The organism is Virgibacillus oceani (genome assembly GCF_041521345.1).
GTDB classification, from domain to species: domain Bacteria; phylum Bacillota; class Bacilli; order Bacillales; family Amphibacillaceae; genus Virgibacillus_N; species Virgibacillus_N oceani_A.
This window is the reverse complement of record NZ_JBGOHB010000002.1, coordinates 57,672-222,729: the sequence shown is the minus strand read 5'-3', so window position 1 is coordinate 222,729 and position 165,058 is coordinate 57,672. Positions and strand designations below refer to the sequence as shown.

General features: G+C 39.4%; 181 protein-coding genes, 1 tRNA gene, 1 other RNA gene, 2 pseudogenes and 1 riboswitch (1 of these 186 running past the window's edge). Of the genes and pseudogenes, 135 read left to right on the top strand and 50 right to left on the bottom strand.

The window, feature by feature from the left end; all coding sequences use genetic code 11:
- Positions 1-355: 355 nt before the first annotated feature.
- The gene (locus ACDX78_RS03205) at positions 356-1,726 is read left to right on the top strand and encodes a dipeptidase (RefSeq protein ID WP_486025295.1); all 1,371 of its coding nucleotides are present in this window, start codon (positions 356-358) and stop codon (positions 1,724-1,726) included.
- Between the two features lie 25 nt (positions 1,727-1,751).
- A complete protein-coding gene (locus ACDX78_RS03200; protein WP_486025294.1) occupies positions 1,752-2,507 on the top strand; it encodes a (S)-benzoin forming benzil reductase in 756 nt (251 codons plus the stop codon).
- A gap of 596 nt (positions 2,508-3,103) precedes the next feature.
- Here ACDX78_RS03200 and ACDX78_RS03195 read toward each other — a convergent pair.
- The 6 genes from ACDX78_RS03195 to ACDX78_RS03170 form a co-directional block, all read right to left on the bottom strand.
- A complete protein-coding gene (locus ACDX78_RS03195) occupies positions 3,104-3,286 on the bottom strand; it encodes a hypothetical protein (RefSeq protein ID WP_486025292.1) in 183 nt (60 codons plus the stop codon).
- Between the two features lie 33 nt (positions 3,287-3,319).
- Positions 3,320-3,463, bottom strand: coding sequence for a hypothetical protein (locus ACDX78_RS03190; RefSeq protein ID WP_486025291.1), 144 nt, complete (start codon positions 3,461-3,463; stop codon positions 3,320-3,322).
- On the bottom strand, positions 3,453-4,793 hold the full coding sequence (locus ACDX78_RS03185; protein WP_486025289.1) for an amidohydrolase family protein: 1,341 nt from the start codon (positions 4,791-4,793) through the stop codon (positions 3,453-3,455). The genes ACDX78_RS03190 and ACDX78_RS03185 overlap by 11 nt, the downstream gene beginning before the upstream one ends.
- Before the next feature lie 82 nt (positions 4,794-4,875).
- Positions 4,876-5,673, bottom strand: coding sequence for a hypothetical protein (locus ACDX78_RS03180; protein ID WP_486025287.1), 798 nt, complete (start codon positions 5,671-5,673; stop codon positions 4,876-4,878).
- The gene (locus ACDX78_RS03175) at positions 5,657-6,541 is read right to left on the bottom strand and encodes an ATP-binding cassette domain-containing protein (RefSeq protein WP_486025285.1); all 885 of its coding nucleotides are present in this window, start codon (positions 6,539-6,541) and stop codon (positions 5,657-5,659) included. Before ACDX78_RS03175 ends, ACDX78_RS03180 begins: the two co-directional genes overlap by 17 nt.
- Positions 6,538-6,915, bottom strand: coding sequence for a GntR family transcriptional regulator (locus ACDX78_RS03170; RefSeq protein WP_486025284.1), 378 nt, complete (start codon positions 6,913-6,915; stop codon positions 6,538-6,540). The genes ACDX78_RS03175 and ACDX78_RS03170 overlap by 4 nt, the downstream gene beginning before the upstream one ends.
- Before the next feature lie 182 nt (positions 6,916-7,097).
- Between ACDX78_RS03170 and ACDX78_RS03165 the strand changes: the two genes are divergently transcribed.
- Positions 7,098-7,208 (top strand): YjcZ family sporulation protein, encoded by a 111-nt coding sequence (locus ACDX78_RS03165; RefSeq protein ID WP_486025282.1) that lies wholly within the window; start codon positions 7,098-7,100, stop codon positions 7,206-7,208.
- Between the two features lie 195 nt (positions 7,209-7,403).
- Complete coding sequence (map, locus tag ACDX78_RS03160) at positions 7,404-8,159, top strand: type I methionyl aminopeptidase (RefSeq protein WP_486025280.1); 756 nt, start codon at positions 7,404-7,406, stop codon at positions 8,157-8,159.
- 50 nt (positions 8,160-8,209) lie between these two features.
- Here map and nhaC read toward each other — a convergent pair whose 3' ends face one another.
- Positions 8,210-9,580 carry a Na+/H+ antiporter NhaC gene (gene nhaC / locus ACDX78_RS03155; RefSeq protein WP_486025279.1) on the bottom strand — a complete coding sequence of 457 codons (1,371 nt, stop codon included), beginning with the start codon at positions 9,578-9,580 and terminating at the stop codon, positions 8,210-8,212.
- Between the two features lie 192 nt (positions 9,581-9,772).
- On the opposite strand from nhaC, the gene ACDX78_RS03150 reads away from it, so the two are divergent.
- The 4 genes from ACDX78_RS03150 (at position 9,773) to ACDX78_RS03135 (ending at position 11,778) form a co-directional block, all read left to right on the top strand.
- Positions 9,773-10,456, top strand: a complete 684-nt coding sequence (locus ACDX78_RS03150) for an AzlC family ABC transporter permease (protein ID WP_486025308.1) — start codon at positions 9,773-9,775, stop codon at positions 10,454-10,456.
- A complete protein-coding gene (locus tag ACDX78_RS03145; protein ID WP_486025277.1) occupies positions 10,453-10,746 on the top strand; it encodes an AzlD domain-containing protein in 294 nt (97 codons plus the stop codon). The genes ACDX78_RS03150 and ACDX78_RS03145 overlap by 4 nt, the downstream gene beginning before the upstream one ends.
- A 313-nt stretch (positions 10,747-11,059) precedes the next feature.
- Positions 11,060-11,293, top strand: a complete 234-nt coding sequence (locus ACDX78_RS03140; RefSeq protein WP_486025276.1) for an IDEAL domain-containing protein — start codon at positions 11,060-11,062, stop codon at positions 11,291-11,293.
- Between the two features lie 332 nt (positions 11,294-11,625).
- Positions 11,626-11,778 (top strand): hypothetical protein, encoded by a 153-nt coding sequence (locus tag ACDX78_RS03135; RefSeq protein WP_486025274.1) that lies wholly within the window; start codon positions 11,626-11,628, stop codon positions 11,776-11,778.
- A gap of 196 nt (positions 11,779-11,974) precedes the next feature.
- On the opposite strand, the gene ACDX78_RS03130 is transcribed toward ACDX78_RS03135, so the two are convergent.
- Positions 11,975-12,892, bottom strand: a complete 918-nt coding sequence (locus ACDX78_RS03130) for a zinc dependent phospholipase C family protein (RefSeq protein WP_486025272.1) — start codon at positions 12,890-12,892, stop codon at positions 11,975-11,977.
- 312 nt (positions 12,893-13,204) lie between these two features.
- Between ACDX78_RS03130 and fumC the strand changes: the two genes are divergently transcribed.
- From fumC to ACDX78_RS03045, 17 genes are all read left to right on the top strand, one after another.
- Positions 13,205-14,590, top strand: coding sequence for a class II fumarate hydratase (gene fumC, locus ACDX78_RS03125; protein ID WP_486025271.1), 1,386 nt, complete (start codon positions 13,205-13,207; stop codon positions 14,588-14,590).
- 153 nt (positions 14,591-14,743) lie between these two features.
- A complete protein-coding gene (locus tag ACDX78_RS03120; RefSeq protein WP_486025270.1) occupies positions 14,744-14,941 on the top strand; it encodes an alpha/beta-type small acid-soluble spore protein in 198 nt (65 codons plus the stop codon).
- 315 nt (positions 14,942-15,256) lie between these two features.
- Entirely contained in the window at positions 15,257-15,610 is a 354-nt protein-coding gene (locus tag ACDX78_RS03115; RefSeq protein ID WP_486025268.1) for a YojF family protein, read from the top strand.
- A gap of 38 nt (positions 15,611-15,648) precedes the next feature.
- The gene (gene bshB2, locus ACDX78_RS03110; RefSeq protein WP_486025267.1) at positions 15,649-16,320 is read left to right on the top strand and encodes a bacillithiol biosynthesis deacetylase BshB2; all 672 of its coding nucleotides are present in this window, start codon (positions 15,649-15,651) and stop codon (positions 16,318-16,320) included.
- A 70-nt stretch (positions 16,321-16,390) separates the two neighbouring features.
- Entirely contained in the window at positions 16,391-16,585 is a 195-nt protein-coding gene (locus tag ACDX78_RS03105) for a PspC domain-containing protein (RefSeq protein ID WP_486025265.1), read from the top strand.
- Positions 16,585-16,941 carry a phage holin family protein gene (locus ACDX78_RS03100; protein WP_486025264.1) on the top strand — a complete coding sequence of 119 codons (357 nt, stop codon included), beginning with the start codon at positions 16,585-16,587 and terminating at the stop codon, positions 16,939-16,941. Before ACDX78_RS03105 ends, ACDX78_RS03100 begins: the two co-directional genes overlap by 1 nt.
- A 100-nt stretch (positions 16,942-17,041) precedes the next feature.
- Complete coding sequence (gene hprK / locus ACDX78_RS03095; protein ID WP_486025262.1) at positions 17,042-17,971, top strand: HPr(Ser) kinase/phosphatase; 930 nt, start codon at positions 17,042-17,044, stop codon at positions 17,969-17,971.
- Between the two features lie 16 nt (positions 17,972-17,987).
- Positions 17,988-18,890: a prolipoprotein diacylglyceryl transferase gene (gene lgt / locus ACDX78_RS03090; RefSeq protein ID WP_486025260.1), complete on the top strand. Its 903-nt coding sequence runs from the start codon at positions 17,988-17,990 to the stop codon at positions 18,888-18,890.
- Positions 18,891-18,920: 30 nt separating this feature from the next.
- Positions 18,921-19,880 (top strand): nucleoside recognition domain-containing protein, encoded by a 960-nt coding sequence (locus ACDX78_RS03085; protein WP_486025259.1) that lies wholly within the window; start codon positions 18,921-18,923, stop codon positions 19,878-19,880.
- Positions 19,855-20,490, top strand: a complete 636-nt coding sequence (gene ppaX / locus ACDX78_RS03080) for a pyrophosphatase PpaX (protein WP_486025257.1) — start codon at positions 19,855-19,857, stop codon at positions 20,488-20,490. Before ACDX78_RS03085 ends, ppaX begins: the two co-directional genes overlap by 26 nt.
- A 3-nt stretch (positions 20,491-20,493) precedes the next feature.
- Positions 20,494-21,003: an acyltransferase gene (locus ACDX78_RS03075; protein ID WP_486025256.1), complete on the top strand. Its 510-nt coding sequence runs from the start codon at positions 20,494-20,496 to the stop codon at positions 21,001-21,003.
- Between the two features lie 294 nt (positions 21,004-21,297).
- Positions 21,298-22,302: a tetratricopeptide repeat protein gene (locus ACDX78_RS03070; protein WP_486025254.1), complete on the top strand. Its 1,005-nt coding sequence runs from the start codon at positions 21,298-21,300 to the stop codon at positions 22,300-22,302.
- 81 nt (positions 22,303-22,383) lie between these two features.
- A complete protein-coding gene (gene trxB, locus ACDX78_RS03065) occupies positions 22,384-23,337 on the top strand; it encodes a thioredoxin-disulfide reductase (RefSeq protein ID WP_486025253.1) in 954 nt (317 codons plus the stop codon).
- A gap of 773 nt (positions 23,338-24,110) precedes the next feature.
- The gene (rapZ, locus tag ACDX78_RS03060) at positions 24,111-24,995 is read left to right on the top strand and encodes an RNase adapter RapZ (RefSeq protein WP_486025252.1); all 885 of its coding nucleotides are present in this window, start codon (positions 24,111-24,113) and stop codon (positions 24,993-24,995) included.
- Between the two features lie 2 nt (positions 24,996-24,997).
- The gene (locus ACDX78_RS03055) at positions 24,998-25,957 is read left to right on the top strand and encodes a gluconeogenesis factor YvcK family protein (protein ID WP_486025251.1); all 960 of its coding nucleotides are present in this window, start codon (positions 24,998-25,000) and stop codon (positions 25,955-25,957) included.
- Between the two features lie 21 nt (positions 25,958-25,978).
- Entirely contained in the window at positions 25,979-26,929 is a 951-nt protein-coding gene (whiA, locus tag ACDX78_RS03050; protein WP_486025249.1) for a DNA-binding protein WhiA, read from the top strand.
- Between the two features lie 306 nt (positions 26,930-27,235).
- Complete coding sequence (locus ACDX78_RS03045; protein WP_486025247.1) at positions 27,236-27,490, top strand: HPr family phosphocarrier protein; 255 nt, start codon at positions 27,236-27,238, stop codon at positions 27,488-27,490.
- A 60-nt stretch (positions 27,491-27,550) separates the two neighbouring features.
- On the opposite strand, the gene clpP is transcribed toward ACDX78_RS03045, so the two are convergent.
- Entirely contained in the window at positions 27,551-28,144 is a 594-nt protein-coding gene (clpP, locus tag ACDX78_RS03040) for an ATP-dependent Clp endopeptidase proteolytic subunit ClpP (RefSeq protein ID WP_486025246.1), read from the bottom strand.
- 369 nt (positions 28,145-28,513) lie between these two features.
- Between clpP and ACDX78_RS03035 the strand changes: the two genes are divergently transcribed.
- A tRNA-Arg gene (locus ACDX78_RS03035) sits at positions 28,514-28,589 on the top strand.
- Positions 28,590-28,626: 37 nt separating this feature from the next.
- On the opposite strand, the gene ACDX78_RS03030 is transcribed toward ACDX78_RS03035, so the two are convergent.
- Positions 28,627-29,154, bottom strand: coding sequence for a shikimate kinase (locus tag ACDX78_RS03030; protein ID WP_486025244.1), 528 nt, complete (start codon positions 29,152-29,154; stop codon positions 28,627-28,629).
- Positions 29,155-29,328: 174 nt separating this feature from the next.
- Between ACDX78_RS03030 and aroD the strand changes: the two genes are divergently transcribed.
- The 6 genes from aroD (at position 29,329) to nikC (ending at position 36,353) form a co-directional block, all read left to right on the top strand.
- Positions 29,329-30,048 (top strand): type I 3-dehydroquinate dehydratase, encoded by a 720-nt coding sequence (gene aroD, locus ACDX78_RS03025; protein ID WP_486025307.1) that lies wholly within the window; start codon positions 29,329-29,331, stop codon positions 30,046-30,048.
- A gap of 215 nt (positions 30,049-30,263) precedes the next feature.
- Positions 30,264-31,280: an ABC transporter ATP-binding protein gene (locus ACDX78_RS03020; RefSeq protein ID WP_486025242.1), complete on the top strand. Its 1,017-nt coding sequence runs from the start codon at positions 30,264-30,266 to the stop codon at positions 31,278-31,280.
- A complete protein-coding gene (locus ACDX78_RS03015) occupies positions 31,255-32,223 on the top strand; it encodes an ABC transporter ATP-binding protein (RefSeq protein ID WP_486025240.1) in 969 nt (322 codons plus the stop codon). Before ACDX78_RS03020 ends, ACDX78_RS03015 begins: the two co-directional genes overlap by 26 nt.
- Positions 32,224-32,274: 51 nt before the next feature.
- Positions 32,275-33,972 carry an ABC transporter substrate-binding protein gene (locus tag ACDX78_RS03010; RefSeq protein ID WP_486025239.1) on the top strand — a complete coding sequence of 566 codons (1,698 nt, stop codon included), beginning with the start codon at positions 32,275-32,277 and terminating at the stop codon, positions 33,970-33,972.
- A gap of 430 nt (positions 33,973-34,402) precedes the next feature.
- On the top strand, positions 34,403-35,404 hold the full coding sequence (locus ACDX78_RS03005; RefSeq protein WP_486025237.1) for an ABC transporter permease: 1,002 nt from the start codon (positions 34,403-34,405) through the stop codon (positions 35,402-35,404).
- 85 nt (positions 35,405-35,489) lie between these two features.
- On the top strand, positions 35,490-36,353 hold the full coding sequence (gene nikC / locus ACDX78_RS03000; protein WP_486025305.1) for a nickel transporter permease: 864 nt from the start codon (positions 35,490-35,492) through the stop codon (positions 36,351-36,353).
- 539 nt (positions 36,354-36,892) lie between these two features.
- Here the strand turns inward: nikC and ACDX78_RS02995 are convergent.
- Complete coding sequence (locus ACDX78_RS02995) at positions 36,893-37,228, bottom strand: general stress protein (RefSeq protein ID WP_486025235.1); 336 nt, start codon at positions 37,226-37,228, stop codon at positions 36,893-36,895.
- A 148-nt stretch (positions 37,229-37,376) separates the two neighbouring features.
- On the opposite strand from ACDX78_RS02995, the gene ACDX78_RS02990 reads away from it, so the two are divergent.
- Complete coding sequence (locus ACDX78_RS02990; protein ID WP_486025233.1) at positions 37,377-38,309, top strand: fumarylacetoacetate hydrolase family protein; 933 nt, start codon at positions 37,377-37,379, stop codon at positions 38,307-38,309.
- A gap of 46 nt (positions 38,310-38,355) precedes the next feature.
- Here the strand turns inward: ACDX78_RS02990 and ACDX78_RS02985 are convergent, their stop codons facing one another.
- On the bottom strand, positions 38,356-38,748 hold the full coding sequence (locus ACDX78_RS02985; RefSeq protein ID WP_486025232.1) for a ribonuclease HI family protein: 393 nt from the start codon (positions 38,746-38,748) through the stop codon (positions 38,356-38,358).
- Positions 38,749-38,885: 137 nt separating this feature from the next.
- Between ACDX78_RS02985 and ACDX78_RS02980 the strand changes: the two genes are divergently transcribed.
- The 9 genes from ACDX78_RS02980 (at position 38,886) to ACDX78_RS02940 (ending at position 48,327) form a co-directional block, all read left to right on the top strand.
- A complete protein-coding gene (locus ACDX78_RS02980; protein WP_486025230.1) occupies positions 38,886-39,146 on the top strand; it encodes a glutaredoxin family protein in 261 nt (86 codons plus the stop codon).
- Between the two features lie 337 nt (positions 39,147-39,483).
- On the top strand, positions 39,484-40,512 hold the full coding sequence (locus tag ACDX78_RS02975) for a sugar-binding transcriptional regulator (protein WP_486025228.1): 1,029 nt from the start codon (positions 39,484-39,486) through the stop codon (positions 40,510-40,512).
- 34 nt (positions 40,513-40,546) lie between these two features.
- Positions 40,547-41,554 carry a type I glyceraldehyde-3-phosphate dehydrogenase gene (gap, locus tag ACDX78_RS02970; protein WP_486025226.1) on the top strand — a complete coding sequence of 336 codons (1,008 nt, stop codon included), beginning with the start codon at positions 40,547-40,549 and terminating at the stop codon, positions 41,552-41,554.
- Between the two features lie 149 nt (positions 41,555-41,703).
- A complete protein-coding gene (locus tag ACDX78_RS02965) occupies positions 41,704-42,888 on the top strand; it encodes a phosphoglycerate kinase (protein ID WP_486025224.1) in 1,185 nt (394 codons plus the stop codon).
- Between the two features lie 21 nt (positions 42,889-42,909).
- Complete coding sequence (tpiA, locus tag ACDX78_RS02960; protein WP_486025222.1) at positions 42,910-43,668, top strand: triose-phosphate isomerase; 759 nt, start codon at positions 42,910-42,912, stop codon at positions 43,666-43,668.
- The gene (gene gpmI / locus ACDX78_RS02955) at positions 43,665-45,203 is read left to right on the top strand and encodes a 2,3-bisphosphoglycerate-independent phosphoglycerate mutase (RefSeq protein WP_486025220.1); all 1,539 of its coding nucleotides are present in this window, start codon (positions 43,665-43,667) and stop codon (positions 45,201-45,203) included. The genes tpiA and gpmI overlap by 4 nt, the downstream gene beginning before the upstream one ends.
- A gap of 33 nt (positions 45,204-45,236) precedes the next feature.
- Positions 45,237-46,523 (top strand): phosphopyruvate hydratase, encoded by a 1,287-nt coding sequence (gene eno, locus ACDX78_RS02950; RefSeq protein WP_486025218.1) that lies wholly within the window; start codon positions 45,237-45,239, stop codon positions 46,521-46,523.
- A gap of 136 nt (positions 46,524-46,659) precedes the next feature.
- Positions 46,660-47,253 (top strand): nitroreductase family protein, encoded by a 594-nt coding sequence (locus tag ACDX78_RS02945; protein WP_486025216.1) that lies wholly within the window; start codon positions 46,660-46,662, stop codon positions 47,251-47,253.
- Positions 47,254-47,415: 162 nt separating this feature from the next.
- Positions 47,416-48,327 carry a nuclease-related domain-containing protein gene (locus tag ACDX78_RS02940; RefSeq protein ID WP_486025214.1) on the top strand — a complete coding sequence of 304 codons (912 nt, stop codon included), beginning with the start codon at positions 47,416-47,418 and terminating at the stop codon, positions 48,325-48,327.
- A gap of 662 nt (positions 48,328-48,989) precedes the next feature.
- Here ACDX78_RS02940 and ptsP read toward each other — a convergent pair.
- Together ptsP and ACDX78_RS02930 are read right to left on the bottom strand one after the other, a co-directional pair.
- Entirely contained in the window at positions 48,990-50,702 is a 1,713-nt protein-coding gene (gene ptsP / locus ACDX78_RS02935) for a phosphoenolpyruvate--protein phosphotransferase (RefSeq protein ID WP_486025213.1), read from the bottom strand.
- 52 nt (positions 50,703-50,754) lie between these two features.
- Positions 50,755-51,666: a lysophospholipase gene (locus ACDX78_RS02930; protein WP_486025212.1), complete on the bottom strand. Its 912-nt coding sequence runs from the start codon at positions 51,664-51,666 to the stop codon at positions 50,755-50,757.
- Between the two features lie 178 nt (positions 51,667-51,844).
- Between ACDX78_RS02930 and secG the strand changes: the two genes are divergently transcribed.
- The 6 genes from secG to ssrA all read left to right on the top strand — a co-directional run bounded on the left by secG (position 51,845) and on the right by ssrA (position 57,958).
- Positions 51,845-52,075 (top strand): preprotein translocase subunit SecG, encoded by a 231-nt coding sequence (gene secG, locus ACDX78_RS02925; RefSeq protein WP_486025210.1) that lies wholly within the window; start codon positions 51,845-51,847, stop codon positions 52,073-52,075.
- Positions 52,076-52,383: 308 nt separating this feature from the next.
- Positions 52,384-53,130, top strand: a complete 747-nt coding sequence (locus ACDX78_RS02920; RefSeq protein ID WP_486025208.1) for an alpha/beta hydrolase — start codon at positions 52,384-52,386, stop codon at positions 53,128-53,130.
- A gap of 74 nt (positions 53,131-53,204) precedes the next feature.
- Positions 53,205-55,376 (top strand): ribonuclease R, encoded by a 2,172-nt coding sequence (rnr, locus tag ACDX78_RS02915; RefSeq protein WP_486025206.1) that lies wholly within the window; start codon positions 53,205-53,207, stop codon positions 55,374-55,376.
- Positions 55,377-56,113: 737 nt separating this feature from the next.
- Positions 56,114-56,923 (top strand): zinc transporter ZupT, encoded by an 810-nt coding sequence (gene zupT, locus ACDX78_RS02910; protein WP_486025205.1) that lies wholly within the window; start codon positions 56,114-56,116, stop codon positions 56,921-56,923.
- A gap of 87 nt (positions 56,924-57,010) precedes the next feature.
- A complete protein-coding gene (gene smpB, locus ACDX78_RS02905; protein ID WP_486025203.1) occupies positions 57,011-57,475 on the top strand; it encodes an SsrA-binding protein SmpB in 465 nt (154 codons plus the stop codon).
- A 140-nt stretch (positions 57,476-57,615) separates the two neighbouring features.
- Positions 57,616-57,958, top strand: a transfer-messenger RNA (tmRNA) gene (gene ssrA, locus ACDX78_RS02900).
- Between the two features lie 529 nt (positions 57,959-58,487).
- Here the strand turns inward: ssrA and ACDX78_RS02895 are convergent.
- Entirely contained in the window at positions 58,488-58,844 is a 357-nt protein-coding gene (locus ACDX78_RS02895; protein ID WP_486025202.1) for a hypothetical protein, read from the bottom strand.
- A gap of 231 nt (positions 58,845-59,075) precedes the next feature.
- On the opposite strand from ACDX78_RS02895, the gene ACDX78_RS02890 reads away from it, so the two are divergent.
- Positions 59,076-59,246, top strand: a complete 171-nt coding sequence (locus tag ACDX78_RS02890) for a heavy-metal-associated domain-containing protein (protein WP_486025200.1) — start codon at positions 59,076-59,078, stop codon at positions 59,244-59,246.
- A gap of 181 nt (positions 59,247-59,427) precedes the next feature.
- Here ACDX78_RS02890 and ACDX78_RS02885 read toward each other — a convergent pair whose 3' ends face one another.
- The 6 genes from ACDX78_RS02885 to ACDX78_RS02860 all read right to left on the bottom strand — a co-directional run bounded on the left by ACDX78_RS02885 (position 59,428) and on the right by ACDX78_RS02860 (position 63,217).
- The gene (locus tag ACDX78_RS02885; RefSeq protein ID WP_486025198.1) at positions 59,428-59,538 is read right to left on the bottom strand and encodes a YjcZ family sporulation protein; all 111 of its coding nucleotides are present in this window, start codon (positions 59,536-59,538) and stop codon (positions 59,428-59,430) included.
- Between the two features lie 80 nt (positions 59,539-59,618).
- On the bottom strand, positions 59,619-60,380 hold the full coding sequence (gene cbiQ, locus ACDX78_RS02880) for a cobalt ECF transporter T component CbiQ (RefSeq protein WP_486025196.1): 762 nt from the start codon (positions 60,378-60,380) through the stop codon (positions 59,619-59,621).
- Between the two features lie 32 nt (positions 60,381-60,412).
- Positions 60,413-61,234: a DUF4198 domain-containing protein gene (locus ACDX78_RS02875; protein WP_486025195.1), complete on the bottom strand. Its 822-nt coding sequence runs from the start codon at positions 61,232-61,234 to the stop codon at positions 60,413-60,415.
- Complete coding sequence (locus ACDX78_RS02870; RefSeq protein ID WP_486025194.1) at positions 61,234-61,677, bottom strand: hypothetical protein; 444 nt, start codon at positions 61,675-61,677, stop codon at positions 61,234-61,236. Before ACDX78_RS02870 ends, ACDX78_RS02875 begins: the two co-directional genes overlap by 1 nt.
- The gene (locus ACDX78_RS02865; RefSeq protein ID WP_486025192.1) at positions 61,670-62,308 is read right to left on the bottom strand and encodes a CbiM family transporter; all 639 of its coding nucleotides are present in this window, start codon (positions 62,306-62,308) and stop codon (positions 61,670-61,672) included. Before ACDX78_RS02865 ends, ACDX78_RS02870 begins: the two co-directional genes overlap by 8 nt.
- 603 nt (positions 62,309-62,911) lie before the next feature.
- Entirely contained in the window at positions 62,912-63,217 is a 306-nt protein-coding gene (locus ACDX78_RS02860) for a hypothetical protein (RefSeq protein WP_486025191.1), read from the bottom strand.
- A 155-nt stretch (positions 63,218-63,372) separates the two neighbouring features.
- Here ACDX78_RS02860 and ACDX78_RS02855 point away from each other — a divergent pair, with 155 nt between their 5' ends.
- From ACDX78_RS02855 to ACDX78_RS02840, 4 genes are all read left to right on the top strand, one after another.
- Entirely contained in the window at positions 63,373-63,597 is a 225-nt protein-coding gene (locus ACDX78_RS02855) for a spore germination protein (protein WP_486025190.1), read from the top strand.
- A gap of 120 nt (positions 63,598-63,717) precedes the next feature.
- Entirely contained in the window at positions 63,718-63,945 is a 228-nt protein-coding gene (locus tag ACDX78_RS02850; RefSeq protein WP_486025189.1) for a spore germination protein, read from the top strand.
- Positions 63,946-64,025: 80 nt separating this feature from the next.
- Complete coding sequence (locus ACDX78_RS02845) at positions 64,026-64,244, top strand: hypothetical protein (RefSeq protein ID WP_486025188.1); 219 nt, start codon at positions 64,026-64,028, stop codon at positions 64,242-64,244.
- A gap of 51 nt (positions 64,245-64,295) precedes the next feature.
- Positions 64,296-64,781 carry a hypothetical protein gene (locus ACDX78_RS02840; RefSeq protein WP_486025187.1) on the top strand — a complete coding sequence of 162 codons (486 nt, stop codon included), beginning with the start codon at positions 64,296-64,298 and terminating at the stop codon, positions 64,779-64,781.
- A 67-nt stretch (positions 64,782-64,848) separates the two neighbouring features.
- On the opposite strand, the gene ACDX78_RS02835 is transcribed toward ACDX78_RS02840, so the two are convergent.
- The 3 genes from ACDX78_RS02835 to ACDX78_RS02825 all read right to left on the bottom strand — a co-directional run bounded on the left by ACDX78_RS02835 (position 64,849) and on the right by ACDX78_RS02825 (position 67,517).
- The gene (locus ACDX78_RS02835; protein ID WP_486025186.1) at positions 64,849-65,691 is read right to left on the bottom strand and encodes an ATP-binding cassette domain-containing protein; all 843 of its coding nucleotides are present in this window, start codon (positions 65,689-65,691) and stop codon (positions 64,849-64,851) included.
- Between the two features lie 76 nt (positions 65,692-65,767).
- On the bottom strand, positions 65,768-66,925 hold the full coding sequence (locus ACDX78_RS02830; protein WP_486025184.1) for an agmatinase family protein: 1,158 nt from the start codon (positions 66,923-66,925) through the stop codon (positions 65,768-65,770).
- A gap of 112 nt (positions 66,926-67,037) precedes the next feature.
- Positions 67,038-67,517 (bottom strand): Hsp20/alpha crystallin family protein, encoded by a 480-nt coding sequence (locus ACDX78_RS02825; protein ID WP_486025183.1) that lies wholly within the window; start codon positions 67,515-67,517, stop codon positions 67,038-67,040.
- 146 nt (positions 67,518-67,663) lie between these two features.
- On the opposite strand from ACDX78_RS02825, the gene ACDX78_RS02820 reads away from it, so the two are divergent.
- Positions 67,664-67,954: a hypothetical protein gene (locus ACDX78_RS02820; protein WP_486025182.1), complete on the top strand. Its 291-nt coding sequence runs from the start codon at positions 67,664-67,666 to the stop codon at positions 67,952-67,954.
- Positions 67,955-68,023: 69 nt separating this feature from the next.
- Complete coding sequence (locus tag ACDX78_RS02815; RefSeq protein WP_486025303.1) at positions 68,024-69,079, top strand: M42 family metallopeptidase; 1,056 nt, start codon at positions 68,024-68,026, stop codon at positions 69,077-69,079.
- Positions 69,080-69,122: 43 nt separating this feature from the next.
- Here the strand turns inward: ACDX78_RS02815 and trhA are convergent, their stop codons facing one another.
- Positions 69,123-69,770, bottom strand: coding sequence for a PAQR family membrane homeostasis protein TrhA (gene trhA / locus ACDX78_RS02810; RefSeq protein ID WP_486025180.1), 648 nt, complete (start codon positions 69,768-69,770; stop codon positions 69,123-69,125).
- A gap of 133 nt (positions 69,771-69,903) precedes the next feature.
- Between trhA and ACDX78_RS02805 the strand changes: the two genes are divergently transcribed.
- The 13 genes and pseudogenes from ACDX78_RS02805 to ACDX78_RS02745 all read left to right on the top strand — a co-directional run bounded on the left by ACDX78_RS02805 (position 69,904) and on the right by ACDX78_RS02745 (position 82,279).
- Positions 69,904-70,506: a DUF1836 domain-containing protein gene (locus ACDX78_RS02805; protein WP_486025178.1), complete on the top strand. Its 603-nt coding sequence runs from the start codon at positions 69,904-69,906 to the stop codon at positions 70,504-70,506.
- The gene (locus ACDX78_RS02800; protein ID WP_486025176.1) at positions 70,503-71,480 is read left to right on the top strand and encodes an LLM class flavin-dependent oxidoreductase; all 978 of its coding nucleotides are present in this window, start codon (positions 70,503-70,505) and stop codon (positions 71,478-71,480) included. The genes ACDX78_RS02805 and ACDX78_RS02800 overlap by 4 nt, the downstream gene beginning before the upstream one ends.
- Positions 71,481-71,714: 234 nt before the next feature.
- On the top strand, positions 71,715-72,068 hold the full coding sequence (locus ACDX78_RS02795; protein WP_486025175.1) for a lmo0954 family membrane protein: 354 nt from the start codon (positions 71,715-71,717) through the stop codon (positions 72,066-72,068).
- A 17-nt stretch (positions 72,069-72,085) separates the two neighbouring features.
- Positions 72,086-72,721, top strand: a complete 636-nt coding sequence (locus ACDX78_RS02790) for a PspA/IM30 family protein (RefSeq protein WP_486025174.1) — start codon at positions 72,086-72,088, stop codon at positions 72,719-72,721.
- Between the two features lie 167 nt (positions 72,722-72,888).
- Positions 72,889-73,620, top strand: a complete 732-nt coding sequence (gene liaF, locus ACDX78_RS02785) for a cell wall-active antibiotics response protein LiaF (protein ID WP_486025173.1) — start codon at positions 72,889-72,891, stop codon at positions 73,618-73,620.
- Positions 73,617-74,657 carry a sensor histidine kinase gene (locus ACDX78_RS02780; RefSeq protein WP_486025171.1) on the top strand — a complete coding sequence of 347 codons (1,041 nt, stop codon included), beginning with the start codon at positions 73,617-73,619 and terminating at the stop codon, positions 74,655-74,657. Before liaF (ACDX78_RS02785) ends, ACDX78_RS02780 begins: the two co-directional genes overlap by 4 nt.
- Entirely contained in the window at positions 74,650-75,282 is a 633-nt protein-coding gene (locus tag ACDX78_RS02775; protein ID WP_486025170.1) for a response regulator transcription factor, read from the top strand. The genes ACDX78_RS02780 and ACDX78_RS02775 overlap by 8 nt, the downstream gene beginning before the upstream one ends.
- Before the next feature lie 450 nt (positions 75,283-75,732).
- Positions 75,733-76,101 (top strand): annotated as a pseudogene (locus ACDX78_RS02770) (isocitrate lyase); the annotation flags it as partial.
- Between the two features lie 294 nt (positions 76,102-76,395).
- The gene (locus ACDX78_RS02765) at positions 76,396-77,658 is read left to right on the top strand and encodes a C40 family peptidase (protein ID WP_486025169.1); all 1,263 of its coding nucleotides are present in this window, start codon (positions 76,396-76,398) and stop codon (positions 77,656-77,658) included.
- A 179-nt stretch (positions 77,659-77,837) separates the two neighbouring features.
- Positions 77,838-78,782 carry an AAA family ATPase gene (locus tag ACDX78_RS02760; RefSeq protein ID WP_486025168.1) on the top strand — a complete coding sequence of 315 codons (945 nt, stop codon included), beginning with the start codon at positions 77,838-77,840 and terminating at the stop codon, positions 78,780-78,782.
- Positions 78,779-79,999: a DUF58 domain-containing protein gene (locus tag ACDX78_RS02755; protein ID WP_486025166.1), complete on the top strand. Its 1,221-nt coding sequence runs from the start codon at positions 78,779-78,781 to the stop codon at positions 79,997-79,999. Before ACDX78_RS02760 ends, ACDX78_RS02755 begins: the two co-directional genes overlap by 4 nt.
- Positions 79,989-81,197 (top strand): hypothetical protein, encoded by a 1,209-nt coding sequence (locus ACDX78_RS02750; RefSeq protein WP_486025165.1) that lies wholly within the window; start codon positions 79,989-79,991, stop codon positions 81,195-81,197. Before ACDX78_RS02755 ends, ACDX78_RS02750 begins: the two co-directional genes overlap by 11 nt.
- Positions 81,198-81,472: 275 nt before the next feature.
- Positions 81,473-82,279: a VLRF1 family aeRF1-type release factor gene (locus tag ACDX78_RS02745; protein ID WP_486025301.1), complete on the top strand. Its 807-nt coding sequence runs from the start codon at positions 81,473-81,475 to the stop codon at positions 82,277-82,279.
- A gap of 284 nt (positions 82,280-82,563) precedes the next feature.
- Here ACDX78_RS02745 and ACDX78_RS02740 read toward each other — a convergent pair whose 3' ends face one another.
- Genes ACDX78_RS02740 through ACDX78_RS02725 form a run of 4 tightly spaced genes read right to left on the bottom strand, consistent with a single transcriptional unit; the run spans position 82,564 to position 85,611 of the window.
- On the bottom strand, positions 82,564-82,977 hold the full coding sequence (locus ACDX78_RS02740; RefSeq protein ID WP_486025163.1) for a Fur family transcriptional regulator: 414 nt from the start codon (positions 82,975-82,977) through the stop codon (positions 82,564-82,566).
- Positions 82,955-83,827 (bottom strand): metal ABC transporter permease, encoded by an 873-nt coding sequence (locus ACDX78_RS02735; RefSeq protein ID WP_486025162.1) that lies wholly within the window; start codon positions 83,825-83,827, stop codon positions 82,955-82,957. The genes ACDX78_RS02740 and ACDX78_RS02735 overlap by 23 nt, the downstream gene beginning before the upstream one ends.
- Positions 83,828-83,844: 17 nt before the next feature.
- Entirely contained in the window at positions 83,845-84,600 is a 756-nt protein-coding gene (locus ACDX78_RS02730) for a metal ABC transporter ATP-binding protein (RefSeq protein ID WP_486025160.1), read from the bottom strand.
- 57 nt (positions 84,601-84,657) lie between these two features.
- Entirely contained in the window at positions 84,658-85,611 is a 954-nt protein-coding gene (locus ACDX78_RS02725; protein WP_486025158.1) for a metal ABC transporter solute-binding protein, Zn/Mn family, read from the bottom strand.
- A gap of 215 nt (positions 85,612-85,826) precedes the next feature.
- Here ACDX78_RS02725 and ACDX78_RS02720 point away from each other — a divergent pair, with 215 nt between their 5' ends.
- The 15 genes from ACDX78_RS02720 to ACDX78_RS02650 all read left to right on the top strand — a co-directional run bounded on the left by ACDX78_RS02720 (position 85,827) and on the right by ACDX78_RS02650 (position 102,111).
- The gene (locus ACDX78_RS02720) at positions 85,827-85,979 is read left to right on the top strand and encodes a hypothetical protein (protein ID WP_486025157.1); all 153 of its coding nucleotides are present in this window, start codon (positions 85,827-85,829) and stop codon (positions 85,977-85,979) included.
- A gap of 692 nt (positions 85,980-86,671) precedes the next feature.
- Positions 86,672-89,071 (top strand): 3-hydroxyacyl-CoA dehydrogenase/enoyl-CoA hydratase family protein, encoded by a 2,400-nt coding sequence (locus tag ACDX78_RS02715; protein WP_486025156.1) that lies wholly within the window; start codon positions 86,672-86,674, stop codon positions 89,069-89,071.
- A gap of 19 nt (positions 89,072-89,090) precedes the next feature.
- A complete protein-coding gene (locus ACDX78_RS02710; protein ID WP_486025154.1) occupies positions 89,091-90,266 on the top strand; it encodes an acetyl-CoA C-acetyltransferase in 1,176 nt (391 codons plus the stop codon).
- A 65-nt stretch (positions 90,267-90,331) separates the two neighbouring features.
- Positions 90,332-92,116, top strand: a complete 1,785-nt coding sequence (locus ACDX78_RS02705; RefSeq protein ID WP_486025153.1) for an acyl-CoA dehydrogenase family protein — start codon at positions 90,332-90,334, stop codon at positions 92,114-92,116.
- Positions 92,117-92,362: 246 nt separating this feature from the next.
- On the top strand, positions 92,363-93,055 hold the full coding sequence (locus ACDX78_RS02700) for an ABC transporter ATP-binding protein (RefSeq protein ID WP_486025152.1): 693 nt from the start codon (positions 92,363-92,365) through the stop codon (positions 93,053-93,055).
- Positions 93,052-96,387, top strand: coding sequence for an ABC transporter permease (locus ACDX78_RS02695; protein ID WP_486025150.1), 3,336 nt, complete (start codon positions 93,052-93,054; stop codon positions 96,385-96,387). Before ACDX78_RS02700 ends, ACDX78_RS02695 begins: the two co-directional genes overlap by 4 nt.
- 203 nt (positions 96,388-96,590) lie before the next feature.
- Positions 96,591-96,947: an arsenate reductase family protein gene (locus tag ACDX78_RS02690; RefSeq protein WP_486025148.1), complete on the top strand. Its 357-nt coding sequence runs from the start codon at positions 96,591-96,593 to the stop codon at positions 96,945-96,947.
- A 66-nt stretch (positions 96,948-97,013) separates the two neighbouring features.
- Positions 97,014-97,394, top strand: coding sequence for a glycine cleavage system protein GcvH (gcvH, locus tag ACDX78_RS02685; RefSeq protein WP_486025147.1), 381 nt, complete (start codon positions 97,014-97,016; stop codon positions 97,392-97,394).
- Between the two features lie 82 nt (positions 97,395-97,476).
- Positions 97,477-97,842, top strand: coding sequence for a toprim domain-containing protein (locus tag ACDX78_RS02680; protein ID WP_486025145.1), 366 nt, complete (start codon positions 97,477-97,479; stop codon positions 97,840-97,842).
- 26 nt (positions 97,843-97,868) lie between these two features.
- The gene (locus ACDX78_RS02675; protein ID WP_486025143.1) at positions 97,869-98,183 is read left to right on the top strand and encodes a thioredoxin family protein; all 315 of its coding nucleotides are present in this window, start codon (positions 97,869-97,871) and stop codon (positions 98,181-98,183) included.
- Positions 98,184-98,349: 166 nt separating this feature from the next.
- A riboswitch (SAM riboswitch) is annotated at positions 98,350-98,460 on the top strand.
- Positions 98,461-98,547: 87 nt separating this feature from the next.
- Positions 98,548-99,579 (top strand): methionine ABC transporter ATP-binding protein, encoded by a 1,032-nt coding sequence (locus ACDX78_RS02670; RefSeq protein ID WP_486025300.1) that lies wholly within the window; start codon positions 98,548-98,550, stop codon positions 99,577-99,579.
- Positions 99,572-100,237, top strand: a complete 666-nt coding sequence (locus ACDX78_RS02665) for a methionine ABC transporter permease (RefSeq protein WP_486025141.1) — start codon at positions 99,572-99,574, stop codon at positions 100,235-100,237. Before ACDX78_RS02670 ends, ACDX78_RS02665 begins: the two co-directional genes overlap by 8 nt.
- 58 nt (positions 100,238-100,295) lie before the next feature.
- Positions 100,296-101,180, top strand: coding sequence for a MetQ/NlpA family ABC transporter substrate-binding protein (locus ACDX78_RS02660; RefSeq protein ID WP_486025140.1), 885 nt, complete (start codon positions 100,296-100,298; stop codon positions 101,178-101,180).
- A gap of 232 nt (positions 101,181-101,412) precedes the next feature.
- Complete coding sequence (locus tag ACDX78_RS02655) at positions 101,413-101,583, top strand: YuzK family famiily protein (RefSeq protein ID WP_486025139.1); 171 nt, start codon at positions 101,413-101,415, stop codon at positions 101,581-101,583.
- A 171-nt stretch (positions 101,584-101,754) separates the two neighbouring features.
- Entirely contained in the window at positions 101,755-102,111 is a 357-nt protein-coding gene (locus ACDX78_RS02650) for a hypothetical protein (RefSeq protein ID WP_486025137.1), read from the top strand.
- A 279-nt stretch (positions 102,112-102,390) separates the two neighbouring features.
- Here the strand turns inward: ACDX78_RS02650 and ACDX78_RS02645 are convergent, their stop codons facing one another.
- Both ACDX78_RS02645 and ACDX78_RS02640 read right to left on the bottom strand, forming a co-directional pair.
- A complete protein-coding gene (locus tag ACDX78_RS02645; RefSeq protein WP_486025135.1) occupies positions 102,391-103,488 on the bottom strand; it encodes an ABC transporter ATP-binding protein in 1,098 nt (365 codons plus the stop codon).
- An 85-nt stretch (positions 103,489-103,573) separates the two neighbouring features.
- The gene (locus tag ACDX78_RS02640) at positions 103,574-104,470 is read right to left on the bottom strand and encodes a PucR family transcriptional regulator (RefSeq protein WP_486025133.1); all 897 of its coding nucleotides are present in this window, start codon (positions 104,468-104,470) and stop codon (positions 103,574-103,576) included.
- A 138-nt stretch (positions 104,471-104,608) separates the two neighbouring features.
- On the opposite strand from ACDX78_RS02640, the gene ACDX78_RS02635 reads away from it, so the two are divergent.
- A complete protein-coding gene (locus ACDX78_RS02635) occupies positions 104,609-104,965 on the top strand; it encodes a YlbF/YmcA family competence regulator (RefSeq protein ID WP_486025131.1) in 357 nt (118 codons plus the stop codon).
- Between the two features lie 560 nt (positions 104,966-105,525).
- Entirely contained in the window at positions 105,526-106,296 is a 771-nt protein-coding gene (locus tag ACDX78_RS02630; protein WP_486025129.1) for an enoyl-CoA hydratase, read from the top strand.
- Between the two features lie 250 nt (positions 106,297-106,546).
- Here the strand turns inward: ACDX78_RS02630 and ACDX78_RS02625 are convergent, their stop codons facing one another.
- The 5 genes from ACDX78_RS02625 to ACDX78_RS02605 form a co-directional block, all read right to left on the bottom strand.
- The gene (locus ACDX78_RS02625; protein WP_486025127.1) at positions 106,547-107,512 is read right to left on the bottom strand and encodes a hypothetical protein; all 966 of its coding nucleotides are present in this window, start codon (positions 107,510-107,512) and stop codon (positions 106,547-106,549) included.
- Positions 107,513-107,656: 144 nt separating this feature from the next.
- Positions 107,657-107,920 carry a hypothetical protein gene (locus ACDX78_RS02620; protein ID WP_486025125.1) on the bottom strand — a complete coding sequence of 88 codons (264 nt, stop codon included), beginning with the start codon at positions 107,918-107,920 and terminating at the stop codon, positions 107,657-107,659.
- 259 nt (positions 107,921-108,179) lie between these two features.
- Positions 108,180-108,992: a hypothetical protein gene (locus ACDX78_RS02615; RefSeq protein ID WP_486025123.1), complete on the bottom strand. Its 813-nt coding sequence runs from the start codon at positions 108,990-108,992 to the stop codon at positions 108,180-108,182.
- Between the two features lie 96 nt (positions 108,993-109,088).
- Positions 109,089-109,634, bottom strand: coding sequence for a hypothetical protein (locus ACDX78_RS02610; protein WP_486025121.1), 546 nt, complete (start codon positions 109,632-109,634; stop codon positions 109,089-109,091).
- Between the two features lie 861 nt (positions 109,635-110,495).
- Positions 110,496-110,684, bottom strand: coding sequence for a YhzD family protein (locus tag ACDX78_RS02605; RefSeq protein ID WP_486025119.1), 189 nt, complete (start codon positions 110,682-110,684; stop codon positions 110,496-110,498).
- A 243-nt stretch (positions 110,685-110,927) separates the two neighbouring features.
- Between ACDX78_RS02605 and ACDX78_RS02600 the strand changes: the two genes are divergently transcribed.
- The 12 genes from ACDX78_RS02600 (at position 110,928) to ACDX78_RS02545 (ending at position 122,649) form a co-directional block, all read left to right on the top strand.
- Positions 110,928-111,155 (top strand): helix-turn-helix transcriptional regulator, encoded by a 228-nt coding sequence (locus ACDX78_RS02600; protein ID WP_486025117.1) that lies wholly within the window; start codon positions 110,928-110,930, stop codon positions 111,153-111,155.
- 2 nt (positions 111,156-111,157) lie between these two features.
- The gene (locus ACDX78_RS02595) at positions 111,158-111,469 is read left to right on the top strand and encodes a hypothetical protein (protein ID WP_486025115.1); all 312 of its coding nucleotides are present in this window, start codon (positions 111,158-111,160) and stop codon (positions 111,467-111,469) included.
- Between the two features lie 15 nt (positions 111,470-111,484).
- Positions 111,485-112,795 carry a serine hydrolase gene (locus ACDX78_RS02590; RefSeq protein ID WP_486025113.1) on the top strand — a complete coding sequence of 437 codons (1,311 nt, stop codon included), beginning with the start codon at positions 111,485-111,487 and terminating at the stop codon, positions 112,793-112,795.
- Between the two features lie 484 nt (positions 112,796-113,279).
- Complete coding sequence (locus ACDX78_RS02585; protein ID WP_486025298.1) at positions 113,280-113,444, top strand: helix-turn-helix transcriptional regulator; 165 nt, start codon at positions 113,280-113,282, stop codon at positions 113,442-113,444.
- Between the two features lie 70 nt (positions 113,445-113,514).
- Entirely contained in the window at positions 113,515-114,414 is a 900-nt protein-coding gene (locus tag ACDX78_RS02580; RefSeq protein ID WP_486025111.1) for an ABC transporter ATP-binding protein, read from the top strand.
- A complete protein-coding gene (locus ACDX78_RS02575; protein ID WP_486025109.1) occupies positions 114,407-115,660 on the top strand; it encodes an ABC transporter permease in 1,254 nt (417 codons plus the stop codon). The genes ACDX78_RS02580 and ACDX78_RS02575 overlap by 8 nt, the downstream gene beginning before the upstream one ends.
- An 18-nt stretch (positions 115,661-115,678) precedes the next feature.
- Entirely contained in the window at positions 115,679-116,035 is a 357-nt protein-coding gene (locus ACDX78_RS02570) for a DUF1801 domain-containing protein (RefSeq protein ID WP_486025107.1), read from the top strand.
- A gap of 465 nt (positions 116,036-116,500) precedes the next feature.
- Positions 116,501-117,721, top strand: a complete 1,221-nt coding sequence (locus tag ACDX78_RS02565) for a metallophosphoesterase family protein (protein WP_486025105.1) — start codon at positions 116,501-116,503, stop codon at positions 117,719-117,721.
- 10 nt (positions 117,722-117,731) lie between these two features.
- The gene (locus tag ACDX78_RS02560) at positions 117,732-120,683 is read left to right on the top strand and encodes an ATP-binding protein (protein WP_486025103.1); all 2,952 of its coding nucleotides are present in this window, start codon (positions 117,732-117,734) and stop codon (positions 120,681-120,683) included.
- An 89-nt stretch (positions 120,684-120,772) separates the two neighbouring features.
- The gene (locus ACDX78_RS02555; RefSeq protein WP_486025101.1) at positions 120,773-121,324 is read left to right on the top strand and encodes a GbsR/MarR family transcriptional regulator; all 552 of its coding nucleotides are present in this window, start codon (positions 120,773-120,775) and stop codon (positions 121,322-121,324) included.
- Positions 121,325-121,441: 117 nt separating this feature from the next.
- The gene (gene yhaM, locus ACDX78_RS02550) at positions 121,442-122,389 is read left to right on the top strand and encodes a 3'-5' exoribonuclease YhaM (protein ID WP_486025099.1); all 948 of its coding nucleotides are present in this window, start codon (positions 121,442-121,444) and stop codon (positions 122,387-122,389) included.
- Between the two features lie 71 nt (positions 122,390-122,460).
- Positions 122,461-122,649 (top strand): sporulation YhaL family protein, encoded by a 189-nt coding sequence (locus ACDX78_RS02545; protein ID WP_486025097.1) that lies wholly within the window; start codon positions 122,461-122,463, stop codon positions 122,647-122,649.
- A 140-nt stretch (positions 122,650-122,789) separates the two neighbouring features.
- On the opposite strand, the gene ACDX78_RS02540 is transcribed toward ACDX78_RS02545, so the two are convergent.
- Both ACDX78_RS02540 and ACDX78_RS02535 read right to left on the bottom strand, forming a co-directional pair.
- Positions 122,790-123,671, bottom strand: coding sequence for a peptidylprolyl isomerase (locus ACDX78_RS02540; protein ID WP_486025095.1), 882 nt, complete (start codon positions 123,669-123,671; stop codon positions 122,790-122,792).
- Between the two features lie 111 nt (positions 123,672-123,782).
- Complete coding sequence (locus tag ACDX78_RS02535) at positions 123,783-123,968, bottom strand: hypothetical protein (protein WP_486025093.1); 186 nt, start codon at positions 123,966-123,968, stop codon at positions 123,783-123,785.
- A gap of 240 nt (positions 123,969-124,208) precedes the next feature.
- Here ACDX78_RS02535 and ACDX78_RS02530 point away from each other — a divergent pair, with 240 nt between their 5' ends.
- Positions 124,209-124,565: a DUF1878 family protein gene (locus ACDX78_RS02530; RefSeq protein ID WP_486025091.1), complete on the top strand. Its 357-nt coding sequence runs from the start codon at positions 124,209-124,211 to the stop codon at positions 124,563-124,565.
- A gap of 44 nt (positions 124,566-124,609) precedes the next feature.
- Here ACDX78_RS02530 and ACDX78_RS02525 read toward each other — a convergent pair whose 3' ends face one another.
- Positions 124,610-125,101 (bottom strand): GbsR/MarR family transcriptional regulator, encoded by a 492-nt coding sequence (locus ACDX78_RS02525; RefSeq protein ID WP_486025089.1) that lies wholly within the window; start codon positions 125,099-125,101, stop codon positions 124,610-124,612.
- A gap of 329 nt (positions 125,102-125,430) precedes the next feature.
- Here ACDX78_RS02525 and ACDX78_RS02520 point away from each other — a divergent pair, with 329 nt between their 5' ends.
- The 3 genes from ACDX78_RS02520 to ACDX78_RS02510 all read left to right on the top strand — a co-directional run bounded on the left by ACDX78_RS02520 (position 125,431) and on the right by ACDX78_RS02510 (position 128,456).
- Complete coding sequence (locus tag ACDX78_RS02520; protein ID WP_486025087.1) at positions 125,431-126,630, top strand: quaternary amine ABC transporter ATP-binding protein; 1,200 nt, start codon at positions 125,431-125,433, stop codon at positions 126,628-126,630.
- A complete protein-coding gene (locus ACDX78_RS02515; RefSeq protein ID WP_486025085.1) occupies positions 126,623-127,480 on the top strand; it encodes an ABC transporter permease in 858 nt (285 codons plus the stop codon). Before ACDX78_RS02520 ends, ACDX78_RS02515 begins: the two co-directional genes overlap by 8 nt.
- A 73-nt stretch (positions 127,481-127,553) precedes the next feature.
- The gene (locus ACDX78_RS02510) at positions 127,554-128,456 is read left to right on the top strand and encodes a glycine betaine ABC transporter substrate-binding protein (RefSeq protein ID WP_486025083.1); all 903 of its coding nucleotides are present in this window, start codon (positions 127,554-127,556) and stop codon (positions 128,454-128,456) included.
- An 846-nt stretch (positions 128,457-129,302) separates the two neighbouring features.
- Here the strand turns inward: ACDX78_RS02510 and ACDX78_RS02505 are convergent.
- The 3 genes from ACDX78_RS02505 to ACDX78_RS02495 form a co-directional block, all read right to left on the bottom strand.
- On the bottom strand, positions 129,303-129,662 hold the full coding sequence (locus ACDX78_RS02505; protein WP_486025081.1) for a YtxH domain-containing protein: 360 nt from the start codon (positions 129,660-129,662) through the stop codon (positions 129,303-129,305).
- Between the two features lie 179 nt (positions 129,663-129,841).
- Positions 129,842-130,363 (bottom strand): tryptophan transporter, encoded by a 522-nt coding sequence (locus ACDX78_RS02500; protein WP_486025079.1) that lies wholly within the window; start codon positions 130,361-130,363, stop codon positions 129,842-129,844.
- A 190-nt stretch (positions 130,364-130,553) separates the two neighbouring features.
- Positions 130,554-130,982 (bottom strand): HIT family protein, encoded by a 429-nt coding sequence (locus tag ACDX78_RS02495; protein ID WP_486025077.1) that lies wholly within the window; start codon positions 130,980-130,982, stop codon positions 130,554-130,556.
- A 1,047-nt stretch (positions 130,983-132,029) separates the two neighbouring features.
- Between ACDX78_RS02495 and ACDX78_RS02490 the strand changes: the two genes are divergently transcribed.
- The gene (locus tag ACDX78_RS02490; protein ID WP_486025075.1) at positions 132,030-132,776 is read left to right on the top strand and encodes an ABC transporter ATP-binding protein; all 747 of its coding nucleotides are present in this window, start codon (positions 132,030-132,032) and stop codon (positions 132,774-132,776) included.
- Positions 132,769-133,980 (top strand): ABC transporter permease, encoded by a 1,212-nt coding sequence (locus tag ACDX78_RS02485; protein WP_486025073.1) that lies wholly within the window; start codon positions 132,769-132,771, stop codon positions 133,978-133,980. The genes ACDX78_RS02490 and ACDX78_RS02485 overlap by 8 nt, the downstream gene beginning before the upstream one ends.
- A 137-nt stretch (positions 133,981-134,117) precedes the next feature.
- Here the strand turns inward: ACDX78_RS02485 and ACDX78_RS02480 are convergent, their stop codons facing one another.
- A complete protein-coding gene (locus ACDX78_RS02480) occupies positions 134,118-134,555 on the bottom strand; it encodes a ferritin-like domain-containing protein (protein WP_486025071.1) in 438 nt (145 codons plus the stop codon).
- 173 nt (positions 134,556-134,728) lie between these two features.
- Between ACDX78_RS02480 and ACDX78_RS02475 the strand changes: the two genes are divergently transcribed.
- The 7 genes from ACDX78_RS02475 to ACDX78_RS02445 all read left to right on the top strand — a co-directional run bounded on the left by ACDX78_RS02475 (position 134,729) and on the right by ACDX78_RS02445 (position 140,245).
- On the top strand, positions 134,729-135,373 hold the full coding sequence (locus ACDX78_RS02475) for a phosphatase PAP2 family protein (RefSeq protein WP_486025069.1): 645 nt from the start codon (positions 134,729-134,731) through the stop codon (positions 135,371-135,373).
- Between the two features lie 82 nt (positions 135,374-135,455).
- Positions 135,456-136,694 (top strand): MFS transporter, encoded by a 1,239-nt coding sequence (locus ACDX78_RS02470; RefSeq protein ID WP_486025067.1) that lies wholly within the window; start codon positions 135,456-135,458, stop codon positions 136,692-136,694.
- Between the two features lie 5 nt (positions 136,695-136,699).
- The gene (liaF, locus tag ACDX78_RS02465) at positions 136,700-137,446 is read left to right on the top strand and encodes a cell wall-active antibiotics response protein LiaF (RefSeq protein WP_486025065.1); all 747 of its coding nucleotides are present in this window, start codon (positions 136,700-136,702) and stop codon (positions 137,444-137,446) included.
- An 11-nt stretch (positions 137,447-137,457) separates the two neighbouring features.
- Positions 137,458-138,498 (top strand): histidine kinase, encoded by a 1,041-nt coding sequence (locus ACDX78_RS02460; protein WP_486025064.1) that lies wholly within the window; start codon positions 137,458-137,460, stop codon positions 138,496-138,498.
- A 25-nt stretch (positions 138,499-138,523) separates the two neighbouring features.
- Positions 138,524-139,153, top strand: a complete 630-nt coding sequence (locus tag ACDX78_RS02455; RefSeq protein WP_486025062.1) for a response regulator — start codon at positions 138,524-138,526, stop codon at positions 139,151-139,153.
- A gap of 178 nt (positions 139,154-139,331) precedes the next feature.
- Complete coding sequence (locus ACDX78_RS02450) at positions 139,332-139,766, top strand: disulfide oxidoreductase (protein ID WP_486025061.1); 435 nt, start codon at positions 139,332-139,334, stop codon at positions 139,764-139,766.
- The gene (locus ACDX78_RS02445; RefSeq protein ID WP_486025059.1) at positions 139,766-140,245 is read left to right on the top strand and encodes a thioredoxin family protein; all 480 of its coding nucleotides are present in this window, start codon (positions 139,766-139,768) and stop codon (positions 140,243-140,245) included. The genes ACDX78_RS02450 and ACDX78_RS02445 overlap by 1 nt, the downstream gene beginning before the upstream one ends.
- Positions 140,246-140,527: 282 nt before the next feature.
- On the opposite strand, the gene ACDX78_RS02440 is transcribed toward ACDX78_RS02445, so the two are convergent.
- On the bottom strand, positions 140,528-141,031 hold the full coding sequence (locus ACDX78_RS02440) for an antibiotic biosynthesis monooxygenase family protein (protein WP_486025058.1): 504 nt from the start codon (positions 141,029-141,031) through the stop codon (positions 140,528-140,530).
- Positions 141,032-141,288: 257 nt separating this feature from the next.
- Here ACDX78_RS02440 and ACDX78_RS02435 point away from each other — a divergent pair, with 257 nt between their 5' ends.
- The 4 genes from ACDX78_RS02435 to hemY all read left to right on the top strand — a co-directional run bounded on the left by ACDX78_RS02435 (position 141,289) and on the right by hemY (position 146,997).
- On the top strand, positions 141,289-143,439 hold the full coding sequence (locus tag ACDX78_RS02435; protein WP_486025056.1) for a transglycosylase domain-containing protein: 2,151 nt from the start codon (positions 141,289-141,291) through the stop codon (positions 143,437-143,439).
- A 162-nt stretch (positions 143,440-143,601) separates the two neighbouring features.
- Complete coding sequence (gene hemE / locus ACDX78_RS02430) at positions 143,602-144,633, top strand: uroporphyrinogen decarboxylase (protein WP_486025054.1); 1,032 nt, start codon at positions 143,602-143,604, stop codon at positions 144,631-144,633.
- A 25-nt stretch (positions 144,634-144,658) separates the two neighbouring features.
- The gene (gene hemH, locus ACDX78_RS02425) at positions 144,659-145,594 is read left to right on the top strand and encodes a ferrochelatase (protein ID WP_486025052.1); all 936 of its coding nucleotides are present in this window, start codon (positions 144,659-144,661) and stop codon (positions 145,592-145,594) included.
- The gene (hemY, locus tag ACDX78_RS02420; RefSeq protein WP_486025050.1) at positions 145,594-146,997 is read left to right on the top strand and encodes a protoporphyrinogen oxidase; all 1,404 of its coding nucleotides are present in this window, start codon (positions 145,594-145,596) and stop codon (positions 146,995-146,997) included. The genes hemH and hemY overlap by 1 nt, the downstream gene beginning before the upstream one ends.
- A gap of 229 nt (positions 146,998-147,226) precedes the next feature.
- Here the strand turns inward: hemY and ACDX78_RS02415 are convergent, their stop codons facing one another.
- The 3 genes from ACDX78_RS02415 to yhfH all read right to left on the bottom strand — a co-directional run bounded on the left by ACDX78_RS02415 (position 147,227) and on the right by yhfH (position 149,724).
- The gene (locus tag ACDX78_RS02415) at positions 147,227-147,403 is read right to left on the bottom strand and encodes a hypothetical protein (RefSeq protein WP_486025049.1); all 177 of its coding nucleotides are present in this window, start codon (positions 147,401-147,403) and stop codon (positions 147,227-147,229) included.
- 81 nt (positions 147,404-147,484) lie between these two features.
- Entirely contained in the window at positions 147,485-149,293 is a 1,809-nt protein-coding gene (pepF, locus tag ACDX78_RS02410; protein ID WP_486025048.1) for an oligoendopeptidase F, read from the bottom strand.
- 302 nt (positions 149,294-149,595) lie between these two features.
- Positions 149,596-149,724 carry a protein YhfH gene (gene yhfH, locus ACDX78_RS02405; protein ID WP_486025047.1) on the bottom strand — a complete coding sequence of 43 codons (129 nt, stop codon included), beginning with the start codon at positions 149,722-149,724 and terminating at the stop codon, positions 149,596-149,598.
- A gap of 164 nt (positions 149,725-149,888) precedes the next feature.
- Between yhfH and ACDX78_RS02400 the strand changes: the two genes are divergently transcribed.
- From ACDX78_RS02400 to ACDX78_RS02370, 7 genes and pseudogenes are all read left to right on the top strand, one after another.
- Positions 149,889-150,617, top strand: coding sequence for an MBL fold metallo-hydrolase (locus ACDX78_RS02400; protein WP_486025046.1), 729 nt, complete (start codon positions 149,889-149,891; stop codon positions 150,615-150,617).
- A 78-nt stretch (positions 150,618-150,695) separates the two neighbouring features.
- Positions 150,696-151,691: a lipoate--protein ligase gene (lplA, locus tag ACDX78_RS02395; protein ID WP_486025044.1), complete on the top strand. Its 996-nt coding sequence runs from the start codon at positions 150,696-150,698 to the stop codon at positions 151,689-151,691.
- Positions 151,692-152,368: 677 nt separating this feature from the next.
- Positions 152,369-153,097 (top strand): hypothetical protein, encoded by a 729-nt coding sequence (locus ACDX78_RS02390; RefSeq protein ID WP_486025042.1) that lies wholly within the window; start codon positions 152,369-152,371, stop codon positions 153,095-153,097.
- A 311-nt stretch (positions 153,098-153,408) separates the two neighbouring features.
- Positions 153,409-154,572 (top strand): acyl-CoA dehydrogenase family protein, encoded by a 1,164-nt coding sequence (locus ACDX78_RS02385; RefSeq protein WP_486025041.1) that lies wholly within the window; start codon positions 153,409-153,411, stop codon positions 154,570-154,572.
- A 194-nt stretch (positions 154,573-154,766) separates the two neighbouring features.
- Positions 154,767-155,789 (top strand): annotated as a pseudogene (locus tag ACDX78_RS02380) (AMP-binding protein); the annotation flags it as partial.
- Between the two features lie 288 nt (positions 155,790-156,077).
- Entirely contained in the window at positions 156,078-156,200 is a 123-nt protein-coding gene (locus ACDX78_RS02375; RefSeq protein WP_486025039.1) for a hypothetical protein, read from the top strand.
- A 291-nt stretch (positions 156,201-156,491) separates the two neighbouring features.
- Positions 156,492-156,773, top strand: a complete 282-nt coding sequence (locus ACDX78_RS02370; protein ID WP_486025037.1) for a competence protein ComK — start codon at positions 156,492-156,494, stop codon at positions 156,771-156,773.
- A gap of 57 nt (positions 156,774-156,830) precedes the next feature.
- On the opposite strand, the gene ACDX78_RS02365 is transcribed toward ACDX78_RS02370, so the two are convergent.
- The 3 genes from ACDX78_RS02365 to ACDX78_RS02355 are packed head-to-tail and all read right to left on the bottom strand — an operon-like array spanning position 156,831 to position 158,806.
- Entirely contained in the window at positions 156,831-157,922 is a 1,092-nt protein-coding gene (locus tag ACDX78_RS02365) for a site-specific integrase (RefSeq protein WP_486025035.1), read from the bottom strand.
- Between the two features lie 40 nt (positions 157,923-157,962).
- The gene (locus ACDX78_RS02360; RefSeq protein WP_486025033.1) at positions 157,963-158,373 is read right to left on the bottom strand and encodes an ImmA/IrrE family metallo-endopeptidase; all 411 of its coding nucleotides are present in this window, start codon (positions 158,371-158,373) and stop codon (positions 157,963-157,965) included.
- Between the two features lie 10 nt (positions 158,374-158,383).
- Positions 158,384-158,806 (bottom strand): helix-turn-helix domain-containing protein, encoded by a 423-nt coding sequence (locus tag ACDX78_RS02355; protein WP_486025296.1) that lies wholly within the window; start codon positions 158,804-158,806, stop codon positions 158,384-158,386.
- Positions 158,807-159,117: 311 nt separating this feature from the next.
- Here ACDX78_RS02355 and ACDX78_RS02350 point away from each other — a divergent pair, with 311 nt between their 5' ends.
- The 14 genes from ACDX78_RS02350 to ACDX78_RS02285 form a co-directional block, all read left to right on the top strand.
- Positions 159,118-159,300 carry a helix-turn-helix domain-containing protein gene (locus tag ACDX78_RS02350; protein ID WP_486025031.1) on the top strand — a complete coding sequence of 61 codons (183 nt, stop codon included), beginning with the start codon at positions 159,118-159,120 and terminating at the stop codon, positions 159,298-159,300.
- A gap of 17 nt (positions 159,301-159,317) precedes the next feature.
- The gene (locus tag ACDX78_RS02345) at positions 159,318-159,515 is read left to right on the top strand and encodes a helix-turn-helix transcriptional regulator (protein WP_486025029.1); all 198 of its coding nucleotides are present in this window, start codon (positions 159,318-159,320) and stop codon (positions 159,513-159,515) included.
- Positions 159,512-159,673 carry a hypothetical protein gene (locus tag ACDX78_RS02340; RefSeq protein ID WP_486025027.1) on the top strand — a complete coding sequence of 54 codons (162 nt, stop codon included), beginning with the start codon at positions 159,512-159,514 and terminating at the stop codon, positions 159,671-159,673. The genes ACDX78_RS02345 and ACDX78_RS02340 overlap by 4 nt, the downstream gene beginning before the upstream one ends.
- Positions 159,666-159,806 (top strand): hypothetical protein, encoded by a 141-nt coding sequence (locus ACDX78_RS02335; RefSeq protein ID WP_486025025.1) that lies wholly within the window; start codon positions 159,666-159,668, stop codon positions 159,804-159,806. Before ACDX78_RS02340 ends, ACDX78_RS02335 begins: the two co-directional genes overlap by 8 nt.
- Complete coding sequence (locus ACDX78_RS02330) at positions 159,807-160,046, top strand: hypothetical protein (protein ID WP_486025023.1); 240 nt, start codon at positions 159,807-159,809, stop codon at positions 160,044-160,046.
- 138 nt (positions 160,047-160,184) lie between these two features.
- Positions 160,185-160,448: a hypothetical protein gene (locus ACDX78_RS02325; RefSeq protein ID WP_486025021.1), complete on the top strand. Its 264-nt coding sequence runs from the start codon at positions 160,185-160,187 to the stop codon at positions 160,446-160,448.
- A 6-nt stretch (positions 160,449-160,454) separates the two neighbouring features.
- The gene (locus tag ACDX78_RS02320; protein ID WP_486025019.1) at positions 160,455-160,688 is read left to right on the top strand and encodes a hypothetical protein; all 234 of its coding nucleotides are present in this window, start codon (positions 160,455-160,457) and stop codon (positions 160,686-160,688) included.
- Between the two features lie 130 nt (positions 160,689-160,818).
- On the top strand, positions 160,819-161,247 hold the full coding sequence (locus ACDX78_RS02315; RefSeq protein ID WP_486025017.1) for a hypothetical protein: 429 nt from the start codon (positions 160,819-160,821) through the stop codon (positions 161,245-161,247).
- The gene (locus tag ACDX78_RS02310; RefSeq protein WP_486025015.1) at positions 161,244-162,428 is read left to right on the top strand and encodes a DUF2800 domain-containing protein; all 1,185 of its coding nucleotides are present in this window, start codon (positions 161,244-161,246) and stop codon (positions 162,426-162,428) included. Before ACDX78_RS02315 ends, ACDX78_RS02310 begins: the two co-directional genes overlap by 4 nt.
- Positions 162,428-162,553: a hypothetical protein gene (locus tag ACDX78_RS02305; RefSeq protein ID WP_486025013.1), complete on the top strand. Its 126-nt coding sequence runs from the start codon at positions 162,428-162,430 to the stop codon at positions 162,551-162,553. The genes ACDX78_RS02310 and ACDX78_RS02305 overlap by 1 nt, the downstream gene beginning before the upstream one ends.
- Positions 162,554-162,574: 21 nt before the next feature.
- Positions 162,575-162,952, top strand: coding sequence for a hypothetical protein (locus ACDX78_RS02300; RefSeq protein WP_486025011.1), 378 nt, complete (start codon positions 162,575-162,577; stop codon positions 162,950-162,952).
- A gap of 20 nt (positions 162,953-162,972) precedes the next feature.
- Positions 162,973-163,692 (top strand): DUF2815 family protein, encoded by a 720-nt coding sequence (locus ACDX78_RS02295; RefSeq protein WP_486025009.1) that lies wholly within the window; start codon positions 162,973-162,975, stop codon positions 163,690-163,692.
- The gene (locus ACDX78_RS02290; protein ID WP_486025007.1) at positions 163,689-164,393 is read left to right on the top strand and encodes a hypothetical protein; all 705 of its coding nucleotides are present in this window, start codon (positions 163,689-163,691) and stop codon (positions 164,391-164,393) included. The genes ACDX78_RS02295 and ACDX78_RS02290 overlap by 4 nt, the downstream gene beginning before the upstream one ends.
- Positions 164,390-165,058 carry the start of a DNA polymerase gene (locus tag ACDX78_RS02285; protein ID WP_486025005.1) on the top strand. 1,290 nt of this gene lie beyond the right edge of the window, so the window shows 669 of its 1,959 coding nt (coding positions 1-669); it begins with the start codon at positions 164,390-164,392; the stop codon falls past the right edge of the window. Before ACDX78_RS02290 ends, ACDX78_RS02285 begins: the two co-directional genes overlap by 4 nt.

Below are 165,058 nucleotides of genomic sequence, written 5' to 3'. Positions count from 1 at the left end.
ATCCATATCCAATGTTTCCATCTAAATACTCGACGACAAGCTTCATTTTAAATTCTTCACTATATTTTGCCACAAAAAACACCCCTGAAAGTTAGATTTATTACTCTAACTTTCGGGGGTCGGCACCAAAAACTCGCTCGATCAGATAAAAAAAGAAAGGGAAGCACTGATTGCGGGGGGTTAAAAGTAAACTAAGATCTCATTTCCAGTACCATTGAAAGTAAATTGTCAGCTTGTCAGGAAAGCGTATAAATGTATCGTTTCGTTTCCAACGATCAAGTCTTTCAAAGGATGTCCTTTCCTGTTTGGTGTGCTAAAATGTATAATAAATACGATGATACAGGAGGACGAGCAGATGAGTGAAAAAGTATTAGCTTACCTAAATGAAAACCGGAACCGGCTGTTAGAGAAATTAAATGATTTTCTGGCCATTCCCAGTGTAAGTACAGACAGTGAATATAAAAAAGATGTTGATGAGGCAGCTGATTTTATTGTTACATATTTAAATGATATTGGATTTGAAAATATCGATAAACAGGCAACAGGTGGCCACCCGCTTGTATACGCGGAATATAACGGCGCAGGTGCTGATGCACCTACCGTTTTATTTTATGGTCATTATGATGTTCAGCCGGTTGATCCAATTGAGTTATGGGAAAGTGATCCATTTAAACCGGAAGTCAGAGACGGTAGACTGTATGCCAGAGGTGCCAGTGATGATAAAGGGCAGGTGTTTATGCATCTCGCTGTATTTGAATCGTTTATGAAAACAGAGGGCAGCTTGCCGCTGAATGTAAAAGTTTGCATCGAAGGGGAAGAGGAAATCGGCAGCGAGAATCTGTATGATGTTTTGCAAGAGAAAAAAGATCAATTCCAGGCTGATTTTGCAGTCATATCCGACTCTGGAATGGTTGCCAAAAACCAGCCCACGATTTTGTATGGGCTAAAAGGATTTACGGGAATCGAAATAACAGTAGGCGGGCCGGATCATGATTTACACTCCGGGATGTACGGCGGTGCAGTAAGGAACCCTATCATGGCCTTAAATCATATACTCGCCTCCATGAAAAATTCGGACGAAGTGATTACTGTAGAAGGCTTTTATGACAGTGTAGAACCGTTGTCGGCGGAAGAACGAAACTTAATTGACCAGGTGCAGGGAGAGGACTATAAGGAAGCCACCGGAGTAAATGAAACAGTTTCTGAAAAAGACTATACTGCAAAAGAGCATACGATGGCAAGGCCTACTTTTGAAATTAACGGAATTTATGGAGGTTATCAAGGAGAGGGTACTAAAACGATTATCCCATCATCTGCCACTGCAAAAATTACTTGCCGGCTAGTGCCCGGTCAGGATCCGGAAAATGTTCAGCAAATGCTTGAGGAACATATTAAAAAAGTGAAACCATCCGGTGTTTCTGTTGATGTTAAAAAAGAAAAGCTGTCATCAAAAGCATATAAAGTAGAACCAAATCATCCTTTAATCGAAAAAGCAGCCAAAAGCTATACAAAAGCTTTTGGAAAAGAAACCGTGTATGTACGAATGGGTGGATCGATCCCAGTGGTGGAATGGATTGATGATATTTATGACATTCCAATTGTATTGCTTGGTTTTGGCACCCCGGATGACCGGTTGCATTCTCCGAACGAAAGTTTTCCGTTGGACAGTTTTGATAAAGGAATGGAGACGTTAGTTTATTATTGGAACGAGGTAAACAGTAACTAACGGTTTAGAAAGGAGACATTGTCATATGAAATATGCGGTTATTACAGGAGTTTCCAAAGGGCTTGGCGAAGCTGCTGCGATTCAATTAATGGAAACAGGCGTAAATGTAATTGGTATTTCCAGGTCGGTTAACGAGCAACTACCGGCAGTAGCAGAAGAAAACCAGGTTTCCTACGAGCATTATCCATGTGATATAGGAGACATTGCTGCACTGGAGGAAACTTTTCAAAAAGTAAGTGATGTGATTTTTCAACAGGAGGTAATGAAGCTGTATCTGGTTAATAATGCAGCAGTGATTGATCCCGTTGATCAGTCCATGAATATGAAGGCAAAGGACTTAGCTTATCATATTGAAGTGAATACAACAGCTCCGATGGTTCTAATGAATTTGTTTCTTAACAAAGCAAATCAAGAAAATATGCCATTTGTGGGCTTGACAGTGACATCAGGTGCTGCAGAAAGGCCAATATATGGCTGGAGTGCGTATTGCAGTACAAAAGCGAGTATCAATATGTATACAAAAACAGCAGCACTGGAACAGGACCAGCTAAATACAAAAAATAAGGTCATTGCATTCAGCCCGGGTATTATGGATACCCCGATGCAGGGCAGGATCCGGGAAAGCTCGGAAGCGGAATTTGCCGATGTGGAAACATTTAAAGGCTACAAGGAAAATAATTTACTAAAAGACCCGGCTATTGTTGGAAAGGTGCTTGTTGATATTTTGACAGATGAAAAAGTGAAGAATGGGAAAATATATTATGTGAATGAGTATGTATAAAACTACAGAAAAAATCGGCCTTGTTTAAAAAAGGGAAAGGAATTCCAATATTAAGAGGCTGGAACAGAACTCTAAGTAAGCATTGAAAAGGAGAAAATCCACCATATTAGCTTCGTAAATATCCGTAAACTCCTGCTGGAGCTGCTCGCGGTAAAGAAGTCACTCTGAAAAGACCAGAGGGAGTTTGAAGCGATGTCGCACTTGTACCTGAAGGTGAAAGCGAAGTATATTACCGGAGTGGGTTTTAAATACAAATTTAAGGTTGTTCGGATTTCTGTTTACTAAAATTGTTTTGCCACAGCCCCTTTTCTTTTTATTACCTTCCGTCAGCAAAGAGATAATCACTATCTAATAGGAAAAGGAATTATTTTTAATGACTTTTAAAGGGAGTGTTAATGTACTTCTTATCATCAACTTCCCAATTAGGATAAGATTTCGGCTTTTTTTCATTACATATTGGTTGTTACCTACTGATTTCTAACTCGTAAATATTTACACCAAGCAAGAAGATTAGCAAGCATCTATATATGCCAGGGGTGTTGTTTGGATAACGTTTGGATGTGACTTCTTTTTAAGAGTGTATCCCCTCTCGCCTCTTATGTTTTTTCTGCCGCACTGATCATCCAGTCAACACCATACTTATCTTGGACTAAAGCAAACATCGATGTCCTCGATACTTCACTGAGTCCCATATCTTCTCTGACACCGATATCAACGATTTTTTGATAAAAATCTTTTGCTTTCGAAATAGCCTTCGTTTTTGATTTTCTTGCGCCCATGTACTGCTGATATAAAATCGCTGGTTTAAACTCCTAATTCCGGCATTCATGCCAAAAATTCTTTGCAACTTCTTTCGACATGTTTTGCGCTTCCAGCATATCAGCAATCATCTCAACATCACTCATTTGTGTATACACCACTTCGGCACCAAAAGTTTTCTCGTCATTAATTTTCAACCACAAGTCTTCCATCTCGAAATACTTTGCTCACATTTTGAATATCCTCTATCTTTTGTAAAGGGTCTCCATCTATAACTACTAAATCAGCTGCTCTTCCCCGTTCAATAATGCCAAATTCGTTGCTTTGTAATGCAACGGCAGCATGAGACGTTGCCGCTTGAAGTGCCTCCTTAGGTGTAAGGCCGCTTTCAACGAGTAATTCCAATTCTTCGTGCATACTTGGACCGAATAAGACACCGGGCATCCCAGCATCACTGCCTGCCAAAATTAGGCCGTCTGCATTATGAAACTCCTTTACTCGTTCAAGCTGATCGGACCTCATTTCTGGATCACCGTTCAACGTTTCGACTAGTAACGTTGGTGTCATCGATACTCCTTGCTCAGTGATTTCCTCTAATAAATCATCATCCCAGCCATTTCTAACAACCCCGGCACCAATATGCTCTAAGCCATCGACGCCTGCCGCGAGTAGGTCTTCCAAGTCGTCGATTCTCCCCCAATGACCGAATACGGGTATATTGTGAGCGTGAGCTTCGTCTACGATGCTCTGTAAAACATCTTCATCGATGGGTTCCAACTGAGAGTCATCGGGACCTCTCTCTTGGACTACTTTAATCAAGTCGACACCGTCGTTAGCCAGCTGTTGTACATTTAGCCGAGCTTCTTCTGGTGTATCAGGATAAAGAACGACTTCGGAATGTGGGTCGGTGCCGACCGTTGCGACAGGATGACCTTCTAATGTTGTAAATAATGATCCTGATGCATAAAGGCGCGGTCCTTCAAGTTCTCGATCATTGACAAGGTCGCGAAATTCCATGATCCACTCATGTTCATCTCCGACGCTGCGAATCGTTGTGACTCCATGTTCTAAAAAATTATTTCGTTTTTCCGGAGTGAATCTTACAAAATCAGCAATCATTTTTGGGAACGATAAAATTCCGAACTCTTCACCTTCTTCGAGTTCAAGCATTCCCAAGTGTACATGCATATCAATGAGGCCGGGCATAATTGTTTTTCCATTCAGGTCCTTAACGGTTGCAGTGCCTGGTATATCAATATCATCACCTACTTCCACAATCATACCGTCTTCAATCAGGATCGTGCTATCACTATAAGATTCCAACTCTTCACCGAGGAGTACGGTCGCATTCGTAAGCGCCAGGTAGCCTTCTTGTTCGTCTGAAATGTTATAAATCGTTGCATAATAATAGGCAAAGCCGCCAACAACGACCAGTACAATCAGAATAACTGCTGTTAAGCATAACCGTTTGAAAAACCTCCAGAAAGAAATTCCACGATATTTTTTCTTATCTTTAGCCATGTCCATTACTAAGCTTCCTTTCACATATTATTGAAATAGAAGAGCGACATTAACAATGATATGCTCTTTCTGTTTAGTATTTACGAATCTAAATATCAATGGTTACTTTTTTCGTTAATAGACGAATGAACCAAACAGACAATAGAATCAATAACAAAATACCTGCAATGGCGATCCATGACGAGAAAGGTTCTAATGCCGAAAAGCGGGCAGAAAAAGGTAAATCCAGCGCAATCCTCAATAACGTATCTTTTAATGTATTTATAGCGATTGCAATGACAATAAATCCTAAACCGATGATTGTACCGCCTCTGTAAAAGCCTGCACTAATCAACCAGCCAAGCAAATAAAATATAAAGATGTTTGAAGCAAATACAACGATTGCTAACATCCAGTTACTGTATGGATCCATGTTAGGGCTTAAAATAACAGAAAGTATCAAATCCCCAATAAAACTGCCCAATCCACCATCTATATCCATTAACACTTCATTGAAAATTTCATTGATATCCTGTGTTTTATAACTCATGTTTAGCCAATTCGTTAAAATAAACCGTTCGACTATAGAAATAAAAAATATAATAATTGGAAGCACAATGGAAACCCCGATAGAAGCAATAAGTGTTCCCTTAAAGTAATCTTTTCGAGTTACTCCATTTTCTACATAATAGGGTAGAAAATAAATCGAAATTATTCCAATGATAAGCATATAGATGTTCGAAGCAATGATTAATGAGCCATAAAAGCCGCCGTCCACTTCAGTACCTTGTATGACATTAATTGCTCTCTGGACAATGTTAATGATGATCATGACACCTAGAAACCCAAAAGTCCATGACATGAGGGTCCAAAACATATCTGCTGCAATTTTAGGATAGCTTCTCATCTGCATTTTCCTCCTCTGTTAAGTGGATAAACAAATCATGAAGAGAGACAGGCCCTACTTCTATGCCTTTATCCAATGCTGTTTTTCTTTCCCCGTCTGTCAGTTCACCATAAATCATGACGGATGTTGTATTGCCTAAACGCTCTTCGTTAAGCTGCACTTTTGGCTGTACAAACTCCTCGACTAATTCTTTATTTCCAGTAATCCTGGCACCCTTTGAAGTAAGAGAATCATAATCCTCTTGAAGTAAAAAAGCTCCGTTTTTCAATATGATTACCTCATCAAATAAATAATCCATTTCCGAGACGAGGTGAGTAGATAAAATAATGACTCTGGGATGATTTTCCTGATCATTCAATAACTCTTTATAAAAGATTTCTCTTGCTGGTGCATCCATGCCTAGATATACCTCATCAAATATCGTAATCGGAGTTCTGCTTGCTAACCCGCTAATGACATTTACTGCTGATTGCATACCTTTTGAAAACTTTTTAATTGGTTTCGTTCTGTCGAGTTTAAATCGCTCTACAAGATATTCTGCATAATCCATATCGAAATACGGACGATAATGTTGTATACCTTGAAGCATATTCATTACATTGTCTGATTCATCCTGATAATCTTTATCATATAAAAATGCTATTTGCTGCATGATTTTCGCATTTTCAAATGGTGTTTCTCCGTTAATGGTTACGGATCCTGCTGTTGGTTCACGAAATGATGCCAGGGTGGAAAGGAGTGACGTTTTTCCCGCACCATTTCTGCCTAACAGTCCGTATATTTTCTTTTCGGTTATTTCGAATGTGACGTCCTGAAGTGCCTTCTGTTTTCCGAAATGCACATCTAAGTGATTCACTTTTATATTCATTCTGATTCACGCCCTTTTACATTTTTGATAAATTGAATAATTTCATCCTCTGTAATCTCTAACTTATTCGCTTCATGAACCAACTTCACTACATAATCTTCAAGAAAAAATTCCTTTCGTTTTTGTACTAATTTTTTTCTGGCATCAACAGCTACAAACATGCCAATTCCTCTCTTCTTATAAAGAATTCCTTCCTCAACTAACTGATTAACACCCTTTGATACTGTAGCATGATTAATTTTGTAAAAATTAACGAGCTGGTTGGTGGAAGGTGCTTTTTCATCTTCTTTGAGTTGATGGTTAATAATTTGATCTTCAATTTTTTCACGAACTTGAAGATAGATTGGTTTATCCTGATCAAAAGAATTACCCATGATTATCACCTGCTTATTTTTATTTATCGTTATATGGTGACACGGTTATACACTTATGTGTATAACCATAACAGTGTAATTTATTTTAGTCAATACTTAAAAATAAATTTGGATGAATTTTTTCCCGAAATTCTTTTGCTCTGCATAAGCTGAATATGAGCATGAAGGAGGAGGGAAGGTCAATGAGCAAAGGAGCAACAGGTTACGGCTCGAGTTTTGCGCTAATAGTCGTATTGTTTATTTTGCTAATCATTATCGGTACTGCCTATACAGGCGGGTATGGCGCATATTAAAGATAATAATAAATGCAGGGGGCAGAGGTCCTCTGTGTTTTATATTTTTGAAAATTCACCCATGCGGCCTAACCCCATTTGCTTTTTGAAAAAAACCATATATGATACAATTTATGGTGTATATTATTACTTTTTCATGATAATAAAATATACTCATATATATAATTGAAAAGTGTGAACGAAAGGAAGAAATAAATGATTACAAGAAAAAGTAAAAGAGAAATTGACAATATGAAGGAAGCGGGCGATATTCTCGTTAAGTGTCATAAAGAAATTGCCAATATGATAAAACCTGGGATTACGACAAAGGAAATTGATACCCTGGTGGAGAAAATTTTAAAAGCGCATGGAGCCAAACCGGAGCAAAAAGGGTATAACGGGTACGAATTTGCAACCTGTGCGTCTATTAATGATGAAATATGTCATGGGTTTCCCCGTGAGGAGAGGTTAAAGGACGGAGATATTGTTACCATTGATATGGTCGTAAATAAAGACGGGGGACTTGCAGATTCAGCCTGGACCTACGGTGTTGGAAATGTGGATGAAAAAGGGCTCCGCTTAATGGAAGTGACGAAAAGTGCATTATATAAAGGAATTGAACAGGCACAGGCAGGAAGCCGAATAGGAGATATCGGCCACGCCATCCAGACGTATGCCGAAGGAGAAGGATTTTCAGTTGTACGTGATTTTACCGGTCATGGAATTGGACCGACACTCCATGAAGACCCGCATATTCCTCACTTTGGTCTTCCGAATAAAGGGCTTCGTTTAAAAGAGGGTATGGTCATTACGATTGAACCGATGATTAATGAAGGCAGCTGGCACAGCCAGATGGATGCCAATAATTGGACTGCCAGAACAATAGATCAAGGCCGGTCCGCCCAATATGAACATACGATTGTTATCACGAAAGAAGGGCCAATGATTTTAACGGATCAGGATAATAAATAAAGAAATGCTGTCTGCGGAAAATTGAATTTCCCGGACAGCATTTTTAATGGTTACATTTCATTTTGCCGCGATTTTCCACCACCAAATAATATGGTAATTACGGGGCTCAGCAGACAAAAGAATGCAAAGGGCAAATAAACCAGTACTGGTACCCCAAGTACATCTGCGATAAATACGCCGCACACACTCCATGGCACGAGTGGATTAATGACGGTACCCGCATCTTCTAACGTCCTTGATAATGCTTTTCTTGATAATCCGGCATTTTCATACATCTCCTTATAGGTTTCCCCGGTCAAAAGAATAGATAAATATTGCTCACCAATAACGACATTGATGCCGATGGCGGTGGCTGCAGCAGAAATAATCATGGAGCGCGCCTTTCTAAGCTTTTTCTGCAGGGTTTCTAGCATTGCCGGTACAAGCCCGGTAACAAAAAGCAGCCCTCCCATACCTAAAGCTAAAATAACAAGAGAAATGGTAAATAGCATACTGTTGATTCCACCTCTTGTCAGTAATTCATTCACTGGCTCATAATCTGTTGCGGCCGCGTATCCATTAAACCAAATAGAGCTGATTTCCGACAGCGGCAGTTGATTGGTAATTTTGGCCAGCACTGTAGCGAATAAGCTGCTGATTGCCAGTGCAATAAAGGCGGACACTTTAAAGATAGTACATATTATTAATACTATTAATGGAATCCATGAAGACCAGTGGATTAGCCCGGTTGCTTCCAGTGCTTCTTGGTAATCATTGCTTTGCGGAGATAGGACCTGATCCGGTGATAAAATAACAAACAGAATAAAAGATATGATAAATGCAGGTATCGTAGTTAAGCTAATATGTTTAATATGTTCGAATAAATCAACACCTACAATGGTCGATGAAAGATTTGTTGTATCTGATAATGGAGACATTTTATCCCCGAAAAATGCCCCAGAAACAATAGCCCCTGCTGCGATGGCAAGGTTTGCGTCCAGTGCACTTGCTATCCCGGTAAAAGCTACACCAATCGTGGCGGTAGTCGTTAAGGAACTTCCTAATGAAATGCCAATAATGGCAGTTACTGCAAAAATAATGGCATATAGCCATGTACCGCCGATAAGTGAAAATCCGGCTTCAATTAAAGCAGGAATCGTTCCACTGATCATCCAGCTGCTGATCAATACACCAATCAGAAAGAATAAAAAAACGGCCCCCATCCCGGCTTTCGCACCTTCAATCATTCCTGATTGTAAATCTTTAAATGAAATTTTTTTCAGTACCCCGTAAGTGATCAGCAAAAGAATCCCCAATAAAATAGGTACGTGAGGGGGAGTTTCCAGTCCAACAATAAAATAACTGATAATACTTATAGTCAGGATGGACAATATAATAGACTCACTTATGCTTGGGCGATGCTTAGGGCTAATGGAAAACAAACTAACTCCTCCTATGGATAACAATACTGATTGAAGCGACTTAATGAATTGCTGCTAACTCATCTGTAATCAAAGTTATCTTCCCTTTATTATTTTATGTGTTTAAGCTATAATTATCTAATATTTACTTCAAGGGGGAGTCGAGTCATAGTGGAAAAAGCAGCTGAAAAAAGTCAAACACAATCAGTTAAAATGATCCGAAGAGGTATTGCTGCTGGTTTCCCCATTATGCTAGGTTATTTACCGATTGCAATTACTTATGGTGTGTTGGCGAAGCAATCGGGGATGACGTTAACAGAATTAACTTTAATGAGTGTAATGGTATTTGCAGGAGCCAGTCAATTTATGGGTGCGAATATGATAGCAGTTGGAGCTGGTGTACTGGAAATTATTATTGCCACTTTCGTATTAAATTTCCGGCATTTTGTAATGAGCCTATCTTTTATGAACCGTTTGCGCGAGGTGCCAATCAAGTGGAAAGCGCCATTGTCACTCGGTTTAACGGATGAGACATTTGCTGTATCTTCACTGCATACAAAAGAAGCAAAAATGGAAAAAGGCGCTTTATTTTATACAACGCTCATATTAACTGCCTATGTTTCATGGATAGCGGGGTCTTTTCTTGGAGGCGTACTAGGTGAGGTAATCCCCGAAAGGTTGAGTCAAAGTATGGGAATTGCACTTTATGCCATGTTTATTGGATTGTTAGTTCCTTCCGTGAAAAAAGAGCTGAAAGTTGGTTTGATTGCAATTCTTGCCATGCTTATTAATGCACTGTGCCTTCAATTGGGATTGAGCACTGGCTGGGCTATTGTGTTTGGTACCATTCTTGGCGGAATGAGCGGTATTTATTTGTTGAAGGAGGAGAAATCATGATTTTTTTAATTATAATTGGTATGTCTCTGGCAACGATGATTCCTCGTATCATTCCTGCATTTATTGTGGATAAATTACAATTTCGCGACTGGGTGAACCGCTGGTTAAACGCTATTCCGTATGCAGCATTAGGGGCATTAATTTTTCCGGGGATACTTACAGTGCAGCCGGATCAGCCGCATATTGGCTTATTAGGGGGAATTGTGGCAATAGCTCTGGCTTATATTGGGTTAAATGTTATTTTAGTGGTAATGGGGGCAATTGCAACAGTGTTTTTATTATCGATGTAAGAACAAAAGCTTAAAGCTAGGTTAGCGACGTACGGACTGCACTGAATGCTCGTCCCACCGTAAAGTCCCGCTATCGCTGGGCGCTGGAGCCAGACGAGGCTAAATAACATTGCTGATTTATCCAAAGATCAAGTTTTATAGTACGCTAAGCATGGAAAAACGCAGGAAAGCAGTTTGGGCTCTGTTTTCCTGCACTTTTTATGTTTTTAGACATAGCCAATTTGTGACAAAATTATTTTTTTATGGTTTACCTATTGAAATTATTCTAAAAATTAAGGATAATAGTGTAAAGAGGAACAAGGGGGCATGTTCCGTGAAAAAGCAAAAGCAGGTCTTAAAATATCATCGCTATGAAGGGAAAGCCATTCCTGCCAGACGGGAAATTGCTTTTGAATTGCAATTGGCTTCACGTCTGGAGTTGGATGAGTTGTGTTTTGTATATAACAGAGAGAAGCTGGAAGCAGCTATTAATCATGCACTTGAAGCAGGTGACAGGGAAGCATTTATGAAATTAAGTACTGCCTATCAAGAGTTTATATGGGAATAAATACTGTCATCACGTAATTACTGAGCGAGAATTTTAAAATATATATATTGGGACAGGGCTGCATGCTTGTCCCCACGAAAACACTTGCGTGGATAAAGTCAAGCCTTACCTAGCTAGAGGTAGGGCTATTCTTATTGCTGTTTTGGTTGTATAATGATGGTAGATTAAATTTATTCCATTGGCAGCAATTCTTTGACGAGGCATGAAAAAACCTCTCATTATCTCACCATTTTGCAGGGAGTCTATGCAGTTTTTTTAGAGTAAACTTCGATGAGAATTAATGAAATTTTGATAAATAAAGTGGTCGTAAATATATGAAAGGGGCAAAAATAATGAAGATTAACGGGATTAGAAGAATACTTTATTTTGCTGCCCGCATCCTGGGGGATGTTAATGCCGTAAAAAAAGGCAGGGTAGGCAGACGAATTGGCAGACGTGTTGTAGGGAGAGGTACAGGTAAAATGATGAGAAAGCTCTTTAAATAATGAAAAAAGGCTGTCTAAAGATTAGGTGCTTTAGACAGCCTTTTTTTAATAGATAATGTAAAAAATGTTACTGCTTATAAGGGATAGAGGTTTAAATAATGAAATTAGTTCTTTTCACCGATTTCCACCAATTTAACCTCTAATCTAACCTCTAAAAAGACGAAGAGACAAACGCGTTTTTCTTATATTGGCACCATTAAACAATCGGTTCGGAGTATTTGTTTTCCATCTGACACTCCAGCGGCAAACCGGTGTCATAGGAAATGTTGCCTATTAATTTATCGATATTTTCTTTTGCATCTGTTTGATCATCATGCCAATAATGCTGCACCTCCGTTAGAATTTGTACGCTCTCCAAGCGGCTTTTATCATATAACTCAACAAAGCTTTCTTCGTAGGCTTCATTTGTGGCAGGGTGATACCAGGTTGTTTCTTTTAAGTTCAGATAATCTATATTATCCTTGATTGGCTGGTGCGAGTAGGAAGAAATAAATGGTTTTAAAATAATGTTTTTCCATCCATAAGGGTCAGAAAGAATCCTAAGTGCACGTCGCATATCACGGTATGCTTTTTGAATATAGTCAAAGGATGTGCCCAATTTAAGTTCAGGGTAATGGTCCTGAATTACTTTATGTAAAAATATACATATATCTACATTTAATTTACTGCCTACATCTATTTCTTTATGAACGGGAGCTTTCCATGTTTTTAAATTATAGTATTTTTTCATCATGATCGTATCAATTAAAATTTCCAGCTTTTGATGATTTGTCCCGTCATAACCTGCATGGTAATGAATATAAGGATGTGTATTACGGTCTAATATATGATGTGTAATAAAACCAAGTACATAAGCTTGAATTTCCTGGCTTTCTTTTTTTGCTTTGGTGATCATATCCTTTAAAAAGTTCCCGCATTGTTTGGTATGCAAGGCCATCCCGATTTTCCGGCCAAATGTCTCATCAGCCCATGGCCAAAAATTGAAATAAAAAAAAGGGTCCGGCCCCTGAGCTCCCAACTTCATATAGCTTTCAGTCTGTGAAAAAGGGTATGGTTTTTTTACAGCATCTGACACTTCTTCACAAAATAATATATGCGTCCAAATATTCGGCATGTCGAAACCCTCCTGTTTATGACTTGATTTGTAGAAGACTTCCGATTACGTAAATAGTATAGTTGAGCATTAAAGTTAAAACTAAGTGTTTTCTTGAATCTCGATAAAGTATCATCTTCTTCATACATTATAAGATATAATAAGAAACAAGTGGGGTTAATTCAAGTACAATTTTGTGTCAAATGTCAAACTTGCATTAAAGTTACTGGTCTTTGTATGATAAATAGCCTGCTTTGTTGACTTATCGTTACACGATTTATATTTTTTGGTACAATGGAATTGATATTTGTTTATACATAGGGAGGCAAGAATATGGATTACCGTATAGAAAAAGATACAATAGGAGAAATACAAGTACCTGCTGAAAAATATTGGGGAGCGCAGACACAGCGGAGTAAACAAAACTTTCCAATTGGCAAAGAAACAATGCCAACCGAAATTGTAAAAGCGTTTGCGGTTTTGAAAAAGAGTGCTGCAAAGGCAAATAGTGAATTAGGGTTATTAGAGAAAAAAAAATATGATGCAGTCAAATATGCAGCAGGTCAAATTATTGATGGAAAATTGGCCGAGCATTTTCCGCTGGTTGTGTGGCAAACAGGAAGCGGCACACAATCCAATATGAATGTCAATGAGGTTATTGCCCATGTTGGGAATAAATGGCTGGAAGAACAGGGAGAAGAAGTAAGATTACACCCGAATGATGATGTAAACAAATCGCAAAGCTCCAATGATACGTACCCAACAGCAATGCACATTGCCCAATTGATTAAATTGGAGGATGATGTACTTCCGGCGGTAAGTCAACTGAAAAATACACTGAAAGATAAAATGGATTCGTTTCAGAACATTGTTAAAATTGGTCGAACTCACCTGCAGGATGCTACACCATTAACCCTTGGGCAGGAAATCAGCGGCTGGCATCGTATGCTGGAAAAATCGGAAATGATGATTGAACAAAGTGCCGGGTATTTAAAAGAACTTGCCATTGGCGGTACGGCAGTTGGAACTGGTTTAAATGCCCATCCGGATTTTTCAGAAGCTGTTGTTGCTGCAATAAATGAAAGTACAGGCAAAGCATTTATTTCTGCACCAAATAAATTCCATGCTTTAACAAGTCATGATGAATCCGTTTATGCCCATGGCGCGCTTAAAGCACTGGCCGCCGATATAATGAAAATTGCCAATGATGTTCGCTGGCTGGCAAGCGGTCCCCGGAGCGGGATAGGAGAAATTACGATACCAACAAATGAACCAGGGAGCTCGATCATGCCCGGAAAAGTAAATCCAACCCAGAGTGAAGCAGTAACAATGGTATCTGCCCAGGTTATGGGAAATGATGCAGCCATTGGCTTTGCGGCAAGCCAGGGAAATTTTGAATTAAATGTTTTCAAACCGATAATCGCTTATAACTTCCTGCAATCCTGCCAACTGCTTGCTGACAGCATTGTATCCTTTGATGAACGTTGTGCTAAAGGAATTGAACCGAACCACGAACAGATCGAAAAATATTTGAATGATTCATTAATGCTTGTTACTGCACTAAACCCGCATATAGGTTATGAAAATGCAGCTAAAATTGCCAAAAAAGCTTTTGAGGATAACGCCACATTAAAAGAAACGGCTGTTGAATTGGGGCTTTTGACAGAGGAAGAATTCGATCAATACGTTAAACCGGAAGAAATGACTCACCCAAAATAATTTCACGTTAGGTGGAAAAAGTCCATTACAAAAGTGTAGTGGGCTTTTTTATGTTTGCATTTCTGACTGGTAAGATGACTACATTTTACCAATGATTATTGCTTATAAGTTTGATGTATCTGTTCACACTATAGATACAGGAGGTGAAAAAACATGGCTAGAAACAATAGTAACCAATTAGTCGTACCTGGTGTACAGCAAGCTCTTGATCAAATGAAATATGAAATTGCACAGGAATTTGGCGTTAACTTAGGTGCTGATTCTACTTCTCGTGCTAACGGTTCAGTTGGTGGAGAAATCACAAAACGTCTTGTGCAGACTGCTCAACAACAAATGAACGGGCAACAATAACTTTAATAAATCTGGATTCAAGGAAAGCCTCTAGAGGCTTTCCTTTTACATTCTGAGTATTAAATAGAGTTTCTAAGTGCCAGAATGCTTAAATTCCCGGTTTATTCGTGAAGTTGAGGAAGATGACATAGAGTGATACTATCCGTACAAGTGTAAGTACTATTGGGTTCTCCATTTTCGATCTTAGTCCATGATTGCTCCTTCACCGAACGCTCAAGAGCTAATTTAACGGACTCAAAAATTTTACAAACTAAACTTTTGACGCACCACCTCCCTTTAGTTAAGCTAAAAGAGACAGGAGTGGAGGGAAAGCGAATGGAACCCATAATGATTGAAAAAGTACAGCAGAAGCTGGATTCTTTTAAGGATAAACAAGTATATATTCATGTGGAAACGACCAATGGAGCATATGCGAGCCATTTTAACAAAGAAGCATATAATGTTGGTGCATATGTAAGAAATGCACAGGTGTCATTTAATCAGGTGAAAATTGTGGGAAGTAATGGCGCTTATCGGGTTGGCCTGAAAATGGAAAAGGGTTGGATATATGTGGAAGGTCTAACAGACTGGGTAATTCACAAGGAAACACAGCTTTTGCTTGCAGGTCATGATCGGGAAGGCCGATTAATGGTTTCTTTACAAATTAGCGAAACACCGTTTAGCTATTGACTTGCATTTTTCCATAATAAAAAGAATAAGGTGATATAATGGAGAAACATGTTGTAGTAATTTATCCGCACCCGGATGATGAGTCATTTGGAGCGGCAGGTACAATTGCGAAATTCAGAAACGAAGGCTTGCCTGTGACTTATTTATGCGGTACTTTAGGTGAAATGGGAAGAAATATGGGGTCGCCAACGTTTGCAAACCGGGAAACCTTGCCTGAGATTCGTAAAAAAGAACTGATGGACGCGTGTCAGGCGCTTGATATTGAGCTTCGGCTGCTTGGATATCGTGATAAAACAATTGAGTTTGAGGACCGACGAAAAGTAGCGGAGCATATAAAGGAAATACTTGAAGAAATCCAGCCGAGTTTAGTGATGACACATTACCCTGAATACGCTGTACATCCTGATCATAATGCACTTGGGGCAGCCGCAATAGAAGCTGTTGGTATGATGGATATAGACAAACAGCCAACTGTATGGGCTCAAGCTATTTCTAATGAATACAAAGAAGAACTTGGCGATACGGATATTTCGAATGACATCCGTGATTTCTTTGATCAAAAAGTGGAAGCAATATTCTCGCATAGATCACAGGTGGATGGCATGGTCAGCCAGTTCCAGGAGACCAAGGATGTCAAAGGGGATATCAAAGAGGCGTTAAAAGAACGTTTTGTAAAAGAAGAGTTTTATATATGGAATTTTAGTAAATAAAATAGGTATAAGCGTATTATGTGTTGGCGGTCAGTTAAGTTTCTAATAAAACGAAGGGAATGATACTTTAATGAAGAAATTATATCGTTCCAATACACAGCGAATGGCAGCAGGTGTGTTAGGCGGATTAGCAGAATATTTTAATGTGGATGTAACAATATTGCGCCTTGCTTTTGTTGTTTTATGCTTCATGAGTTTCTTTACACTGTTATTGATTTATTTGGCAGCTGCAATTATTATTCCTGCTGAAAGGGATGTTTATTAATGCTTTTAAGGTGGCTCATATCCATTGTACTAAATGCTGTCGCATTGATAGTTGTTGCGGAACTATTTGAAAGTTTTCAACTCGATGGGTTTGGAGCGGCCATACTGGCAAGCTTTATCTTGGCTATTGTAAATGTGATTATCAAGCCGATACTGGTTATATTGACTTTGCCGATTACTGTCATCACATTGGGTTTGTTTCTCTTTGTCATCAATGCGATTACTTTAATGATCACACAGGCAGTGATGGGATCGTCCTTTGTCATTGATGGATTTGGAATAGCGATTGTGGCATCGGTTATTATATCCATTATTAATTTGTTGTTAAATAACCTGGTCAAGAATTCCATGAAATAATTTAATATGCGTAAAATTCGTAGGTGTACTGCCTACGTTTTTTTTGTTCAATATGCTACAATAATAGTCAGTTGTTTTGGGGAAAAGGAGGACTGCTTACATGTCAACCGTTCGTACAAAGGATCTATTGGAAAATTTTAATCTTACCCTTGTAGCAGGGAAAGATGGCATACATAGAGAAATATTTACGAGTGATCTATCCCGTCCCGGCATGGAATTGACCGGTTATTTCAAATACTATCCTAAGGAAAGATTGCAGTTAATCGGTGAAACTGAAATGAACTATTTTCTTGACCTTACAGTAGAAGAACAGAGAGACAGGGTTAGGGGGTTATGTACGGATGTGACGCCGGGGATTGTTATTTCCCGAGGGATGGACATACCTGAAGTGATTATTGAAGCAGCAAATGAATCAGGTGTACCTGTTTTGCATTCCCCGAGAAAAACAACGAGAGTGATCAGCAGACTTACGAATTATCTGGAAGCAAAATTTGCACCTACTACTGCCATACATGGTGTACTGGTGGATATTAACGGGGTAGGTGTTTTAATCACGGGGCAAAGCGGCGTAGGTAAAAGCGAGACTGCCCTTGAACTTGTTAAACGCGGGCACCGGTTGGTGGCAGATGATAATGTGGAAATACGCCAGGAGGATTACGACACATTAATTGGGAATGCGCCGCCATTAATAGAACATTTATTGGAAATTCGCGGTGTTGGAATTATAAATATCATGACCCTTTTTGGTGCTGGCGCCGTCAGAAGCCAGAAAAAAATATCCTATATCGTTAACCTGGAAATCTGGGATGAGAAAAAGCAGTATGACCGCTTGGGACTGGATGAAGAAACATTGAAAATCATGGATGTTGAATTGCCTAAAATAACGATACCTGTCCGCCCGGGAAGAAATCTGGCTGTAATCATTGAAGTGGCAGCTATGAATTTCCGGCTGAAAAGAATGGGGCATAATGCAGCAGAGGAATTTTCTGATCGTTTAACAACAATAATAGAGCAGGAGCGAGAAGTCTAGAGAAGGGAATGTTAGCATGAGTTGTGAAGCGCCTGCATTAGACAGGGTTTTTATAGAAATCGGTCCTATACCAGTTTATTGGTATGGGGTGATCATTGTAGCCGGTGTCTTTCTTGGCTTGCTGTTAGCTTCCAGAGAAGCTAACCGAATTGGGCTACAAAAGGATTTAATCATTGACTTGCTGGTGTTTGCTATTCCGATAGCAATCATTTCTGCAAGAATGTATTACGTGATATTTGAATGGGAGAACTATGTAAATGGGCCATGGACGGATATATTTGCAATCAGAGAAGGCGGGCTGGCCATACATGGAGCTTTAATTGGTGCAGTATTAACTGCCATTATTTATGCACGCATAAAAAAAGTCTCCTTTTGGCAATTGGCAGATGTTTTGGCGCCAAGTATCATCCTGGGACAGGCAATTGGCCGCTGGGGAAATTTTATGAATCAGGAGGCCCATGGCGGCACAATCTCGGAGTCTACATACAATAGCTTCCATCAGTATTTACCTGATTTTATCATGAATCAAATGTGTATTGACGGTGTCATGTACCACCCGACATTCTTATATGAATCTGTCTGGAATATACTTGTATTTGTATTTTTACTTGTATTGGTACGATATAACCCTTTAAGAGGGGAAGTATTTTTAAGTTATGTCGTTACTTATTCTATCGGCCGATTTTTTATCGAAGGAATGCGCACGGATAGTCTGTACGTGATTGGTGAGCTTCGTACCGCACAACTGCTTTCTATACTGCTCATTGTAGGTGCCATTATCCTGATGATTTATCGCAGAAATAGCCCTAAAATGACTGCCAGATATAGTGATGTGAAGAAAGCAGAGGTAAAGAAAGCGAATAAGAAAAATCAATCCAACAAAAAGAAATCTAAGAAAAAAGGGAAGAAGAAAAAATAGAATGAAATAGAAAGAAGAGGGGAAAGCAACGTGACTGGAACATTTTATCGTGGACTGCAGCAGGGGGGCAGTACTGCCTGGACGCTCGGAAAGGTAATATTTCCGATTACATTGCTGGTTACTATTTTGCAGTTCACCCCTGTTCTGCCTTGGCTTATTGATATACTCAGCCCGGTGATGGCTCTTTTTGGCTTATCCGGGGAAGCAGCAGTTCCGCTTGTACTGGGTAATGCACTGAATTTATATGCCGGCATCGGTGCTATCGTATCATTTGAATTTACCGTAAAAGAAGTGTTTATCATGGCGGTAATGCTGTCTTTTTCCCATAATTTATTTATCGAGTCAGCGGTAGCAGCCAAAGTAGGCGTCAAATGGTGGCTGATTGTCGGCATCCGTGTCGGGCTGGCTATTTTTGCGGGTATCGTCATTAATCTTGTCTGGAATGGTGGAGGCGAACTCGCACAGTATGGGCTGATTCAAGCCAGTGAGACAGCCCCTGCAGGCTGGGGAGAAATTATTTTTCAAGGACTGCAAACAGCTTTCGTAGCCGTTTTGCAGCTTGCAATCATTGTCATTCCGTTAATGATTATCATGCAATATTTAAGGGAGTACGGCTGGTTAACAGCTTTTTCAAATAGGTTTGCTCCTGTAACGAAAATGCTTGGCATGGAAAAGAATACTTCCATGACTATGGTGGCAGGTTTAACCATCGGGTTGGCCTATGGAGCAGGGTTGATGATTCAGGCAGTAAAAGAAGATGGGGTGTCCAAAAAAGATATGACTTTGGCACTTATTTTCCTTGTCTCCTGCCATGCTGTCGTAGAGGATACCTTGATTTTTATCCCGCTTGGTATACCTGTTTGGCCATTACTCGTTATCCGCCTGGTAACAGCGGTCGTTTTAACGATGGTAATCGCCTATACTTGGAAACGATATGAGAAAAGAAAAGAAAGGGAAACAGCAAATGAGCATTCATACCATACTCTTTGACCTTGATGGTACATTAATTGATACGAACGATTTAATTATGGCTTCCTTTGAACATACTTTCCGTCATTATGAACTGACGTTCTCCCGGGAAGAAATTATGGCATTCAATGGACCGCCGCTGGTTGAAACTTTCCGGAAAATTGACCTTGAGCGGGCGAATGAAATGATAGAAACATACCGGGAACATAATTTGTTTGTTCATGATGATTATGTAAAAGCTTTTCCTAATGTAGTGGAAACCGTTAAGGTGTTAAAAAACGATGGCTTTCAGCTCGGTGTAGTTACAACAAAAATGAGAAAAGGTGTAAATAAGGGGCTGGCTTTAACCGGACTGAATCAGCTATTTGATACGATTATTACATTGGACGATGTGAAGCATGCAAAACCTCATCCCGAACCGGTGATAAAAGCATTGGAAGCACTAAAAGCGACTGCTGACACTGCCCTGATGGTCGGAGATAATTATCATGACATACTGGCAGGGAAGAATGCAGGTACACTCACAGCCGGGGTTGCCTGGGCGCAGAAGGGGAAAGAAAGCCTATTGGAATATGAGCCAACCTATATGTTTGATGATATCCGTGACATCCTAAAAATAACAGGAGTGTAGCAAATGCGTAAAACCAATCGATTTCCAATCAAAGAAAGCAATTCACTCTGGCAAATATACAAAACGGTACCTTTCTGGAAAGTGGTAAAAAATTTCATTGTCATTCAAACAGCAAGATATACGCCGTTTTTAGGCTTGAAAAATTGGATGTATCGGACATTCCTGCGGATGAAGGTTGGAGACGAAACAGCATTTGCCTTGATGGTAATGCCTGATGTCATGTTTCCGGAAAAAATCACGATAGGAGCAAACAGTATCATAGGATATAATACAACGATACTGGCTCATGAATATTTAATCAAAGAATACCGGATTGGTGATGTGATGATAGGCAAGGAAGTTATGATTGGTGCAAATGCAACAATCCTGCCCGGTGTAACGATTGGTGATCATGCTATAATTTCGGCAAGTACATTGGTAAATAAAGACGTACCGCCAGGCGCTTTTGCCGGTGGAAATCCCATGAGAATAATTTATACAAAGGAAGAATTGGAATTACGGGAGAAGGGGTAAAACTGAAATCTTAATAAAAAAACCGCAAAACTTATGAAAAATAAATATATTGCGGTTATTTTTATGAATGAGCCGAGGACACTAGTTACTTAGTCATAAGATGGAGCATTTTCGGTAATGCATGTCTTTTTGAAATGAATAGGTGCCCCCCCCCAATCTGCTACTTTATAATGCCGTTCATATATCCATGAAAACATGCGCTTAATCCGTTGATTTTCCAGGAAAAAACTTATATTATTCCACCGGTAATTATGATATACTTTGTTCGTATGTTTAGAGAATCGGAGGATTTGCATGCAGAAATTAAAAAATAAAGAGACGGAACAAGGAAAAATAATTCCATTTATTCCTGAAGGAGATTTTTATTTTACAAAGGGAGTAGAGGCATTTAAAAAAAGAAAATTTGATATTGCATTGAAATGGTTGAAGAAGGCAACAGAAAATAATCCGCAAGACCCTTTATATCAATGCCAAATGTCAATTATATATACGGAAGTCGGTTCTTATTATAAAGCAAATCAGTTGCTGAGACAGGTGCTGGAATCATCTGATTATGTCGATTGTTACTATTTGCTCGGAAATAATTATGCCCATTTGGGACTTTTGCATGATGCTAAAAAGTATGTGCTAACCTACCTGGAAAAAGAGCCTGAGGGAGACTTTGCAGAAGACGCAAACAGCTTGCTTGAATTAATTGATTTTGATGAAGATGATGAAGAAGCCCCCACGTTTGAAGATGAAGATGAAGATGAGCTGCTTATTTATCAGGAAACGATTTTTTATCATATGGAACATAAGGAGTGGGATAAAGCGCTGCCTCTGCTGGAAGATGTGCAAGTGTTATTTCCGGAGCATATAACGGCCATTCATGATTATACGCAGGCACTCTTTTTTTCAGGCTCACGGGAAGAAGCCTTGCAGCTGGAGAAGGGGTTTCTTGAAAGTCATCCAAACGAAATGAACAGTCATATTAATTTAGCATTATTTTATGCGGAATTAAATCAGGAAGAAGAACGTGATACACATATTCAGCAATTATTCAATGTATATCCTTTTCACGAACAGCAGAAATTAAAAGTAGCTTCTGTTTTTACCAAAGTCGGTTTGTATAAGGAAGCATTCTACCGCTTCAGAAAGTTAGAAAAGGGAAAGCTGAACGGGCATCTTTCCTATTACAGATGGTACAGTAAAGCAGCATTCCACTCGGGTTATCCATCAAGGGCACACCAGATCTGGAAGGAAGGCTGTAGAAAATACCCGAAACTTGGGAACGAAGAAATACCGTGGCAAGCATATTGATAGACGAAAATGCTGTGTTTCGTTAAGCTGAATATGGCTTGAAAATTTAAAGTTAATTAATGAGATAAAGGGGCGATTTATATGTCCGAAGAACGTATGTATGATGTGATTATCGCAGGAGCTGGCCCAGCCGGAATGACGGCAGCAGTATATGCTTCACGTGCCAATTTGGATACACTGATGATTGAACGGGGTATTCCGGGCGGTCAGGTTGCAAATACGGAAGACGTGGAAAACTACCCTGGATATGATCATGTTTTAGGGCCAGATTTATCCAATAAAATGTTCGAGCATGCAAAAAAGTTTGGTGCCGAATATGCATATGGAGATATAAAAGAAGTTATTGATAATGGAAATTACAAAACAGTGATAGCTGGTAAAAAAGAATATAAAACAAGAGCACTTATCATAACGACCGGTGCCCAATTTAAAAAACTGGGCATCCCTGGCGAGGAAGAATTGGGCGGTCGGGGTGTGTCTTATTGTGCGGTATGTGATGGTGCGTTTTTTAAAGAGAGACATCTTGTTGTCGTCGGCGGCGGAGATTCTGCTGTTGAGGAAGGAATATATCTGACCCGGTTTGCCGATAAAGTAACTGTTGTTCATCGAAGAGACGAACTGCGTGCTCAGAAAATTCTTCAGGATCGTGCATTTAATAACAAAAAAGTTGAATTTATCTGGGATACGGAAGTGAAAGAAATTAACGAAAAAGACGGGAAAGTTGGCAGTGTAACGCTGCATAATAATAAAACCGGAGAAGCGTACGAACATGGCATTGACGGTGTGTTTGTATATATCGGAATGGTCCCATTAAATGAACCTTTTCTTTCTTTAGGAATTACGAATGAAGATGGCTACATTCCAACGAATGAAGAAATGGAAACAAGTATTAAGGGAATCTATGCAGCAGGCGATATTCGTGAAAAAACGCTAAGACAAATTGTAACAGCAACCGGTGATGGAAGTATCGCGGCTGAAGCAGCAATCAAGTATGTGGAAAATCTGCAGGAAGAATTAAAGACGGCAGATATTTAACTTCACTACTGCGTTTCAATGAGAAATATTTATTAATAATAATGAGTGTAATTCGCATCGTGTTTAACACTCATTATTTTTATTTGTGTAACCGTGAGAGTACGCTTTTCGATTGCGTTATTCCGGGAAATAATCAAAATGAGGTCTTCGAGCATCCGTCTCAGATGTCTCACTGCAGAACAACACTGTAATATCCAAGTATTTCCTTCGTGATTAACAAATTTAAATCATTCGATATTAATGTATTAATGCACGTATATTAAATAAAATTAATGATAAGTAAATGCATTTTAACGCTGTTGTAATACATTCGAAACAATTATACGTTACAATAAGAGTAACTAATTGACCCCCTTTTAATAGATAGATTAGTTTTTTGGCACAGGTGCTTGTCACCTGTGTATTTTTTTTGGGAGAAAAAACTATAACAGCTATGATTGGAAATGCCAGGTGTTTTTCGTATAAAAAGAATATATTATAACTTTCTGGGGTATACGCCTGTATTTCATTAATTCCTCAAAGTAACACAATTTGAAGTAATGAAACTTTTTAAGTTGGCAAATAGTAATACCAAAGCATAGCTGAACGAGTTTTGGTTCCGCCGTTATAGTGGGACCTTTTTGGGGAATCCCCATCTTTGGTAGTTGTCGTTCAATAGTAGTATAATGGGTTGAGGGATAATTAAAGTGCATAGTATCGGTTACAAAACTATAGTATAAAAAAGTAATCCTTTTTATATAAAATAATTAACTACAGATAAAAGGGGGGAAAGTATGAATAATAACGAGAAGGAAACAAAGCTTGTGATCATAACAGGAATGTCCGGCGCCGGTAAAACGGTAGCTGTACAAAGCTTTGAGGATTTAGGATATTATTGTGTTGATAATCTTCCGCCGACATTGCTGCCGAAATTTTTAGAGCTAATGAGGGATTCAACAAACAATATACAAAAAGTTGCACTTGTCATGGATCTAAGGGGCCGGGAGTTCTTTGATTCCTTATTCGATGCTTTGGATGTCCTTGGCAAAGAAGAATGGATTCAGGAACATATTCTGTTTCTTGATGCCAAAGATGAAAAGCTTGTAAGCAGGTACAAAGAAACAAGAAGAGCGCATCCACTGGCAACTGAAGATTTGCCGTTAAAAGGAATCCATCAGGAAAGGGAAATTCTTGATGAGCTCAGAGGCAGGGCGCAGCGTATCATTGATACGACAAACTTAAAACCGAGAGACTTGCGTGAGAAAATCATTAGTAAATACAGCGAAGAAGAGCAGGAGATTTTTTCTGTGCATTTCGTTTCTTTTGGTTTTAAATACGGACTGCCGATAGATGCCGATTTAGTATTTGATGTGCGCTTTCTTCCCAATCCGCATTATGTACCCCAAATGCAGCCGTTGACCGGTTTAAATAAAGAAGTGAGTGCTTACGTTTTTAAGTGGGCGGAGACGAAGAAGTTTAATGAAAAAGTACTTGATCTTCTTCAATTTATGCTCCCGCAATATAAAAGAGAAGGCAAGTCCCAACTTGTTGTTGCGATTGGTTGTACAGGCGGTCAGCATCGTTCCGTTGCACTGGCAGAACACTATTCGAATGAACTGTCAGTAAATTATATTACCCATGTGAATCACAGGGATATCGATAAAAGAAAGGGACATTAAGTATGGAACAGGATAGAGAGCCACACGTTGTGGTAATAGGCGGCGGAACGGGGATGCCAGTGCTGCTCCGTGGGCTTAAAAAACTTCCCATTTATCTGACATCCCTTGTCACAGTGGCAGATGACGGCGGAAGCTCAGGAAGAATACGGAATGAAATGGCCATTCCGGCGCCGGGAGATATTCGTAATGTTATCGCTGCACTTTCAGATGCAGAACCAATGCTTGTGGAACTATTCCAGCATCGCTTTGATGTCGGGAACGGCCTGTCCGGCCATTCCATGGGTAATTTGCTGCTGGCAGCTATGACTTCGATTACCGGGAATTTTAACACGGGAATTAAAGAAATTTCACGTGTCCTAAACGTAAAGGGAAAAATTTACCCCATTTCCAATGAAAACATGGCACTTCATGCGAAGATGTCAGATGGAACAATTGTATCGGGGGAATCAAACATCCCACTTACAAATAAGCAAATCGAGCGTGTGTTTTTAAGTCCACAGCCAATAAAGCCACTGCCAAATGCCGTTCGAGCCATAGAAAAGGCAGATCTCGTTGTAATCGCCCCTGGAAGCCTTTATACAAGTATTTTGCCTTCCATGATCATGCCGCAAATTGATGAAGCGATCAGAAACACTAACGGAAAAGTTGTCTATGTTTGCAATGTAATGACACAAGCCGGAGAAACGACTGACTACACAGCCTCTGACCATGTTAAGGCGATTACAGACCATATAGGCGATAATACCGTTGATGCGATTGTCGTACACAACGAGCCGATTAAGAAAGCGATTCAGGATGTATATGCGGAAGAAAATGCAGAGCCGGTTGAATATGACACAGACCAGTTATTAAATATGGGAATACAAATTATTGAAGGGGATATCATTGACCACTCCCAGTCGGTGATGAGACACGATACGACAAAAATTTCTAAACTACTGTATTCCATTCTTGAAAAATGAATATATAAGGGGGGACTATAAATGTCATTTGCCGCAGTAATAAAAAAAGAACTTACATCCATCCAGTCTGATGATTGCTGTCAGCAGGCGGAACTTGCAGCATTAATCCGGATGAATGGCATTATTTCCGATTCCAACGATAAGTATATGCTTGATGTACAAACAGAAAATGCGGCCATTGCCAGAAGAATTTATACATTGATCAAAAGTCTGTATTCATTGCCTATGGAATTATTGGTTCGGAAAAAAATGAAACTCAAAAAGAATAATGTATATATTGTACGGATGAAAAAAGACGTAAATACATTTTTAACGGATTTAGACATACTACATGAAGCTAAAATAAAAAGAGATATACATGAAAAGTATTTACGTGATGATTGCTGCAAAAGAGCTTATTTGCGTGGTGCGTTTCTCGCTGGAGGCTCCATTAATAATCCTGAAACATCCTCCTATCACTTGGAAATTTATAACGCTTATCAGGAACATAATGATACCTTATGTGAATTATTGAATGACTTTGAACTAAGTGCAAGAAAACATGAGAGAAAAAAAGGATTTATCGTATATATGAAGGAAGCAGAAAAAATCACTGCATTTTTAAGCATTATTGGTGCACATAATGCCGTATTTAAATTTGAAGATGTACGGATTGTCCGAGATATGCGAAATTCCGTAAACCGCATTGTGAATTGTGAGACGGCTAATTTAAACAAAACGATTGGGGCAGCATTCAGGCAGATCGAAAATATTAAAATGATTGAAAATATGATTGGGCTTGATCAGCTTCCGGATAAGCTGCGTGAAATAGCTGTTTTGCGTGTGGAGCATCAGGATGTATCGCTTAAGGAATTAGGGGAGCTAGTTTCAAATGGAAAAATATCCAAATCTGGCGTAAATCACCGTTTGAAAAAATTAGATGAGATTGCGGATAAGTTAAGTCGCGGAGAAACCATAGAAAAAATAAAATAATATGATTCCAGCTGTTTGCTGGAAAATATGAACGGTTTGTGGCCAGTTTATCCAAAAGCTATTTTAATATCGCGGCTGGCTTCGCTATGGGAATCTCACGATATGAATCTGAGCCCAAATAATAAATAAGTTCTTTTTCATTACAATGAGACTTTCTGTAACTTATTTATTTTTCATGATATAATAGCGATATATTAACAATATACTGGGATGTAAAATTGTATCGGCAGTATGCAGTAAAACTGCAGAACTGTCGATTATCATACATAAGAATGACAGCGTTAACATTCAGGAGGGGGAAATCAATTGGTTGAGCGAACTGTTAAAGTGAAACTGGAAACAGGATTACAGGCTAGACCTGCTGCACAATTTGTACAGGAAGCTAATCGTTATTCTGCAAACCTGTTTCTTGAAAAGGACGGAAAAAAAGTGAATGCCAAAAGTATTATGGGACTTATGAGTTTGGCTATTACAAGTGGGCAGGAGGTCACACTGATTGCCGACGGAACTGATGAAGAAATGGCTTTACACCATTTAAGCTCGTTTGTTTCGAATGAGTAATTAAATAAAAACATCAATCAAAAAATCCCTTTCACTGAAAGGGATTTTTCGTATATTTATTTAATTTCTATCCTCATTGCGTTCCAGGATTTTATCAATTAGCCCGTACTCAACCGATTTTGCAGCTGTCATAAAGTTATCACGATCAGTGTCACGCTCAATCACTTCAATTGGCTGGCCAGTACGGTCTGCCAGGATTTGATTGATTTTTTCACGCATTTGAATGATTCGTTTTGCGTGGATTTCAATGTCAGATGCCTGACCTTGGGTACCTCCTAATGGCTGATGAATCATCACTTCACTGTTAGGAAGGGCATAGCGCTTATTCTTTTCTCCGGCTGCTAGCAGGAATGCCCCCATGGAAGCCGCCATACCTGTACAGATCGTGGAAACATCCGATTTAATAAATTGCATCGTATCAAATATAGCCATCCCTGCAGTAATAGATCCGCCTGGTGAGTTAATGTATAAAGAAATATCTTTTTCCGGATCCTCTGCTTCCAAAAAGAGCAGCTGAGCTACGATGGAGTTTGCCACATTATCATCAATGGCACTGCCAAGCATAATGATTCGGTCTTTCAATAATCTTGAATAAATGTCATACGCACGTTCTCCGCGGTTTGTCTGTTCGATAACTGTTGGTATTAAATTCATGAGTATATCCTCCCTTTCAAAATAACAATTTCTCTGTCTATGATAACTAAAAGGTCAATAAAGGTCAAACGAAAACAATTTCCTATTTAACTAAATAATCATGGAGTGATGGTCAGCTTCAATATAGGCAGTTAAAATTATATAAAGTTTTCTTGTTGAACACATTTTCGTAGAGCATTGGTTTCCGGTACCAAGTCTCCCTGCAAATACATTCCCCATCATACCCAAACCGGAAATAATATAAACATTGAAGCAGATGAGTTTACCAAGATGCCTAAAACAGGAAAAATAAAAAGACTTGTATATATACGATAAAAAAGTTATAATAATCTTTGTGCCTGAAATAAGACACATAAATCATATTATCATGCGCCCATAGCTCAGTTGGATAGAGCACTGGTTTCCGGTACCAGGTTTGTCGGGGGTTCGAATCCCTCTGGGCGCGTTTTTAGGATTAAAGACAGGGGATGCTTTCCTGTCTTTTATTTTTTTGCATAAAACCTCTCCAATGCACTCATAACTCTATTTACGGTATCCTCGATATTCAGGTTGTCCATATTTATTTTGATGTGATGGTAGTGATACAATTTCTTTCGTGTATAAAAAAGTGCTTTTATTTCCTCCATGTTTTTTTTCTGAAGCATAGGCCTGCTATCCATCAAAATACTAATCCGATCTTTCCAATATTCCCAGTTCAAGTCCAGATAAATGATCAGACTATGTGTTAGGCAAATGCTGCGGATATCTTCATCTATAAAAGCTCCCCCGCCGAAGGAAACAATATAACCAGGCTGTTTAGCGTAATAAATGGACAGTTCTTTTTCTTTTTCCCGAAAAGCCTTTTCTCCGTGCGTTTTAAAAACTTCCGTTGTTTCCATGCCAAATAATTTTTCAATTTCCATATCAATATCAACAAAGTCTCTTTTAAATCTTATTGCCAATTCTTTTCCTATTGTTGATTTTCCTACACCCATAAATCCAATGAGTACCATGCTTTTTTCTTTACTCATTATCAAGCCTCTTTCCAAAAATTGATTAGAACAAGTATAAAGCAATTTAAATTTATTGTAAAAAAGAATACGGAAAATGGAAAACGATGTATAATGGAGAGAAACCAATCGTAGAAGGAGCTGCAAAAAGTGTTAAAAGTGTTAAAAGTTAGAGATGTACATATTGGAGAAGGGATGCCGAAAATTATTGTCCCAATTGTGGGGGAATCTGATGAAGCGTTACTGGAAGAAATAGAACAAGTAAAGAAGCTCTCACCGGACATGATAGAATGGCGAGCCGATAAATATACGGATATCAAGGATATCGGGGTAGTAAGAAACATGCTGCGCCAACTCGAAAACCGGCTAGCAGGGATCCCGTTATTGTTTACTTTCCGGACGATTTCAGAAGGCGGAGATACTGAAATTGATGAAAAAAAATATTTCTATCTTATTCAAGCAGTAATTGAAAGTAAAAACATAGACCTCGTTGATGTTGAATACACTTTTACAGAGGAAAAAAGAAATATACTGGTGAAAAAAGCGAAAGAATATGGTGTATTTGTCGTGATGTCTCGTCATCATTTTCAATCGACACCGAGCGAGGAAACAATTATTTCTACAATGAGTAGTATGATTGTGACAGGTGCAGATATACCTAAAATCGCAGTCATGCCAAAGACAATAGAAGATGTTTTTATACTGCTTAAAGCCACCAATGCCTTAAAAATGAAATATTCACAACAGCCAATGATCACGATGGCAATGGGGAAATATGGTCTGATCAGTCGGATAGCTGGTGAAGTGTTTGGTTCGGATGCTACGTTTGGAGCGGGAATGGCAGCTTCTGCTCCTGGTCAGATTGCTGTTTCCGAGTTACGGGCCGTGTTAAAAATCATCCATTATAATAGCTGAACAGCGGATTATTATTGCAGCGATATATTAAAGTGCTTCAATTGAATTAAATTATTATAACGGGGAAAATTAGCTTGCAATCTAGTTGGAATTCCGTATAATTAGTGGTAATTAAATATTCTAAAAAGTGGTAGTTATGACATGTGTCCTAATTTTAGTCCTGATAACATAATTTTGAAGTCTTTTAAAAGAGAGAGAACAGGGGGAAGCACGAAATGTCAGAGCCAGTCTTGGAACTGAAAGATTTACATACACATTTTTTTACTGACAGCGGAGAAATACCTGCTGTAGATGGCGTGAGTATTAAGGTGCATGAAGGAGAAGTCGTAGGTATCGTTGGAGAGTCAGGAAGCGGGAAAAGCGTTACCTCGCTGTCCGTAATGCAGCTTATCCCAAAGCCGCCGGGTAAAATAGTTAATGGCGAAATTAACTTTAAAGGAGAAAACCTTACAAGTGCCAGCGAAAAACGGATGAAAAAATTACGCGGGAATGAAATCTCCATGATTTTTCAGGAGCCAATGACTTCGTTAAATCCGCTGTTTACTATCGGAAATCAATTAATAGAAGCGATCCGGCTTCACCAGAACATAACAAAGAAAGAAGCCAGGAGAAAATCAATTGATATGCTGAATCTGGTTGGGATACCAAGAGCGGATCAAATCGTTGATGAATACCCGCATCAGTTATCCGGCGGAATGAGACAGAGAGTCATGATTGCCATGGCGATGTCCTGTGATCCGGAGCTGTTGATAGCAGATGAACCAACAACAGCACTTGATGTAACCATTCAGGCGCAAATTCTGGATTTAATGCGAAATTTAAACGAAAAAGAAAACACAGCTATTTTACTGATCACCCATGACTTAGGCGTTGTTGCAGAAATCTGTGACAGGGTGGTTGTTATGTATGCGGGACAAGTAGTGGAAGAGGGAACAACGAGGGGGATTTTAAAGGATCCGCAGCATCCTTATTCACAAGGGCTCATTAAATCATTGCCTAAAATTCATGAAAGTGAGCAAAAGCTTTACTCTATCCCGGGCGTTGTACCGAAGCCGAAAATGGATAAAGTAGGCTGCAATTTTGCCCCAAGATGCGAATTTGCTTTTGACCGCTGCTTTAATGAAAACCCTTACCTTTATCCTTTGCAAAACGGTCGTCAAAGCAGATGTTTTTTACATGACGATAAAGAAGGGAAGGTTGAAGCGCATGCAGAAGCCAATATTAGAAGTTGATGGGTTGAAGAAGTATTTTGATATAAAAGGCGGACCACTGGGACGAAAGGTTGGCGAAGTGAAAGCAGTGGATGATGTTTCCTTCACGGTTATGGAAGGGGAGATCCTGGGGATTGTCGGGGAATCGGGCTGTGGTAAGTCAACTACGGGAAAATCCATTTTACGGCTTATTGATCCTACGGAAGGTAAAGTTACTTTTGAAGATACAGATATTACAAATGTAAATGGCGAACAGATGCGTAAATTGAGAAAGGATATGCAAATTATATTCCAGGATCCTTATGCGTCTTTAAACCCTAGGCATACAGTGGAAAAAATAGTCGGGGAGCCCCTTTTGGTACATGGCTTAAAGTCAGCCAAAGAGCGGAAAGAACGGGTGCAGGAATTATTGGAAGTGGTTGGTCTAAGTGCTTATCATGCTTCCCGGTATCCACATCAATTCAGCGGGGGGCAGAGGCAGCGGATCGGTATTGCCAGGGCACTTGCAAATAATCCGAAAATGATAATTTGTGATGAGCCGGTATCTGCATTGGATGTGTCCATTCAATCGCAAATTCTTAACCTGATGGAAGAGCTCCGGGATCAATTTAATCTGACATACATTTTTATTGCGCATGATTTAAGTGTAGTTAAACATATCAGTGACCGTATAGGTGTGATGTATTTAGGGCGAATGGTCGAGCTGACAGATAAAGATAAGCTCTATGATAATCCGAAACACCCGTATACACAGGCATTACTTTCGGCTGTTCCACTACCAGATCCGGATATGCAAAAGGAAAGAATCATACTAAAGGGAGATGTTCCGAGCCCTGCAAATCCACCATCCGGATGTGCTTTTCATACGAGATGTCCACACGCGATGGATATTTGCAGGGAAGTAAGGCCTGAATTTAAACCAGTGGAAGATAATCATTTTGTTGCATGCCATTTATATGAGTAGGCACTGCAGTAAAATATTAATCTTATATATTAAAAAAGAGGGGGAAAAAGAATGAAGCTGAAACATTCGCTTCTAGTTGCCTTCATGCTTGCTTTTGTGTTGGTGTTGGCAGCATGTACAGGTGATGGGGGACAAAATGGGGAAGAAGCACCTGAAGAAGGTGACGACCCTGGTACTGAAGAAGATACAGCATCAGATGATGATGCAGAAGATGAAGCAGAGGCCGCTGAAGGAGAGCAAGTATTAATATTTGCGCGCGGTGGCGACTCGGAAAGTCTTGATCCGGCAAGTACAACGGATGGTGAATCTTCAAGAATAACAAGACAAGTATTGGAAGGTCTTTTGGAATTTGATAAAGATTCCTTTGAAATACTTCCGGCACTCGCTCATGACTGGGATGTAGCAGATGATGGATTGAGCTATACTTTTTACTTGGAGGAAGGCGTTACGTTCCATGATGGAACTGATTTTAATGCAGAAGCAGTAAAAATTAACTTTGAGCGCTGGGCAGATCCAGACCATGAGTTTGCCTTCGCTGACGATTCATATGTCTACTCCATGTATGGAACAATGTTTGGCGGTTTTCAGGGAGATGATAACCATGTCATTGAAGAAGTAAATGTAGTAGATGATTATACAGTTGAATTTAATCTAAGTCAGCCATTAGGTTTCTTCCTGCAAAATATGGCAATGACTTATTTCCCAATAACTTCTCCTGCAGCACTTGAGGAGTATGGGCCGGAAATTAACGAAAACCCGGTAGGAACAGGACCGTTTGAATTTGTCAGTTGGAGCAGAGATGACTCTATTGTGCTGGAGAAATTTGACGACTATCGCATAGACGGTCAGCCTAACCTGGACCGTGTTGTATTTGAAGTCATACCGGATAATGCTGCCCGCTTAATCGCGCTTCGTTCAGGAGAGATAGACATTATGGATGGATTAAATCCGGATGATGCAGCTGGTGTGGAAGAAGAAGAGGGTTTGGAACTATATGAGCGCGAAGAGAATAATATCGGTTATGTAGGTTTTAATGTAGAGAAAGAGCCATTTGACAATAAGGAATTAAGGCATGCGATAAGTCATGCTATAAATAAAGAGGACATTGCGGAAGCATTATATGCAGGGTATGCAACTCCTGCTAACGTTCCATTACCGCCAAACTATATGGGGTATAACGAGGACGTGGAAAGCTTTCCTTATGACCCTGACCTGGCAATGGAGTTACTGGAAGAAGCAGGTTATGCAGATGGACTGGAAATTGAACTCTGGACTATGCCTGTAGCCAGACCATATATGCCAGATCCGGAAACAGTTTCCCAGATTATCCAGAACAACCTGGCTGAGATTGGAATTACAGCTAATATTGTCAGGGAAGAATGGGCTCCATACCTTGAGAAAACAATGAATGGGGAACATCAAATGTATATGCTTGGATGGTCCGGAACAAATGGTGATCCTGATTACTTCCTGAGCAGCTTATTGCATGGAAGTAATGTAGGAAGCAGTAACCGTGAGTTTTATGCTAATGATGAAGTGGATGAATTACTGGATCAGGCGAAATTGTCCGTTGACCAGGATGAACGCGCTTCCTTCTATCAGCAAGCACAGGAAATCATTGCCGATGATGCACCAATGGTTCCGTTAGTACATTCAAGACCGGTAATGGCAACAACAAGCGAAGTTCAGAATTATGTACCGCATCCATCAACAAGTGAATCTTTAGCTGAAGTAGAACTTACAAACTAATAGGAAGTAAGAAATGTATAAAGACCCGGTTAGCGACGTATGGATTGCGTTTTGGGACTGCGCTAAATGCTCGTCCCACCGCAAAGATCTGGGACTGCGCTAAATGCTCGTCCTAACCGAAATATTCGCCGTCGCTGGGCACTGCAGCCGGACTATATAAAACAAACGAAGGAGACTCTCCCTGCAGTAAAGGATTAGTCCCTCGCCTAAATCAGCTGGTAACTAATAAACATGGTATCTCTGGTGCTGGGGGTGCGGAACTTTATGGGAGAAGTCTCTTTTCTTTCACTTCAGATGGTGGAAAAAATCTATAGAATAGTTTATCCATGAAAAAAGAAGCAATCCTTATTTTACTTTTATTTATTGGATAACAGATCAATCACAGTATATACGAAGCAACAAATAACATATAAAGAACTGGGGTGAAATGATGTTTTCCTATATTTTTCGGCGTTTATTAATGCTCATACCAGTACTTGTTGGCATGACATTAATCACCTTTTCCATCGTCCATTTAATCCCCGGAAATCCGGCACAGGTTATTTTGGGGGAAACCGCTACCCAAACGGCAATTGATGATTTGGAAGAAAGCATGGGACTGAACGAGCCCTACGCGGTTCAATATGGTATTTATGTCAAAGATCTCCTGCAGGGAGATTTAGGGACTTCCTTACGTTCAAGAGCGGACATATCAACGGAAATTTGGCCATACATAGCTGCTACTTTTGAGTTAACCTTTTTTGCCATGATATTTGCTGTATTCATAGGAGTGAATGCAGGCATCATTAGTGCCTGGAAGCAAAACTCGTGGTTTGATTTTCTGGCCATGCTATTTGCCTTAATCGGTGTATCGATGCCGGTTTTCTGGCTTGCCTTAATGGAACAGTGGATTTTTGCCCAGGAGCTCGGGTGGTTTCCTGCGTACGGACGCCAGGACAGCAGGGATCCAATAGCACCGATAACTTATTTTTATGTCCTGGATTCATTAATACATTTGGACTTTGCGAGAACAGTGACAACATTAAAGCATTTAGTATTGCCGAGCATTGCACTTGGAACGATCCCTATGGCTATTATCGCAAGGATGACACGATCCAGCATGCTTGAAGTGATGAAATCGGATTATATTCGTACCGTTCGTGCAAAAGGATCCGGGCAATTCCTGGTTATTTATAAACATGCATTAAAAAATGCCACTATACCTGTTATTACTGTTATTGGGTTGCAAACAGGGGTCCTTTTGGGTGGTGCTATTTTAACAGAGACGATCTTCAGCTGGCCAGGAGTTGGGAGATATGTATTTGAAGCAATAAGTTACCGTGATTATCCGGTCATTCAATCGGGGATTCTTGTCATTGCATTTATTTTCGTATTGATCAATCTGGTCGTTGACATTTTATATAAAATTATTGATCCAAGGATTAACTACTAAGGGGGGAGCTGTGTTGAAATTAGATGAGAAAAAACCAAAAGAAGCAGAACAGCAAATTGCTAACCCCGCAAAAGCAGGACAGCAGATTGACTCAGAAGAAATAGAAGCGATATCACCTTGGAAGGATTCGATTAAGCAGCTGAGAAAGAATCGTTTTGCGATGGTTGGGATCATCATTATCCTGTTCTTCATTATATTGGGATTGGTGGCGCCGCTTCTGACACCCTATACGTATGAGGAGCAAAATCTTGTGAATCGCCTTAGCCCTCCTTCCAGTGAACATTGGATGGGAACGGATGATTTGGGCAGGGATATTTTCACGAGGATCGCCTATGGAGCAAGAGTATCGCTTCAGGTTGGATTTTTTGCTGTTACCGGTGCCTTAATATTTGGAACCCTGCTCGGAATTATAGCAGGATATTTTGGCCGATGGATCGATATGATCATATCCAGGATATTTGATATATTGCTCGCTTTTCCAAGTATTTTACTCGCAATTGCTATTGTTGCCATTCTCGGCCCTTCACTGGAAAATGCGTTAATTGCGATTGCCATTATTAATATTCCTATATTCGGAAGGCTTGTCAGATCCAGGGTTATCAGCTTACGGGAAGAAGAATATATTATGGCTGCCAAGGCACAGGGGATGAAAAATGGCAGGATTATTTTTCACCATATTTTACCGAATAGTATTGCACCTATTATTGTACAATCCACGCTTGGATTTGGTACTGCGATACTGGAAGCTGCGGCATTGGGCTTCCTCGGACTTGGCGCACAGCCGCCAACACCGGAATGGGGACAAATGCTTGCCAGCTCGCGTGAGTTTATCCAACTGGCTCCTTGGACACTGATTATGCCGGGAGTATCAATTATGCTGGTTGTGCTAGGATTTAACTTAATCGGTGATGGGCTGCGTGATGCACTGGATCCGAAGATGAAAAACTGACCATATCAACTCTACAGTATCAGCGTCAACTAGTTTCTTGAACAGAAGCAGTTGACGCTTTGATTTTACTTCGTCGATTTAGCTTACTGTGAAATATGTAAGCTGTGGATACTGGCTAAGTTATTAAGCCTCGTCCCGCTACGACACACAAATGATACAGTGGGTGAGAATCCTATTGCATTTGAGAGTGGGGTGCCCTTATTCAAAGACTTGTCTGATGGGATCAACCTAAGCTTCTAAGCACAAAGGTCTTTAAAAAAGGAGGCGTCCTTCATGCCTATCAACCAGTAGGAAGTGACGAAAGTCCAAAAAGGATGGTCAGGGTTGATTAGTACTATGTCTTTCAATATTCCTGCGTTAATCGACCTATGCCGGTAAAGTCATGGTCTTCAATAGGACGCATCCTATTTGAACATGAAATGTAAACAATTATGATATTGAACCAGCCGCATTTTTCAGCAGAGAAATGCGGCTTATAAAAGTCATGTCGTTTAATCACTTGTCCTTAATGGAAGGAGGCACTTTTGTGAGCAGGCAAATTATTTCTCCAATGTTACAATCATTTTCCCCGATTTTAAATCACCCTGATGAACCTTTGCCTGTTCTTCGGGAATGCCATATTCCATCAGGTGAAGATAAGGATCCACTGTATCATCAGTGAAAAGCTCTACGATTTTATCTTTAAATGAGTCTGTGTCTTTTTTTGGTAATCCCGCTTTTACTGCTACATCTGTTTCCTCATCCAGCTCATCTCTTTTTCTGCTGTTTGTAATGACTGCTATTTTATCCTGATCATAATTTTTCATTTCCATACAATCTATTTTTTCTATTGTTTCTTCCAATGAGCTATATACGCCCACAATTTCTCTCGTCATCATCATTCCTCCTTGCGTGAATGGCTTACAGAAAAATTACCCTTTTCCTTCTGCTTATAAACAATGAAGGCAATGGGGTATCTTTACACACAAGAATTTGATAAAATTTTTAATAGATACATAAAATAGTGAAAATGAGGTGCTGTGTATGAAGCTGGTAAGCTATAAACTGAAGGGGAAGCCGGGTACATTGAGAATAGGCTGTGTGGCTAATGATAGTGTAATTGATATACAAGAGGCGTATCGTACATATCTTGAAGCAGAAAATCAGCAGGATTTGGCTGATACGGTTCAATATGCATTGCCTTCTAACCCTGGGGCATTTTTATCTATTGGATTTGATGCTGTTGCCAAAGCCAGGGAAGCTGTTAATTACATAAGAGAGCAGGATTTGAAGGAGGTTAGCGTTGACCTGGAAATGGTAACATTGTCTGCGCCAAACCCTTCACCATCTAAAATTATCTGTATCGGCAAAAATTATTTGGATCATGCCATGGAGATGGGGGGAGAGGTACCTGATTTTCCAATGCTTTTTGCCAAATTTAATAATTCCGTCATTGGACCGGAAGATAATATTGAAAAGCCATACATAACGGAAAAACTGGATTATGAAGTAGAACTGGCTGTAGTCATTGGAAAGGAAGCTTCCGATGTGAACAAGGCGGAGGCATTAGACCATGTTGTCGGCTACACACTGGCCAATGACACTTCTGCAAGGGATCTGCAAAAGAGAACTTCGCAATTCCTGCAGGGAAAAACATTGGATAACAGTACACCAATTGGTCCATGGATTGTAACTGCCGATGAAGTCGGGGATTCTTCCAATCTGGATATTCGTTCGCTCGTAAATGGGGAAGAACGGCAATCATCCAATACGAGTAAACTGATTTTTGATATCCCTTATTTGATTTCATTTATTTCAAAGCTAATTACATTGAAGCCTGGGGATATTATTTTAACAGGCACACCGGATGGGGTTGGTGCTGCAATGAATCCGGCCCAATTTCTGAAGAACGGTGACATTGTAACATTGGAAATTGAAAAGGTAGGGAAGATGGAAAACAGAGTGATAGATAAATAGTTGTATTGATGAAAAGCTCGCCTGATTGTGGTGAGCTTTTCATCTATTATTCATTCAGTTGAATTGCTTTTTTCGCCAGTATATCGGCGTATTTGTTTTGTTTCTCCGGTATCCATTTAAAGAAAACGTGCGGGAACTGATCTGTATATCCCCTAATGTTTTCAAGCAGCGGAAGGAAGTTTTTATTTTTAGTAAAGTCTTTTTCGATCACATCTATTGCAACCTTGGAGTCTGATCGAACAGATATAATATGATCGGGAAAGTATTTTTTACATAGCTCAAGCGCTTTAATCATTGCATGGAATTCAGCTTCATGGTTCGACAGTACCCCTAAAGGGAAAGAATACTCATACCTGCAGCTTCCACATTTCATGTAAATACCGGCACCGCTCAACCCCGGGTTTCCTCGTGAGGCTGCATCTGTATACACTTCAATCAATTTTATAACACTCCTTGTACCCATCTTATGATTCATTATAAAGTATGGACGAAAATTTGACATGTAGGAAGGGAGTGACAGTATAGCAAGCTTGTGGCAAAATAGATATAGAAGATTTAACAGAGTGGATGTGGTAAATGATGCAAAAGTTGATTTTTTATACAAAAGCGCTTTGTTCCTTATGCGATGATGCAAAAGCACTGCTGCTCATGTTTCAGCGGGAGTACCCGTTTGAATTGGAGGAACGGGATATATATACGAATGATGAATGGCTGGAGAAATATCAGCTGCTCATACCTTATGTACAAATTAATGATAGTACATTGGACTGTGAAGAAATAAATATAAAATCATTAGAACAGATATTGAAGGATAATATTGAAAAAACGAATGACTGACAATGCATTCCTTTTTGCTATACTGCATCCGTTTAAAAGTGTTGGCAACTTCAAATTAGTCTGGTACAAATTATAATATACATAATATAACCAGCCCACTACGCCTCTTACTAAACGCGAACCCAGGTGGGTCATTTTTACTTGTATAGGTCTTCTGATCTCCGGGTACTGAAATTTAGGAAGGAGAAGATACTAGCCGAGGTTTTTCACAGCAAATAATTTGTTTCCTGTTATATGTTGCTTTATAATTAAGATTAGAAGTGAATATTTTTTTGCTTTGACAGGGACGCGATATGACCGCGCGGGACACTAAGTGACCATCAAAAGGAGTCGATATATGCAAAACCTGATTAATATGCAGAAAAAATTGATCCCTGATCTGTTGGATGTCATGGAAGAAAGGTATGCTGTACTGCATACAGTGGATCTATTTCAGCCAATTGGACGAAGGGCATTGGCTGAAAATACGAATATAACAGAACGTCATGTACGTGCAGAAGTTGAATTTTTACAAAAGCAGGGTTTAATCGATGTAACATCAAAAGGAATGTTCACGACTAAAGATGGCTCAGCACTTCTGGAACAGCTTACCGGTTTTTTTGGCGAGATTATGGGTTTAAGTGTTTTAGAAAAACAAATTCAGGAAAGATTAAATGTAGAACAAGTTATTGTTGTTGCTGGCAATAGTGACGAGTATGAATGGGTTAAAGGGGAGATGGGGAAGGCCTGTGTTTCCTATCTAAATAAAATAAAAAGCAATATAGAGACGATTGCAGTAACCGGTGGGTCAACAATGGCTGCTGCTGCAGAGGTGATGAAGCCTTTAGAAGGTCAGACAGGGCTGAAGTTTGTCCCCGCTCGCGGCGGTATCGGTGAAAATGCAGAAAACCAGGCAAACACGATTGCGGTGGAAATGGCGAGAAGAGCGAATGGGAATTACCGTTTGCTTTATGTTCCAGACCCGCTAAGTGAATCCGCTTATCAATCCATTATTAATGAAACTTCCATCAATGAAACCTTGTCAATCATTAAAAATGCAAGTATTGCCCTTCACGGAATTGGTGATGCAATCAAAATGGCCGAGCGGAGGAAAACGCCGGAAACTATTATAAATAGACTTAAAAGACAAGGTGCAGTCAGCGAAGCATTTGGTTATTATTTTGATGATCATGGTCATATTGTGCACAAAGTACGAACCGTTGGAATGCAGCTTGAGGATCTCAGTAACGTAGAATATGTAATTTCCATCGCAGGAGGAACTTCAAAGGCTAAGTCTATTTCATCTTATTTAAAGCATGGAAAAAGTAACTTGCTGATTACAGATGAAGCAGCAGCAGAAGCAATAATTAAAGAGTTACCCCTTTAAATGATGAAACACATGTAAAATAGGAGGATTATAAATGACAGTAAAAGTAGGTATTAATGGATTTGGAAGAATTGGACGTAATGTTTTACGTCAGGCAATCGGGAATAATGAAGTGGAAATTGTCGCTGTTAATGACTTGACAGATGCTGATATGCTGGCACATTTGTTAAAATATGATTCTGTCCACGGAATTCTGGATCAAGATGTTGAAGCGAAAGATGGTGCTATTGTTGTTGGAGGGAAGGAAGTTAAAGTATTGTCCGAGCGTGATCCAGCAGATCTGAACTGGGGAGAGCTTGGTGTGGAAGTGGTTATTGAATCTACCGGGCGTTTTGTGGATCGGGAAAGCTCACAAAAACATATCGATGCAGGAGCGAAAAAAGTGATTATTTCTGCCCCGGCAAAAAATGAAGACTTGACCATGGTGCTGGGCGTTAACGATGATAAGTATGATGCAAGCACGCATCATATAGTTTCTAACGCTTCCTGTACAACGAATTGTTTAGCCACATTTGCAAAAGTAGTAAATGACAATTTTGGTATTAAACGCGGATTAATGACAACCATCCATTCCTATACAAATGATCAGCAAATCTTGGATCTGCCGCATAAAGATTACCGCCGTGCACGGGCAGCAGCGCAAAATATTATACCTACGACAACAGGAGCAGCAAAAGCAGTAGGAAAAGTACTTCCCGAATTGGAAGGAAAATTAAATGGTGGTGCGGTACGTGTTCCTACTCCAGACGGCTCACTTACTGATCTCGTAGTAGAGCTTGAGAAAAACGCAACAGAAGAAGAAATTAATCAGGCGTTTAAAGAAGCGGCTGAAGGTGACTTGAAAGGCATTCTCGAATATAGTGAAGAGCCGCTTGTATCAACGGACATTGTAGGCAACCCGCATTCTTCTATTGTCGACGGTCTATCTACGATGGTAATGGAAGATAACATGGCAAAGATTGTTGCTTGGTATGACAATGAAATGGGCTATTCAGCAAGGTGTCTGGATCTGGCAGTGTTTATTAAAAAGCAAGGATTATAAAAGGCAGTGGTACTGGTAGTCAGATATTTTTAAAATAATAACGGAGGAAGAGGCATTTCTCCTCCGTTTGCTATATAATGGAACTAGTTGAGTTAGTAGGTAAAAATCTATACTATTACATAACTTTACATGCGTTGGAGGGTGAACACATGAACAAAAAGACGGTGGATGATCTTGATGTGAAAGGGAAGAAGGTTTTTTGCCGAGTGGATTTTAATGTTCCGCTAAAAGATATTGTAATTACCGATGATACACGGATCAAAGCGGCGCTGCCAACGATTAATTATTTATCCGAACAGGGTGCCATTGTTATTTTAGCTAGTCATCTTGGCAGGCCTAAAGGCGAAGTAGTTGAAGAATTACGAATGGATCCTGTCGCAGAAAGACTGAGCAATTTATTGCAAAGAGAAGTCGTGAAAACCGATGCTGTTTATGGAAGCGAAGTAAATGAAGCGCTTTCCAGTATGCAAGATGGAGATGTTTTGCTTTTGGAAAATGTTCGTTTTGAAGCGGGTGAAGAGAAGAATGATGCTGCGTTAGCACAGGCATTTGCAGATATGGCAGACTTTTATGTGAATGATGCATTTGGAACAGCACACCGTGCCCATGCTTCCACTGCAGGGGTTGCGGAAAAACTGCCGGCAGTTGCCGGTTATTTGATGGAAAAGGAAATCAATGTGCTGGGAAAGGCGCTCGAAAATCCAGAAAGACCTTTTACAGCCATTATTGGTGGAGCAAAAGTAAAGGATAAAATTGATGTGATTGATAATCTGCTGGAAAAGGTGGATTATTTGATTGTTGGCGGCGGCCTTGCTTATACCTTTATGAAGGCCAAAGGATACGAGGTTGGAAAGTCTTTATTGGAAGAGGATAAAATAGACTTGGCAAAGAAATTCATGGAAAAAGCAGAAGAAAAAGGAGTACAGTTTGTCACACCGGAAGATACGGTGGTGGCAGATGCATTTTCCGAAACAGCTAACACGAAAATGGTGAATGCCGATGAGATTCCTGCCGATTGGGAAGGACTGGATATCGGACCAAAAACCCGTGAGACTTACAGAGACATTGTCGAAAAATCGAAATTGATTATTTGGAATGGCCCCATGGGTGTGTTTGAAATGAATGCTTTTGCAGGCGGTACCCAGGCCGTTGCCGAAGCACTTGCGGGTACAGATGGCTATACGGTAATTGGTGGCGGAGATTCCGCTGCAGCAGTTGAGAAATTTGGACATGCGGCGGCCATGGATCATGTCTCCACAGGAGGCGGTGCTTCCCTTGAGTTTATGGAAGGTAAAGTTCTGCCAGGGGTACAGGCATTAAATGATCGGGAATAATATTATTAAAGAGGTGAGCAAATGCGAAAAATTGTTATTGCAGGAAATTGGAAAATGAATAAAACATGGCAGGAAGCGAATGCATTTTTGGATGAGGTCATCGGAAAAATTCCAGAAGACGAACAGGTAGAATCCATTGTTTGTTCCCCTTTTCCATATTTGAGCTCCCTAGTGGAAAAAGCAAAGGGTACAAACGTGAAAATTGCTGCACAGACGATGCATGAAGCGGAAAGCGGAGCCTTCACCGGCGAAGTCAGCCCAGTTATGCTAAAAGATATCGGTGTAACCCATGTAATTCTCGGACACTCCGAGCGCAGGGAACATTTTGCGGAAACGGATGAATCGGTTCACAGCAAAGTACATGCGGCATTTTCCCATGACTTAACTCCAATTGTGTGTGTAGGCGAAACGCTGGAGCAAAGAGAAGCGAATGAAACAATGAATCATATAGAAAAGCAGGTAAAAAAAGCACTGAAAGATGTAAAAGAAGACCAGGTGAAAAAAACCATTATTGCCTATGAGCCAATTTGGGCGATCGGGACAGGGAAAACAGCGTCCAGTGAAGATGCCAATGAGGTATGTAGCCATATCCGCCAGGTAATAAAAGATCAATTTTCCGAAGCAGCTGCTGAGGAGGTCGTTATTCAGTACGGCGGAAGCGTAAAGCCTGCCAATATAAAAGAATTGCTGGCACAGTCTGACATTGATGGAGCGCTGGTTGGCGGTGCCAGCCTGGAAGCAGAATCTTTTTTACAGCTTGTGGAGGCAGGTAAGCAATGAGTAAAAATCCTTTAGCCGCGTTAATTATCCTGGACGGATTCGCAGAGCGTGACGAAATAGAGGGTAATGCCGTTAAACAGGCGAACACTCCCAATTTTGACCGTTTTTGGAATCGCTATCCGCATCAAACGTTGAAGGCTAGCGGGGAAGCGGTAGGACTGCCGGATGGACAAATGGGAAATTCGGAAGTTGGCCATTTAAACATTGGTGCTGGTCGGATCGTATATCAAAGTTTAACAAGGGTAAACCTGTCGATTAAAGAAGGCGATTTTTTTGAGGTAGAAGCATTTTTGAAGTCACTGCATCATGCAAAAACAAACAATAAAGCCTTGCACTTATTCGGTCTATTGTCTGACGGTGGCGTCCATAGTCATATTAATCATTTGTTTGCATTGCTGAAACTCGCTAAGGATAAAGAACTGGATAATGTATTTGTCCATGCCTTTTTGGATGGCCGGGATGTTGGGCCGCAAACGGCTGCTGAATACATTAAACAAACGGAAGATAAAATGATAGAGCTTGGTGTCGGAAAAATTGCCACTGTTTCTGGTAGGTATTATTCTATGGATCGGGACAAACGATGGGATCGTGTGAAAAAAGCATATGATGCAATGGTAAATGGAAAAGGACCAACCTATCGTAGTGCAGGAGAAGTGATAGAGGATTCCTATAAAAATGAAATATATGATGAATTTGTCATTCCTTCTGTGATTGTTAATGAAGACGGTGGACCTGTTGGAAATATAAAGGATAATGATTCGATTATTTTTTATAATTTCCGCCCGGATCGAGCCATACAAATTTCCCGTACTTTCACAAATGCAGATTTCCGTGATTTTGACCGTGGGGACAATGTGCCGAAAGATCTTGATTTTGTAATGCTGACGGATTTCAGTGAAACCGTTGACGGATATGTTGCATATAAGCCGGTGAACCTGGACAATACCATTGGAGAAGTGCTTTCCCAGTACGGGATAAAACAACTGCGGATTGCCGAAACGGAAAAATACCCGCATGTCACCTTTTTTATGAGCGGAGGACGTGAGGATGAATTTCCCGGGGAAAAGCGAGTGCTCATCGATTCTCCTAAAGTTCCAACCTATGATCTGCAGCCGGAAATGAGTGCTTATGAGCTTACTGACGCACTTTTAAAAGAATTGGATACAGGAGATCATAACGCGGTGATTTTAAACTTTGCCAACCCGGACATGGTAGGCCATTCAGGTAAATTAAAACCGACCATTGAAGCGGTGGAAGCTGTTGATGAATGTTTGGGTAAAGTGGTTGATATGATTACGGAGTTAGGCGGACATGCGATCATTACTGCTGACCATGGCAACGCGGATGAAGTGGTTACATTAGAAGGAAAACCGATGACAGCACACACGACAAATCAGGTGCCGGTTATTGTAACGAAAAAAGGAATTGAACTGCGTGAAGAAGGCATCTTAGCAGATCTTTCACCAACATTGCTTGACTTATTAAACTTGGAAAAACCGGAAGAAATGACAGGCACTTCGCTGATAAAAGAATAATGAATTAAAAACATGAGATAAAGGAGAGATTTTATGCCATATATTACAGATGTTTATGCTCGTGAAGTGTTGGATTCCCGTGGTAATCCCACGGTAGAGGTGGAAATTTTTACGGAATCAGGTGCATTTGGAGCGACACTGGTGCCAAGCGGGGCATCTACTGGTGAACATGAAGCAGTAGAATTGCGTGATGGTGATGCTGAGCGTTATTTAGGAAAGGGCGTTTTAAAAGCAGTAGAAAACGTAAACGACGTGATTGCTCCGGAACTTGTCGGTATTGATGTGACTAGGCAAAATATCATTGATCGGGTCATGTTGGAACTGGATGGAACAGATAACAAAGGAAAATTGGGAGCAAATGCGATATTGGGTGTATCCATGGCTGCCGCCCATGCTGCTGCGAGTTACCTGGAAATTCCTTTATACAACTATCTTGGCGGATTCAATGCAAAAACCTTGCCGACGCCGATGATGAATATTTTAAATGGGGGAGAACATGCGGATAATAATGTGGATATTCAAGAATTTATGATCATGCCTGTCGCTGCCCCTACGTTCCAGGCGGCATTGCGAGCGGGAACGGAGATTTTCCATGCCCTGAAAAAAGTACTAAAGGACAAGGGTTATAACACAGCAGTTGGAGATGAAGGCGGATTCGCTCCAAATCTGGCATCCAATGAAGAGGCGTTACAGACTATTGTGGAAGCGATCGAAGCTGCCGGATATAAACCGGGTGAGGAAATACAGCTGGCGATGGATGTTGCTGCTTCGGAAATTTATGAGAATGGCAATTATAATCTGAAAGGGGAAGGCGTTGTCCGTGATTCCCGGGAAATGGTTGATTGGTATGCAGAAATGGTGGAAAAGTATCCAATTATATCCATTGAAGATGGCTTAGATGAAAATGATTGGGAAGGCCATAAATTATTAACAGACCGTGTTGGCGATAAAGTTCAATTAGTAGGGGACGATCTTTTTGTAACAAACACTGCAAAACTTGCACAAGGGATTGAGCAGGGTGTCGGAAATTCCATTTTAGTCAAAGTAAACCAAATCGGAACCTTGACGGAAACATTTGAAGCTATCGAAATGGCCAAACGCGCCGGTTACACAGCAGTAGTCTCTCACCGTTCCGGGGAAACAGAAGATGCTACTATCGCTGATATTGCCGTTGCAGCAAATGCGGGTCAGATTAAAACAGGTGCTCCGTCCCGTACGGATCGTGTTGCTAAGTATAATCAGTTGCTTCGCATTGAGGATGAATTGGCCGGTATGGGCGAATATGCCGGATTGAATGCATTTTATAATTTGAAGAAGTAACATTATGATAAAAGGAAAGAGGCAGAGGGATCTGTCTCTTTTTTGATGGATAATAATAGTCTCAGGAAATGTTGGAAGCGTACTTCTTAGAACTAAGCTACTTGCAGTAATCGCGTGAAAGATTTATCATAATCGAATGGAGGTGTGGGAAATCGATATTTTAAAAGTAATTAAAGAACGCCGATCGATTCATACATTTAAAGAAGAGTTAGTGAATGAAGCTATATTAAAAGAAATTTTTACATACGGATCCTATGCGCCATCCCATTATATGAAGGAATCATGGAATGTAAAAATATACGAGGGTAATGGCAAGAATGTGTTCGTTGATTCCATTATGAAGAGCTATCAGCGGGTTGGTATGATCAAGGATAATAATGATCCTAAAACATTAAAAATGATCAAATCTATGAAAAGCTTTTTACTAGCTATTCCGCATCATGCGTTGATTTATTTTGAAAGAGAAGAGGAGCAGTTGCGCTATGAAGAGGAATATTCTTCCGTAGCAGCTTTTATCCAGAATGCACAGCTGGCAGCATGGGAATACGGCGTAGGCATGCTATGGACGATTACGCCTTATATGCATGATCCATATTTTGCGGAGGAGATTGGTTTGGATAGTGAGCGGTTCAAAATCGCTGCGGTTATGCAAATCGGTTATCCGGATCGGGTGCCGAGGGATAAAGGGAGAAAGCCTATTGAGGAGAAATTGGAGTTTATTCGGGAGTAGTATGGTTTGGATTATAGGGCTTTATTATTTGATTGACTCGAAGCATGAATTATTCTGCATACATCTTGCTCAATCTCTCACATTTGTACGTGTTAAAGAATGCAATTATTTTAATTTTTTAGTATACTACTAGTACTATTAAAAATAGAAAGGAATTGAAGCATGCTATTTAAACCCCGCAAAAAATCTACTGAATTACTCACTCTGCAATATCTTAACTCTCGAATGAAGCTTTCCGCAAAGCACAAACAGCATTATGCAAACTTGGTAAAAGGGTATGAAGGAGAAAAGAAATTTGATTTATGGACAGTAAAACTTCAATGCGATTGCCTCATATTAAATGATTTATTGCTGGAAGTGAACAACACCACATTTCAAATTGATTCGTTAATTATCACAGCAGACAGAATTTATTTTTATGAAGTAAAGAATTATGAGGGAGACTATTTATACGGCCCGGAAAAAGATGAGTTCATTAAAAAGCCGCAGCATAAGATTGTGAATCCGTTACACCAAATGGAAAAAGGGGAAACCCTATTAAATCAATTGCTGTTTAAGAATGGATTCAAGATCCCCATTGAAGCTGCTGTAGTTTTTATCAACGATGAATTCACGCTGTATCAAGCCCCTCCTCAGAAGCCAGTTATTTATCCAAACCAAATCAAAAGATATTTTAATAAGTTAAATTATCTATCTTCAAAATTAAGAAAGCATCACCATTTATTGGCAGAAAAGTTAATGTCGCTTCATATTACTAATCCGAATTATAAGAACATCCCCTCTTATTGTTATGAAGCGTTGCATAAAGGTATATTCTGTCAGGGATGTAAAGCATTTTCTATATATATTAAAGGGGAAAAATGTATATGTGAACAATGTGCATATGAAGAGATGACTTCGTCTGCAATAATGCGGGCTGTGAGAGAATTTCAGTTGCTTTTCCCAGCGAAAAAGATTACAGCGAAGATCATCCAGGACTGGTGTCAGGTCTTCAAAACAAGAAGAACAATTATTAAGGTTCTAACCCAGAATTTTGAGGTAGTAGGTGAAAATCGTTGGATCCACTACAAATAATATTCTCTCTGATACTAACTTTTGCCATTCTATGATCAAGCATGTACCAGAGCTACCCCCTCTGATACATGGTTGGTACAAATAAATATCAAGCATGTACCAGAGCCGCCCCCTCTGATACACGGTTGGTGCAAATAAATATCAAGCATGTATCAGAGCAGCCCCCTCTAATACACGGTTGGTACAAATAAATATCAAGCATGTATCAGAGCTGCTCCCTCTAATACACGGTTGGTTCAAATAAATATCAAGCATGTATCAGAGCCGCCCCGTCTAATACCCGGTTGGTGCATGTATCAGAGCAGCCCCCTCTGATACACGGTTGGTACAAATAAATATCAAGCATGTATCAGAGCAGCCCCCTCTGATACACGGTTGGTACAAATAAATATTAAGCATGTATCAGAGCCGCTCCCTCTGATACCCGGTTGGTGCAATTTAATATCAAGCATGTATTAGAACCACTCCCTCTGATACAAGATTGATGCAATTTATGCTCAATCAAGAATCAGAGACTTTGATCCAGCATCCAAGTTAAAAAGATTATTGATCGTTGTTTCGAGATGTAATACATTCATTCTTACCCAAGACCTATGTTCTACTATTAACGTAACATATCCAAAAAATTCCATCCCTCCTCATATTCAGGTAACAAGCCCCAATTATTCCGTTAACTCCCTAACAAAATTGATCACTTCGTCCTCTGTTCCCATTGCCAGAACATCTTTTATCCGGGCTGCCAATTCCTTTTTAGACAAATTACGGATTTGAGTGCGTGCAGGCAAGATCGAGGAGTGGCTCATGCTCAGTTCATCCATTCCGAGTCCGAGCAATATCGGAATGGCTATAGCATCACCGGCCATTTCACCGCACATGCCAACCCATTTTTCTTCTGCGTGCGCTGCTTCAATCACATGATGAATTAAATTCAAAATGGCCGGATGGTATGGCTGGTACAAGTAAGATACCTTTTCATTCATCCGATCTGCTGCCATGGTATATTGAATTAAATCATTCGTGCCGATACTGAAGAAATCTACTTCTTTGGCAAATTGCTTGACACTGACTGCTGTAGATGGAACTTCTACCATAATGCCAACTTCGATATCATCAGAAACATCTACACCATCCTTCAGCAATGAATCTTTTTCTTCTATTAAAATTGCTTTTGCCTGACGGAATTCTTCCAGAGTTGCAATCATCGGAAACATGATTTTTAAATTCCCATATACACTTGCCCGTAACAGGGCACGCAGCTGTGGGCGAAAAACATGTTCATTTTCCAGACAAAATCGGATGGCGCGAAAGCCTAAAAATGGGTTAAGCTCTTTAGGTAGATCCAGGTAGCTTAATTCTTTATCACCGCCAATATCCAAGGTGCGGACGACAACTGGTTTACCGTCCATTTGTTCAAGAACAGATTTATAAGCATCAAATTGCTCATCTTCTGTCGGCAGTTTATTTTTACCCATGTATAAAAATTCTGTGCGATAGAGTCCTATTCCTTCTCCGCCATTCTTTAATACTCCGGCCACATCTTCAGGCGTACCAATGTTCGCGGCCAGCTCAACCTGTTCCCCATCCTTAGTAAAAGTAGGCTCACCCTTTAATTTTGCCCATTTTTCTTTTTGTTTTTCAAAAATACCCTGTTTTTCTCTGTATAAGACCAGTTCTTCCTCAGATGGGTTTACAATTACTTCGCCTTTGTTACCATCAACAATAATGACATCACTAGGTTCAATGGCAGTGGTGATATCTTTCGTACCAACTACTGCAGGTATTTCCAATGAACGGGCCATAATAGCAGAATGAGAGGTGCGTCCCCCGATATCTGTAGCAAATCCTTTTACAAATTCTCGGTTTAATTGTGCGGTGACGGAGGGTGTTAAATCATTTGCGATTACAATTACTTCTTCGTCGATTAAGGCTGGACCAGGGAAAGTTACACCAAGTAAATGTGCCAAAACGCGCTTCGCAACATCTTGAATGTCTGCAGCACGCTCGGACATATACTCATTTTCCATATTTTTGAACATGTTGATAAACAGATCAGTGACATCTTTTAATGCGATTTCCGCCATGACGTTATCCGACTCAATTTTCTTCTTCATCGGATTGATTAGTTCCGGATCACTTAAAACGAGTAAATGGGCAGCAAAAATCTCGGCCTGCTCCTCCCCAATGCTTTTCTTTGTATGATCTCTTATTTTTTCAATTTCCTGTTTGGAAAGTTCCAATGCTTTATTTAATCTTTCTATTTCTTCATTTGGGTTATTGATCGCTGCTATTTCAAAAGACAGGTCCGGTTCCTCCAGACGATATGCTTTGGCGATAGCTATACCGGAAGATGCTTCAATTCCTGTGATTTTTAACATGATTACCAACCTTTCTACAAACAGTTTATCTGAAGCAGACAGAAGTATTGAGTCACAAACGTTTATTTATCCAATTATAAATAACAGTATAAACTTCTGTATGATCAATTTCATTTAATAGTTCATGCCGTTTATCGGCAAATAACATAGTCGTTATGTCATTTATCCCGGCTTCATAATAAAGCGTTGCTGTTTTCCAGACTCCTTTGGCATAATCACCGACTGGATCCTGTTCTCCACTAATAATAAGCAAAGGTAAATCCGCACGAATTCCCAGGTTTAATTTTTCGGACTGGATTGTTCTTATTCCTGTCATTAAATCATAGAAAAAACGTGCAGTGGGTATAAAACCGGTATACCGATCTGCCATATATGTATCCACGTTTTTTTCATCACCGGATAACCAATCGAATTCGGTCTTATTTCCTTTGATTTTTTTATTATAGCTTGCAAACACAAGTGAATTCATCAGTTTAGATTCTTCTTTTGACGGGAGTGATTTTGCCAGCTGCTGGGCAGCAAAAAGTTTCCAGCCGGGAGTATAGCCTGTACCAGATAATATAGCGCCATCCGCTGATTCACTGTATCTTTGTAAATAATATCTGATCAAAAAAGAACCCATGCTGTGACCAAATAAAAAAACAGGGACCCCGGGGTAAGACGATCTTATTTCCTTTGTAATGACATACAGGTCTTCGGCTGTACGCACAAATCCATCCTCATCTGAAAAATAGCCGAGTAACCCTTGCTTTTCACCGGTGTTTCCATGACCGCGGTGATCATTACCATAAACGAATATATTCTGTTCCAAGAGATAATTGGCAAAGTCATTATACCGTTCAATATGTTCAACCATCCCATGGGCTATTTGCACAATCGCTTTTGGCTGTATATTTGCTGTAAACCATTTTTTAACATATACTGCTACATGGTCTTCCATCATCATCCAAAATGAATTATCCATATTTGCATCCTTCCCCTTAGCATCGATTCATATTAATTATGATTGTATTTGTTCGATACGTCTACTATCATATATAGTAAAAAAGACTCTATTTGCTAAAAAGAACTTGCTATAGAAAACATATATATGCTAAAGTAAAGTATATAGAGTTGTCGGATAGAGGGGGTACCAGTAAGATATGACAGGTATTATTAATGTTTTATTAGTTATTGTTGGAATTATAATGATCGTACTTATTCTGTTGCAGCCAGGAAAAAGTGCAGGGTTATCCGGTGCTATTTCAGGCGGTGCGGAACAATTGTTTGGAAAGCAGAAAGCAAGAGGAGTAGAGTATATTCTGCATCGCGGCACGATTGCTGCTGCAGTACTCTTTTTCGGATTGGCTTTCGTAAGTGCATATTTTTTATAATAGCAACCGATCCTTACCACGACAAAGTGTTAGGGGTCTTTTTATTTTGAACGTACTAATATTTTGATCTACGGGTAAATTAGCAATGTTATTTAGCTTCGTCTGGTTCCAGCACCAGCAATATGAGCATTTACCGCAGTCCCCGATTTTCTCCAACTCCCTGGCATGACCAGGCGAATCGTAGTTGCTAATCGGACGCTTCCCCTTTTCTTCTATATGTTTAAAATTTCATCAAGCATTCCATGAGTTTTTCTAAAGAAATAAGGGTAATATAGGAAGTAGAGAAAGAAAAAGGAGCAGTGAAGAAAATGAAAGTAAAAAAACCGGCACCGTTTACGTTTAAGGCAGGGCCGCGTGCGGTATTGTTATTACATGGGTATACGGGAAATTCGGCGGATGTGAGAATGCTGGGAAGATACCTTGAAAAAAAGGGTTACACATCGCATGCGCCTATTTACCGTGGGCATGATCAGCCGCCGGAGGAACTAATAAAAGCCACCCCTGAAGAATGGTGGGAAGATGTGCAAGGTGCATTCCAGCACCTGGAAGAGCTTGGCTATAAGGAAATTGCTGTGGCTGGCCTTTCGCTGGGCGGGGTATTAGGATTGAAACTCGCGTATTCACAAAAAATAAAAGCGGTTATACCGATGTGTTCGCCAATGTTTTTCGATAATCAAACGCAGTTAACAAAAGGTTTTGAATTATATTCTACGGAATATAAACAGTTGGAAGGAAAAGATAAAGAGGTAATCGAAAATGAGGTAGAGGAGCTAATGAAAAGTTCCGAATCCAGTTTTTCCAGGCTTGGTGATTTTATAGGGAGTGTAAAAAGTGAAATAGACACGATCTATACCCCAACAATGGTTGTACAGGCGGAACAGGATGAAATGATTAATACACATAGTGCCAATTATATTTATGATCATGTGGAAGCAGATCATAAAACAATTAGATGGTATGAGGGAGCTGGGCATGTTATTACGCTAAGCAAGGAAAAAGATCAATTGCATGAGGATATTTACGAATTCCTGGAAGGGCTTGAATGGGAAGAATAATATGTAAATATATTTAAAATGGTTATATTTAACTAAAAAGGTAAACAATAGGGAAGAAAGAAGGTGAACGAAATATGAAAGATAGAATACAAGCATATTTTAAAGAAAGTGGAACAAAACCACTCGCTGTTCATGAATTAGAAGAGATACTAGAAATAAAGGAAGCTGTGGATTTTAAGGAACTAGTTAAAGCTTTAAATGAACTGGAAGATAATGGGCAACTGGTACGCACACGGAAAAACCGTTTTGGTTTACCTGAAAAAATGAATTTGATCCGTGGTAAAATCCAAATGCATGCAAAAGGATTTGCATTTTTAATACCGGATGATGAGGATACAGCCGATGTATATATCCATCATTCAGATCTGGCATCTGCCATGAATAACGATAAGGTGATGGTGCGTCCGGAATCAAATGAGCAGGATGGCGCTCGTGCAGAAGGTAAAGTAATCCGGATACTGGAAAGAGCCACAACAGATATAGTGGGTACTTTTGAAGATAATAGATCATTCGGATTTGTCATTGCTGATGATAAGCGGATTCCCAATGATATTTTTATACCTAAAGGAAATACAAATGGAGCAGTGAATGGGCATAAAGTAATTACGCGTATTACAAAGTATCCTGAAGGAAGAAAAAGTGCAGAAGGGGAAATTATTCAAATACTGGGACATAAAAATGACCCTGGAATTGATATTATATCCATTATTCATAAACATGGAATAACAGTTGATTTCCCTGATGAAGTACTGGAACAGGCAACAGCGACGCCGGAAATAATTTCTGAGGATGAAATTGAGGGCAGACGTGACTTGCGTGATGAAGTCATCGTGACCATTGATGGTGCAGATGCTAAAGATTTAGATGATGCTATCTCGGTGAAAAAATTGGAAAACGGAAATTATAAGCTTGGCGTTTACATTGCTGATGTCAGTTATTATGTTGATGAAGGAAGTGCAATTGATACGGAAGCATTTGAGCGGGGGACAAGTGTGTATCTTGTAGATCGTGTTATCCCTATGATCCCGCATCGTCTCTCCAATGGAATTTGTTCCCTGAATCCGCAGGTGGATCGTCTCACATTAGGATGTGAAATGGAAATCGACTCTGCCGGTGAAATAGTCGGGCATGAAATATTTCAAAGTGTGATTCGTTCCAAAGAGCGAATGACGTATACTGATGTGAATAAAATTCTGCTTGATAAAGATGAAGAAACCAGGGAGAAATATAAAAATTTAGTACCTTTATTTGAACGGATGGAAAAGCTGGCTGCGATTTTAAACAGAAAACGAATGGGTCGCGGGGCAATTGACTTCGATTTTAAGGAAGCTAAGGTAGTTGTAAATGAAACAGGCGAAGTGGAGGATGTTGTTTTGCGAGAGCGTTCTGTAGGCGAAAGACTGATTGAAGAGTTTATGCTTGCTGCAAATGAAACAGTCGCTGAGCATTTTCACTGGCTGGATGTTCCATTTATCCACCGTATTCACGAAGATCCGGATGAGGGTAAACTGCAGACATTTTTCGAATTCCTAGGCAGTTTCGGTTATGTTGTGAAAGGTACGGGAAACGAAATTCACCCGCAGGCCTTGCAAAAAGTATTGGAAGAAGCGAAAGGAAAATCGGAGGAAATGATTATTTCCAAGCTGATGCTGCGATCTATGAAACAGGCAAAATATGATCCGCAAAGCATCGGCCATTTTGGCTTGGCAACGGAATTTTATACACATTTCACATCGCCAATCAGGAGATATCCGGATCTTACGGTGCACCGATTGATCCGTACGTATTTGATAAATAATCAAATGGATAATAAAACACAAAGACGCTGGAAAGATGCCTTGCCGGAAGTTGCCCGGCACACATCGGAAAGAGAACGAGCTGCGGTTGATGCAGAAAGAGAGACAGATGATCTCAAGAAAGCAGAATTTATGCAAGATAAAATTGGTGAGAAATTTTCCGGTGTAATCAGTTCTGTAACAAACTTCGGCATGTTTGTTGAGCTTGAAAATACAATTGAAGGGCTCATCCATGTCAGCTACATGACGGATGATTATTATCATTATGATGAACAGAGCTATGCTATGGTTGGAGAACGTACAGCCAATGTGTACCGGATTGGTGATGAGGTCACTGTGAAGGTAGCGGACGTAAATACGGATGAAAGAACAGTTGACTTTGAACTTGTTCAGGCCGAGAAGCCAAAAAGGAAAAAGACCATTAAAGCAAAAAAAGTAAAAAATCGCTGAGCGAATGATTCGCGCTTCAGCGGTTTTTTACTTTAAGTTACTTTTACACAATGTATTAACAACAAGTTATCCGAAACGATTCTCGGTGCGCGGGTTGACCTAATAACATCTCCTCAGGGTATTCGGTTGTATCTCTATGTACCGCTTGAACTAAAACCGTCTTATGGAGATTCTCGATACGGGTTTTCAGTGCACCGGTTGCACCTAAAACATATCATTGAGTACTAGAGAATATACCCAAGACACCGCTAGTAGCGTGCAATATAATAATATAAACTTAAATTTTCAAACTCCATATAATCACTCCGAACTGGATTTAATGTACCCTCGCCCGATTGTTACTTGGGTTTTAATGTAAAATAATTCATCTAACGAAATTATTCTTACAACCTCCAGGTTTTAATACATAAACATAAAATTAAATAATTATAAAATTGCATCGGGTAAACTTTATTGTTGACTGTGAATAATTTGTTGTATACACTACAAAATATAAACAAAAAATAAGAAATTCGGTTTCACCCCGAATATTTCGGCGGAAACCCCTTAACTGTCCTTTTGAGCAGGCAACTTTTATACTTCTGAACTGTACATTAAATGAGGTTTCAAACAAAAATATCGATCCTTTGCAGAAGCTAAGGCCTCCACTTGGAAATCACCATTTGAGTCAGTTGGAATATAATGAATCTGCATGACAATAGCCCAATTTTTTTTACACACAAAGGAGGCCTTCACGATTGTCTGAAGATGTTATTTTAGCGTTCTTATTTACCCTATTTGCAGGACTTGCAACAGGGATTGGAAGTTTATTAGCTTTTTTTACAAAAACGACGAATACGAAATTTTTATCTTTTGCTTTAGGATTTTCTGCCGGGGTAATGATTTACGTGTCCTTTGTTGACATTTTCCCGAAGGCACAGGAATCACTCATTGCAGAGCTAGGGGATAGAGGCGGCGTTTGGATGACGGTTGCTGCATTTTTTGCAGGTATACTTTTGATCGCGTTAATTGATCGTTTTATTCCAAAGCATTCCAATCCGCATGAACTTAAAAAAATTGAAGATATGAAAAATCCAAGTACAGCTATTGATAATCCGGAATTGCTGAAAATGGGTATGTTTACAGCACTCGCTATTACGATCCATAACTTTCCTGAAGGGATCGCAACATTTGTATCTACTTTGCAGGACCCGGCACTGGGACTTGCAATTGCCATTGCGATCGCTATCCATAATGTACCGGAAGGGATTGCTGTATCTGTACCGATCTATTATGCTACAGGGGATAAGAAACGGGCTTTTCGGCTATCGTTATTATCCGGACTCGCAGAACCATTGGGAGCTGTAGTTGCCTTTTTAATACTTATGCCATTTTTAAATAACCTCATGTTTGGTGTTATTTTTGCGATGGTAGCTGGAATCATGGTGTTTATTTCCTTGGATGAACTGCTGCCTGCTGCCAAAAAGTATGATGAAGCGCATCTTTCTATTTATGGGGTTATAAGCGGGATGGCAGTGATGGCGTTTAGCGTACTATTATTAATGTGAATTTATTGACTTGCCGAGCGATTCCTGTTGGATTACGGGCAGATATTTGGTAAAATAATGGTCATGCAAGTAGTAGGAGGAAGTCTTATGTCAAAAAGACAGGGAAAAGTGATTGCCCAAAACAGGAAGGTCTCTCATGATTATACGATTGAAGATACGTATGAGGCCGGTATTGTACTTCAAGGTACTGAGATTAAATCAATTCGTGCCGGAAAAGTGAGTATTAAGGATTCCCATGCTAGAATTGACCGCGGTGAAGTGAAACTGATTAATCTGCACATTGCCGAATATGAACAGGGGAATCGATTTAACCATGATCCGACACGAACAAGAAAAATACTCTTGCACCGGAAAGAAATTGATAAATTGACCGGACTGATCCAGCAGCAGGGTTATGCGTTGATTCCTTTGAAAATTTATATTAAGAATGGATTTGCCAAAGTGCTGCTTGGCCTTGGAAGAGGGAAGAAGAAATACGATAAGCGTGAAGACCTGAAACGGAAACAAATGAAGCGGGATGCCGATCGAGCAATAAAAGAGCAAATGCGATAGGCCGGGATATGACCGGTATGGCTAACGAACGGTTGTACGTCAGGGGCTTGATATTTTATGTATTTCTGTTATAATTATTTATGTAAGATCTTGATAGAAGCTTAGGCAAGTCCTTAAGCGTTTCTCTTTTACGGGGACGTTCTGGATTCGACAGGGATAGGTTGAGCTTTGGTCGCACGTCGAGGTTACGGCTCGTAAAACGTTATTCGCCTAAATATAACTGGCAAAACTAACAATCAACCAGCTTTAGCTGCTGCGTAAGTAGTACTAAAGCGATCCTTCCTGCATTCGCCTGTGATGCAGATTGATGGGTCTCAAATCAAGCAGGCTATACTAGCATCCACCGTCTGAGGATGGTAGTTGAAACCAATCAGACTAGCTGCCTTAAAGCCTGTTGGCAGGCTGATAGGACAGCGAATGATAATATACCAACTAAGCGTGTAGAAGCCTAAGTGGCGATATCTCTGGACGTGGGTTCGATTAGGAAATAGTCGCCTTTTGTGGCAACACAAAAGTGATAATTCGGCTTTATCGGTGAAACCTAAGTTGCTATTTGCTTGTAAGCTTGGCAATAGGGCAATACCGAGTGGTATGTGGAGCAATCCAACAGCCATGTATCGACTTATAGGCTGCCTTCCAGGTAGTACTAGGATACGAAATGCTGCCTCACGGAGAGGTAAATATATATTTCGTATAAGACGCCGAGGAACCTGAATTATTCAGGTTCAAGATATAGTCAGTGCCATGACGAAAGCATGGAATAACATGTCCCACCGTCTCCACCAATACATATGTTGGTGGTTTTTGTTTATATTATTAATGGAGTCACCAGACGATTTGGTTCGCCTGGTGGCTTTTTATGTAGTACAGAAATAGAGAAAATGTCATTAATTTATGCTTTCTGATATAAATTACCAGGGTTTCGTCCATTTCGTATATTTTCGTCACGAAGATGCTAATTCTGTACTGGTGCCTTGAAATCATCATCATCTACTATTGAAGCCTTCAATTACTACTCGTGATCGTGCTCATGTTCATGTTCGTCATCTATCTTATACCTCAAATAATCATAGTTATCCGTTGGCTCCCGTTTGGTAACCGTTCCATGCTCATCTGTATAAATTTCATATTCCCTATATACTTCTACAATGTGACTGTCATCCTCTGTTGTTTCTTCTAAAACCATTTCAACGGAGGCAAAGACAGGGACATGTTCTTCAACATATGGTGTGCTGGCTACCTCTTCATCCTGTGCAAGGTCATTCATTAAATTTACACCCTCATTGTCTTCCCAGTTATCTGGTGAGTCAAGAACCCCGGTAAGTATGATTATCCCTAAAACAGCAAATAAAGCAATGCCTGTTCTCATTATTATATCTCTCCTTCCCTAATAGATAGATATGAAGAAATACTTGCAGGTAGTCCAACTTTTTATGCTTTTGAACATTCAGAAATAAATTCCATTAATTTTTTTCAATTTTTTAAGCACGTCAAAGAAGAAAGCAGTCAAACCACTAATGATTAAAATATATAAAGATAACAAAAGAGAGAGGATTTATAAGAACAGTAAATTTCAATTGAAGCCATAGGCTTGTCCATCATGTATAAAAAAATCGAAACGAAACTAGGAAAAATGAAAGATGTTGACGAAGTGAAAATAAAATTTCACTCCATATTTGATGAAGGTAAAGTAAGTCAAGATGAAATAAAAGAAACGATTGAAAAGCTGGGCTATCCAGTAGTTGCTTTAAAGGCAAAGGCTCTAATCTAAAGTTCCTTTACTTTCCAACGCAGAGCAATATACTCGATTCATTATAAATTAGTAATAATTATAGTTACAACAAGAAAAGAAAAAGTTCTCTCTGCCTGCAAGTGTGATCTGAACCAGTGTCCACATGTAACTGTAAAAATTTCACAAATGCCCCCAAAAAAGGGAGCATTTGTTACTCTTTTTAATAACCTCCGTATCCGCCGAAAGATGCACCAATAATGATTAATAGAATAAACAGTACGACGATTAACGCGAAACCACCGCCGGCACCATAGCCTGCACCGTAACTCATCGAAGAATCCCTCCTTGTGAAAGAATGAGAGTGGCACTCCCTTTTTCATCCTATGCAGGGAATCAGAAATTGTATAGACACTAGGGGTGTATTGCAAAAAAATTCGTTAGTTGACCTTGATCCATCAGGAATAATAAAAGAACCATTAAAGCAGTACATCCGCTCTTTCCGATATCTGCCGGCGTTATTTTTTCCGCCTTTTGAAAATATAATTTCCCGGTAAAACATCTGGAAGCCATTGCTTCATACATCCGGTCTGCACGTTCTATCGATCTGGATAATAAAGCTGCCGTGAGCTGTCCATAAACTTTTAATTTGCTTGTACTAACGCCCCCACGGAAAAACCTTGACTTGGCTGCTGTTTGCATTTTTTGGATGTCATCGAGAAATAAGAAAACATAGCGGTAGGAAAGAATGAGCACCGTAATAAATACAGCCGGAATTTTTAACCCGGCTAAACTAGTCATAAACTGATCAATTGATTGAGAGTCCAAAATGATCGTGATAACGGTCATGGAGGTAAGAGCCTTCATGATGATTAAAAAAATGAACTCAACATTTTGTGTGTGAAAAGAAAGATCAATATTAAACAGTAAAGGGACGGTCATTAGCAAGAGAAAAGGTGAAATGATTAAATACCGTTTTAACAGCAAAATGAAGGAAATTCTCATCAATAACAGCCCAATGAGGGCAAAGGCGAGTGCAATGAAAACAACAGGCAGATTTGTAAAGCTGATGACGGTAAAAATATAGAATACAGCTGCAATTAATTTAGTCCGTGACTCCCAGGATTTTGCCCATTTTGGTATCGCTGTTAATGTATCTGTTTCCTGCTCGGACATTTCATCACCTGCCTTATCTTTCCAAACCACATTTATCGTTTTCTCAGTACTAAAATAGTTACCGCCGCCCCGATGAGTAATCCGGATATTAGAATGGCTATCACGGAGAAAAGAGAAGATTGGTTCGTATCTTCATCTTGTTCATTATCAACGAGCAGCGTGGTTGTAAGACTATGAACTTCATAATCTTCATTATCTATTGTGCCGGCTTCATCCAGTTCCATATTTGCTTTAATAAGCCATTCACCTAAAGAATTAAAAGCTAATTCAAACTTACCATCTTTATCTGAGGTGGTTTCCAGCACTTCCCATTCAGGGCCATATGCACTTATGATGGCATTTTCTGCCTGTTCACCATCTAAATAAATAGTTCCGGTAAATGTTCCAGTGGAAAAGTTATTCGTATCTGATTCAGGTACAATTTCCAGATCCAATTCAATCGAATCATCATCAGATGATGCCTCGCTGCCAACATGATGAATAAGTTTTGCAGTTTGGTTGCTCAATTGTGTAATTCCGCTGTCCGGTGTATATGTACTAGGTTCTCGCGTCGCCCAAAAAGTATATGTACCATCCTCAGTAATCGGTACAATCGACCTGGCCTGGACACCAACTTCTTCTAAATCCAATGGAGCAGTGTCTCCATTTGGATATTGGACGTGCAGCGCTAAATCTTCAATATCGGCAATATCCGTATAATCCCGAATATGACCCCAAATAACATCTACGCGTAATTCTTCGCTATCCGAAAACTCTTCCACCTGTATAAACAATTCATGTGCAGAAGCTTCCTTGGTAAATAAAAACAGGCTGAATGCCAGAGTAAGTCCTAATAATAATGCGATTTTTCTCATTAATTTTTTTCACCTTCCTCTGATTTTCTATGATTGCGCAGAACAAAAATGGCAGCAATAAACAGTAAAATAGAGATGCCGAATATAGCTCTCACAAAAAGAGGAATATCGTCCAGCATCGATGCTTTTTCTTCATCTGTTGTCCATGTTGCCCGGTGTCCCATCCCATCATCGGCAGCAATACGATGTACGTTCAATTCCCCATCATAATTTAGTGTGCCGTCATCGTCAGCCTCACGCTCAAATAAAGTATCTCCTTCTTCATCATAGGCTGTGATAAGCGCTAACGCTGCAGAAGTTCCATCATCATAACGAATGTGAATTACTCCTTCCTCATGTTCAATAAGCATCCTGTGAGCGGAAGCTGATTGGGGGTAAAGAAAAACAAGTAAAACTAAAGCGGTACATAAAATTGATAAAAAATATACCCACTTTCTACCCATCCTTATTATTCACCACCCCTCCATTTATCTTGCTGTTTTTAAACAGGCCGGGTTTCATTGCATATAAATGTTTAACAGCAAATCCGGTCAGTACGCCTTCCAGTAATGCCAATGGGAGGTAGGCGAGAAAAACAATCCGGATCACGGAAAAAGAACCTTCTGCATACCGCTGATCGGAGAATAACAACAGCAAAATCAATAGTAAAACACCTGCCATAACAGAGGAAAATCCACTAATAACCCCCTTGAAAAATAAAGGTATCTTTTTCATTAACGGAATTCCCCAATAGACTAAAAGTGCCGGGATCGACATTAACAGCGTATTTGCACCGAACGTGCTGATTCCTCCGTGCTGAAACAGTATAGCCTGGAGGATAAGACCAATAAAAATGGCAAAAGGTGCCCGGCGCCCTAAAACCAATCCGAGAAATCCACCCAATAAAGGATGTACGGAAGTTGGGCCAATTGGAATATTAATTAAGGATGCCACAAAAAAAGCACCAGACAAAAGGCTGATCTTTGGAATCTCTTCTTCTTTTGTCCCTTTCAGCGAGTAGGCGAGCACACCTACAGCTCCAACTGTAGTTACGACAGCAACAGAAATACTTATGACTCCATCAGCAACATGCACAGAATGTCTTCCCCCTTACAGAACCACTCCACCATAGACATACATCATTATTTATATTAAATTGCCAAAATAATTATGTTTGATTTCGCAGTGAAATTTTTCAAGGCTTTACACAGGGGGACTACTTAAGGGAAGTTGAGCATGGGAAATGTCTTCAATACGTAACTGCCCGTAAAAGTGAAATTTGTATACCGGGAACTGTTTCTCAAGTACGTGATTGCCCCAAAAATGTAACTTGCATACCAGAGAAGACATTTTAGAAAGAGGCCGAGACATGTCTAAAGTAATCCAATTAAAATACAAACAATGCACTAACCTAGCGGAGGAAGTATACGGAGACTCCTGGGACTACGGTACGGCGGTTCCTCGTCCCACCGTAAAGATTTGTGGGAAGTAGGAGATCGGTGAGACCCCACAGGGCTTTAGTCCGAGGAGGCTCACCACTCCCCCACGGAAAGCGGAGTATATTTCCGGAGCGAGTTATAGACGCTAATTATCCTTGATAAGAATACTTTTGTACCGGCTTCTTTTCCAATTAGTTTTCAATAACAATCCTTAACTTCATGAAGTCCTTTTCCTGGTATTATCTCGACAGATTTGATCTCATCTGTGTGGAAAATAAGCCCCATGTTCCTTTGTAATATCGGTATGCAAAAAACCTTTAGGATGCGGATAATGGTAATCCTGTGACGGCCATTGCTGAATGGACAATTGGTGATAGGAAACATCCTCATCCGGAACATATGCACAAACATTTCCGCTTTCATATGCCGGCTTGAGACCATGTATATTCCGTTCATCTGCCTGGGTAGGTGCTTCAGCAGGCCATCCCCTCATTTGATTAGGATAATACGGGATATGCTGACTGTAGTAATTTCCCCAATAGACAGGCGTATAATAGTAATTCATTAATAGTACCTCCTCGAATATTTCTCTCTATATATTTGTATTCATAAACTCCAGTTTAGTCATCAGAAAATGGATTTATTTAATATTTTCCCCCCATGCACAGAATTGGTTCAGGAGAATATAATAATTTAACAAATGCAAGCAGGGTGGTGCTTATGATACCTGTAATTAATAATATTTTCGGCATTCGCATAAACAATGTTTCCAATAACGCAGCAATTTCATATGGAAATGCTGCGCTTAAAGGGCATCAGGCAAATGTGAAAATGAACTCTGGCTATACGCAGCCAGGAGATGCTAATTTTAGTCCGTTGCAATTTGCAAATTCCAATATCTCCAATGATCCCGATGTACTAGATATGCCACAATCACAAGTATAACTTGTAGTAGAAAATAATTATCAGCTTAAAAATGTAAATCCTGTTTTATTAGCGCAAAACTTTACACTAATCGAAAATAAATTAAAGGAAACAAATGAATGTTAGAGGAGGCTTTTGAATATGGCATCTTCACATGTAAATAATGTTTACGGTATTCGTGTGAACAGTATAGCTAACAATGGTTCGCTTAATTTAGGAAATGTATTGCATAAAGGGCATCAGGCGAATGTAAAAATGAATGTTGGCTATTATCATAACGGGGATGCCAATCAAAGCCCATTAAAATTTAGAAACCTTAATTACGCTTATGATCCGGATGTGAAAGACCAGGTGCAAAAACAGGTATAGTATTTAATCCAGAAATATCATGGCCACTTGTCCAAGTGATCACAAACATACGCTTTATTAGAATGAAAGGCTGACGTTTTATGGGTCTGAATATAACAATCAAAAACATTAACGTAAATTCAATTAGCACATTGGGTTCACTAAATGTAGGCAAGGCAGTATTTTTAAAAAACAGGTCAACTTCCATAAGACTGCCAAAACCATTCTATGAAGAGGAGGAGCTTGGTGAGGAAGAATTGGAAGCAGCGGAGGAAGAAATGGAGGAGGTACCGGATGTGCCTGCTTTTTATCATGACTAAAGCAGGTGTGTTTTAGCGTGAACTAGAATTTTCAGAACAGGTGGTGACTGGATGAATCATCAATGGCGTTACTTTTACCAGCCTTATCCATACGTTCATTATCAATCTCCCTATGAAACAACTTCCTATCAGGATCAATATGCAGTAACTCCTAAACCATATCCTGAAAATACTTATACCCCAAAAAAAGTAATAAATTATGATACACCTGCGAAAAATGCTGCACTATTAAAAAAAATGGAAAAAATATATGAGAAGCTAAATCAATTGGAAGAAGAGAACAAGGAATTAAAAGAAGAAATGGATAATATCAAACCGCTTACGATTGAAAATATTAATTATAAAATACAGGAACTGCATGTTCAGGATTTATCCGGTAATTTAATGGTTGGTTTAACTGCACTAAGTGATGCCGAAGAATTACAAAAACTGCTTGAGGAAAATGATTCGATGACCTTTAATGATATGGACACAGGGGAATTTGAAAAAGCAATGAAGGAAAATGAAGCTATGGATGATCAAAACGAAGAAGGATAACTAACCTTATGTACTTAAATGGGCTTGCGAAAATAAAGAAAACAAGCCCATATCCTACCCGAAACCATTAATACATATACTTATTTTCCATCTTATTTAACCGTTTAAATAAAAATCGGTAGGCTTCCTGTTCGTTAATAGGAAGCGCTTCGTTGTCCATTTCCGGGACCATTTTAAAGGTTCTGGCAATGATAGGAAGATGTAGATTGGCTTTTTTAATATATTCTTCATCAACCAGAATACTGGTGTCACCTGCAGCAAGAACTTCCCCGCCTTGAATGAGGACAACCATATCTGCCCAGGAAGCAGCAAAATTCACGTCATGTGTAGATAATAAAATCGTTTTCCCCATATAATTTAACCCCTGCAATAAGCCGGCAACTTCATCCTGTCCAACAGGGTCCAGAAAAGCCATAGGCTCATCCATAATGACAATATCCGGCCTCATTGCCAGTATTCCCGCTATCGCAACGCGCTTTTTTTGACCGTAGCTTAAATGGTAGGGCGCTTTTCCTTTATATTCAAGCATTCCAACATTCCCTAAAGCAGCCCTGCATACTTCCTCCACCTCATCTTCCGGCATGTTCAAATTTCGTGGACCAAATGCCACATCATCCCAGACTGTACTGGAGAAAACCTGGTCATCCGGATCCTGAAAAACCAATCCTACTTGCTGACGTATGGAAGGAGCCGTTTTTTTGGTCAGTGAATTTCCCATTATTTTTACTGAACCCTTAGACGGGAGCTTTAATCCATTTAAGTGATGAAGTAAGGTCGATTTTCCAGCACCATTTGGTCCCAGGATAGCTACTTTTCTGCCATTTGGTATTGTTAGAGATAAATCTTTTAAAACATCTGTATCATCATTATCATAACGATAGGTTACATTTGAAAGCTCAATGGCGTTCATCTATCCGGCTCCTTTCACAGAAAGTCCCCGTTACCCTTAAATAAGTGTGATGGGGAAATTTAAGTAAATCCCAGTTTCATACGAATTGTTTGCCAAGTTTACCTTCTTTTACCATATAGCCTAATACATCAGAAATAACGCGTATTCCCAGCAAAGCAGTTTGATCACTAACATCATAAGGAGGAGATACCTCAACCAATTCCAACCCGCATATACCTTCACTTGCGACGCTGCCAATAAACTGCAACCCTTCTCTTGGCAGAAAGCCGCCCGGTTCCGGCCAGCCGGTTCCGGGAACAAAGCCGCTGTCAAAAGAATCAATGTCTACGCTTAAGTAAACCGCTTTTGCTCCTCCTCGCCAGGCCCTTTCCAGTGCAATATCAGCAGCTCTATCCACACCAAGCCGTTCAATATCTCCAATCGTGATCACTGTAGTATCAAATTTAAGCACATTTTTTACAGCTTCCCTAGGTACCTGCCATCCACCTATACCAACTTGAACGAGGTTTTCAGGAGGGGCATTTGGTATATTCGTTGCATGGAACCATGGGGTGGTATGCATCCGCTCATCCATATCTTTTTCCTGCAAATCCAAATGTCGATCCAAATGAATGATTCCTACTTTTCCATCGACATTATCCGCGATTGCCCGTAAACATGGATACCCGATGGAATGATCCCCTCCAAGCATCACCGGGAAAGTACCTTGTGAAAAAACATGCGAAACTGCTTTGTAAATTTGATCGAAGGTTTTTTCAATATTGGCGATCGTAAATATATCCCCGACATCGCACATTTTCAACGACTCTTTTAAATCTACTCCAAGCTCAAAGCTGTACGTATCATAAAGCTTTGAGATTTTCCGTAATGCTTCTGGACCAAACCTTGTTCCGGACCTGTATGTTGTTCCAATATCAAAGGGAACACCCATGAATGCAACATCATATTCACCGACTTTACGGACATCTTCTAAAAATGGAGCTCTTAAAAAAGTGGGTATTCCTGCTTGAGGGGGTCTAGCTTCTCTTGTAAATGTGGATATAGTACGGTCACCTATCGATGGGGCAGCTTCCAAACCATACTTTAGTGAGCGCGCAATAACCTTTTCCTGTTCCACTTCAGGTATTTTCGCTTCTTTTTTCGCATTTTCTATTCCCAATAAATCAGTTGTCCGGTCACTTTCAAGTGCTTTTTTCTGTCTAAAACTTAATCCATGATTATCAAAAAAACCCATAAATACACCTCTTTGTTGTTAGTCTCGCATCCCTTGCGGAGGTTTCGGGGTAATCAATTTATTATATTCACTGATTTTATAAATATTCTTATTCTCTATATATAGTAAAGTGTTAGTCTGTATCCAGATCCTGTATATCCAGCTTTTGTTTTGTATCTTTCGTCCGGTAAAGCCGATGTAAATGTACGTATAAATATCCGTGTTGATATGTCGCATTCATTTTATCGTGTCTGCAAGGATAGGGTAATTTAACCTGCCTTTTTACAGGACCTTGGTACAATTCCAATTGTAACGGCCTAAACCCTTTATGATCGATGCTTACAGTTCCGACAATTTCCAGTGTCATATCATAGACATCTACTTCCACTTCATCTAAATTTAAACCTGGTATTCTGAAGATGCATAACAGTTCATTGTCAGATTCACAAATATTGACCTTAACACTTGAGTAATTATTATTATTTGTTCCGGAGTTGTTTGGGATTGGATTGTCCGTATCGTTCGGCTCAAAGTTTTCAAAACCGGAGAAAAAATCTTCCCCTAAAAAATTCGGCAACTTCTCTTTCCAGGCTTTTGGCCAATATTTATTCAAAAGAAACCCTCCTTTACCGCCTATACAGTTATAATAATCGAATTGATTTGAAAAAGTGCTTGGCCTGTAATGATTCTTGTCAGTTCATATGGATAGGTTTACGTTCATAAACTATAGCAAGTTTTCAGTGAAGAGGGGGGGATTTGGTGGAACGAAAGCTGAAGGATTTGGAAAAACGGACTGAACAATTGGAAAAGAAGGAAAAAGCAGTGCATGTCAAACTCCAAGCATTGCAAAGTGAAATAGATATGATCATGAAAAAGGATAAACAAGCTGTTACCGGCGAGAAAGTGAATCATTTAACAGAAATAAATGAAGAGATGTTCCGGCAAAATGTCCGGTTGCGCGAGTTGATTGAAAACTGTATTGCACAAAATGAAATTCCCACGCAAAAGAAATATTATGAAGCACTTCTTGAAGCGCATGAAAACAGTTAGGACGGGTGCATGAAGGCCAGGTTCATGCTAAAATGATAGTGGAAACGAAACAGGGAGGTAGAAATGACCATGACTGCATATCCAAACACAAAAGAAACAAAAAAACTGATTCAGCAATTGGTTTCCATTCCAAGTCCTTCAGGAAATACGGGGAAAGTAATCCGGTTTGTAGAGGAATTTTTACAAAACCAGCAGGTGGAGACAAGAAGAAATCGTAAGGGTGGTTTGATTGCGACAATACCGGGTCAAAATACAGAAGAGCACCGAATGCTTACTGCTCATGTAGATACATTAGGAGCTATGGTTAAAGAAATTAAGTCAAATGGAAGGCTTCGTCTCGATCTCATTGGCGGTTTTAAATATAATGCCATTGAAGGCGAATATTGTGAAATTCAAACGTCCAGCGGAGAAATTTTAACAGGAACGATATTAATGAAACAAACCTCTGTTCACGTGTATAAAGATGCTGGGGATGCAAAACGAAATCAGGGGAATATGGAAGTCCGTATAGACGCAAAGGTGGAAAACGAAGAAGATATAAAGAAACTCGGAATCAATGTGGGTGATTTTGTATCTTTTGATCCTCGCATCCAAATGACGGGCAATGGCTTCATTAAATCCCGTCATCTTGATGACAAAGCAAGTGTAGCTATTCTGCTGCAGCTGATCAAAACAATAAAAGAAAAAAATATGACGCTTCCTTATACGACTCATTTTCTTATTTCTAATAATGAAGAAATCGGTTATGGCGGGAACTCCAATATAACCCCTGAAACGGTGGAGTATATGGCAGTAGATATGGGAGCGATGGGAGATGGACAGTCAACAGACGAATATACAGTATCCATTTGTGTGAAAGACTCCAGCGGTCCTTATCATTACGGGCTGCGCAAGCACCTTGTGAATCTGGCCGAAAATCACGGCATAGATTATAAGCTGGACATTTATCCTTATTACGGTTCGGATGCCTCAGCAGCAATCCGGGCAGGACACGATATTATACATGGATTGATCGGACCTGGCATTGACTCATCGCATGCCTATGAACGCACGCATGAAAGCTCGCTGGAGGAGACGGAAAAATTGTTATATCACTATGTGCAGTCGCCATTAGTATCATATTAATTAAAAAACGAACGCACTTTGGCAGTGGGTTCGTTTTTTGACTCTAAAGCACATAAAAATATATCGACACGAAATGAAATAAACTTCCAATCAAGATGAAAATATGAAAGATTTCATGGTAGCCAAAATGTTTAAAGGTCATAAATTTTGGTTTTAGCCAGTAAATAAGTGCCCCAATCGTATAAACCATTCCTCCGAGTATAAGGAAAGTCATCCCGCCGGTACCGATAATCGGTGCAAGCTCTGCACTGAAAAATATAACAATCCAGCCCATCAATACATATAATGCGGTGGACAGCCATCTCGGTGCATGAAACCAAACTAATTTAAAAGTGACACCGGCTAAAGCAATTATACTAATGACAGTAAATAAAATCCAGCCTGTAGTGCCACTTAAACTAATTAGACAAAGCGGGGCATATGTGCCGGCAATCAATACAAAAATCATCGAATGATCAATTCTCCGCAAAAAAGCAATCACCTTATCATCAGCAACAACCATATGATAGGTTGCTGATGCTGCATAAAGCAAAATCATACTTACCCCAAAAATAATTACAGACATAATAGCAACGGCAGAACCTGTTACCGCTGTTGCCTTAGTAACTAATGCCAACAGTCCAGCAAATGCCATAATCGCTCCAAATAAATGAGTAAATCCATTCACTGGCTCTCGAATTGAAATTGTCATTTCATCAACCACCTCATGTAGTTTTTAAAACTATATATAAATAATATAGATATATTGTCACGTAGTCAAGCTTTACTGTGGTATTTTTTTCGTCTATAATTATTTTCAAACGACAGGACTGGAGAATTTATAGATGAAAAATATACATGATATAATTAAGGATATACATTTAGATACCCATTTATCTTTGGAAGAAATCCCTGATTTGGAACTTTATATGGATCAGGTTATCCAATTGTTTGAGAAAAAATTTGCTGAAACAAAGCGAAATGAAGATGAAAAAGTACTGACAAAAACGATGATAAACAACTATGCAAAAGGAAAGTTATTTTTTCCAATTAAAAATAAAAGATATTCAAAGGAACATGTCATCCTTATTAGTATGATTTACCAGATGAAGAGCTCTTTATCCATTCAGGATGTTAAACAAACTCTTGGTCGTCTAAATGAAAAAATCGATGAAGATTCTTTTTCAGTTCAAGCATTATATAAAAAATATATTCATCTTGTTGAAGCAAACAATGATATTTTTGAAGAAGCGGTAGAAACACATACGGAGCAGGTTGCTGAAGAAGTACAGGAATTGAAAGATAACGAATCTGCCTACCTTGAACAATTATTGCTGATAACTTCCTTTACGATGATGAGTAACTTTTACCGGAAGGCAGCAGAGAAGCTTGTAGACAATATGGAAGTAAAGGAAACAGTAGAGGAAGAAAGAAGGTTGAAAGAATGAAATTAAGTATTCTCGATCAGGCACCTGTATCATCAGGAAAAACAGAACAGGAAGCATTAAATGCTACGATAGCATTGGCTCAAACAGCAGATCAATTGGGGTTTACGAGATATTGGGTGGCAGAGCATCATGACCTGGCAGGATTGGCAAGTCCGGCACCCGATTTGCTGTTAAGTTTGATAGGTTCTCGATCTGAACACATTCGAATTGGAGCAGGAGCCGTGTTATTACCGCATTACAAGCCATTCAATATAGCAGAAAGATATAATATGCTGGCAACCCTTTATCCCGGGAGAGTAGACCTTGGAATTGGCCGAGCACCAGGTGGTTCAGCAGAGGTAACGATGGCATTATCCGATAATTTCCTTGAAAACGTACGCAAGATGTCGGATAAGCTGGATGATTTATTGGCATTTTTAGATAATTCATTTCCGGATGGCCATTTATTTTCGAAAATTAATGCAAGACCTGAACCGGTACAGTCTCCTGTTCCATGGTTGTTGGGAACAAGCGAAAAAAGTGGTAAACTAGCGATCGAAAAAGGGATGAATTATGCTTTCGGACATTTTATGTCAGGAGAAGATGGCCCCGAAATTGTAAAGGGTTATTATAAAAACAGCGGTTCCCAGGCGCTTGTGACGGTAACTGCTGTCTGCGCAGAAACAACGGAAGAAGCAGAAGAGCTGGCATTGAGTGATCAGGTTTGGAAGCTGCAGCAAGCAAAAGGCAAAGGACAACCCGGTGTACCCACGATAAAAGAAGCTAAAGCCTATGAACTTTCAGATGAAGAACAAATAAAGCTGGACAAAATGAAAAGCAGTATGATCATTGGAAATCCGCAAGAGGTAAAGAAACAGCTGGAAGCACTTCAGAGCGAATATGGTGTGGAAGAATTTATGATCGTGACGATTACGCACAGCTACGAAGCAAGGAAAAATTCATACGAACTGATTGCCAAAGAATTTGGATTATAAATAATGCATGCCCCGAACATTGAAAACGTTCGGGGCATGTAAATTTCGCGCGAGTCAAATCCAAAATCTTTCGCCCGACAGCCAAAATCTACTCCACCATCAACCAAACCACCCACCCCAAGGCCAATATCAATTAAGCCTCCAGACCTATATCAAAATATATCCCAGGCTCATTACCGTCACCTTTCTAAACCGATATCATAGAGACAGATAAGCGGAAGGAGGCACAAACAATTGAAGAAATTTTTACTGTTTCTCGGCGGACTCGCTGCATTAATGATTTTTCTGGCAAACCTGGGACCGATGGTTTTATTGGCTTTAAGCATTTGGCTGCTCTATATCATTTTTAAGAAATTCCTCCAAAGTGATTCGACAGCAGGCAAAATTGGCTGGGTAATTTTAGGTCTTTTTATCCTAAGCATTACATTTTCCAATATCTATGCAGTAATAGGTGTTGCAGCAGCTTACGGATTGTATCTCATTTATAAAAGCTGGAAAAAAGGAGACGATGATCCTGTTGTCGAGGTACTGGACGATGGGGATCCATTTAGAAATTTTGAACGTGAGTGGGCAGATCTACAAAAATAAAAAGGAGCGATTTTACAATGACAAATATTTTCACACGTATGAAAGATTCCCTTTCAGCAGATCTTCATGACATGATGGATAAAAAGGAACAGGGCAATCCGGTAGCGGCCTTGAATCACTACTTACGCAAAAGCGAGGAGGAAAAGGAAAGAGTGCGAAAACTGGTGGACAGGCAGTATAAATTAAAGGATGAATTCACCAGGGAATACCACAAGGCCCAGGATTTGGCGGATAAGCGGGAAAAACAGGCGGAAATTGCCCAAAAAGCCGGTGAAGAGGATATGTATCAATTTGCGTTAAAAGAGCAGCAGGAATACCTAAACAGGGCTGAACGCATGAAAGCATCCAGAAGCGAGGCTGTGGAGCAGCTGGAGATGCTGGAACAGAAGTATGAGGAAATGAAGCATAAACTGAAAGATATGCATCTGCGCAGAATGGAGTTAATGGGGCGGGAAAATATTGCAAAAGCAACGCACCAAATCAACCGAGTCGTTGATAAAGTAAGTGACACATCCTTTTCAAAATTTGAAGAAATTGAACAATATATTGAGGGATTGGAATATAAGGTGAACAGTGACTACTACAAAAGCACTTTTGACAGTAAAATTGCCAAACTTGAAAGGGAAATGAAAGAGAAGGAAAGAGCAAATTAGAATTTTCACTAAAGGTTTTGCATAAAATCTGCTATACTAAAACAGGCGCGGCTAGACTCGCGCCTGTTTTAAATAAAGAGATAATTTTAAAGCCTTTTTACATAAGCAGCAGATGGTAAATTCATTTTTTGAGAGAACCCTAATTTTCTAAGAAGGAGGATCAAACCATGTTTAAACATCTGAAAACAGATACTTTCAACTGGATATTAATCATTGGCGTGGTCCTCTTTGTTTTAGAACTTGCATTTTTTCATGGTGGCATGATTGCTTCCGCTATATTTTCTGCCGTACTTATTTTTGTCGGCTGGAGAAATTTCAGTCAATTATGGGGAAAAATCCTTTTTTGGCTCGGCATTGTAGCTGCCATTTTCTCCATTTTAAATATGCTGGCCGTCCGTTTTCTCATTTTGGCAGCCATTATATTATTTTTTATCAATTACTCTAAATTAAAGCAGGAAGCAGAAAGGATTCACCCTCAGCTCTCCAGTGAACAGGAAATAATAACAGATCCGATCATCGAAACGGAACCATTATTCGACCATAAGATTTTTGGAGACCAAACAACAGACGATACACCCTACGAATGGCGGGATATCAATATACATGGCGCTTTTGGCGACCGGGTGATTGATTTAAGCAATACCGTTCCCCCAGGTGATACAGCAGTAATCTCGATCAGACATTTGGTGGGGAACATTGAAATACTAGTTCCTTACGAAGTGGAAGTTAGTGTCCGCCATAGCTCTGTCTTTGGGCGTGCACATATTTTGGGTGAGCATAATTGGAAATTAATCAATCAGTCCCTTATATACCGGACGCCGAAATATGATACAGCTTCGCCCCGAGTCAAAATAATCACCACGGTATTATCCGGAGATATCGAGGTGAAGCGTATATGAATATGATTTTCAAACATGTATTTACCGCTGTTTTATTCACCTTGCTCATATCGTTCGTGATGGTCAGTTTTACCTATTTTGTTTTTATGGATGACTGGTCTCTTCTTTTCCAGCAACAGGTAGCGGATATTTCGTTTTTACTGCTGGTTGTATTGATTCCTGTAGCCGCCGGGGTAATTATTGGAGTTGTGACAGGAGTTTATTGGAGACAGCGGCTCCACCGGGTGGAAAGGCAACTATTGGATATTTCAAAAGGGCAGAAATTGACTGCAGATCTGGAGCCGTATAAGGAATTGGACAAAATAGAATATTACATGGAACAAATTCAGGAGCGAATTCGCGTGCAACAGGAAAAGGCACAGCGTTTAGCCACGGACAGGGCACATGAACGGGAGAAAAGTCTGCAGGAAATCGTAGTCCAGGAAAGAAACCGTCTGGCAAGAGAATTGCATGATTCTGTTAGTCAACAGCTGTTTGCTGCGTCCATGATGATGTCAGCGATTAATGACACAAAGCCACCGGAAGATTCTGAAATGAAAAAGCAGCTCAAACTGGTTGAAAAAATGATTCACCAGTCCCAGCTGGAAATGCGGGCATTGCTCTTGCATCTGCGTCCCGCTGCTTTAAAAGGTAAATCACTGCAGGATGGGGTGAAAGAATTACTAGTGGAATTAACACAAAAGGTGCCGATGGAAGTGGATTGGAAGATAGAGGATTTCCATGCAGATAAAGGCGTGGAAGACCAGCTCTTTCGTATTCTGCAGGAAGGAGTTTCCAATACGTTACGGCATGCTAAGGCAACAACACTTCATGTGCTTTTAGTTGAAAGGGATGAAACCATTATTTTAAGAACAGTCGATAATGGCATTGGCTTTGATATGGAAAAAACAAAAATGAATTCTTTCGGTCTGCAAAATATGCAAGAACGGGCACAGGAAATTGGCGGCAGCTTCAAAGTGGTTAGTTTGCCTGATAAAGGGACAAGACTCGAAGTAAAGATACCTAATCTAACCGAGGAAGGTGAAAAAAATGATTAAAGTTTTATTTGCAGATGATCATGAAATGGTGCGGATTGGCGTTTCTGCCTATCTTTCCGCCCAGCCTGATATTGATGTGATTGCAGAGGCAGACGATGGGGGAGAAGCCGTCAAACTGGCATTGGAACTCAAACCGGATATCATTTTAATGGATCTTGTCATGAAGAAAATGGACGGTATTGAAGCAACCAAGCGAATTATCGAGCAATGGCCGGAAGTAAAAATTATCATTGTTACAAGCTTTCTCGATGATGACAAGGTTTATCCTGCACTGGAAGCAGGGGCCACAAGCTATATGCTGAAAACTTCCAAAGCAAATGAAATTGCTGAGGCCATCCGTTCCACTTATAACGGCGAAACGATATTGGAGCCGGAAGTAACCGGAAAGATCATGAACAAAATGAGAAAGCCAGAAAAAGAACCGCTGCACGATCAATTAACAGACAGGGAAATGGAGATCCTGCTGCTAGTAGCCGAGGGGAAGACCAATCAGGAAATTGCCGAGGAATTATTTATCGCACTAAAAACAGTCAAAGTCCACGTCAGTAATATTTTAGGGAAGCTCATGGTGCAGGACCGTACCCAAGCTGTTATTTATGCATTTAAACATAATTTGGTTGGATAAAACACGAAGAGGGAAAACCTTTCCGTGTTTTTTTGTTTTGCAGGATTTTCTTTCTCCCCCACGCAGGGCATTCCTCACAGTCCCATCCGTATGCCAGCTGAAAAATTCAAGCTTCATTATTGATCATTAATTTTTTAGTTAATTATAAATAGGTTTGTATTTGTTTTAGTACAGGTTTGTGTAAAATGAAAAAATTAATTACATTAAACAAATGCTTATATGACAAGGTTATTTCCTAATATTTTTTTAATATCATAAAAGATATCAAAAAAAGGTTGCAATAAATAATAAAATAAACTACATTGTTTTATTACAATAAAACATAAACCAATCTGTTGTATAACAAAGTGTTTATAATATGTGATATAACAATAAGGAGGTTATTACTTGACGATGGATGAAACGATAGTGGAAAAGCAAGGTATCGATGAAAGAGGAGCGATCTTGTCTGAGGAAGCACAAAAATTTGCTGATGCCATTCATGAAAATATCCGAATAAATTGCTAGCTTATAACTGTTCACCGTCGTTCAACTGGAAAAAGAAATTATCTGATAAAGAAATTGCTGCGTTCCAGAAGGAATTGGGTAAGATGGACTATAAATTCCAGTTTGTAACATTAGCAGGATTCCATGCTTTGAACCATAGTATGTTCGATTTTGCAAGAAAATATAAAGATAACGGAATGGCAGCTTACTCCCAACTGCAGCAGGCGGAATTTGCCAGTGAGCAGCATGGATACAGTGCGACACGCCATCAGCGCGAAGTTGGTTCAGGTAATATCTGGTGGAACTTCTTCTACAGGGGCTTTAAAAGGATGAACAGAAGAGGAGCAATTTACAAAATAATAGAATAGCGATCATATAAATTGTAAAAAAATGTTTGTTCCCGTCGCAGGGGATAAACACTTTTTTTAATAGAAAAAGACGTTTAATGTCATAAATGAAATACAATTGTAACATTACTATAATACGGATGAAAAAAAGTGATGTTATACTACGAATTAACTAGTAAATAGAATACATAGTACAAAATATATATCTCACCTTATTTTATACTAGATACATAGAGTAAGATACATATTTACAGGTGAGGATTGGAAATGGGGAATACAATTGAGAAAGTCGATCATCACCTTGTCCACAGTCGCTGTGGTTGGTTTAGGGAGTACTTTTTTCAGTACGGAAGCGCAGGCGAATACGCTAGGAGAGCTGGAGGATAGACAATCCCAAATTCAGGATGATAGAGCTGAACTTAGAGATAATCTATCAGAAGCTGAAGCAGAAATTGCAGATGTGCTTGTAGAATTAGAAACGTTAAATGAGGAAATAGAAGAAGTTTCTGAAGCATTGGAACATAATAGAAATGCAATGGATGAAACGGAAGAAAATATTGTGAAAACAGAAGATGAGGTAGATGTGCTGGAAGAGGAAATTGAGGCGCTGGAACAAGCTGTTGAAAAACGTCATGATATCTTGAAAGATCGAATGGTATCCTACCAAAAAAGCGGTGGGGACATCAACTACTTGGAAGTAATTTTCGGAGCCCAAAGTTTCAGTGATTTCATCAACCGTGTCTCGGCAGTAAATAAAATTGCTGATTCAGATACAAGATTAATTGAACAGCAGGAAGCGGATAAAAAAGAAGTAGAAGAGAAACAAGATGAGGTATTAGCGAAACTTGATGAATTGAACGATATGAAACTGGATCTTGAAGATATTCAGGATGCCATTGAAGCACAGCAACAGGAAAATAAAGAGCAGAAACAGGAATTGAAAGATAAAGAAAATGAATTGACTGCATTAGCAGATGAACTGGAAATTGAAGACAGTAATCTGGCATCACTGGAAAGAGAAGTCAGACAGAGCATTGAAGCAGCAAGTCAGCCTGCACCTGAACCGGCTGAAACAGCTGTGGCTTCAGAAGAAAGTTCACAAACAGAAGAAAGTTCAGAATCAGAAGAATCAAGTCAAAATTTAACAACTACCAGCAAGGAAGAAAGCAACACAAGTCCTGCACCTGAAAATTACGGAAGTGTACTTAGCGCTGCAAATAGTCAGATCGGAACAACTTATAGGACTGCCGGAAAAGACCCAAGTGGTTTCGACTGTTCAGGATTCGTGTCATGGGCCTTTGCACAAGACGGAACTTCCATACCATCCTATACTGGAGCTTTAGCGAATACAGGATCTAGAGTATCGACTAGTGATATGCAGCCAGGTGATCTCGTATTCTTTAGAGGCGGCAGACATGTTGGAATTTACGTAGGTAATGGAAACTTTATCGGTTCTCAGACTTCTACCGGTGTTAAAGTAGAAAGCATGACAAGCGGCTACTGGGGAGACAGATTTGACGGTCACGTACGTCGCGTAAATTAATCATATTAAAGAATCCATCTTTCACAAGATGGATTTTTTTATGCGGATTTTTATGTAACCAATTCATTTAAACAACTAAAACTTGAAACTATTTCCTGTAAATTCTGTATGATTATTTAACTAAATTTAGTATAATATAAAAAACAGAAAGATTTCTGACTTATGGGGGTTTTAAAAAAATGACAAACATGAATCAGGCAAGAGAGACATTAAACAAAGTCATTTACGGGAAAGAAGAAGTTATTGATTTATTATATGTTGCACTGCTCGCACAAGGACATGTGCTTTTGGAAAGTGTCCCGGGTACAGGGAAAACAAAATTGGCAAAAAGCTTTGCTAAAGTAATGGATGGAAACTTTAGCAGAGTTCAGTTTACACCGGATGTCCTGCCGAGTGATGTGACAGGTATTCGTTTTTTTAATCCAAAAACACAGGAATTTGAATTACGAATTGGACCAGTAATAACGGATGTCCTCCTCGCCGATGAAATAAACCGAGCTACACCAAAAACACAATCCAGCCTGCTTGAGGTAATGGAAGAATACCAGGCAACGATTGATGGAGAAACTATTACTGTCGAAAGGCCATTTATCGTTATAGCAACACAGAATCCAGTAGAAAGTAATTATGGTACTTTTCCACTCCCGGAAGCACAATTGGATCGTTTTCTATTAAAAATTGACCTGGGTTATCCGTCCAAGGAAGAAGAAAAAAACATTTTACATACATACCGTACGAAAGATCCATATGACGAAATAGAAGCATCTTTAACCATTGAAGATATTAGAGGGATGCAGGAACAGGTTCAGCAAATAACGATGTCAGAGGTAGTTTCCGACTATTTACTTGCACTTGTTCATGCATCCAGGGAGCATGACGATATAGAGTTGGGAGTGAGTCCCAGAGGGATGCTTGCTTTAATGAGGGCAGCACAGGCATACGCGTTTTTACAAAACAGGGATTATGTAACACCAAATGATATTCAGCTGCTTGTTCCATATGTATTTGAACATAGGATAATTTTAACAATGGAAGGGTCTGTAAAAAAAACACCTGCTCAGGTTGTAAGTGAAATCATCCAGAAAGTAGCCGTGCCCGTGGAAGAAGGAGCCGTAAGTGAATGATGTGGCAAAGGGAATTTGGCTCTCAGCAATTAAAAAGTTTTGACTATATCATAGCTGCCATTCTTATCTTCTTTTTTATAGGGATTTTATTTCAAAATGTTATTTCTTTTATTGCCGTCGGGGTGTTTATTGTCTTCGCCATCATATATCGGATTTACGATAAGCGTATCGTGGAAAAACTGTATTTGAAAAATCCGAAGAGAACCATCAAATTATTTCCCGGTGATGAAGCAAAATTGACACTTGAACTGGAAAATAGATCGATATTTCCATTGATCAATGGGGAAATGAATTTTCAGGCGGGTTCAGCTGTTAAAGCCTATGCACACATAAGGGATGATAAGAGTTATTGGAAAAAGATTGATATTCCGTTATCCATGATGCGCAGGAAGAAGACCATCATTGAATTGCCTGTTCGTGCGGAACACAGGGGAGTGGCTAAAATAAATAATATTTCGCTCACATTTCCTCATTTATTTAATTATAATCATGTCACAATAAAGTTTAGACAATTTTACTATACGGAGTATGTTGTCCTCCCTGAAATTTTGCCAGTAGAGGGGGCGGAGGCAGTTTTTCACATGATGCCGGGAAGCGGATATGCCGCGTTTTCTTCATTTGAGGATATTCAAAGTCCAAGGGGCACAAGAGATTACAGTTTCAGTGATCCTTTTCACAGAATTAATTGGAATGCATCTGTAAAGACCCAAAAAATGCAGACAAATGTGTATGAAAAAGTGGTTGACAGGTCATTTGTATTTATTGTTAATGTAGGCCAGAAAAATCATTTGAACATGGCTGCTTTCAATAAAAATCTGGAAAAGCTATTGTCTCGTTCAGCATATCTTTGTCATTATGCAACGGAAAAGAATATTCCATATGAAATATTTTTGAATACAAGAAAACCCGGGAAGGTTCCATATATTCATTTGTCGGAGGGAGAAGGTCAGCTGCATTATGGCCATGCACTGGAGATGCTGGCAAGGGTGCATAAACAGTCCATGATTGTGCCATTTAACCAAATGCTTCACCGGCTTGGAAATCATTTTTATAAACCGAAGACAGTTGTAGTTATCGGGGAAGTTCCTTCAGGGGCAATTGAAATAATGAATACGTGGAAACAGGCAAAACATAGTGTGTTTCATATTCCAGACGCAGATGGGGAAGCGGTTGTTCGTCCGTTGACGAAGGGCGGTGGGATGAGCAATGCAAAATAATCATCCGAATTTAACGTATGCTTACCATTTTTTGAGTGAAACGATTATTTTATTCTTGCTTGTGCTTCCATTTCTCCATCACCGGTTTATTTGGGTGCCTTATGGAAGCTATATCCTCACAGCCGTTGTTGTATGTATTGTTTTTTCCATACTGGCTAAATTTACTGTGAGTTATTTATGGTATATATTGCTCGCGCCATTTTTATTTATGGCTTTTTATTTATTGGACTACCCACTTGTTTTAGTTATTCTTTTTACAGGTGTGTTTATTTGGCGGTATATAGACATACGTAATGAAGAGGCCATAAACAGGGAAAATAATTATATGCTTATCACCTTGGGGCTTATCGTGGTGAATAGTATTTTAATTCAAGACAGCAGAATTTTTATTTATCCATTTATACTATTTGCGATTGTTATATTTGGGTATATTATCAGTCACTTGGTCGTTGTTCCTAAAGGGGAACGTAAACAATTTGATAAAAGGTTATCTGTTTATTTTATCTGTTTATTGGCAGCCGGTGCAGGGTTACTTTTTTTGTTGTATGATGGAATTAGATTCATTATTGTAACTTCTTTTCAAGGAATATTGGATACTATTGCCAGTGTTATTGCGGGTTTGGCTGGCCTTTTTAGTTTTTTTGAACCACAGGAAATGGAGATTATGGAAGAGGATCCGGAAGCTGGCGGAGAAAACCCTGCTGCTGAATACTGGGATGGTACAGAGGGGCGATCACTTATTGAAGTTATTACACCATATGTATTAATGGCTGTGTCTCTCCTTATTGTAATAATATTGGTGTTATGGATATGGAAAAATCGTTACAGTCGTTTTGATAAGATAAAACAGAATGAATCCGTATCATACAGCAGTGAAGAACTCGACCTGCATTCACCCTCAAGTTCATTTAGCCAATGGAGAAACAGGTTATTCAATAAACCTGTGCATCCAGTGCGGAAAATGGTCTATCAATTTGAACGAACAGCGGCCAAGCATCAGATGGGAAGAAGGCGATCCGAAACGATCGAAGCCTGGCTGAAACGAATTGGAATGGTAGTAGATTTCAACGTTTATCAAAAAGTTAGGTATGCAGATGCAGATGTCAGTGAAAGCGAAGCAAAGGAATTGAAGGAAAAGATAAAGAAAATGGAAAATTGGATGGAACAGAAGGATAGGGACGTTGAAGATGGACCTTAATTTGATATTAACAATGTTTTCCAAGTTTCCGTAATACAGATTGGAAAAGCACATTATGTATACGCGGATGGATGAAAGAAGCCCGGGAGGATATCAATAAAGGTATCTTTCCGGGTTTATTTGTTTTAAAAAGGCTTTTGCCTATCAGCTTTGTTCCCAGCACTGCTGTAGGCTTGGAGCTCATTTATTAAATAATAGCTATGTTTACAGTCCGCAAATACAGGTTAAATATTAGTAAAGGATTACCTATATATAAGGAGGCTTTCCACTAAATGATGGACTTGCATAAAAAGCTTAAAGAGTTGGAGAATGTAAACAGGGAAGGAGCGAGTAAAGTTTTCACCATGTACTTAAACACCGATCCGTCAGATCCCGAACAGCAGGGCGGCGAATGGAAAATACATTTAAAAAATGGAATGAGGAATTTTGAACAATATTTGAAGGAAGATGACAATAAAGAAGAATGGGAGAACTTTCAATCCGTAAAAGATAAAGTGGAACGATTTATTCGGGGAAATGAACAGGAATTTCGCCGTGGTGTTGTAATTATTGCAACAGCAGATGAAGAGGTCTGGTTTGCAGACCGCGTGCAAATGCGCCTGAAAACTGAATTTTACTGGAAAGAAACACCAGTGCTTGACCAATTGAAGGAGCTGCAAGATAAGTATCCGAAAACTGGCATTATCCTTGTCCAGCAGAACGAGATAAAAATAATTGATTCCTATTTGAATGAGATTCAGGACACAGCTTCCTATGAACTGGATATTGATACGGCCGACTGGCGTGAAAAGCTGGGGCCGCGTAAAGGGAATTCATCACCGTTTGGTCCAGGGAGGACAAATTTGCAGAAGGATAATTTCGAAGCAAGGTTCGAAGCAAATCAGCAGCGCTGGTACAAAAAAATAGCTCCAAAACTGGACAAACGCGCAAAAGATAATAACTGGGAAAAAATATTTGTCGTTGGGGAAGCTGACTCTTCCAAAGAGCTGGAAGGGCAGATGAATAAACCGGTAGACAATTTGATTCAAAAAAACATGCTCGACCATGAAGAATCAAAAGTGTTGGAAGAAGTGTTTGGCTAAGAGAAAAGGAAGGTTTTATAGAATAGCATGCAGGATGTGATTCTTGCATGCTATTCTCTGTATGATGTTAGTTGATGAATGCAAAGGAATCGTTAGTCATAAGTATAATCTGTATAGAGTAAAAGCTATGAAGGTATCACTATGGGGGAAATGTTTCGAAAAAATAAAGTGAACTGATTCAAAAGTCATGGGTGTATACAGACGTAACAGCTAAATCAGTAATACAAAAAAGCTGCCAGGCTCGAAAACCTGCAGCTCCATTGACGATCTTTTAATTATTCATTTCATGCCGTCTGGCACAATGGACATAATCCATAAATCTCGAATTTATGTCCTTCAATAGCATAATTTTTCAATGAGTTTTCCACTTCATCCATTGGACAAACATCAATTTCCTTTGTATTGCCGCAATCTTTGCATATGAAATGGTGATGATGGTGGTGGGTACAATTCATACGGAAATGTTTCTCCCCATTTAATTCGGTTGTTTCCAGAATTCCATGCTCGTGATAAAGATGCAGATTCCGGTAAATTGTATCAAAGCTGATCGATTCATAGCTTTGTTCGAGATGTGTTATTAAATCCTTTGCAGTACGATATCCATCTTCCACTTCGAAATATTTAAGAATATCTATTCGTCTTCCTGTAGTTTTATAGCCTTTTTCTTTGAGAAGATCAATTGCTTCCTTCGTATCCATTGGTTTCACTCACTTTCTTATTTCTAAAAGAAAATCGTTTAACTCCGATAGAAAGCAGCAAAATAATAATTGCTGTCATGACAATTGTACCACCCGGAGGAATGTCTAAATAATAACCACTAATTAATCCTATAATAACAGCTATTTCACCAAAAACAATAGATAAAAACAGCATTTGCTTAAAACCCCTTGCGAGTCGCATGCTCGCTGCTACAGGTAAGGTCATCAATGCTGAAACCAAGAGAACGCCGACAATCCTTATGGATGATGCGATAACCAAGGCAGTAAGTACAATAAATAAAAAATGAATTCTTTTGGCATGAACCCCTGAAGTGGTTGCATGCTCTTCATCAAAAGATAAGGTTAATAACTCTTTATAGAACAGACCGACAACCAATATAATCACGATTGAAATTCCCGCAATAGTGTAGAAATCCTGCTGGCTTACTGCAGAAACAGAGCCGAATAGATAGTTGAATAAATCATTATTAAATCCGTCTGCCATGGATATAAAAATCACGGTGAGCCCAACGCCGCCGGATAAAATAATCGGAATGGCAATTTCCTGATAAGCTTTATACACGGACCGCAGCTTTTCAATCAGGACGGAACCAAGGACCGAAAAAGCCATCCCACTGTATAAAGGGGTAATCAATGTAAAAGCAAATCTTTTTTCAACCAGCATGCCAAATGCAATCCCTGCCAAAGTGACGTGGGAAAGCGCATCTGCAATCAAGGAAAGCCGTCTTACCACAATGAATGTGCCAAGCAATGGTGCGATAATGCCGATTAAAATTCCTGTGAAAAAAGTGTGGCGTAAAAAGTCATATTCAAAAAAATCTGCGAGCATAGCGGCTTCCTCCAACATTAGTGATTATGCGATACAACTTGCACAGGATGACCATAAAATTTGGAAAGTTCCTCTGCAGGAAGTGATGTGTATTCTTCTGGCTTTCCATGGAAATGCAATGTCTGATTCAAACAGACGATATCCGTTGCGTGTTTGGTCATTGTACCGGTATCGTGCGTAACAAGCAGTAATGTAATATTTTTTTCATCGTTTAATTGATGTAATAGATCATAAAATCGGTTGACGTTTTCATAATCTACGCCGACTGTAGGCTCATCGAGAATAAGCAGCTCCGGGTCATTAACAAGAGAGCGGGCAATAAAAATACGCTGCTGTTGCCCGCCGGATAGATTTCCGATGTTCACATATGCGTATTCAAGCATTCCGACCTGATCGAGCGTCTGTAAAACTAAAGCTTTATGCTGTTTTTTAAAAAAACGGAGGTAACCAATTTTTGCTGTAAGCCCCATGGATACAACTTCAAATGCCGTAGCAGGGAAGCCTCTATTAAATGTGTTGGCTTTTTGCGATACAAAACCAATTTTGTTCCACTGTTTAAATTTATGAATTGGCTCATTGAAAAGCTTAATCGATCCTTCATTTGGTTTCTGAAGTCCAAGCAAAAGGCGGATCAATGTTGTTTTACCACCGCCATTCGGGCCCACTATGCCCATAAAGGACCCTTGTGGTATTTCAAAATGAATGTTATCCAACACCTTCGTTTGTTCGTAAGCATGGCTGATGTTATGCATGGAAACGACAGGTTCTGCCATTATTAGATACCTCCTTTCTCGAAAAATTACTAATCATGCTGTTTGCCACCTTAAGCTTTAGTTTGTAGCCTCATCCAGCACTTCTAAATTCTTCTCCATTAAAGAAAAATAGTTTTCGTTTGTTTCTATATCCTCATCAGTCAATACAGATAAATTGTGAATGACCAAAGCTTCTGCACCGATCTGCTCCTGAATGATTTCAGAAACACGAGTCGATACATTTTGTTCAAAAATAATATATTCCATATTATATTCTTCCGCTGTATTAATAATTTCTGTCAATTCCTTTTGTGAGGGCTCATTACTGGTAGACAGCCCGTGAATGGAAATCTGTTCGATACCGTACCGGCTTTCCCAATAACCGAATGCAGCATGAGAAACGAGCAGTCGTTTGTTTTCTTTTTCAACTAGAACTGCTAAAAATTCTTCATGCAATTCGTTAAGATCCTGTTTCAATGCAGCATAATTTTCTTCATATAATTCCTCATGTTCCGGGTTCAATAAAATCATTTCTTCTTTAATAAGGCCTGCCATTTCAAGCATTCTAAGTGGATCGATCCAAATATGCGGATTGTGATCACCGTGATCATGTCCGTTGTGGTCATGATCATGATCCTCGCCGCTGTGTCCCTCACCATTTTCCATATGAAATAGTTCCTCCTGCTGTCCGAGCTCAATTAATGCCACATCCTGTGAAGCAAGTGCATTTGCAGATGTTTCAGCAAATACTTCCATCCCTGCACCTAAATAAATGAATGCATCACTATCGGCGATTTTTGTCATATCTTGTGTTGATGGTTCATAAGTATGTGCATCTACCCCCGGCGGAAATACAGATTCAGCCTCCACCGTATCTCCACCAATCCGTTCAGCAGCATACTGGATAGGATAAATCGTTGTATATATCGTTAATCCATTAGATGTGTCAGATGAAGCATCATCTGACGGGGAACAGCCAATGGCCAGCATTCCAATTAAACTAATAAAAATAAGTAATTTTAGTGCTTTCAATCTTGCAGCCTCCCAAGTTCGCAATCTACTTTTTGTATTATATCGTAATGATTCCGATTTGTAAATAGTAATGATTATGATCTAGTAGTTGCTTCCGTATAAGGATAAGGTGCTAACTGTCTTAAACTTGTCACGAATGAAGTGACTTTTCCCACTTAATCTTTACTACACCGATAGTATAATGGAAGAAATCATAGTAAAAAGGAGTACTTTCAATGAAGAAATTCATGTTTATATATTTCGCGTTAGTTGTGGCACTTGCAGCTTGTTGGAATGATCAAGCTAATACCGCAGAGAATAGTTCACAGATAGATGATTCACTAGAAGGGTTGACCTGTAGCACGGAAAAAGAAGCCCGTAATTTTTAAATGAAGTGGATGAACCGTATGTACAAGGGGCGTATGAATTGGTTATTCAATATCTGGATGTACTTGACTATATGCTATATTATTGCGTGTATCATAAAAGCAATGGATATGAGCATGTAAGCACTGCTTTGTAGAGGACTTTAATGAGACTACTGCCGAGTTAGATATCATGGGATTAGGCTGTGCCATTTGTATTGAGACTGCGGAAATAGGGTTGCTAAATTTGAAGAAGGCGAATCATTACCGGATATCCGTAATGATATTGATATTAAATTTAGTGGAAATGGAGTTGGCCCAACACTACCCCAATGCCGCCAGGGATGGGTTTGGAAAGCAATCGCAGTAAGGGGGGATTGCTTTTCTGTTGCAGCTGAAAAAATGATTATTGCAAATGTGTATATCAATTTGGGATTGTACGTGTATACTGGAAAGGTTATCGAGTACCTCATTGAGTGGGAATTTGAACAATGAGGTACTCGAGTTTGCCATCATGATAAAATATTTTACTAAAACTACCGATTAGCAGTATCGAGTCCTTTACAGATACAATTTCTAAAAATAATTCCCCTTATTTATTGCGAAAAATCGTCGGATAATTTATAGTAGTGTTATAGATGGATAGGAAACTATCTTTATTTTTCGTAATAAAAATGAATGAGGATTCATTCAAAATATGATTGGAGGATAAAATTATGACGCTTTCCATCAAGCGTGCTGCTGTTTTAGGGTCAGGTGTCATGGGATCTGCCATTGCAGCTCACTTGGCTAACACAGGTATTCCAACATTAATGCTTGACATCGTACCAAAGAAGCTAACAGAAAAAGAAGAAAAACAAGGGCTGAGCTTGGAAGACAGAAAGGTTCGCAACCGCATAGCTGAAGACAGCAAAAGAGCACTGTTAAAACAAAAGCCAAGTCCGATTACAACAAACAAAAGTCTTGATTTGATCACAACAGGCAATATGGATGATGACATGGAGAAGTTATCTGAAGTGGACTGGATTATTGAAGTTGTTGTAGAGAATCTGGATATTAAGAAAAAAGTATATGCAAATGTGGAGGAATACCGTAAAAAAGGCGCGATTGTCAGCTCAAATACTTCAGGGATTTCAGTAGAAGCTATGGCTGAAGGACGTTCTGAAGATTTTCGCAAGCATTTCCTGGGAACACACTTTTTTAACCCGCCGCGTTATTTGAAATTGCTTGAAGTAATTCCGACAAAAGACACGGATCCGGAAGTACTGAAACTTATGAAAGCCTTTGCAGAAGATACATTAGGAAAAGGTGTCGTAGAAGCAAAAGACACACCGAACTTTATCGCAAATCGGATTGGAACTTATGGCCTTCTCGTTACAGTAAGGGAAATGATGAAAGGAAATTACAGTGTAGGCGAGGTAGACTCTGTGACAGGACCGATGATTGGCCGTCCGAAAAGTGCTACTTTCCGCACTCTTGATGTAGTTGGTCTGGATACTTTTATTCATGTCGCCAAAAACGTGTATGATCAAGTGGAAGGCGAGGAAAAAGAAGTATTCAATATACCGGAATTCATGAAAAAAATGAATGAAAAAGGCTGGCTCGGCGCCAAGAGTGGGCAAGGATTTTTCCTGAAGAAAAAAGGAAAAGACGGCAGTGTCATTTATGAATTGAATCCGGAAACATTGGAATATGAAGACCGAAAGAAATTGAAAACAAATGCAACAGAAGCAGCCAAACAGGAAAAAGGCTCAAAGCGTAAATTGAAAGCGCTAGTATCAGCAAAAGGAGACAAAGCCGGAGATCTCGTCTGGTCTGTCATAAAACCTGCATTGATTTACGCTGCTGAGCTTACAGGAGAAATTGCCGATGACATTCTCTCCATTGACCAGGCAATGAAATGGGGCTTCGGCTGGGAAATGGGACCATTCGAATCTTGGGATGCCATCGGGCTGAAAAAATCAGTGGAACGCATGCAGGAAGAAGGGGAAACAGTACCTGAATGGGTACTGAACATGCTGGAAGTAGGTAATGAATCCTTCTATAAACAGGAAAATGGCAATGTTTATTATTACGACCAGGGTGAATATAAACAGCAGCAGTTCAATCCGAAAGAAATCAATTTGAAGCGCTTAAAAGATACAAAAGGGGTCATTAAAAAGAACGTCGGTGCCAGTATGATTGATTTAGGAGACGGGGTTGCAGCATTGGAATTCCATTCTAAGAGTAATGCGCTCGGCTTGGACACGATGCAAATGATGAATTTCGCTATTGAAGAAGTAGATAAAAACTACGAAGGACTAGTGATTGGAAACCAAGGAAAAAATTTCACTGTAGGTGCCAACCTGGCATTGATGCTAATGGAAGCACAAGATGATAATTTCTTTGAACTGGATATGGTTGTCCGTCAATTCCAAGACATGGGGACGAACATTAAATATTCCAATAAACCGGTGGTTGCTGCTCCATTTAATATGACGCTCGGTGGCGGTGCGGAAGTTTCCTTGCCCGCAGCAGCGATCCAGGCATCACCAGAAACATACATGGGACTTGTTGAATTCGGTGTTGGCTTAATCCCTGGCGGCGGTGGAACAAAAGAACTTTATCTGAAAGAGTTACGCAATTTACCGCAGGGAATTGATTTTGATTTGTCCAAAGTAGCTAATGATGTTTTTGAAAAAGTAGCCATGGCAAAAGTATCCACATCAGCTGAAGAAGCCCGGGAAAATGGCTTCCTGGACGCGAAAGATTCTATCAGTAAAAATGCGGATCATCTGCTGCATGATGCGAAGGAAAAAGTATTGGCACTTGCAAAAGCAGGTTATCAGGCTCCACAAAGGGAGAAAATCCCGGTTGTTGGTGATGCAGGCTATGCTGCTATGCTGCTTGGTGCGAAGTCATTGCAATTTAGCGGTTACGCGTCAGATCATGATGTGAAAATGGCAGAAAAGTTAGCATATGTTTTATCAGGCGGGCGAATTAAAGAAGGATCCGTCATTGATGAACAGGTTATGCTTGATCTGGAAAGGGAGGCATTTTTGAGCTTAATCGGAGAACCGCTCACACAACAAAGAATGCAGCACATGTTGGTAAAAGGAAAACCATTACGCAATTAAAAGAAGAGGGGGAAGAAATGTGAAGGAAGCAGTAATTGTTGCAGGTGCAAGAACCCCTGTAGGCAAAGCGAATAAAGGATCACTCGCAGGCACACGTCCGGATGATTTGGCAGCCTTAACAATTAAAGAAACACTGAAGCGTGCAGATAACTATGACGGAAACATTGATGATGTCATTATCGGCTGTGCCATGCCGGAAGCCGAACAGGGAATGAATATGGCGCGCAATATTGCCGGGCTTGCCGGATTAAAGAAAGACGTGCCGGGAATTACGATTAACCGCTATTGTTCATCCGGTCTGCAAAGTATTGCCTATGCAGCCGAGCGCATTATAGTAGGAGCGAGTGACACGATCATTGCCGGCGGGGCAGAATCGATGAGCCTGATTCCAATGGGCGGTCATGTTATCAAGCCAAATCCAACGCTTGTTCAGGATGCAGCAGGATATTATATGGGAATGGGTCATACAGCGGAAGAAGTGGCAAAACGTTTCAGTATTTCAAGGGAAGATCAGGACCGGTTTGCTGCTCAAAGTCATCAGCGTGCAGCAAAAGCAATTGAAGAAGGAAAGTTCAATGATGAAATTGTACCTGTAGAAGTAACGCAGCGTGTTATCGGTGAGAAAAATAAGGTGAAAGAAAAAACATCCTTGTTTGAGATGGATGAAGGAGTACGGGCTGGCACAACACCAGAAATCCTGGCAAATCTCCGTCCGGCATTTCATGCACAAGGTTCAGTTACAGCTGGGAACTCATCACAAATGAGTGATGCAGCCGGATCAGTACTTGTTATGGAACGGGAAAAAGCGGAAGGCGAGGGATTGATTCCCCTTGTAAAATTCCGTTCCTTTGCAGTAGCAGGTGTGGAACCGGAAATCATGGGTGTCGGCCCAGTTGAAGCGATACCAAAAGCATTGAGGATTGCCGGTTTAGATTTATCGGATATTGGCTTATTCGAACTTAACGAAGCTTTTGCTTCCCAATCTGTCAGGGTTATTGAGGCACTGGATCTGGACACATCTAAAGTGAATGTCAATGGTGGTGCCATTGCACTAGGCCATCCACTTGGGATGACCGGCACCAAATTAACATTGACGCTAATCAATGAGATGAAACGCCGTAACGAACAGTTTGGTGTGGTTACAATGTGTATTGGCGGAGGCATGGGTGCTGCCGGAGTTTTCGAGCTCCTGTAAATCTATGAAGTTAGTAGAAAAAGTTTGAAAGAATAGTAATTTCCAATTGGAAAGGAAAGATAAACATGAGCGAAACAAAGGATAAGTTATTTAAAGGTGGCGCGTTTTTAGTTGAAGATTTAACGGGTGAGGACGTTATTACACCTGAAGATTTTACAGAAGAGCACCATATGATTGCAAAGACGACAGAGGATTTTGTGTCCAATGATGTTTTGCCAAAGGTAGATAATCTGGAAAATCATGAATTTGAGCATTCAGTTGACTTGTTGAAAAAAGCCGGAGACTTAGGACTCCTTGGTGTTGATGTTCCGGAAGAGTATGGCGGACTGGGGCTGGATAAAATCAGTTCTTCCTTGATTACGGAAAAATTCTCGCGTGCGGGAGGCTTCTCCGTAACACACGGGGCACATGTTGGAATCGGTTCCCTGCCAATTGTATTTTTCGGTAATAATGAGCAGAAAGAAAAATATTTGCCAAAGCTGGCAACAGGTGAACTACTGGCAGCCTATGCACTGACAGAGCCAAGCTCCGGTTCTGATGCCATGGGGGCAAAAACGACGGCAAAACTGAATGATGCAGGCACCCACTATATTTTAAACGGGGAAAAACAATGGATCACCAACTCTGCTTTTGCAGATGTGTTTATTGTATATGCAAAAATTGATGGCGAGCATTTCACTGCATTTATCGTGGAGCGTGAATATCCAGGAGTGTCCACTGGACCGGAAGAGAAGAAAATGGGAATTAAGAGTTCTTCTACTCGTACTTTAGTGCTGGAAGATGCGGAAGTACCTGTTGAAAACCTGCTTGGTGAAAAAGGCCGCGGCCATATCATTGCATTTAACATTCTAAATGTAGGACGCTATAAGCTTGCCATCGGTGGTGTAGGTGGTGCTAAACAGGGTATTGCACTCGCAACAAAATATGTAAACGAGCGCAAGCAGTTTGATACACCAATCTCCAGTTTTTCATTAACACAGGAAAAGCTTGGTACAATGGCAGCGGAAACCTATGCAAATGAGAGTTCAGTTTATCGGACCGTAGGTTTATTCGAGCAGCGAATGGGCTCCTTAACAGATGAACAATTAAAAGACGGCCGTGAAGTAGCAAGAGCGATTGCCGAATATCAAATCGAATGTTCCATGAACAAGTACATGGCAACCGAGCTGCTTGATTATGTAGCGGATGAAGCTGTACAGATGCACGGTGGATACGGATTCATGCAGGAATATGAAGTAGAGCGTATGTACCGTGACTCCCGTATTAACCGTATTTTTGAAGGTACAAATGAAATCAATCGTTTAATTGTACCTGGAACATTGCTGAAAAAAGCTATGAAAGGCGAGCTGCCATTGTTCCAAAAAGCACAAAGCCTTCAAGAAGAAATCATGATGATGATGCCTGAAGAAGTAGGAACAGAAGCTTTGGAACAGGAAAAACATTTACTGACCAATGCGAAGAAAATTGTTCTGCTTGGCGCAGGTCTGGCAGCACAGAAATATATGAAAGAAATCGAAAATGAACAGGAAATTCTTGCAAACCTGGCAGATATGGTGGCAGAAGTATATAACATGGAGTCAGCTATCCTCCGTACAGAAAAAGCAATCAGTAAATCCGGCGAAGACAAGAGCGAACAAAAACTTCTGTACACTCAAGTATATGCACAAGTTGCATTTAACCGGATTGAAGCAGATGCAAAAGAGATTTTAATTGCAGTGGAAGAAGGCGACTCACTAAGAATGATGCTTTCATCCCTTCGCAAGCTGACACGTCATACACCGACAAACGTAATTGCGAAGAAACGTGAAATTGCGAAGAAGATTATTGAAGAAGAGAAGTACGTAGTTTAATAGAAGATAAATCCTTTTTTAAAAATGACTTATTTGGAAAAACATACCATCTGTTGGACGGGTGGTATGTTTTTGTTTTATAACTTTGAAAAAGACATGTTAAATATATTGTTTATTAACATATCCCAAAATATTGCTTTCATTATTCCCTATTAAATCAATTGAATATTTATTTTGATAATTATGTTATAATTTCATACAACATTTATTATTTGTACGTTTATTTCCATTCAAAAGGGGGATTCCATGATTACCAATATTACTTGCATCCAAACCGGGAGATCGTTTAAAGGGGATGGCGTTGAAATACCTGCTATTCGGGATGTATCCACCGTATTTTATCCTGATAATTTTTCAGCTATAGTTGGTCCTTCCGGCTCAGGAAAATCAACGCTGTTAAGTTTACTCGGAACACTGGATAAACCAACCTCGGGGAAAATTCTTTATGATAATGAAGAAATGATCGGAAAAAGTAAAAAGAAACTGGCGGATTTTCGCTTTCATGAGATTGGCTTTATCTTTCAACAGTTTCATCTGCTTCCTACATTGACGGCATTAGAGAATGTCCTTACACCATTGTTTGCCCGCAAAGTACCTTACTCAAAAGTGGAAAGAGCCAAGGAAGTTTTGAATCAAGTTGGCTTAGCTGACAAATATCAATCCCTGCCTTCTCAATTATCCGGAGGGCAGCAGCAGCGAGTTGCTATCGCAAGGGCAATCGTACATAAACCAAGCTGGCTTCTGGCGGATGAACCGACCGGGAACCTGGATACAGCGACCGGGGAACAGATCTTTCATTTATTGCAGGAACTTCATCAGGAGGAAGGCTGTGGCGTCATTTTTGTTACCCATGACTCCGCCCTTGCCGCGAAAGCTGATAGAGTACTAACCATGGAAGATGGTATTTTACTATCCGATAAAAAGGGTATTGGCGTATGATTCGTTTTATTTGGAAAAACTGGTGGCGACGTAAGGAAAGATTGTTTTTGCTGTTTATTGGGGCGCTTATTATTAGTGGGGGACTGACGTATCTGGTAGGTATTTCCGATGCGAATAGAGGCACTATTGAAAATACGCTTCAGGAAAGCTGGGCAGCTTCTTACGATATTCTCGTTCGACCGGAAGGCTCCCAAAGTATTACGGAAGAACAGGATTTGCTGGAGCCGAATTATTTGAGCGGACTGGATGGCGGCATCAGTGTGGAGCAATATGAGAATATAAAAAGTATAGAAGGCATTGAAATAGCGGCTCCCATTTCCATGATTGGCTATGCATCTTATACTGTTGATTTTGACGAAGTGGAATTAGAAGAAGATGGTATATATCGGCGTACACAGGAAGAGGTAATGAATAATGGGATTCAGGATGTGACCAGATCCTCAAATTATTATTTTGCCTACGGGGGTTGGCCGGTGATCGAAGAAAATTTAGCCGGCAAAACGGATTATGGTGTTGGGGCGCCCAGTAGTCATCTTAGTGTATTCACCCAAGCATTACTTGCAGGAATAGACCCGGAACAGGAAGCAAAGCTCGTCGGTCTGGATGAAGCCGTAATCACTTCCGGAGACAGCAGATATTTTGCTGAAGAGGATAGCAGTCATGAAGGAAGATATGCCTCTGATATGAATTACATTGGTTTTCCGGTTATTGTGAGCAACCATGCTTTTGATGATAAACAGGTTGAGTTTACGATTGAACGTCTGGATATTCCGTTTGACAGAAGTACCGCAAATGATGTACTTGAGTCGATCAAAGAAAATGGCGGAAGTGACTATCTTGAGACCATTGAAGGACATGATGCAATAAACTATTCGTACACCTCGGAAGAAGCATTTTCATTCCTGGTCAACAGTATTATAGGAATCGATCCGGATACAGAAGAACCATTGGAGACGGATGCAGCGGAGATGGGTGAAGTGGAAGATGAGGTAGGGTTTATGAATTTTAGGGCGAGTCCACTGGCGTACCGTCCTGTTACAAGCCCTTTTGAAGATCAGTGGCCATTTGCCTATCAGGTTCAACCGTTTCATAATATGGAGGAAAATCCATCGATATTTGTAGGGGAAGAGTCCTTCAGAGAGCCTAAAGTATTTGGGGAGGATTTTAGTGGATGGCAGCGCATCAAACCTGAATGGATCGGCTTTTATGACCCGAGCGAACTGTCTATTTCCATGGATCCTTTGAATGAATTGCCAATGGAAACCTACAGACCTGCCACGGCAGAATTGGTCATTGATGCAAACAATGAACCTGTAAATCCTTCTCAAACATTACAACCGACGGATAATCCTTATGATTTTTTGACAAACCCGCCGAATATGCTGACAACCATTGATGCAGCAGAGGAAATTCTCGGCGAGGAACCAATTGCTGCCATTCGTGTGAAAGTGGCAGGGGTAGCGGATATGAGTGAGGAAAGCCAGGGAATTTTGGAAAGCATTGCACAGGAAATTGAATTGGAGACTGGGCTGATGACGGATATAACGTTGGGTTCATCACCTCAGCCCACATTAACACATGTCCCGCTCATTAATGACGAGGAGGAAATTGGCTGGCTGCAGCAGCCTTGGGTAAATATCGGGTCATCCATTTCGATATTCAGGGAAAGCACCATTGGCTATTTTGGTATTATCCTGAGTGTCATAGCTGTTGCTGTCATTTATGTATGGGCATCGACGCTTGTTTCGCTGCTGGCAAGAAGAAAGGAATTTGCAACACAACTATCCATTGGCTGGCGGCCGGGGCAATTAAGCAGGTTGCTATTTACGGAATCGTTTCTTTTAGGTGCTTTTGTCGCCATGATATCCTGGATGATCCTTGCATACATTTATCTTTCTACAGATACCGTGATATCACCCATTCGATTTTTGCTGACAGGATTATTTGGCTTTTCCATATATTTACTTGGTGCAGTATTACCAGCGATAGCTACAAGGAATATTTCCCCGTATGAAGCGATGCAGACAGGGGAGATTTCGAAAGCTGGCAATAGGGTTTTTCGTACCAGAGGACTGTTTTCGATGGCCTTTAATCATTTCATCGGAAAATGGAAACGGAGTCTGTTGTCGATCATTGCCATTGCTTTGCCTACGGGCTTACTGGCATTATTCCTTCATATAACATTCCGTCTACAGGGTGTTATGTATACAACATGGTTAGGTCAATATACAGCACTTGAAATAGGTGCAGTCCATTACGCAGCTATCATCGTGGCGTTAATTATGGCTGTATTAACTACAGCGGAAATTATGTGGCAAAATATCGCGGAACGCCAGCAGGAAATTGCGCTGTTGAAAGCGATAGGCTGGAAAAATAGCAGTATTCGTATGCTTATTTGGTCGGAAGGTTTATTGAGTGGTATAGCTGCTGCGGTCATCGCTCTTGTATTTGCCTTTAGTATGATGTGGGGCTTGTTTGGCGAATATCCTACTACTGAAATTTTGTTCATAATCTCTACGGGATGCATTCCAGTTATTATAGGGATGATCGGAACTATTATTCCGGCAGAGCGCGCAGTAAGCATTCACCCGACCCAAGGGATAGGAGGAAAATATTCCAATAAAAAAACCTCAAAGAATTTGCTTAAGGGAGTAGTAGCCACGGCAGGAACGGCGCTGTTTGCAGGTTTCGCATATATGATGGTACAGGTTGTTCCGGAAATGACAGAACAGGCACAATCTAGCGATGTCGATATAGAGGTTACGCCGACTGCAGGAGATGTTGGAGAGGTAACAAGAGATAGGGAGGATGCAGCGGTTTCTGATATTGAAGAGGAACAGGAAAAAGCAGAAAGCGAAGAAATAGATCTCGATGAGGAGTACCCTAATAGAGGAATTACGGAAGATAGGTATTTATATATATTGGAACCTGGTGAAAACTTATCTGCGTTTACAGCTGATTTTCATGCTAACGAAGTGGAAAGCAATCTGCCGGAGCCCGAAGATGGATTTGTGACAGTTGCGGTTGAGTTTACATTTAAAAATCTTGAGGTTCGCCCGCAAGAAATGAATGTGGAGGAAAACTTTACATTAAGAAGTTCAGGTGATCCTTTTGCAGATATATATGAACCTGCCGAGATAACAGTAAAGAAAAGTGAAGGTTGGGATGAAGAGGAAGGTTGGCTGGATCCAGAAGGTGAAATAACAGCAGTTTTGGAATTTGAAGTAGCAGAACAGGAAGAGGATTATCTTTTCCATTTTATGGCATCAGGGTATTCAAGAGGCATTTTGGTCGTGTTAAGCCAGGGAGAAGCAGGAGGGGGTGCGCATTAGAATAGTGATGGGGCCAGACAATGGTTGCTTAGATCACTTTATCATGTTAAAGTCCTTTGCTGGAAGATGACGAGGGTCTTATTTTTATTTTTTCTCTAAGACTATTTTAACAGTGCATTATGATGATCAAATGAATTTGTAGCCTTCCCTCTATCCTCTTTGCTATAATGAAAATGGATGAAACAAAGACAGGAGGATTGGTTATGGCAATGCAATTTTACTGGTATCCTAAATGTGGTACATGCAGGAATGCAAAAAAATGGCTGGATGAACATAATATAAAGTACGATAGTATACATATTGTCGAGAACCCGCCGTCACAAAATGAAATGGAAGACTTCATTGAAAAAAGCGATCTTCCCGCAAAGAAATTTTTTAATACGAGCGGGAAAAAGTATAGAGAATTAAATATTAAGGATAAAATAAAGGATGCCAGCACGGAAGAAATGGCAGAAATATTGGCATCAGACGGCATGCTGATCAAGCGGCCCATCGTTACGGACGGGGAAAAGGTGACTGTCGGTTTTAAAGAGGAACTATTTGAAGAAACTTGGCTTTAAAAACGCTGGATAAACGGCTGATTAATTAGTATAGTAAAAGTACGAATATTTATTGGAGGGATTTATATGAGTTTACCAAAGGACTTATTGTATTCCAAGGAGCATGAGTGGATAAAAAAGGAAGGCGGCAAAGTGCGCATCGGGATTACGGATTTTGCACAGGATGAACTTGGTGATGTCGTATTTGTGGAACTTCCGGAAGTTGGAGATGAACTGGAACTGAATGAACCGTTTGGAAGTGTGGAATCGGTAAAAACAGTATCCGAATTGTATGCGCCGGTCAGCGGAAAAGTCGTGGAAGTTAATGAAGAACTGGAGGACAGCCCGGAATTTGTAAACGAATCACCGTATGAAAATGCCTGGATGATTGTTGTGGAGCTATCCAATGAATCTGAGTTGGACGATTTGCTGTCAGCGGAAGGTTATGAAGAAGAAATAAGTGAATAAATGAATTCATCGGTAACTACCTGGCTGGCGTGTATGTGTCAGCCTTGTTTTTATTACTTAATAATAGGAGTGCTATAACAGCATGATGAATGAGTCGGAAAAAATTATTATTGTGGAAGGATTGACAGATAAAAGGGAGCTCGATAAAGTGATTGTTGAGGATCTCACGATAATTTGCACGAATGGCACACTTGGTGTGGAAAAATTTGATGAGCTCCTGGAAGAATATGAACTGGATCATAAAGAAGTCTATATTTTAACAGATGAAGACGAACCTGGCATCCAGCTCCGGAAACAATTGTCGCGGGAACTACCGCATGCGGAGCATATTTATGTGAGCGGTGAATACCGGGAAGTTGCCACAACACCAGGGCATATTTTGGCAGGAGCACTTTTAGGTAAACATATCAAAGTGGATCCGTTTTTTCTGATTGATAGAGAAAAATAGAATCTTAGTAAAGTCAAGGTGATTTTTTGATACAAACATCAACAGAGCAACTGGAACAGAAGGACTATTTATTATATATTTACACCCCTTTTTGCGGCACTTGCAATTTAGCCAGAACCATGCTGGAAAAAATTGAATCTGTCCATCAGAAGGATATTTTTTATGAGATGAACGCCTCTTTCTACCCGGAATTTATGCAGGATAAAAAGATAGAAAGTGTACCCTGTCTGCTTATAAAAAGAGACGGAAAGATTCAGGAAAAAGTGTATGCCTTTCGTTCGATCCCCAATATTTATACCTATTTATATGAGTATAAGCCGGAAATGTTTACGAGAAATTAAGCGGCTATTGGCAGGTAGGATCCATAGCTGCTTTTAATTCACATTTATGGAAATGATTTTTCTCTTTCACCTCATCACTTACCTTTCGCATCACCAATAATTTAATTGACACTTACAAAAGAAAGTGCTAATATAATATCTATCAAACTCAAATAATTATTTTGATCTCTTATCCTGAGCGGGGGAGGGGCTGGCCCTGTGAACCCGCGGCAACCTTCAAATTTTGTATTTGAAAGGTGCTAATTCCTGCAAAGCAATTTGCTTTGACAGATGAGAGAACGAGAAGACATAAATAACGTCTTTCTGTTCTCTTACAGAAAGGCGTTTTTAAATTTGGAAAGCCGAAAGGTTAGGAGGGATTGCTCTGATTTCAATCGAAGGCTTGAGTAAAATTTTCACCTCAAATAATAAGAAAATTACAGCTGTAGACGATTTGACCCTTTCGATCAATGAAGGTGAAATCTTTGGAGTCATTGGCTACAGTGGAGCAGGCAAAAGTACATTTGTCCGATTGCTTAATCGTCTGGAGGAGCCTACTAGCGGCCGGGTGGTTATGGGCGAAAAAGAAGTCACCGCATTAAATAGTAAGCAGCTGCGCATTACAAGACAGGATATCGGGATGATCTTTCAGCATTTCAATTTGCTTTGGTCACGGACAGTGGAGGATAATATCGCATTTCCGCTTGAAATAGCGGGTGTTTCCAAAGCAGAACGCAAGGAAAAAGTGCAAAATCTGATTAACCTGGTTGGCCTGACCGGAAGGGAAAAGGCATATCCTTCCCAGCTGAGCGGGGGACAGAAGCAGCGGGTCGGCATTGCAAGGTCACTGGCAAATGATCCAAAAGTATTGCTTTGTGATGAGGCAACGTCTGCGCTTGATCCGGAAACAACTAATTCCATATTGGATTTGCTCGTGGATATTAATGATAAACTTGGATTAACAATAGTCCTGATCACGCATGAAATGCATGTAATCCGTAAAATCTGCAGCCGGGTAGCAGTAATGGAAAATGGGAAAATTGTAGAGCAGGGTGATGTGCTCGATGTTTTCTCTAAGCCGGAGCAATTGGTGACCAAGAAGTTTGTTGAGCAGGTGATGGGGACAAATGATGAGGATGACAGCATGGAGTATTTGCTTCAGCAATATGAAACAGGTGAAATTGTAAGGCTCCATTTTGTCGGTGAAATTACTAATCAGGCCTTGATAAGCCAGTTGGCAAAGCAATTTGATCTTGCAATTAATATCCTTCAGGGAAAAATCACCCAAACGCAGGCTGGCGCGTATGGAACATTAATTGTACAACTGGAAGGAAATGAAGAGGAAATTAATAAAGCCACTCGCTATATTCATGAAGAAACCTCTGTGGAAATGGAGGTTGTCGGGCATAATGGATAATTTCTTTTCTAATCTGGATACGCAGGAATTGATAGAGGCTACGTATGAAACATTTTATATGACCATAGTTTCCCTGACAGGCACGCTTATCTTTGGAATTATGCTCGGTCTGCTGTTATATATGACAGATAAAGACGGAATATGGCAAAACAAATACTTAAATATGGTTACGGCTACCGTTGTAAACATATTTCGAGCCATCCCATTCATTATTTTGATATTATTATTATTTCCGTTTACTAATCTTTTGGTAGGAACACTCCGCGGGCCAACAGCTGCCTTACCGGCTTTAATTATTGCATCGGCTCCTTTTTACGGACGACTCGTGGAAATTGCCTTAAAGGAAGTGGATAAGGGCGTCATTGAGGCAGCAAAATCAATGGGAGCAAAAACGAGGACAATTATTTTTAAAGTCCTGCTGCCGGAATCCATGCCCGCGCTTGTTTCAGGTTTAACGGTAACAGCCATCGCATTAATCGGCTACACAGCAATGGCCGGTGCCATTGGTGCAGGCGGACTTGGAAACTATGCTTATTACTTTGGTTTCCAGCGCAGGGACTGGGATATCGTGCTTGTATCCACCGTTCTTATCGTAATCATCGTATTTCTGTTCCAGTTTATCGGTGATTTCATGACGAAAAAACTGGATAAACGTTAGTGAATAATTAGGTATTAACCTTTTTATAAAAAACAACATCAAAGGAGAAGAATGACTCATGAAAAAATTACTTGTATTTTTATCTGTTTTATTAGTTTTATTCTTGGCTGCCTGTGGCGGAGATTCCGATAATGACACTACAGAAAATGACACAGCAGATGATGCAGAAACAACCGAAGACGAAGCAGCAGAAGAAACAGAGCCTGCTGAAATTACAGTAGGAGCTTCCAGTACACCGCATGCTGAAATTTTAGAAGAAGCACGTCCTTTGCTTGAAGAAGAAAATATAACATTAAATATTGAAGAATATCAGGACTATGTTTTTCCAAATGATGACCTGGCAAGTGGGGAACTGGATGCGAACTATTTTCAGCATATCCCGTTTTTAGAACAGACGATCAGTGATACAGGGTATGAGCTTGATTATATTGATGGAATTCATGTGGAGCCAATGGGTGTTTATTCCCAGGGCATTGCAAGTGTGGATGATATTCCGGATGGTACAGAAGTAATCATCAGTAATTCTGTAGCAGATCACGGCCGTATTTTGGCATTATTTGAATCAGAAGGTTTAATTACACTTCCTGAAGGTGTTGATCCTGAAGAACTCTCCCTGGATGATATTGAAGACAATCCGCTTAATTTAACTTTTTCACCGGATGTAGACCCTGCATTCCTTCCTGAGCAATATTTTGCTGAAGAAGATGCACTGGTTGCCATCAATACAAACTATGCGATCGATGCCGACCTTAACCCGCTTGAGGATGCGTTATTTATTGAAGGAGAAGATTCACCATATGTGAATATTATCGGTGTACGTGCTGAAGACATGGAAAATGAAGCATTGAATAAGCTGGTCGAAGTGTTGCAATCCGAGGAAATCCAAAACTTTATTTTGGAAAACTATGATGGTGCAGTAGTTCCTGTTGGAGGAAACAACTAGTCATTTTTACAGGAACGATTACTTTTCTGCAAATATAAAGCATTTTATATTATATGCGAGGAATCAGCCAAATGTTTATGTATAAATATAACAGTAAATGATAAGTAAGTGATACGTTGGATAATTGCATGAGAGGCGTTTAAATTCACATTGTAGAGGGAATCGTCCTTATGTTAGTCTTGTTATTGTACAGAAAACGAAAGGATGGTTCACTATTCATAGTGGAATACGGATGAATTATACTCCGGAAATGGAAAAAGCAATGCAGCAGTCACACAAGATGGGCTATGCAGAATATGAAAGAAAACTGGAAAACCGGATTGCTGTTGAGAAAAGAAGAGAAGAAGAATATGAAGCATGTAAACATTTAACCAATGATATTGATAGTCAAATTCAGCGATGATAATTGAAAAAACTGGTGCTCATGGATGGGGCATCAGTTTTTTTGTGTAATGTTTTAAGGATCTGTTAGCGAAATTTGAAGGTGTCGAATTAAGAAAGGTATTGTCGAATGCATTAAAGGATCAGATAAATAAGTTATAATGATATGAGTAGTGTTTCGGGAGAGGGTTTAATGAAGAAAAAGGTAGCTTATATAATCATATTTATCACTGGGCTTGCAATTGGCGTATTTATATTTACAAATTATTTTTCAGTCTGGGACGTTACGGGAGATATAACGGAAACCTATTATAATGAAACAAGTTATTCTATTGAAGTAGAAACAGGGTTGTTTTCTGGTAATCAAAAATACAATATAACAATCGACAACAGAAGTGAGATTATAGTTAATGGAAATCACATTGAATTCGATGAGCTTAACCTATTTCCAAACAATGAATACAGGATGAAAGCTGTTACGGGTGATTCTGCCTTGTTCTCTGATCCGCCTGTGGTTGGGGCAGAAATTATTGAGATTGATGAAAGATAATCTAGGTTTGCAGACAGACATTCATTATAAATTAAATCAATATACTTTGAATTTTATTAGGTTAAACCTGTAAATAATACATTGTTTTTAATTTTGACTAAAATAAGGTACACTATAGGTAGAAATTTATATAATAATTAAAAGATCGTCAGCGCGGACACGCTAACGATCTAACACAATAACTTAATTCCCTTCAAGGGGGATTGGCATTTGGCAATAATAATCCACCAGAGCCTTCAACTCAGGGGTGGATTATTTTTTTGCATCTTTTTATTTTAACTATCTAATCCGCTCCTCCGTATCTGCATCAAAGAAATGCGCATTTGTCATATCAAATGCCAGATTTACTTTTTTGCCTCCGGAAACGTCCGTGCGGGAATCCACTCTGGCTACAAAATCCTGTTCATCTATTTTGGAATAGAGATAGGATTCTGCTCCCATTAATTCAGCTACTTCAATAGTTGCAGTTAGGGTTGACTGCGGATTGGCTTCGAGAAAGTCGGTATCATCATGAATATCCTCAGGGCGAATACCTAAAATAAGATCTCTCCCAGGATAATTTTGCTCTTTTAATATTTTCAATTTGTCATCAGGAACTTTAATTTTCACATTCCCTAAATCAAACACTCCATCAGTCAGCTTGCCTGAGAAAAAGTTCATGGATGGAGATCCAATAAATCCGCCGACAAATACATTTTCCGGCTCGTCGTATACTTCTTTCGGTGCACCAACCTGCTGGATAAGACCGTCCTTCATGACGACAAGTCTGGTGGCCATTGTCATTGCTTCCGTCTGGTCATGTGTTACATAGATCGTTGTTGTCTGCAAACGCTGGTGAAGCTTCTGAATTTCCGCGCGCATCTGCACACGCAATTTTGCATCCAGGTTGGATAAAGGCTCATCCATTAAGAATACCTTCGCATCACGAACGATGGCTCTTCCCAAAGCAACACGTTGGCGCTGCCCGCCGGAAAGTGCTTTTGGTTTACGGTCGAGATAATCTTTTAATCCTAAAATTTCTGCTGCGTTATCCACTCGTTCTTTAATTTCCGCTTTTTTAAATTTGCGCAGCTTCAGTCCAAATGCCATATTATCATACACGTTCATATGTGGATAAAGTGCGTAGTTCTGGAAGACCATCGCAATGTCCCGGTCTTTTGGCGCCACCTGGTTCATTTTTTTATCATCAATAAGGAATTCGCCTTCTGTGATTTCCTCCAGACCGGCAATCATTCTGAGTGTGGTGGATTTCCCACAGCCGGAGGGACCGACAAATACGATAAATTCCTTATCCTGAATATGTAAGTTGAAATCATCCACTGCAAGTACGTCTTTGTCATACATTTTCTTAATATTTTCCAATCGTAATTCAGCCATTCTTTTCCCCCATCTCTTTGTGTGTTACATTCATTGTATAGAAGTAGGGGATCCATGAATATGGTAAACATGCACAAAGCTTAAGCTATTCTTTGTGCATTTTGGCCAGTAGTGCTAAATATACGGTGATTGCTTGATCAAATTCCCTGATTTCAATCCCGGTTTGTTCATAAAATTTGTCCAATCTATATTGAAGGCTGTTCCGGTGCATATATAATTCCTTGGCAGTCAGCGTGACGTTTAAATTGCACCGGAGAAATGTATACAGAGTGTGCAGAAGATCCTCTTCATCTGCAAATTCTTGTAATACAGTTGCAGTCAGTAAATCTTTGAAACTGTTTTCAGCCTGGTTTATCAATATGTAAGGGGCTGCTTCCACATAAGTAACTACTGATTTATCCGTGTAGGAAAAAACACTTTTTGCACCCAGAATAATGGTGGCATAGTAATCCTTTATTTTTTGCAGATCAGTCAGATAGGGACCGACATAAAAATGAATAGTACCGGACAGGTCACTCATTAAGATATCGATAATCTGCTCATAGGAAATGCGTTCGTCTGATGTTGTTAACTCTTCCACTATAATACCTTCATGCTCGTTTTCCCATAAAATCGGAACAGTTGCAGTAAATAATTCATGAATTGCCGCCTTAAAAGCATGAGCGGAGATCTGGTTTTTCTTGATGGAAAAATGAACAAAACGAAATGGTTTTTGTTTTTTTGATATAAATGGTTGGCAGTTGGGATCATACAGGATTTCCAGCCATTGCTTTTCTGTTTTCGTTTGAACCGGCAGTCTGCTGTTATAAGGAGACAAAAATGCCGTAAGCAGTTTCACGTCTTTTGGCGTTAATTCATTTTCTTTAATCCCGATAACTTCCTCCTTGTCAGTAACAAACCATTGATAGGCATCAGACATGTCTGACGTTTTTTCATCATAGCTTATCAGGGAAGGGAAAATATTTTGAAGATGATTGATCATATAAGAACCTCTTTTCTTTGAGCAATTAACTTGTAGAAAAACGGAAAAAATTGATTTTCTCTTCTTGCTATACATGGCATCCTCAGTTTGTTATAGTGAATAGGTACTAAAGTTGTAATTCGGAGGAGGATTATATATATGCCTAATATTTATGATAGTGCATATGATTTGGAAAAAGCAATCCGAGAGAGCGATGAATTTGCTAATTTAAAATCAGCATTCGATGCGGTGATGAATGATCCGGAGGCAAAGCAAATGTTTGACCGTTTTCGCAATGTCCAAATGGAACTGCAGGAAAAACAAATGCAAGGCGAAGATATTCCAGAGGAAGAAGTGGAACAAGCCAGGCAGGTTGTAGAGCTGGTACAGCAGCATGAGGATATTTCCAAATTGATGGAAGAAGAACAGCGTCTGAACATGGTTATTAATGATGTGAGCCGTATTATCACAAAACCGCTGGAGGAATTGTACGGAACGGATGAACAGAACAATTAAATAGTGTTTACATATAGACTCGCAGGGAAGGAACTGCGGGTTTTATTGGTTTTTATTCCAATTATACAGCAAGTTGCTGTTAACAAGGCTTAGATTTCATCTAAGTCCTTTTTATTTTGGTTTTTTTGGTAATCAATGCAAATGTCTTTCATGCTAGAAAACATGATAAAAAAATTTTAAATGAAAACATTTGTTTGTATTTGTTAATTCTGATATATTTTCATTAGAATTACTCCCCGTTAAGTCCTCCGCCTGCTGGAAAGAGGCATAGGAGTTGAATCTGTGGCAGATATCACTGGACTGGCAGAGCGTAAAGTTAGCGAAATACCGAGGGATATGTAGAAGTAACACTTTTATTCAGATATATTGAAAGGAGCATACCTCGTTGGAGAGTGTTTCTTTTTTATATCAAAGAAACTGAAAATATAAATATTATTACTACGAGTTCATAGATCTTTGTCTTTAACAGGCAGGAAAACTGTGGACTTCGAATTTAAAGCAGGAATTTCGTGCTAAATGTCGAATAATGTAAATAAGTAATATTAATAGGGGGACTAGATATGAGTTTAGTAACATATGAAAGTAAAGATAATATTTCGTACATACATTTTAACCGCCCCGAACGGTATAATGCATTGAATAAAGAAATGCTGGAGGAGTTGCTGGGAGCGGTAGAAGAAGCTGATAAAAACGAAGATAAGATCTTAATCCTTTCTGGTGAGGGGAATGCTTTTTGTGCAGGTGGAGACATTTCCATGATGAAGGACTTTTCAGAAAAAGAATTCTTCGATCAGGTGATGAAGACCATTGAAAAAATTGTACGGAAACTGTATATGATGCCTAAGATTGTTGTTTCAGCAATCCAGGGTTCTGCAGTGGGTCTCGGCCTTAGCCTGGCACTGACTGCAGATTACGTCATTGCCAAAAATGAAGCCAAGCTTGGTATGCTGTTTATTGGAATCGGTTTAGCACCTGATGGCGGTGGCCATTTCTGGCTGCAAGAGCGCATTGGCACGCAAAAAGCAAAAGAATTTATTTGGGGCTTGAAGCAGATGGAAGCTACAAAAGCAAAACAAATGGGGCTTGTGGATATGACAACAGATGACAAAGTTATTGAGCATGCGCAAGGATTTGCAAACAAGCTGTTGACTACTCCAATTATAGCTATGCTGAAAACAAAGCAGATCTATCATGCTGCAAAAGAAAAAGAATTAATCTACTATCTGGAAGAAGAACAACAAGCTCAGTGGGATCTTCGTGGCACGGGAGATCATAAAGAAGGGGTTGCGGCTTTTCTTGAGAAGAGGAAGCCGGTATTTAAAGGGAAGTAAGTGTGAGAAGTGATTTAAGAGTTAGCAAGGGGCGAATGGTATCAGGTATATTGTTTATGATTGTACTTAGTGTGAGTTGAAAACGTGACAAACGTAAAAGTAAACCAGCGGAAAGAGGAAATTTCATCCTCAATCCGCTGATTGGTTGATTAATTGATTGGTTAATAAAATTCACACAAACATTATATGCCTGTAATTGCTTATTTAGCAGGGGGAATTGAAAACAACGGATCTGGTAAATTTTTAATATTTACTCATCCACTATCTGACCATCTTCCGACAATTTTTCAGGTGGTACCAACTCAACGAAAGCTTCGGCACCGGCTTGCGCTGTATTACTTCTCCCTGTGCTTTCAAACTCTTCCTCAATTTCCACAGATGTAGTAAACTGAAAAGATCGCTCCATCTCTTCCAATTCGGCGATTGCCACCGCGTCTTCCTGTTTGGCATCATCACTTTGTACAATTTGATGGGTAACATCAATCCCGCCTCGTTTTAGCACCATGTCAGTTATTTCCACTTGGTTTAATCCATCTTCTCCGTAACCGGATATAGCCAATACATATGTTTTGCCATCGACAAGGAACGCTTTACTCTGTTCGACTGATTCATTTTTCTCCAGCCATTTCTGTATGCGTTCTGGTGCTTGCTCTGGTTCAATCACTTGGAAGGGGACAGGTATAGATTTATGCTCCGTTAGAAAGCCTGATTCCAGTCCTGATCCTCTTATGACATCGTTAAATTGACGGGCGTTCAGGTTGGGATTTTCCTGGCCGGTTTCATCCGAGTACAAACCCGTCTGGATGGTTTCCAAGTCTTTTTTCAAATTTTCCAGGTATTGCAGTTCTTCCTCGGCTAACGTATTATTTTCTGCAAATTGATTTATTGGGTGATTTGAAAACAGGAGTGTATGACCGTAGATCTCACGATCAACAAAACGGCTGCCTGCATTCAGTATAAGGTCTGCTTGTTCCAGACTCTGATCAATCTGCAGCAGGGCCCGCGCCAAGTTGTTACCTTCCAATTCCTGTTCTAAAACGGTATCTAAAGAACTCATTGCTGACTCTAGTTTAAAATAAAACTGGTTCAAAAATGATTCGTATTGACGCTGGCTTTCCTGGTTTTTCTGATAAAGCTGTACGCCGGTAATGATGAGCACCAAAGAAATGATGATCAACAAATACGTTTTAATTTTGCTGAAGGATTCTTTTTTCATTGTTCACACCTTGCCTGAAAGAAAATTTCGTTGGTTTATAAATTGCACCTATGTATTATATTCGATATGTATCAACTGAATTCCTTCCCCGCAGCGTATTTCTCCAATAATTAATTTCTTTATTTAGTTAATTTTAATAGTTTGTTACGGTGATACTAAATAATTCTGGATCAAATTTGTTTTCTGCATAACTTTTTTAGCTGTTTGTTGTATTTCATTATCAATATCTTCGGTTACTTTTTTGTTGGCTATCTTAATAGTTACGTTAACACGCTTATCAGAAAAAACATCATATTCTATGCCAAATGAATAATTTTTTTCTTCATAAAGGGTGTTTCCAATATCCGTAAGAATTTGGGATTCTACAATTTGATTATACTCTCCACACTTGCCATAATTTTTTATCATTATTGATTGGGTCTGCATTATTCTCATTTACAAAAATTAATATAATTAACGTCAATGAGCTCATTATAATTAACCCAATGATAGCTTTTCTTATATTTAGCCTCATTTCGTTAAGGTAATTGATATATATAACTTAACGTTCGCATTTTTGAAGTTGAGTTGAGAAATGCCATAATGGGCATATGTATTCTTTCTGATTAAAAGCTGCGCGTTTAACATGGAGGAAACTGCGGGAAGTTTCATACCTGAAAAAGCAGCTTCACTGTTTCACTCGTACCATAAACAAATACCCAATAACCGACATCAGCCGGATCTTATCCTGTTTTGAAAGTTCATCCGACAGTGCTACAATATCATTTTGTATATCTCTGAATATATTTGTGTATTCGTGAGGAAATTTTCCGTTGTAAAAGTAAGCCCATTGATTACCTTCTTCATCGTCCCAGCTGAAACTTCCGGAAATACCGGATGCTTTAATAGAAAGAATCTGCTCTTCCTTTTCATTGAACAATTCGCCCTTTATCTGAAATAGAGACTTTAGTTCTTCCTGTATGTATTTGCCAATTTGCTTTTTCTCCTGGTTAAAGATGGTTAATTTCGTCCGTTTTAGCCAACCCTTTTTCCGGAATGTAAATAGGATTTCCCCATCATATGATATAAATCCATAAGTTAATGGAAGGAATTCGAGTATAGCATCGTAAAAAAATTGAAAAGGGTACATCCACCAAGGAATATCCAGTGGCTTTACCATGCCAATAAAGTTTCCGTTTTTCTCGAAAAGAAGTAACCTTGGAGTGAGAGATACATCTTTTTTAATCACCACATTATTCAGGTCAAGTATACCCTGTTTCGAATTGTGAATGTTCATGTTCTTTACTCTATTGTAGTGAGAACGGCTTATGATAATAATTGCGAAAATTAAGCCGAGCGGCATGAGGAAAATCAGCATTTCCAACCATTCTGATGTGGTTCCGGGTGTTTGGAATAGCACCCACCAAAGAATAATCAATATAATAAATCCTAAAAAAAGATATCCCATTTTCTCCCGGCGTTTGTACATTTCTGCGATCAAAGCATATCCTCCTCTGCAAATACTTTAGCTCGGTTATTTACATAATTCATCTATAAGTAAACCTTAGAATCCTTCTTTTCCAATAGAAGAATAAATCTATAAAATGATCATGACACCTGCAAATAAGAATATAATATGCAAAGCTATCAGTATATATTTTTTTGCCCCTTTTCCAATACTGGCAAAAAGAAAGCCTAAAAGAGGAAACAGAATGATTCCCAGTATAAAAATAGAACCTAAAATTCCGCTTATATACTGGTGCAGGAATAAACCTGCCGCATACCAAATCAAAAACAAGATAATGAATAGTAAAGAGACCTGGAGCAGGTTTTTTCCGAATTCTTTTACCCAATGATCTGCTACTTGGAAGTAGAAATTGTCTTCTTCCCTTTTGTCATGGTTGGCGTCAAAAGCGGAAACCAGTCGTCGGCCATTCCTGGATTGGGCGGTAACATCGCCTCTTGTTAAATCTTCATTCAGATTATGATATTGAACAAGGTTATCCTCGTATTGTTTCATGATGATGCCGATATTCGCATTTGTATTGCTATCCTTTAATTTATTTCCACTGGACTTCAGCAAGGAATATATAGAAAATCTGGTTATGATCATATGTAGTCGTGAAAATAGTTTTTGGAACACGTTTATTACCTCTCTTAATAAGTAGGATGAAAAATTAGGACTGTAGAGTTTGATTCTTATACTGCTGCTTCCGGAGTTAGAGTTTAATAATCATACAAGGTTTTAAGAGCCCGCACGGAACTGAAACCTACTCCAAATGTCAGATAGACAACCTCTAAGAGCCCGTACGGAACTGAAACCTGCTCCAAATGTCAGATAGACAACCTCTAAGAGCCCCGCATGGAGCTGAAACCTGCTCTAAATGTCAGATAGACAGCCTCTAAGAGCCAGCACGGAACTGAAACCTACTCCAAATGTCAGATAGACAACCTCTAAGAGCCCGCAAAGAACTGAAACCTGCTCCAAATGTCAGATAGACAGCCTCTAAGAGCCCGCAAGGAACTGAAACCTGCTCCAAATGTCAGATAGACAACCTCTAAGAGCCCGCACGGAACTGAAACCTGCTCCAAATGTCAGATAGACAACCTCTAAGAGCCAGCACGGAACTGAAACCTGCTCCAAATGTCAGATAGACAACTTCTATTAGCCCGCAAGGAACTGAAACCTGCTCCAAATGTCAGATAGACAACCTCTAAGAGCCCGCACGGAACTGAAACCTGCTCCCAATGTCAGATAGACAGCCTCTAAGAGCCCGTACGGAACTGAAACCTGCTCCAAATGTCAGATAGACAACCTCTAAGACCCTGTACGGAGCTGAAACCTGCTCCAAATATCAGATAGAGCACGCCTTATTATCTTTCAGCTCATCAAAATCGATCTAACCAGCTGAATAGAATGACTCTAATCCTTTCGAGCTTACCAAAAAATCACAGAGAATGCGTATCATCTCTCTGTGACTCTGGGGCAATTTTATCCAATCACTTATCTGTGAAATAAAATCAATTTAGCTTCCGGTGACACACAGCGGTGAGTTCGTTCGCTGTATTCTTCTTCTTCCAGCCGGGTTTGACCAATTTCTTTTGCTTCATCATCATTTTTCGCCGTGAAAGACTCATCCAGCAATTTTCCCCCTGATTGATCGAAAACCGTTAATGCATAAGTTCTTTCCATACTTATTTCCTCCCCGAAATTCTGCAACTACTATAATCTTGCTAATTTGCTGCAAAAATATTTCATCTCCTTCTATCGTACATATTTTTTCAAAAAATGAAAAGTGAAATGGCGGCAAAATCGGGAACTGAAACTCATTAGATTGAAATAGGATAGGTGAGTAATATATTTTTAACTAAATGTAAAAAAAAGTTGACTTATAGTAAAAAATATATTACCTTGTTAACAAGGGAGGTTATTCAGTTGCCGTCGAGTGAAAAAGGTACACTTAAAAACCGCATCACAGTTCTTCGTGCTGAACGCAATTTATCACAAAAGGAAGTAGCGGATGGCGTGGGTGTAAGTCGCCAAACGATTATTTCATTGGAAAAAAACAGATATAATCCATCTTTAAAATTAGCATTTGATCTGGCAATCTTTTTTGGCGTAGATTTACACGATGTTTTTCAATATGAAGGAGAGAGGAATTAACTATGGACATTTTATACGTGGTCTATCAACTTTTTCGTTTACTTTATGTCATTATTTTTTTCGGTGCAGTATTTTATTCACTGAAATTTGAGTGGGGAAAGGAGGGTAAAGATGAACGCGGTAAAACCATCGCCGGCACATCATACAGTATTGTTTTTCCACTGTTGCCATTAGGATGGTTGATCATTCAACTTATAAGCGATTATATTCAGCCGATAGATTACGAAACATATAAACTGCTTATTTGGTTTTTGTTAACAGGGCTTTACATTATCCATGCTATTAACCTTATGGTGCTAAAAAGAAAATATTAGATTAGGGGGTTGACCATGAATATGTACGCATGGATAGGATTGGCAGGAATTATCATATTTACTGGCCTGCCTTTGTTAATTAGATCACAACGAACGAAGTACAACATAAACCAATTTATAATAGCTGTTATCATTGTATTTGGTATTATGTTTTTTACCGAGATAATGAACATCTCTTATATATTGGCATTTATTGCGGGCTTTATTCTTTTTATTCTGTTTGATAAAAAAACATATACAAAAAAGCGCATGATTATTTATGGTTCATCAATATTTGCAGTCATTGCCATTGCTCTTATCGCTTCATACGTGTTTTTTAAAGAAAACCCTGAGTACACCTTAGAACATATAAAGAAAAATCCGGAAAACACTTCTTTATATGTTTCCGTGAATGATAAGGAAATGATCGCATATCAATCCAATGTTGTCCGTCCGCTGGCGAGTGTAGTGAAAATTGTGATTGCCGTCGAATACGCTTATCAAATTGATCATGGAGATATTCAAAAGGATGATATGATTTCACTCGACCATTTGGATAACTACTATATTGAAAATACCGACGGCGGCGCCCATGAAACATGGCTGGAGCTATTGGAGGAAGAAGGGGAAATTGAAAATAACACTGTCCCTCTGCATGATGTTGCCAAAGGAATGATTACGTTTAGCTCCAATGCAAATACGGATTATCTGATTGACTTGCTTGGTGCGGGTAATATAAATGATCGTATTGCACAATTGGAGCTGCAAGATCATGATGATGTCCTCCCGATCGCAGGTTCACTTTTAGCAATAGATGAAGTTAAACAACACAACGAGAACGATCCGCAGACGGAATTGCAAAATATGCCAAATGAGGCGTATGAAGCGTTGGCACTTCAGAATAGCGAAAAGATGAAAAATAACAGTATATCATTAGAAGGAGCACAAGATCTTTCGTTAAACGAACAACGGATCTGGTCGGATCGCCTGCCAAATGCACCTGCGGAATCCTATGGGAAATTGTTGCAAATGATTGCAAATGAATCATTCCCAACAGAGGTTTCCATGATTATGCGGGACTTAATGGAGTGGCCGATGGAAATGGTGGAAGGAAATAAAGAGCACTATCATTATCTTGGCGCAAAAGGCGGGTCAACTGCCTTTGTCTTTAATCAGGCTATGTATGTGGAAGATTTAGATGGGAACAAAGTTGAGCTTGTGATTCTAATGGATGATTTATCCATATGGGAGAGCCTTATGTTACAAAACCATACGAATAGCTTTATAACTGAGATGGTCAATAATGGAGAGTTTAGGGAGAAGGTACGGGCAGAACTTGATGGGTGAAATTGTGTAGCTTTGAAATTATGATGATATGCTGGATTCTTTTAACTCAGCATCGGTAATTAAGCCATTTAACAAAATAATACTACGCATTTAATGTAAAAGGTTTTGACATAACCAATCTAATGCGTTTAGATGAAATGGAAAGAACTTTTTATATTTAAGAGGTGATAGCATTGGATCTAGTCAGTTGGGTTGTTGCGATGTCGGGTGGTTTGTTTATATTCTTGATTGTTGGCTGGTTTACTGGAAATAAGGAGTACGGCGGTTAAGAAACAAACGATGATGAAGGCTCTCAATTAATCAAACAGAAAGACATCGTGAGTAGTTGGATCGTATTACTATTTATAGTTACTTAAGTAACGTTGTATTTGATTCGTCGGTTCGGGGCCACTAAAAGTTAAACATCCATCATTGTTTTATTTAATCTTTTTAGTTGGTAGCTATTTTGTTTACTATTGGATTTACAGCAGACGGTTGAGTGGCAATGAAAAATAAAATTCAAGAACTTCGAAAAGCCAAAGGTTTCACACAAGATGCATTAGCAAAAAAATGTAAAGTATCCCGACAAACAATTAACGCTATCGAAAACAATCGGTACGATCCCACAGCTGTTTTTGGTACAACAGTTGATAATGTTTTTAAAGAATAAGCTCATGAAATAAAAAATGAAACTTATTTTTTGCACTTACGTAAACAATAAAAGGGAAAGGAGTTTGAATATGACATTATTATTGGATAATGTAACAAAACAATTTGGGAAACACACTGCAGTGGATCAGCTTTCACTTAAAATCCCGGAAAAGGAAATGTTCGGATTTTTAGGTGGAAACGGGGCAGGGAAGACAACAACCTTCCGCATGATCCTAGGGTTATTGGATGAGACAGAAGGCAATATAACCTGGAACGGGGAATCGATCAATTATGATAAAAGTCACATCATTGGTTACTTGCCGGAAGAGAGAGGACTATATCCAAAATTAACCGTAAAGGATCAGCTGGTTTATCTCGGTAAATTAAGAGGCATGAGAAAAAATGATGTACTGACAGAACTGGAGAACTGGCTCGAAAGATTTAAAGTACCTGAGTATTTGAATCAAAAGGTGGAAGAATTATCCAAAGGGAATCAGCAAAAAATACAGTTTATTTCTGCGGTAATTCATAAGCCGGAATTGCTCATATTGGATGAGCCGTTTTCCGGGCTTGACCCCATCAATGTGGAAATGCTCAAAGAAGCAGTAGTTGATTTAAAAGAGCAAGGTACTTCGATTGTATTTTCCTCCCATCAAATGGATCATGTAGAAGAGATGTGTAAGCATTTATGCATTTTACATAAGGGCAGTCCGGTGGTTCAGGGATCGTTACGGGATGTTAAAGATGCTTTTGGGAAGAAAAATTTGGTCGTTCATGCAGATTTTCCATTGGAATTTCTTCGTGATTTTCGTGGTGTTGTTAGTTACAAAAAAACAACGCGAGGATGTGAGCTGCAAATTGAAAATGAAGAAGTTTCCCAGGAAATATTTACTGCGTTGCATCGTAAAGGGTTCATCCGTAAGTTTGATTTGGAAGAACCATCGTTAAATGATATTTTCATTGAGAAAGTAGGTGCTTCCTATGAATAAGTTTTGGATCATCATGTCGCATACATATATGTCACGGGTGAAATCTAAATCATTTATCATTAGTACTGTTATTACATTATTATTTATCGTCGGACTGGCAAATTTCCAGTCTATCATAGACATTTTTGCAGATGAGAGTGATGACCAAATTGCTGTTATTGATGAGTCAAATGAACTGCTGGAGCCATTCAGCCAGCAGGTGGAAGCTTCTGGTGAATCTATTGAAATGGTCGCATTTGACGGAGCGGAAGAAGAGGCACAAGACATGGTGCAGGACGGTGAATTTGATGCACTTATTACATTAGCATTGGATGATGCCGAGTTACCGGAAGCAACCTATTATGCAAACAGCATTTCAGGCAATGGCAATCAAATGATGCTGGAGCAGCAATTACAGCAATTAAAAGTAGCGATTGCGACCCAGCGATCCGGGGTTGATGAACAGACGTTAGCTGAAATCCAAGCTCCGGCTTCCTTTCAGACAGTTGCACTGGACGAAAGCTCCAGGACAGAGGAAGAACTGAGCCAGGCAAGAGGAATAGTCTACATTATGCTATTTCTGTTATATATGGCTGTGATTGTATACGGGCAAATGATAGCAACGGATGTGGCCACGGAAAAGTCGTCTAGAGTGATGGAGATTCTGGTGTCAAGTGCACCACCGGTTACCCACATGTTTGCCAAAATATTGGGGGTCGCTCTGCTGGGGTTAACACAGGTCGTGCTCTTTGTTGGTGTCGGTTATGCGTTAATTTCATCTAAACAGGATGAACTGACGGGCGGATTTTTTGAAGTGTTTGGTATCCAGGACACATCCATATCCATTTATATCTACGCCATTGTATTTTTCATCCTAGGTTATTTCCTGTATGCCACCATGGCAGCGATGCTCGGGTCATTGGTCAGCAGGGTGGAGGATGTACAGCAGCTGCTCATGCCAATGATTTTCCTGATTCTGATCGCCTTTTTCATAGCGATGTTTGGCATTAGCATACCGGATTCAACTTTTGTTACGATCAGTTCCTACATTCCATTTTTTACACCAATGGTAATGTTTTTACGAGTTGGCATGCTGGATATACCGGCCTGGGAAGTAGCACTGTCGATCGGTATATTAATAGGAACGATTGTTGTGCTAGGACTTATCGGGGCGCGCGTTTATAAAGGTGGGGTCCTGATGTATGGAAAATCCTCTTCACTGAAAGACTTTAAAAAAGCAATGGCTTTATCAAAGAAGGATAAATAACTTTTTGGAGGTCAAGAGATGGCGTCTAAGAGAAATGAGAAAGTGGATGAATTTATCCAAGCATTGCCTGAGGATATAAAAGAAATGACGGAAAGTCTTCGCGGGGTCATTCATGAAGCAAATGAAAATATGAATGAGGAAATAAAATGGAATATGCCTTGCTTTAGTACAGGCAACACCAATATTTGTTATCTGCAGCCGGCAAAAAAACATGTAAATCTCGGTTTCTATTCCGGGGCCATGCTTCAGGATAAAGATAATATACTTGAAGGGGAAGGTAAGAAAATGCGGCATATCCGGATTAAAAAGATGGAAGATGTCCAGCAGGAAAAAATGAAGGCTTTGATTGAAGAAGCAATTGAATATGAAGCTTGATGCAAGAAATAATGGCTCGGTTTATGATGAAACCGGGTCGTTATTTTTGCAGGTTACAGGTACGAAAGAATAAGAGTTTTATCAGATTTTCTATTTTATAAAGGTGACGATTCTTTAAAATAAAGATTGTTGCAATTTTGTTTATCCAGGTACCTAGAGTTGCCTTCTCAAGGTAATCATTAATCGTTTTTCGTTCCAAGAGGTACTCGAGAAGTGTCCTCAAGGCATTCATTAATCATTTTCCGTTCCAAGAGGTATCCGAGACAACTTCTCGAAGTATTCATTATGCCTTTCCACTCATAGAAGTATCAGATCGATCTACCTTTTTTGATATTTAACTTCAGGTTTAAGCATCACCCGCATAGGTTTATGCAGTATTAAATCCACCCAAGTAACAGAACGTGCATTCTGTTAGGAGTTTTGCTAAAATAGATGTTAGAAATTGATGTTACTGGAGGTGCAGACATGGCAAAACAGGTTTCTTTTATCCACGCAGCTGATTTACATTTGGACAGTCCGTTTAAAGGGCTGGCGCATACCCCGGATTCTATATTTGAATATATTCGGGAAAGTACGTTTAAGGCTTTCGAAAATCTGGTAAATACAGCGATTGATAAACAAGTGGATTTTGTGCTGCTTGCTGGAGATTTATTCGATAATGAAAGGCAAAGCCTAAAAGCACAGATCCGGTTAAGAAGAGGGTTCGAAAAAATGAAGCATCATCATATTCAAGTTTATCTGTCTTACGGTAACCATGACTATATAAAAGGAAATGTTCATCCTGTTACATATCCGGAAAATGTTTTTATTTTTCCGGGAGAAGAGGTTAGCCATTTCACCTATGAGAAAAATGGAAATCCACTTGCTTCGATATACGGGTTCAGCTATGAAAATCGTGCAGTTACAAGCAACAAAGCAAATGAGTTTTACATACATAATAACGAAATTCCTTTCCATATTGCCATGTTGCACGGAAGTGTGGAGAGTAATACGGAGCATGATACATACGCCCCTTTTCAAACACGAGAGTTAACAGAGAAAGGCTTCCACTATTGGGCGCTTGGCCACATTCATCAGAGACAGTTACTAGCTACTGACCCACCGGTTGTCTACCCCGGGAATTTACAGGGAAGAAATCGGAAAGAGACAGAGGAGAAGGGCTGTTATTATGTTGTTATGGCGGAAAATGATGTGTCTATGGATTTTATCCCTTTGCAGGCAATTCAATTTCTTCCTATTGGAATAGATGTGAGCAGCATAAAAGAAATTCACCAGCTGGAAAGATTGATTTTTGAAGAACTGAACAAACTATCCTTGACAGAGCCGGCCCTCCTTGATCTAAGTTTAATCAGTAATAATTCATTACTCGGCGAATGGGAAAATGGCGGATTAATTAATGAAATCATAGAATTGGTAAATGACATAACAACCGGTGAAAAGAATTGGCTTTACATCTTTCGTTGGCGAAGCCAGGTACATGACTTTTCCAGCAGTAAGTGGAAAGAAGATCACTTTTTTGGGGAGCTGCAGCGTCAGTTTTCAGAGCGTGCTATTGACCCCTTTATGAAAGAGTTGTACCAGCAACGGCAGGCACGGAAATATATAGATCAGCTGTCAGCGGAAAAAGAACAGGAAATTAAAAATAAAGCAGAGCAGTTACTCATGCATGAACTGCTGAAGGGATGAGGTGATAAAGGTGAAAATCTTGAATGCCACTATCTATGGATTTGGCAAATGGGTTGATTATTCAGTTGACTTTGATCCCGATAGCTTTACTGCAATATACGGAAAAAATGAATCCGGCAAATCCACACTGCATCAGTTTGTGCTTTTCATGTTATTTGGGCTGCCACCGAAACAGCGTAATTTTTACCGTCCGAAAACAAGTGGGAAAATGGGCGGCAGATTGACTGTTGAGGATGCTGAAGTTGGTGTTTTCACGATAGAAAGACTGGATGAAGTGAATAATGGAGCTGCCATCTGTTATACAGAGGATGGGAAAGAATTTGATGAAGTTTGGCTGAATGAACAGCTGAAAGGGTTGACGAAGAAAACCTACCAATCTATATTTTCTTTTTCCTCTATGGATTTGCATCTGATCAATAATATGAAAGAAGATGATCTCGCTGAAGTGCTTCTCGGTATCGGCATGACAGGATCTGCAGCCATCTATTCCGTGGAAAAGAGACTGGATCAGCAAATGGGAGAATTATTCAAACCAAGGGGTGCCAAGCCGCTAATCAATCAGCAATTAACCTCACTAGATCACTTATATACACAGCTTCAGCAGGCAAAAAACAACGAGGAAACATACCGTGAATTGAAGGGAAATCAAAATACATTAAACAATGATATTTTGGAATATCAGCAAAGGATCATCGAAGAAAAAAAAGAATTAAAAACGATAGAAAAACAGCAGCAGGCACTGCCTTATATACAGGAATATATGGAAGCGGCAAAACAGTTGAAACAATTTCCTGAAGTGCTGCATTTCCCGGAGCAAGGAATTGCCAGACTGGAGAAAGTCAAGGACAAGCTGCTTCCGCTTAAAAGTGAGCTGAACATTTTACGGGACAATCAGCAAAAATATGAACAAAAAATAAAGACTTTACAGCAGGAAGTAGATGACTTCCCGAGGGATCAAGTCACCGGACTGCTTGAAAAGAAAGAAGCCTGGCAAAATCGAAACAAAGAACTCGCTCGTCTTGAGCAAAATCTTAGCAAGACAAGTGCACAGATTGAAAATGAACTAAACCAGATGGATGCCGTTATTAAGCAAGAAGTTTTAGCTGAAATGCATCTGCCTTTTCATATCGAAAGGGAATGGCTTGATATAAAAGAAAGCAAAGAGAAATTTCAGCTTGAAAAAGAAAAAGTGGAGCAGGAACAAGAGGAATTAATCAAACAAGAACGATATGTACAGAAAGAAAAAGCTGTATTGGAAACTGCAATTTTACCGGAAAAGCAAAAAAAAGAACTGGAGGAGAAAACAAGGAAGTTTCAAGAGCAGGCGTGGACAATCAATATACAGGAAAGCGCTGCAAATCAAAAAATGCTTTTGGAGAAAAATAAAGAGAAAAAGCAACAAAAAGCAAAATTATTACTGGCAGGCAGCTTGTTTGTAGGTGTTGTTATGGGTGGAGCAGGTTTTTTTCTCGAATCATCCATATTATATTTTTTAATGATAGCTGTGCTTTTATTCGGCCCAATCCTGTGGTACACCGAAAGAAAATCTTTGTCGGAAATGGAAGAATTGCTGCAGCAGGATGGACGTGAACTGCAGTCACAGGAAATTACAAAGGAGTTCAAAGATGAAGCTGAAGAGCTATTATCCCAAAACGAGAACCGGCTGCTTAAATGGAGAGCTTTGGAAGGTCAATGGAAAAACCTGAATCTCCAGCGGCTCAAATGGGAAGAGAAAAGAAATTTCATTGATAGGAAAAATAAGTGGCTGCAAAAAAGAACAGCGGCACAAGTTGCCGAATACCCATTTCTTGAGCTTATAGAAATCCGCTATTGGCCGGAAATGTATCACCGCCTGAAGCATATAATACAACTCATCCGGGGTAAAATCGATATCGAGCGGAAAATGGAAATATTGAAAGCGAAAAATACAACTTTTCAGGAAGAAGTAGATCAGTATTTTCAGCAAGAACAAAAATTGCCTCTGCAAGCCGGCATGGAGATGCTGGAAGAATACGTGGAAAATACAAATAACCTGGAAAAGCAGATTTTAAACTACAAGGAACTACTTGATGAAAACTATCACGCACAGGATTCGTTGAAACAGAAACTGCAAATTTATGAAAATGAAATGGCTGCTTTATTAGCTAGTGCCAGTGTTTCAGCAGAGGATGAATTCTATGAAAAAGCACGTCAAATTGAGGATCAAACGAAATATAAAAAAGATAGATTGAAGGCGAAAAAGCAGATATTCCGTATTTTGCCTGAAACAGACCTGCAGGAAATCCCGTATGAAAGCAGTTTATCCGATAGTCAGCAACAAACCAAAACAACCGTTGAGAACCTGGAAGCGTCATTAGATAAGAAACGTGATGAACTGGCCAAAGTCAATGCCAACCTGGAGAATCTGGAAGCCTCGGAAAACTATTCATCACTTATGCATCAAATGGAAATGGATAAGGAAGAACTGAATCATCTGGCGAAAAAATGGGCTATATTAAAAACGGCGAAAGAGATGCTTTTGGAAACGAAGCGAAATTACAAAGACAAGTATTTGCATAAAGTAATGGAAAAAACGACAGATTATTTTACAAGGCTGACAGAGGGCAGATACGTTAAAGTTTTTGCGCCGGGAAAAGACAATTCTTTTTACGCAGTGGCAAGTGATCATGCTAGATATCATGTAAATGAATTATCCAGAGGAACCATTGACCAGCTGTATATTTCATTAAGGTTGGCCATCAGCGATATTATGAGTAAGGAATACAAAATTCCATTTATCCTGGATGATGCCTTTATTCATTTTGACAGCATCCGTACCCAGCGTGTGATGGAAGTGCTCTATGCCATTTCCGGAACACAGCAGATAATTGTTTTTTCTTGTAAGAAAGAAATTATCAACCAAGCACCTGATTCTCTAGTTATCCAATTGGAAAAAAGTAATGTAAAGGAAGTGTTTTCCTAATAGGGTAAGAGGTCAGAGAATTCCGTTCGCATAAAAGAAAAAATAATGGTAAACTAATCCCATATTATATTGCAGTTGGAGGGAGCCCATTGCCGGAAAACAACGTGACTCAGGACTGGGAAAAATATGACGAAACCTTAGATAAATTTATACAGGTGATTGCCAAAAATATGAATTTATACGGAATCACCTCTTCTGTAGGCAGATTGTACGGTGTATTATATTTTGCAGATGAGCCAATGACCCTGGATGATATGCGGGATGCGCTTGTTATGAGCAAAACGAGTATGTCCACCGGAGTCAGAGCATTAGAGGGTTTGAAAATGGTAGAACCGGCTTATAAAAAGGGAGTAAGAAAAGATCTCTACCGATCTGAGGAAGACTGGTACAAATCGTTTACCTCATTATTTGGCAACCGCTGGAAACATCAAACGGCATCCAATATTGAGGAAGCGGAAGAGACACTGGAGGAACTGGAAAAGATATATGAGGAGACGACAGATGAAGCATTAAAAGAAAAAATTTCCAGTGATATGGAAAAGCTTCGTGATGCAAAAAATTATTACGATTGGTTAATGAAATTTATCCAAGTCGTTGAATCTGGAGAAATTTTTGAATTTATCCCTAAAAATAAGAAGTAGGGAAAATCAGCGCTAGAATTAAAGATATGCCTGCTTTTAAATATTTACGGTGGGACAAGCATTTAAGCAGAGCCCCAGATCAATTTTTCATTCACTTGTTGTCAAGGGGGGAGTATTATGAAAAAAGGAATCGGCATTATGAGTGTCGGAGATGCGTTTGATGATTTTATGCTGATTAAAGAGGTTTCCAAAGGAGTAACAAGTAATGGAAAGCCTTTTTTGACACTGATATTGCGTGATGCGACAGGAGAAATAGAAGCTAAACTTTGGGATGCAACCAAAGAGGACGAAGCATTATTTGTTCCTGAGCAGATTATAAAATTAACCGGTGAAATCAATCAATTCCGAGGGAAGTCACAGCTGAAAATTCTGTCTGTTCGTTTATCTCAGCCTACAGATAATGTCTATGTTACCGACTTTGTGGAAAAGGCACCTGTGGAGAAACAAATTCTAACGGAAAAGCTGACGGAAGCCATTTTTGAAATGGAAAACCCCACCATCCAGCGAATTGTCCGGGCATTTATTAAAAAGTACCAGGAAGCATTATTAACTTACCCGGCAGCAGCCAAAAATCATCATGAATATGCTTCGGGTCTTGCCCATCACATTGTCAGCATGCTTGCGATGGCAAAAGAACTGCATAAACTATACCCTGAACTGAATAAAGACCTGCTGTATGCCGGCATTATTTTGCATGACCTTGGCAAAATCAAAGAACTAACCGGCGTTGTTACCACTTCTTATACGGTAGAAGGAAAACTGTTGGGTCATATACCAATGATGGTGGAAGAGATAGGCATCATGGCGAAGGAACTTCAGATTGAAGGAGAAGAAGTAATGATCCTGCAGCATCTTGTGTTAAGTCATCACGGGAAGGCAGAGTGGGGAAGCCCGACCCCTCCATTAGTAAAAGAAGCTGAATTGCTTCATTTAATTGACTTAATTGATGCAAAAATGAACATGTTAAACCGGGCGCTGGACAAAGTGAAACCAGGTGAATTTACGGAAAGAATGTTTGCCATGGATAATCGCGCATTTTACAAACCTTTGTTTGAGGAAAAATAAGGAGACGTCATTTTTTAGCAGGCTTGTTCATATACTTGTAATAGGAATAATGGACAAAGGAGGCTGAAAAAGTGATTCTCGGGATACCTTGGTGGATTTTCATGTTGATTCTGTTCATATTTTTAAGTGGGTTTATGGCATTTCGGGCAATGAGAGCCGAGCAGAAACTGGAGCAGGAGTTTATTGAAAAAGAAGGTCAGATTTATATGGATCGGCTGGAAGCGGAAAGAAGGGAAAGAGGGCAGCAAACGTCATCATAGAAACGGCTTCAATCTAGTAGTGGGGTGCTTGGTTCCCCATCTGATTGAAGCCTGATAGATGAATTTATTTTCTATCGTACATACAAAAAATCAAAAGAGGCCAATACACCATTTTGTATTAGCCTCTTTTTTAATCACTGTTATCCTTGTACTTCTACTTCTTCCTGTTCAAACATGTCCTCAAATTCACTGATATTTATTTCTACATTTGATTCTTCAATTAAGTTATTAATTTTTTCCTGGACTGCCATTGGATCCATTCTTTCATTAAGCAACTGACGACGGATATCTTCTTCCATGTCTTCCAGTTCACCGATATCTTCCTCTGATTCACGGATGTCATTTACTTGAATGATATGAAATCCGTGCTGGGTAGCAACCGGATCACTGATTTCTCCTTCTTCCATCTCATAGGCAGCTTCTTCAAATTCAGGAACCATCATTCCTGCGGAGAAATAGCCCAAGTTACCCTCGTCTTCCGCATTTGACTCATCTGTGGAATATTCGCTTGCCAGTTCCCCGAAGTCATCTCCATCATCAAGCCTGTCCAGTACTTCGTTTGCTGTTTCCTCATCATCAACTAAAATATGCTGTGCTTCAATTTCGGTATTCATTCGGTCATATGCTACCTGTATATCTTCATCGGTTATTTCAATATCTTCGGCAATGGCCTGTTCTTGCAAAAGGCTTAGCCGAAGTATTTCCTGTAGTTCATCTTCATCCTGAATCCCCTGCTGTTGCATCCACATTTCAAATTGTTCACCGAGCTGCTCCCGCATATCCTCGATTTCTTCTTCTACCTGATCTTCATCTATTTCATAATTTTGCTCAAGAATCTGGACGGTAACCATTTCATTCAGGACAGCTTCCCCATTTCGGTTCTTTAATTCTTCATAAAACGCTTCTTGTGTAATGTTTCCTGCATCACTTTCTACAACCAGTTCAGAACCTGACTCATCTGTACAAGCTGCCAATGTCAACATTCCAGCTGTTAAGGATGCAGCTATTGCCATTTTTTTCATCCATGTACACTCCTATACTTTTACTCAGTTTATCACCAGTTAAATATAACATATTCTGCTATAAAGATAATAGTACAATGTCAATTTATAGCGTAATTTAGTAATATTCAATTAAACCGTCACATTTAGTATTCTCACATAAGCATTGACCAATAATATGACAATCATAATATTTGTTACACGAAAAATTTTATTCTGCTTAGCGGCTTCCATTTCCGATTTTGTACAAAAGGAATGCGTTAATGAATTAAAAATAAATAAAACGAAAAATGCATAGATAATAAAAGGAAAACTCATTGAAAAACCCCCCCTGGAAAGGATACTATATATAATCTCTAATTTATTTTATTAAGACATCATATTCCTAACTTTATCAAAAGATTATCAATATGAACAGTCAAAATGGTCTTTTTCTTAAATGAAGCCCCATTTTTTTGGTCAATTAACCTCAAAGGTAAATTAAACTTTTTTTGTTTCGTTTTTATGCGTATAATTGGAAGTAAGGTTTTACTATTGCTGAAGGAGAGGTAATTTAAATTGAAAGATCCAAAAGATGAAACAGCATCCTTTCATGTCCAATTACTATCCAAAATATTAAACTTGGATGATTATCCGGTCGTTAAACTCGTGATTGAAAATAATTTGTCAAAAGCGGAGTCAGAAAAATTATTTCATCTGTTAACAAGGTTGAATAATCAATATGAAATCCAGAAAGAAGAGGGATTTCTTGACTTTACTCCTTTGCTTGTGGAATTTGCCGGTATGCTGAACGAAAAATTGGATCCGGATCAAACAATCTCAGCACTTGCAGAAGAAGGGCATTACCCTGCTTTAATGAAGGAATTCACACGCATTATTGAAATTGAAAAAAGAAAAGGCCAACGAAGGTCGTGAATATTTCATCACTGCTTTGTTGGCACACCTCTTTTAGCCTTCTTCTATTTCTCTTCCATTTTTATCTCTTTAAATAACGACTCAATACGACGATGAAACTCGATGATATCTTCAAGGCGTTCTTCAATAATGGTTAATTCTGTGGAAATTTCATCCGCTTCATGCCCCTCCAAAAATATATTAATCTCTTTTAATGATTGCTTTTGGTGGCTGGCTGCTTCCAGCCATTTACCGATGTAGGCATTCATAAATGCTTTAAAAAGTTGGGAATTTGCTTGGTACAGGTCTTTTCTTTCCCCTTTTTTCCATACCCTTGTTACCAGATTCAAATCAGATAGACTTCGAATATTGGTGCTCATAGACGTTTTGCTTTTTCCCAATGCTTCTGCCATTTCATCCAATGTAAGCGGCTTTACAGAAATATATAAATGAGCAAATAAACGTGCTTCAGATGAAGTTAAATCAAACATTTCAAGTGTTTTTGAAAATTCCTGCATAATTTTATCCGTAATCTGTTCTGTCCGAGGTGTGTTCATAATATCCCCCTAACTGGTGTTGATTTAAGGTTACACTAATTTGATATTTATTAAAAATAGATAATAGGGACGTAAATTGGAGAAATTAAAAGTTAATGAAAGAAATACCGGTATAATTTTCATACAGAATAAACTGTACGTAAAATAAATACTTAAATAATAAAATTTAATGTTTGAATTGTATAGGTAAAAAGTTTATAGTATTGGAGTAGGTCAGATGAACGGGCTTTAATATTGAATAATTAACCAGTTATAATTACATTTATATGCATTTTGACTGAGTAAAAAGAAATGGGTAAAAAGCCATAATTTTAAAGGGGTGAGGAATTTTGCCGGTAATTGAAGCAAAGAATTTGTCCAAGGTCTTTGGTAGAAACACCAAACAGGCATTAGATCTTATGTCTAAAGGTTTATCCAAAGAGGACATACTCAAGGAAACGGGTAGCACAGTTGGTGTAAATCGTGCAACTTTCTCTGTAGACGAAGGAGAAGTATTTGTTATTATGGGCTTGTCCGGGAGCGGAAAGTCAACATTAGTACGGTTAATTAACCGGTTGATTGAGCCTACAGAGGGAAGTATTGAAATTGAAGGTGAAAACCTGGCAGCGATGGACAAAAAAGAACTGCGTAATGTGCGAAGAGACAAGTTAGGTATGGTTTTTCAAAACTTCGCATTATTCCCGCACAGAACCATTTTAGAAAATGCTGAATTTGGATTGGAGATTCAAAACGTTCCAAAAGAGGAGCGAAGAAAGAAAGCTGCAGAGGCATTGGAATTAGTTGGTTTAGGGGGATATATGGAACAAAAACCAAGCCAGCTTTCTGGAGGGATGCAGCAGCGCGTTGGACTTGCTCGTGCCTTGGCAAATGATCCGGAAGTACTTTTGATGGATGAAGCTTTTTCCGCACTGGATCCATTAATCCGTAAAGATATGCAGGATGAGCTGATGGACTTGCAGGCGAAAATGCAAAGAACGATTATATTTATTACACATGATTTGGATGAAGCCTTACGAATTGGCGATCGGATTGCTCTAATGAAGGATGGATCCATCGTTCAAATTGGCTCGCCGGAGGAAATCCTGGTACAGCCTAAAAATGATTATGTAGAAAAATTCGTGGAGGATATTGACCGCTCCAAAGTACTAACAGCCCAGCATATTATGAAGCGGCCGGAAACGGTTAATATCGAGAAACATGGTCCGCGGGTTGCGCTGGAACGTATGAGAGAAGAAGGCTTGTCAGGCATGTACGTTGTGGATAGCAAACGGAATTTAAAAGGCTATGTTACTGCTGACGATGCATCTGACGCAAGAAAGAATGATGTGAAAGATCTTAAGGAAATAGTAACGAATAATATACCTAAAGTGGATAGAGACACATCTTTGAATGAAATTTTTGACCTTATCCATGACGCACCAATGCCGGTAGCTGTTGTGGAAGATGGAAAATTGATTGGAATTATTGTTCGGGGTGCCGTTCTTGCTGCACTGTCCAGTGATGGCGAGGTGAATATGGAAAATGCTTGATAATGTATTGGATTTCGTACCGAGTATACCACTTTCTCAATGGGTTGAATATTTTACGGACTGGGTACAGGAAACATTCGCTATAGTGTTTGAGCCAATCAAAGAGTACTTCGGTAACTTTATGGACTTTACTTCTGACATGTTATTGGCAGTACCTGCTATTATTATCATTTTGTTAGTTGCTGTTATTGCATTCTTTATTACAGGAAAAAGATTTGGACTTGCAGCATTTTCCATTGTTGGTCTCTGGATAATTTACAATCAGGGCTTATGGGAGCAACTGATTAGCACCTTTACCCTGGTATTGCTTGCCAGTTTATTGTCCGTGATTATCGGTGTCCCTGTTGGCATATTAATGTCAAAAAGCAGGGTTGCGGCCGCAATTATTACGCCGATTCTTGATTTTATGCAGACGATGCCAGCATTCGTATATTTAATCCCAGCAGTTGTTTTCTTTGGTATTGGAATGGTTCCTGGGGTGTTCGCTTCCTTGATTTTTGCGACACCGCCAACTGTCCGTTTCACGAATCTGGGAATACGTCAGGTATCCAAAGAGCTGGTTGAGGCTTCAGAAGCATTTGGGAGCACCGGTGTTCAAAAGCTGTTTAAAGTGCAGTTGCCAATGGCGAGGGCAACCATCATGGCTGGTATTAACCAGACTGTAATGCTTTCATTATCCATGGTAGTTATCGCATCCATGATTGGAGCGCCGGGACTTGGAAGAGAAGTGCTTTCCGCATTGCAGCGTGCCTCGGTAGGACCAGGGTTTGTTGCAGGGGTAGGAATTGTGATCCTCGCAATAATTATGGACCGAATTACACAAAATATGAATAAAGATAAAAATGCTTAATCTTGTTGGTATCTTTTCTTGCAAAGGAAAAGTTTCCATATAAATAAAATATAGAAAAGGGGAGTTCATATTTATGTTTAAACAATGGAAACGTCTAGGGCTTGTAGCCGGACTTTCATTAACATTATTTGCCGCAGCCTGTGGTGGTGCAGATGAAGATACAGGTGACAACGGAGACGCTAGTGATGGTGACGATGGTGCAGCTACAGAAAGCGGCGAAATAGAATTGGTGTACGTTGAGTGGGATACAGAAATTGCATCCACACATGTTATTGGAAAGGTATTGGAAGATCAAGGTTATGATGTTTCTGTAACCCCACTTGATAATGCTGTTATGTGGGAAGCTGTTGCAAATGGAGAAGCAGATGCTATGGTAGCAGCGTGGCTTCCGGCAACACACGAAGCACAGTACGCAGAGTATGGTGATCAAGTAGATGAGCTGGGTGTAAATCTGGAAGGAGCCAAAATTGGGTTGGTTGTGCCTGAGTACATGGATGCAGATTCCATTGCAGATCTGGATCAGGAAGCAGGCCAGGCTATCACCGGAATTGAGCCTGGTGCAGGTGTAGTTGCTGCTTCAGAGCAGGCACTCGAGGATTATGATAATCTGGAAGATTGGGAAGTAGCAACATCGTCCAGTGGGGCAATGGCTACAGAGCTTGGAACAGCCATTGACAATGAAGAAGAAGTTATCGTAACAGGCTGGTCTCCACACTGGAAATTTGCTGCGTACGACTTAAAGTATTTGGATGACCCTGAAGGAACTTTTGGAGCTGCAGAAACAATTGAAACAATGGCTCGTGAAGGATTAGAAGAAGATATGCCTGAAGCATATTCCATCCTTGAGAACTTTTACTGGGAAAGTGATGCAATGGAAGAAGTGATGCTGGAAATCTCGGAAGGTGCTTCACCTGAAGATGCAGCAGCCGAATGGGTAGAAGGAAATCAAGATGTAGTGGATGAATGGATTCAATAAAGTCGTTTAATAATGGAGAGGCTGATACCATTTGGTATCAGCCTTTTCTATGTATTTTATTATAAGAATGGGGAAAGGGTTTACCCTGAGGGAATATTTTCTATCGGCATTATAGAAGACAAAGTAGAATATGGTATTTGATAAAGCATACCTCATGGTGCAAAACCTTGGAAAGTGGTGTTATTTATTTGCAGCAATAGATCATTCAATATGATGCACTCACATTGAAGCTTTCCAGTCCATAAATCAAATTTCTTTTTTCCTTCAAAGCCTATCTTCAGGAATAAATAATACAGCTTATCCTTATGTAGCAGGTTCATTCGAATGATGAGATATTCTAAGGTGAGTAATTCAGAGGATTTCTTTGGGGGCGGCATATTTAATAGTATACTAAAAAAATTAATAATCGCGGTTTATAAATCAAAATAAAACTCTCAGGTGCCTTAGGCATGTCATTGGGAGCAAATATAGAAAGCAGGTACAGCTTGGCATTTGCAGATGTAATATCTTCAATAGAGACAGATAATCATCAAAATTCTGCTATATTAATGTCGCCTTTAAAAAGAAGACACAGATCGCGCCAATAACTGAAGGTGCGAAGTAAAAAAGAGGCTGGGACAGAACCATTTTAGCAAACGAAAATCCGAACAACATTAATCTTATGACTCGCTCCGGAAATATACTTCGCTTTCCGTGGGCGGCTGGTGAGCCTCCTCGTGCTGTCGCACTGCGGGGTCTCACCGATGCCTTTGCTCCCACAGGAGTCTACGTATATTTCCGGAGCTACTGTGGTGGATGGTTCGTATTTTCAAAACTACTCAGAGTTCTGTCTCAGCCTCTTCACTTTTATTGACTTTTAACTTTTTCTTCAAGTTCTTTTAAACTTGTTTCAATTTGCGATAGATAGTTATGGATATTTTCCTGATGGGGCTCCACCGTTTCTTTCCAGTCCATCACCGTTTTTTTCATTTCCTGAGTTAAATCCTTTACGAGTATACTTCCTTCCTGGGAAGTTTTAAAAAGCTGCTCTTTTAGACGTACGCTATCCTCTTTCAGGTTATGGACCAGCTCTCTCCATTCCAATCCTTGATCTTTTACCCGGTTTCTCATTTGTTGACCGGATGCTGGTGTAGTTAATAAAGTGGCAGCAACCGTTACTGTTCCACCAACCAGAAATCCGAGGAGTAATGACTTTCTTTTTGACATATTGCTAAACTCCTTTCACTTCTTTTCTATATCTTACCTCTTTTTGAGGTAGTATCAAACGTAAATTCTTATGTAAGAAAAATTTGTTCACGCGGAGTGTTAATGGATGAATAATACACGTATGAGATTAAAAAAGAAATCCTCTGACAGTCAGGTGCCAGAGGATGTGATTTTTTCGTTTACACAATTTCAATTGGTCGAGATCGTTTAAGTATCCCTTGCACTATTGGATAAACAACGGCCATAATCAGTGTGTTCACTACCGCAGCAGGTAATACAACACCAATGAATAATGCTATAAATCCGCCTTCCATTAATCCAACGATGAATAAAGCAACGCTCAGAAAGATGGAACCACTGACCATGGTACCCACCGCAGTTAATGTTGGTGCACTGATATGGTCCTTTACTTTATTTCTGACTAATAAAAATAAAGCAAAGAAAATCAGCGCTGTAATCGGCTTGTCTATGAAGTTAGCAATCTGTCCGCCTGGTGCAGCAGTTGTTAATGCGGAAATTACTCCCGTGGCAACAGCCAGAATCACAACGTATTTCAACTTAGGAAATAGCATAATTCCCAAAAACATCATTGCTAAGATCATATCCGGCTTCACTCCGAACAAAATAGGCGGCACTACAGCGTGCAGCACAGCTCCAATCCCTACCAGCAGTGACAAAATGACCAAAATTCTTGTATTCATTTTTACCTCTCCTCTTCTCACAATCCTCAGCTATTTTACCGCTTGTCAAGAAGCGGAAGATTCATTTTCCAACTGTACACTCATTGTCAGCCGCGAAAACTTATCATTATTATAACAGATACGATAGAGAATAAAAAGCTTTCATTTAGATTTTAATAAGAAAATCAAGAAAATTTGCTGATTTTATTCCTTATTTGATATGCGCACTTATATCTTTAGCCATTTCCTGTAATTTTTCTGGTGTGTACTCGTCATTATGGGTAACCCAATTAGACGAATATCCATCTCCATCTCCGTAGCGCGGGATGATGTGGATATGCAGGTGAAAAACGGATTGGTCTGCCGGTGCTTCATTATTATTTAATAAATTCATGCCGACTGGTTTATACGTTTCCTTTACAGCATTTGCAATATCCGGGATTCTGGCAAACAACTCTTTCGCCACTTCTGGAGGGGTTTCATAAATATTTTTCGTATGTGTTTTTGGTATTACCAACGTATGTCCTTTTGTAACCTGGCTTAAATCAAGAAAAGCATAAACATGCTCGTCCTCATAGACCATCGCGGAAGGTAAATCACCATTGATGATCTTGCAAAAAATACAATCCTCATGTGCCAAAATAATCACCACTCCCTATCAGTTTGTCTACATTGTATAAAGAAATCAGCTTCAAAGTAAAGCAATCTGTGTTTTATGGAGATTTTATATACAGGTTAGAGACGACTTTTAGAAAATAAGATTAATGATAAAGCATTAACCATGGATAATTGCTTTTTTTATTATATGCTTAAATACGAATCGTGGCCGGAACTTTTTCCCGCATATTTATGACATAATTTTTGTAGCGATCAATGATGATGAGGACGGTATTCAGGCGATAGCTGACAACAACCCTGCCTGGGGTACGAAACATTATGTGGAATATGATGCTGTTCGGGAATTGACTGACCAATGATCAATATTGGCCCCATATGGCATGGACACGCATAAACGGCTGGAAAGGGCGGGAATGACGTATTCTTTTGAAGTGGTGCCGAACTTGACGAAGAAGGTGATTGGGAAAATGTTGGGGTGAAGTGCTGATTGGGTTGAGCACTGTCACTTCCCGAATTTTGTTGAAATGGAAGGCTGTCTCCTCTTTCCAGAACTTGTTGTTCGCAGCTATACTTTTTAAAAAAACAAAAACAGGACTGGCCCAATGGACCAGCCTGAGTGAAAAGCGAAGATGACGGAAATAACCTAATGTTGGGGACTTGGTAATCTATATGATTAAGTTACTTTACGCAATTTAACCTTATGATTACAAAAACCTTTTTGTCAGTAACTCATTTCGGTGAGTCATGTTCTGGCAAAAGGGTTTTAATCATTAGATTCGTTTTCTTTAAACACCTTCCATGTGATTTACAAAACTTATATTAGAATATCGATCACTAACACCACATTTGTGTAAATATACACGAAATTTCATTAGTTGCCGATCGCTAACACCTCATTTTGTGATTTAACACGTTTGGTGCATCTCCGCTTTTCATTATGTAGTTTGTGTCCTTTGCTATAATAATATACATGAGGATATAAAATTTTTGTCGATTTTTTGTTTACGGTATATTTTGGTTTTCTCCATTTTTAATGGTAAAATTAATGACTAGAAAGAGGTGTACAGTGTTGGAACCACTATTACATATTGAAAATTTGCATGGCGGCTATACCCATAAAAATGTATTGCATGGTATTTCCTTTGATGTAAAACCAAAAGAAATTGTAGGGTTAATTGGTTTAAACGGGGCCGGGAAGAGTACGACCATTAAACATGTCATCGGATTAATGCAAGCTAAAAAAGGCAGAGTAGCTGTAAATGGACAAGCCTTTCAAGAAAATCCGGAATTTTATCGAGCCCAAATTGGCTATATTCCAGAAATGCCGATATTATATGATGAGTTAACGTTACATGAACATCTTCGTTTGACAGCGATGGCTTACGGAATTCCTGAAGAAACTTATGAAAAAAGAGTGAAAATACTAGCAAAGGAATTCCGTATGGAGAAAAGACTGCACTGGTTTCCAGTCCATTTTTCCAAAGGGATGCGTCAAAAGGTGATGATCATGTGTGCCTTTTTAATTGAACCGCCGTTATACATTGTTGATGAGCCTTTTGTCGGCCTGGATCCATTAGGGATTCAATCATATTTACAAATGATGGATGAGATGAAAAATAATGGCTCCGGTGTTCTCATGTCTACGCATATTCTGGCAACGGCCGAACGCTATTGTGACCGATTTGTTATTTTGCATGAAGGGGAAATTCGGGCGATGGGAACCTTGGAAGAATTACGAAAAAACTTTCATATGCCTGAAGCCACCTTGGACGATTTATATGTGCAGCTGACAAAGGAAGAAGATAGCCATGTTTGACTCCCATGCATTTTATAAAAAAAGGATTTCGGAGCACTTAAAAGAGACAAGCCGTTATTTGCGCTATATATTTAATGGGCATCTGATGATCGCCATGTTTTTTTTCATTGCGGTTTTAGCATATTACTACCAGCAGGCCTTAGCCGATCTGCCGGAAAATTTTCCGGCTTCGATTATTATTGGGGGTGCTTTTGGTTTAATTGCAAGCTATAGTCCTGTACGTACGCTTTTAAGAGAGCCTGACCTCGTTTTTTTAATAGCGGCTGAAAGTAAAATGAATGCCTATTTCCGGAATGGGCTAATTTACAGTTTTCTCATTCAATTGTATGTGGTATTCCTAATAGCAGCCGCACTGGGGCCATTATATTTTGCGACTTTTCCGGAACGGACGGGCAATGTATATTTGCTGACGATAGCTGTTTTGCTTATTTTTAAAGTTGGCAATTTGGTTGCAAACTGGTGGATGCTAAAAGTAAGAGATCCGTGGATAAGACAAGTGGATATGGCAGTCCGCGTGGTATTAAATGTTGCTGTTTTTTATTTTATGGTGAATGGCAATATGTTGTTGGCAGGAATAGCCACGGTGCTTTTTGCTATTGTGTTTTTATATAATTATTCTATATCTAGAAAGCAAGCGGGTATTCATTGGAGTCTTTTGGTGGAAAAAGACAATATGCGTATGCAGGCTTTTTACCGGCTTGCCAATATGTTCGCGGATGTACCACATTTAAAAACACCGATAAAAAAGCGAGCGTGGCTCGTATCGCTCTTCAGCAATTTGCCTTTTTTGAAAAAGCATACTTATGACTACTTATATCGGATTACCTTTATTCGCAGCGGGGATTATCTCGGAATGTATTTCCGGTTAATACTCATTGGGCTGATAGCTATTTTTTACGTTCCGAATGTTATCTTAAAGGTGTTATTGGGGGTTTTGTTTTTATATTTGAGTAGTTTTCAGATGATGAGTCTTTACAAACATCACCGGACTATTATGTGGCTGGATCTTTACCCGGTTGATTTGACCATAAGGCAAAAATCATTGATCAATCTATTGTTTCAATTAACATTAATTCAAGCTGTCATATTTTCAATTCTGTTTTTGGTGATGCAATTGTATGTAGCGTTCGCTGTAATGCTTGTTGCAGGGGTCATTTTTAATTACCTATTTATTAATGGATATGTAAAAAGGAAGCTTGTCTGAAGCCGCGTCAAAAACCCTTCAAGAAAAACAGTCTTGAAGGGTTTGTATTTAATTGTGAAAGTCGTGCGGAATGCTCGTCCAACCGTAATAAAAACTTCCATTCTGCTCTAAGGAAAGACAGATAAAGCCTGAGTTTCCTATGATGAAAGCCTGGGATCTGCAAGTAACCGTTCAATTTCTTCTTTGTGATGTGTCTCATCGGAAATCAAGTCTTCCAGTTTCACCACAAGCTCTGTATATCCCAATGCTTCTGCTTGTTCTTTTCGCTTTTCATAACGGTGGATCGTAGCTGATTCTGATTTTAATGTTGCTTCGAGTAAGTCTTTTACCTCTGTCGGCTGGGGCACATCTGCAGTTTTTGTCGTTGGTGTGCCGCCGAGTGACTTGATTTTTTCTGATAAATATAATGCATGCCCCAGTTCATCACTTATTTCTGCTTCGAAAAAAGGTTTCAGCGCTGAACGATATAAACCGGACACGACAGAAGCACTATAAGTGTATTGAATGACTGCACCATATTCATGTGCCAAGTCTTCATTTAGTCCATCAATTAAATCCTGTACATTTCTATCCATTGTTAAAACCGCCTTTCTCATTTATTCTATTCATATAGATGTAAGTTCCCCGTTTGTTTATTTTAAAACTAAAATAAAACAGCGGGATAGGTCTTTCGGTTAATTACCGGAAAATTCAGCTTTATGGAAGAAAAGAACCGTCCCGGTGTTGCAAGGAGGCAGAGAGTTCTAAAATGAAGCGAAATTATTGGATTATATTTATTTTACTTTTTGTTGTTTTGTTTATGATGGGTGTATGGGTTGTTCATATTTTGCAGGGGAGGATGCCTTATGTTGATTTATGGACGAGGGAACCAGTAGAACTGTTTAGTGATACATTTATTTACACTTTTTTTCGTTATATAACAGAGTTAGGTTCTGAATGGTTTCTCGTACCATTTACTATTACCGTTGGGATCATTATATGGATTGTTTTTAAAAATTGGCTTCCTGCTTTGATATTTTCTGGTGGTACGTTGCTTTCTCATTTATTAAATATCCTGATTAAACATCTTGTGGAAAGGGAGCGGCCGAGCATTTATGAGGCTGCCAATGCAGAAGGTCATAGTTTTCCCTCTGGACACGCAATGGTCTCCATGGTTTGTTACGGTTTATTGGCTTATTTTATTGCCAAAAAAATAACCTCGGCAAGGGTGAAATTAGCTGTTCACATCTTTTTTGCGCTGCTTATATTATTAATCGGAATTAGCCGTTACATCATAAACGTACATTTTCTGACAGATGTTGTTGCAGGCTTTGTTACCGGTTTTCTGTTACTTGTCGGCTTGATTTACTTGTATGAAGCGCTTCACAGGTGGCAATCTCAGCCTAGAGACTGAGATAAAAGCAATCTTCAGTTGGTTTCTCTCGGTTTAGTCACAAAGTAATATAAATGTAAGACAAACTGAGAGGGGTATTAAGATGGAGACATCAGTACCAAATGAACAGGAAGCAAAAGTTCCTGTATTTAAAAATCGTAATTACCTTTTTTTATTCGTAAGTGCTTTGTTTTCTTCGCCTGGATATTTTGTATACCTTATCGGTGCAGAGTGGCTGATGCTTTCGATGAGTGATAATCGCTTTTATTTTGGGATGCTGTTTTTGGCTGCCGCACTCCCAAGACTCCTTTTACTCACTGCAGGAGGAATCATTGCCGACCGTTTTAATAAAAGAACAATTCTTTTTTTATCTGACTTGTTTCGTGCAATGTTGTTAATGATACTCGTCATTATATTATTTACCGATTCTATCGCAGTTTGGCATTTAATTACACTAGCAGCTTTCTTTGGCATTTCGGATGCATTCAGTTATCCCGTCATTAATTCATTGCCCCCGGCATTATTGGAAGAAGATCAATTACAGCGCGGGAATTCATTGATTCAGATGACAAACCAGATCAGTCCTATATTGGGGCCAGCGTTGGGAGGGACATTGATTGCTGTGCTGGGTTTTACGGGGGTCTTTACAGTAGCATGCAGTATGCTATTAATTGCAACTGTACTCGTGTTATTTATTCGGCTGGAAAAAGATAATAAGGAAGAATCCGGAAAGTCAGCTTGGATGGACTTAAAGGAAGGATTCGCCTATGCTCGGAAAAATGAACTGATTGTTTCTATCATTTTCATGGCTCTGTTCTTAAATTTTTTCTTTTCTGGGCCATTTACGATAGGTATGCCGATAATTGTTAAAGATATTTTCCAGGGAAGTGCTGTTAGCTTGGCAACTGTCCAGACATCACTGGGTGTCGGCGCGCTGCTTGGCGCCGTTATGCTTGCTGTCATTACGTTAAAAAAGCCTGGTGTGGTAATGATCGGCGGTTTAATCATACTTGGTGTCCTTTACACATTGACAGGCTTTTCAGCTAATCTTTTTCTTACTGCAGGACTAGTACTTGTCATGGCATTCGTACTGCAATTTATCAACATCCCATTAATAACAATACTGCAGAAAACAACAGAAAAACAAATGCTTGGCCGGATGATGAGCTTTCTAATGACAGTTTCAACAGGCTTAATACCATTGTCCTATGTTGTTACTTCATTATTAATTGCTGCTGGAATAAAAATGCAAACCATTATTATAATTAGTGGTATAATTATTACATTCATTGCCTTATTTAACCTGAAAAACAAAAAGATATTAGCATATCATAAAGGGTGAAAAAATTGAAAAGAATTTTTCGTTATTTCCTGGCGGTATTTCTAATAATTATTGGAATTATGCTTGTACTTACTAATTTGGATATAGTTAGTTCTGATTTCGGCTTGACATGGGTATATATTTACCCTATATTTTTCGTGGCTATTGGTTTGAAATGGCTGATCTATTATTTAAGGAAAAAAGGAGGGAGCTGGGTCTTTGGATCATTTTTTCTGATCTTAGGCACATTATTGCTGTTGGATCGGTTTGATGTAGTCTCCTTTGCTTTTCGAGATGTATTAAAATTATGGCCTTTATTAATCATTTATATCGGCTTTTTGATTTTTGGAATATCATCGAATAGAGTTGTTGTTGTGAGAGAAAATGATGGAAAGAAGGAATATTACAATCCTAATAAATCAATGGTTGGCTCTCATGAATATAATGAGCCTAATTGGAAAGTGAAGCCGATGAACGTAAGTCATATGGCCGGAGATTTTTATTTTGATTTTACCAAAGCTTTTATCCCTGAAGAAGAGATTCCGATCATGATTAAATCACTTGCGGGGGATGTAAACATTATTATGCCGGAAAATGTGGAATTTCGGGTGGAAGCATCGGTAAAGGCAGGAGAGATTGAAATAGTCGGCCAGCGGCAGGATGGATTACAGCGGTCACTGGAATTTGAAACAATCAACTATAAATCCGCGGTACAAAAAATAGACTTTACCATTAAATTAAAAGCCGGATCGATCCGAATCGACCAGGCATAGAGGGGTACAAAATGAAAAAAAGATTTTCAAGTATACGATTTCTGTTTATCCGTTCCCACTTAAATGGATGGTTTATTACTATGGTGACGATATTGGCGATTCTTTTAACTGTTTATGTACTTTTTAGTCCGGAATGGCTGACAGCTGGCAGTATCTTTTTATTTATATCATTATATATCGTTTTAGGAATCATAATTGCTATATATACAGGTTTTACCACAAGCGGAAACCTGAAAACAAAGATGGACGGTATTTCTGTTGTGATTAAACATTTTGCTAATGGCACATACTCCTCCAGGCTGAACTATGTGGAGGACAGCGATGAGATTACCAGAATCGGTGATGAGCTGAATGAACTGGGAGAAAAATTGGAAGAACAGGTAAAATCCCTGCAGCGAATGGCGGATGAAAAATCGGAATTGGCAAAAAGTGCGCATAAGTCAGCTGTAATTGAAGAGAGGCAGCGGCTGGCGCGTGATTTGCATGATGCCGTGAGTCAGCAGCTTTTCGCCTTGACAATGATGTCTGAAGCGGCACTGAAGCAATTTGAACAGAACCCTGAAAAAGCAAAGGAGCAATTGACAGATGTAGTAAAAGCGGGTACACAAACCCAGACGGAAATGCGTGCGTTGCTTTTACACCTTAGACCTGTACAATTATCCGGAGATTCACTTCCAACGGGGATCCAGAAGCTTGTTGAAGAACTGAAACAAAAAAGCCAGATAGAATTCCAGCTGGGGCTTGAATCAGATCTGATGCTCTCGGAAACAGTGGAAGAACATGTATTTCGCATCGTACAGGAAGCACTTTCCAATATTTTGCGACATGCCAATGCAACTGTGGTTAAAATTGAATTTCTTACTAGGAAGCAAGAGTTGTTTTTACATATCCGGGATAATGGTAAAGGGTTCGATATGGAAGAAGATTCCGGCAAAAAAGCTTCTTACGGATTGAAAACAATGCGTGAGAGAACGGAGGAAATTGGGGGCAGGTTTACGATACGTACGAATAAAGATGAGGGAACGTATATTGACATACGTATTCCAATGTAAATGAAAATTATAGGGAGTGGGGAACATGGTTCGAGTTATTGTCGTGGATGATCATGACGTGGTACGGAAGGGGATTATCGCATATTTGCAAACAGAAGATAACATTGATGTGATTGGAGAAGCTTCAAGCGGGAATGACGGGGCTGCCCTGATTATTGAAAAACAGCCTGATGTCGTATTGATGGATTTAATTATGGAAAATGGAACTGGGATTGATGCGACAAAGCAGGTTATGGAAAAATATCCGGAATGCAAAATCATTATTCTTACCAGCTATTATGATGACGAACAGGTTTTTCCGGCAATTGAAGCCGGGGCATTCAGTTATATCCTGAAAACTTCCTCTGCAACCGAAATTGCAGGTGCTATTAAAAAAGCGGCTGATGGAGAAAATGTAATTGAACCAAAAGTAGCGGGTAAAATGATGACTAATTTTCGTCAGGAAAAAAGAAAGTTGCATGAAGATTTAACAGAACGAGAGCTGGAAGTACTTATTTGCATTGGGAACGGAATGACCAACCAGGAAATAAGTGAAAAACTTTATATTGGTATTAAAACAGTGAAAACACATGTAAGCAATATTTTATCCAAGCTTGAAGTTCATGACAGGACACAGGCGGCAGTTTATGCACATAAGAATCAGCTGATTGGATGAATGACTGAATTCCTCATAAGAAAAAATTTTTTACTTACTAAATGTAACCTTGTATAATAAAAATAGTGTCTGGGGGCTTGTTCACCAAAATGTAACATTGGACTTGGGCAAGGCCTTTGTTTTTTCTTCGTATCGTTTGTATAATATTAATGTACACGTATAGAGAGGAATCTTGCCTATGTCAAATTTGACGAAGCGGGCAGAAAATCTGCTAATGCTGATCTGGGCGCAGGCTTTTATTGCATTAGCTGGCAGTCTGTTCTATTCGGAGGTTTTGGGTTACGCGCCTTGTGAACTGTGTTGGATACAACGGATATTGATGTATCCGCTCGTTGTCATTTATGGTGTCGCTATGTTTAAAAAAGAAATATCTATTGCACTACCTGGTTTAATATTAAGCGGAATCGGGATGCTTGTTTCCATTTATCACTATTTGGTGCAGAAACTGCCGGCATTACAGGCAGCAGGGGATGCATGCGGACTCGTTCCATGTAATTTCCAGTATGTAAATTATCTAGACTTTATTACAATACCATTTCTAGCAGGTACTGCCTTTATGATCATATTTATATTACATCTGCTCTTATTGAAAGAGCAAAGGAGGAATAGATAGTGCAAAAGAAAGTTTTTATTTTTATTGGAGTAATTGTTTTATTATTTGGCGCGTTATTCTTTGTCGTTACTTACCAGAACAATCAAGCAATGGAAGATAATGATAACCCATATGGAACAACAAATCTGGAGCAGCCAACCATTGATCAGCTGGGGGATCCGAATTATGACAATATAATATTGCCGGATGACCTTAGTGAACAGATGGATAACGGGGAAGATGTTACGGTTTATTTCTTTAGTCCAACCTGCCAATTTTGTGTAGAAACAACGCCGTATTTAGCGCCGTTGGCAAAAGAAAATGATATAGATATGAAGCAATTCAATTTATTGGAGTTTGGTCAGGAAGGAAGGCAATATGCCATAGAATCAACGCCAACACTCATTCATTATGAAGACGGTGAGGAAGTTGCACGCATTGTTGGACAGCGCCCGGAAGAAGAATTCCAATCATTCTTTGATGAATTTGTGAACGATTAATGGAATGACAAATAAAGCCATTAGCAATGTGGGGCTAATGGCTTGTTTGTTGTTGTTCAGGTAATAGAGAATCATAATAGGTACGTGATCTTATGGTAGTTCAATTACGCACCTTAGGGTTCAATGGAATGTTATTTCGTATCTTCAGCAAAATGAGAAACCATAGGTGTGTTCTATAATTTGTCATTTCCTAATTTATTCCAATGACATCCATTGAGGAAATTATTGGATGCATCATCCCGCAAATTCGGGTGATTACTCTCGCTTAAACCTGAGTGAAATTCATTCTGATTCCTCTTCCTCCAGCATGTGATAAGCGGTGATAAATGGTCTGTCGGCAAAATAGGCAGGCGGTTTTGCTGCCTGATCTTTATGGGCTTTTTTAAACTGATCGGATTCCTTCCAGTTTTCAAAATCACTTGCAGATCTCCATTGGGTCATCACCACGTATGTATTTCCTTTTTTCGGTCTTAAAAAGCGAAATGCCTGGAATCCCGGCATATTGTCTACGGCATTCTTACGGTTTTTAAACCTTTCTTCAAAAGGTGCTCTTCCATCGTCGGTTACAGGAATATTATTCATAACAACATATCCCGCTTCCTTTAACGTACCTGTTTGAATCAATGCTTCATACTCGCGTCCTGCAGAAAACACCTTTTTATTTTCCCCTTCATAATAAGCAAGTGCTCCGCTTGAACTAGTCATAAGATGAAATTCTATTGCTGGGTGTTTATCTCGAAGTTTCATTAAAAATTCCGAAGTACCGTTTGTCATATAAGCTTTCAAATTAAAAACTCCTCTCATTTCTTTCTTATTATCATAGTACCTTACAAAAGCAGGGTTCAGTCAAATATTTACTTAAATCATTCAGATGGCATATTTGTCACTTTGTCATACATTCACAGTTGTAATATCCCCGCCTCTATGCATGAGAAGCTAAAAACTGAAAGTAGAGGAAGGGAACCTCCTACTAACTGAAGTTTCAACTTTAAGATTCTCTTTATCTATCGTATAATACATTGTGTAGAGGTGAACATATAAAAATGAAAAAGTATTTTAATCTATCGAAGAAAGTGAAATGGATTATATATAGTATAAGTTCAATCCTACTCCTTGGTATCATAGGATTCTCTTTTATTTTATTTGGCGGAAGATTAGTAGTGGATGAAGAAGATCTGATTTTGGACACGGCAACAACATTCGAAACGAGAGAAGGTCAGGTGATCGGAAAGCTTTATAATGAGAACCGTACGCTTCTGTCCATTGATCAAATTCCTGACCATGTCCAGCAGGCTGTTATTTCCATTGAGGATAGAAGGTTCTACGATCACGCGGGTGTTGATTTTAAGTCTGTAGTACGGGCAGTTGCACGGGACCTTATAGCTGTGGAAAAAGTAGAAGGAGCCAGTACGATCACACAGCAGGTTGCCAAAAATCTCTTTTTAACCAATGATAAAACATGGATGCGGAAAACGAAAGAAGTCATGTCGGCCATATATCTGGAACAGGAGTATTCCAAAGATCACATTTTAGAACTATATTTAAATGAAATTTATTTTGGGAATGGGTTATACGGGGTGGAAACTGCCTCCAATTATTTCTTTTCCAAAACAGCAAGAGATTTATCTGTTGCTGAAGGTGCGATGCTGGCAGGGTTAGCAAAGGCACCAAATGGTTATTCACCAATAGAACATCCAGAAAAAGCCTTGGAGCGCAGAGATGTGGTGCTGCATGCTATGGAAAGTACCGGCGTGATTTCTACAGAACAAAAAATACATGAACAATATAAACCGCTTGGGCTTGATTTGCAAAAGAAAGAGGAAACACCATGGCTGGATAGTTATACAGATCTTGTCATAAGGGAAGCTGCTGCAGAACATCAATTGTCAATGGACGAACTGCGACGGGGTGGATATCGAATAGTCGTAAACATGGATGAAACAGCACAAAAAGCGGCTTACAGCCAATTCCAAAATGATGAATATTTCCCAGGCAATATAGAAGGTGCAGAAGGTGCTTTCATTATGATGGAACAGGAAACAGGCAGAATTGTTTCAGCTATTGGCGGCAGAAACTATCAGCTCGGTAACTTGAACCGAGTCACCGTAAACCAGCAGCCCGGATCCACGATAAAACCGATTGCTGTATACGGCCCTGCGATGATGCACAATGAGCGTTTCACCCCTTATACGCTTATACCGGATCAATTAAGTGATTATGGCGGTTATGCAGCAGCAAATGCAACAAATACCTATGATGGGGCGGTATCTTTATATGAAGCACTAATGTATTCGAAAAATGCTCCATCCGTTTGGCTTTTGGATCAAATTGGCATTCCATATGCAAAAAATTATTTGCAAAAAATGAACATTAACTTAGATGATGATGGACTAGCGATTGCATTAGGCGGACTGAGGGAAGGAATTTCACCACAGACATTGATGGAAAGCTATGCAGGTTTTTCCAGATACGGAGAGGTGATAGATTCTTATACAATTGAACGGATCTACAGCAAGGAACATGAGTTGCTTTATCAGGCTCAGCCACAAACAACGGAAATATTTACACCACAGGTAGCCTGGAACATGACGGAGATACTAATGGAAACCGTTGAAAAAGGGACCGCTTCTGCAGGAATTTATGAAAAAGCATTGGCCGGAAAGACAGGTTCTACAGAGCATCCTATTGTAGAAGGAATGACAAAGGATGCCTGGTTTGCTGGATATACACCGGAATATATTACTGCTTCATGGATAGGATACGATAAGTCCGATGAAAATCGTTATTTGACAGGCGGAAGTAAATATCCTACAAGGCTGACAAAGGCAATTTTAACCGAAATCGATAAACAAGCGCCTCTGGCAGACAGCTTTACCAAACCGGCAAATGTGGATAAACTGCCCAAACCGATCGAAATGCCTGAAGTTACAGATGTAGAAGCGTCGTATGCATTTGGCAGTTTTTCTCTTGTCAAAGGTGTGTTGAAATGGCACGGTTCTAATGATGATAGGGTTATTTATCGCATATATGAAGAAAGGGATGGTATTGATAAACGTGTCGGCGAAATTGAAGGGAAAACAGAATTTGCTGTCGACCATGCATTATTTGATACTGGAAGCTACTATGTTGTACCATTTAACCCTTTAACGAAAGAGGAAGGACAAAGGTCTCCATCCGTTACCTTTGCATGGTAGCGGAGTTGTTTTGAGAAATGGCTCATTTGCCTATAATGGATAAAGACAACGCTCATTCAAAAATTAGACAAATTCATGACAATCATTTTACTTTCATATACATGTTTGAAATAAAACGATATAGTTAGTAATGGTTGAAAATATAAAAAGGGTGAAATTAACGTGAATAAGTTAAATGATACGATACTAAAAGCTTATAATGGAGAAAAAACAGACTACACGCCAGCTTGGTTTATGCGTCAAGCTGGCAGATCCCAGCCGGAATACAGGAAGCTGAAGGAAAAGTATTCTTTATTTGAGATTACGCATCAGCCAGAACTGTGTGCATATGTCACCCGTTTGCCTGTGGAACAGTATGGCACCGATGCAGCTATTTTGTACAAAGACATTATGTCTCCACTTCCTGCACTGGGGGTTGACGTGGAAATCAAGTCAGGGATTGGTCCGGTGATTCATAATCCAATTGAAACGATGCGTGATGTGGAAATGCTCGGTCAAATCATTCCGGAAAATGACGTTTCCTATGTATTGGATACGATCCGCCTTTTAACGGAAGAACAACTGGATGTGCCATTAATCGGCTTTACCGGTGCACCGTTTACATTAGCAAGTTATATGATTGAAGGCGGCCCATCCAAAAATTACAGTAAAACAAAGGCGCTCATGTATGGGGACCCTGCAACATGGTTTGCATTGATGGATAAACTGGAAGCTATGATCGTTAAGTATGTAAAAGCACAGATAAAAGCCGGAGTTAAAGCGGTGCAGGTTTTTGATTCATGGGTAGGTGCTTTAAATGCTGCTGACTACCGGGTCTTTATTAAACCGATTATGAATAGGATTTTTACAAAATTGAAAGAAGAAAATGTTCCTCTCATCTTATTTGGCGTTGGAGCCAGACATCTTTTAATGGAATGGAATGATCTGCCTGTAGATGTTATTGGGCTGGATTGGCGCACTTCTATTACAGAAGCTCGTCAAATGGGGGTAACAAAAGTACTCCAGGGAAATTTGGATCCGGCTATTTTACTAGCTGATTGGGAAACCATTGAAACACGGACAAAAGATATACTAGATGATGGGAAAGAACAAGGGAAGCATGTATTTAATCTGGGACATGGGGTTACACCGGATATTAAACCTGCAACATTACAGAAATTAACAGAACTCATCCATACGTATTCAAAACAGTAATATTTTCAAGAAGAGGTGTTTTAACATGGGAAAAAGAAAAATGGGATTACTCGTGATGGCTTACGGTACACCATACAAAGAGGAAGACATTGAACCTTATTATACGCATATCCGCCATGGAAGGAAGCCTGAAGCGGATGCGCTGCAGGATTTGAAAGGCCGTTATAAAGCAATTGGCGGAATTTCTCCATTGGCAAAAATAACTGAAGACCAGGCATATTCCCTTGAGAAAAGCTTGAATGAAGCGCAGGATGAAATGGAGTTTAAAGTATATATAGGGTTAAAACATATCACGCCATTTATTGAAGATGCCCTTCAGCAAATGGCTGATGATGGCATCAAAGAAGCAGTTTCTATTGTACTCGCCCCTCATTATTCCACATTCAGTGTGAAATCATACAATGGACGGGCGAAGGAAGAAGCTGAAAAGCATGGTATCCATATCGAATCCGTGGAAAGCTGGTATAATGAGCCCGGTTTTATCAAGTTTTGGGCTGACAATATTCGTGAAATCTACTCGGGAATGGATGCAGCAGAGCGAGAAAAAGCAGTACTGATTGTATCTGCACACAGTTTACCTGAGAAAATTCTGCAAGACGGTGATCCATATGTGCAGCAGCTGGAAGAAACAGCTAAATTAATTGCAGAAGAGGCGGATGTGAAAAATTACGAAATCGGCTGGCAAAGTGAAGGAAACACGCCTGATCCATGGCTTGGCCCGGATGTTCAAGACTTAACACGGGACCTGTTTGAGCAGGAAGGATACACTTCTTTTGTATATGCACCTGTCGGCTTTGTAGCTGATCACTTGGAAGTTTTATATGACAATGATTATGAATGTAAAGTGGTATGTGATGATGTCGGGGCAAATTATTACCGCCCGGAAATGCCAAATGCGGATACTCAATTTATTGATACACTAAAAAGTATTGTATTAAGAAAAGTAAAGAGTGAAGGTTAATGGCAAACAGTAAAAATATAGTCATTGTAGGCGGCGGAATAACCGGTTTATCCGCTGCTTACTATTTGCAAAAAAAGATTAAGGAAAAGAAACTGCCATATACCGTTCAATTAATCGAAGCAAGTGAGCGTTTAGGCGGAAAAATTAAAACGAAAAATAAGAATGGCTTCATTATTGAACAGGGACCGGATTCGTTTCTGGCGAGGAAAGAACCGGCAGTGAAGCTTGCTGAAGAACTTGGCATTGGAGATGACCTGATTCGCAATGGAACGGGACAGTCCTATATTTTAGTTCGAAATAAACTGCATAAAATGCCGGCCGGATCTTTTATGGGTATACCAACACAGGCTAAACCTTTTTTATTCTCGGGGATTTTTTCAGTGAAAGGGAAACTTAGAGCAGGCGGTGATTATGTATTGCCTAAAGGAAAGGCAATGGAAGATCAGTCCTTGGGTGGGTTTTTCCGACGCCGATTTGGTGATGAGCTGGTGGAAAATCTAATTGAGCCGCTATTATCAGGGATTTATGCAGGGAATATTGATGATATGAGCTTGATGGCTACATTCCCAAACTTTTATCATTTGGAGCAGGAACACCGGAGTCTTGTAAAAGGACTACAGCAAACGATGCCTCCACCGCAAAAATCAACCGGGAAAAAGCCCGGCATGTTTTTTTCCTTTAAAGAAGGACTCGAAATATTTATAAAAGCAATAGAAGAAAAGCTGGATAACGTGACCGTAGATCTAAATGCAGCCGTGGATCATGTAGAGAAAAAAGATAACTTCTATCATTTGCTCCTGAGCAATGGCGAAGTAGCAAAAGCAGACGCCATTGTGATGACTACGCCGCATCACACACTGCCAAAAATGTTCAGTCAATATGCGTTTTTCAAGACATTAAAAGATATTCCATCAACGTCTGTGGCAAATGTTGCCATGGCTTTTGACAGGTCAGCTATTAAAAAGGATATTGATGGAACAGGCTTTGTTGTTTCACGAAATAGTGATTACCGTATAACTGCCTGTACATGGACGCATAAAAAATGGCCATCCACAACACCGGATGGAAAAGTATTATTACGTGCCTATGTTGGCAGACCGAATGATCAGGAAGTCGTCGATTATTCAGATGAAGAGATTACCGATATCGTTTTAGCGGATTTACGTAAAACGATGAAGATAAAGAAAAAACCGGAATTTAGTGTCGTTTCAAGGTGGAAGAACGCCATGCCGCAATATACTGTCGGTCATAGGGAACGTATTTCCGAGGTACGGGAAGGAGCAGCACAGTCGATTCCGGGAGTGTTTTTGACGGGAAGTTCTTTTGAAGGCGTCGGCATCCCAGACTGTATTGGACAGGGTGAGCAGGCTGTTAGAGATGTGCTGGATTTTTTGAATAAGTGATGTTTTCAGTAGCAGGGAAGAAGGTTTCTCTGCTACTTTTCTATTTTCGGTGTAGGACAGGTAAAAAATTCTCGTTTATAGAATGTTTGATGGCCGACTTTTTCATGGAAAAACGATCAAAAGTTCTTCGACGAGTTTATGAAGATCTTTTCGTAGTTGAAATTGCCTCAAAACGTCCGTCATTGGTTTTATGTGACCGAATGGGAAAATTCCACCGTAGTTCGGTAGCTCATAAGCTGTATAAGTGACCGAATGAGAAAAAATCATCATCGCTCGGTAGCTCATAAGCCATATAAGTGAGCGAATGGAAAAAATCATCATCATTCGGTACATCATAAGTCGTATAAGTGACGAAATGAGAAATTGCCTTAAAACGTCCTTCATAAACTTTTCGCTCCACCCGCATGTATAAACCACCCTAACACCAGGCAACAAAAAGCATGTGAAATCGAGGATTTCACATGCTTTCTATTAATGCTATGCTCTTTTACTCATAGCTCTTTTCCAACTCATCAACAAGGGAGCCGACGAATGCAACTGCATCTTTAATAGTGTCCTTATTTGTCATATCTACATTCGCATTTTTAATTAAGTCAAGTGGTTTCATGGTGCCGCCAGCTCTTAAAACATCGAGCCAGCGATCCACGGCTGTTTGTCCTTCCGTACGGATTTTTTGAGCGATAGCAGTCGATACCGTTAAGCCGGCAGAGTAGGTGTATGGATAGAGTCCCATGTAATAGTGGGGTTGGCGCATCCATGTAAGTCCTGCTGCTTCGTCAATAGAAACGGCATCCCCCCAGAAGTCTTCAAGTGCTTCCTTTTTTTGCTTGGTTAGTACCGATTCTGTTAACGGTATGCCTTCTTCTGCCAGTGTGTATATTCTGCGCTGAAATTCACCTTCCAGCAGATGTGTAACAAAATTATGGTAATACGTTCCTAAAAGCTGGGACGCGACCCATCTTTTCATTCTTGGATCATCTGTGTTTTCCTTTAAATGATTGGCTAGGAGCAGTTCATTTAACGTAGACGGTGCTTCCACAAAATAAGTAGAAGGGCGTGTGTTCGCCAGTGTCTGATTTTTTCCTGCCAGATAAAAATGCCCGGCATGGCCTAATTCGTGAGCTAGAACGAATGCGCCCCGCATATTGCCGGTCCAAGTGATTAAAATATAAGGGTGCACCCCATAAGGGCTTGAACAAAAGGCACCGGTTGCTTTACCGACATTATCGGCGTAATCCACCCATCTTTCATTAATTGCCCGTTTCATAATTTCGGTATACTCCGGCCCCATCACTTCGAGTGCGTCCAAAATGGCAGAAGTTGCTTTTTCATACGTTGTTTCGGGATTGAACTCCGGATCAATTGGTGCTTTAAGATCGGAATAATGCAGATTCTCCAATCCAAGTTTCTCTTTCATTAATTTTGCATAACGCCTCATGTGAGGGGCCAGTTCTTTTTGCAGTACGTCCAATTGATTATAATACATTTCTTTTGTTACTTGCTGCGGCTGCAGTAACATATCTGTAACAGAATCATAGGAACGCAAACGGGACATCGTAATCTGCTTCGTCACTTCTGTGGCGTAGTTAGCCGCTATTGTATTTTTATATTGATTTAATGTTTTTGTAAAAGAATGATAGGCGTTCCGACGCAATTCTGTGTCGGATGTTAATTCATAGCGTTCTTCATATAAAGCTGCTGACATGGGATGTTCATTACCGTCTTTATCTGTAATAGCATCAAATTCCATATCCGATGATTTGCTGCGATTGTATATCATATATGGCGCATTATGCACCTCGCTCAGTGCGGCTAATGACTCTTCAAGCTCCGGTGCTAGTGTATATGGCTTCTTTTCCAAAGTATCCTGAAGCATTTTTTCGTAGTTTTGTAATTTTGGTTCCTCATTTAAAAATTTCTTTATTTTATCTTCCGGAATTTCCAGCAATTCGGATTGAACAAAAGATAACTTGGTACTGATCCCTGCAAGTGCTGTTGCCACTTTCGCTGCATCGCGCTGGTTATCAGGGTCGCCGCCATCACTATTTGCCCGTAAACTCGCATACGCAGAAACACGGACGAGCCGCTGTTGATATTCCTCCAAAGTCCTTAGACAGTGAAGCAGGTCACCAGCACTTGAAGCCAGCTTTCCTTTATACTGTTCAACAAGATGTACTTCTTGTTGAACGTTATGTAATGCTTCATTCCATTCCTCTTCTGAAGTAAATAAATCCGTCAAATTCCAGGTTTGCTCCTTAGGTACTTCGGAGCGATTCAATCTTTTAGCAGTAGACATGTTATTCCCCTTCCGATAAATTATTTCGAAACTCAAAATAATTATAGCATTCTACGATTTGTTTGGCTAAAAGAAAACAGCTATCATTAAACAGCCGATTATGGTGTAATGTCATTTTCTCTGCACGACAGTGATACGTAAAAATACAATAAACAGAATGCAATATTTAAATGGTATACGTATTAATTAGACATATACTCCTTCCATATGATGGCAAAAAAATACAGCTATTATAGAACAGCTGTAGAAAATTTGGCATTATAAACAGGTTAGGTTATTTTAATTGGCTTTCACTATGAAATCTATCGTGCAGGATGGTCACATTCATCACACAAATTACCATAGCAATCGGCTTTCTCATGCATGGCATGACCGCATTTTCTGCATTTTTTCTTAGGCAAATTTCTAAAGAATTCAACGACACTAACCATCTGTAATTCCTCCTTGTGGTGTTTGATTAATATTATTGTATTACAACAGAAGGAATTACGCAACACTGTATTACAACATTCATTGTAAAGAATTATATTTTTTTCTTTTAGCAGAAAAAGGTTATACTAAAGGATAGATACAAAAATGCAGTGGAGGTGTAAGCATGAAACTGACTGTCATAGGTTATTGGGGAGGATATCCTGCAGCAAATGGGGCGACCTCTTGTTACTTATTAGAAAAAGATAATTTTTCTTTATTGATTGATGCAGGGAGCGGTTCATTATCAAAACTGCAAAATTACATATCGGCAGGAGATTTGGATGCCGCCATCATTTCTCATTACCATCAGGATCATATTGCAGATATAGGTGTACTACAGTATGCCAGGTTGGTGAACTATTATGTAACAGGACAAAAGACAGTGCTCCCTATTTATGGTCATGCAGAAGACCATGCTGGTTTCCAATCTTTGTCCCATCAATATACGGAAGGGACGGCGTATGATCCAGCAGCCGCTTTGGAAATTGGCCCTTTTACAATTAACTTTTTAAAAACGAAACATCCAGTGCCATGCTTTGGGATGCGGTTTTGCGATGGAGAAAAGACAATTGTTTATACAGCGGATACATCCTATAAAGAAGAATGGATTGATTTTGCCAAAGGTACGGATTTGCTGATTACCGATTGCAATTTTTACGCAGGAGGAAATGCATCGCAGGCGGGGCATATGACGAGTGAAGAAGGTGGAATCATTGCCGGTAAAGCGAAAGTCAAAGAATTAATGCTCAGCCATTTGCCGCAATACGGAAATCGTCAGCAATTAATCGAGGAAGCTGGGAGATATTATGAAGGCAAGGTCCAGCTGGCAGAGGAAGGTTTAGTTTGGCAATGATCCAGCGCTAATTTTTGATTCAGAAAATCTTTTACATTACAATTAAAAGCAGGACAAAATTTAGGAGGATATGCGATCATGAAATTTATTGACAACCAAAATATTACAGATCCAAGAATTAATCTGGCAATTGAAGAGTATATTTTGCAAAACTTTGGTGAGAAAGATACATATCTATTATTTTATGTAAATGAGCCATCTATCATCATCGGTCGTAATCAAAACTCAGTTGAAGAAATCAACACAGAATATGTTGATAAAAATGATATAAAAGTAGTTCGCCGTCTTTCGGGCGGTGGTGCTGTCTATCATGATGAAGGGAATTTGAATTTTAGCTTCATTACCAAGGATGACGGGGAGAGTTTTCAAAACTTCGCTAAATTTACTAAACCGATGGTGGAAGCACTTAATAAACATGGTGTGCCGGCAGAATTGCAGGGGAGAAATGATTTGGCGGTGGAAGGACGGAAAATTTCCGGGAATGCCATGTTCTCCACAAGGGGGCGGATGTTCAGCCATGGAACGCTTATGCTTGATTCGGAAATAGAACATGTTGTTTCTGCATTGAATGTAAGAAAAGAAAAAATTGAATCCAAAGGAATTAAATCCATCCGCAGCCGCGTGGCCAATATTTCGGAATATCTTGAAGAAAAAATTACAATGCAGCAATTTAAGGAACTTATTTTGCGCTATGTGTTTGATGTAGAGGATGTAGCAGATGTACCTCGTTACGAATTAACAGAAGAAGATTGGAAAAACATCCATAAAATCTCTGAAGAACGCTATCAAAAATGGGACTGGAATTATGGTAAATCTCCTGATTTCAATATTCAGGAATCCCATAAATTTGATGCAGGTTTAGTTGATGTACGCTTGGATGTGAAAAAAGGAATGATTGAAAACTGTAAAATTTATGGTGATTTCTTCGGTATTGGGGAGATTAGCGTAATAGAAGATCGATTAAAAGGTGTACGCCATAACCGCCAGGCAATTGAAGATGCATTGGAAGAGGTGGATGTACCCCATTATCTTGGGAAAATATCCAAAGAAGATTTTATTAACTTAATCTATTAAACATAGGTCAGACTGCTTGTTATAGTAACGGGTTTACTTCAGAGGTGCAAACAACCCATGCACCAACATTATCGCAGTGATATTCATAATAGAATTCACTGCGATAATTTTATTGCTATATAAGGATTTATCGAATTTTATTTGAATTTCTTATAGTAAAACACGCCCGTTTTCACAAGTACAGAAATAAATATTTCCGTTTTATGAATTTATTGCGATTTATGGTGTGAATTGCTGTTAGAAACAAAGTTATTTGAATTTTTATGTTAAAATGATAATAGAAATTATACAGGGATTGTGAAACTTTATGCTTAAACTAACGCAACAGTGGAACAAGAGAAAGTGTAATTTCAATTGGGGAGGTATTGGTCATAAATAAATTCTATGCTCCAATTTTACTTGTGTTCCTCCTAAGTTTTATGGGTGGATGTTACTTTATCTTACGTATAGATAATATTAGCAGCATTATAGTAATTATATTAACCTTAACACTAATAATACTACCTCCAATGAGCGTCCATTGGCTATTTATTCGTCCAAGATCATTGTCGAAATTATTAGTATATTTTTCATTTATTTTATGCTTGGGAGTTTCCTATATAATAATCCCTTCTTCGCAAAAGGGATTCTTTAATCAGATTTTGATTTGGCTTATACCTGTTTTGGAAGTTAGTATCGTGATTGTAGTTGTGTATAGTATTATTAAAAGCATTATTCGCCATAAGAGAAACAATAAAAGTAAAGATAATGATTTTCTTGAAATAACGAGAATATCACTTGAACCTAAATTAGGAAATGGTTTTGTTTTAGGAGCAATTTTAACAGAACTAAGTGTTTTCTATTACTCAATAGTAGGATGGTTCAAAAAGCACCCCGTAATTGAAAAAGGAAAAGTCTATTCTTATCATAAGAATTCACAGATAAAGGCTATTGTAATCGTGTTTTCTATTCTAATTATATTAGAAGGAATCTTATTACATTCTCTTATCCAGTTATGGAGTGATGTTGCTGCCTGGATTTTTACGATACTAAATATTTACGCTTTGCTGTATATGATAGGGCTATATAATTCTGTAAGATTTTTACCACATATTATTTATTTTGATAAGCTCATTATTCGCCTTGGATATCAGAGCAGTATTGAATTAGATATTAAAAATATAGAAAGTATAGAAACCGCTAAAGAACAAGGTGGCATTGGGGAAAAGACACCTAAAGAAACGTACTATTCACTTTTGAATTTGGATTCTCCACAGTATGAAATCTTTTTAAAAGAACCTGCTTTAATGATGAGTTCATATGGAAGAAAAAAATATGTTAAAACTGTCGTATTCAGGACTGACGATCCAATAAAAATGGTTAAGGAGATAAACTCTAATATTAAGGCTTTAAGTAATGGATATTAATTATAACAAATAAGGCTTAAGAATAAATTTCTCTAAGCCTTTTAAGTGTGATTTATACTGTGAAATCTGTTGCGAAAATAGTACGAATTACTTTGTGAATTATGATGTAATTTAACGTTTTGCACCTCACAAGTAAATCCGTTATTGTTATAGGCAGTCTGACTTTTAATGCGACGAGAAATCAAAAAATGTAAGCAAAGAACTAAGTGCTATCATATGATTGAATTTTAATTCAAATCGTGAAATAATTTATTATACTTATCATTTTACTATGTTTAAAAGACTACACAGCGTGATGGAGGGCATTGGCAATGACAAAATTATTAGAACTAGAAATAAAAGAAGAAAGAATAGAACTTCTGTCCAAAACAGCAGCCTCTTTTGGAGAGCGAGCAAAGAAACATGATAAGGATGTTACTTTTCCTTTTGAAAATTTTAAAGACTTGCAGGCAATTGGATACCCTGCCTTAACCATACCAAAGAAGTATGGAGGAGGTGGTGTCTCGTTGGATGAGTTACTGACTTATCAGCAAATCATCGGTAAAGCGGATGGATCCACAGCTTTATCGATTGGCTGGCATATGGGGTTAATGAAACATCTTGGAGAAAATGACATTTGGAAAGAGGAAATATATGCCGCAGTAGCGAAAGATGTCATAGAAAATGGTGCCTTGCTGAATAATGCTGCAACCGAACCAGCCACAGGTAGCCCTACTCGTGGCGGCAGACCGGAAACTAGTGCAAAACAAACGGAAAATGGCTGGGTAATCAACGGCAGGAAAAAATTTACTACTTTGGCTCCCATTTTGCAATATTTTGCGGTTAGTGCATTCATTGAAGGTACGGAGGATGTTGGCAGTTTTCTTGTTAAACGTGAAAGGCCAGGCGTAAAAGTAGAAGAAACCTGGGATTCTATTGCGATGCGCGGCAGCGGGAGCCATGACCTGGTATTGGAAAATGTGCATGTGGAAGAAGATGACTTGGTAGAGGTATTATCATCAAAGAAAAAAACCCCTGCAGGATGGCTGCTTCATATTCCTGCTTGCTATTTAGGGATTGCACAAGCTGCACAAAAAGAAGCAGTGGATTTTGCTGCGAATTATTCTCCAAACAGTATTTCTGGTACCATTTCTGAATTGCCGAATGTGAAACAGAAAATGGGTGAAATTGAACTTCTGCTTATGGAATCAGACCATTTTCTTCATTCAGTCGCCAAAAAGTGGGATGAAAGCAGTGAGGAAATAAGAAATACGATGGGACCGGAACTGGGAGCAGTGAAATTAGCTGTCATCAATAAGGCAGTAACGGCTGTGGACCTTGCCATGAGAATTGTTGGTGCGCGAAGTTTGTCTGAGAAAAATCCCTTACAGCGCTACTACCGGGATGTCCGGGCAGGCCTGCACAATCCGCCAATGGACGATATGACCATCATGCAGCTTGCTGACCAATCCATGAAAAATTCTGCAATACAATAAGTTATTAAGATAACTCTTTGCAGGTGGCTGTCTTTTAAAGTTCAACTAGCACTGGATCCTTGAGGAGATTTGGATAAAATCTCCTCTAAATGTCTTCCTCCCCCGTAATCCCCAACTTCTCGCCTAGAGAACATTCCTGCTAGGCTTGAATATCTCTTCTTGATTCAGGAAGGCAGCACCAACTTTGAAGGACCGATTTAGCGCTTATTCTGTATACTTCAGGAACGACGGGGAAGCCAAAAGGTGCGATGTTGTCACATAAAAATCTTTACTCTAATGCAAAGGATGTAGCGGATTATTTGACGATTGGTGGAGAAGATAAAGTTATTGCAGCGTTGCCCATGTTCCATGTATTCTGTTTAACGGTAGCATTAAATGCTCCGTTAATGAACAGCGGAACGGTGATCATTCTGCCGAATTTTTCCCCACAGGAAGTATTTCGTTTAACAATAGAAAATGATTCGACTGTATTTGCCGGTGTACCTACGATGTATAATTTATTTATTGGAAGGCGGAAAAGAGAATACAGATATTTTATCTGACATGCGTTTATTTATTTCCGGTGGGGCGTCCATGCCGGTTGCATTATTAAAGAATTTTGAACAGACTTTTAACGTTCAATTCCAGGAAGGTTACGGGTTGTCCGAAGCTTTTTCGGTAACTTGCTTCGATCCGCTTGGCCGTCCTCGTAAACTGGGTTCTATCGGAAGAAGTATCGTCAATGTGGAGAATAAAGTTGTCGATGAATTCGGGGAAGAGATTGAGCCTGGTGGAGTGGGGGAATTAATTGTCCGGATGCTTGGTTATTATAAATTACCGGAAGAAATAGCAATGTCATACGGGATGGATGGCTGTACACAGGGGATATGGCACACATGGATGATGAGGGATATTTCTATATCGTTGACAGAAAAAAGATTTGATGCTTGTTGGAGGTTATAATGTATCCTAGGGAAATAGAAGAAGTTCTATACTCTCATCCGAATGTCAGCGAGGTAGCAGTTATAGGGAAACCCCATGAAGAAAGCCGGGAAATGGTCGTAAGCTTTGTTGTCACTGATGATCCGCAATTGACGGAGGAACTATTAATAAACTATTGTAAAGAACAGCTAGTAAACTAGAAAGTCCCTTCCAGAAAAGAATTTCTGGAAGGGCTACCAAAAAATACAACAGGAAAAATACTCAGAAAAAATCTCAGGGACAAAGTAACAAATTAACGGAAATAACATATATTACCTTTGAACATATATTGGGGACGGTGCTCCCCAATTTTTTATTGCAGAATAATATAAGGGCTTGGTAATGGCTTTTAAGCCAACTTGGCTGCATTTCCCAGGTTATTCACCTCCACACGATAAACCAAAGATTCACTCCATCCAAGTATAAGAAACTTATACATTCAATTATGCTTTTGTAATATCATGCTAAGCAAATACAAAATCTGCTGAACAAAGGTATGATTTTTTCATCAATCAGCCAGACTATGAAAAAGGAGTGTGTTTTAAATGAAACAGAAAAAAGATAATCCGGAATTAGCTACGTTTACTTTGTTGAATCCCGACTTTTCGGCTGGACATGAACAAACAGAAGGGGCAAAAGGGGATAAGGAGCAGAAAACGAAAACATGAAAATAATATTAGAAAGCTTGGCTTATTGCTAAAGATCTTCTTAGAAGCCCTTATGCTTTAAAGTACAAGCCCGAATAGTGAAATCCTTAGTTAAAATAACATGAATTTTAGGTTTGCAATGGATCAAACTGTAGCTCCTTATGGCCTTATGCAGCTAAAAAAGTCTTATGCTTTCTTAGCTCGCCGAAAAATTTGATAAAATTTAATTTTCTACTATCTTTTTCTATGAAATTTTGGTAAATTAGTAGATAGCTACTTTCTTTTCATTGTTTAAATGAGAGGAATGATTACATGTTTTACGATTTTTATGATACAACTCCGGAAGTAATTCCCACAACAATGGCTATCATCAAGCAACTGGATGGAAAAGGCAATATAGCCTCACAAGTATTTGAGGAGGAAACAAATTATATTGTTAATAGCCCTCCAACCAAGATTATCGAACAAGCCTGTAAATTTTTTGGAGCGAGTCTCAAAGGCAGACAGGAAGGGACCAGGGGTGTTAGCAGGATCAATTATAAATCCCCTATTGCCATTGATCCCTTGAGTGGTATGTATTTCTTTCCAACATGAGAGTGCTTGAGTCCTGACACAACAGTGTTTTGAAAAACCGTGATACACTATATGATACTATTTAGCAAATTTGATGACATCAGCAGACTTAAAATCATCTTCCATATCTTTGATAGCTTCATCTTCTTTGTTTGGATATAAATGCGCGTAAATATCATATGTGGTGGACACTTTAGCGTGTCCTAGGCGTTTACTAATTATTTGGATGTCGTACCCTTTGTTGATCAAATAAGAAGCGTGAGAGTGTCGCAAATCATGCACACGGATTTGTTTTAAATTAACACTTTTATTAATACGCCGGATATACCTTATAAAGTAATTAGTAACAGTGGTACGTGGTTTGTGCGTACAGTATTCTCCAAATACAAAATAGTCATGTTTAGGTTTGGTTTCTAATTTAACCGTAGCAATTGCGTTCATCGTATGCTGCGGCATTTTTATTTTCCTTATTGATGTTTTTGTTTTTGGCGTGGTGATCTTGTTTAAATTTGCGGTCTTGTTAATATGGATGATGTTGTTATCAAAGTCTACGTCCTTCCACGTGAGAGCAATTGCTTCACCTAAGCGCATGCCGCTATAAAAAAGTGTCATAAATAAAGCCTTATATGTGTTATCTTCTACATGAGTTAAAAATAATTTGAACTCATCTAGCGTCCAGTAATCCATTTCTTTATCGTCAGAGCCTCTGATATTTCCTACTTCACGAGCCACATTACTATTTAAATACTCCATCTCAACAGCATAATTTAAAATAGATGAAAGATACCCATGCACATTTTTAGCCGATGTCATAGATAATTTATCTAATAAAAAATCATGGAATTTCTTTATATCGCGTTTTTTGATGTTTTGTATATATTTTCCTTCAAAAAATGGCTTGATATAAAGCCTACACTCTTTTTTTAATCTATGGACCGATGTGGCTTTTCGCTGCTTTTCATAGCTATTAATAAACTCATCTACTATATCCGTAAACAAAGGATTATCCGAATTGTACATTTCTGCATTAAATATTATTTCGGCCTCTGCTTTCTTTGCTTCAGGTCTCGTTTTAAACCCACGTCTTACTATTCGCTTTCTTTTCCCCCCATCTCCTATATAAACGGAAATGTACCACGTGTCACGCTTTTTATCTTTGTAGATAGCCACTTTTTTACCTCCAATATAGAATATTTGTTCTGTTAAAAGGTTAAAAAAATTTACTGAGCAGTTGTTCTGGAATGCCATAATGTTCTACAGCTTCATTGACTGTTACAATTTCATCACCTCCCTGAAGAAATAAAAGTTCCATTGCAAACGTGTTAGCCTCTTGCTCCATTTTGTCAGTGGAGTAATATGTATACGATTTTAAAAATGGTGTGTTAGCATCCGGATGAAGAATAGCATGACCTAACTCATGACCGCATGTATACAATTGCTTTTCATATGGTATGGAGTCATTAATATGGATGATAGACACACGAAACTGTTTACTGTAGAACCCCAATATCCCACCCAAAGGAACCATTCTCACTATAATCCCTTTTGCTTCAGCTATTTCAAACGGATTGCTTGTACCATATTTATTAACTAATTGACCAACCTTCTTTTTAATTCCCATTAAAGCACTCCTAGTTTCTATATTTTTTAGGGGTGAATTTTTGTTTTGCTACTCTTTTAGCAATCCGTAGTGATTGTTCTAAAGAGGCAATTAATAACTCCCTGTCTTCCGGATCCATTTCATCTAATGTGTTTCCATCAGATGCAGCGAAACCACTATCACCGATATTATGTAACATGTCTTCCAATTCTTTCTGAATAGACTTCTCATCTTTTTCGGTTAAATCATAATATCTTTTCTTGTCCGTGCGACCTAATAAGTAATCAGTAGATACATCAAAGTAATCAGCTACTTTAATTAAATTAGTTCCTTTTGGAACATTTTTCTTCCATGAATATAATGAATTTCTACCAATTTTCAGCCTTTCCTCTAAGCTATTGACAGAAATCCTCTGTTCATCACAAAGTTTTTTCAAACGTTCAAAAGCATTCATATCAAGGTTTCCTTTCATTTAGCAAACCTTTTATTAAAACTAGATTTAAAAAATTTGATATAAACAGTTGACTTTTAAATCTAGTTTTAATATACTCTAGGTAAGCTATTCGATTAGCGAAAAAAGACAATAAAAAATACGACCTATCTAAATACATTTTTTTGCTGGGGAGCATACGAAATGTGCAGTATCAGGCTTTTAATAGTCTTATTTAGCTATGTCTATATATTAAATCTAGTTTTAATTTTTGTCAATACTTTTCGCTAATTGAATAGCAAATTAAATAAAATAATAGAAATGGAGGGTTGAACATGTCACAAGATTTAAGTATCAGAGTAAGAAATGAACTTTATAAAAAGAAAATGAAACACAGTGAGTTAGCTGAAATGTTGAACATTTCCAGTCCTTATTTGTCAGATATTTTAAACGGAAAAAGGAACGGTCCAAAAGCTCAGGAGCATGTAAAACATATCCGAAAAATTCTAGGTATTTAAAAAGGAGTTAACGCGTCATGAACCATCAACTGTACATCGCTCGCCGAGAAAATCGTTTACACCAAAAAGATGTGGCCAAAAAACTTGGAATTCATCCACAAACTTACCACGAAAAAGAATCTGGTAAAAAAGAATTTACGATTAAGGAGGGGCAGAAATTAGCAAAAATATTTCAAAGTAATTTGAATGATTTATTTGGAGGTGAAACAAAATGACCAATGAGGAATTATCAAATGAGGATTTGCTGAAACTTTTCAAACAAGCAGCTCAGGAATTAGTTACTAATGGCGGTGGACGTGCAAGAAGTTGGTATTACGAAATGGAAGAGGAAGTATTAAGTCGAATGGAAAGGGAGGGTGAGATGAATGTATAGAGTTTGGAAACACACTGAAGATGAACTTGGTCCATACACAATTGAATACGGAACCGTAAGCGAGGATGCTTTGAATCTTATTTTAGATGCTGCAACTGAACATGAAAACGTCGAATTTGAGGAGGTTAAGTGAATGGCTTTAAGCGATCACTATCTGTTAGAAGATCATGAAATGATGGCTGATATGATGGAGCAACTTTTGAGGGTCACATTGCAGATGCAGGAGGACGCTGCTAAAGCTGATTTCACACATAATGGAGATCATTTGTCTCGAATCAATGCAGCTTTAAAAACGCTCATGGCATTGAACGCTAAAAAGCAGCGGCGTGATCAATTCAACAAAATGGAATACGAAAGGCGGCATTTCTTTTGAGAAGGTGGATGATTACATTTTTTATGGCTGACGATCCGGAGGAAGTAAGTGAAGGTCAAGAGTTGCTGTTTTATGTGATCTTAATATTTTTATTCTTTGTTGCTATTGTGCCGTGGATATTTTAAGGAGGTGAGATTTTTGGAGTACGTAGTCAAATATTGGGTCGGTAACCGAAGCATTGTTGATCACCTTTTTACACCCAAAAATATAAGTCAGATTACTATTGGTACCCAAAACATGATTAAAGATTTTGAGTTTATAAGTGTACAAACCGAAAGCCGAATTACTTGTATTAGAAGTGAAAGCATAACTAGCTATGAGATTTTAACAAAAGAAGAATATAAAAAGCAAAAGGATATTTCTCGCTTGAGCGCCCTTATAAGCGATGGATTTAGGAGGTGATAAATAGTGCATTGTCCATTTTGCAAAAGAAAACCAAACGAGATCCCGGAATATGTCCAGCAGGCTAACCAGGAAGAAATGAGCCCTGTTGAATACGTTCGAATGGATGAAGGTACTTATCATCCGCAGACCGATTTATTCTGCTGCACGGATTGTTACATCAAACAGGGGATGCCGTTGAACACAGAATTGGTAGCAAAGTTTCATTGGGTGAAAGTAGCAGGAGGTGATGCTATTTGAAAGAGTATGACACTTCTTGCTTTATCTGGAACATAGGAGGAGCACTATTAATTGCGGCAACAATTTATATAGCGCTCATTTAACAAATCTATATGTGGTCATTGTACCACGGAAAGGAGAATTTTAGAACATGGAAATCAAATTAAACATAGAGGCAAAGGGTTTAGAATCAGCAATTCATGCACTGGCACAAGCTATTTCAGGAGGGCAGGAAACAGCTCAACAGCCTGCACCTCAGCAACAGGAGCAAGTGCAACAGCAGGCTCCTGTACAGCAGGAAGCACCGGCTCAACAGCAGGCGCCAACACAACAGCCGCCGGTACAGCAACAACAGCAACAACAGGCTTCTCAGCAGCAGGGCGCGGTACCTACCAGTAATCCGGAGTATACATTTGATCAGCTTGCCGTGGCAGCTACCCAGTTAATGGATGCAGGTAAGCAAAACGAACTTCTTGGCCTGCTTAACAGTACGTTTGGTGTACAAGCCTTAACAGAGCTTCCAAAAGAGCAGTTTGGCGCGTTTGCTACAAAATTACGAGAGCTGGGTGCAAAAATATGACGCAGGCACATGCTGATCGTAAGCACGCCCTGTTGTCTGCCAGTGCTTCAAGTAGGTGGCTCACCTGTACACCTTCAGCGCGGCTCGAAGAGCAGTTTGAGGATAAGAATACCTTTTACACAGCTGAGGGTGAGCTTGCCCATGAAATTGCCGAGTTAAAAGCCCGGAAACATTTCATCGAGCCGATCGGCCAGGGTGAATACCGGAAGCAGCTTAACCAATTAAAAAAGAAAGAATTTAGTGGAGAAACACTTTACCACAAGGAAATGCTGAAGCATACGGAAACATACTTGGACTATCTGAAAAACGTTACCAACAGCATGGACTCACAGCCTTACGTAGCAATTGAAAAGCGGGTGGATTACAGCAATTATGCACCGGAAGGTTTTGGGACTGCCGACTGCATCATCATTGGAGGTGATACGCTTCACGTTATTGATTTTAAATATGGCAAAGGTATTCCTGTATCAGCTGAAGATAACTCACAAATGAAGCTTTATGCATTAGGGGCTTATATAGCTTACAGCATACTGTACCCGATCAAGACTATTAAACTGGCAATCATTCAGCCGAGGCTGGACAGCATCTCTGAATATGAGCTTCCCCTTGACGATTTGCTTGCCTGGGGGGAAGAAGTCAAACCTATTGCTCAACAAGCTTTTGACGGCACCGGGGAATACGTGCCCGGGGATCACTGTAAGTTTTGTAAAGCAAAAGCTACCTGCCGGGCAAGAGCCGAGGAGTTTTCCGCTTTGGAGGATTTCAAAGATTTAAAGCCGCCGCTGATCTCAAATAAAGAGGTAGGGGAGTTTCTCAATAAAGGACTTGCTATTGAATCCTGGATAAAGGCTTTAAAGGATTACGCATTAAAAGAAAGTTTGAAAGGCAATGAGATTGCCGGTTGGAAGGCTGTGGAAGGCAGAGGCAGCAGGCAATACGTTGACCAGGATAAAGCATTTGAACATCTAAAAGAAAACGGCTTGGATGAAGCAATGCTGTATGAACGTGTTCCTTTGACGGTGCCGAAACTGGAAAAACAGCTTGGCAAAAAGCAGTACCGTGAGTTACTCGAGGAGCCGGAACTGGTTAAAAAGTCAAAAGGTAAACCTACACTTGCCCCTGCTAGTGACAAGCGGGAAGCGGTCACTAATGAAATAAGTGCAGAGGAGGACTTCAAGTAATGGGAGAAGTTGCAGATTTAATAATAGAAGGTTTTATTTGCCAGCATTGCGGTGAGTATCTTGACGGCGATGATCCGGGTCATCCGCGGAGCTGCGAGGAATGCGACACCGATCACCTGTACTAAAAATAAAAGGAGGTTAGACAGATGGGAGAAATGGCAGAATTAGCTGCAGAAGAGTACTATGCCAGTTTGGCTGAATTGAAACTTAGTGAAAAACAGAATAAAAGATTTAACCCATATAAAACTGAAAATGTGCTGAATAATACTTTTTGGATAGACGGCTACGGAACAAAGCACGAATTGGAAAACATGGATAAGGACCACCTTCAAAATGTACTCTATTTCCTTTATAGGAAACGAGACCGCTATTGGTTAAACTGTAACGATGTCAGTTTAATTGAGAAGTTTAAAGATGGAGATGATTTTTTTCAAAGAGTAATTCGAAAAAGCACTCTTTGGAAAGCGATTCTCGACACATTGGAAAAACCAGAAGAAGCATTTAATTTTAAAATAAGCGAATAAAAAAAAGGAGAGATTTTAAAATGTCAAATCAAGCAAATCCAACAAGAGTAGTAACAGGTGAGGTACGTTTCAGTTTTGTAAGTCTTTTGAAGCCAAGCGAGGGGCAGTATGGCGGGGAGCCAAAATACAGTGTTACTGTTCTTTTGCCTAAGTCTGATACGGCTACAAAAGCAAAAATCGATGCAGCTATTGAAGCAGCTAAACAGAAAGGGAAAGAGAAAAACTGGAACGGAGTTATCCCTCCAAACGTAGCAATTCCGATCCACGACGGTGACGGCGTAAAGCCTTCTGACGGCATGCCGTTTGGCGAGGAGTGCAAAGGTCACTGGGTGTTCACGGCTACAACTAAACCGGATTATCCTCCAAAAGTTGTTGACCAAAACATGAATCAGATTATTGACCCGACTGAGGTTTACAGCGGTATGTACGGCCAGATCGCGGTAAACTTTAACCCTTATAAATTTGCTGGTAAATCCGGAGTTGGTGTTTACATCAGTACGAACGTATTAAAAACACGTGACGGTGAGCCATTGGCCGGATCTGCTCCGGATGCTGCAAGTGATTTCGGAGGCGCTCCACAGCAACCTCAACAGCAGGCGCCACAGCAGTTCCAGCAGCAACAATATCAACAGCCGCCACAGCAACAACAGTATCAACAACAGGCGCCACAGCAGCAACCACAACAGCAGATTGATCCGGTAACAGGTCAGCCGATTAACGGCGGCGTGTACGGGATATGATAAAAAGTTTAAAAAGGTGCACTAATTGCGGGGATTCTTTCCCCGCGACAAGCACCTATTTCAATAAAAATTGCCAGAAAAAAGATGGGTTGACTCCTAGATGCAAAAGATGCTTAAACGCTCAGGCAAAAGTATATCGGGTTAACAACAAAGAGAAGATCAGGGCTACGAAACAAAAGATCTATGAGCGAGATAAAGAAAGGATAAAAGCAAAAGTAAAGGTTTACCGAGAAGAAAACAGGGAGAAAGTAGCTGCACGAAAAAGAAAATATCAGGAAGAAAACAGAGAAATAATAAAAGCTAAGAGAAAGAAATATTACCAAAAACACAAAGAAGAAAGATCGGCTTATTTTGCTGAGTATCAGCGTAAACGTTTGAAAAATGATTCTCATTTTCGGCTTAAATATGTATTAAGAAGACGAGTGCTCCATGCCCTGAACGGTGAGATCAAATCGGGGAGAACTTTAGATCTAATAGGTTGTTCAGTTCGGGATTTAAAGAAGCATCTGGAGAAGCAGTTTCAACCGGGGATGTCCTGGAGCAATTACGGTGAATGGCACATAGATCATATAAGACCATGTGCTTCATTTAACCTGGCTGATGAAGACCAGCAAAAAGAATGCTTTAACTATAAAAATTTACAGCCTTTATGGGCGGCTGAAAACCTGGAAAAAGGGGCTAAATGGAGTGAGAGTGTATGAATAAACTATTCATAGATTTAGAGACATTTAGCAGTGTGGGCCTTAAAAAAAGCGGGCTTTATAAATATGTTCAAAGTCCTGATTTTGAAATTCTACTTTTTGCGTATTCGGTAGACGGCCGCCCTACAAAAATTGTAGATCTTACTAAATGGGAGATTATACCGGATGAAATTATAAACGCCTTATCAGATCCAAACGTGACCAAACACAGCTATAACGCAGCTTTTGAGTGGTATGCATTAAGCAAGTTTTATAACACTCCTCTAAATCAATGGAGAGACACCATGCTGCATGGTATGTATTGCGGATTCACTGCCGGTCTTGGAGCAACAGCAAAAGCGTTAGGGTTTCCACAGGAAAAGCAGAAAATGACAGCAGGTAATGCGCTTATTAAGTTATTCTGCACGCCTACCAAACCGACAAAAAAGAACGGCAACCGCACCAGGACGCTTCCTCACCATGAACCGGAAAAGTGGGAGTTATTTAAAGATTATTGCGTGCAGGACGTTGAAGTAGAAAAAGCTATCGAAAATAAACTTTCCAATTTTCCTGTACCTGAAGCTGAAGAAAGATTATGGCAGCTAGATCAGCAGATTAATGTTACCGGGATTAATGTAGACCAGCGATTAATTGACGGCGCAATCTACATAAGCAACCTTACAACA

Coding starts and splice junctions, on each gene's coding strand:
- ACDX78_RS03205 (WP_486025295.1), top strand. CDS start 356: ATGAGTGAAAAAGTATTAGCTTACCTAAATGAAAACCGGAACCGGCTG.
- ACDX78_RS03200 (WP_486025294.1), top strand. CDS start 1,752: ATGAAATATGCGGTTATTACAGGAGTTTCCAAAGGGCTTGGCGAAGCT.
- ACDX78_RS03195 (WP_486025292.1), bottom strand. CDS start 3,286: ATGGGCGCAAGAAAATCAAAAACGAAGGCTATTTCGAAAGCAAAAGAT.
- ACDX78_RS03185 (WP_486025289.1), bottom strand. CDS start 4,793: ATGGACATGGCTAAAGATAAGAAAAAATATCGTGGAATTTCTTTCTGG.
- ACDX78_RS03180 (WP_486025287.1), bottom strand. CDS start 5,673: ATGAGAAGCTATCCTAAAATTGCAGCAGATATGTTTTGGACCCTCATG.
- ACDX78_RS03175 (WP_486025285.1), bottom strand. CDS start 6,541: ATGAATATAAAAGTGAATCACTTAGATGTGCATTTCGGAAAACAGAAG.
- ACDX78_RS03170 (WP_486025284.1), bottom strand. CDS start 6,915: ATGGGTAATTCTTTTGATCAGGATAAACCAATCTATCTTCAAGTTCGT.
- ACDX78_RS03165 (WP_486025282.1), top strand. CDS start 7,098: ATGAGCAAAGGAGCAACAGGTTACGGCTCGAGTTTTGCGCTAATAGTC.
- map (WP_486025280.1), top strand. CDS start 7,404: ATGATTACAAGAAAAAGTAAAAGAGAAATTGACAATATGAAGGAAGCG.
- ACDX78_RS03150 (WP_486025308.1), top strand. CDS start 9,773: ATGATCCGAAGAGGTATTGCTGCTGGTTTCCCCATTATGCTAGGTTAT.
- ACDX78_RS03145 (WP_486025277.1), top strand. CDS start 10,453: ATGATTTTTTTAATTATAATTGGTATGTCTCTGGCAACGATGATTCCT.
- ACDX78_RS03135 (WP_486025274.1), top strand. CDS start 11,626: ATGAAGATTAACGGGATTAGAAGAATACTTTATTTTGCTGCCCGCATC.
- ACDX78_RS03130 (WP_486025272.1), bottom strand. CDS start 12,892: ATGCCGAATATTTGGACGCATATATTATTTTGTGAAGAAGTGTCAGAT.
- fumC (WP_486025271.1), top strand. CDS start 13,205: ATGGATTACCGTATAGAAAAAGATACAATAGGAGAAATACAAGTACCT.
- ACDX78_RS03120 (WP_486025270.1), top strand. CDS start 14,744: ATGGCTAGAAACAATAGTAACCAATTAGTCGTACCTGGTGTACAGCAA.
- ACDX78_RS03115 (WP_486025268.1), top strand. CDS start 15,257: ATGGAACCCATAATGATTGAAAAAGTACAGCAGAAGCTGGATTCTTTT.
- bshB2 (WP_486025267.1), top strand. CDS start 15,649: ATGGAGAAACATGTTGTAGTAATTTATCCGCACCCGGATGATGAGTCA.
- ACDX78_RS03105 (WP_486025265.1), top strand. CDS start 16,391: ATGAAGAAATTATATCGTTCCAATACACAGCGAATGGCAGCAGGTGTG.
- ACDX78_RS03100 (WP_486025264.1), top strand. CDS start 16,585: ATGCTTTTAAGGTGGCTCATATCCATTGTACTAAATGCTGTCGCATTG.
- hprK (WP_486025262.1), top strand. CDS start 17,042: ATGTCAACCGTTCGTACAAAGGATCTATTGGAAAATTTTAATCTTACC.
- lgt (WP_486025260.1), top strand. CDS start 17,988: ATGAGTTGTGAAGCGCCTGCATTAGACAGGGTTTTTATAGAAATCGGT.
- ppaX (WP_486025257.1), top strand. CDS start 19,855: ATGAGCATTCATACCATACTCTTTGACCTTGATGGTACATTAATTGAT.
- ACDX78_RS03075 (WP_486025256.1), top strand. CDS start 20,494: ATGCGTAAAACCAATCGATTTCCAATCAAAGAAAGCAATTCACTCTGG.
- ACDX78_RS03070 (WP_486025254.1), top strand. CDS start 21,298: ATGCAGAAATTAAAAAATAAAGAGACGGAACAAGGAAAAATAATTCCA.
- trxB (WP_486025253.1), top strand. CDS start 22,384: ATGTCCGAAGAACGTATGTATGATGTGATTATCGCAGGAGCTGGCCCA.
- rapZ (WP_486025252.1), top strand. CDS start 24,111: ATGAATAATAACGAGAAGGAAACAAAGCTTGTGATCATAACAGGAATG.
- ACDX78_RS03055 (WP_486025251.1), top strand. CDS start 24,998: ATGGAACAGGATAGAGAGCCACACGTTGTGGTAATAGGCGGCGGAACG.
- whiA (WP_486025249.1), top strand. CDS start 25,979: ATGTCATTTGCCGCAGTAATAAAAAAAGAACTTACATCCATCCAGTCT.
- clpP (WP_486025246.1), bottom strand. CDS start 28,144: ATGAATTTAATACCAACAGTTATCGAACAGACAAACCGCGGAGAACGT.
- ACDX78_RS03030 (WP_486025244.1), bottom strand. CDS start 29,154: ATGAGTAAAGAAAAAAGCATGGTACTCATTGGATTTATGGGTGTAGGA.
- aroD (WP_486025307.1), top strand. CDS start 29,329: ATGCCGAAAATTATTGTCCCAATTGTGGGGGAATCTGATGAAGCGTTA.
- ACDX78_RS03020 (WP_486025242.1), top strand. CDS start 30,264: ATGTCAGAGCCAGTCTTGGAACTGAAAGATTTACATACACATTTTTTT.
- ACDX78_RS03015 (WP_486025240.1), top strand. CDS start 31,255: ATGCAGAAGCCAATATTAGAAGTTGATGGGTTGAAGAAGTATTTTGAT.
- ACDX78_RS03010 (WP_486025239.1), top strand. CDS start 32,275: ATGAAGCTGAAACATTCGCTTCTAGTTGCCTTCATGCTTGCTTTTGTG.
- ACDX78_RS03005 (WP_486025237.1), top strand. CDS start 34,403: ATGTTTTCCTATATTTTTCGGCGTTTATTAATGCTCATACCAGTACTT.
- ACDX78_RS02995 (WP_486025235.1), bottom strand. CDS start 37,228: ATGACGAGAGAAATTGTGGGCGTATATAGCTCATTGGAAGAAACAATA.
- ACDX78_RS02990 (WP_486025233.1), top strand. CDS start 37,377: ATGAAGCTGGTAAGCTATAAACTGAAGGGGAAGCCGGGTACATTGAGA.
- ACDX78_RS02980 (WP_486025230.1), top strand. CDS start 38,886: ATGATGCAAAAGTTGATTTTTTATACAAAAGCGCTTTGTTCCTTATGC.
- ACDX78_RS02975 (WP_486025228.1), top strand. CDS start 39,484: ATGCAAAACCTGATTAATATGCAGAAAAAATTGATCCCTGATCTGTTG.
- gap (WP_486025226.1), top strand. CDS start 40,547: ATGACAGTAAAAGTAGGTATTAATGGATTTGGAAGAATTGGACGTAAT.
- ACDX78_RS02965 (WP_486025224.1), top strand. CDS start 41,704: ATGAACAAAAAGACGGTGGATGATCTTGATGTGAAAGGGAAGAAGGTT.
- tpiA (WP_486025222.1), top strand. CDS start 42,910: ATGCGAAAAATTGTTATTGCAGGAAATTGGAAAATGAATAAAACATGG.
- gpmI (WP_486025220.1), top strand. CDS start 43,665: ATGAGTAAAAATCCTTTAGCCGCGTTAATTATCCTGGACGGATTCGCA.
- eno (WP_486025218.1), top strand. CDS start 45,237: ATGCCATATATTACAGATGTTTATGCTCGTGAAGTGTTGGATTCCCGT.
- ACDX78_RS02945 (WP_486025216.1), top strand. CDS start 46,660: ATGGAGGTGTGGGAAATCGATATTTTAAAAGTAATTAAAGAACGCCGA.
- ACDX78_RS02940 (WP_486025214.1), top strand. CDS start 47,416: ATGCTATTTAAACCCCGCAAAAAATCTACTGAATTACTCACTCTGCAA.
- ptsP (WP_486025213.1), bottom strand. CDS start 50,702: ATGTTAAAAATCACAGGAATTGAAGCATCTTCCGGTATAGCTATCGCC.
- ACDX78_RS02930 (WP_486025212.1), bottom strand. CDS start 51,666: ATGGATAATTCATTTTGGATGATGATGGAAGACCATGTAGCAGTATAT.
- secG (WP_486025210.1), top strand. CDS start 51,845: ATGACAGGTATTATTAATGTTTTATTAGTTATTGTTGGAATTATAATG.
- ACDX78_RS02920 (WP_486025208.1), top strand. CDS start 52,384: ATGAAAGTAAAAAAACCGGCACCGTTTACGTTTAAGGCAGGGCCGCGT.
- rnr (WP_486025206.1), top strand. CDS start 53,205: ATGAAAGATAGAATACAAGCATATTTTAAAGAAAGTGGAACAAAACCA.
- smpB (WP_486025203.1), top strand. CDS start 57,011: ATGTCAAAAAGACAGGGAAAAGTGATTGCCCAAAACAGGAAGGTCTCT.
- ACDX78_RS02895 (WP_486025202.1), bottom strand. CDS start 58,844: ATGAGAACAGGCATTGCTTTATTTGCTGTTTTAGGGATAATCATACTT.
- ACDX78_RS02890 (WP_486025200.1), top strand. CDS start 59,076: ATGTATAAAAAAATCGAAACGAAACTAGGAAAAATGAAAGATGTTGAC.
- ACDX78_RS02885 (WP_486025198.1), bottom strand. CDS start 59,538: ATGAGTTACGGTGCAGGCTATGGTGCCGGCGGTGGTTTCGCGTTAATC.
- cbiQ (WP_486025196.1), bottom strand. CDS start 60,380: ATGTCCGAGCAGGAAACAGATACATTAACAGCGATACCAAAATGGGCA.
- ACDX78_RS02875 (WP_486025195.1), bottom strand. CDS start 61,234: ATGAGAAAAATCGCATTATTATTAGGACTTACTCTGGCATTCAGCCTG.
- ACDX78_RS02870 (WP_486025194.1), bottom strand. CDS start 61,677: ATGGGTAGAAAGTGGGTATATTTTTTATCAATTTTATGTACCGCTTTA.
- ACDX78_RS02860 (WP_486025191.1), bottom strand. CDS start 63,217: ATGAATTACTATTATACGCCTGTCTATTGGGGAAATTACTACAGTCAG.
- ACDX78_RS02855 (WP_486025190.1), top strand. CDS start 63,373: ATGATACCTGTAATTAATAATATTTTCGGCATTCGCATAAACAATGTT.
- ACDX78_RS02850 (WP_486025189.1), top strand. CDS start 63,718: ATGGCATCTTCACATGTAAATAATGTTTACGGTATTCGTGTGAACAGT.
- ACDX78_RS02845 (WP_486025188.1), top strand. CDS start 64,026: ATGGGTCTGAATATAACAATCAAAAACATTAACGTAAATTCAATTAGC.
- ACDX78_RS02840 (WP_486025187.1), top strand. CDS start 64,296: ATGAATCATCAATGGCGTTACTTTTACCAGCCTTATCCATACGTTCAT.
- ACDX78_RS02835 (WP_486025186.1), bottom strand. CDS start 65,691: ATGAACGCCATTGAGCTTTCAAATGTAACCTATCGTTATGATAATGAT.
- ACDX78_RS02830 (WP_486025184.1), bottom strand. CDS start 66,925: ATGGGTTTTTTTGATAATCATGGATTAAGTTTTAGACAGAAAAAAGCA.
- ACDX78_RS02815 (WP_486025303.1), top strand. CDS start 68,024: ATGACTGCATATCCAAACACAAAAGAAACAAAAAAACTGATTCAGCAA.
- trhA (WP_486025180.1), bottom strand. CDS start 69,770: ATGACAATTTCAATTCGAGAGCCAGTGAATGGATTTACTCATTTATTT.
- ACDX78_RS02805 (WP_486025178.1), top strand. CDS start 69,904: ATGAAAAATATACATGATATAATTAAGGATATACATTTAGATACCCAT.
- ACDX78_RS02800 (WP_486025176.1), top strand. CDS start 70,503: ATGAAATTAAGTATTCTCGATCAGGCACCTGTATCATCAGGAAAAACA.
- ACDX78_RS02790 (WP_486025174.1), top strand. CDS start 72,086: ATGACAAATATTTTCACACGTATGAAAGATTCCCTTTCAGCAGATCTT.
- liaF (WP_486025173.1), top strand. CDS start 72,889: ATGTTTAAACATCTGAAAACAGATACTTTCAACTGGATATTAATCATT.
- ACDX78_RS02780 (WP_486025171.1), top strand. CDS start 73,617: ATGAATATGATTTTCAAACATGTATTTACCGCTGTTTTATTCACCTTG.
- ACDX78_RS02775 (WP_486025170.1), top strand. CDS start 74,650: ATGATTAAAGTTTTATTTGCAGATGATCATGAAATGGTGCGGATTGGC.
- ACDX78_RS02760 (WP_486025168.1), top strand. CDS start 77,838: ATGACAAACATGAATCAGGCAAGAGAGACATTAAACAAAGTCATTTAC.
- ACDX78_RS02755 (WP_486025166.1), top strand. CDS start 78,779: ATGATGTGGCAAAGGGAATTTGGCTCTCAGCAATTAAAAAGTTTTGAC.
- ACDX78_RS02750 (WP_486025165.1), top strand. CDS start 79,989: ATGCAAAATAATCATCCGAATTTAACGTATGCTTACCATTTTTTGAGT.
- ACDX78_RS02745 (WP_486025301.1), top strand. CDS start 81,473: ATGGACTTGCATAAAAAGCTTAAAGAGTTGGAGAATGTAAACAGGGAA.
- ACDX78_RS02740 (WP_486025163.1), bottom strand. CDS start 82,977: ATGGATACGAAGGAAGCAATTGATCTTCTCAAAGAAAAAGGCTATAAA.
- ACDX78_RS02735 (WP_486025162.1), bottom strand. CDS start 83,827: ATGCTCGCAGATTTTTTTGAATATGACTTTTTACGCCACACTTTTTTC.
- ACDX78_RS02730 (WP_486025160.1), bottom strand. CDS start 84,600: ATGGCAGAACCTGTCGTTTCCATGCATAACATCAGCCATGCTTACGAA.
- ACDX78_RS02720 (WP_486025157.1), top strand. CDS start 85,827: ATGAAGAAATTCATGTTTATATATTTCGCGTTAGTTGTGGCACTTGCA.
- ACDX78_RS02715 (WP_486025156.1), top strand. CDS start 86,672: ATGACGCTTTCCATCAAGCGTGCTGCTGTTTTAGGGTCAGGTGTCATG.
- ACDX78_RS02705 (WP_486025153.1), top strand. CDS start 90,332: ATGAGCGAAACAAAGGATAAGTTATTTAAAGGTGGCGCGTTTTTAGTT.
- ACDX78_RS02700 (WP_486025152.1), top strand. CDS start 92,363: ATGATTACCAATATTACTTGCATCCAAACCGGGAGATCGTTTAAAGGG.
- ACDX78_RS02695 (WP_486025150.1), top strand. CDS start 93,052: ATGATTCGTTTTATTTGGAAAAACTGGTGGCGACGTAAGGAAAGATTG.
- ACDX78_RS02690 (WP_486025148.1), top strand. CDS start 96,591: ATGGCAATGCAATTTTACTGGTATCCTAAATGTGGTACATGCAGGAAT.
- gcvH (WP_486025147.1), top strand. CDS start 97,014: ATGAGTTTACCAAAGGACTTATTGTATTCCAAGGAGCATGAGTGGATA.
- ACDX78_RS02680 (WP_486025145.1), top strand. CDS start 97,477: ATGATGAATGAGTCGGAAAAAATTATTATTGTGGAAGGATTGACAGAT.
- ACDX78_RS02665 (WP_486025141.1), top strand. CDS start 99,572: ATGGATAATTTCTTTTCTAATCTGGATACGCAGGAATTGATAGAGGCT.
- ACDX78_RS02660 (WP_486025140.1), top strand. CDS start 100,296: ATGAAAAAATTACTTGTATTTTTATCTGTTTTATTAGTTTTATTCTTG.
- ACDX78_RS02655 (WP_486025139.1), top strand. CDS start 101,413: ATGAATTATACTCCGGAAATGGAAAAAGCAATGCAGCAGTCACACAAG.
- ACDX78_RS02650 (WP_486025137.1), top strand. CDS start 101,755: ATGAAGAAAAAGGTAGCTTATATAATCATATTTATCACTGGGCTTGCA.
- ACDX78_RS02645 (WP_486025135.1), bottom strand. CDS start 103,488: ATGGCTGAATTACGATTGGAAAATATTAAGAAAATGTATGACAAAGAC.
- ACDX78_RS02640 (WP_486025133.1), bottom strand. CDS start 104,470: ATGATCAATCATCTTCAAAATATTTTCCCTTCCCTGATAAGCTATGAT.
- ACDX78_RS02635 (WP_486025131.1), top strand. CDS start 104,609: ATGCCTAATATTTATGATAGTGCATATGATTTGGAAAAAGCAATCCGA.
- ACDX78_RS02630 (WP_486025129.1), top strand. CDS start 105,526: ATGAGTTTAGTAACATATGAAAGTAAAGATAATATTTCGTACATACAT.
- ACDX78_RS02625 (WP_486025127.1), bottom strand. CDS start 107,512: ATGAAAAAAGAATCCTTCAGCAAAATTAAAACGTATTTGTTGATCATC.
- ACDX78_RS02620 (WP_486025125.1), bottom strand. CDS start 107,920: ATGATAAAAAATTATGGCAAGTGTGGAGAGTATAATCAAATTGTAGAA.
- ACDX78_RS02605 (WP_486025119.1), bottom strand. CDS start 110,684: ATGGAAAGAACTTATGCATTAACGGTTTTCGATCAATCAGGGGGAAAA.
- ACDX78_RS02595 (WP_486025115.1), top strand. CDS start 111,158: ATGGACATTTTATACGTGGTCTATCAACTTTTTCGTTTACTTTATGTC.
- ACDX78_RS02590 (WP_486025113.1), top strand. CDS start 111,485: ATGAATATGTACGCATGGATAGGATTGGCAGGAATTATCATATTTACT.
- ACDX78_RS02585 (WP_486025298.1), top strand. CDS start 113,280: ATGAAAAATAAAATTCAAGAACTTCGAAAAGCCAAAGGTTTCACACAA.
- ACDX78_RS02580 (WP_486025111.1), top strand. CDS start 113,515: ATGACATTATTATTGGATAATGTAACAAAACAATTTGGGAAACACACT.
- ACDX78_RS02575 (WP_486025109.1), top strand. CDS start 114,407: ATGAATAAGTTTTGGATCATCATGTCGCATACATATATGTCACGGGTG.
- ACDX78_RS02570 (WP_486025107.1), top strand. CDS start 115,679: ATGGCGTCTAAGAGAAATGAGAAAGTGGATGAATTTATCCAAGCATTG.
- ACDX78_RS02565 (WP_486025105.1), top strand. CDS start 116,501: ATGGCAAAACAGGTTTCTTTTATCCACGCAGCTGATTTACATTTGGAC.
- yhaM (WP_486025099.1), top strand. CDS start 121,442: ATGAAAAAAGGAATCGGCATTATGAGTGTCGGAGATGCGTTTGATGAT.
- ACDX78_RS02540 (WP_486025095.1), bottom strand. CDS start 123,671: ATGAAAAAAATGGCAATAGCTGCATCCTTAACAGCTGGAATGTTGACA.
- ACDX78_RS02535 (WP_486025093.1), bottom strand. CDS start 123,968: ATGAGTTTTCCTTTTATTATCTATGCATTTTTCGTTTTATTTATTTTT.
- ACDX78_RS02525 (WP_486025089.1), bottom strand. CDS start 125,101: ATGAACACACCTCGGACAGAACAGATTACGGATAAAATTATGCAGGAA.
- ACDX78_RS02515 (WP_486025085.1), top strand. CDS start 126,623: ATGCTTGATAATGTATTGGATTTCGTACCGAGTATACCACTTTCTCAA.
- ACDX78_RS02510 (WP_486025083.1), top strand. CDS start 127,554: ATGTTTAAACAATGGAAACGTCTAGGGCTTGTAGCCGGACTTTCATTA.
- ACDX78_RS02505 (WP_486025081.1), bottom strand. CDS start 129,662: ATGTCAAAAAGAAAGTCATTACTCCTCGGATTTCTGGTTGGTGGAACA.
- ACDX78_RS02500 (WP_486025079.1), bottom strand. CDS start 130,363: ATGAATACAAGAATTTTGGTCATTTTGTCACTGCTGGTAGGGATTGGA.
- ACDX78_RS02485 (WP_486025073.1), top strand. CDS start 132,769: ATGTTTGACTCCCATGCATTTTATAAAAAAAGGATTTCGGAGCACTTA.
- ACDX78_RS02480 (WP_486025071.1), bottom strand. CDS start 134,555: ATGGATAGAAATGTACAGGATTTAATTGATGGACTAAATGAAGACTTG.
- ACDX78_RS02475 (WP_486025069.1), top strand. CDS start 134,729: ATGAAGCGAAATTATTGGATTATATTTATTTTACTTTTTGTTGTTTTG.
- ACDX78_RS02470 (WP_486025067.1), top strand. CDS start 135,456: ATGGAGACATCAGTACCAAATGAACAGGAAGCAAAAGTTCCTGTATTT.
- ACDX78_RS02460 (WP_486025064.1), top strand. CDS start 137,458: ATGAAAAAAAGATTTTCAAGTATACGATTTCTGTTTATCCGTTCCCAC.
- ACDX78_RS02455 (WP_486025062.1), top strand. CDS start 138,524: ATGGTTCGAGTTATTGTCGTGGATGATCATGACGTGGTACGGAAGGGG.
- ACDX78_RS02450 (WP_486025061.1), top strand. CDS start 139,332: ATGTCAAATTTGACGAAGCGGGCAGAAAATCTGCTAATGCTGATCTGG.
- ACDX78_RS02435 (WP_486025056.1), top strand. CDS start 141,289: ATGAAAAAGTATTTTAATCTATCGAAGAAAGTGAAATGGATTATATAT.
- hemH (WP_486025052.1), top strand. CDS start 144,659: ATGGGAAAAAGAAAAATGGGATTACTCGTGATGGCTTACGGTACACCA.
- hemY (WP_486025050.1), top strand. CDS start 145,594: ATGGCAAACAGTAAAAATATAGTCATTGTAGGCGGCGGAATAACCGGT.
- ACDX78_RS02415 (WP_486025049.1), bottom strand. CDS start 147,403: ATGCGGGTGGAGCGAAAAGTTTATGAAGGACGTTTTAAGGCAATTTCT.
- pepF (WP_486025048.1), bottom strand. CDS start 149,293: ATGTCTACTGCTAAAAGATTGAATCGCTCCGAAGTACCTAAGGAGCAA.
- yhfH (WP_486025047.1), bottom strand. CDS start 149,724: ATGGTTAGTGTCGTTGAATTCTTTAGAAATTTGCCTAAGAAAAAATGC.
- ACDX78_RS02400 (WP_486025046.1), top strand. CDS start 149,889: ATGAAACTGACTGTCATAGGTTATTGGGGAGGATATCCTGCAGCAAAT.
- lplA (WP_486025044.1), top strand. CDS start 150,696: ATGAAATTTATTGACAACCAAAATATTACAGATCCAAGAATTAATCTG.
- ACDX78_RS02385 (WP_486025041.1), top strand. CDS start 153,409: ATGACAAAATTATTAGAACTAGAAATAAAAGAAGAAAGAATAGAACTT.
- ACDX78_RS02375 (WP_486025039.1), top strand. CDS start 156,078: ATGAAACAGAAAAAAGATAATCCGGAATTAGCTACGTTTACTTTGTTG.
- ACDX78_RS02370 (WP_486025037.1), top strand. CDS start 156,492: ATGTTTTACGATTTTTATGATACAACTCCGGAAGTAATTCCCACAACA.
- ACDX78_RS02360 (WP_486025033.1), bottom strand. CDS start 158,373: ATGGGAATTAAAAAGAAGGTTGGTCAATTAGTTAATAAATATGGTACA.
- ACDX78_RS02355 (WP_486025296.1), bottom strand. CDS start 158,806: ATGAATGCTTTTGAACGTTTGAAAAAACTTTGTGATGAACAGAGGATT.
- ACDX78_RS02350 (WP_486025031.1), top strand. CDS start 159,118: ATGTCACAAGATTTAAGTATCAGAGTAAGAAATGAACTTTATAAAAAG.
- ACDX78_RS02345 (WP_486025029.1), top strand. CDS start 159,318: ATGAACCATCAACTGTACATCGCTCGCCGAGAAAATCGTTTACACCAA.
- ACDX78_RS02340 (WP_486025027.1), top strand. CDS start 159,512: ATGACCAATGAGGAATTATCAAATGAGGATTTGCTGAAACTTTTCAAA.
- ACDX78_RS02335 (WP_486025025.1), top strand. CDS start 159,666: ATGTATAGAGTTTGGAAACACACTGAAGATGAACTTGGTCCATACACA.
- ACDX78_RS02330 (WP_486025023.1), top strand. CDS start 159,807: ATGGCTTTAAGCGATCACTATCTGTTAGAAGATCATGAAATGATGGCT.
- ACDX78_RS02315 (WP_486025017.1), top strand. CDS start 160,819: ATGGAAATCAAATTAAACATAGAGGCAAAGGGTTTAGAATCAGCAATT.
- ACDX78_RS02310 (WP_486025015.1), top strand. CDS start 161,244: ATGACGCAGGCACATGCTGATCGTAAGCACGCCCTGTTGTCTGCCAGT.
- ACDX78_RS02305 (WP_486025013.1), top strand. CDS start 162,428: ATGGGAGAAGTTGCAGATTTAATAATAGAAGGTTTTATTTGCCAGCAT.
- ACDX78_RS02300 (WP_486025011.1), top strand. CDS start 162,575: ATGGGAGAAATGGCAGAATTAGCTGCAGAAGAGTACTATGCCAGTTTG.
- ACDX78_RS02295 (WP_486025009.1), top strand. CDS start 162,973: ATGTCAAATCAAGCAAATCCAACAAGAGTAGTAACAGGTGAGGTACGT.
- ACDX78_RS02290 (WP_486025007.1), top strand. CDS start 163,689: ATGATAAAAAGTTTAAAAAGGTGCACTAATTGCGGGGATTCTTTCCCC.